This window comes from Enterobacter cloacae complex sp. SYL003, assembly GCF_049236925.1.
GTDB classification, from domain to species: Bacteria; Pseudomonadota; Gammaproteobacteria; order Enterobacterales; family Enterobacteriaceae; genus Enterobacter; species Enterobacter intestinihominis.
Genome location: NZ_JBMKJK010000008.1, coordinates 1 through 229,103, shown reverse-complemented (window position 1 = coordinate 229,103; position 229,103 = coordinate 1). Strand labels below are relative to the sequence as shown.

At 55.6% G+C, this 229,103-nt stretch carries 213 protein-coding genes, 4 tRNA genes, 2 rRNA genes, 1 other RNA gene and 1 pseudogene (1 of these 221 running past the window's edge); 112 read left to right on the top strand and 109 right to left on the bottom strand.

Annotated features, from left to right (window positions below; genetic code table 11):
- The 3 genes in view from hldE to ACOT1A_RS12875 are tightly spaced (at most 40 nt apart) and all read right to left on the bottom strand, a layout consistent with a single transcriptional unit that may run on beyond the window.
- Positions 1-405, bottom strand: partial view of a bifunctional D-glycero-beta-D-manno-heptose-7-phosphate kinase/D-glycero-beta-D-manno-heptose 1-phosphate adenylyltransferase HldE gene (hldE, locus tag ACOT1A_RS12885; protein WP_063149087.1) — the 5' portion only. Its footprint begins 1,026 nt before the window's first position; the window shows 405 of its 1,431 coding nt (coding positions 1-405); it begins with the start codon at positions 403-405; its stop codon lies off the left edge, out of view.
- 40 nt (positions 406-445) lie between these two features.
- Complete coding sequence (gene glnE / locus ACOT1A_RS12880) at positions 446-3,301, bottom strand: bifunctional [glutamate--ammonia ligase]-adenylyl-L-tyrosine phosphorylase/[glutamate--ammonia-ligase] adenylyltransferase (RefSeq protein WP_155025586.1); 2,856 nt, start codon at positions 3,299-3,301, stop codon at positions 446-448.
- Between the two features lie 21 nt (positions 3,302-3,322).
- Positions 3,323-4,624 (bottom strand): inorganic triphosphatase, encoded by a 1,302-nt coding sequence (locus tag ACOT1A_RS12875; protein WP_276170041.1) that lies wholly within the window; start codon positions 4,622-4,624, stop codon positions 3,323-3,325.
- A 237-nt stretch (positions 4,625-4,861) separates the two neighbouring features.
- Here ACOT1A_RS12875 and ACOT1A_RS12870 point away from each other — a divergent pair, with 237 nt between their 5' ends.
- Together ACOT1A_RS12870 and ACOT1A_RS12865 are read left to right on the top strand one after the other, a co-directional pair.
- Positions 4,862-5,482: a TIGR04211 family SH3 domain-containing protein gene (locus tag ACOT1A_RS12870; protein WP_001303390.1), complete on the top strand. Its 621-nt coding sequence runs from the start codon at positions 4,862-4,864 to the stop codon at positions 5,480-5,482.
- Between the two features lie 60 nt (positions 5,483-5,542).
- Positions 5,543-6,784: a multifunctional CCA addition/repair protein gene (locus tag ACOT1A_RS12865; protein ID WP_276170040.1), complete on the top strand. Its 1,242-nt coding sequence runs from the start codon at positions 5,543-5,545 to the stop codon at positions 6,782-6,784.
- Between the two features lie 13 nt (positions 6,785-6,797).
- On the opposite strand, the gene bacA is transcribed toward ACOT1A_RS12865, so the two are convergent.
- Together bacA and folB are read right to left on the bottom strand one after the other, a co-directional pair.
- Positions 6,798-7,619 carry an undecaprenyl-diphosphate phosphatase gene (bacA, locus tag ACOT1A_RS12860; protein WP_003862545.1) on the bottom strand — a complete coding sequence of 274 codons (822 nt, stop codon included), beginning with the start codon at positions 7,617-7,619 and terminating at the stop codon, positions 6,798-6,800.
- 98 nt (positions 7,620-7,717) lie between these two features.
- Positions 7,718-8,095 carry a bifunctional dihydroneopterin aldolase/7,8-dihydroneopterin epimerase gene (gene folB / locus ACOT1A_RS12855; RefSeq protein ID WP_023298628.1) on the bottom strand — a complete coding sequence of 126 codons (378 nt, stop codon included), beginning with the start codon at positions 8,093-8,095 and terminating at the stop codon, positions 7,718-7,720.
- 107 nt (positions 8,096-8,202) lie between these two features.
- Here folB and plsY point away from each other — a divergent pair, with 107 nt between their 5' ends.
- From plsY to ureG, 10 genes are all read left to right on the top strand, one after another.
- Positions 8,203-8,817, top strand: a complete 615-nt coding sequence (gene plsY, locus ACOT1A_RS12850) for a glycerol-3-phosphate 1-O-acyltransferase PlsY (protein ID WP_022649440.1) — start codon at positions 8,203-8,205, stop codon at positions 8,815-8,817.
- A 92-nt stretch (positions 8,818-8,909) separates the two neighbouring features.
- Positions 8,910-10,376: an MFS transporter gene (locus ACOT1A_RS12845; protein ID WP_276170039.1), complete on the top strand. Its 1,467-nt coding sequence runs from the start codon at positions 8,910-8,912 to the stop codon at positions 10,374-10,376.
- Positions 10,377-10,531: 155 nt separating this feature from the next.
- On the top strand, positions 10,532-11,359 hold the full coding sequence (locus ACOT1A_RS12840; protein WP_063149084.1) for an urease accessory protein UreD: 828 nt from the start codon (positions 10,532-10,534) through the stop codon (positions 11,357-11,359).
- Between the two features lie 10 nt (positions 11,360-11,369).
- The gene (locus tag ACOT1A_RS12835; RefSeq protein WP_003862556.1) at positions 11,370-11,672 is read left to right on the top strand and encodes an urease subunit gamma; all 303 of its coding nucleotides are present in this window, start codon (positions 11,370-11,372) and stop codon (positions 11,670-11,672) included.
- A gap of 10 nt (positions 11,673-11,682) precedes the next feature.
- Positions 11,683-11,997 carry an urease subunit beta gene (locus ACOT1A_RS12830; protein WP_015571906.1) on the top strand — a complete coding sequence of 105 codons (315 nt, stop codon included), beginning with the start codon at positions 11,683-11,685 and terminating at the stop codon, positions 11,995-11,997.
- Positions 11,990-13,693 carry an urease subunit alpha gene (gene ureC, locus ACOT1A_RS12825; RefSeq protein WP_058646839.1) on the top strand — a complete coding sequence of 568 codons (1,704 nt, stop codon included), beginning with the start codon at positions 11,990-11,992 and terminating at the stop codon, positions 13,691-13,693. The genes ACOT1A_RS12830 and ureC overlap by 8 nt, the downstream gene beginning before the upstream one ends.
- 9 nt (positions 13,694-13,702) lie before the next feature.
- Positions 13,703-14,167, top strand: coding sequence for an urease accessory protein UreE (gene ureE, locus ACOT1A_RS12820; RefSeq protein ID WP_045308003.1), 465 nt, complete (start codon positions 13,703-13,705; stop codon positions 14,165-14,167).
- Between the two features lie 9 nt (positions 14,168-14,176).
- Positions 14,177-14,716, top strand: a complete 540-nt coding sequence (locus ACOT1A_RS12815; protein WP_003862561.1) for a HupE/UreJ family protein — start codon at positions 14,177-14,179, stop codon at positions 14,714-14,716.
- Entirely contained in the window at positions 14,716-15,390 is a 675-nt protein-coding gene (locus ACOT1A_RS12810) for an urease accessory protein UreF (protein WP_063150201.1), read from the top strand. The genes ACOT1A_RS12815 and ACOT1A_RS12810 overlap by 1 nt, the downstream gene beginning before the upstream one ends.
- 9 nt (positions 15,391-15,399) lie before the next feature.
- Positions 15,400-16,017: an urease accessory protein UreG gene (ureG, locus tag ACOT1A_RS12805; RefSeq protein WP_023298635.1), complete on the top strand. Its 618-nt coding sequence runs from the start codon at positions 15,400-15,402 to the stop codon at positions 16,015-16,017.
- A gap of 87 nt (positions 16,018-16,104) precedes the next feature.
- On the opposite strand, the gene tsaD is transcribed toward ureG, so the two are convergent.
- The gene (gene tsaD / locus ACOT1A_RS12800) at positions 16,105-17,118 is read right to left on the bottom strand and encodes a tRNA (adenosine(37)-N6)-threonylcarbamoyltransferase complex transferase subunit TsaD (RefSeq protein WP_022649449.1); all 1,014 of its coding nucleotides are present in this window, start codon (positions 17,116-17,118) and stop codon (positions 16,105-16,107) included.
- Positions 17,119-17,354: 236 nt separating this feature from the next.
- On the opposite strand from tsaD, the gene rpsU reads away from it, so the two are divergent.
- The 3 genes from rpsU to rpoD all read left to right on the top strand — a co-directional run bounded on the left by rpsU (position 17,355) and on the right by rpoD (position 21,462).
- Positions 17,355-17,570 carry a 30S ribosomal protein S21 gene (rpsU, locus tag ACOT1A_RS12795; protein ID WP_001144069.1) on the top strand — a complete coding sequence of 72 codons (216 nt, stop codon included), beginning with the start codon at positions 17,355-17,357 and terminating at the stop codon, positions 17,568-17,570.
- Between the two features lie 115 nt (positions 17,571-17,685).
- Entirely contained in the window at positions 17,686-19,431 is a 1,746-nt protein-coding gene (dnaG, locus tag ACOT1A_RS12790) for a DNA primase (protein WP_003862574.1), read from the top strand.
- A 186-nt stretch (positions 19,432-19,617) separates the two neighbouring features.
- Positions 19,618-21,462, top strand: a complete 1,845-nt coding sequence (gene rpoD / locus ACOT1A_RS12785; protein WP_006812010.1) for an RNA polymerase sigma factor RpoD — start codon at positions 19,618-19,620, stop codon at positions 21,460-21,462.
- Between the two features lie 102 nt (positions 21,463-21,564).
- Here the strand turns inward: rpoD and mug are convergent, their stop codons facing one another.
- Positions 21,565-22,071, bottom strand: coding sequence for a G/U mismatch-specific DNA glycosylase (mug, locus tag ACOT1A_RS12780; protein WP_023298636.1), 507 nt, complete (start codon positions 22,069-22,071; stop codon positions 21,565-21,567).
- Between the two features lie 124 nt (positions 22,072-22,195).
- Between mug and ACOT1A_RS12775 the strand changes: the two genes are divergently transcribed.
- Both ACOT1A_RS12775 and ACOT1A_RS12770 read left to right on the top strand, forming a co-directional pair.
- Positions 22,196-22,271: transfer RNA gene (locus tag ACOT1A_RS12775), tRNA-Ile, on the top strand.
- Positions 22,272-22,499: 228 nt separating this feature from the next.
- Complete coding sequence (locus ACOT1A_RS12770) at positions 22,500-23,072, top strand: serine acetyltransferase (protein ID WP_023307017.1); 573 nt, start codon at positions 22,500-22,502, stop codon at positions 23,070-23,072.
- A 574-nt stretch (positions 23,073-23,646) separates the two neighbouring features.
- Here ACOT1A_RS12770 and ACOT1A_RS12765 read toward each other — a convergent pair.
- The 5 genes and pseudogenes from ACOT1A_RS12765 to ACOT1A_RS12745 form a co-directional block, all read right to left on the bottom strand.
- Positions 23,647-24,366, bottom strand: coding sequence for a hypothetical protein (locus ACOT1A_RS12765; RefSeq protein WP_368958419.1), 720 nt, complete (start codon positions 24,364-24,366; stop codon positions 23,647-23,649).
- Between the two features lie 71 nt (positions 24,367-24,437).
- A pseudogene (gene lysC, locus ACOT1A_RS12760) lies at positions 24,438-24,533 on the bottom strand (Rz1-like lysis system protein LysC); the annotation flags it as partial.
- 8 nt (positions 24,534-24,541) lie between these two features.
- Positions 24,542-24,940: a hypothetical protein gene (locus ACOT1A_RS12755; RefSeq protein WP_276170037.1), complete on the bottom strand. Its 399-nt coding sequence runs from the start codon at positions 24,938-24,940 to the stop codon at positions 24,542-24,544.
- Between the two features lie 77 nt (positions 24,941-25,017).
- Positions 25,018-25,482 (bottom strand): hypothetical protein, encoded by a 465-nt coding sequence (locus tag ACOT1A_RS12750; RefSeq protein ID WP_017692646.1) that lies wholly within the window; start codon positions 25,480-25,482, stop codon positions 25,018-25,020.
- 15 nt (positions 25,483-25,497) lie between these two features.
- On the bottom strand, positions 25,498-25,851 hold the full coding sequence (locus ACOT1A_RS12745) for a polymorphic toxin type 44 domain-containing protein (RefSeq protein ID WP_276170036.1): 354 nt from the start codon (positions 25,849-25,851) through the stop codon (positions 25,498-25,500).
- A 206-nt stretch (positions 25,852-26,057) separates the two neighbouring features.
- Between ACOT1A_RS12745 and ACOT1A_RS12740 the strand changes: the two genes are divergently transcribed.
- Both ACOT1A_RS12740 and ACOT1A_RS12735 read left to right on the top strand, forming a co-directional pair.
- Positions 26,058-26,549 (top strand): Hcp family type VI secretion system effector, encoded by a 492-nt coding sequence (locus ACOT1A_RS12740; protein WP_045327447.1) that lies wholly within the window; start codon positions 26,058-26,060, stop codon positions 26,547-26,549.
- A gap of 456 nt (positions 26,550-27,005) precedes the next feature.
- The gene (locus tag ACOT1A_RS12735; protein ID WP_046620830.1) at positions 27,006-28,175 is read left to right on the top strand and encodes a DNA repair protein; all 1,170 of its coding nucleotides are present in this window, start codon (positions 27,006-27,008) and stop codon (positions 28,173-28,175) included.
- On the opposite strand, the gene ACOT1A_RS12730 is transcribed toward ACOT1A_RS12735, so the two are convergent.
- Complete coding sequence (locus ACOT1A_RS12730; protein WP_032626343.1) at positions 28,176-28,940, bottom strand: siderophore-interacting protein; 765 nt, start codon at positions 28,938-28,940, stop codon at positions 28,176-28,178.
- 145 nt (positions 28,941-29,085) lie between these two features.
- On the opposite strand from ACOT1A_RS12730, the gene ACOT1A_RS12725 reads away from it, so the two are divergent.
- The gene (locus ACOT1A_RS12725) at positions 29,086-29,580 is read left to right on the top strand and encodes a PadR family transcriptional regulator (protein WP_017382401.1); all 495 of its coding nucleotides are present in this window, start codon (positions 29,086-29,088) and stop codon (positions 29,578-29,580) included.
- Here ACOT1A_RS12725 and ACOT1A_RS12720 read toward each other — a convergent pair.
- Together ACOT1A_RS12720 and ACOT1A_RS12715 are read right to left on the bottom strand one after the other, a co-directional pair.
- The gene (locus ACOT1A_RS12720; protein WP_276170035.1) at positions 29,577-31,136 is read right to left on the bottom strand and encodes a methyl-accepting chemotaxis protein; all 1,560 of its coding nucleotides are present in this window, start codon (positions 31,134-31,136) and stop codon (positions 29,577-29,579) included. The two genes, ACOT1A_RS12725 and ACOT1A_RS12720, sit on opposite strands and share 4 nt — an antisense overlap.
- A gap of 239 nt (positions 31,137-31,375) precedes the next feature.
- Positions 31,376-32,896 (bottom strand): methyl-accepting chemotaxis protein, encoded by a 1,521-nt coding sequence (locus ACOT1A_RS12715; protein ID WP_045335753.1) that lies wholly within the window; start codon positions 32,894-32,896, stop codon positions 31,376-31,378.
- Positions 32,897-33,318: 422 nt separating this feature from the next.
- Here ACOT1A_RS12715 and ygjG point away from each other — a divergent pair, with 422 nt between their 5' ends.
- Entirely contained in the window at positions 33,319-34,698 is a 1,380-nt protein-coding gene (ygjG, locus tag ACOT1A_RS12710; protein ID WP_063163516.1) for a putrescine aminotransferase, read from the top strand.
- 193 nt (positions 34,699-34,891) lie between these two features.
- Here ygjG and lsrG read toward each other — a convergent pair whose 3' ends face one another.
- From lsrG to lsrA, 6 genes are read right to left on the bottom strand one after another with little or no spacing between them, the layout of a single operon-like run.
- Positions 34,892-35,185, bottom strand: coding sequence for a (4S)-4-hydroxy-5-phosphonooxypentane-2,3-dione isomerase (gene lsrG, locus ACOT1A_RS12705; RefSeq protein ID WP_022649458.1), 294 nt, complete (start codon positions 35,183-35,185; stop codon positions 34,892-34,894).
- A complete protein-coding gene (lsrF, locus tag ACOT1A_RS12700; RefSeq protein WP_022649459.1) occupies positions 35,182-36,069 on the bottom strand; it encodes a 3-hydroxy-5-phosphonooxypentane-2,4-dione thiolase in 888 nt (295 codons plus the stop codon). Before lsrF ends, lsrG begins: the two co-directional genes overlap by 4 nt.
- 11 nt (positions 36,070-36,080) lie before the next feature.
- On the bottom strand, positions 36,081-37,082 hold the full coding sequence (gene lsrB, locus ACOT1A_RS12695; protein ID WP_276170034.1) for an autoinducer 2 ABC transporter substrate-binding protein LsrB: 1,002 nt from the start codon (positions 37,080-37,082) through the stop codon (positions 36,081-36,083).
- A gap of 1 nt (position 37,083) precedes the next feature.
- Positions 37,084-38,061, bottom strand: a complete 978-nt coding sequence (lsrD, locus tag ACOT1A_RS12690; RefSeq protein ID WP_058646848.1) for an autoinducer 2 ABC transporter permease LsrD — start codon at positions 38,059-38,061, stop codon at positions 37,084-37,086.
- A complete protein-coding gene (gene lsrC, locus ACOT1A_RS12685) occupies positions 38,062-39,093 on the bottom strand; it encodes an autoinducer 2 ABC transporter permease LsrC (protein WP_155025579.1) in 1,032 nt (343 codons plus the stop codon).
- On the bottom strand, positions 39,090-40,577 hold the full coding sequence (lsrA, locus tag ACOT1A_RS12680; RefSeq protein ID WP_163347196.1) for an autoinducer 2 ABC transporter ATP-binding protein LsrA: 1,488 nt from the start codon (positions 40,575-40,577) through the stop codon (positions 39,090-39,092). Before lsrA ends, lsrC begins: the two co-directional genes overlap by 4 nt.
- A 215-nt stretch (positions 40,578-40,792) precedes the next feature.
- On the opposite strand from lsrA, the gene lsrR reads away from it, so the two are divergent.
- The 3 genes from lsrR to ACOT1A_RS12665 all read left to right on the top strand — a co-directional run bounded on the left by lsrR (position 40,793) and on the right by ACOT1A_RS12665 (position 45,603).
- On the top strand, positions 40,793-41,764 hold the full coding sequence (gene lsrR, locus ACOT1A_RS12675) for a transcriptional regulator LsrR (RefSeq protein WP_022649464.1): 972 nt from the start codon (positions 40,793-40,795) through the stop codon (positions 41,762-41,764).
- 33 nt (positions 41,765-41,797) lie between these two features.
- Positions 41,798-43,384, top strand: coding sequence for an autoinducer-2 kinase (gene lsrK, locus ACOT1A_RS12670; protein WP_063152832.1), 1,587 nt, complete (start codon positions 41,798-41,800; stop codon positions 43,382-43,384).
- A gap of 197 nt (positions 43,385-43,581) precedes the next feature.
- Positions 43,582-45,603 (top strand): NADPH-dependent 2,4-dienoyl-CoA reductase, encoded by a 2,022-nt coding sequence (locus ACOT1A_RS12665; RefSeq protein ID WP_276170033.1) that lies wholly within the window; start codon positions 43,582-43,584, stop codon positions 45,601-45,603.
- Between the two features lie 132 nt (positions 45,604-45,735).
- Here the strand turns inward: ACOT1A_RS12665 and rlmG are convergent, their stop codons facing one another.
- Positions 45,736-46,872 carry a 23S rRNA (guanine(1835)-N(2))-methyltransferase RlmG gene (gene rlmG, locus ACOT1A_RS12660; protein WP_063137979.1) on the bottom strand — a complete coding sequence of 379 codons (1,137 nt, stop codon included), beginning with the start codon at positions 46,870-46,872 and terminating at the stop codon, positions 45,736-45,738.
- Between the two features lie 83 nt (positions 46,873-46,955).
- Here rlmG and ACOT1A_RS12655 point away from each other — a divergent pair, with 83 nt between their 5' ends.
- The 4 genes from ACOT1A_RS12655 to sstT all read left to right on the top strand — a co-directional run bounded on the left by ACOT1A_RS12655 (position 46,956) and on the right by sstT (position 51,263).
- On the top strand, positions 46,956-47,459 hold the full coding sequence (locus tag ACOT1A_RS12655; protein WP_023298690.1) for a M48 family metallopeptidase: 504 nt from the start codon (positions 46,956-46,958) through the stop codon (positions 47,457-47,459).
- Positions 47,460-47,529: 70 nt separating this feature from the next.
- Positions 47,530-48,528: a Gfo/Idh/MocA family protein gene (locus tag ACOT1A_RS12650; protein WP_276170032.1), complete on the top strand. Its 999-nt coding sequence runs from the start codon at positions 47,530-47,532 to the stop codon at positions 48,526-48,528.
- Between the two features lie 252 nt (positions 48,529-48,780).
- Complete coding sequence (locus ACOT1A_RS12645) at positions 48,781-49,746, top strand: TerC family protein (RefSeq protein ID WP_022649470.1); 966 nt, start codon at positions 48,781-48,783, stop codon at positions 49,744-49,746.
- 275 nt (positions 49,747-50,021) lie between these two features.
- A complete protein-coding gene (gene sstT / locus ACOT1A_RS12640) occupies positions 50,022-51,263 on the top strand; it encodes a serine/threonine transporter SstT (RefSeq protein ID WP_023298692.1) in 1,242 nt (413 codons plus the stop codon).
- A 139-nt stretch (positions 51,264-51,402) separates the two neighbouring features.
- Here the strand turns inward: sstT and ACOT1A_RS12635 are convergent, their stop codons facing one another.
- Entirely contained in the window at positions 51,403-52,890 is a 1,488-nt protein-coding gene (locus tag ACOT1A_RS12635) for a UxaA family hydrolase (RefSeq protein WP_276170031.1), read from the bottom strand.
- A gap of 17 nt (positions 52,891-52,907) precedes the next feature.
- Positions 52,908-54,320, bottom strand: a complete 1,413-nt coding sequence (uxaC, locus tag ACOT1A_RS12630) for a glucuronate isomerase (RefSeq protein ID WP_023307034.1) — start codon at positions 54,318-54,320, stop codon at positions 52,908-52,910.
- 475 nt (positions 54,321-54,795) lie between these two features.
- Here uxaC and ACOT1A_RS12625 point away from each other — a divergent pair, with 475 nt between their 5' ends.
- The 11 genes from ACOT1A_RS12625 to ACOT1A_RS12575 all read left to right on the top strand — a co-directional run bounded on the left by ACOT1A_RS12625 (position 54,796) and on the right by ACOT1A_RS12575 (position 62,176).
- Positions 54,796-56,094, top strand: coding sequence for an MFS transporter (locus tag ACOT1A_RS12625; RefSeq protein WP_022649474.1), 1,299 nt, complete (start codon positions 54,796-54,798; stop codon positions 56,092-56,094).
- A 196-nt stretch (positions 56,095-56,290) separates the two neighbouring features.
- Positions 56,291-57,067: a transcriptional regulator ExuR gene (gene exuR / locus ACOT1A_RS12620; protein WP_023298695.1), complete on the top strand. Its 777-nt coding sequence runs from the start codon at positions 56,291-56,293 to the stop codon at positions 57,065-57,067.
- Positions 57,068-57,408: 341 nt separating this feature from the next.
- Positions 57,409-58,071: a DedA family general envelope maintenance protein YqjA gene (gene yqjA, locus ACOT1A_RS12615; RefSeq protein WP_022649475.1), complete on the top strand. Its 663-nt coding sequence runs from the start codon at positions 57,409-57,411 to the stop codon at positions 58,069-58,071.
- Between the two features lie 2 nt (positions 58,072-58,073).
- A complete protein-coding gene (gene mzrA, locus ACOT1A_RS12610; protein WP_058677050.1) occupies positions 58,074-58,457 on the top strand; it encodes an EnvZ/OmpR regulon moderator MzrA in 384 nt (127 codons plus the stop codon).
- 143 nt (positions 58,458-58,600) lie between these two features.
- On the top strand, positions 58,601-58,969 hold the full coding sequence (locus tag ACOT1A_RS12605) for a DUF1090 domain-containing protein (protein ID WP_017382428.1): 369 nt from the start codon (positions 58,601-58,603) through the stop codon (positions 58,967-58,969).
- 29 nt (positions 58,970-58,998) lie between these two features.
- A complete protein-coding gene (locus ACOT1A_RS12600; protein WP_008503141.1) occupies positions 58,999-59,304 on the top strand; it encodes a DUF883 family protein in 306 nt (101 codons plus the stop codon).
- Between the two features lie 2 nt (positions 59,305-59,306).
- The gene (locus tag ACOT1A_RS12595) at positions 59,307-59,705 is read left to right on the top strand and encodes a phage holin family protein (protein WP_003862647.1); all 399 of its coding nucleotides are present in this window, start codon (positions 59,307-59,309) and stop codon (positions 59,703-59,705) included.
- On the top strand, positions 59,702-59,998 hold the full coding sequence (locus ACOT1A_RS12590; protein WP_022649477.1) for a YqjK-like family protein: 297 nt from the start codon (positions 59,702-59,704) through the stop codon (positions 59,996-59,998). The genes ACOT1A_RS12595 and ACOT1A_RS12590 overlap by 4 nt, the downstream gene beginning before the upstream one ends.
- 254 nt (positions 59,999-60,252) lie before the next feature.
- Positions 60,253-60,645 carry a DoxX family protein gene (locus ACOT1A_RS12585; RefSeq protein ID WP_006812075.1) on the top strand — a complete coding sequence of 131 codons (393 nt, stop codon included), beginning with the start codon at positions 60,253-60,255 and terminating at the stop codon, positions 60,643-60,645.
- A 72-nt stretch (positions 60,646-60,717) separates the two neighbouring features.
- Positions 60,718-61,704, top strand: a complete 987-nt coding sequence (locus ACOT1A_RS12580) for a glutathione S-transferase family protein (protein WP_023298697.1) — start codon at positions 60,718-60,720, stop codon at positions 61,702-61,704.
- A gap of 106 nt (positions 61,705-61,810) precedes the next feature.
- Complete coding sequence (locus ACOT1A_RS12575) at positions 61,811-62,176, top strand: DUF805 domain-containing protein (RefSeq protein ID WP_022649479.1); 366 nt, start codon at positions 61,811-61,813, stop codon at positions 62,174-62,176.
- A gap of 47 nt (positions 62,177-62,223) precedes the next feature.
- Here ACOT1A_RS12575 and yhaJ read toward each other — a convergent pair whose 3' ends face one another.
- Positions 62,224-63,126 carry a DNA-binding transcriptional regulator YhaJ gene (yhaJ, locus tag ACOT1A_RS12570; protein WP_022649480.1) on the bottom strand — a complete coding sequence of 301 codons (903 nt, stop codon included), beginning with the start codon at positions 63,124-63,126 and terminating at the stop codon, positions 62,224-62,226.
- Between the two features lie 104 nt (positions 63,127-63,230).
- On the opposite strand from yhaJ, the gene ACOT1A_RS12565 reads away from it, so the two are divergent.
- On the top strand, positions 63,231-63,932 hold the full coding sequence (locus ACOT1A_RS12565; protein WP_022649481.1) for a pirin family protein: 702 nt from the start codon (positions 63,231-63,233) through the stop codon (positions 63,930-63,932).
- A gap of 94 nt (positions 63,933-64,026) precedes the next feature.
- Here the strand turns inward: ACOT1A_RS12565 and ACOT1A_RS12560 are convergent, their stop codons facing one another.
- The 11 genes from ACOT1A_RS12560 to garL all read right to left on the bottom strand — a co-directional run bounded on the left by ACOT1A_RS12560 (position 64,027) and on the right by garL (position 77,817).
- Positions 64,027-65,328: a serine dehydratase subunit alpha family protein gene (locus ACOT1A_RS12560; protein ID WP_276170030.1), complete on the bottom strand. Its 1,302-nt coding sequence runs from the start codon at positions 65,326-65,328 to the stop codon at positions 64,027-64,029.
- A 20-nt stretch (positions 65,329-65,348) separates the two neighbouring features.
- On the bottom strand, positions 65,349-66,680 hold the full coding sequence (locus tag ACOT1A_RS12555; RefSeq protein ID WP_276170029.1) for a hypothetical protein: 1,332 nt from the start codon (positions 66,678-66,680) through the stop codon (positions 65,349-65,351).
- A gap of 274 nt (positions 66,681-66,954) precedes the next feature.
- Positions 66,955-69,249, bottom strand: coding sequence for a formate C-acetyltransferase (gene pflB / locus ACOT1A_RS12550; protein WP_276170028.1), 2,295 nt, complete (start codon positions 69,247-69,249; stop codon positions 66,955-66,957).
- A gap of 15 nt (positions 69,250-69,264) precedes the next feature.
- Positions 69,265-70,473, bottom strand: a complete 1,209-nt coding sequence (gene tdcD / locus ACOT1A_RS12545) for a propionate kinase (RefSeq protein ID WP_058677046.1) — start codon at positions 70,471-70,473, stop codon at positions 69,265-69,267.
- A gap of 30 nt (positions 70,474-70,503) precedes the next feature.
- Positions 70,504-71,835, bottom strand: coding sequence for a threonine/serine transporter TdcC (tdcC, locus tag ACOT1A_RS12540; protein WP_276170027.1), 1,332 nt, complete (start codon positions 71,833-71,835; stop codon positions 70,504-70,506).
- A 9-nt stretch (positions 71,836-71,844) separates the two neighbouring features.
- Positions 71,845-72,834: a bifunctional threonine ammonia-lyase/L-serine ammonia-lyase TdcB gene (tdcB, locus tag ACOT1A_RS12535; protein ID WP_023298701.1), complete on the bottom strand. Its 990-nt coding sequence runs from the start codon at positions 72,832-72,834 to the stop codon at positions 71,845-71,847.
- Between the two features lie 96 nt (positions 72,835-72,930).
- Positions 72,931-73,851 (bottom strand): transcriptional regulator TdcA, encoded by a 921-nt coding sequence (gene tdcA / locus ACOT1A_RS12530; protein ID WP_023298702.1) that lies wholly within the window; start codon positions 73,849-73,851, stop codon positions 72,931-72,933.
- A gap of 672 nt (positions 73,852-74,523) precedes the next feature.
- Positions 74,524-74,900: RNase P RNA component class A (gene rnpB / locus ACOT1A_RS12525), an RNA gene on the bottom strand.
- A gap of 32 nt (positions 74,901-74,932) precedes the next feature.
- The gene (gene garK / locus ACOT1A_RS12520) at positions 74,933-76,078 is read right to left on the bottom strand and encodes a glycerate 2-kinase (protein ID WP_022649489.1); all 1,146 of its coding nucleotides are present in this window, start codon (positions 76,076-76,078) and stop codon (positions 74,933-74,935) included.
- 56 nt (positions 76,079-76,134) lie between these two features.
- Entirely contained in the window at positions 76,135-77,025 is an 891-nt protein-coding gene (gene garR / locus ACOT1A_RS12515; RefSeq protein WP_022649490.1) for a 2-hydroxy-3-oxopropionate reductase, read from the bottom strand.
- A 21-nt stretch (positions 77,026-77,046) separates the two neighbouring features.
- The gene (garL, locus tag ACOT1A_RS12510) at positions 77,047-77,817 is read right to left on the bottom strand and encodes a 2-dehydro-3-deoxyglucarate aldolase (protein ID WP_003862676.1); all 771 of its coding nucleotides are present in this window, start codon (positions 77,815-77,817) and stop codon (positions 77,047-77,049) included.
- A 367-nt stretch (positions 77,818-78,184) separates the two neighbouring features.
- Here garL and garD point away from each other — a divergent pair, with 367 nt between their 5' ends.
- Positions 78,185-79,756 (top strand): galactarate dehydratase, encoded by a 1,572-nt coding sequence (garD, locus tag ACOT1A_RS12505; protein ID WP_276170026.1) that lies wholly within the window; start codon positions 78,185-78,187, stop codon positions 79,754-79,756.
- 61 nt (positions 79,757-79,817) lie between these two features.
- Here garD and ACOT1A_RS12500 read toward each other — a convergent pair whose 3' ends face one another.
- The gene (locus ACOT1A_RS12500; protein ID WP_015571958.1) at positions 79,818-80,621 is read right to left on the bottom strand and encodes a DeoR family transcriptional regulator; all 804 of its coding nucleotides are present in this window, start codon (positions 80,619-80,621) and stop codon (positions 79,818-79,820) included.
- A 239-nt stretch (positions 80,622-80,860) separates the two neighbouring features.
- On the opposite strand from ACOT1A_RS12500, the gene kbaZ reads away from it, so the two are divergent.
- The 11 genes from kbaZ to ACOT1A_RS12445 all read left to right on the top strand — a co-directional run bounded on the left by kbaZ (position 80,861) and on the right by ACOT1A_RS12445 (position 92,957).
- A complete protein-coding gene (gene kbaZ / locus ACOT1A_RS12495; RefSeq protein ID WP_154850000.1) occupies positions 80,861-82,168 on the top strand; it encodes a tagatose-bisphosphate aldolase subunit KbaZ in 1,308 nt (435 codons plus the stop codon).
- A gap of 20 nt (positions 82,169-82,188) precedes the next feature.
- Positions 82,189-82,662 carry a PTS N-acetylgalactosamine transporter subunit IIB gene (gene agaV / locus ACOT1A_RS12490; protein ID WP_003861728.1) on the top strand — a complete coding sequence of 158 codons (474 nt, stop codon included), beginning with the start codon at positions 82,189-82,191 and terminating at the stop codon, positions 82,660-82,662.
- Positions 82,663-82,672: 10 nt separating this feature from the next.
- Entirely contained in the window at positions 82,673-83,452 is a 780-nt protein-coding gene (gene agaW, locus ACOT1A_RS12485) for a PTS N-acetylgalactosamine transporter subunit IIC (protein WP_003861730.1), read from the top strand.
- Positions 83,442-84,320 (top strand): PTS N-acetylgalactosamine transporter subunit IID, encoded by an 879-nt coding sequence (gene agaE / locus ACOT1A_RS12480; protein ID WP_022649494.1) that lies wholly within the window; start codon positions 83,442-83,444, stop codon positions 84,318-84,320. The genes agaW and agaE overlap by 11 nt, the downstream gene beginning before the upstream one ends.
- Positions 84,321-84,336: 16 nt before the next feature.
- Positions 84,337-84,771, top strand: coding sequence for a PTS galactosamine/N-acetylgalactosamine transporter subunit IIA (agaF, locus tag ACOT1A_RS12475; RefSeq protein ID WP_038416780.1), 435 nt, complete (start codon positions 84,337-84,339; stop codon positions 84,769-84,771).
- Complete coding sequence (gene nagA, locus ACOT1A_RS12470; RefSeq protein ID WP_154850002.1) at positions 84,768-85,901, top strand: N-acetylglucosamine-6-phosphate deacetylase; 1,134 nt, start codon at positions 84,768-84,770, stop codon at positions 85,899-85,901. Before agaF ends, nagA begins: the two co-directional genes overlap by 4 nt.
- Positions 85,902-86,147: 246 nt before the next feature.
- Positions 86,148-87,293: an SIS domain-containing protein gene (locus tag ACOT1A_RS12465; protein ID WP_032626396.1), complete on the top strand. Its 1,146-nt coding sequence runs from the start codon at positions 86,148-86,150 to the stop codon at positions 87,291-87,293.
- Positions 87,294-87,305: 12 nt separating this feature from the next.
- Positions 87,306-88,178, top strand: coding sequence for a tagatose-bisphosphate aldolase subunit KbaY (gene kbaY, locus ACOT1A_RS12460; protein WP_003861740.1), 873 nt, complete (start codon positions 87,306-87,308; stop codon positions 88,176-88,178).
- A gap of 116 nt (positions 88,179-88,294) precedes the next feature.
- Positions 88,295-89,866, top strand: a complete 1,572-nt coding sequence (malX, locus tag ACOT1A_RS12455) for a maltose/glucose-specific PTS transporter subunit IIBC (protein WP_022649499.1) — start codon at positions 88,295-88,297, stop codon at positions 89,864-89,866.
- Positions 89,867-89,878: 12 nt separating this feature from the next.
- Entirely contained in the window at positions 89,879-91,051 is a 1,173-nt protein-coding gene (locus tag ACOT1A_RS12450; protein WP_023307051.1) for a MalY/PatB family protein, read from the top strand.
- A 16-nt stretch (positions 91,052-91,067) separates the two neighbouring features.
- Positions 91,068-92,957 carry an enterotoxin gene (locus tag ACOT1A_RS12445; RefSeq protein WP_032626403.1) on the top strand — a complete coding sequence of 630 codons (1,890 nt, stop codon included), beginning with the start codon at positions 91,068-91,070 and terminating at the stop codon, positions 92,955-92,957.
- Between the two features lie 67 nt (positions 92,958-93,024).
- Here the strand turns inward: ACOT1A_RS12445 and rsmI are convergent, their stop codons facing one another.
- On the bottom strand, positions 93,025-93,888 hold the full coding sequence (gene rsmI / locus ACOT1A_RS12440) for a 16S rRNA (cytidine(1402)-2'-O)-methyltransferase (protein ID WP_023307053.1): 864 nt from the start codon (positions 93,886-93,888) through the stop codon (positions 93,025-93,027).
- A 61-nt stretch (positions 93,889-93,949) separates the two neighbouring features.
- Between rsmI and ACOT1A_RS12435 the strand changes: the two genes are divergently transcribed.
- Genes ACOT1A_RS12435 through dolP form a run of 4 tightly spaced genes read left to right on the top strand, consistent with a single transcriptional unit; the run spans position 93,950 to position 97,638 of the window.
- Positions 93,950-96,088, top strand: coding sequence for a penicillin-binding protein activator (locus ACOT1A_RS12435; RefSeq protein WP_276170025.1), 2,139 nt, complete (start codon positions 93,950-93,952; stop codon positions 96,086-96,088).
- Positions 96,046-96,441, top strand: a complete 396-nt coding sequence (locus ACOT1A_RS12430) for a YraN family protein (protein ID WP_022649504.1) — start codon at positions 96,046-96,048, stop codon at positions 96,439-96,441. Before ACOT1A_RS12435 ends, ACOT1A_RS12430 begins: the two co-directional genes overlap by 43 nt.
- A 21-nt stretch (positions 96,442-96,462) precedes the next feature.
- Positions 96,463-97,053 carry a DnaA initiator-associating protein DiaA gene (gene diaA, locus ACOT1A_RS12425; protein ID WP_003861754.1) on the top strand — a complete coding sequence of 197 codons (591 nt, stop codon included), beginning with the start codon at positions 96,463-96,465 and terminating at the stop codon, positions 97,051-97,053.
- A 9-nt stretch (positions 97,054-97,062) separates the two neighbouring features.
- Entirely contained in the window at positions 97,063-97,638 is a 576-nt protein-coding gene (dolP, locus tag ACOT1A_RS12420; RefSeq protein WP_022649505.1) for a division/outer membrane stress-associated lipid-binding lipoprotein, read from the top strand.
- Positions 97,639-97,688: 50 nt separating this feature from the next.
- Here dolP and ACOT1A_RS12415 read toward each other — a convergent pair whose 3' ends face one another.
- Together ACOT1A_RS12415 and ACOT1A_RS12410 are read right to left on the bottom strand one after the other, a co-directional pair.
- On the bottom strand, positions 97,689-98,726 hold the full coding sequence (locus ACOT1A_RS12415) for a permease (RefSeq protein ID WP_022649506.1): 1,038 nt from the start codon (positions 98,724-98,726) through the stop codon (positions 97,689-97,691).
- 40 nt (positions 98,727-98,766) lie between these two features.
- Complete coding sequence (locus tag ACOT1A_RS12410) at positions 98,767-99,411, bottom strand: NAD(P)H-binding protein (RefSeq protein ID WP_022649507.1); 645 nt, start codon at positions 99,409-99,411, stop codon at positions 98,767-98,769.
- Positions 99,412-99,539: 128 nt separating this feature from the next.
- Between ACOT1A_RS12410 and ACOT1A_RS12405 the strand changes: the two genes are divergently transcribed.
- Complete coding sequence (locus tag ACOT1A_RS12405) at positions 99,540-100,058, top strand: type 1 glutamine amidotransferase domain-containing protein (protein ID WP_015571965.1); 519 nt, start codon at positions 99,540-99,542, stop codon at positions 100,056-100,058.
- Here ACOT1A_RS12405 and ACOT1A_RS12400 read toward each other — a convergent pair.
- Entirely contained in the window at positions 100,038-100,472 is a 435-nt protein-coding gene (locus ACOT1A_RS12400; protein ID WP_022649508.1) for a YhbP family protein, read from the bottom strand. The two genes, ACOT1A_RS12405 and ACOT1A_RS12400, sit on opposite strands and share 21 nt — an antisense overlap.
- Before the next feature lie 14 nt (positions 100,473-100,486).
- Here ACOT1A_RS12400 and ACOT1A_RS12395 point away from each other — a divergent pair, with 14 nt between their 5' ends.
- Positions 100,487-100,816 (top strand): GIY-YIG nuclease family protein, encoded by a 330-nt coding sequence (locus ACOT1A_RS12395; protein ID WP_003861768.1) that lies wholly within the window; start codon positions 100,487-100,489, stop codon positions 100,814-100,816.
- Here ACOT1A_RS12395 and ACOT1A_RS12390 read toward each other — a convergent pair.
- Both ACOT1A_RS12390 and ubiT read right to left on the bottom strand, forming a co-directional pair.
- Positions 100,803-101,306 (bottom strand): GNAT family N-acetyltransferase, encoded by a 504-nt coding sequence (locus tag ACOT1A_RS12390; protein WP_022649509.1) that lies wholly within the window; start codon positions 101,304-101,306, stop codon positions 100,803-100,805. The two genes, ACOT1A_RS12395 and ACOT1A_RS12390, sit on opposite strands and share 14 nt — an antisense overlap.
- The gene (gene ubiT / locus ACOT1A_RS12385) at positions 101,300-101,824 is read right to left on the bottom strand and encodes a ubiquinone anaerobic biosynthesis accessory factor UbiT (protein WP_023307057.1); all 525 of its coding nucleotides are present in this window, start codon (positions 101,822-101,824) and stop codon (positions 101,300-101,302) included. The genes ACOT1A_RS12390 and ubiT overlap by 7 nt, the downstream gene beginning before the upstream one ends.
- Positions 101,825-102,045: 221 nt before the next feature.
- Between ubiT and ubiU the strand changes: the two genes are divergently transcribed.
- The 3 genes from ubiU to ACOT1A_RS12370 all read left to right on the top strand — a co-directional run bounded on the left by ubiU (position 102,046) and on the right by ACOT1A_RS12370 (position 105,012).
- Positions 102,046-103,041, top strand: coding sequence for a ubiquinone anaerobic biosynthesis protein UbiU (gene ubiU / locus ACOT1A_RS12380; RefSeq protein WP_022649510.1), 996 nt, complete (start codon positions 102,046-102,048; stop codon positions 103,039-103,041).
- A 7-nt stretch (positions 103,042-103,048) separates the two neighbouring features.
- Positions 103,049-103,927, top strand: coding sequence for a U32 family peptidase (locus tag ACOT1A_RS12375; protein ID WP_276170024.1), 879 nt, complete (start codon positions 103,049-103,051; stop codon positions 103,925-103,927).
- Between the two features lie 77 nt (positions 103,928-104,004).
- A complete protein-coding gene (locus tag ACOT1A_RS12370; protein WP_022649512.1) occupies positions 104,005-105,012 on the top strand; it encodes a luciferase-like monooxygenase in 1,008 nt (335 codons plus the stop codon).
- Positions 105,013-105,096: 84 nt separating this feature from the next.
- On the opposite strand, the gene mtr is transcribed toward ACOT1A_RS12370, so the two are convergent.
- The 12 genes from mtr to ACOT1A_RS12310 form a co-directional block, all read right to left on the bottom strand.
- Positions 105,097-106,341 (bottom strand): tryptophan permease, encoded by a 1,245-nt coding sequence (gene mtr, locus ACOT1A_RS12365; protein ID WP_058646869.1) that lies wholly within the window; start codon positions 106,339-106,341, stop codon positions 105,097-105,099.
- 142 nt (positions 106,342-106,483) lie between these two features.
- Positions 106,484-108,379 (bottom strand): DEAD/DEAH family ATP-dependent RNA helicase, encoded by a 1,896-nt coding sequence (locus ACOT1A_RS12360; protein WP_022649514.1) that lies wholly within the window; start codon positions 108,377-108,379, stop codon positions 106,484-106,486.
- Positions 108,372-108,452, bottom strand: coding sequence for a protein YrbN (gene yrbN / locus ACOT1A_RS12355; protein ID WP_097397692.1), 81 nt, complete (start codon positions 108,450-108,452; stop codon positions 108,372-108,374). Before yrbN ends, ACOT1A_RS12360 begins: the two co-directional genes overlap by 8 nt.
- A 107-nt stretch (positions 108,453-108,559) precedes the next feature.
- Positions 108,560-109,444 (bottom strand): lipoprotein NlpI, encoded by an 885-nt coding sequence (gene nlpI / locus ACOT1A_RS12350; RefSeq protein WP_003861782.1) that lies wholly within the window; start codon positions 109,442-109,444, stop codon positions 108,560-108,562.
- A 110-nt stretch (positions 109,445-109,554) separates the two neighbouring features.
- Positions 109,555-111,693 carry a polyribonucleotide nucleotidyltransferase gene (pnp, locus tag ACOT1A_RS12345; RefSeq protein ID WP_022649515.1) on the bottom strand — a complete coding sequence of 713 codons (2,139 nt, stop codon included), beginning with the start codon at positions 111,691-111,693 and terminating at the stop codon, positions 109,555-109,557.
- A gap of 242 nt (positions 111,694-111,935) precedes the next feature.
- Positions 111,936-112,205: a 30S ribosomal protein S15 gene (gene rpsO / locus ACOT1A_RS12340; protein WP_003861789.1), complete on the bottom strand. Its 270-nt coding sequence runs from the start codon at positions 112,203-112,205 to the stop codon at positions 111,936-111,938.
- 154 nt (positions 112,206-112,359) lie between these two features.
- The gene (gene truB / locus ACOT1A_RS12335) at positions 112,360-113,310 is read right to left on the bottom strand and encodes a tRNA pseudouridine(55) synthase TruB (RefSeq protein ID WP_023298718.1); all 951 of its coding nucleotides are present in this window, start codon (positions 113,308-113,310) and stop codon (positions 112,360-112,362) included.
- Positions 113,310-113,714: a 30S ribosome-binding factor RbfA gene (gene rbfA, locus ACOT1A_RS12330; RefSeq protein ID WP_003861793.1), complete on the bottom strand. Its 405-nt coding sequence runs from the start codon at positions 113,712-113,714 to the stop codon at positions 113,310-113,312. Before rbfA ends, truB begins: the two co-directional genes overlap by 1 nt.
- A 106-nt stretch (positions 113,715-113,820) precedes the next feature.
- The gene (gene infB, locus ACOT1A_RS12325; protein WP_022649517.1) at positions 113,821-116,508 is read right to left on the bottom strand and encodes a translation initiation factor IF-2; all 2,688 of its coding nucleotides are present in this window, start codon (positions 116,506-116,508) and stop codon (positions 113,821-113,823) included.
- A gap of 24 nt (positions 116,509-116,532) precedes the next feature.
- A complete protein-coding gene (nusA, locus tag ACOT1A_RS12320) occupies positions 116,533-118,035 on the bottom strand; it encodes a transcription termination factor NusA (RefSeq protein ID WP_003861798.1) in 1,503 nt (500 codons plus the stop codon).
- A gap of 28 nt (positions 118,036-118,063) precedes the next feature.
- Positions 118,064-118,516, bottom strand: coding sequence for a ribosome maturation factor RimP (gene rimP, locus ACOT1A_RS12315; RefSeq protein ID WP_014833432.1), 453 nt, complete (start codon positions 118,514-118,516; stop codon positions 118,064-118,066).
- 207 nt (positions 118,517-118,723) lie between these two features.
- Positions 118,724-118,800 (bottom strand) — tRNA-Met (locus tag ACOT1A_RS12310).
- A gap of 287 nt (positions 118,801-119,087) precedes the next feature.
- Here ACOT1A_RS12310 and argG point away from each other — a divergent pair.
- Positions 119,088-120,434 carry an argininosuccinate synthase gene (gene argG, locus ACOT1A_RS12305; protein ID WP_022649518.1) on the top strand — a complete coding sequence of 449 codons (1,347 nt, stop codon included), beginning with the start codon at positions 119,088-119,090 and terminating at the stop codon, positions 120,432-120,434.
- Positions 120,435-120,621: 187 nt separating this feature from the next.
- Here the strand turns inward: argG and ACOT1A_RS12300 are convergent.
- From ACOT1A_RS12300 to rlmE, 6 genes are all read right to left on the bottom strand, one after another.
- Positions 120,622-120,708: transfer RNA gene (locus ACOT1A_RS12300), tRNA-Leu, on the bottom strand.
- A gap of 9 nt (positions 120,709-120,717) precedes the next feature.
- On the bottom strand, positions 120,718-121,050 hold the full coding sequence (secG, locus tag ACOT1A_RS12295) for a preprotein translocase subunit SecG (protein WP_003861803.1): 333 nt from the start codon (positions 121,048-121,050) through the stop codon (positions 120,718-120,720).
- Positions 121,051-121,272: 222 nt separating this feature from the next.
- A complete protein-coding gene (gene glmM / locus ACOT1A_RS12290) occupies positions 121,273-122,610 on the bottom strand; it encodes a phosphoglucosamine mutase (protein WP_003861804.1) in 1,338 nt (445 codons plus the stop codon).
- Positions 122,603-123,451 (bottom strand): dihydropteroate synthase, encoded by an 849-nt coding sequence (gene folP, locus ACOT1A_RS12285; protein WP_022649520.1) that lies wholly within the window; start codon positions 123,449-123,451, stop codon positions 122,603-122,605. Before folP ends, glmM begins: the two co-directional genes overlap by 8 nt.
- 98 nt (positions 123,452-123,549) lie before the next feature.
- Complete coding sequence (gene ftsH / locus ACOT1A_RS12280) at positions 123,550-125,484, bottom strand: ATP-dependent zinc metalloprotease FtsH (protein ID WP_003861810.1); 1,935 nt, start codon at positions 125,482-125,484, stop codon at positions 123,550-123,552.
- Positions 125,485-125,586: 102 nt separating this feature from the next.
- Positions 125,587-126,213 carry a 23S rRNA (uridine(2552)-2'-O)-methyltransferase RlmE gene (gene rlmE / locus ACOT1A_RS12275; protein WP_003861812.1) on the bottom strand — a complete coding sequence of 209 codons (627 nt, stop codon included), beginning with the start codon at positions 126,211-126,213 and terminating at the stop codon, positions 125,587-125,589.
- 127 nt (positions 126,214-126,340) lie between these two features.
- On the opposite strand from rlmE, the gene yhbY reads away from it, so the two are divergent.
- Positions 126,341-126,634, top strand: coding sequence for a ribosome assembly RNA-binding protein YhbY (gene yhbY, locus ACOT1A_RS12270; RefSeq protein WP_003861814.1), 294 nt, complete (start codon positions 126,341-126,343; stop codon positions 126,632-126,634).
- A 151-nt stretch (positions 126,635-126,785) separates the two neighbouring features.
- Here the strand turns inward: yhbY and greA are convergent, their stop codons facing one another.
- Positions 126,786-127,262: a transcription elongation factor GreA gene (gene greA, locus ACOT1A_RS12265; protein ID WP_023298719.1), complete on the bottom strand. Its 477-nt coding sequence runs from the start codon at positions 127,260-127,262 to the stop codon at positions 126,786-126,788.
- Positions 127,263-127,490: 228 nt separating this feature from the next.
- Here greA and dacB point away from each other — a divergent pair, with 228 nt between their 5' ends.
- From dacB to pmrB, 3 genes are read left to right on the top strand one after another with little or no spacing between them, the layout of a single operon-like run.
- Positions 127,491-128,924, top strand: a complete 1,434-nt coding sequence (gene dacB, locus ACOT1A_RS12260) for a serine-type D-Ala-D-Ala carboxypeptidase (RefSeq protein ID WP_003861817.1) — start codon at positions 127,491-127,493, stop codon at positions 128,922-128,924.
- 2 nt (positions 128,925-128,926) lie between these two features.
- Positions 128,927-129,589: a two-component system response regulator PmrA gene (pmrA, locus tag ACOT1A_RS12255; protein WP_003861819.1), complete on the top strand. Its 663-nt coding sequence runs from the start codon at positions 128,927-128,929 to the stop codon at positions 129,587-129,589.
- A complete protein-coding gene (pmrB, locus tag ACOT1A_RS12250; RefSeq protein WP_276170023.1) occupies positions 129,586-130,629 on the top strand; it encodes a two-component system sensor histidine kinase PmrB in 1,044 nt (347 codons plus the stop codon). The genes pmrA and pmrB overlap by 4 nt, the downstream gene beginning before the upstream one ends.
- Before the next feature lie 33 nt (positions 130,630-130,662).
- Here the strand turns inward: pmrB and cgtA are convergent, their stop codons facing one another.
- The 4 genes from cgtA to rplU all read right to left on the bottom strand — a co-directional run bounded on the left by cgtA (position 130,663) and on the right by rplU (position 133,503).
- The gene (gene cgtA, locus ACOT1A_RS12245; RefSeq protein ID WP_003861823.1) at positions 130,663-131,838 is read right to left on the bottom strand and encodes an Obg family GTPase CgtA; all 1,176 of its coding nucleotides are present in this window, start codon (positions 131,836-131,838) and stop codon (positions 130,663-130,665) included.
- Positions 131,839-131,853: 15 nt separating this feature from the next.
- Positions 131,854-132,819 (bottom strand): DMT family transporter, encoded by a 966-nt coding sequence (locus ACOT1A_RS12240; RefSeq protein ID WP_003861826.1) that lies wholly within the window; start codon positions 132,817-132,819, stop codon positions 131,854-131,856.
- Positions 132,820-132,914: 95 nt separating this feature from the next.
- The gene (gene rpmA / locus ACOT1A_RS12235; protein ID WP_003861831.1) at positions 132,915-133,172 is read right to left on the bottom strand and encodes a 50S ribosomal protein L27; all 258 of its coding nucleotides are present in this window, start codon (positions 133,170-133,172) and stop codon (positions 132,915-132,917) included.
- Positions 133,173-133,191: 19 nt separating this feature from the next.
- Entirely contained in the window at positions 133,192-133,503 is a 312-nt protein-coding gene (rplU, locus tag ACOT1A_RS12230) for a 50S ribosomal protein L21 (protein WP_003025032.1), read from the bottom strand.
- Positions 133,504-133,760: 257 nt separating this feature from the next.
- Between rplU and ispB the strand changes: the two genes are divergently transcribed.
- On the top strand, positions 133,761-134,732 hold the full coding sequence (gene ispB, locus ACOT1A_RS12225; RefSeq protein WP_006812126.1) for an octaprenyl diphosphate synthase: 972 nt from the start codon (positions 133,761-133,763) through the stop codon (positions 134,730-134,732).
- A gap of 229 nt (positions 134,733-134,961) precedes the next feature.
- Positions 134,962-135,249 (top strand): DNA-binding transcriptional regulator SfsB, encoded by a 288-nt coding sequence (sfsB, locus tag ACOT1A_RS12220; protein WP_022649524.1) that lies wholly within the window; start codon positions 134,962-134,964, stop codon positions 135,247-135,249.
- A gap of 63 nt (positions 135,250-135,312) precedes the next feature.
- On the opposite strand, the gene murA is transcribed toward sfsB, so the two are convergent.
- The 7 genes from murA to mlaF all read right to left on the bottom strand — a co-directional run bounded on the left by murA (position 135,313) and on the right by mlaF (position 140,106).
- Entirely contained in the window at positions 135,313-136,572 is a 1,260-nt protein-coding gene (murA, locus tag ACOT1A_RS12215; protein WP_006812128.1) for a UDP-N-acetylglucosamine 1-carboxyvinyltransferase, read from the bottom strand.
- Positions 136,573-136,622: 50 nt separating this feature from the next.
- Positions 136,623-136,877 (bottom strand): BolA family iron metabolism protein IbaG, encoded by a 255-nt coding sequence (gene ibaG, locus ACOT1A_RS12210; RefSeq protein WP_003861840.1) that lies wholly within the window; start codon positions 136,875-136,877, stop codon positions 136,623-136,625.
- 126 nt (positions 136,878-137,003) lie between these two features.
- On the bottom strand, positions 137,004-137,297 hold the full coding sequence (gene mlaB / locus ACOT1A_RS12205) for a lipid asymmetry maintenance protein MlaB (RefSeq protein ID WP_022649525.1): 294 nt from the start codon (positions 137,295-137,297) through the stop codon (positions 137,004-137,006).
- Positions 137,297-137,932 carry a phospholipid-binding protein MlaC gene (gene mlaC / locus ACOT1A_RS12200; protein ID WP_023307064.1) on the bottom strand — a complete coding sequence of 212 codons (636 nt, stop codon included), beginning with the start codon at positions 137,930-137,932 and terminating at the stop codon, positions 137,297-137,299. The genes mlaB and mlaC overlap by 1 nt, the downstream gene beginning before the upstream one ends.
- Before the next feature lie 18 nt (positions 137,933-137,950).
- Positions 137,951-138,499 (bottom strand): outer membrane lipid asymmetry maintenance protein MlaD, encoded by a 549-nt coding sequence (gene mlaD / locus ACOT1A_RS12195; protein ID WP_022649526.1) that lies wholly within the window; start codon positions 138,497-138,499, stop codon positions 137,951-137,953.
- Positions 138,500-138,503: 4 nt separating this feature from the next.
- Positions 138,504-139,286 (bottom strand): lipid asymmetry maintenance ABC transporter permease subunit MlaE, encoded by a 783-nt coding sequence (gene mlaE / locus ACOT1A_RS12190; protein ID WP_003861848.1) that lies wholly within the window; start codon positions 139,284-139,286, stop codon positions 138,504-138,506.
- 7 nt (positions 139,287-139,293) lie between these two features.
- A complete protein-coding gene (gene mlaF / locus ACOT1A_RS12185) occupies positions 139,294-140,106 on the bottom strand; it encodes a phospholipid ABC transporter ATP-binding protein MlaF (RefSeq protein WP_022649527.1) in 813 nt (270 codons plus the stop codon).
- Positions 140,107-140,333: 227 nt separating this feature from the next.
- Here mlaF and ACOT1A_RS12180 point away from each other — a divergent pair, with 227 nt between their 5' ends.
- The 11 genes from ACOT1A_RS12180 to npr all read left to right on the top strand — a co-directional run bounded on the left by ACOT1A_RS12180 (position 140,334) and on the right by npr (position 148,253).
- Positions 140,334-141,311 (top strand): calcium/sodium antiporter, encoded by a 978-nt coding sequence (locus tag ACOT1A_RS12180; protein ID WP_421625518.1) that lies wholly within the window; start codon positions 140,334-140,336, stop codon positions 141,309-141,311.
- A 13-nt stretch (positions 141,312-141,324) separates the two neighbouring features.
- Positions 141,325-142,311, top strand: a complete 987-nt coding sequence (kdsD, locus tag ACOT1A_RS12175; RefSeq protein WP_003861853.1) for an arabinose-5-phosphate isomerase KdsD — start codon at positions 141,325-141,327, stop codon at positions 142,309-142,311.
- 14 nt (positions 142,312-142,325) lie between these two features.
- Positions 142,326-142,892, top strand: a complete 567-nt coding sequence (kdsC, locus tag ACOT1A_RS12170) for a 3-deoxy-manno-octulosonate-8-phosphatase KdsC (protein ID WP_017382729.1) — start codon at positions 142,326-142,328, stop codon at positions 142,890-142,892.
- Positions 142,889-143,464: an LPS export ABC transporter periplasmic protein LptC gene (gene lptC, locus ACOT1A_RS12165; protein ID WP_022649529.1), complete on the top strand. Its 576-nt coding sequence runs from the start codon at positions 142,889-142,891 to the stop codon at positions 143,462-143,464. The genes kdsC and lptC overlap by 4 nt, the downstream gene beginning before the upstream one ends.
- Positions 143,433-143,987 (top strand): lipopolysaccharide ABC transporter substrate-binding protein LptA, encoded by a 555-nt coding sequence (lptA, locus tag ACOT1A_RS12160; RefSeq protein WP_006812136.1) that lies wholly within the window; start codon positions 143,433-143,435, stop codon positions 143,985-143,987. The genes lptC and lptA overlap by 32 nt, the downstream gene beginning before the upstream one ends.
- A 6-nt stretch (positions 143,988-143,993) precedes the next feature.
- Positions 143,994-144,719 (top strand): LPS export ABC transporter ATP-binding protein, encoded by a 726-nt coding sequence (lptB, locus tag ACOT1A_RS12155; RefSeq protein WP_003861862.1) that lies wholly within the window; start codon positions 143,994-143,996, stop codon positions 144,717-144,719.
- A gap of 47 nt (positions 144,720-144,766) precedes the next feature.
- Complete coding sequence (rpoN, locus tag ACOT1A_RS12150) at positions 144,767-146,200, top strand: RNA polymerase factor sigma-54 (RefSeq protein ID WP_022649530.1); 1,434 nt, start codon at positions 144,767-144,769, stop codon at positions 146,198-146,200.
- A gap of 22 nt (positions 146,201-146,222) precedes the next feature.
- Positions 146,223-146,510: a ribosome hibernation promoting factor gene (gene hpf / locus ACOT1A_RS12145; protein ID WP_014171818.1), complete on the top strand. Its 288-nt coding sequence runs from the start codon at positions 146,223-146,225 to the stop codon at positions 146,508-146,510.
- A gap of 82 nt (positions 146,511-146,592) precedes the next feature.
- A complete protein-coding gene (gene ptsN / locus ACOT1A_RS12140) occupies positions 146,593-147,084 on the top strand; it encodes a PTS IIA-like nitrogen regulatory protein PtsN (RefSeq protein ID WP_003861869.1) in 492 nt (163 codons plus the stop codon).
- Positions 147,085-147,129: 45 nt separating this feature from the next.
- Positions 147,130-147,984, top strand: coding sequence for an RNase adapter RapZ (rapZ, locus tag ACOT1A_RS12135; protein ID WP_003861870.1), 855 nt, complete (start codon positions 147,130-147,132; stop codon positions 147,982-147,984).
- Positions 147,981-148,253: a PTS phosphocarrier protein NPr gene (gene npr, locus ACOT1A_RS12130; protein ID WP_003861872.1), complete on the top strand. Its 273-nt coding sequence runs from the start codon at positions 147,981-147,983 to the stop codon at positions 148,251-148,253. The genes rapZ and npr overlap by 4 nt, the downstream gene beginning before the upstream one ends.
- A gap of 39 nt (positions 148,254-148,292) precedes the next feature.
- Here the strand turns inward: npr and mtgA are convergent, their stop codons facing one another.
- The 5 genes from mtgA to lptF all read right to left on the bottom strand — a co-directional run bounded on the left by mtgA (position 148,293) and on the right by lptF (position 154,554).
- The gene (gene mtgA, locus ACOT1A_RS12125; RefSeq protein ID WP_046620890.1) at positions 148,293-149,018 is read right to left on the bottom strand and encodes a monofunctional biosynthetic peptidoglycan transglycosylase; all 726 of its coding nucleotides are present in this window, start codon (positions 149,016-149,018) and stop codon (positions 148,293-148,295) included.
- Complete coding sequence (gene elbB, locus ACOT1A_RS12120; protein WP_022649532.1) at positions 149,015-149,668, bottom strand: isoprenoid biosynthesis glyoxalase ElbB; 654 nt, start codon at positions 149,666-149,668, stop codon at positions 149,015-149,017. The genes mtgA and elbB overlap by 4 nt, the downstream gene beginning before the upstream one ends.
- A gap of 232 nt (positions 149,669-149,900) precedes the next feature.
- A complete protein-coding gene (arcB, locus tag ACOT1A_RS12115) occupies positions 149,901-152,234 on the bottom strand; it encodes an aerobic respiration two-component sensor histidine kinase ArcB (RefSeq protein ID WP_032626426.1) in 2,334 nt (777 codons plus the stop codon).
- Positions 152,235-152,371: 137 nt separating this feature from the next.
- On the bottom strand, positions 152,372-153,454 hold the full coding sequence (gene lptG, locus ACOT1A_RS12110; protein ID WP_022649534.1) for an LPS export ABC transporter permease LptG: 1,083 nt from the start codon (positions 153,452-153,454) through the stop codon (positions 152,372-152,374).
- A complete protein-coding gene (gene lptF / locus ACOT1A_RS12105; protein ID WP_000584142.1) occupies positions 153,454-154,554 on the bottom strand; it encodes an LPS export ABC transporter permease LptF in 1,101 nt (366 codons plus the stop codon). Before lptF ends, lptG begins: the two co-directional genes overlap by 1 nt.
- 265 nt (positions 154,555-154,819) lie before the next feature.
- On the opposite strand from lptF, the gene pepA reads away from it, so the two are divergent.
- The 5 genes from pepA (at position 154,820) to ahr (ending at position 161,478) form a co-directional block, all read left to right on the top strand.
- A complete protein-coding gene (gene pepA / locus ACOT1A_RS12100; protein WP_003861882.1) occupies positions 154,820-156,331 on the top strand; it encodes a leucyl aminopeptidase in 1,512 nt (503 codons plus the stop codon).
- Between the two features lie 118 nt (positions 156,332-156,449).
- Complete coding sequence (gene holC / locus ACOT1A_RS12095) at positions 156,450-156,893, top strand: DNA polymerase III subunit chi (protein WP_003861884.1); 444 nt, start codon at positions 156,450-156,452, stop codon at positions 156,891-156,893.
- Positions 156,893-159,748, top strand: coding sequence for a valine--tRNA ligase (locus tag ACOT1A_RS12090; RefSeq protein ID WP_276170022.1), 2,856 nt, complete (start codon positions 156,893-156,895; stop codon positions 159,746-159,748). Before holC ends, ACOT1A_RS12090 begins: the two co-directional genes overlap by 1 nt.
- Positions 159,749-159,871: 123 nt before the next feature.
- On the top strand, positions 159,872-160,375 hold the full coding sequence (locus tag ACOT1A_RS12085) for a GNAT family N-acetyltransferase (RefSeq protein ID WP_048966236.1): 504 nt from the start codon (positions 159,872-159,874) through the stop codon (positions 160,373-160,375).
- A gap of 83 nt (positions 160,376-160,458) precedes the next feature.
- Complete coding sequence (gene ahr / locus ACOT1A_RS12080) at positions 160,459-161,478, top strand: NADPH-dependent aldehyde reductase Ahr (protein ID WP_276170021.1); 1,020 nt, start codon at positions 160,459-160,461, stop codon at positions 161,476-161,478.
- Positions 161,479-161,524: 46 nt separating this feature from the next.
- Here ahr and ACOT1A_RS12075 read toward each other — a convergent pair whose 3' ends face one another.
- Positions 161,525-163,162 carry a dihydroxyacetone kinase subunit DhaK gene (locus ACOT1A_RS12075; RefSeq protein WP_276170020.1) on the bottom strand — a complete coding sequence of 546 codons (1,638 nt, stop codon included), beginning with the start codon at positions 163,160-163,162 and terminating at the stop codon, positions 161,525-161,527.
- A gap of 137 nt (positions 163,163-163,299) precedes the next feature.
- Here ACOT1A_RS12075 and ACOT1A_RS12070 point away from each other — a divergent pair, with 137 nt between their 5' ends.
- Positions 163,300-164,802 carry a helicase HerA-like C-terminal domain-containing protein gene (locus tag ACOT1A_RS12070; RefSeq protein ID WP_038416799.1) on the top strand — a complete coding sequence of 501 codons (1,503 nt, stop codon included), beginning with the start codon at positions 163,300-163,302 and terminating at the stop codon, positions 164,800-164,802.
- On the opposite strand, the gene ACOT1A_RS12065 is transcribed toward ACOT1A_RS12070, so the two are convergent.
- Positions 164,782-165,723: a TIGR01212 family radical SAM protein gene (locus ACOT1A_RS12065; RefSeq protein ID WP_276170044.1), complete on the bottom strand. Its 942-nt coding sequence runs from the start codon at positions 165,721-165,723 to the stop codon at positions 164,782-164,784. The genes ACOT1A_RS12070 and ACOT1A_RS12065 overlap by 21 nt on opposite strands.
- Positions 165,724-166,410: 687 nt before the next feature.
- On the opposite strand from ACOT1A_RS12065, the gene gltB reads away from it, so the two are divergent.
- The 4 genes from gltB to codA all read left to right on the top strand — a co-directional run bounded on the left by gltB (position 166,411) and on the right by codA (position 175,007).
- The gene (gltB, locus tag ACOT1A_RS12060) at positions 166,411-170,871 is read left to right on the top strand and encodes a glutamate synthase large subunit (RefSeq protein ID WP_022649542.1); all 4,461 of its coding nucleotides are present in this window, start codon (positions 166,411-166,413) and stop codon (positions 170,869-170,871) included.
- A gap of 9 nt (positions 170,872-170,880) precedes the next feature.
- Positions 170,881-172,299: a glutamate synthase subunit GltD gene (gene gltD, locus ACOT1A_RS12055; protein ID WP_045622114.1), complete on the top strand. Its 1,419-nt coding sequence runs from the start codon at positions 170,881-170,883 to the stop codon at positions 172,297-172,299.
- Between the two features lie 187 nt (positions 172,300-172,486).
- The gene (gene codB, locus ACOT1A_RS12050) at positions 172,487-173,737 is read left to right on the top strand and encodes a cytosine permease (protein ID WP_046620941.1); all 1,251 of its coding nucleotides are present in this window, start codon (positions 172,487-172,489) and stop codon (positions 173,735-173,737) included.
- Positions 173,727-175,007 carry a cytosine/isoguanine deaminase gene (gene codA, locus ACOT1A_RS12045; RefSeq protein WP_063146516.1) on the top strand — a complete coding sequence of 427 codons (1,281 nt, stop codon included), beginning with the start codon at positions 173,727-173,729 and terminating at the stop codon, positions 175,005-175,007. The genes codB and codA overlap by 11 nt, the downstream gene beginning before the upstream one ends.
- 149 nt (positions 175,008-175,156) lie before the next feature.
- Here codA and ACOT1A_RS12040 read toward each other — a convergent pair whose 3' ends face one another.
- The 11 genes from ACOT1A_RS12040 to zapE all read right to left on the bottom strand — a co-directional run bounded on the left by ACOT1A_RS12040 (position 175,157) and on the right by zapE (position 185,235).
- The gene (locus ACOT1A_RS12040) at positions 175,157-175,861 is read right to left on the bottom strand and encodes a DUF1120 domain-containing protein (protein WP_022649546.1); all 705 of its coding nucleotides are present in this window, start codon (positions 175,859-175,861) and stop codon (positions 175,157-175,159) included.
- Positions 175,858-176,388: a hypothetical protein gene (locus ACOT1A_RS12035; RefSeq protein ID WP_022649547.1), complete on the bottom strand. Its 531-nt coding sequence runs from the start codon at positions 176,386-176,388 to the stop codon at positions 175,858-175,860. The genes ACOT1A_RS12040 and ACOT1A_RS12035 overlap by 4 nt, the downstream gene beginning before the upstream one ends.
- Complete coding sequence (locus ACOT1A_RS12030) at positions 176,385-178,772, bottom strand: fimbrial biogenesis usher protein (protein ID WP_271075431.1); 2,388 nt, start codon at positions 178,770-178,772, stop codon at positions 176,385-176,387. The genes ACOT1A_RS12035 and ACOT1A_RS12030 overlap by 4 nt, the downstream gene beginning before the upstream one ends.
- Positions 178,773-178,796: 24 nt before the next feature.
- On the bottom strand, positions 178,797-179,468 hold the full coding sequence (locus ACOT1A_RS12025; RefSeq protein WP_022649549.1) for a fimbria/pilus chaperone family protein: 672 nt from the start codon (positions 179,466-179,468) through the stop codon (positions 178,797-178,799).
- 147 nt (positions 179,469-179,615) lie between these two features.
- Positions 179,616-180,362 carry a DUF1120 domain-containing protein gene (locus ACOT1A_RS12020; protein ID WP_022649550.1) on the bottom strand — a complete coding sequence of 249 codons (747 nt, stop codon included), beginning with the start codon at positions 180,360-180,362 and terminating at the stop codon, positions 179,616-179,618.
- A gap of 49 nt (positions 180,363-180,411) precedes the next feature.
- A complete protein-coding gene (locus ACOT1A_RS12015; RefSeq protein ID WP_022649551.1) occupies positions 180,412-181,152 on the bottom strand; it encodes a DUF1120 domain-containing protein in 741 nt (246 codons plus the stop codon).
- A 269-nt stretch (positions 181,153-181,421) separates the two neighbouring features.
- Positions 181,422-181,919 (bottom strand): ClpXP protease specificity-enhancing factor, encoded by a 498-nt coding sequence (gene sspB / locus ACOT1A_RS12010; RefSeq protein ID WP_032622090.1) that lies wholly within the window; start codon positions 181,917-181,919, stop codon positions 181,422-181,424.
- Positions 181,920-181,924: 5 nt separating this feature from the next.
- Positions 181,925-182,563: a stringent starvation protein SspA gene (gene sspA / locus ACOT1A_RS12005; RefSeq protein ID WP_003860438.1), complete on the bottom strand. Its 639-nt coding sequence runs from the start codon at positions 182,561-182,563 to the stop codon at positions 181,925-181,927.
- Between the two features lie 307 nt (positions 182,564-182,870).
- Complete coding sequence (gene rpsI / locus ACOT1A_RS12000) at positions 182,871-183,263, bottom strand: 30S ribosomal protein S9 (RefSeq protein WP_003860436.1); 393 nt, start codon at positions 183,261-183,263, stop codon at positions 182,871-182,873.
- Between the two features lie 15 nt (positions 183,264-183,278).
- Positions 183,279-183,707, bottom strand: coding sequence for a 50S ribosomal protein L13 (gene rplM / locus ACOT1A_RS11995; RefSeq protein ID WP_003860434.1), 429 nt, complete (start codon positions 183,705-183,707; stop codon positions 183,279-183,281).
- A gap of 403 nt (positions 183,708-184,110) precedes the next feature.
- Complete coding sequence (gene zapE, locus ACOT1A_RS11990) at positions 184,111-185,235, bottom strand: cell division protein ZapE (RefSeq protein ID WP_276170383.1); 1,125 nt, start codon at positions 185,233-185,235, stop codon at positions 184,111-184,113.
- 189 nt (positions 185,236-185,424) lie between these two features.
- Here zapE and zapG point away from each other — a divergent pair, with 189 nt between their 5' ends.
- From zapG to degS, 3 genes are all read left to right on the top strand, one after another.
- Positions 185,425-185,823, top strand: coding sequence for a Z-ring associated protein ZapG (gene zapG / locus ACOT1A_RS11985; protein WP_022649554.1), 399 nt, complete (start codon positions 185,425-185,427; stop codon positions 185,821-185,823).
- 170 nt (positions 185,824-185,993) lie between these two features.
- Complete coding sequence (gene degQ / locus ACOT1A_RS11980) at positions 185,994-187,361, top strand: serine endoprotease DegQ (protein ID WP_022649555.1); 1,368 nt, start codon at positions 185,994-185,996, stop codon at positions 187,359-187,361.
- Between the two features lie 92 nt (positions 187,362-187,453).
- Positions 187,454-188,521, top strand: a complete 1,068-nt coding sequence (gene degS, locus ACOT1A_RS11975) for an outer membrane-stress sensor serine endopeptidase DegS (RefSeq protein WP_003860430.1) — start codon at positions 187,454-187,456, stop codon at positions 188,519-188,521.
- A 51-nt stretch (positions 188,522-188,572) separates the two neighbouring features.
- On the opposite strand, the gene mdh is transcribed toward degS, so the two are convergent.
- Positions 188,573-189,511: a malate dehydrogenase gene (mdh, locus tag ACOT1A_RS11970; protein ID WP_023298737.1), complete on the bottom strand. Its 939-nt coding sequence runs from the start codon at positions 189,509-189,511 to the stop codon at positions 188,573-188,575.
- Between the two features lie 397 nt (positions 189,512-189,908).
- On the opposite strand from mdh, the gene argR reads away from it, so the two are divergent.
- Positions 189,909-190,379 (top strand): transcriptional regulator ArgR, encoded by a 471-nt coding sequence (gene argR, locus ACOT1A_RS11965; RefSeq protein WP_003860428.1) that lies wholly within the window; start codon positions 189,909-189,911, stop codon positions 190,377-190,379.
- A 378-nt stretch (positions 190,380-190,757) separates the two neighbouring features.
- Positions 190,758-191,021: a peroxide/acid stress response protein YhcN gene (yhcN, locus tag ACOT1A_RS11960; RefSeq protein WP_006812160.1), complete on the top strand. Its 264-nt coding sequence runs from the start codon at positions 190,758-190,760 to the stop codon at positions 191,019-191,021.
- A gap of 59 nt (positions 191,022-191,080) precedes the next feature.
- On the opposite strand, the gene ACOT1A_RS11955 is transcribed toward yhcN, so the two are convergent.
- From ACOT1A_RS11955 to aaeX, 5 genes are all read right to left on the bottom strand, one after another.
- On the bottom strand, positions 191,081-191,353 hold the full coding sequence (locus ACOT1A_RS11955; RefSeq protein ID WP_022649557.1) for a barstar family protein: 273 nt from the start codon (positions 191,351-191,353) through the stop codon (positions 191,081-191,083).
- Between the two features lie 45 nt (positions 191,354-191,398).
- Positions 191,399-192,853, bottom strand: a complete 1,455-nt coding sequence (locus ACOT1A_RS11950; protein ID WP_017382714.1) for an NAD-dependent succinate-semialdehyde dehydrogenase — start codon at positions 192,851-192,853, stop codon at positions 191,399-191,401.
- Between the two features lie 86 nt (positions 192,854-192,939).
- A complete protein-coding gene (aaeB, locus tag ACOT1A_RS11945; protein WP_023298739.1) occupies positions 192,940-194,907 on the bottom strand; it encodes a p-hydroxybenzoic acid efflux pump subunit AaeB in 1,968 nt (655 codons plus the stop codon).
- Between the two features lie 5 nt (positions 194,908-194,912).
- On the bottom strand, positions 194,913-195,845 hold the full coding sequence (gene aaeA / locus ACOT1A_RS11940; RefSeq protein ID WP_023298740.1) for a p-hydroxybenzoic acid efflux pump subunit AaeA: 933 nt from the start codon (positions 195,843-195,845) through the stop codon (positions 194,913-194,915).
- A 7-nt stretch (positions 195,846-195,852) separates the two neighbouring features.
- A complete protein-coding gene (aaeX, locus tag ACOT1A_RS11935; protein ID WP_003860416.1) occupies positions 195,853-196,056 on the bottom strand; it encodes a p-hydroxybenzoic acid efflux pump operon protein AaeX in 204 nt (67 codons plus the stop codon).
- A gap of 178 nt (positions 196,057-196,234) precedes the next feature.
- On the opposite strand from aaeX, the gene aaeR reads away from it, so the two are divergent.
- On the top strand, positions 196,235-197,161 hold the full coding sequence (aaeR, locus tag ACOT1A_RS11930) for an HTH-type transcriptional activator AaeR (RefSeq protein WP_022649561.1): 927 nt from the start codon (positions 196,235-196,237) through the stop codon (positions 197,159-197,161).
- Between the two features lie 113 nt (positions 197,162-197,274).
- Here aaeR and tldD read toward each other — a convergent pair whose 3' ends face one another.
- The 8 genes from tldD to csrD form a co-directional block, all read right to left on the bottom strand.
- The gene (gene tldD / locus ACOT1A_RS11925; protein WP_022649562.1) at positions 197,275-198,720 is read right to left on the bottom strand and encodes a metalloprotease TldD; all 1,446 of its coding nucleotides are present in this window, start codon (positions 198,718-198,720) and stop codon (positions 197,275-197,277) included.
- Between the two features lie 83 nt (positions 198,721-198,803).
- Positions 198,804-202,610 (bottom strand): AsmA2 domain-containing protein YhdP, encoded by a 3,807-nt coding sequence (yhdP, locus tag ACOT1A_RS11920; protein ID WP_022649563.1) that lies wholly within the window; start codon positions 202,608-202,610, stop codon positions 198,804-198,806.
- Positions 202,611-202,652: 42 nt separating this feature from the next.
- A complete protein-coding gene (gene rng / locus ACOT1A_RS11915; protein ID WP_003860405.1) occupies positions 202,653-204,122 on the bottom strand; it encodes a ribonuclease G in 1,470 nt (489 codons plus the stop codon).
- Positions 204,112-204,705 carry a Maf family protein gene (locus tag ACOT1A_RS11910; protein WP_003860403.1) on the bottom strand — a complete coding sequence of 198 codons (594 nt, stop codon included), beginning with the start codon at positions 204,703-204,705 and terminating at the stop codon, positions 204,112-204,114. Before ACOT1A_RS11910 ends, rng begins: the two co-directional genes overlap by 11 nt.
- A gap of 9 nt (positions 204,706-204,714) precedes the next feature.
- A complete protein-coding gene (mreD, locus tag ACOT1A_RS11905) occupies positions 204,715-205,203 on the bottom strand; it encodes a rod shape-determining protein MreD (protein WP_003860402.1) in 489 nt (162 codons plus the stop codon).
- On the bottom strand, positions 205,203-206,219 hold the full coding sequence (mreC, locus tag ACOT1A_RS11900; protein WP_003860400.1) for a rod shape-determining protein MreC: 1,017 nt from the start codon (positions 206,217-206,219) through the stop codon (positions 205,203-205,205). Before mreC ends, mreD begins: the two co-directional genes overlap by 1 nt.
- A 62-nt stretch (positions 206,220-206,281) precedes the next feature.
- Entirely contained in the window at positions 206,282-207,325 is a 1,044-nt protein-coding gene (gene mreB, locus ACOT1A_RS11895) for a rod shape-determining protein MreB (protein ID WP_000913396.1), read from the bottom strand.
- A gap of 282 nt (positions 207,326-207,607) precedes the next feature.
- Positions 207,608-209,548, bottom strand: coding sequence for an RNase E specificity factor CsrD (gene csrD, locus ACOT1A_RS11890; protein ID WP_022649564.1), 1,941 nt, complete (start codon positions 209,546-209,548; stop codon positions 207,608-207,610).
- Between the two features lie 183 nt (positions 209,549-209,731).
- On the opposite strand from csrD, the gene ACOT1A_RS11885 reads away from it, so the two are divergent.
- The 14 genes from ACOT1A_RS11885 to ACOT1A_RS11820 all read left to right on the top strand — a co-directional run bounded on the left by ACOT1A_RS11885 (position 209,732) and on the right by ACOT1A_RS11820 (position 222,660).
- Positions 209,732-210,706 (top strand): MDR family oxidoreductase, encoded by a 975-nt coding sequence (locus ACOT1A_RS11885; RefSeq protein WP_045309167.1) that lies wholly within the window; start codon positions 209,732-209,734, stop codon positions 210,704-210,706.
- A 77-nt stretch (positions 210,707-210,783) separates the two neighbouring features.
- Entirely contained in the window at positions 210,784-211,785 is a 1,002-nt protein-coding gene (msrP, locus tag ACOT1A_RS11880) for a protein-methionine-sulfoxide reductase catalytic subunit MsrP (RefSeq protein WP_032626457.1), read from the top strand.
- A complete protein-coding gene (gene msrQ / locus ACOT1A_RS11875) occupies positions 211,786-212,385 on the top strand; it encodes a protein-methionine-sulfoxide reductase heme-binding subunit MsrQ (protein WP_023298745.1) in 600 nt (199 codons plus the stop codon).
- Positions 212,386-212,619: 234 nt separating this feature from the next.
- Positions 212,620-213,072, top strand: a complete 453-nt coding sequence (gene aroQ / locus ACOT1A_RS11870) for a type II 3-dehydroquinate dehydratase (protein ID WP_022649568.1) — start codon at positions 212,620-212,622, stop codon at positions 213,070-213,072.
- Between the two features lie 21 nt (positions 213,073-213,093).
- Positions 213,094-213,555: an acetyl-CoA carboxylase biotin carboxyl carrier protein gene (gene accB / locus ACOT1A_RS11865; RefSeq protein WP_010436174.1), complete on the top strand. Its 462-nt coding sequence runs from the start codon at positions 213,094-213,096 to the stop codon at positions 213,553-213,555.
- A 10-nt stretch (positions 213,556-213,565) separates the two neighbouring features.
- On the top strand, positions 213,566-214,915 hold the full coding sequence (gene accC / locus ACOT1A_RS11860; protein ID WP_003860388.1) for an acetyl-CoA carboxylase biotin carboxylase subunit: 1,350 nt from the start codon (positions 213,566-213,568) through the stop codon (positions 214,913-214,915).
- A gap of 108 nt (positions 214,916-215,023) precedes the next feature.
- Entirely contained in the window at positions 215,024-215,266 is a 243-nt protein-coding gene (locus tag ACOT1A_RS11855; RefSeq protein ID WP_022649569.1) for a YhdT family protein, read from the top strand.
- Positions 215,256-216,707: a sodium/pantothenate symporter gene (gene panF / locus ACOT1A_RS11850; RefSeq protein WP_276170384.1), complete on the top strand. Its 1,452-nt coding sequence runs from the start codon at positions 215,256-215,258 to the stop codon at positions 216,705-216,707. Before ACOT1A_RS11855 ends, panF begins: the two co-directional genes overlap by 11 nt.
- An 11-nt stretch (positions 216,708-216,718) precedes the next feature.
- The gene (gene prmA, locus ACOT1A_RS11845) at positions 216,719-217,600 is read left to right on the top strand and encodes a 50S ribosomal protein L11 methyltransferase (RefSeq protein ID WP_038416812.1); all 882 of its coding nucleotides are present in this window, start codon (positions 216,719-216,721) and stop codon (positions 217,598-217,600) included.
- A gap of 137 nt (positions 217,601-217,737) precedes the next feature.
- Positions 217,738-218,478 (top strand): carbonic anhydrase, encoded by a 741-nt coding sequence (locus tag ACOT1A_RS11840; protein ID WP_058646882.1) that lies wholly within the window; start codon positions 217,738-217,740, stop codon positions 218,476-218,478.
- Between the two features lie 329 nt (positions 218,479-218,807).
- Positions 218,808-219,773 carry a tRNA dihydrouridine synthase DusB gene (gene dusB / locus ACOT1A_RS11835; protein WP_006812176.1) on the top strand — a complete coding sequence of 322 codons (966 nt, stop codon included), beginning with the start codon at positions 218,808-218,810 and terminating at the stop codon, positions 219,771-219,773.
- A 23-nt stretch (positions 219,774-219,796) separates the two neighbouring features.
- A complete protein-coding gene (fis, locus tag ACOT1A_RS11830; RefSeq protein ID WP_000462905.1) occupies positions 219,797-220,093 on the top strand; it encodes a DNA-binding transcriptional regulator Fis in 297 nt (98 codons plus the stop codon).
- A 178-nt stretch (positions 220,094-220,271) separates the two neighbouring features.
- The gene (locus ACOT1A_RS11825; RefSeq protein ID WP_003860373.1) at positions 220,272-220,436 is read left to right on the top strand and encodes a DUF2556 family protein; all 165 of its coding nucleotides are present in this window, start codon (positions 220,272-220,274) and stop codon (positions 220,434-220,436) included.
- A gap of 139 nt (positions 220,437-220,575) precedes the next feature.
- Positions 220,576-222,660 (top strand): putative bifunctional diguanylate cyclase/phosphodiesterase, encoded by a 2,085-nt coding sequence (locus tag ACOT1A_RS11820; RefSeq protein WP_276170382.1) that lies wholly within the window; start codon positions 220,576-220,578, stop codon positions 222,658-222,660.
- Here the strand turns inward: ACOT1A_RS11820 and envR are convergent.
- On the bottom strand, positions 222,655-223,302 hold the full coding sequence (gene envR, locus ACOT1A_RS11815) for an acrEF/envCD operon transcriptional regulator (protein WP_022649574.1): 648 nt from the start codon (positions 223,300-223,302) through the stop codon (positions 222,655-222,657). The genes ACOT1A_RS11820 and envR overlap by 6 nt on opposite strands.
- Before the next feature lie 396 nt (positions 223,303-223,698).
- Here envR and ACOT1A_RS11810 point away from each other — a divergent pair, with 396 nt between their 5' ends.
- From ACOT1A_RS11810 to ACOT1A_RS11800, 3 genes are all read left to right on the top strand, one after another.
- A complete protein-coding gene (locus ACOT1A_RS11810) occupies positions 223,699-224,838 on the top strand; it encodes an efflux RND transporter periplasmic adaptor subunit (RefSeq protein ID WP_038416815.1) in 1,140 nt (379 codons plus the stop codon).
- An 11-nt stretch (positions 224,839-224,849) separates the two neighbouring features.
- Positions 224,850-227,963, top strand: a complete 3,114-nt coding sequence (locus ACOT1A_RS11805; RefSeq protein WP_276170381.1) for an efflux RND transporter permease subunit — start codon at positions 224,850-224,852, stop codon at positions 227,961-227,963.
- Between the two features lie 247 nt (positions 227,964-228,210).
- Complete coding sequence (locus ACOT1A_RS11800; protein ID WP_003860364.1) at positions 228,211-228,432, top strand: lipoprotein; 222 nt, start codon at positions 228,211-228,213, stop codon at positions 228,430-228,432.
- A 347-nt stretch (positions 228,433-228,779) separates the two neighbouring features.
- On the opposite strand, the gene rrf (ACOT1A_RS11795) is transcribed toward ACOT1A_RS11800, so the two are convergent.
- From rrf (ACOT1A_RS11795) to rrf (ACOT1A_RS11785), 3 genes are all read right to left on the bottom strand, one after another.
- Positions 228,780-228,895: ribosomal RNA gene (rrf, locus tag ACOT1A_RS11795) — 5S ribosomal RNA — on the bottom strand.
- 43 nt (positions 228,896-228,938) lie between these two features.
- A tRNA-Thr gene (locus tag ACOT1A_RS11790) sits at positions 228,939-229,014 on the bottom strand.
- Between the two features lie 14 nt (positions 229,015-229,028).
- Positions 229,029-229,103 (bottom strand): 5S ribosomal RNA (gene rrf / locus ACOT1A_RS11785); the annotation flags it as partial.

The window sequence follows — 229,103 nt, the reverse complement described above, 5'->3', positions numbered from 1 at the left end:
CTCGTGCAGCGGCTCAGGATCAACGCCTTCGAACCCTTCCTCAAAGTCGAGGCGGATCAGCTGCTGGTTGCGCGACAGCACGCGCAGCTTGGTGATGGTTGGGTGGGTCGGAACAGAAACGAAGTCGCACTTCACGTTCACGTCCGCCAGCGACTGGCTCAGCGCACGCGCCGCATCGTCAATGCCGGTCAGGCCCACCAGACGCGAATGCGCGCCCAGCGAGGCTATGTTCATCGCCACGTTTGCCGCGCCGCCTGGACGTTCTTCAATGGTGTCGACCTTAACTACCGGCACCGGCGCTTCCGGAGAGATACGGCTGGTCGGCCCATACCAGTAGCGATCCAGCATCACATCCCCGACAACCATAACTCCAGCACGTTCAAACTCTGGCAGTGTTACTTTCATTCCTGACTCCAGAAAGATTCACAATTTGCGCGCGATAATATCACACTTGTTTTGTTACGCACGGTTCCACCAGCCACTTCTGCCAGCTTGCGGTCACCTGCGCGCGTTCATCGGTGAAACCGTCCAGCGCCACATGGCCCGGCTGTTCCTGTAAGGCCAGATGGTGCAGCTCGTCACGCAGCGTGGTGTAGGCGCGGGTTAATGCCTGCGCCTCCTGCTCATCCATAATGTCGTTCTGCGCCAGCAGTTCCAGTATGCGCACGTTATCCGACCAGCGGGTCAGCTTCGGCTTATCGTGCGCGTGCAACAGCACCAGATACTGAGTGATAAACTCAATATCGGTAATCCCGCCCTCATCAGCTTTGATATCAAAGCGATCGCGATGTTTGTTGCCAAGGTGCGCGCGCATTTTCTCACGCATTTCCCGCACTTCGGTTTGCAGCGTACAGCCTTCGCGCGGGGTCGTCATGACCGCCTTGCGGATCGCATCGAACTGCGTTTTGAGCTGCGGATCGCCGTACACCACGCGGGCGCGCACCAGCGCCTGATGCTCCCACGTCCAGGCTTCGTTCTTCTGATAGTCGGCAAAAGCCTCCGTGGAGGTAACCAGCATGCCTGCCGCGCCGGACGGGCGCAGACGCGCATCCACTTCATACAGAATGCCGGATGAGGTGCGAGTGCTGAACAGGTGCATGATGCGCTGGGCCAGGCGCAGGTAGAACTGCCGCCCGTCGATTTCGCGCTCGCCGTCGGTCATCACGTCAACCGGACAGTCGTGCAGGAAAATCAGATCCAGATCGGAGCTGTAGCCCAGCTCCCAGCCGCCCAGCTTGCCGTAACCCACCACCGCAAAACCGCGGCCTTCACGGTCAGCAAGGTGCTTCGGCTGCCCGTAGCGGGCCACCATCTGCACCCACGCCTGGTGGACCACCGCGTCGATGATCGCTTCCGCCAGCCAGGTTAAGTGATCGCTCACTTTCATTACCGGCAGGGTACCGGCGATATCTGCCGCCGCCACGCGCAACATCTGTGCCTGCTTAAACTGACGCAGCGCCTCAAGCTGTTGCTCTTCGTCCTCTTCCGGCACGCGCAGCAGATACTGACGCAGCTCGTCGCGGTAAGCATCCGTCGCCGTCGGCTGATAGAGCGTATTCGGGTCGAGCAGTTCGTCGAGCAGCAGCGGATAACGCGCCAGCTTGTTCGCCACCATCGGGGAGGCGGCGCAAAGGGAAATCAGATGCTTCAGCGCGCCGGGAAACTCACTTAACAGTTCAAGGTAGGTGGTACGCGTGACGATCCCGCTCAGGAGCGGCATCATGCGCGACAGCGGCACCGGCGCATCCTCGCGGGAGCAGACATCGCTCAGCAGATGCGGCATCAGATGATCCAGCACCTGCCGACCGCGCGGGCCAATGGCGCGTTTGTTCAGTTCGAGACGGAAATCAGCAATCAACGCCACCACGCGATGGCGGGCATCGTCGCTTAAGTGCGCCAGCACCGGCGTGGTGTCATCTTCCTGAAGCGCGTCCTGCCACAGTTCGCGCCAGTGCTCGGAGAGCGCATCGTCCTGCGATTCACTTTCGTCGTCGCCGATCAGATCGTTAAAGATGCGGCGCACGCCCGCCATATGCGCTTCCAGCCGTTCCGTCAGCGCTGCCCAGTCATCCACCCGCATCCCCCAGGCCAGACGCGCCCGGTTCAGCTCATCGCCCGGTAACGTCTGGGTCTGTTCGTCGTTGATACTTTGCAGCAAATTTTCCAGACGACGCAGGAAGAGATAAGCGTCACGCAGCGTTTGCGCATCGCCTTCCGGCAGCAGATGCAGCTGCTCGATAGCGCTCAGCGTCGGCAGCAGCGAGCGGGATTGCAGAGAAGGTTCACGCCCGCCGCGTATCAGCTGGAAGACCTGGACGATAAATTCGATCTCACGAATACCGCCCGCGCCGAGCTTGATGTTGTCCTTCAGGCCACGGCGACGCACCTCGCGGGCAATCATCCCTTTCATATTTCGCAGGGACTGGATAACGCTAAAGTCGATGTAGCGGCGGAACACGAACGGGCGCAGCATGGCGCGCAGCTCGTTGGCGTAGGCATCGTCGCTGTCGCCCATGATCCGCGCTTTGACCATCGCGTAACGCTCCCAGTCGCGCCCCTGCTCCTGGTAATAATCTTCCAGCGCGGCAAAGCTCAGCACCAGTGGCCCGCTATCGCCAAACGGACGCAGACGCATGTCCACGCGGTAGACAAAACCATCCTGGGTGGGCTGATCCAGCGCCTTAATCAGCCGTTGCCCCAGGCGGGTAAAGAACTGGGCGTTGTCCAGCTCGCGACGACCGCCGCGCGTGGTGCCGTTCTCCGGCCAGGCAAAAATCAGGTCGATGTCTGAGGAAAAATTGAGCTCGCAGCCGCCCAGCTTGCCCATCCCCAGAATCAACAGCGGTTGCGGAACCCCGTCTTCGCTGCACGGCGTGCCCCACTCTTTACAGCAGGCGGCGTAGAGCCAGTCCCGCGCGGCGACGATCAGCGTCTGCGCCAGCTCGCTCAACTGCTGCAAGGTGCTCTCTTCACTCACCAGCTCCAGCGCCTGCGCCCAGGCAATGCGTACCATCACCCGGCGGCGGAACTGACGCAGAACGCGCATCAGCGTGGGTTCATCTGCCACCTCTGCCAGCGCGGTTTGCAGCCAGCCAGCATAATGCCGCCACTCGTCAGCCTGCGGCGGCGCGCTTTCCAGCGCTGCCAGCCAGTCCGGGTAAGCGCTGACGCTCTCCTGCACAAAATCACTGAACGTGAGCACGCTTTTCGCCTGCTCGCTTAACGATGACGCGGGTAACGACTCAGGCAGGCGTTCACAAACGGTCTGCCAGTGCTGCTGTAACTGCGAAGAAAGCGGCATATCAGGGGTTCCTTGCCAGAATTAACGTTTTCCGCTGTGCAGCCAGTACGGATCCTGCGAAATGGCCTCGTTGCGGAAATGCTCGATCTCAATCTGCTGACGGGTCTCGATGGCATGCTTAAGCCCCTGCCAGTTCTCCAGCCAGGCCTGCGCCTTCACGCCCTCATACGCACCTGACAGCAGCAACATGCTGTCGATGTTACGCGCCAGGCGGGGAAGCTGATCGCCATACTGGTCGCCCAGCGGATGCGCGAAGGTGGTTCGCAGCTCGGCCGCGTGACGGGAGAGGTGGATATCCGCAAAACGTTTGAAGTTTTCCGCGATTTTAGTCTGCCCTTTCGCATCGAGGAAAATGCGCCAGCCGCGCGTCACCAGAAATTCGGTCAACGCCAGTTTCGCGCTGGCGTTTTGCGAGCTGTAGATCGCCGTTTGTGCCGACACGTCAGAAAGCATCAGCGTTTCGGTTTGAGTGAGCAGATCACGTAAGTGAGCACTGGCTTTACGCGGTACAATACCGCCGAACAGCGCCAGGGTGTGACGCACCAGCCCCATAGCAGCGAGCACCTGTTTTTTGGCATTTTTCACGTTACGCGCCCACAGCTCCTCGTGGTACTGCCACTGAGAGAGCGCCAGCTCCAGCGCCGCTTCCATCCCCTGCTCAACGGAGACTTTCGGCACAACGCGCAGAATCGGGGTTTCTCGCAGCACGCGCGGCGCATTCCCGGCGGCCAGGTGATAGCCGCGCGCCGCTTTACTCAGGCTGCCCTGACGCAGGCCAGGCTGGTTCACCAGCTTGTGCGCCAGCTTCAGCACGTCGCTCGCGTCACCTTCCAGCAGTTCAAGCTCCAGCTCGCAGATCGGCTCCTGCTCTTCACCAGCCTTAATTTCACCCCGATCAAACGCGATCTCAATACGGCTCTTGCCTTCCGTCACCAGCCATTTCTCGCGCCAGAAATCGGTGCTGAACAGCGGTTGCGCCTCTGCCGACAGCGTTGCGGGCAGCGCCCCTTCCGGCCACACTTCCGCCGGAAAACGATCCAGCTCAAGTTCTGGCTTACTGATGTCGATATTGTATTCCGGACGCTGGTGCAAACCGCCCACCACGCGACCGGCGATTTTCATCGTCATCTCGTAGCGCCCGTTCGCACCACGGATGCGCAGGCCCATATCGTGGTTGCGCAGCCAGTTGTCCGGCGTTTCGTAATAGATGTTGAGCAGCTGTACGGGTTCATGGTGCTCGCCGGACAGCGTGTTCAGATGCTGGCGGAGCGCGTCAGCGCTGTCTTTTTCGACGATAAACTTTAATTCGATCTCTTGTGCCATAGCCTTGTACTTTTGCGTGCGTCACAGACGCGTCGATGAAGGCGAACTTCCTCGCCATTTGTTTGTCAGTACATAGTATTTTGCGCCAAATTGCCACGCAATGAGCAATTTGACGGGCGTAAAAGTTTAAAGCGGTGGAAATCATGACACAGATGATTCCGATTGATGATGAATCCTTTGCGTAGCGACACTGATACCACTACTATCGTTCCACTTTTTATGAAAATAACGACTGATATGCTTAAATTACGCCTGATTGGACTTACTTTACTCGCTTTTAGCGCCGCAACCGCGGTCCACGCTGAAGAGAAACGTTACGTTTCTGATGAACTGAATACCTGGGTACGCAGCGGCCCTGGAGACAATTATCGCCTCGTGGGTACGGTAAATGCCGGCGAGGAAGTGACTCTGCTGCAAACTAACGCAGACACCAATTACGGTCAGGTTCGTGACAGCTCTGGCCGCACCTCATGGATCCCGCTGAAAGAGCTAAGCACAGTGCCAAGCCTGCGCACCCGCGTGCCGGATCTGGAAAATCAGGTGAAAACCCTGACCGATAAGCTGAACAACATTGACGGTACCTGGAACCAGCGCACCGCAGAGATGCAGCAGAAAGTGGCGCAAAGCGACAGCGTGATCGCCGGCCTGAAAGACGAAAATCAGAAGCTGAAAAATGAGCTGATCGTCGCACAGAAGAAAGTAAACGCCGCTAATCTACAGCTGGATGACAAACAACGCACCATCATCATGCAGTGGTTTATGTATGGCGGCGGCGTACTGGGCGTCGGTCTGGTGCTGGGTCTGGTGCTTCCTCACCTTATCCCAAGCCGTAAACGTAAAGACCGCTGGATGAACTAACTCGTCTTCTCTGCCACACTTACGTATCATCTTGCGAAAAGAGAAAACGGGAGTGTTGGCGTGAAGAGTTATCTGGTCGGTGGTGCGGTACGTGATGCGTTATTAGGTCTGCCGGTCAAAGATAAAGATTGGGTCGTGGTCGGTGCCACGCCCGAAGCGATGATTGACGCGGGCTACCAGCAGGTAGGCCGCGATTTTCCTGTGTTCCTCCATCCGAAAAGCCGCGAAGAGTACGCCCTGGCGCGTACCGAACGGAAATCGGGTTCCGGTTATACCGGCTTCACCTGCTATGCCGCGCCGGATGTCACGCTGGAGCAGGACTTACTGCGCCGCGATCTCACCATTAACGCCCTGGCGCAGGACGAAAACGGACATATCATCGACGCCTACGGCGGCCAGAACGATCTGCGCGATCGTCTTTTACGCCATATTTCCCCCGCCTTTTCTGAAGATCCGCTTCGCGTACTGCGCGTGGCGCGTTTTGCCGCCCGTTATGCCCATCTGAGCTTCCGTATCGCCGACGAGACGATGGCGCTGATGAAGGCCATGACCGACGCGGGCGAGCTGGAACACCTGACGCCAGAACGCGTCTGGAAAGAGACCGAAAACGCCCTGACTACCCGTAATCCACAGGTCTTTTTCCAGGTTCTGCGCGACTGCGGGGCGCTGAAAGTGCTGTTCCCGGAAATAGACGCGCTGTTTGGCGTGCCCGCCCCGGCGAAATGGCACCCGGAAATTGATACCGGCATTCACACTCTGATGACCCTGAGCATGGCCGCCATGCTCAGCCCTGAAGTGGACGTGCGCTTTTCCACCCTCTGCCATGACCTCGGCAAGGGGTTAACGCCAAAGGAGTTATGGCCACGCCACCACGGGCACGGTCCGGCTGGCGTAAAGCTGGTTGAAGGGCTTTGCCAGCGCCTGCGCGTGCCGAATGACATTCGCGATCTGGCAAAACTGGTCGCCGAGTTCCACGACCTGATCCACACCTTCCCGATCCTGAAACCCGCCACCATCGTCAGGCTGTTCGATAACATCGACGCATGGCGCAAGCCGCAGCGCGTGGAGCAAATTGCGCTGACCAGCGAAGCGGACGTGCGCGGCCGTACCGGGTTTGAAGCGTCCGATTATCCGCAGGGTCGTTTGCTGCGCGAGGCGTGGGAAATCGCAAAAGCGGTGCCAACGAAAGAGGTGGTGGAGGCAGGGTTTAAAGGCCCGGAGATCCGCGAAGAGCTGACGAAACGGCGGATTGATGCGGTTGCGGCGTGGAAGGAAAAACGTTGCCCTCAGCCGAAAGACTGAGGGCGGTCGGTCATCAGAAGAAGACCACGTACACGGCAGCCGCGACGATAAAGCGGTAGATCGCGAACGGAATAAACGAGATACGCTTAATCAGTTGCAGGAAGGTTTTGATGGCAATCAGCGCCACGATAAAGGCGGTGATAAAGCCCACGGCGAACATCGGAATGTCGCCTACGGTCAGGAAGCCGATGCTTTTGTAGAGATCCAGTGCGGTGGCGCCCATCATCATCGGTACCGCCAGCAGGAACGAGAACTCAGACGCCGCGTAACGGCTCACGCCCATCAGCATCCCGCCGGAAATGGTTGCCCCTGAACGGGAGAAGCCCGGCCACAGCGCCAGACACTGGAAGCAGCCAATCATAAACGCCTGGCGATACGTCATATCGTCCAGACCTTCTGCACGCGGGGTTTTTGGCTTCAGCACTTCGGCGGCAATCAGCAGGAAGCCGCCGACAACCAGCGCGTACATCACGTTAATCGGGTTGAAAAGCGATTTTATGGTGTCGTGGAACACCAGCCCCAGCACCACCGCCGGGATCATCCCCAGCAGAATATGAATCAGCGTCAGGCGCCCCTTGCCCTCTCCTTCACGCTGCGGTAAACGCCCGAAGTGGATGCCGATCAGACCAAACAGACGACGCCAGAACATGACGACCACCGCCAGAATAGAGCCCAGCTGAATCACCACCTCAAACGTCTTTGCGGTATCGCCTTCAAAGCCCAGGAGATGGCCAACGATAATCATATGGCCCGTACTGGACACCGGCAAAAACTCCGTCAATCCTTCGACCACACCCAGAATTGCCGCCACCAGCAGCGAGTGCATATCGCTCATCTATAAACCCCTAAAAAGATATAAAAAAACGGTGTCCCACGCGGACAACCGTGAAAGATACAGCTTTAAGACCGACATAACCTAAAATGGTTTAGCTATTATGACGTTAAATCTTTTCCTTTCAGATTTGTGCCACGCTCAATGATGACGCCCACGTTGGCGGCGCGCGCCACCGCGCCCGGCTTGCTTAGTTTGATGCGCACCCACGGGGAGTTAAATTTGCTCAGTAGCAGGTCCGCTACCTCTTCCGCCACGCGTTCCACCAGCGCAAATCGTTGCCCTTCCACGTGGCCAACTACCGCTTCACTGATGTCGGCGTAGCTCAGACAGTCATTCACATCATCGCTTTTTGCTGACTTGCGGTTATCCCAGCCCATTTCGATATCGAACACCAGTTTCTGCTCGATGGTCTGTTCCCAGTCGTAAACACCAATTGTGGTGATTACCGAAAGTTGCTCTATAAATACAATATCCATCACGACCTGCCTGCTTTTTGGCTAAACCGGATACCACTTCCGGCGAATTATGCGTATTATCCACAGATGCTGAGAATACAGATACATTTTCAAAACGGAACAGCGTTATGAGTGCAATCGCGCCTGGAATGATTATCCTCGCCTACCTTTGCGGCTCAATCTCCAGCGCCATTCTGGTCTGCCGCATCGCCGGGTTGCCTGACCCGCGTGAAAGTGGTTCCGGGAATCCGGGGGCGACCAATGTACTACGAATTGGCGGCAAGGGAGCAGCCGTAGCGGTTTTGATTTTTGATGTTCTGAAAGGAATGCTCCCCGTCTGGGGTGCGTATGCGCTGGGCGTCACACCCTTCTGGCTGGGGCTGATTGCTATCGCCGCCTGCGTCGGCCATATCTGGCCCGTTTTCTTTGGTTTTAAAGGCGGTAAAGGCGTTGCAACCGCGTTTGGCGCGATTGCGCCGATCGGCTGGGATCTCACTGGCGTGATGGCGGGCACCTGGCTGCTGACCATCCTGCTGAGCGGCTATTCATCGCTGGGTGCCATCGTCAGCGCGCTGATCGCTCCGTTTTATGTCTGGTGGTTCAAACCGCAGTTTACCTTCCCGGTATCGATGCTCTCGTGCCTGATCCTGCTGCGTCATCATGACAACATTCAGCGCCTGTGGCGTCGCCAGGAAACCAAGATCTGGACGAAGCTCAAGCGTAAAAAGAAAGACGCTCAGTAAACCGTTCGTTATGCCTTATAACCAAATGTGATTTTTGTCACCTTCTGCCTGTGGTAACTGTTAGAGACACGACACAACCACACAAAAAGAAAATGGCAGAAATCACAGACACAACTCCCCTCCCAACGGCAGGAAACACCCCGGATGGCGACATCAAGTGGGTACGCAGCGCATCGGACGTTTCACGTCTCGTTAATGACGGCTCTCAGGGCCGGGCCAATGCCCGCATCGTGGTCGGTATCGCGCTCGGGGGAATTTTTCTCGATGCCTACGATCTCGGCGCGCTGGCATTCGGCATCAAAGACATCACCCGCGAATTTAACCTGACGCCCGCTGGTACCGGCATGGTGGCTTCAGCCATTACCTTTGGTGCCATTGTCGGGGCGCTGCTTGGCGGCTATCTTACGGATAAAATCGGGCGCTACCGCGTCTTTATGGCCGACATGGTGTTCTTTGTCGTCGCCGCTATCGCCTGTGCGCTGGCTCCGAACGAATATGTGCTGGCGGGCGCACGCTTTGTGATGGGTCTTGGCGTCGGGATCGACCTTCCCGTGGCGATGGCGTTTCTCAGCGAGTTCGCCAGGCTGAAAGGCCCGGGGAATAAAGCCTCCAGCGTGGCGATGTGGTGCCCCACCTGGTATGCGGCCATCAGCATCTCTTATCTTCTGGTGCTCTTCTTCTACGCCGTGCTGCCGGAAGGCCACAGCGACTGGCTCTGGCGTCTGATCCTTGGCTTCGGCGCGGTGCCCGCGCTGGTGATTATCGCCATCCGCAGCCGCTATATGAGCGAATCCCCGGTCTGGGCGGCGAATCAGGGCAATCTGAAGGAGGCGGCGACTATCCTGCGGCAGTCGTACAACATTAATGCCCACGTGCCGCAGGATGCGCTTGACCAGCCCGTGCCGGTGGTCAATAAGGCAAAATGGTCGAACTACCTGAACCTGTTCCGCGGTATCTATCTGCGGCGTACCACGCTCGCCACGCTGCTGTCGGTCGTCTCCTCGTTCGCCTATAACGCCGTAGCCTTTGGCCTGCCGGTGATCATCTCCAGCTTCTTTGTGCAGTCGATGCTGACCACCATTCTGATCTCGCTGGCGCTTAACCTGCTGTTTGCGTTTGTCGGCGGGCTGCTGGCAGTGCGCTATGTTCCGCGCTTCGGCGCGTGGCGAATGTCACTGGCGGGTTACGCCTGCCAGATGGTGGCGCTGCTCGGTCTGGCGCTGATTGGCCGCCCTGACGGGGCCACGGAAGGCGTGGTCGCCGTCGCGATGCTGGCGCTGTTCCTGTTTGGCCAGGGTTTTGGTCCGGGTGCGCATACCATGACGTTTGCCTCCTTGAGCTACCCGACCTCGCTGCGCGGCGTGGGCGTGGGGCTTAACCAGACGCTGATGCGCAGCAGTTCAACGCTGTCACTGTTTCTGTTCCCGCTACTGGTCGCATCGCTGGATACCGCCGTGTTCTGGGTGATTGCGCTGGCGCCGCTTATCGGCCTGGTATCGCTGCTGGCGATCCGTTGGGAGCCGTCGGGGTATGATGTGGATGCAGAGGATTATCGTTAACCTTTCTTGCCGGGTGACGCTGCGCTTACCCGGCCTACATTACTGAAACCGGCTCACATGAGCCGGTTTTTTATCCATAAGCGACTCATATGACAGCCTTCATTTCCGCCAGGGCATACTGAAACGTACCCCGATAGTGTGGAAATGGAAGCACCATGTTAGCAACTCAGGTCACTGATAATTCATACAAAGGCTGGCAGGCCACGCTTGCCCTCCAGTTTTGTTATACCCCTGAGAAAACCCTCCTCCATTCCGCGCGTCACACCGGGCCGCTCACCGTTCAGCGCCCGTTTTATCCCGAAGGGGAAACCTGTCACCTTTACCTGCTGCATCCACCAGGCGGGATTGTGGGCGGGGATACGCTGGATATTTCCGTGCGGCTCGACGCCAAAAGCCATGCCCTCATCACCATGCCCGGCGCCAGCAAGTTCTATCGCAGCAGCGGCCCGCTGGCCTGTCTGAATCAGCATTTTTACCTCGACGAAGAGGCTACGCTGGAGTGGCTGCCGCAGGACACCATAATTTTCCCCGGCGCTAACGCCGCGCTGCGTTCCGTCTTCCACCTTAAGGCCACCAGCACGCTGCTGGCGTGGGAACTGTACTGTCTGGGCCGTCCGGTGATAAACGAAACCTTCAGCCACGGCACGCTGGAGAGCCGCCTTGAGGTGTGGGTGGATGGCGAGCCGCGTTTGATTGAGCGACTGCATCTTAACGATGGCGATCTGTCGCCCGTCGCAGGCCATCCGTGGGTCGGCACGCTGCTGTTCTACCCGGCCCGGGAAGCTCATCTTGATACAGTGCGCGAGCGGCTCGCCCCGCTGGAAAACTTTGGCGGGGCGACGCTCACCGACGACCTGCTGTCGGTGCGTTTTCTCTCCCACGACAACCTCATTTGCCAGCGGGTGATGCGCGATATCTGGCAGTCGCTTCGCCCGCTTTTAACCCCCAAAACCGCCTGTTCGCCGCGTATCTGGCAGACATAAGAGAAACGCTATGGAACTGACTCCCAGAGAAAAAGACAAGCTGTTGCTGTTCACCGCCGCGCTGGTTGCCGAACGCCGCCTCGCGCGCGGGGTAAAGCTCAACTACCCGGAATCGGTCGCGCTGATCAGCGCCTTTATTATGGAAGGCGCGCGCGATGGCGAAACCGTCGCCTCGCTGATGGAAGCCGGCCGCCACGTCCTGACGCGCGATCAGGTGATGGAGGGCGTGCCGGAGATGATCCCGGATATCCAGGTGGAAGCCACCTTCCCGGACGGATCCAAGCTCGTCACCGTCCACAATCCGATCGTGTAAGGAGCGCGTGATGATCCCAGGCGAATACCGGATCCAGTCCGGCAACATTGCGCTCAACGTCGGGCGCGAAACCCGAAGTGTGATCGTGGAAAACCACGGCGACAGGCCGATCCAGGTCGGCTCGCATTACCACTTTTACGAGGTCAACCCGGCGTTGAAATTCGATCGCGAAGCCACCCGAGGCTACCGACTCAACATCCCGGCCGGCACTGCCGTGCGCTTCGAACCCGGCCAGAAGCGGGAAGTGACGCTGGTGCAGGTGACGGGCGCGCAGCGCATTTTCGGTTTTCGCGGCGAGGTCATGGGCGAGGTGAAACATGGCTGAGATTTCACGCCAGGCGTATGCCGATATGTTCGGCCCCACTACCGGGGATAAAGTGCGGCTGGCCGACAGCGAGCTGTGGATCGAAGTGGAGGACGATCTCACGATCTACGGCGAAGAGGTTAAATTCGGCGGCGGAAAAGTGATCCGCGACGGCATGGGACAGGGGCAGATGACCGCCGACGACTGCGTGGATCTGGTGCTCACCAACGCGCTGATTGTCGATCACTGGGGGATTGTGAAAGCGGATATCGGCATAAAAGATGGGCGGATCTTCGCCGTCGGCAAAGCCGGAAACCCGGACATTCAGCCCGGCGTGACGATCCCGATTGGCGCGGCAACGGAAGTGATCGCCGCCGAAGGGAAGATCGTCACCGCTGGCGGGATCGACACCCACATCCACTGGATCTGTCCGCAGCAGGCGGAAGAGGCGCTGGTCTCCGGCGTCACCACCATGATCGGCGGCGGCACCGGCCCTGCGGCAGGTACAAACGCCACCACCTGCACGCCGGGGCCGTGGTATATCGCCCGCATGTTGCAGGCCGCCGATACGCTGCCGGTGAATATTGGCCTGCTGGGCAAAGGGAACGGTTCAAACCCGGACGCGCTGCGCGAGCAGATCGCGGCTGGCGCCATCGGGCTTAAGATCCACGAAGACTGGGGCGCGACGCCTGCGGCAATCAACTGCTCGCTGGAGGTCGCTGAAGAGATGGATATTCAGGTGGCGCTACACAGCGACACGCTGAACGAGTCCGGTTTTGTCGAAGACACGCTGGCTGCCATCGCCGGGCGCACCATCCACACCTTCCACACCGAAGGGGCGGGCGGCGGCCATGCGCCGGATATCATCACCGCCTGCGCGCACCCGAATATTTTGCCCTCCTCCACCAACCCGACGCTGCCCTACACGGTGAATACCATCGACGAGCACCTGGACATGCTGATGGTCTGTCACCATCTCGACCCGGATATCGCCGAGGACGTGGCGTTTGCGGAATCCCGTATTCGTCGGGAAACCATCGCCGCCGAAGACGTGCTGCACGATATCGGCGCGTTCTCGCTCACCTCGTCAGATTCACAGGCCATGGGCCGCGTGGGGGAAGTGATTATCCGCACCTGGCAGGTGGCGCACCGCATGAAGGTGCAGCGCGGCGCACTGCCGGAAGAGACCGGCGAGAACGACAACTTCCGCGTGAAGCGCTATGTCGCCAAATACACCATTAATCCGGCTCTTACCCACGGCATCGCCCATGAGGTCGGTTCTATTGAGGCGGGCAAGCTGGCGGATCTGGTGGTCTGGTCCCCCGCTTTCTTTGGCGTCAAACCGGCCACCATCGTCAAAGGCGGGATGATCGCCTGCGCGCCGATGGGCGACATCAACGCCTCGATCCCCACGCCGCAGCCGGTGCATTACCGCCCGATGTTTGGTGCACTTGGTGCCGCACGCCACGCCACGCGGCTAACGTTTGTCTCGCAGGCCGCTGATGCCAGCGGCATTCCGCAGCGGCTCGGATTGCAAAGCGCCACCGCGGTGGTGAAAGGCTGCCGGACGGTGAAAAAGGCCGACATGATCCACAACGATTTACAGCCGAATATCACCGTTGACTCGCAAACCTATGAGGTTCGCGTCGACGGCGAATTGATCACCAGCGAACCGGCAGAAGTTTTGCCGATGGCGCAACGCTATTTTCTGTTTTGAGGAGTGATGATGATTTATTTAACCCAACGCCTGGACCACGCGCACCCCGTCACCGCCAGCGTTACGCTGCCGATTGACGTGCGGGTAAAAAGCCGCGCCCGCGTGGCGCTGAACGACGGCCGCGAAGCCGGGCTAATGCTGCCGCGCGGCCTGCTGCTGCGCGGGGGCGACCTGCTGACTACCGACGACGGCAGCGAAGTGATCGAAGTGATCGCCGCCCCGGAGTCGGTTTCCGTGGTGCGCTGCGCCGACCCGTTCCTGCTCGCCCGCGCCTGTTATCACCTGGGCAACCGCCACGTACCGCTGCAAATCATGCCCGGCGAACTGCGCTACCACCACGATCACGTTCTCGACGACATGCTACGTCAGTTCGGGCTGGAGGTGACCTTCGCCAGCCTGCCCTTTGAACCAGAAGCGGGCGCTTACACCAGCGATGCCCACAGTCATGGCCACTCCCACGCTCATTCACATTAAGGACTCATCATGCGTAAGTATTTACCGCTGTTTCTGCTGGCCTTTTCCGTTCCGGCGCTTGCCCATCCCGGTCACGGGACCGACAGCTTTCAGGCAGGTTTTCTCCATCCGCTGACCGGGCTGGATCACCTGCTGATGCTGACGGGGGCTGGCGTGCTGTCCGCCCTGAGCGGCCGCAAGCTGCTGCTGCCGTTAGCAACGCTCGGCATGATGCTGGCTGGCGCCGTTGCGGGCAGCCTGCTCGGCGGCTTTAGCGGCATGGAGATGCTGATTATAGCCTCGCTGGCGGTCTGCGGCGTGATGATGTTTAAGACTGAAAATCGCCTGCTGCTGGCAGTGCCAGCCCTGGCGATGTTCCACGGCTGGGCGCACGGCGTGGAGATGTCCGGCCACAGCTTCTGGCTCTTTACCAGCGGATTTATGTTAGCCAGTGCCACGGTGCTGTGCGCCAGCTTCGCGGCAGGGCTGCTGCTGCGCCGTCACGACGGCCTGCGTAAAACCTTCGGCGGCGGGCTGATCGTCTCTGCCCTGCTGGCGTTGATGAGCTGATGGAGCATGCCCGCCAGCGGCTGCGCCTGATGCAGCTCTCCAGCAGTAGCCTGCCGGTCGGTTCGTTTACCTGGTCACAGGGGCTGGAGTGGGCTGTCGAGGCCGGGTGGATCACGGACGCTGAGGCCTTCAGGCGCTGGCAGATCCAGCAGATGGAGCAGAGCTTTTTCTGCGTCGACCTGCCGCTGTTTATCCGCCTGTACTGTGCCTGCGAGCAGCAGGACGTCGCGGCAGCAAAACGCTGGACGGCATACCTGCTCGCCTGTCGGGAAACGCGCGAACTGCGCGAGGAAGAACGCAACCGCGGCGCGGCCTTTACGCGCCTGGTTAAAAGCTGGGAACCCGCCTGCCCGCCAGAATGGCTGCCGCTGTTGATGCAGAGCCAGCTCGGCGGTATGGCGTGGCTCGGCGTGCGCTGGGGCATTAGCGCGCGCGAGCTGGCGCTGAGCCTCGGCTACAGCTGGATTGAGAGCGCGGTGATGGCGGGCGTCAAGCTGGTGCCGTTTGGGCAGCAGGCCGCACAACAGCTGATTATCGACCTGAGCGACCATTTTGCCGCCGGGTTTGAACAGGCATTTTTACGTGGCGACGACGCGCTGGGGGCAGCTACGCCGCTGTCCGCCATCGCCTCCGCACGCCACGAAACCCAATATTCACGACTATTCCGTTCCTGAGGAGTCAATATGGCTGATTACAAACATCCCCTGCGCGTTGGCGTGGGCGGCCCGGTAGGGTCGGGCAAAACCGCCCTGCTGGAAGCGCTCTGCAAGGCGATGCGCGACACCTATCATCTTGCGGTGGTAACTAACGATATCTACACCAAAGAGGATCAGCGCATCCTGACCGAGGCGGGTGCGCTTGAGCCAGAGCGCATCGTAGGGGTGGAAACGGGCGGCTGTCCGCACACCGCCATCCGCGAAGATGCCTCAATGAACCTGGCAGCGGTGGAAGCCTTGAGCGAGAAGTTCGGCAATCTGGATCTGATCTTCGTCGAAAGCGGCGGGGATAACCTGAGCGCGACCTTCAGCCCGGAGCTGGCGGACCTCACCATCTACGTGATCGACGTGGCCGAAGGGGAAAAAATCCCGCGCAAGGGCGGGCCGGGGATCACCAAATCCGATTTTCTGGTGATCAATAAAACCGACCTCGCGCCGTACGTGGGGGCGTCACTGGAGGTAATGGAGCGCGACACTAATCGCATGCGCGGCGAGCGTCCGTGGACCTTTACCAACCTGAAGGCGGGTGACGGGCTGGCGACGATTATTGCGTTTCTGGAAGAGAAAGGGATGCTGCGGATGTAGTGCGGTTTATTGCCGGGTGGCGGCTTCGCCTGACCCGGCCTACGATTTTTGCAGACCCGGTAAGCGCAGCGCCACCGGGCAAAAGACTTACGCCTCAGGCAGCTCCGCCAGCGGCCAGCGCGGACGCACGGACACGCTCAGGTCAGCCGTGGCGCCAGCGTTCAGGCGCACCATCCCGGCGTAGGCGATCATCGCCCCGTTATCGGTACAAAATTCCGGACGCGCGTAGAACACTTCCCCACGACGCTTTTGCATCATTTCGGCAAGCTTCGCGCGCAGCGTACGGTTGGCGCTCACGCCACCGGCCATCACCAGGCGCTTAAAGCCCGTCTGATCCAGCGCACGCTTGCACTTGATCATCAGCGTATCCACCACCGCATCTTCGAACGCACGGGCGATGTCGGCACGCGTCTGCTCGCTGTCGTCGTTATTGCGAATGGTGTTCGCCGCGAAGGTTTTCAGACCGGAGAAACTAAAATCCAGCCCCGGACGATCGGTCATCGGACGCGGGAAGACAAAGCGCCCTTCCGTTCCCTGCGCGGCCATTTTCGACAGCATCGGGCCGCCAGGATAATCCAGGCCAAGCAGCTTGGCGGTTTTGTCGAAGGCTTCACCGGCCGCGTCGTCGATCGATTCGCCCAGCAGCTCATACTTGCCAATGCCCGTTACGCTAATCAGCTGCGTATGACCGCCGGAGACCAGCAGCGCCACAAACGGGAACGCTGGCGGATTGGCTTCCAGCATCGGAGCCAGAAGATGTCCTTCCATATGGTGAACCGGAATGGCCGGAACGTCCCACGCGAAGGCCAGCGAACGCCCTACCGTTGCGCCGACCAGCAGCGCGCCAACCAGGCCCGGTCCTGCAGTATAGGCCACGGCATCAATATCTTTTGCACTTAACCCGGCCTCTTTCAGTGCCGCCTGAATCAGGGGAACCGTTTTACGCACGTGGTCACGAGAGGCCAGTTCAGGCACGACGCCGCCGTAGTCAGCGTGCAATTTCACCTGACTATACAGTTGGTTGGCCAGAAGCCCTTTTTCGTCGTCGTAAATCGCGATGCCGGTTTCATCGCAGGATGTTTCAATACCCAGTACACGCATGACTTGTTTTACCTCGTTTCAATACCGCGCAGTGTAGAGCCTGGGCGGGTTGATGTAAAACTTTGTTCGCCCCAGGAAGAAGCCTCGTGTATACTCTTCCCCCTTATAAAAGTCCCTTTCAAAATCGCATCGGTGCTTTACAAAGCAGCAGCATTTGCAGTAAAATTCCGCACCATTTTGAAATAAGCTGGCGTTGATGCCAGCGGCAAACCGAATTTATTAAAGGTGAGAGTTACATGCCGGTAATTAAAGTACGTGAAAACGAGCCGTTCGACGTAGCACTGCGTCGCTTCAAACGTTCATGCGAGAAAGCAGGTGTTCTGGCTGAAGTTCGTCGTCGTGAGTTTTATGAAAAACCAACGACCGAACGTAAGCGCGCTAAAGCTTCCGCTGTGAAACGTCACGCGAAGAAACTGGCTCGCGAAAACGCACGCCGTACTCGTCTGTACTAATCTGTTGAGGGCCACAGCCCTCAATTGACAGACAGAGTTGTAGTCGTAAGGCCGTGCTTCCGGAAGGAATGCGCGGCTTGTTTTCGTTTATAAGTCGCTTAAATTTTTGGGGCATATGGCCGGAAGAATCCCACGCGTTTTCATCAATGACCTGCTTGCCAGAACCGACATCGTCGATCTCATCGACGCGCGGGTGAAGCTAAAAAAGCAGGGCAAGAACTACCATGCGTGCTGTCCGTTCCATAACGAAAAAACCCCCTCTTTCACCGTAAACGGTGAAAAGCAGTTCTACCATTGCTTCGGCTGTGGCGCACACGGTAATGCCGTCGATTTTTTGATGAACTACGATAAGCTCGAGTTCGTTGAAACCGTCGAAGAGCTGGCGGCGATGCATAACCTTGAAGTGCCATATGAAGCAGGCAGTGGACCAAGTCAGATCGAGCGCCATCAGCGGCAAACGCTATATCAGTTGATGGATGGCCTGAATTCGTTTTACCAACAGTCTCTTAAGCACTCTGCGGCTGAGCCTGCGCGTCAGTATCTGAACAAGCGCGGACTGAGCGACGATGTGATTGCGCGTTTCGCTATTGGTTACGCCCCGCCCGGCTGGGACAACGTGTTAAAGCGTTTTGGCGGCAATAGCGAAGATCGTAAATCCCTCATCGACGCAGGCATGCTGGTCACCAACGACCAGGGACGAAGCTACGACCGCTTCCGTGAACGGGTGATGTTCCCGATCCGCGACAAGCGTGGCCGGGTGATAGGTTTTGGTGGTCGCGTGCTGGGTGATGCCCTGCCGAAATACCTTAACTCCCCGGAAACCGATATTTTCCATAAGGGCCGCCAGCTTTACGGTCTTTATGAGGCACAGCAGGATAATGCGGAACCTCCGCGTCTTCTGGTCGTCGAAGGCTATATGGATGTTGTTGCGCTGGCGCAGTACGACATTAACTATGCCGTTGCGTCGCTGGGAACGTCCACCACGGCGGACCATATCCAGTTGCTGTTCCGCGTCACCAACAACGTGATTTGCTGTTACGACGGTGACCGCGCAGGACGCGACGCCGCCTGGCGAGCGCTGGAAACCGCGTTGCCGTATATGACCGACGGGCGTCAGCTACGCTTTATGTTCCTGCCCGACGGTGAAGACCCGGATACGCTGGTGCGTAAAGAGGGCAAAGCGGCATTTGAAGCGCGGATGGAGCAGGCACAGCCGCTCTCCACGTTTCTGTTTAACAGCCTGATGCCGCAGGTTGATTTGAGTACCCCTGACGGGCGCGCGCAGCTCAGCACGCTGGCGCTGCCGTTAATCAGCCAGGTGCCCGGCGAAACGCTGCGCATCTATCTGCGTCAGGAGTTAGGCAACAAACTCGGCATTCTGGATGACAGCCAGCTTGAACGTTTAATGCCTAAACAGGCTGAAAACGGCACGGTACGCCCCGCGCCTCAGCTAAAACGCACAACCATGCGTATACTGATAGGGTTGCTGGTGCAAAACCCCGAACTTGCTCCGCAAGTGCCGTCACTGGCGGGTTTGAACCACGAAAAATTGCCCGGACTTGGCTTATTTTCAGAATTGGTCAACACTTGTTTGTCGCAGCCAGGTCTGACCACCGGACAACTTTTAGAGCATTATCGCGGCACAAAAGAGGCCGCTACCCTTGAAAAACTGTCGATGTGGGACGATATAGCAGATAAGGATATCGCAGAAAAAACGTTCACCGACTCACTCAACCATATGTTTGATTCGATGCTTGAGTTGCGCCAGGAAGAGTTGATTGCTCGCGAGCGCACCCATGGCTTAAGCAGCGAAGAGCGCCGGGAACTCTGGATGATTAACCAGGAACTGGCGAAGAAATAAATCCTTTACGTTGTCAGACAACGTGAAGGATGACGTATTTAACGGCTTAAGTGCCGAATATCGATCGGGAAGCCCCCGGCAGCCGCACTGAGAGGCAGCGGCAAAAATATAAGTACGCCCTCGCTTTAAAGGTTGGCAGCCCTATCGCCGACACCAATCAAACGAATTAAGTGTGGATACCGTCTTATGGAGCAAAACCCGCAGTCACAGCTGAAACTTCTTGTCCAACGCGGTAAGGAGCAAGGCTATCTGACCTATGCCGAGGTCAATGACCATCTGCCGGAAGATATCGTCGATTCAGATCAGATCGAAGATATCATCCAAATGATCAATGACATGGGCATTCAGGTGATGGAAGAAGCACCGGATGCCGATGATCTGTTGCTGGCTGAAACCTCCAACAACACTGACGAAGATGCGGAAGAAGCTGCTGCACAGGTACTGTCCAGCGTGGAATCTGAAATCGGGCGTACCACTGACCCGGTCCGCATGTACATGCGCGAAATGGGTACCGTTGAACTGTTGACCCGCGAAGGCGAAATTGACATCGCAAAACGCATCGAAGACGGGATCAACCAGGTTCAGTGCTCTGTTGCCGAATACCCGGAAGCGATTACCTATCTGCTGGAGCAGTACGATCGCGTTGAAGCGGAAGAAGCGCGTCTGTCCGATCTGATCACCGGCTTTGTCGACCCGAATGCTGAAGAAGATATGGCGCCTACCGCCACTCACGTCGGTTCTGAGCTGTCTCAGGAAGAGATGGATGACGACGAAGACGAAGATGAAGAAGAAGACGACGACAGCAGCGATGACGACAACAGCATCGATCCCGAGCTGGCGCGTGAGAAATTTGCCGAGCTGCGTACCCAGTACGAAGTGACGCGTGACACCATCAAAGCGAAAGGCCGCAGCCATGCCGCCGCTCAGGAAGAGATCCTGAAGCTGTCTGAAGTGTTCAAACAGTTCCGCCTGGTGCCAAAACAGTTCGACTACCTGGTAAACAGCATGCGCGTGATGATGGATCGCGTACGTACCCAGGAACGTATCATCATGAAGCTGTGTGTTGAACAGTGCAAAATGCCGAAGAAGAATTTCATCACCCTCTTCACCGGCAATGAAACCAGCGAAACCTGGTTCAACGCCGCTATAGCGATGAACAAGCCGTGGTCTGAAAAGCTGCACGACGTGAAAGAAGACGTACAGCGCGGCCTGCAAAAGCTGCATCAGATTGAAGAAGAGACCGGCCTGACCATCGAGCAGGTGAAAGACATCAACCGTCGTATGTCCATCGGTGAAGCAAAAGCCCGCCGTGCGAAGAAAGAGATGGTTGAAGCGAACTTACGTCTGGTTATCTCTATCGCCAAGAAATACACCAACCGTGGCCTGCAGTTCCTGGATCTGATTCAGGAAGGCAACATCGGTCTGATGAAAGCGGTAGATAAGTTTGAATACCGTCGTGGTTACAAGTTCTCCACCTATGCTACCTGGTGGATCCGTCAGGCGATCACCCGCTCTATCGCAGACCAGGCGCGCACCATCCGTATTCCGGTGCATATGATTGAGACGATCAACAAGCTCAACCGTATCTCCCGCCAGATGCTGCAGGAGATGGGCCGCGAGCCGACGCCGGAAGAGCTGGCCGAGCGCATGCTGATGCCGGAAGACAAGATCCGTAAAGTGCTGAAGATCGCCAAAGAGCCTATCTCCATGGAAACACCAATCGGTGATGATGAAGATTCGCATCTGGGGGATTTCATCGAGGATACCACCCTCGAGCTGCCGCTGGACTCTGCCACCACCGAGAGCCTGCGTGCCGCTACGCACGACGTGCTGGCTGGCCTGACCGCCCGTGAAGCGAAAGTGCTGCGTATGCGTTTCGGTATCGATATGAACACCGACCACACGCTGGAAGAAGTGGGTAAACAGTTTGACGTGACCCGCGAACGTATCCGTCAGATCGAAGCGAAGGCGCTGCGTAAGCTGCGCCATCCGAGCCGCTCTGAAGTGCTGCGTAGCTTCCTGGACGACTAACCCATGTAAACAGCAAAAAGCTCCCAATCGGGAGCTTTTTTTTTGTTTATTCCCTCTCCCTGTGGGAGAGGACCAGGGTGAGGGCATCAGGCCGCAGAGGAGCTAAAGCCCCCTCACCACCAGCGCCTCATCAAGTTCCCGATACGCCTCCACCAGCTTGTCCAGCGTCGCCCTGTTCAGCCCGCTCGGATTCGGCAACACCCAAACCTGCGTTACGCCAATGGTAATGTTCTGCTTACCCCACTTCGCACCGCGCTGGCTGAACGCCTGCTCGTAGGCCTGCTTGCCGAGGATCGCCAGCGCCGCGGGCTGGTAGTCTTCAATCTTCTTCACCAGTTCCCGCCCGCCAGTACGCAGCTCATGCAGATTTACTTCGCTCGCCTGCACCGTTGGACGCTCGACCAGCATGGTGATGCCACAGCGCGTATCCAGCAGCTGCTGCTCTTCTTCCGGCTTAAGCTGTTTGTCGGTAAAACCGGCCTGGTGGATCACCTTCCAGAAGCGATTTCCCGGATGAGCAAAGTGAAAACCGGTGTGCGCCGAGGACTTGCCCGGGTTGATTCCGCAGAACACCACCCGCAGGCCAGGGGCCAGAATATCGTTGATCATCTCTACTCCTGTCTATGCATCTTAAGATAAGTATAAAGGATTGATTATGCGTTGTTTATAAAAACAGCAGGCAGGTGTGAATGGCTGGATTGATGAGGGGAGTTACTTTATAATTCACCGCCACGGCCCCTTAGCTCAGTGGTTAGAGCAGGCGACTCATAATCGCTTGGTCGCTGGTTCAAGTCCAGCAGGGGCCACCAAATTTTAGCTTTAGAATCATCCAGTTAAGCCACTCGATTGAGTGGCTTTTTTGTTGTTGGGATTGCGGATGTCCCCTTTTTGTCCCCTCACATTACCGATTGCGTCATGTATCAAGCATCGTTTGCAAAAATTCGGGCTAAAAATACGTCTGATAAAGGGAAACTCAAGATTGCCTTTCACACCTTTTACATTTAAATTTCCGCACAAATGCTAAGGGATAAGACGATATGGATAAAAAATTACAATTAGAACATTTGCATGAATGCTTGCGCCGGGAAGTAATGATGAGTTCAAAAACATTTTCATGGTTCAGGGTGCTGCATAAAGCTATCAAATGCCCCAATCGCCGTTTCCACTTCTGGTGGCGCATTGCTTCGTACTGGCATCATTCAGACAGTAACTTCCTGAAAAAACGAGCTGCGAAGATAAACAGAAACCTCATTTTCAAATATGGAACTGAGATTCAGTTAGGGGCACACATCGGACCCGGACTGGTGATTTCCCACCATCACGGGATAGTGATAAACGGCTCCGCTGTCATCGGCCACTCTTTGCGTATCAGACAGAACACAACGATTGGCATTACCGGTGCTAGTATTCATAAAGAGCCGATATCCATTGTTATTGGCAACAATGTCAGCATTGGCGCGAATTCCTGTATCATCTCAGATAAGATTCGCATCGGTGACAACGTTGTAATCGGCGCTATGTCATTTGTGAACAAAGACATTCCCAGTAACACCACCGTCTACAGCGAAAAGACTTTGCATGTCATACCGAACAAATTACATGCAGCATGAAACAGGCACTGCTACACGTTTCAGTTTTTTAAAAGTGACTTCCTGCCACCAAACCCGCGCCAGCTCTCACCGTGCGGGTTTTCCCTGAGTTTTTCGCCTCTCACAATTTGATCTTCTTTTTTCACATAAAATCTAAAATGTTATTAACTATCTGATAGTTACGAATTTCATTAGATCCTCCACAGATCCATAAAAGTGAAAAACACTGAAATTTTTTTCAATCTTTTCAGTTCTGGTTTTACGCAAGACCGCCCGCACTGGCGCGGTCTGGCGGTCTGGTTTGTAGAAAAATAAAACTGAAAAATTTTTATGATCCAAAAACCGCAGGCGGGTGCGGTGTAGTGCGATTTTGGTCTGAGAAAGATTTTTTTGGCCGTGCTGTGACGCGCCAGCGCCCCGGTGTGGGCATGATCTGTTTTAAGGGTGGCTCTGAGTGTGCGAAAAGGCTGAACGCGCCAGAACGCAGCTGACAGCGCGTAGCGTTAGCTGCTTAAGAGGTAAGAAAAGAGATATCCCCGCCTGGGGATGAAGGACATAAAAAAACCCGCTTTCGCGGGTTATGTTCTGGACAGGTTTACTTGCCAATCACCGGGGAATATTTGCCGTTCAGCGTCTCCGCTTTCGTTCCGGTGTTCCGGATGGCTCCCGCGTTGGTCGGCGCTCCCGTATTGCTGTGCGTGTGGCTTGCCGTTTGCTCTGCCAGCTCTTTAACCACGTCGAGCGTGTCGAGCATCAGCTGTGCCACGTTGATAGTGCCAGAGCCAATCCATACCACCGGGGCAATAATCTGTTGTTGCACGGCTGCCACGCTTTTACGTATCTGGCCAATTTTCTCGATCAGGTCTTTACCCGTTGTGACTGTCTGGCTCCCGGCTATATCCGTTTCATCATTGCCGCCGATACTCGCCACGCGGTTATTTACAGCCTGGCTGTAATTACCCGTGCATACCTGCTGAATGGCTCCGGCCAGTAGTGTGGACGTGCCCAGCACGGTAATTTTATCCGTGGCCTTAACCGTGGTTTCGCGGCTGACCAGCTCCCGCTGTTCTGTATCGGCCTTAACCACCCGCGCCATAGAGGTTTCACTGATCGTCTGGTCTGTCTGCCTCACCCAGTCACCCGCCTGGGTGACGCGCTGCGACACTTCCGCACGCTGCTGTTGCAGCTGCTCGCCTGGCTGGATATCCGGGAGACTGGTTCCGTCCGGCACGGTATGCCGCACAAAAGGCTTATCCGGCCGTCCGCCAGTGAAAGCGATCTCAACCAGCGTCCCTTCGGGCGGAAACTGGAACATCCCCGAATCATTACCCGCCATAGGAACCGGTAGCGGTACAGCTGAATAAACAGGTGTGTCTTTATCCGGATTCCCGGCATCGGGCAATAGCTCACTTTCGGGCAGGCGCTGTAAACAATGACCGGCGGAGGCGCAACCGGCGCGGGTGTGCAGCCTGCGCACAACATCAGGCAGCTCAGCGCTGTATGCCGAAGGTCTTTCCGAGATTATCCAGTAGCTGATACCCCGTTCCGCTATGGGTGAAATGTGGGATCGGACGGTCTAAATAATCTGCATCCGGCACGCTGAAGGTCAGGCCGCTGTGCTCTGTCAGCCAGCTGGCCACTTCGCGCAGCGTGGGGGGCTGGAAGGAACATGGCCAGAGGCGTTCGAATACGCCGACCAGTTTAGGAACAAACAGACGCTGAAAGCCGTTTTCAGCAGGTTGCGAGCGTTCCACGTACCCGGTAAACCAGCGCAACACCAGATCGGTGTATCGCCGCCGCTGTCTGGCTGGATATCCGCTGCTGAATCGCCTGGCTGATATGGGGCAGACCTTTGCCCGGTGGATGCAGCTGTTTCCCAAAAATCGCACGGGTACGCCGTGAAAACTTACACGCGGCTCATCGGGTCATTGACCCGACCGCAAGGGATTTTTAAATAAATATTTATCTATCGACTAAATTTCCCCTTGTCCCAGCTCTCGCCACGGGCCGTTAAGTCAATTGACGGCGCGGCCGCTATTCCCTCAGCATCATAAAAAAATGCGGACGTTGTAAAGCTGTACACAGTGCCGTGAACAGTAAATGAGATATTGTTGCCTATGCCTTCAACTTTTGCGCGGGCGGTATTCGCTGTAAGCGTGGGCGCGATATGTTGTTTTTCGAGAGCCACCAGCGGATCACCGTCAATCTTACTCGCTAAAAAATAACGATACACTTCCCCGGTGGTCATGTTCGAGCCGTCATACTCAGTAATGTATAACCAGGTCCGGGGCGTGAGCTGGCGAACTTGATATAGCCGATCACTAACAGTTAAACGCTGTATATGTTGGAAATAACAGTACCCCGCGACCGCCAGGGCCATAAGAATAGTGGCGATCCAGTGCAGCGTCCTAAAAGTGATGCTGTTTAACATAGTCGATGCCTTGCTTTATCCAAAATTGGTCAATCGGATCATCACCAAACGGCGGGTCCCCGTGAAATTACCCCATTCGGGTCTTGATGTGCCGGCTTTCCACTGCGCCGCGCCGGCAGCAATAAGCAAAATCTTTGCAGGGATGCACGCTGCATAACCCACAGCGCCGTAATGGAAATTCCCGAAGTCAGCATAAGCCCGTTTATGTTGTTTGTAATCCCACGGCCCGCCGTTTCTTACTCGCTCATAAAACCACGTATACGTAAGCGGGGCGGCCATATTCTGGACTTCGTGACGCGCCCGCGCGAGCCTTATGTGTTCGCGCAATATCTCCAGCCCGCGGGGTGGATAAATCGGTATACATGCCATCGTTCTTCCTTTCTGCCAGGCAAAAAGGGCAACATAAGAGCAATAACGGTAATGCGTACTGCTGAAGATCAATTTATTAATTTTATTTGCAACATCAATAAGTAACGAAATTAAATAACACGAACCTATAACACAATTTGTATCACCTGCGATCCGTATTTAGTCATTAATGAGGGTTTACCCTCAATGGAAATGGAGTTTTAAAAATGGCTATTCCTGCTTATCTATGGCTTAAGGATGATGGCGGCAACCCGATTAAGGGATCTGTGGATGTTCAAAATAGAGAAGGTAGTATAGAGATCCTCTCTTTTAGTCACGGCTTGTTAGTTCCGACCGATAACAACACCGGCAAGATCACCGGCACGCGCTTACATGCGCCGCTCGTAATTGAAAAAGAGTTTGATAGCTCCAGCCCGTATCTCTACAAAGCGGTAGCCACCGGCCAAACGCTGAAAAGCGCAGAGATCAAGTGGTATAAAATCAACGATGCGGGCCAGGAGGTTGAATATTTCAATATGCTGCTTGAAAACGTCCGGGTAGTCAGCATTAACCCCGTCATGCATAACTGTAAAGAGCCAGCGTTACAGATACACAATCATAATGAGGGAATACAGCTCCGCTATGAGCGGATCACCTGGAAGTATTGCGATGGGAACATCCAATACTCGGACGCGTGGAACGAGCGGGTTACAGCGTAAAAAAAGGGCGGTTAATCCGCCCTGTATTGTTTTTAGTGCCAATTCTTTCGCCCCCTCGGTTTGCCAGCACGTAGCCTCCCCTCAATGGCAACATCCCGCGCGATCACCTGGTGCCAGCTCTCCGCACTTTTTATACATTTGGGGTATTTTAATCATGCTTAATGCTGTTAAGCATTCTCTGGCAGTTATTGCGGCGTACCGCTGCCGCTGCATGCCTCCAGAACCCCAAATTTTCGAGTTTCTCGGCTCACGCATTCAAAAGTGAACTCTAAGGTCACATTTAACCCCGTGCTCCCCGTTCCAGAAGGAAGATTCAATAACTCTCACTCTTTCACAAACCCTAAAAACTAAAGAAATCCCCCATCGCGCCGATCATCATCCGTGTGTATTATTTCCTTTAGCTTTTACAACAACTAACCTTAACTCAAATACTTAAGCGCCAGAGCGAAAGGCATCATGAGCACACCGATCAAACGGCTAGAAATCATTAAAAATGCCATTGAGCTGGAAGATGACGACATCATCCGGAGCCAGTTGAAACGTCTCAAAGAGGAAGCCTTTGACGATAATCTCCTGTCCATCGTCGCGGCGCTTGAGCAGAAAAATTACACCGCAGCCCTTCGCGCTATCACCGCCTGGCTGCAAAGCCAGCGCGCCGTTACCCCGTGGCGTGACCCGCAGCTGGCGGCCAGCAAGCTGGAGCTGAAAGCTCTGGAAGAGCGCTTGCGCGATCTGATTGATCGCCGTAACGCCCGGGTACAGCAGCTTGATGAATTCAACGATCTCTATTTCTCCCGCCTCGGGCCGTTGATGCAGCAGATCCTCGCCCTGCGTAAAACGCTGGCGGAGCTTAACCTGCGTCGTCAGCAGGCGGAGACGCGTCGTCGGGAAGAGGATTACCGCCGCTGCCAGGGCTATATGGCGCAGGCCGTAGAGGATCTGACAACGCTCACCAGGCGCTGGCGAGATCTGCCTGCGGATTCCGTTCAGGCGGCAGAGGCGCGCAAGCATCTTCAGCAGCAAAGTAATCTTATTGCCAACCTGCTGGCCGAAGCGATGGAGCTGGAGACCGGTTTAACGCGTGAAGAAGAGCCAGCACGTCAGGCGCGCGATGAGGCCAACGAAGAGTACAAAAAGTATCGCGAACAGCATCATGATGCCGAGGTGCGCCTGCGTAAAGGCAAGGATCTCTCTGAAGAGGATCGGAACGAGCTGAAGCGGCTCTGGCGTCAGGCGAGCAAGCTATGCCACCCGGATCTGGTTGCCGATGATTTAAAAGAGGAAGCCAACAGGATGATGGTGCAACTCAACCAGGCCAAACAGCGCGGCGACGTGAAGGCCATTCGCTCGCTGGTCGCCCGTCTGCAACAAGGGTTTGAACCGATGATGGCGAGCGACAGGCTGAACGACCTGGAACGTATTCGCAAAAAAATGGCGCAGGTGCGTGAGCAAATCGACACCCTGGTGAACGAGCTGGCAGAGCTGGAGAAGGAAGAGTCCTGGCTGCTCGTCTCGTCGCTCAGCAATATGGAAGCCTACTTTGCCCAGCAGGAGAAAGCGCTGAGAGAGGTATGCGCCTCGCTCGAACATCAGGTGAGCGAAGCGCAGCTGGATCCCGCAGCCTGATTATTTGGCGTGCCAGTACGCACTGGCACGTACCAGCTGTGGGTCAATTGCGTCGGTTTCAAACTGACGGCTCAGGCGTTTCACCACCTTCCCCTCTCCGGTCAGCCAGATAAAGTAATCCTCTTCCGGCACGGCCAGCGCTGCAAGATGGTCGGCTACCGCCTGCTCGTTGTGGCCGATAACCCAGGTGATGTTGAACCCGCTCAGGTGCGCCAGATAGTCCTGGTACGCCGCATCGCCCACGGTGACGATGGCGTGGATCGCCGGGGGAACAGGCAGTTTTGCGATGCTTTCTAAACGGCGGCGCAGCGCGGGCATACCCGACTCGTCGCACACGTACAGCTGCCAGGCGTAATCTTCCGGCACCACCAGCGAACCACGCGGACCGCCGATGGTCAGCTTGTCGCCCACCTTCGCCTCTACCGCCCAGTTGCTGGCAATGCCGCCATCATGCACGAAAAAATCGAGCGCCAGCTCGTGTTTTTCGTCATCGTACAGCGGGGTGTAGTCACGCGCCTGCGGACGCACCCCGTCGCCCCAGTCGATGCCTTCATCGGTCACCACAGGCGGCACGAAAGGGGTGCCCGGTGCCGGGAAAAAGACTTTGGTATGGTCGTCAAAGCCGCGAGAGCTAAAGCCCTCCAGCGCCTCGCCGCCTAGTACAATGCGCTGAAATCCTGCGCTGACTCGCTCAGTGCGCATCACGTTCAGCTCACGAAAACGCAGGTCATTGCGGACACGTTGAGGGTAACGGGTAGATGCCATGTTGATGCCCTTCTCAGGTGAATACGATATATCGGAATGAATTTTTAATGATAATGATTGCTATTAACTCAGAAATCAAGATCTTTTAGATTGCATCTGAATATATCTTAGATATAGTTTAGATATATCAAATTAAGGAAGAAACATGCGACACGAACACGACGGCGGCGGACGCCGGCCACGATTTTTTGGTCATGGTGATTTGCGGCTGGTGATCCTGGATATCCTGACCCGTAACGCGAGCCATGGTTATGAGCTGATTAAAGAGATCGAGAACCTGACGCAGGGACATTACACGCCAAGCCCTGGCGTGATCTACCCGACGCTGGATTACTTGCAGGATCAGGCGCTGATCACCATTACCGAAGAAGAGAACGGCCGTAAGCGGATTGCAATTAACGCCGCCGGGCAGCAATGGCTGGATGACAATCGGGAACAGCTGGAGCAGATCCAGACGCGTATCAAGGCGCGCTCCGTCGGGTTCCAGCTGCGCAAAAACCCACAGATGAAGCGGGCGCTGGATAACTTCAAAGCGGTTCTGGATCTGAAGGTTAATCAGGGAGAGCTCAGCGACGCGCAGTTAAAACAGATTATCGGCGTGATTGACCGCGCGGCACTGGAGATCTCCCAGCTGGATTAAGCCAGCACGCCGTCGCTCACGCGGAACACGCGGACCAGCTCTTTCAGATGTATCGCCTGTTCGTTAAGGGATGCCGCCGCCGCAACGGACTCCTCCACCAGCGCGGAGTTCTGCTGGGTGGTGGCGTCTATCAGGCCAATCGCGCTGTTGATCTGCGAGATACCTTCCGTCTGTTCATGGCTGGCCTGGCGAATTTCACGCAGGATGACGTCCATCTCTTCCACGTTGCCGACCATGCCGTTGATAAGCCCGCTGGCTTTCTCCACAAGGTTCATGCCGTCCTGCGTCTGGCTTGTGGAGCTTTCAATCAGCTGGCGGATCTCACTCGCAGATGTTGCACTTTTCTGCGCGAGCTGGCGTACCTCACCCGCCACCACCGCAAAGCCGCGACCATGCTCACCTGCGCGCGCCGCTTCGACCGCCGCGTTCAGCGCCAGAATGTTGGTCTGGAAGGCAATGGCGTCGATCAGGTCGATGATGTCGGACATCCTGTTCGATGTTTCGTTAATCAGGCGCATTTTGCTGGTGACCTGCTTCATCATCTCGCCGTTGTTTTTGACCACGGCAGCCGCATCGGCAGACAGGTTCGTCGCTTCTCCGGTGTGGGACGCGGTGTTCTTCACCGTGGCGGTAATCTGCTCCATCGACGCGGCCGTCTGTTCAACGGAACTGGCCTGCTCCTCCGTGCGGGCAGCCAGATCCTGGTTGCCCGCGACAATCTGTGCGGCGGCGCTGGAGATGTTTTCCGATCCGGTTTGCACCTGCTGCACAATCTCCAGCAGGCGCGTTTTCATCTCCATCAATGCGGTGAGGAGCAGTCCGGTTTCATCTTTACCGTGCGAGGTAATGCTGCCGGTGAGATCGCCATCGGCGATGGCCTCCGCAAAATTCACCGCGTCGTTCAGCGGGCGGGTAATGGATCGCACAATGAACCAGCCAGTCAGGCTGGCTGCCGCGACGCTGAAAAGCGTAATCAGGATCAGCAGCAGACGATTAGTGCGGAAATCGCCTTCCACCTGCTCGCCCGCACTCTGCATTTCATGATCCTGGATCGCAATCAGCGCCTGCACTTTCGCTTTATAAGACTGTTGCAGGTCCAGGGTGTTGGTCATCATCTCGTTTATCGCGCCCGCACGGTCGTTATTCTGCATGGCCTGCAAAATGCGGTAGCGCGAGTCAAGATATTGCTGGCGTACGCCGTGGATGTCCGCCAGCACCTGTTGGGATTTTTTATCCTTGAGAGCGTTGTCCAGCTCGCTCAGGATTGCGGTGATGCGCTCGCTTATCGCCTTCAGACGCTGTTCTGATTGCGTCGTGTACGTTCCCTGTTCGTCCAGCAGCATGAGCTGCTGCGTGCTGATAAATTCCTGGAAGTTGTCGATTAACTGGTTCGCTTTTACCGTAGTTGGATAGTCGCTGGTAAGAATGGTTTGCATTCCATTGTTTGCCCGATTCAGGCTCATCAGAGACAAGCTTGCGCTGACGACCATCAGGACAATAAATAATCCAAACGCCAGAAATAATTTCGTGCCGATCTTTACGTCATGTATGAACATATTTACCCCATCGATGTGATTATTTCTCAGACGATCGCTGTTATCGGTAGGAAACTCGCTAACTTTATGACTTTGATCGTTTTTTTATTTATCACTTTCAAGAAATCCGGGGCGTAGCAATTAAAAATCGGGTTCTTTTTTTAGTTACTTAATATTTCATTAACAACATAACTTATTCTGAAAAACAAAAAAGCCGTTTACCCCGGAGGAATAAACGGCTTTATCGAAGCATGCATTTCTTAATGCAGCACGGTAACCGCATCTTCAAGACGTCCGGCCCGGTGCTTAACCATCGCGGAAATCTGCGCGCTCTCTTCGACCAGGTCAGCATTTTTCTGCGTAATGCTGTCCAGTTCTGCCACGGCACGGGTCAGCTCTGTCAGGCCTGTCGCCTGCTCGGAGGTGGAGTGGCTGATCTGCGCGATAAGCTGCGTGACGTTTTTCACCTGCTCGACAATATCATCCATGGTACGTCCCGCGGCGTGGACCTGATCGGCGCCCGACTGCACTTTGCTGGCGCTGGCGTCGATCAGCTTGCGAATATCGTTAGCCGCGTTCGCGCTGCGGCTGGCAAGATGACGCACTTCGCCCGCCACCACCGCAAAGCCTTTCCCCTGTTCGCCCGCGCGTGCCGCCTCAACCGCGGCGTTCAGCGCCAGAATATTGGTCTGGAAGGCGATGTCATTGATAAGCGAGGTAATAGAGCCAATGCGCTGGGTACTGTCGGCAATGTCATCCATGGTTTTCACCACGGTCTGCATCACGGTGCCGCCCTGCGTGGCCGCGCTGCTGGCAGCCATCGACAGCTTGTCGACTTCGGCTGCGGTCTCAGAGTTACTCTGCACCGACGCCGCCATCTGGTTCATTGTTGCCACAGTCTGCTGCACGTTAGCCACGGTCTGGCGCGTGCGGTCGTTGAGATCTTCATTGCCCTGCGCCAGCCTGTCGCTGCCGTCGCGCACGCTCACCACCTGGCTGGAGACGTCGTTGATCAGCCAGCGGCACATCAGCCCCAGTTGTCCGACGGCCCGCAGCGTCAGCCCCAGTTCATCGCTGCGGTTAAGATGCTGCACGCTGTTACGCTCGCCGGTAGCGACCCTGAGCGCCTGCCGTGCGACGTTTTCCACCGGGCGGACAATCTGTTGCTCAAACACCAGGGTGCCAAGCAGCATCACCACGGCTGCCGCCACCAGCGAAGCCCAGCCTGCGGCACTGGCAACCAGCGTTGCGGCCATCACCGCAAAAAGTACCGCCATTACGCTACGCACTCGCCAGCGCAGCGGCATCGCCGGTAATTTGCCGAGCCAGCCTTTGCGCACCACCAGCCCTTTATGAATGCGTTTTTTGCTACGTCCTTCATTGAGCGCCTTATAAAGCGGCTCCACCGCGGCGACCTCGTCCTCGGTGGCGCGGGTACGAATGGACATATAGCCCGTCATCTGACCGTTACGCACCATTGGTACCGCATTGGCGCGTACCCAATAGTGATCGCCATTTTTACGTCGGTTTTTGACAATCCCGCTCCAGGGCTCGCCCTTTTGCAGCGTGTACCACATGTCGGCAAAAGCCGCTTTCGGCATATCGGGGTGGCGCACAATGTTGTGCGGCTGCCCGAGCAACTCCTGAAGCGTAAAGCCACTCACTTGCACAAAGGTGTCGTTAGTGTGGGTCATGTAGCTGTGGAGGTCGGTGGTCGACATAAGCGTGGTGTCATCGTCCAGCGGATATTCATTCTGGGTGACATAGTCAGGAGAGGACATAGTGAGCATCCCTTGCAGGTTATTTGAATGTTAATTTTGTGGCTTATGTTTTTTCGGCGATAAAAAATTTATCTTTAGTTGTTAAATATGATTGAGATCGCAAATCTCGGTTAAACCGCACTTTTCGTACGCTTTTCTAATTAATTGATTTAAAATACTTTCGACACGAAACTACCTACAAAGCATGATCCTCCGGCGCACACTTAAGGCGCATTTCCTGCCCTGGAGCAGTGCAATTGACGAAACCCAATCCCCGGCTCGTTATCCCTTATCCCGTGCGGCGCGCGATGGCATGATTAAATATTGTGCAACTTTGATTTAACCTGGCGTTTATCCCGATTTTTGTTAAGGCATCTGAGGTGGCGTAATCCCTGCAATACTTAACTCAGTATCATGTGATACGCGATCCCCGGGAGCATATTTTGAACAGGTTACCTTCCAGCGCCTCGGCTCTTGCCTGTACCGCGCACGCACTGAATCTCATTGAAAAGCGAACGCTTGATCATGAGGAGATGAAACAACTTAACCGTGAGGTCATTGATTACTTTAAAGAGCATGTGAATCCTGGTTTTCTGGAGTATCGCAAATCTGTTACCGCCGGCGGGGATTACGGAGCCGTAGAGTGGCAAGCGGGGAGTCTGAATACGCTTGTCGACACCCAGGGACAGGAGTTTATCGATTGCCTGGGTGGTTTTGGTATTTTCAACGTGGGGCACCGTAATCCAGTTGTGGTTTCCGCCGTACAGAATCAACTTGCGAAACAACCTCTCCATAGCCAGGAACTGCTCGATCCGCTTCGCGCCATGCTCGCGAAAACGCTGGCAGCCTTAACGCCCGGTAAGCTGAAATACAGCTTCTTCAGCAACAGCGGCACCGAATCGGTCGAAGCGGCGATTAAACTCGCCAAAGCGTACCAGTCGCCGCACGGGAAATTCACCTTTATCGCCACCAGCGGCGCGTTCCACGGGAAATCCCTGGGCGCACTGTCGGCGACCGCCAAATCCACCTTCCGCAAACCGTTTATGCCGCTGCTGCCGGGCTTCCGCCACGTACCGTTCGGCGACATCAACGCCATGCGCACCATGCTGAGTGAATGCCGTAAAACCGGCGACGACGTGGCGGCGGTGATCCTGGAGCCGATTCAGGGCGAAGGAGGCGTGATCCTCCCGCCGCAGGGCTATCTGCCCGCCGTGCGTCAACTGTGCGATGAGTTTGGCGCGCTGCTGATCTTCGACGAAGTGCAGACCGGGATGGGGCGCACCGGCAGGATGTTCGCCTGCGAGCATGAGAACGTTCAGCCAGACATTTTATGCCTGGCGAAAGCGCTCGGCGGCGGCGTGATGCCGATTGGCGCAACGGTCGCCACTGAGGAGGTCTTCTCGGTGCTATTCGACAACCCGTTCTTACATACCACCACCTTTGGCGGTAACCCGCTGGCCTGTGCGGCAGCGCTGGCCACCATCAACGTGCTGCTGGAGCAAAACCTGCCTGCGCAGGCGGAGCAGAAAGGCGACATGCTGCTGGACGGCTTCCGTCAGCTGGGCCGGGAATACCCGGATTTGGTACAGGATGCGCGCGGGAAAGGGATGCTGATGGCGATTGAGTTCGTTGATAACGAAACCGGTTATAGCTTCGCAAGCGAGATGTTCCGCCAGCGGGTACTGGTGGCGGGAACGCTCAACAACTCGAAAACCATCCGCATTGAGCCACCGTTGACGCTCACCATTGAGCAGTGTGAGCAGGTGCTGAAGGCGGCGCGCAAAGCGCTGGCGGCGCTGCGGGTGAGCGTGGAAGAGGCGTAAAAAACGCCGGGTGGCGCTACGCTTACCCGGCCTACAACATACTGCAGATGTCGGCCCGGTAAGCGTTAGCGCCACCGGGCAAACACCGCCTCCTCTCGCCCCCGTAGGCCCGGTAAGTGCAGCGCCACCGGGCAAACACCGCCCCCTCTCGCCCCCGTAGGCCCGGTAAGCGTTAGCGCCACCGGGCAAAACGCTACTCCGGCAACAACCCCACAAAGCAGCGTTTTTTGCGCGGCTCTGACATCAACTCTTCAAGCTTGTCCACGCACGCCAGATAGTGTGGCGTTTGCTTATGCGCCAACACCGCCTCTTCGTCTTTATAGGCCTCATAGATAAAGAACCGGGTTTTCACCCTCGGGTCCTGCAAGACGTCAAAGCGCAGGTTTCCCGGCTCCTGGATCGCCCCCTCGTGGTTGGCGCGAAATACCTCCAGAAACTCATCCACCCGCTCGGGTTTGATGTTGATTTCCACCAGCGTCACGTTCATTTTGCTTCTCCCTGTTTCTCTTCCTGCCAGAACTGGAACGCCTCACGGGCGCTCATGTTCTCGTGAACCACTTTCTTCACCGCCTTCAGCATGGCGAGCGGCGCGCTGGACTGGAAGATGTTGCGCCCCATATCCACGCCGGACGCGCCCTGGTCAATCGCCCGCCAGCACATCTCAAGCGCCTCATGCTCCGGCAGCTTTTTGCCGCCCGCGATAACAATCGGCACCGGACAGCTGGCGGTCACTTTTTCAAAGCCCTCGTCCACGTAGTAGGTTTTGACGAACTGGGCCCCCATTTCGGCAGCGATGCGGCTGGCGAGCGAGAAATAGCGCGCGTCGCGCGCCATCTCTTTACCCACGCCCGTCACCGCCAGCGTCGGCATGCCGTAACGCGCCCCCGCATCCACCAGCTTGATGATGTTGTTGATCGACTGATGTTCAAACGGGCTTCCGATATAGACCTGCGCCGCCACCGCGCAGACGTTCAGGCGCAGCGCGTCTTCCATCGCCACCGCCACGCACTCGTTAGACAGCTCGCCCAGAATCGAGTTACCGCCGGAGGCGCGCAGCACCACCGGTTTGTTCGTCGCGGCAGGTACCTGGCTCCTGAGGATGCCGCGGGTACACATCAGCACGTCGGTTTCGCCAAACAGCGGCGCGATGGAGAGATCGATACGCTCAAGGCCGGTGGTCGGTCCCTGAAAGTAACCGTGGTCAAAGGCCAGCATCACCGTGCGGTTGCTCTGCGGGTTGAAAATGCGCGAAAGCCTCGACTGCATGCCCCAGTCGAGCGAACCGCAGCCCTTCAGGGTGTACGGCACATTCTGCTGCGGCGTACCGATGCCAAAATCCTTGCCGTCTTTGATGTCGTCTAAATCAGCCATTTGCTCCCCCGTCAGAAACCGTATTTGTTGATGTTCTCTTTGGTGAACACCACCCGCTCCGGCAGCAGCACGATGCCGTTGCCCTTCGCCTCATACTGGTAGCCCTGCACGCTGTTCGGCTCGACCTTCAGCGTCCCGATATCTTTCACCTCCACGCTGTCGCCAGGGTTAAGATCGCCCTTTTTCAGCAAACGATCGGCGACATTGACCGCAATTTTGCCCTGCTGCACCACGTCCCACAGGCCGAAGGCTTTCACCGTGCCGCGCTCAACGTATGGACGCATCACGTTTGGCGTGCTGAAGCCGACAATCGCCACCCCTTCCCGCTTCAGGTTTTCCGCCGCCTGTGCCGCCGCCGGCAGGGCGTTGGCGTCCGGGGCGATGATCGCATCCAGATCCGGATAGGCTTTTAAGATCCCCTCGGCGGTTTGCAGGGATTTAGTGGCGTCGTTATAGCCAAACTGCGTGGTGACGACCTGCCACTGGGGATGGTCTTTCTCGATTTTGGCCTTCGCCTCTTTCACCCACTGGTTCTGGTCGGTGACGGTGGGGCTGGAGTAGAAGAACGCCACTTTCGCGTTCGGTTTGGTGACCTGCTTGCCTGCCATCTCCACCAGCAGGCCGCCCAGCTGTTCCGGCGTGCCCTGGTTGATGTAAATGCTGCGGCACTCCGGTTTGGTGTCGGAATCCCAGGTCAGGACCTTCACGCCGCGCTGCATCGCGCGCTTCAGCGCCGGGCAGAGACCGTCCGGCGACACGGCAGAGACGATGATGGCGTTATAGCCCTGGTTGACGAAGTTATTGATCAACTGCACCTGGCCGGAGACGCTCGGCTCGGTCGGGCCGTCGTAAGTCACGTCCACGCCAAGTTCTTTCCCCGCCTCTTTCGCGCCGTTGCCGCCGCTGGTGAAGAATCCCACACCCACCAGTTTTGGGATAAAGGCAATGCGGTCCGCCGCCTGCGCCGAAGCGAAGCTGAGGGCCATTGCCAGTACGAGCAGTTTTGTTTTCATCTTACGCTCCGGATAGTTTTCTGAAGAGAGAACGCACCCATTCACGGTGCAGACTCAGCGAACGCCCCATCACCACCACAACCAGCAGCGCCCCTGACAGCGCGCTCGACACCTGGTTGGGGATACCAACCATCTGTAAACCCTGTTGCAGGTACCCCACCAGCAGCGCAGCCAGCGCCGTACCGACAACCGAACCTGAGCCGCCGTAGATATTCGCTCCGCCGAGCACGGCGGCGGTGAGCGCAGGCATCAGTAAATCGCGCCCCAGATCCGAACGCGCGGAGCCGAAATAGGAGACCATCACCAGCGCGGCAATCGCCGAGGCCACGCCCACCAGGCCGTACAGCGCATACGGCATACCGTTCACCGACAGCGCCGCATAGCGCGCCGCGCGCGGATTCTGGCCAATTAAAAACAGATGCCGACCAAAGCGCCCGCGATGGGTAATCAGCCAGAAGAAAGCGGTAATCACCGCGAACAGCACCAGCGGGATCGGCAGGCCCAACACCGTCAGGTTAGCGAACGCCGTGAAGCTGTCCGGGAAGCCGCCGATCCCCTCGTAGCCCGTCGCACCCGCTATGCCGGAGAGCAGCAGCGCCCCGCCGCCGTAGAGGTAAAGCGTGCCGAGGGTGATCACTAAAGGGCTGATGCCGGTGTAGTGGATCAGCGCCGCATTCAACAGTCCGCACAGCAGGCCGAGCAGCAGCGTCAGCGGGATGGCGACCGCCATCGGCCACCCTGCCTGCATCATCACCCCCAGCGCGATAGCGCACAGGCCGATGGTTGAGCCGAGGGAGATGTCGATCCCGCCGCTGATAATCACCAGCGTGAGCGGTAGCGCCACGATACCAATGCAGATAAAGTCGCTGGTGCTGAACAGCAGCATATTGATGTCGAGCATGCGCGGGTTGATGGCGCCGAAGAGCAGGATCTCCAGCACCAGTAAAATCAGCAGCGCGCTTTCCCAGTTAAGCCTCATTTACGCCACCTCTTTGTTGCGTTTGGGAAGCGGGGTGACGTGCTTTCCCCCTCTGTTACCCGGCTGGAAACGGCTGTATTTCAGCGCCCGCTGATGCCGTGAGAGCGCCTGACGCAGCCGCCCGTCGAGCACCAGCACGCCCAGCAGCACCAGCCCGGCGATAAAGTCATTCCACCAGGCCGGCAGCCTGAACAGCACCAGCACGGTGTCTATTTGGGTGAGGAAGAACGCGCCGAGGAAGGCGCCGATCAGCGTGCCGGTGCCGCCCAGCAGCGAGATGCCGCCGAGCACGCAGGCGGCGATGGCCTTCATCTCCAGCCCGCTGCCGGTCTGGTTGGGCACAAAGCCAATCTGCGCGGCAAAGACGATCCCGGCGCAGGCCGCGAGTATGCCGTTGAGGGTAAAGGCGATCATGCGGGTGCGGTTCACCGCCACGCCCAGCTGACGCGCGGCGGCGAGGTTATCCCCCACGGCGTAGAAATCACGGCCAAAGGCGGTGCGCGACAATGTCCACGCGCCTGTAACCACGATTATCAACACCACAATGCCGAGCGGAGAAATGCCGACGGCGGCAGGCTCAGAGAGGGATTTCAGCCCCGGCGGCAGCCCTTCAATCCACTTCCCGCCGGTCCAGAGCAGCATCGCTCCGCGGTACAGCCCCAGCGTGCCGAGGGTGGCGACAATCGCTGGAATGCGCAGCCCCACCACCAGAAAACCGTTGAACGCCCCCGCCAGCGCGCCAATCGACAGCGCGAAGAGAATGGAAACGGGCAGACTGTAGCCGCTGTTGAGCGCCACGCCGACGGCAATGGCGGACAGCCCGACGGTGGAGCCGACGGAGACGTCGATATTGCGGGTCAGCATCACCAGCGCCGCGCCGATGGCCAGCAAAATCAGGATCTGCGAACTGGCGAAGATCATCCCCAGGGTCTGTAAGCTCAGGTAGGACGGGTTCAGCGCCACCAGCACGGCGAACAGGGCCAGAATGGCGAGAAACGCGCTCAGCTCGCGGTTTTTCAGTAAGATCTTCATGATTGCCCTCCAAACGCCAGCGCCATCATCCGGTCGAGACTGACGGCGTGGCGCGGCAGCTCGCCGCTGATCACGCCCTGATGCATTACCAGCACCCGATCCGCGAGGCCGGGAAACTCATCGAGATCGCTTGAGATCATCAGCACTGCCACGTTCTGCGCCGCCACGCTTTTCAGCAGCTGGTAGATATCGGCGCGCGCCGATACGTCCACGCCGCGCGTCGGTTCATCGACGATCAGCAGCAGCGGATTGGCCTCAAGACAGCGCGCCAGCAGCACCTTCTGCTGATTACCACCGGAGAGCGTGCGCACGGTTTGATCCGCATGGTTGAGCTTGATCCCCAGCGCCCGGTGGTAACGCTCCACTACCGCAGACTCCCGCTTTCGCTGCTGCCAGAGCGACGGCTCGTTCAGCGCCACCGTGTTCCAGCGGACAGGCGCGTCGAGAAACAGGCCGGACACCTGCCTGTCTTCCGGCAGATAAACCAGCCCTTTTTTCAGACGGGAACTGACCGGATCGGCGGTGATCTCCTGGTTCTCCAGCCACACCCGCCCGCCGCGTACCGGACGCAGGCCGTAAAGCGTTTCGGCAAACTCGGTACGCCCGGACCCCACCAGCCCGGCCAGACCGACAATCTCCCCGGCATAAATCTCAAGGCTGAGATCGATAAACCCTTCCCCGGTGAGATCCTCCACCCGCAGCACCGGGAAATCCTGCGCCTGGGTTCGGCGGTTGCCCGGCAGCGCCAGCCACAGCTTTTGCGTATCGCTTAGCGACTTTTCCCGGCTGACCGGCGTCATGGCGGCGATCAGGGCGTTATCGTCAAACTGCGCGGTTTCGCCGCTCAGCACCACCGCGCCGTCGCGCATCACCGAGACGTGGCTCGAAAGCATGCGAATTTCCGGCAGCTTGTGCGAGATAAAAACAATGCCAACGCCGAGATCCTGCAGCGCGCGGATCTGGCGAAACAGGCGTTCGGTTTCGCCCGGCGTGAGCGATGCCGTGGGTTCGTCGAGGATCAGAATTCTGGCATTGCGCATCAGCCCGCGCAGGATCTCCACCATCTGCTGATCCGCGACTTCCAGAGTGCTGGCAGCGGCATCGAGATTAAGCTGACATTGCAACTGCTGGAGTTTCTCCGCCAGCCGCTTTTCCCGATCTCGTTCGCGCGGCAGACGAAACAGGATGTTTTCCCGCACCGTCAGGTTGGGGAAAAGCAGCGGCTCCTGTGGCACCAGATAAATGCCTAACCGGTGCGCCTGCGACGGGGTAAGCCGTGCAAAAGACTCGCCCGCAACCGAAAGCTCACCGCGATCCGGCGTTTCAACCCCGGCGATGATTTTCATCAACGTCGATTTTCCCGCGCCGTTACCGCCCATCAGCGCATGCACCTGCCCAGCAAGCAGCGTGAAATCAATGCCTTTTAACACAGGCACGCCAGAGAACTGTTTGCAGATGTCACGTGCCTCGAGAAGTGGTGTCATCATCGCTCCGCTATTGAACAAATGATTTTTAGATTTAATAATGTTCAAAAGCGTAGACGGTGAACTATATTTACAACCGTGCAGGGATCACAGTTTTATCGATTGAGATTCGGATAAACCGGAAAGGATCGAAAAGATCCGTTTTGTCGCGTGGCTCACATTTTCACGCCGCACCATCACGAACATATGATCTAAATTTTTATAAGAGTTCAACTATGAGCGATAAACGCACTGCGGAAGAAGGACGGTTTGCCGGGCTGGCACTGGCGGAAGAGGAGCTGGTGGCGCGCGTGGCCTGGTGCTACTACCACGACGGGCTGACCCAGAACGACATCGGCGAGCGGCTCGGGCTGCCGCGCCTGAAGATCTCCCGCCTGCTGGAGAAAGGCCGTCAGTCCGGGGTGATCCGCGTGCAGATAAACTCCCGCTACGAGGGCTGCCTGGCGCTGGAAACCGAGTTGCAACAACGATTTGGCCTGAAACTGGTGCGCGTGATGCCCGCCCTGAATACACCGCCGATGAACGTGCGGTTAGGCATTGGCGCGGCCCAGTCGCTGATGGGCGTGCTGGAGCCCGGCCAGCTGTTAGCGGTGGGCTTCGGTGAAACCACCATGAGCAGCCTGCAACACCTGAGCGGCTTTATTAGCTCACAGCAGATCCGCCTGGTGACGCTCTCCGGCGGCGTGGGGCCGTATATGACCGGTATCGGCCAGCTGGATGCGGCCTGTAGCGTCAGCATGATCCCTGCCCCGCTTCGCGTGTCATCCGCTGAAGTCGCCGGGATCTTAAAGCGCGAAACCAGCGTGCGGGACGTGATCCTCGCCGCCACCGCCGCTGACGTGGCGGTGGTCGGCATTGGCTCGGTGAACCAGCGCCGTGACGCGACGATACTGCGCTCCGGCTATATCAGCGAAGGTGAACAGTTGATGTACGCCCGCAAGGGCGCGGTCGGCGATATCCTTGGCTATTTCCTCAATGCCGAAGGGGAATGCGTCGAGGAGCTGGAGATCCACAAAGAACTACTGGGCGTCACGCTCGATGAACTGGCACAGCTGCCCACCATCGTAGGCGTGGCCGGGGGGGAAGAGAAAGCCGATGCGATTTATGCCGCACTGAAGGGCCGCCGTATTAATGGCCTGGTGACGGAAGAGACGACAGCCCGCGCGGTGCTGGCTCTGGCCATTTAAGAGCCCTCCCTGCGCTAACAATGAGGCATGCTCATGAGTTACCTTTTAGCGTTAGATGCAGGGACAGGCAGCGTTCGCGCAGTTGTTTTCGATTTGCAGGGCAACCAGATTGCCGTTGGCCAGGCCGAGTGGAAACACCTTAGCGTCGAGAACGTGCCGGGCTCGATGGAGTTCGACCTCGACACCAACTGGCAGCTGGCCTGCCGGTGTATTCATCAGGCGCTGGAGCGCGCGCGCCTGAGCGCGGCGGATATTCAGTCCGTCGCCTGCTGTTCGATGCGCGAAGGGATTGTGCTGTACGACCGCAACGGCGAGGCTATCTGGGCCTGCGCCAACGTCGACGCCCGCGCCAGCCGCGAGGTGGCCGAACTCAAAGAGATCCACGATTACCGGTTTGAATCCGAAGTGTATGACGTTTCCGGCCAGACGCTTGCCCTCAGCGCCATGCCGCGCCTGCTGTGGCTGGCGCACCATCGTCCGGATATTTATCGTAAAGCCGCCACCATCACCATGATCAGCGACTGGCTGGCGGCGAAGCTCTCCGGCGAGCTGGCGGTGGACCCGTCCAATGCGGGCACGACGGGCATGCTGGATCTCTTCTCCCGCGACTGGCGTCCGGCGCTGCTCGACATGGCCGGGCTGCGCGCCGATATCCTCTCCCCGGTAAAAGAGACCGGCACCGTGCTGGGGGCCATCACCAAAGCAGCCGCACAACAGAGCGGCCTGCGCGAGGGCACCCCGGTGGTGATGGGCGGCGGCGACGTGCAGCTGGGCTGTCTGGGGCTGGGCGTGGTGCGCGCCGGACAAACGGCGGTGCTGGGCGGCACCTTCTGGCAACAGGTGGTGAACCTGCCGCAGGTGCGCACCGACCCTGAGATGAACATCCGCGTAAACCCGCACGTTATCCCCGGCATGGCGCAGGCAGAGTCGATCAGCTTCTTTACCGGGCTGACCATGCGCTGGTTCCGCGACGCCTTCTGCGCCGAAGAGAAGCTGATTGCCGAACGCATGGGAATGGACCCCTACTCCCTGCTCGAAGAGATGGCGAGCCGCGTCCCGCCGGGCTCCCACGGGGTGATGCCGATCTTCTCCGACGCGATGCATTTCAAACAGTGGTACCACGCCGCGCCGTCGTTTATTAACCTCTCCATTGACCCGGAAAAGTGCAACAAAGCGACGCTGTTCCGCGCGCTGGAAGAGAACGCGGCGATCGTCTCGGCCTGCAACCTGGCGCAGATTTCGCGCTTCTCCGGCGTGACGTTTGAGAGCCTGGTGTTTGCCGGCGGCGGCGCAAAGGGCGCCCTGTGGAGCCAGATTTTAAGCGACGTCACCGGCCTGCCGGTGCGCGTGCCAGAAGTCAAAGAGGCAACGGCGCTCGGCTGCGCCATTGCCGCAGGAGCTGGCGCGGGGCTGTTCGCGGATATGGCCTCGACGGGCGAGCGGCTGGTGAAGTGGAGCCGCGAGTTCACGCCAAACCCGGCGCACCGGGAGCTGTACGACGGCATGATGCAGAAATGGCAGGCGGTATACGCGGACCAGCTCGGGCTGGTGGACAGCGGGCTGACAACGTCGATGTGGCAGGCGCCGGGCCTGATGCGCGACACACGCCCCTCACCCTAACCCTCTCCCCAGAGGGGAGAGGGGACTGCTCCGTGCGGCCTTTCACCCTCTCCCCTCTGGGGAGAGGGCCGGGGTGAGGGGTGAAGTTCTTTGAGATCTATCACAATCATTCGATCCCGCTTTTACCTTTCTGCCGCCGCTGGCTAAATTAGTAACTCATCCGACCACATAACAATAATTTTACACTGGAAGAGACTATGAGCCGCTACCCGTCGTTATTCGCCCCTCTCGATCTGGGGTTCACTACCCTCAAAAACCGCGTGTTAATGGGCTCAATGCACACCGGGCTGGAGGAGCGTCCGGACGGGGCTGAACGTCTGGCAGCCTTCTATGCCGAGCGCGCGCGCCACGGGGTGGCGCTGATTGTCACCGGCGGCGTAGCCCCTGCCCCTTCCGGGGTGACGATGGAGGGCGGCGCGGTGTTGAATGATGCGTCACAACTGCCGCACCACCGCATTGTGTCCGATGCGGTTCACAACGAGGGCGGCAAAATCGCCCTGCAAATTCTGCATACCGGGCGCTACAGCTATCAGCCGAACCTGGTTGCCCCCTCGGCTATTCAGGCACCGATTAACCGCTTTACTCCCCATGCCCTCAGCCATGACGAGATCCTGGCGCTGATAGATGACTTTGCTCGCTGCGCCGCGCTGGCGCGGGAAGCGGGTTACGACGGCGTGGAGGTGATGGGCTCAGAAGGCTACCTGATCAACGAATTCCTTGCCGCACGCACCAACCAGCGCGACGACGAATGGGGTGGTGACTATGCCCGCCGCATGCGTTTTGCCGTGGAGGTGGTGCGTGCGGTGCGTGAACGTGCGGGTGCGGATTTTATTATCATCTTCCGCCTGTCGATGCTCGACCTGGTGGAAGGCGGCGGCACCTTCGACGAAACCGTGCAGCTGGCGCAGGCGATTGAAGCCGCTGGTGCCACCATTATCAACACCGGGATTGGCTGGCACGAAGCGCGCATCCCCACCATCGCCACGCCGGTGCCGCGTGCGGCGTTCAGCTGGGTTACGCGCAAGCTGAAAGGCAAAGTCTCCGTTCCGCTGGTGACCACTAACCGCATTAACGATCCGCAGGTGGCGGACGATGTGATCTCCCGCGGCGACGCCGATATGGTGTCGATGGCGCGTCCGTTCCTTGCGGATGCCGAACTGCTCTCCAAAGCGCAAAGCGGCCGTGCGGATGAGATCAACACCTGTATCGGCTGTAACCAGGCGTGTCTGGATCAGATCTTCGTCGGCAAGGTCACCTCCTGCCTGGTGAATCCCCGCGCCTGCCATGAAACCAAAATGCCGATCGTTCCTGCGACCAACAAGAAGCGTCTGGCCGTGGTGGGCGCAGGACCCGCTGGCCTGGCGTTTGCGGTCAATGCCGCCTCGCGTGGGCACAGCGTGACGCTGTTTGATGCGCTGGCGGAAATCGGCGGGCAGTTTACTATCGCCAGACAGATCCCCGGCAAAGAGGAGTTCTATGAAACGCTGCGCTATTACCGCCGGATGATCGAGGTGACGGGCGTCGATCTGCGGCTCAATCAGGTTGTCAGCGCGGCGGATCTGATCGGTTTCGACGAAGTGATCCTCGCGAGTGGGATCGCCCCGCGCACGCCTGCGATCGAGGGTATCGATCATCCGAAGGTATTGAGCTATCTGGATGTATTAAGGGACAAAGCGCCGGTTGGCGAGAAGGTGGCAATCATCGGCTGCGGCGGGATCGGTTTTGATACCGCGATGTATTTAAGCCAGCCGGGCGAAGCCACCAGCCAGAACATCGCTGAGTTCTGCGTGGAATGGGGCATTGATACCAGTCTCAGTCAGTCCGGCGGTTTACGCCCGGAAGGTCCGCAGCTGCCGAAAAGCCCGCGTCAGATCGTGATGCTCCAGCGTAAAGCCAGCAAGCCGGGTGAAGGGCTGGGGAAAACCACAGGCTGGATCCACCGCGCCACCCTGCTCTCACGCGGGGTAAAGATGATCCCGGGGGTGAGCTACCAGAAGATCGACGACGACGGGCTACACGTTCTGATCGGCGGTGAGCCGCAGCTGCTGGACGTGGATCATGTGATTTTGTGCGCCGGGCAGGAGCCGAAGCGCGATCTGGCCGATCCGCTGCGCGAAGCGGGTAAAACGGTGCATTTGATCGGCGGGTGCGACGTGGCGATGGAACTGGATGCGCGGCGGGCGATTGCGCAGGGGACAAAACTGGCGCTGAGTATTTAACGGCATCGCCCGGTGGCGCTTCGCTTACCGGGCCTACGGGTCCGAGGCCATTGTAGGCCCGGTAAGCGAAGCGCCACCGGGCATTTGAAACCGTAGGCCTGTGCAAGCGAAGCGCCGCCAGGCAAAGCGATCTTACCGACGACGCCCCAGCTTCACCGACTTCAGCACCACAAACTTGTTGTTTGTCGCAATGGTGACGCAGTTACCGAAAATCTTCTTCAGCTTGTGGAAGTAGTCCAGATGGCGGTTCGCCACGATGTACAGCTCGCCGTTGATTTTCAGGCAGCGGCGCGCGTGGTGGAACATCTCCCACGCGACGTTATCCGTCAGGGCGTGCTTCTGGTGGAACGGAGGATTGCAAAACACCGCGTTGAAGCGGAAAGGCTCTACGCCGGACAGCGCGTTATTGATCATAAACTCGCAGCGATCCAGCGCCTCCGGCAGATTGGTTTCCACGTTCAGACGGCTTGAAGCCACCGCCATTGGCGATTCGTCGCTGAACACCACGCTGGCCTCCGGGTTCTTCGCCAGCAGCGTCAGGCCAATCACGCCGTTACCGCAGCCGAGATCGACAATCTCCCCTTCCAGGTTTTCCGGCAGATGTTCCATAAAGAAGCGTGCGCCGATATCCAGACCGGTACGGGAGAAGACGTTCGCGTGGTTGTGGATGGTCCAGTCGGTCCCTTCCAGCTTCCAGCTCAGGGTCTCTGGCGCGTCGGCCAGTTCCGGTGCGCTGAAGGTACAGTTGATCAGGCGCGCTTTTTTCCAGGCCAGCGTCGTAGTGGTCGGGCCGAGCACTTTCTCGAACAGTTCCAGCGTCGAGGTGTGAATATCACGCGCCTTGGCGCCCGCGATGATGCGCGTTTCTGGCGTCACGACTTTACGCAGCGCGCGCAGTTGCTGCTCCAGCAGCGCCATGGTTTTGGGCACTTTAATCAGCACCACCCCTGGCGCCTGCGGGTAGCCCGCGGTGCTGTCGAGGAACTTCACGCTGGATTCGTCGATATCGTTGTGGCGCAGGTTTTCACGCGTCGCCAGCTCGCTTAAGTAAGAATCGCCGATACTGTAAGGCGCATGTTCCGCCAGCGCACAGCCCAGCGCGCCAAACGCGTCATTCAGGATCAGAACCGGGCCGCGGATTTCAGTCTCATCCAACTGCTGCAGCAGATATTCATCCGCCGCTTCCCACGCCTGAAGCGGGTTCACGTCGTCCGTTTCCGGGAAACGTTTAAGGTTGAGTGAACGGAAACCGTTGTCTAAGTGGCTCATCGGCCCTCCTGAATGGTAAAATTTGGCGTATCCCTGAAAAGGGTGCGTGAGTATACCCGTTTTCACACTATTTTGGGGTTTTGATGAACCAGCTGACTTATCTCCAGGGCTACCCGGAGCAATTACTATCCCAGGTTCGCGACCTGATCGCCGCGGGAAAGCTCGGCGCGGTGCTGGAAAAACGCTACCCGGGCACGCATGATTTCGCGACTGACAAAGCCCTCTGGCAGTATACGCAGGATCTGAAAAGCCAGTATCTGAAGAGCGCCCCGCCGATCAACAAGGTGATGTACGACAACAAGATCCACGTGCTGAAAAACGCGCTCGGCCTGCATACCGCCATCTCCCGCGTGCAGGGCGGCAAGCTGAAGGCTAAGGCGGAGATCCGCGTCGCGACCGTCTTTCGCAATGCGCCGGAAGCCTTTCTGCGGATGATCGTGGTGCACGAGCTGGCGCACCTGAAAGAGAAAGATCACGACAAAGCGTTCTATTCCCTGTGCTGCCATATGGAGCCGCAGTACCACCAGCTGGAGTTTGATACCCGTTTGTGGCTGACGCATTTATCGTTAAAGAGTAATGCGCAGTAGCGCACGCGAAATGTCATGAGGACGTGCTACAGTGGCTTTAGGTTCCCTGCTACGGAGTACGTAAACGTCTATGATACGTTTCGCAGTCATCGGTACGAACTGGATCACGCGCCAGTTCGTCGACGCCGCCCACGAAACCGGCAAATATAAGCTCACCGCAGTCTATTCCCGCAGCCTTGAGCAGGCGCAAAGTTTTGCGAATGACTACCTGGTTGAACATCTGTTCACCTCATTCGATGAGATGGCGCAAAGCGACGCCATTGACGCGGTCTATATCGCCAGCCCGAATGCTCTGCACTTCCCGCAAACGAAGCTGTTCCTCAGCCATAAAAAGCATGTGATCTGCGAGAAGCCGCTGGCGTCGAATATCCACGAAGTGGAAGCCGCCATTGCGCTTGCCCGCGAAAACCAGGTGGTGCTGTTTGAAGCGTTCAAAACCGCCAGCCTGCCCAACTTCCTGCTGTTGCAGCAGTCCCTGCCGAAAATTGGCAAAGTGCGTAAAGCCTTTATCAACTACTGCCAGTATTCCTCGCGCTACCAGCGCTATCTGGACGGCGAAAACCCGAACACCTTTAACCCGGCCTTCTCGAATGGCTCGATTATGGATATCGGTTTTTACTGCCTGGCCTCTGCGGTTGCGCTGTGGGGGGAACCACACGGCGTGACGGCCACCGCCAGCCTGCTGGAGAGCGGCGTGGATGCACACGGCGTTGTGGTGCTGGACTACGGTGATTTCAGCGTGACGTTGCAGCACTCGAAGGTCAGCGACTCCGTGCTGCCAAGCGAAATTCAGGGCGAAGACGGCTCGCTGGTGATCGAAAAAATCTCCGAATGCCAGAAGCTCAGCATCGTCCCGCGCGGCGGAAAAGCGCAGGAGCTGACGCAGCCTCAGCATATTAACACTATGCTTTATGAGGCAGAGGTCTTCGCCCGTCTGGTAGAAGACAACGAAGTGAACCACCCGGGACTGGCGATCAGCCGCACCACGGCGAAGCTGCAAACGGAGATCCGCCGACAGACCGGCGTAATCTTCCCCGCAGACGGCGTGAATGTGGAAGCCGTCGCGTAAAGCTGTGTAATGAAATCGTGCAGACCATTGACGAAATCGATGGTCTGACATAATTTGTTACCTGCAAAGGGGAGTAACTTCTTCGCCGGTGGATCGTCATTACGATGCGTGCAAAACCGCATCCGGTCGCCGGGCAACCTTCGTGGTTGTAAGTGAGACCTTGCCGGAAGGCGAGGTCTATGCATAAAAAGCTAACGGCTATCGTCTTCTGACCATAGCCGTTTTTGTTTTTTTATGTGTAAGGAAAATAGTATGCATTCTGTCGGCACTCCAATGCTGTGGGGCGGATTCGCGGTTGTCGTGCTCATCATGCTGGCGATCGACCTCTTTTTGCAGGGTCGTCGCGGCGAACACGGCATGAGCGTTAAGCAGGCCGCCGTCTGGTCGCTGGTATGGGTTACCCTCTCACTTCTTTTCTGCGCCGCCTTCTGGTGGTATCTGGCCTCAACCGAAGGTCGCGCGGTGGCCGATCCTCAGGCACTCGCCTTCCTCACCGGCTATCTGATTGAAAAAGCGCTGGCGGTTGATAACGTCTTCGTCTGGCTGATGCTGTTCAGTTACTTCGCCGTGCCTGCGGCCCTGCAACGCCGCGTGCTGGTATACGGCGTGCTAGGCGCCATCATCCTGCGTACCATCATGATCTTCGCCGGTAGCTGGCTGATTACCCAGTTCGAATGGCTGCTGTACGTGTTTGGTGCGTTCCTGCTGTTCACCGGGGTCAAAATGGCGCTGGCGAAAGAAGACGATACCGGTATCGGTGATAAGCCGCTGGTGAAGTGGATCCGGGGTCATCTGCGCATGACGGACAAGATCGAGAGCGAGCATTTCTTCGTGCGTAAGAACGGCCTGCTGTTCGCCACCCCGCTGCTGCTGGTGCTGATTCTGGTCGAGCTGAGCGACGTGATTTTCGCGGTGGACAGTATCCCGGCTATCTTCGCGGTCACTACCGACCCGTTCATCGTCCTGACCTCGAACCTGTTCGCGATCCTCGGCCTGCGTGCGATGTACTTCCTGCTGGCGGGCGCGGCAGAGCGCTTCTCAATGCTGAAGTACGGTCTGTCGGTGATTCTGGTCTTTATCGGTATCAAGATGCTGATTGTTGATTTCTACCATATCCCGATCGCCATTTCGCTCGGCGTGGTGTTTGGCATTCTGCTGGTGACGCTGATTATCAATACCTGGGTTAACCGCCAGCACGATAAGAAGCAGCAGGCTTAGTGCAACGTTCGGTGCGGGCTGATGCCCTCACCCCACCCCTCTCCCACGGGGAGAGGGGGAAATGCAATGCAGGCCGGGTAAGCGCAGCGCCACCCGGCACTTTCGTTAACCAATAGTTAAAAAACATGACGCAACACGTAAAATCCAGCATTTTACGCTTCCGCCTTTCGCTGCTTTCCCTGATACTCAACCAGGCAAACAAATACTTACATCCGGATACAAATGTGACTTAGAGCACATCCAGGATGGAACGCAATTTCACTCAGGAATAACGTATGAGCACACAATCTAAGGGCCTGCTTGCGCGCCTGGCGCAGGGCAGTCTTGTAAAACAAATTCTGGTCGGGTTGGTACTGGGTATTCTGCTGGCGATGGTGTCAAAACCTGCGGCGGAAGCGACGGGACTGCTCGGCACCCTTTTCGTTGGCGCACTGAAGGCCGTCGCCCCGGTACTGGTGCTGATGCTGGTGATGGCGTCGATTGCCAACCATCAGCACGGACAAAAAACCAACATTCGCCCTATTCTGTTCCTGTATCTGCTGGGAACCTTCTCTGCTGCCTTAACGGCCGTTGTGTTTAGCTTCCTGTTCCCGTCCACGCTGCACCTGACCAGCGCGGCCGGTGATATCACCCCGCCGTCCGGGATTGTGGAAGTCCTTCGCGGCCTGCTGATGAGCATGGTCTCTAACCCCATCACCGCACTGATGAACGGAAACTACATTGGCATCCTGGTCTGGGCGATTGGTCTGGGCTTCGCGCTGCGTCATGGCAACGAGACCACGAAAAACCTGGTTAACGATTTGTCCAATGCAGTGACCTTCATGGTGAAGCTGGTGATTCGCTTTGCACCAGTCGGTATCTTTGGTCTGGTTTCTTCGACGCTGGCCACCACCGGTTTCGACGCACTGTGGGGCTACGCGCAGCTGCTGGTCGTCCTGGTCGGCTGTATGCTGCTGGTGGCGCTGGTGATCAACCCGCTGCTGGTGTTCTGGCAGATCCGCCGCAACCCGTATCCGCTGGTGCTGACCTGCCTGCGCGAGAGCGGCGTGTATGCCTTCTTCACCCGCAGCTCAGCGGCGAACATACCGGTGAACATGGCGCTGGCGGAGAAGCTGAACCTGGACCGCGATACCTATTCGGTGTCGATTCCCCTGGGTGCAACCGTGAACATGGCCGGTGCGGCGATTACCATCACCGTGCTGACGCTGGCGGCGGTGCATACGCTGGGTATTCCGGTAGATCTGCCAACCGCGCTGCTGCTGAGCGTCGTTGCATCACTGTGTGCCTGTGGCGCATCCGGCGTGGCGGGCGGCTCTCTGCTGCTGATCCCGCTGGCCTGTAACATGTTCGGTATTCCGAACGAGATTGCCATGCAGGTTGTCGCGGTCGGTTTCATTATCGGCGTATTGCAGGATTCCTGCGAAACCGCGCTGAACTCCTCTACCGACGTGCTGTTTACCGCCGCAGCCTGTCAGGCGGAAGATGCGCGTTTAGCGAAGAACGCCCTGCGCAGTTAAAAAGAAAAGCCCGGTGGCGGCTACGCCTTACCGGGCCTACAAGGTAAATGCAAAACGGCAACATGTGTTGCCGTTTTTAGTGTTTGCACCCTCTCCCTGTGGGAGAGGGCCGGGGTGAGGGCACCAGCCCGCACCCGACTTATAGCGTCACACCACTCTTAAAGATCGCCAGCTCGCGGAAGTCGTTCTTCTCGTTGCAGGTCTGCCTGCCGCTGGCAAATTCCACAATCGTGTCCACGAATTCGCTCAGCAGCTGCGGCATCGCTTTGCCGTGGATCAGCTGGCCCGCGTCAAAGTCGATCCAGTGCTTTTTCTTCGCCGCCAGTTCGCTGTTAGTGGCGATTTTCACCGTCGGCACAAACCCGCCGTACGGCGTACCGCGCCCGGTACTGAACAGCACCATGTGACAGCCCGCGCCTGCCAGCGCGCTGGTGGCGACCGCATCGTTGCCCGGTGCGCTGAGCAGGTTCAGGCCGTGCGTTTTCAGCCGCTCACCGTAGCGCAGCACGTCCACCACCTGGCTGGCGCCCGCTTTTTGAGTGCAGCCCAGGGATTTCTCTTCAAGCGTGGTGATCCCGCCCGCTTTGTTACCCGGCGAGGGGTTCTCGTATATCGGCTGGTTATGGGCGATGAAGTACTGTTTGAAGTCGTTGACCATGGTGACGGTCTTCTCAAAGGTCTCTTCGTCGCGGCAGTGGCTCATCAGAATGCGCTCTGCGCCGAACATCTCCGGCACTTCGGTCAGCACCGTAGTGCCGCCGTTGGCAATCACGTAATCCGAGAAGCGACCCAGCATTGGGTTAGCGGTAATGCCGGAAAGGCCATCAGATCCGCCGCACTCCAGGCCAAACTTCAGTTCGCTCAGCTTGCCCGGCTCGCGCTTGTCGTGACGCATCACCTCGTACAGCTGATGCAGCTGTTCAACGCCCGCTTCCACTTCGTCGTCCTGGTGCTGACACACCATAAAGTGCACGCGCTCAGAGTCAAATTCGCCCAGCGTGTCGCGGAAGGCGTCGACCTGATTGTTCTCGCAGCCGAGGCCGATCACCAGCACCGCGCCCGCGTTCGGGTGGCGCACCATATTTTGCAGCATGGTGCGGGTATTGATGTGGTCGTCGCCCAGCTGGGAACAACCGTAGGTGTGGCTGAACAGATGCACGCCGTCGGTGCCTTCAGCATCATTAGTCTCTTTCAGGAAACGCGTCTGAATTTGACGCGCGATCCCGTTCACGCAGCCGACAGTCGGGAGGATCCACAGCTCATTGCGGATCCCCACCTCGCCGCTGGCGCGGCGGTAGATCTGTACCTCACGATCGGCCGCCTGTCCTTCTTCTGGCTGGAAGTCAGGTTGATAGCTGTACTCGTCCAGATCGCTGAGATTGGTGCGGGTATTGTGGGAATGAATGTATTCACCCGGCGCAATATCCGCCAGCGCATGACCGATGGGCAAACCGTACTTCACCACGTTCTCCCCTTTCGCGATGGGGATCAGGGCAAACTTATGTCCACGTCCAATGGCCTGGCGTAACGTCACCGACTGGTTGTCGAAGGTCACTTCCATCCCTTCGGCTAAATCTGCCAGCGCGACGGCAACGTTATCCAGCGAATGGATTTTGATGTATTGCATATCAACCTCAAACGGCCTTAGTTCAGTTCAATGGCGAAGTAGTCACGCGCATTGTTAAAACAGATGTTTCTCACCATTTCGCCCAGCAGCTGGATATCCGCTGGCGCTTCGCCCGCGTGCACCCAGCGGCCAATCATCTGGCACAGAATGCGGCGGAAATATTCATGGCGGGTATAGGAGAGGAAACTGCGGCTGTCGGTCAGCATGCCAACGAAGCGGCTCAACAGGCCGAGCTGCGCCAGCTGCGTCATCTGACGCTCCATGCCGTCTTTTTGATCGTTAAACCACCAGCCGGAACCGAACTGCATCTTGCCCGGCATCCCTTCGCCCTGGAAGTTGCCGATCATGGTGCCCAGTACTTCGTTATCGCGCGGGTTCAGGCAGTAGAGAATGGTTTTTGGCAGCAGGTTTTGCTCGTTCTGTTTGCTCAGCAGTTTTGACAGCTCTTCCGCCAGAGGGCGGTCGTTGATGGAGTCGAAGCCCACGTCCGCGCCCAGCAGTTTGAACTGACGCTGGTTGTTATTACGCAGCGCGCCGATATGGTACTGCTGAACCCAGCCGCGACGGGCATATTCCGCACCGAGGAACACCAGCACCGCGGTTTTGAACTGGGCGACTTCATGCTCGCTCAGGGCTTCGCCGGAGAGACGACGCGCCAGGATGCTGTCCAGCTCGGCTTCGCTGGAATCCGCGAACAGCACCACGTCCAGCGCGTGGTCAGACACTTTACAGCCGTGTGCGGCAAAGTGATCCAGACGTTTGGTCAGCGCGGATTGCAGATCGGCGAAACGACGGATATCGGTATCCGATACTTCCGCCAGCTTCGTCATGTAGTCATTAAAGGTCGGCAGCTCAATGTTGAAGGCTTTATCCGGACGCCAGCTTGGCAGCACTTTGATGTCAAAGGTGCTGTCCTTCGCGACAACCGCGTGGTGCTCCAGGGAGTCGATCGGATCGTCGGTTGTGCCCACCATCTTCACGTTCATCTGCTGCATGATGCCGCGCGCCGAGAAGCTATCCTGCGCCAGCAGTTCGTTGCACTGATCCCAGATTTCATCCGCCGTGGCGGGAGAGAGCAGCTTGCCGGTGATGCCAAAAGGACGACGCAGTTCGAGGTGCGTCCAGTGGTATAACGGGTTACCGATGGTGTGGGGAACGGTAGCGGCCCAGGCGTCAAACTTCTCGCGATCGGTCGCGTCGCCGGTACACAGGCGCTCGGCCACGCCGTTGGTGCGCATCGCGCGCCACTTATAGTGGTCACCCTTCAGCCAGATATCATACAGGTTTTTGAAACGGTAATTTTCGGCAACCTGTTGCGGCGGTAAATGGCAGTGGTAGTCGAAAATCGGCTGATCTTTTGCGTAGTCGTGGTACAGGCGGCGAGCAAATTCGGTATCTAACAGGAAATCTTCGGTCATAAACGGTGTCATTATCGTCTTCCTCATTACGGGAGCGTCAGAAAGCTTATGTTCAGATGCTGCAAAGTTATCACACCAATTTCCAGAGTCCGACGTTTTTTTCGTGAGTTAGATCAATAAACGTCGACAAATAAATTACCCTCAAAGGGGTAAACCTTCTTGCAGGCCGCGCCAGATCTGGCTTTGCGCACGCCTCATAATATCCCTACAAAGATTCACTCTTTTGTGATGTCACTCACCTTTTAAAGTTGTATGACAAGTTATCTTTTCGCCGTCGCAAACTATAAGCCGACGGAATGCATTACCGGTGTTTGTTACATCGGATTTAACGGTACGGAAGCCGACTTAGCACAATGACTTATGGCAAGGTTCGGGCCGTTCCGGGACAGGTTCCCGGTTACGCCCCTCCCGTTACAGAACAGCTCCCGGCAACGGTTGAGTTGTTGCCGTGTCCCGACACGGAAATAACATAACGATGAGGTTTTACATGCGTAAAATTAAAGGGTTACGTTGGTACATGATCGCACTGGTGACGCTCGGCACCGTGCTGGGCTACCTGACACGTAACACCGTGGCAGCAGCGGCGCCAACGTTGATGGAAGAGTTACATATCTCCACACAACAATACTCTTACATCATTGCGGCGTATTCTGCCGCTTACACCGTAATGCAGCCTGTTGCAGGTTATGTTCTTGATATTCTGGGTACAAAAATTGGTTATGCCTTCTTCGCTGTAGCATGGGCCGTCTTCTGCGGGGCGACGGCGCTGGCTGGCAGCTGGGGCGGGCTGGCGCTGGCACGTGGTGCGGTAGGTGCTGCCGAAGCGGCGATGATCCCTGCGGGTCTGAAAGCCAGCTCTGAATGGTTCCCGGCAAAAGAACGTTCAATCGCTGTCGGTTACTTCAACGTGGGTTCCTCCATCGGGGCGATGATCGCTCCGCCACTGGTGGTGTGGGCGATTGTGATGCACAGCTGGCAAATGGCGTTCATCATCTCCGGTGTGCTGAGTTTTGCCTGGGCCATGGCGTGGCTGATCTTCTATAAACACCCGCGCGATCAGAAAAAGCTGTCTACCGAAGAACGTGACTACATTATCAATGGTCAGGAATCTCATCATCAGACCGACAACGGCAAGAAAATGTCCGTCTGGCAGATCCTGGGTACCCGTCAGTTCTGGGGTATCGCCCTGCCACGCTTCCTGGCGGAACCGGCCTGGGGTACGTTCAACGCCTGGATCCCGCTGTTCATGTTCAAAGTCTACGGCTTTAACCTGAAAGAGATCGCGATGTTCGCCTGGATGCCAATGCTGTTTGCAGACCTGGGCTGTATCGTCGGCGGCTACCTGCCACCGCTGTTCCAGCGCTGGTTTGGCGTGAACCTGATTGTGTCCCGTAAGATGGTGGTCACCATGGGCGCCCTGCTGATGATTGGCCCTGGCATGATTGGCCTGTTCACCAGTCCTTACGTGGCTATCGCCCTGCTGTGTATCGGGGGCTTTGCTCACCAGTCTCTGTCTGGCGCGCTGATTACGCTCTCGTCCGACGTGTTTGGTCGTAACGAAGTTGCCACCGCCAACGGTCTGACCGGGATGGCCGCCTGGACCGCAAGTACCCTGTTTGCGCTGGTGGTCGGCGCGCTGGCAGACACCATCGGTTTCAGCCCGCTGTTCGCGGTACTGGCCATCTTCGACCTGCTGGGTGCAGTGGTTATCTGGACGGTGCTGAAGAGTAAATCCGCCGAGGAACTGGCGAAAGAGTCCCTTGGGGGACCGGCGACGCAGAGTTAGCTTGTTGTGCCGGGTGGCGGCTCCGCCTTACCCGGCCTACAACACCCGATAAAACCGTAGGCCGGGTAAGCGTAGCGCCACCCGGCAAAAACGTCGCAAAAGCCGCCTCCGGGCGGCTTTTTTAATGGCGAAATCTGGAGAGTGGCAAGCAAAAGTGGTATAACAAATCATTCGCCGTACCCTGCCTGGAGCGCATATGGAAATCACCGAATCACGTCGTTTATATCAACAACTTGCCGCCGAGCTGAAAGATCGCATCGAGCAAGGGGTCTATCTTGTCGGTGATAAACTTCCCGCTGAGCGTTTTATTGCGGATGAAAAAAGCGTCAGCCGCACGGTGGTCCGCGAAGCCATCATCATGCTGGAAGTTGAAGGGTATGTTGAGGTACGCAAAGGTTCCGGTATTCACGTGATTTCCAGCCAGGCGAAACACTCCCCCACGCCGGACGAAAGTCTGGAATTTGCCAGCTACGGTCCCTTTGAGCTTCTCCAGGCTCGCCAGCTGATTGAAAGCAATATCGCAGAATTCGCAGCGACGCAGGTCACCAAGCAGGACATCATGAAGCTGATGGAAATCCAGGATCATGCGCGTAAAGAAAAATGTTTCCGCGATTCCGAATGGGACCTGCAATTCCACGTCCAGGTCGCCCTTGCGACTCAAAACACAGCGCTGGCGGCAATCGTTGAAAAAATGTGGACTCAGCGCGTTCACAACCCGTACTGGAAGAAACTGCACGATCACATTGATTCCCGCACGGTAGATAACTGGTGTGACGACCACGACCAGATTCTTAAGGCCCTGATTCGTAAAGATCCGCATGCGGCGAAACTGGCAATGTGGCAGCATCTGGAGAACACTAAACAGATGCTTTTTAATGAAACGAGTGATGACTTTGAATTTAACGCTGACCGCTATCTTTTTGCTGATAATCCGGTGGTTCACCTCGATACCGCGACCAATGTCGCAAAATAACCTCCTGAACTGCTGGCAGGCGCACCGCCGCGCCTTCCGGCCAGACAGGGTAAGAAAACCTCTATAGTGTCAGCCTTTGTAAAATCTCTCGCTCCCCTCCGTGGCTTACGCCAAAATCGTGTTTCCCCTCAAATTCTGTGACGCAGAACGTCGGGCTTTGTTACAATTGGATTCACTTCGTTATTTTGTAAGTTAGTGCTTGCTAACCAGCCAATTAACAGGGAACAGTGTTGGCCACACATCATTGTGTCCGCGAGCGACCATAATGAAATCATAACAATGTCGCCGTGCTGTTTTCCCGAATGACAGGCGTGACGTTAACCGATTTCCAGGAACACTGAATGGAACTTTTGACCCAACTACTGAACGCCCTCTGGGCTCAGGATTTCGAAACGCTGGCCAACCCGTCCATGATTGGCATGCTCTACTTTGTGTTATTTATGATCCTGTTCCTTGAGAACGGTTTGCTGCCTGCTGCCTTTTTACCGGGCGACAGCCTGCTGGTGCTGGTTGGGGTGCTCTGTGCAAAAGGGGCGATGGCTTTCCCACAAACGGTTCTGCTGTTGACCATTGCCGCCAGCCTGGGTTGCTGGGTGAGTTATATTCAGGGGCGATGGCTCGGCAACACGCGAATCGTTCAGAACTGGCTTTCGCATCTTCCGGCACATTATCACCAGCGAGCGCACCACCTTTTCCATAAGCACGGGCTCTCCGCCTTGCTGATTGGCCGCTTTATCGCATTCGTACGCACCCTGCTGCCGACCATTGCGGGCTTGTCCGGCTTGAGCAGCGCGCGCTTCCAGTTCTTTAACTGGATGAGCGGCCTGCTGTGGGTTCTGATCCTGACCACGCTCGGCTACGCGCTCGGTAAAACGCCGGTCTTTATGAAATATGAAGACCAGCTGATGTCTTGCCTGATGCTGCTGCCCGTCGTCCTGCTGGTGTTTGGCCTGGTCGGTTCACTGGTCGTACTGTGGAAAAAGAAATACGGAGCCAGGGGTTAACGATGGTTATCTCCCCGCTCGCGCTGCGCCGCTTCTCTTACGCCATCGTCGCGCTAATGATGTTCAGCGCTCTCATCCTGCTATGGTCTGCCCTACAGCACCAGGAGTCGACGCTGACTATCCGTCCTGTGAGTCAAGGAACCAGCGTGCCGGATGGTTTTTCCATCTGGCATCATCTGGATGCTAACGGGATCCGCTTTAAGAGCATCACGCCGCAAGACGATGTGCTGCTGATAAAATTTGACTCCAGTGCGCAAAGCGCCGCGGCGAAAGCGGTGCTGGACCGCACGTTGCCGCAGGGTTACATCATCGCGCAACAGGATGATGACAGCCACGTAACCTCCTGGATGTCACGGTTACGCGACACGTCGCATCGATTTGGCTAACGACTAATATTCCGAATATTTTCACCCACTTTGGTGAAACTCCCGTTTACTTACTATGCTTAAGTACGCGGAGCACCCCTCAGATGTTCTCCGCATAGTTCTGGAACACGGCTTACGCCGTAACACAATGGAAGGTTTCTATAATGAAATACCGCATCACCCTGGCTCTGGCCCTTTTTTCTTTAAGCACAGCTTCCTTCGCTATGTCTCTTTGTCAGGAGAAAGAACAGGATATTCAACGCGAAATCAGTTATGCCGAAAAGCATAACAATCAGCACCGGATCGACGGACTGAAAAAAGCGCTGAGCGAAGTGAAAGACAATTGTACGGACAGCAAGCTGCGTGCCGATCATCAGGAAAAAATCGCTGAACAGAAGGACGAGATAGCCGAGCGCCGTCAAGACCTGCAAGAAGCGAAAGAGAAAGGTGATGCGGAAAAAATTGCCAAGCGCGAGAGGAAGTTGCAAGAGGCGCAGGACGAACTGAAAGCGCTGGAAGCTCGCGATTATTGAGTTAACGGAAATCTCAACAGGAGAGAATCATGTCAAAAGATACAACTTCAGAACATCTGCGCGCTGAGCTGAAATCCCTGGCGGACACCCTGGAAGAGGTGCTGAACTCTTCTGCCGATAAATCGAAAGAAGAAGTCAGCAAACTGCGCAGCAAAGCGGAGCAGGCACTGAAAGAGAGCCGTTACCGTCTGGGTGAAACCGGTGATGCACTGGCGAAACAGACCCGCGAAGCGGCTGCGCGCGCAGACGAATATGTACGTGACAATCCATGGACAGGCGTTGGTATTGGTGCCGCAGTGGGTGTGGTGCTGGGTGTCCTGCTGACGCGTCGTTGATTATGGAAGATCCACGTCACGCACAAGGGCCTGCTAAAAACGTCCTCGGCATCGGCCAGCGTATTCTTACGACGCTGGTCGGGATTGCCGAAACGCGCGTCCGGCTTGCGGTAGTGGAACTGGAAGAGGAGAAAGCCAATCTCTTCCAGATGCTGCTCATGCTTGGGCTTACGATGCTCTTTGCCGCGTTTGGTCTGATGAGCCTGATGGTGTTAATCATCTGGGCTATCGATCCACAGTATCGACTGAACGCGATGATTGCGACTACCGTGGTTCTGCTGGTGGCGGCGCTGATAGGCGGTATCTGGACCCTGCATAAAGCGCGCACGTCGACCTTCCTGCGCCATACGCGCCAGGAGCTGGCCAACGACCGCGCCCTGCTGGAGGATGATAAGTCGTGAGCGACAAAGCCGAACGTCAAAAGCGGAAAGCGTATCTGCTGAGCCAGATCCAGCAGCAGCGGCTGGATCTGTCCGCCAGCCGTCGCGACTGGCTGGAGCTGACCCAGCGTTACGATCGCGGCTGGAATACTCTTCTGAGCCTGCGTTCGTGGGCGCTGGTGGGTAGCAGCGTGATGGCGATCTGGACGATTCGTCATCCAAACATGCTGATTCGCTGGGCACGCCGTGGCTTTGGTGTCTGGAGCGCATGGCGTCTGGTGAAAGCAACGATTCGTCAGCAGCAGCTGCGCTAGCCTTCTCGCCGGGTGGCACTGCGCTTACCCGGCCTACGGTAAAAAAGTAGGCCGGGTAAGGCGTAGCCGTCACCCGGCAAAATCTCTCTATGCTCCCTTACTCAATATCTTTGAAAAAGATTGACAGTTTTCCTTGCTAACAATTGCCATCCGCCCCGTTTACACTCCTCTCCATCGACAGCAAAGACGCGGTATCTACCCGAATTTGCACGCAAATAACGTTTAGCCGCTGATGTGGTTTCCTGGAGAGTAAAATGAAAAAATTAGAAGATGTTGGTGTATTGGTAGCGCGTATTCTGATGCCTGTGCTGTTCATCACCGCAGGCTGGGGCAAAATTACCGGCTATGCGGGCACTCAGCAGTATATGGAAGCGATGGGCGTGCCGGGTTTCCTGCTGCCACTGACCATCCTGCTTGAGTTCGGCGGCGGCCTGGCAGTGCTGTTCGGTTTCCTGACCCGCACCACGGCGCTGTTCACCGCAGGCTTTACCCTGCTGACCGCGTTCATCTTCCACAGCAACTTTGCGGAAGGCGTGAACTCCCTGATGTTCATGAAAAACCTGACCATCGCGGGTGGCTTCCTGCTGCTGGCTATCACGGGTCCGGGCGCCTACAGCATCGACCGTCTTCTGAATAAGAAGTGGTAAGCACGCTATACTGATTAAATTCAAAGCGAGGAGACATCTCCTCGCTTTTGCTATCTGACGGAGGAGTAAAAAATGGGACAACTCGTAGACGGCGTCTGGCAGGATGTCTGGTATGACACCAAATCCACCGGTGGACGCTTTAAGCGCTCTGTTTCGGCCTTCCGTAACTGGCTGACCGCCGACGGCGCACCCGGCCCGAGTGGCGAAGGGGGCTTTGCGGCGGAGAAAGATCGTTATCATCTGTATGTTTCTCTCGCCTGTCCGTGGGCGCACCGTACGCTGATTGTGCGCAAACTTAAAGGTCTCGAATCGCTAATTCCGGTTTCGGTGGTCAACCCGCTGATGCTGGAAAACGGCTGGACGTTCGACAGTGACTTCCCGGCCGCGACGGGTGATGAGCTTTATCATCACGATTTCCTGTATCAGCTCTATCTGCGCGCCGATCCGCACTACACCGGACGCGTAACGGTGCCTGTGCTGTGGGACAAGAAAAACCAGACGATCGTCAGCAATGAATCCGCTGAAATCATTCGCATGTTCAATACCGCGTTTGACGCGCACGGCGCCCGCGCCGGGGATTACTATCCGGTTGAGCTGCGCGAGAAAATTGACGAGCTGAACGGCTGGATCTACGACAACGTCAACAACGGCGTCTATAAAGCCGGTTTTGCCACCAGTCAGGAAGCGTACGACGAAGCGGTCGGCAACGTGTTTGGATCCCTGGAACGTCTGGAGCAGATCCTCGGCCAGCATCGTTATTTAGCGGGCGATCGCCTCACCGAAGCAGACATCCGCCTGTGGACGACGCTGATCCGCTTCGATCCGGTGTATGTCACCCACTTCAAGTGCGACAAGCATCGCATTAGCGATTATCTGAACCTGCACGGTTTCCTGCGCGACATCTATCAGATGCCGGGTATTGCGGAGACGGTCAATTTTGACCATATTCGCACCCATTATTTCCGCAGTCATAAGACCATCAACCCAACGGGCATTATCTCCATTGGTCCGTGGCAGGATCTGGATGAACCACACGGGCGCGACGTGCGTTTCGGATAATTATTTAGGGAATCAATTGATTCCCTTTTTTAATTCACGGCATACATCTATCCTTACCTCGATCGCTTAGAAAACAAGTGATTGACTGACTAAGAGGCAAGGAAAAATGGACTGGTATTTAAAAGTACTGCGCAACTACGTTGGATTTGGTGGCCGTGCCCGCCGTAAAGAGTACTGGATGTTCGTTCTGGTGAACTTCGTCCTGATTATGGTGCTGGGTATTGTGGACAAAATCCTCGGCTGGGAACGCGAGGGGGGCGAAGGCATTCTCACCACCATTTATGGTGTGTTGGTTCTGCTGCCTTCATGGGCCGTACTGTTTCGTCGTCTTCACGACACCGATCGTTCGGCGTGGTGGCTGCTGTTGCTGTTGATCCCGCTTATCGGCTGGATCGTGATTTTGATTTTCAACTGTCAGAGCGGAACGCCGGGAGAAAACCGCTTTGGTCCGGATCCGAAGATCTGCGCATAAAAAAAAGCCCGGTGGCGCTTCGCTTACCGGGCCTACAAATTACGATTTTATTTATTATATTGCGTGAAAAGCTTCGGAATTTCACGCAAACACCACGATTTGGCTTCGCCCATGCTGTCACGACGCCACGCCATAATAATATCCACTTCACTGGTGTATTCCGGGCTGACAACGCGCAGTCGTCCCTCTGCAATGTCCTTTTCGACGAACGGATACGGCATGGTCGCCACGCCCAGCCCCGCCAGCAGCGCCTGACGCTTATCTTCCAGCGACGTCACCGTCAGACGCGGCTGTTTATCCAGCAACTGCACCGTTAACACCGGGCGCTCGCGCGCGGTATCCGCCACCGCCACGCCGCGGTATTTCACGCGCGTGACCTCAGAGAGCGGTTCCGGCTCCTGATGGATCGGGTGACCCGGCGCAGCGACGTAGACGTTCATCACGCTGTACAGTTTGCGCGAGTTAATTTCTGACGATGAGCGGAAATGCATATCCGGCGCAATGACGATATCCGCCCTGCCCGTCTCAAGACGCTCCCACGCCCCGGCCAGTACCTCGGTGATGATCGACAGCTGGGTATTGGCTTTCGCGGCCAGTCTGTCCACCAGCGGGAACAGCGCCTCGGTGGGCACCAGCGCTTCGGTCACTAACGTCAGATGGGTTTCCCAGCCGCGGGCCAGCGCTTCGGCATCGGTCGTCAGTTTATCCGCCGCTTCCAGCAATACGCGGCCGCGCTCCAGCAGCATCCGCCCAACGTTGGTGAATTTTGTTCGATGACCAGAGCGATCGAAGAGCACAACATCCAGCTCCTCCTCCAGCTTTTGCATGGTATAGCTCAGCGCAGACGGAACGCGCCCCAGTTCATCTGCCGCCGCGGCAAAACTGCCGCGCCTGTCAATCGCGTCCATGACGCGAAGCGCCTCAAGCGTCAATGCTCTCTCTTTAGCCATCTCGTTCTCATTCAGGAAATTTGAACATACCGGGCAGAATATCTGGCTAACATTGCAGCGTCCATACCTTTACCATTGATTTAGTGTAAAGAGAGGTCAAGTTTATGATTACGACAAGAACAGCGAAACAGTGTGGACAAGCCGATTTCGGTTGGTTGCAGGCCCGCTACACCTTTTCCTTTGGACACTACTTTGACCCTAAACTTCTCGGTTACGCTTCACTGCGCGTATTGAACCAGGAAGTGCTCGCCCCGGGCGCGTCCTTCCAGCCGCGCACGTACCCGAAAGTCGATATCCTGAACCTGATCCTGGAAGGCGAGGCAGAATACCGCGATAGCGAGGGCAATCATGTCCAGGCGAAGGCTGGCGAGGCGCTGTTAATTTCCACGCAGCCGGGTATTAGCTATAGCGAGCATAACCTCAGCAAAGACAAAACGCTGACCCGCATGCAGCTGTGGCTGGATGCCTGTCCGGAGCGGGAAAATCCGCTGGTGCAAAAAATCGATCTGAAGGGCGATAAACAGCAGCTGATTGCCTCGCCAGACGGCAGCAAAGGCAGCCTGCAGCTGCGCCAGCAGGTGTGGCTGCATCATATCGAGCTGAAAAAAGGTGAACAGGCAAGCTTCCAGCTTCATGGTCCGCGCGCCTATCTGCAGTCCATTCACGGTACGGTGCATGCGGTGACGCACGCGGAAGAGAAAGAGGCGCTCACCTGCGGCGACGGCGCGTTTATTCGTGATGAAGCGAATATCACCCTGGTGGCGGATACGCCGCTGCGCGCGCTGCTGATTGATTTACCGGTTTAACCCCCCCCTCACCCTAGCCCTCTCCCCAAAGGGGAGAGGGAACGATCGAGCCCCTCGCCCCTATGGGGAGAGGGATTGGGGTGAGGGGAAATTTTTACACCTTACTCGCCATAATCTCAATAATCTGCCGGTCCGTTGCCTGCATCGAGCGGCACGCCAGCGCGCACAGGTTCGCGATCGACTGCTCCACGTCGTGCGCCACAATCCCCTCATTACCCGTCACGGCAGTATCATCCAACGCCATCATCACGGCTTTCCAGGCGCTGGTGACGCTGGTCGAGACCTTCATTGCGCAACTGTTAGACGCCCCGTCACAGATCATCCCACTGACGTCGCCGATCATACTGCCGATCGCCATGGAAATTGTCTGGTAAGAACCGCCCATCAGCCACGCCATCCCCGCCGCAGCCCCCATTCCGGCTGTTGTCGCCGCACACAGCGCGGACAAGCGCGGAAGCTGGTAATGGATATAGATCGCCGACAGGTGCGAGAGCATCAGCGCCCGCGCCAGCCGTTCGTCATCGGCCTGAACGTGCTCAGCCACCACCACCACCGGCATGGTGGCGGTGATGCCCTGATTCCCGGAACCCGAGTTGCTCATCGCCGGCAGCGTCGCGCCTCCCATGCGGGCATCCGAGGCTGCGCTGGTGCGGATAATAATGTCTGAACCCAGATCCTGCGCCATCCAGCCGCGTGCGCGCTGTTTATTGAGCGTCGCGCCAATATGCAGCCCCCAGTTGCCACGCAAACCTTCGCGGGAGAGCGCATCGTTCAGCCGCCCCGCATCGAGGATAAAGCGGATCGCGTCAAACGGCACCTGCTCTACAAACTCAAGGATCTGCGACAGCGTGGTGGTCGAGAGTACCGCCAGCGGATCGTCGTTGTTCTGGCTCTGACGATCGTCAAGCCTGAAGCGCGTTTCGCCCTGACAAACTACCTCCACCACGCGAGTGTGCCCGCCGGCGATGGTCACCATCGCCGAGGATTCACCGACGTAAACGCAGGCACGTGAATAGAGGATCTCCTCGCACGGCTCCTGCAATTTCACCTGCACCAGACCTGCGTTTAGCAGTGCTTTGGCGCGCGTTAGCGCCTCGGCCGACGCGTCTTTCAACACCTCCAGCCCGGCGTGTGCATTACCGCCTGTCGCCCCCAGCGCGGCCGCGATGGGTAAACCGACCATACCGGTGCCGGGCACCGTTACGCCAAGCCCGTTTTTCATCAGGTTCGGCGATACCCAGGCCTCGATACGCGTCACCTCGCCGTCAAGCTGTCCGGCAGCCATCGCGCACGCCAGCGCCAGCGAGACGGGTTCGGTACAGCCCAGCGCAGGCTTTACCTCTTCCTGCACCGCGCGAATAAAATGGTTCCATAAAGGATTAATTTGCTCAGACATCGTTACGACCTTATTTAACCTCATGAGAAGGCGAGGAAAGGAGAAACACAAAGCAGCAGCCCGTTAATCACAATAATCACCAGCGATACGCCTTTATATTTATGAAGTGCGGGCACTTTGTAGACCAGCCACGCCGGAATTAAGCAGCCCACCATCCCGAAAATAGGGCTACAGATGGAAGTGAAGCTCAGCACCGGCGCGTTTAACACAATCGCGCTCCAGGCCAGCAGGATGGCGAACAGCATAATCCCGCGCTGGACGGCATTTTCATTGATTTTCTCCGCCGGCATTTTGCGGCGCAGGATGTTCATCACAATGCCCTGCGTCGCCTCACGAAAGCCGAGATAGACGCCAAAGAACGCGGTCATCACAGCGAAAATATTGAGGATTACGCTGACGATTTTGACCCAGCCCGCGCCGTCACCGCTGATAAACTGTGCTGCGATTGCCAGGGCGGAAATATTCTGCTCATAGGCTTTTACCGCCTCGTCGTGCCCCATCGCCAGGGTGAAGGAGACAGCGTAGAAAAAGACCGTCACAAACAGCACGCTAAAGGCGATATTCATTGCCCGCAGCGCTTTATGCCGCGCCACCTCAACGGATTTTTCCCTTGAACGATAGGAAATCACCATCGGGCTTAATGTCTGAATAAACAGAATGGAGGTTAAGGTGAAAGGCAGCGTAATAATGGCGTTTTTAATCAGCAGCCCCATTGGCGGCAGCATGCCGACGTTGGCTAAATGCCAGAGGCCAATCATCGAAAGCCCCAGCGCCGCCACCACAAATAATTTGGTCAGCACCATCAGGCTGGAGACTTTAAACAGCAGCTTTTCACCGCGCGACGAAATGGCGACCAGAATGCAGATCAGGAATAAGCCGTAGAACGGATTTTCCGACAGCAAACCGTCGGTTACGCCGAAGGTGTGTAAATAGGATGCGCTGTCGTTGGTAATGGCCGTCGAATAGACAAACATCCAGATCACCAGCATCACGAAATAAAGTGCACCCAATAAGATGCCCCAGTTTTTGCCTAAATATCCGCTAATAACGCTCGGATAGTCTTTACATTCCGGTGATTCCGCCAGCGTATTAATAAACAGGCGCTGGAACAGGTACATGGCCGGATAACCAATTATCGACGAGAGTAAAAATACCCATAGCCCCATTAATCCAACCTGCACCGGAAGAAAAACAATGCCCGCGCCGATAGCCATCCCAATACTCATGATGACCCAGCCCGTATCGGTGCTGTCGAATTTAATCGCCTCTCGCCATTCGCTTTCGCTCATTCCCGCCCGCCTTGCCGCAGGGGAATCACTCACAATCACACTGCTGTTTGTTGCCATATTCATTGGGCACTCGCTTATTTTGTAGGGTAACGATTTGTTTTTATAAGGTTCCGATCGCCAGCGATTGCGAGTCAGAGGGTGCAGGTGTGAGTTATTGGTATGGGGAGATCATATCCGGAGCGCGGGAGAAAAAAGTCACAACTTTTATAGGGATTTCCTTAGGCGAGAGGAAAATATTACTTCGGGATAGCAGAAAAGAGAGCGAGTTTTCTAAAATTGACGGTGTTCACAAAATTAAAAGCCTCCTCATCTGAGGAGGCTGAAGATGGGGCCTGTGTTAGATCGCCTGCGTAAACGTCCTCGAAACCACGTCCTGCTGCTGCTCGCGCGTCAGAGCGTTAAACCGCACCGCATAGCCTGAAACGCGGATCGTCAGGTTCGGATAGTTCTCCGGATGGGCGATGGCATCCAGCAGCATCTCCCGGTTCATCACGTTGACGTTCAGGTGCTGCCCGCCCTCGATGGTCGCTTCGTGGTGGAAGTACCCGTCCAGCAGCCCGACAAGGTTGGTTTTGCGCACCAGCTCGTCCTTGCCCAGTGCCTGCGGCACGATGGAGAAGGTGTAGGAGATCCCGTCTTTGGCATAGGTGAACGGCAGCTTGGCGACCGAGGTCAACGACGCCACCGCTCCTTTTCTGTCGCGCCCGTGCATCGGGTTGGCGCCAGGCGCAAACGGTGTACCGCCGCGACGTCCGTCCGGCGTGTTGCCGGTCTTCTGCCCGTAAACCACATTGGAGGTGATGGTCAGAATCGACTGCGTCGGCACGGCGTTGCGGTACGTCGGCAGCGCCTGGATTTTCTTCATAAAGCGCTCAACCAGATCGCAGGCGATACTGTCCACGCGATCGTCGTTGTTGCCGTATTGCGGATAGTCGCCTTCGATGACGAAATCGACCGCCAGACCGGTGTGGTCGCGCACCGGTTTTACCGTGGCGTACTTGATGGCCGACAGGGAATCCGCCGCCACCGACAGCCCGGCAATGCCACAGGCCATGGTGCGGTAAACGTCCCGGTCGTGCAGCGCCATCAGCGAGGCTTCGTAGCTGTATTTATCATGCATGTAGTGAATGAGATTCAGCGCACTGATGTACTGCACTGCCAGCCAGTCCATGAAGTGATCGAGGCTCGCCATTACGGTGTCGTAATCCAGTACCTCATCCAGCAGCGGCTCGGTTTTCGGCCCCACCTGGATCTTCAGCTTCTCATCCACCCCGCCGTTAATCGCGTACAGCAGCGTTTTCGCCAGGTTGGCGCGTGCGCCGAAGAACTGCATCTGCTTGCCGATCACCATCGGACTGACGCAGCAGGCAATGGCGTAGTCGTCGCTGTTAAAGTCGGCACGCATCAGATCGTCGTTCTCGTATTGCAGCGAGGAGGTGACGATCGAGACCTGCGCGGCGTATTTCTTGAACGCGATCGGCAGCTGTTCGGACCAGAGGATCGTCAGGTTTGGCTCCGGCGCAGGCCCCATGGTGTGCAGGGTATGCAGATAGCGGAAGCTGTTTTTGGTCACCAGCGTACGGCCATTCAGCCCCATGCCGCCGATCACTTCCGTGGCCCAGATCGGATCGCCGGAGAAGAGCGTGTCGAACTCCGGCGTGCGCAGGAAGCGCACCATGCGGATCTTCATGATGAAGTGGTCGATCAGCTCCTGGGCCTGCACCTCGTTCAGCCTTCCTGCCTGCATGTCGCGTTCAATGTAGATATCGAGGAACGAGGCCGTGCGCCCCAGCGACATCGCCCCGCCGTTTTGGGATTTCACTGCGGCAAGGTAGGCAAAGTAGACCCACTGCACCGCTTCCTGCGCATTCATCGCCGGACGTGAAATATCAAAGCCATAGTTCGCCGCCATCTGCTGGATCTGGAGCAACGCACGTTTATGCTCCGCCAGCTCCTCGCGCAGGCGGATCGTGGCCTCCAGATCGTCTCCGCGCTCCAGTTTCCCCTGGAGATCGGCGAACTGAAGTTCACGCTCGCGCACCAGATAGCTGATGCCGTATAGCGCCACGCGGCGGTAGTCGCCGATGATGCGTCCACGCCCGTAGCCGTCCGGCAAACCGGTGAGCACGCCGGATTTTCGGCAGCGCATCATCTCCGGGGAGTAAACGTCAAACACGCCCTGGTTGTGGGTTTTACGCAGATCGGTGAAGAGATATTCAAACTGCGGATCCATCTCGCGACCGTAGGCTTCGAACGAGCTGCGGATCATATTGATCCCGCCGTACGGATGCAGGGCCCGCTTGAGCGGCTTGTCGGTTTGCAGGCCGACGATCGTCTCCAGCTCCTGGTCAATATAGCCCGGCCCGTGCGCGGTAATGGTGGTGGCGATGTTGGTGTCAAAATCCACCGGAGCGTGGGTGGCATTCTCCTGGCGAATGCCGACCATCACCTTCTGCCACAGCGCCGTCGTTGCTGGCGTCGCCTGCGCGAGGAAAGCTTCATCGCCTTCATAAGGGGTGTAGTTATGCTGAATAAAATCGCGCACGTTAACGGCGTTTTTCCATTCTTCACCGCGAAACCCGGCCCATGCGTCGCTGTAAGGCGCGACGCCCGTATCGATTGTTACTTTCATCAGATTCTCGCTTTATCAGGCGTAAGCCGCAGCCGGGGTGACCTTCCCAAGACGGAGGGCATCCAGCGCGATCATTTTTTCTTCATTGGTAGGGATCACCGCGCAGGCCGCGCGGGACGACTCGGTGGAGATCACGCGCTCGCCCGCGCTGCCCGGCAGGGCATTTTTGGACTCGTCGAGGATGATGCCAAACACCTTCAGATGCTCCACCACCAGCGCGCGGATAAGCACGGAGTTCTCACCGATCCCGCCGGTAAACACCACGCCATCCAGACGGTGCAGGGATGCGGCATGACCGGCGATATGCCGCGCTATGCGGTGGACAAAGGTCTTTATCGCCAGCCGCGCCCGCTCGTTGCCGTCATGCCAGGCTTTCTCCAGCACGCGCAAATCGGAGGAGATGCCGGAGATCCCCAGCAGCCCGGACTCTTTGTTGACCACGCGCTCCAGATCCTCGAACGACTGGCCGGTCTGCCGGGCAATCCACGCCATCGCGCCAAAATCTACGTCGCCACAGCGTGTGCCCATCACCAGTCCTTCAAGCGGCGTCATCCCCATGGACGTGTCCACGCTTCTGCCGTTACGCACCGCGCAAATGGACGCCCCGTTGCCGAGATGGGCAATCACCAGGCCGCTGTCTTCGACGGAGAGCCCGAGAAGCGCGTGCGCCTGCGCCGCCACGTAGCGGTGAGAGGTGCCGTGGAAGCCGTAGCGGCGCACGCCCAGCTCTTCAAAATAGCGGTACGGCAAGCCGTACAGATACGCCTGCGGCGCCATGGTCTGGTGGAAGCTGGTATCAAATACCGCCACCTGCTGCACCCCGGGGAAGAGTCGCTCTGCGGCTTCCACGCCGCTCAGGTTAGCGTAGTTATGCAGCGGCGCCAGCGGGGAGACCTGGCGGATCTGCTCCATCACCTCTTCCGTGATCAGGGTCGACTCGCTGAAGAGATCGCCGCCGTGGGCAATGCGATGGCCAATCAAAGCCACGCTGCCCATCAGGTCGCGCTTCTCCAGCTCCAGGGCGATGGCGGCCAGCGCCCCTTCGTAGTCCTGATGAGCCAGTCTGACTGGCTCACCCCCATTCACGGAAATAAAGGCTTTTTCTGTGTTGATGCCGTCCGCAATGCCCGTCAGCAGGGCATCGCAGCCTGCGGCGTCCAGCACCGAAAACTTAACAGAGGACGATCCGCAGTTAATGACCAGTACTACCGGAAACTCAATCATGGTATGGCTCCGCTCTTCCTGAGCTTTGGTTTAAAACAGTTTGTACACGATGTTCAGAATGGTCAGCAGGCCGACCACGGTTACGAAGATGTTCTCGGTCCGGCCTTTGTATTTCGCCAGCGCCGGTGCTTTGCGGATGGCGTACATCGGCAGCAGGCACAGCAGAGAGGCGATAATTGGCGCGCCCATGGCTTCAATAAGGTCCAGAATGTTCGGGTTGGCATAGGCCACAATCCAGGTGGAGCCCATGATGAAGACCATGCTGATGGTGTTCAGCTTGCCCACGGAGATGTTCTTCTTGTCGCCCTTGTAGCCGAACTTAACGATCAGGCCGTTCAGCCCCTCCAGCGTGCCCAGGTAGTGACCGAAGAAGGATTTAAAGATAGCGACCAGCGCGATGATGGACGCGCCGTACTCCAGCACCGTGGCGAACGTGGATTTACTGCCTGACATCGACGCAAAGTGGTTCGCCAGGTAAGAGAGCACCGGAATGTTCTGCGCTTTGGCGTCCGCCATGTTCTGCGGAGAGAGCGTAAACAGGCAGCTAAAGGCGAAGAACATCACCACCGCCACCATCAGCAGGCTGGCGCGACCGATGATTTTGGAACATTTCTGCTCGGTGAATTCTTTACCAAACTCCGGCTCGTACTCTTCGCGCTTGGAGACCACAAACGAGGAGACGATAGGCGAGAAGTTGAAGGAGAAGACCATAATGGAAATCCCCAGCCACACCGTGACAAGAATGCCGTCATGACCGGTGAAGGCAATATCGCTCAGGTTAACCTGGTCGATCACCGCTGAGTTCCAGTACGGGATCAGCGAGAGAGAAATCAGCACCAGGCTGGCGATGAACGGGAACACCAGGTAGCTCATCACCTTCACCATCAGGTCTTTACCGAACCAGATCACAAAGGCCATCAGCAGCAGCAGGAACAGCGCTACCACGCCGCGGTTCAGGGCAGGCATCTGGAGCTGGTTTTCCCAGAAGGTCATAAAGGTGTTGGTAATGGTGACGCCGTAAATCCACAGCAGCGGGCAAATAGCAAAGAAGTAGAGGAAGGTGATCACCACCCCGCCGGTCTTACCAAAATGCTCCTCCACCGTTTCGGTGATGTTGCCGGAGACGTTACTGCCGGACAAACACAGACGCGCCAGCGCGCGGTGGCAGTAAAACGCAATCGGGAACGCGAGTACCAGCATCAGCAGGATAGGGATCAGGCCGCCAAAGCCTGCACGGATAGGGAAGAACAGCACGCCTGCGCCAATGGCGGTACCAAACAGGCCGAGCGTCCAGGTGGTATCCGATTTACGCCAGGAGGACGTTTTTGTCTGGCCAACGATAATGCTTTCTGTGTTGCTCATAGGTCACCTTTATGCGTCAACGAAGCCGGTAATTTGGGAAACACGGGAGAGATCAATATTGCCACCGGAAATAATGCAGACGGTTTTACGGCCCTGAATATAGTGGTCCAGCTTGCCGCTTAATAACGCCGCGCACGCCAGCGCGCCAGCACCTTCCGTAACCACTTTATTTCGCTGAATAAGCGCGATCATGCTGTTGCGAATCTCGTCTTCGCTGACCAGCACAATGTCGTCAACCAGTTCACGAACGATTTCGAAGGTTAAATTACCCGGGCGAGACACGTCGCAGCCGTCCGCTAATGTGCCGGTAATGCGGTGGTTCGTTATTTCACCGGTCTGATACGACGCCGCCATTCCGTGCACGTTTTCAGACTGCACGCCGATAATATTGATAGTTGGGTTGATGGATTTAATTGCTGTCGCAATACCGGCAATTAAACCACCGCCGCCGATGGGAACAATCACGTTATCCACGTCGTATAAATCTTCGAGGATTTCCAGGCCGATGGTGCCCTGACCGGCGATCACTTTCGGATCGTCGTAAGGCGGGATAAATATGCGCCCTTCCATCTCGACGATTTCGCTCACTTTGGCGATAGTATCGTTAAAGTTCTCGCCGTGCAGCACCACTTCGGCGGAGTAGTCGCGCGTGGCGGCCACCTTGGATTTCGGCGCGCCCATAGGCATTACCACTTTGCCGTCGATGCCGAGCATGGCGCAGGAGAGCGACACCCCCTGCGCGTGGTTCCCTGCGGAACAGGCAACCACGCCCTTGCGTTTTTCCGCATCGGTCAGCGAGCTTAATTTATTAAACGCCCCACGTATTTTAAACGAACCGGTACGCTGCATATTTTCAAATTTCAGGAATATCTCACCCTTACACCGTTCGCTCAGATAATTTGAGCGCGGCATACCGGTTTTATAGATCTTTCCCGCCAGTCTTTTTCTGGCGTCCTGAATATCGTCAATGGTCACCGGGAGATCGTAAGTAATGTGCATAATATCCTCGTTATAATAATTCATTGTTTTCAGGCAAAGTCAGGGTATCAGAGCGTTAAAAATCGTCGCTCCGGGTATTTTAAATCATCATTATTTCTATCGTCGTTTTTCGATATTCATCGACGAATATTGTTTTGCCAGTTCAACTAATACTGACGCCGATTTTTTAATACTGTAATTTTTTGACCACACGGCAGCATAACGCGCCACAGGTAATGCATCTTCCACCGGCAGGACAATAAACTGGTCCGAGCCGAATGGCGCAATCATGTCACGGGGGATCACCGTCAGGTAATCGGCATTGAGAACAAGGTTATAGATGGTGACGACGGAATCGGTCTGGACGATGTTTTCAATGCTGATGTGGTTATCTTGCAGGGTGGTCAGGAGTTCATTGTAGTAGCCCATATCGGTTTGCGGCATCACCCACTGCTCGTGCGTGAGCGATGCCAGTCTGGTCGGGCCGGTGCACGTTCGTGATTTACTCGCCACCAGCACAAACTCAGATTCAAAGAGTGGCTCAACGTGAAGATCCTGGAGCAACATCCCGTCGCTCAGCGTGCCGATGGCGAAATCCAGCCGGCCATCGCGAATGGCGGGCAGGAATGAAGAGAGCTGCGCTTCATACATTGAGACGCGCGCCTTCGGGAACACTTCCTTGAATTTTTTGATCATCCCGGACAGGAAGGTGAAGCCAATCAGCGACGGATAGCCGAAGGAGACGTCCATGACGGTACTGAAACTGAGGCTGTTGATCTCGCTCACCATGTTTTTCATTTCGCGGGTGATCGACTCAGCGTAGGACAGCAGCACCTGACCGGCGGCAGTGAGTTTTACGCCGGTGTTTTTACGCACCATCACTTCCACCCCAAAGTAAGATTCGATGTCGCTGATGATTTTGCTGACGGCAGGTTGCGTCAGCCCCAGTTGTCTTGCAGCAGAACCTATAGAGCCACTTTTGATGACTTCCTGAAATACCACGAGGTGCTGTGTTTTCGGTAGAATAATAGTATTCATAATATTCTGCGCTTATTTCCCTATGACGCAGCGGATTCTACCCAATATTGTTTCAGGGGGTATGTGCTGTTACTCACAATTTGCCAGGATGCCCTTTTTACAACCACATTTAAAATCGATTTATAATCTTATTATTCAAACAGTTAGATAGCTAAAAATACGCAATTACGCTGATATTGATCAACAAAATCCGCGGTAATAAATTTATTTTATGGCAATAACCGGCATGAATTTTTTTGCCTTAACAATATTAATAAAGACTATCTTTCAGGCAATTAAAGGTTAATAAACCATCATTATTCTTTTAAAACATTTTTGTGGTTTATCAACTTTATCAGGAATATTTTCTCAGCTTCCGGTTAAAGAGTGGGATATATCACACATTCACCAGAAGAATGTTTTTAGATTCAATATTAAATTATCAAATGAATAACATTCAGCATCACTGAGTCAACATTCACAACATCTGCTCAACACTAAAATTTTCTAATTTTATAGCGTTAAATTTTGTGATTACGATCATGCACAGCAGATGAAAGGAACGCATAATCGGTAAAGCAGTGAAATGTGCTTAGCGTCGCAAAATTGAGAATTGATGTCGTTTGGCGCTTCGCTGACCCGGCATGCAACCTTCAGAAAACAAAAACCCCGCCGAAGCGGGGTTTCGTAAGAAGTTGAAGCTGACCGATAAGCCGGGTTCTGTCGTGGACAGTCATTCATCTAGGCCAGCAATCGCTCACTGGCTCAAGCAGCCTACCCGGGTTCAGTACGGGCCGTACCATGTGAACCCCTATTTGGCCTTGCTCCGGGTGGAGTTTACCGTGCCACGGACTGTTACCAGCCGCGCGGTGCGCTCTTACCGCACCCTTTCACCCTTACCTGATCCCGCTTACGCGGGCCATCGGCGGTTTGCTCTCTGTTGCACTGGTCGTGGGTTTCCCCCCCAGGCGTTACCTGGCACCCTGCCCTGTGGAGCCCGGACTTTCCTCCCCTCCGCCCGTCTCCCCCGAAAGGGACGACGACGAAGCGGCGACTGTCTGGTCAGCTTCGGCGCGCAGTATAGAGGGTTTGCGCGCCGCTGTCACCCCTGGCTACGCATGCCTACCTGCAATGTGGCCGCGATATTGCGCGAGGCGCGGTAAATGTTGTCGTACGCTCCCTGGAACGCCTCTTCCAGTGAACCGATGCGGGTCAGTACGCTGAACACCGCGTCGATGCCGTACTGATGCACCACACCCACATCCTGCGTCAGACTTCCGGCAATCCCTATCACCGGCTTATGGTATTTTTTGGCGACGCTCGCCACGCCGACGGGCACTTTGCCATTAATGCTCTGGCTGTCGATGCGCCCTTCTCCTGTCAGCACCCACGTGCAGTCGTGAATATGTTCTTCAAGATTGAGCGCCTGAGTGACAATCTCAATGCCGCTTTTCAGCTCAGCGCCCAGGAAGGCCATCAACGCCGCGCCCATGCCGCCCGCCGCTCCTGCCCCCGGAACCGGGTTGACGTCAATGCGCAGGGATTTTTTGATCACGTTGGCGTAGTGGCTAAGACTGGCGTCGAGTTCGAGGATCATCTCCTCCGTGGCGCCTTTTTGCGGGCCAAAGATACGCGACGCGCCGCTTTCACCGACCAGCGGATTCGTCACGTCACAGGCGACGCGGATTGCGCACCCCTGAAGACGCGGATCAAGATCAGAAATATCAATACGGTTCAGCGCCATCAGGCTGCCGCCGCCGTAGCCGATCTCCGTCCCGTTCGCATCCGTAAACCTCGCGCCCAGCGCCTGCATCATACCCGCGCCCCCATCGTTGGTTGCGCTCCCGCCGATACCTATAATGATGTTGCGCGCGCCTTTATCCAGCGCGCGGAGGATCAGCTCCCCCGTCCCGCGCGACGTCGTGACCAGCGGGTTACGCTGCGCGGGAGGAACAAGTACCAGGCCGCTGGCGGCGGCCATCTCGATAAACGCGGTGGTACCGTCGCCCGAGATCCCCCAGCTGGCCTTCACCTTTTCCCCTAACGGGCCGGTGACGACAGCCTGCTGCCAGGTGCCCTGCGTCGCGGCGATCATCGCTTCAACCGTACCTTCTCCGCCGTCAGCAACGGGAACAGACACGTAATGAGCGTCGGGGAAAATTTCCCGAAATCCTTTTTCTATCGCCTGCGCCACCTCAGTGGCAGACAGGCTTTCTTTATAAGAGTCTGGCGCGATTACGATTTTCATAGTTGTATGCCTGAGCCGTAGGCCCGGTAAGCGTAACGCCACCGGGCGGGACGTCATTAGCGAGCAATTTCAACCTTCGCCAGCTTTTCGTAATAGCACGCTAACGCGCTGTGATCGGCGGTGCCCAGACCGTCCGCACGCAGCGCCTGCATCATCTCCATGACGGCGGCAGTCAGCGGCAACTGCGCGCCCACGCCGTGGGAGGTATCCAGCGCATTCGCCAGATCTTTAATGTGCAGATCGATGCGGAAGCCCGGCTTGAAGTTACGATCCATCACCATCGGTGCCTTGGCATCCAGCACGGTGCTGCCCGCAAGACCACCGCGAATGGCCTGATAGACCAGATCCGGATTAACGCCCGCTTTGGTGGCCAGCGTCAGTGCTTCGGACATGGCCGCGATGTTCAACGCCACAATCACCTGGTTTGCCAGCTTGGTGACGTTGCCTGCGCCAATTTCACCGGTATGCACCACGGAGCCAGCCATGGCTTTCATCAGGTCGTAGTATTTGTCGAACACGGCTTTATCGCCCCCCACCATCACCGACAGAGTACCGTCGATGGCTTTCGGTTCGCCGCCGCTGACCGGCGCATCCAGCATCTCCACGCCTTTCGCTTTCAGCGCCTCACTGATTTCGCGGCTCGCCAGCGGCGCGATAGAACTCATGTCGATCACCACCAGACCCGGCTTCGCGCCGTCGATAATGCCGTTCTCACCCAGCGCCACCTCTTTCACGTGCGGGGAGTTTGGCAGCATGGTGATAATGACATCGCACTGCTCGGCGATCGCTTTTGCAGTTGTCGCCGTTTCTGCGCCAGCCGCAATCACTTCTGCCACCGCGTCTGAATTACGATCTAAAACCACCAGTGAGTAACCTGCTTTGATGAGGTTTTTGCTCATTGGTTTGCCCATGATACCCAGGCCAATAAAACCCACTTTCAGCGTCATAATCTGTTTCCTCAATGATGGTTATTTTTTAAAAGCGTCCGCTAATTTCTGCGTGGCGGCGCGGAATACGCCGAGGTCGCTGCCGACGGCGACAAACGTTGCGCCCCACTCCAGGTAGCGGCGGGCATCAGCTTCCACCGGCGCCAGAATGCCGCACGGTTTACCGTGCGCTTTGGCACGGGCAAAAATGTGCTGGATTGCCCGCTGCACGTCCGGGTGGCTGGCGTTGCCCAGATGACCAAAGGCGGCCGCCAGATCGCTCGGGCCGACGAAAATACCGTCGACACCTTCGGTCGCGGCAATGGCGTCGACGTTATCGACCCCCTGCTGGCTCTCGATCTGAACCAGAATGGTGATGTTCTTGTTGGACTGGGCGAAATAGTCCGGCACGGTGCCAAACATGTTGGCGCGGTGCGAGACAGACACGCCGCGGATCCCTTCCGGCGGATAGCGGGTGGCAGCTACGGCCAGCACCGCTTCTTCTTCCGTTTCAACAAACGGGATCAGGAAGTTGTAGAAGCCGATATCCAGCAGACGCTTGATGATCACCGGCTCGTTGGTAGGTACACGCACCACCGGCGCGCTGTGGCTGCCTTTCAGCGCCATCAGCTGCGGAATAAACGTGTTGATATCGTTTGGCGCATGTTCGCCGTCCAGCACCAGCCAGTCGAATCCGGCCAGGCCCAGCACTTCGGTGCTGATGGGGTTGGCCAGCGCAGACCAGCAGCCAATCTGAATCTGATGCGCCGCAAGGGCCGCTTTAAATTTATTCGGGAAGATGTCGTTACTCATTACGTATACCTTTTTTAATTCCGCAGTTTTAGCCAGTAGCTTTTCTTATTTATTCCGACTCAGCGTCAGCGTTATATTTATTTTCCTGACTGAATTTTGGCTTTATAAAATCGTCATTCAGTATAATCGTCACCACCCGGCAGCACATTGTCTCAATGCTCAATTATCCAACGGGGTTAGCACGCTATTTTGAGCATATGCCCAATGCAGTGGGCGCTGATGCACAGAATCAACGATTAGTGTTTCGGGAGCGATCGCGATCACATTCTCACTTTTCCTCTCCTGACATTCTTTATTTCCTCAATAAGAAACGATTAACCATCTGGCTATATTTAGTATCAGATATTTTGCTGGAGATGAGTGAACAATGGCCGATATTGAAATTCGACAGGCGTCGCCGACGGCGTTCTATATAAAAGTGCACGATACCGATAACGTGGCGATTATTGTCAACGACAATGGCTTAAAAGCGGGTACCCGGTTCCCGGACGGGCTGGAGCTGATTGAGCACATTCCGCAGGGGCATAAAGTCGCACTGGTCGATATCCCGGCGCAGGGCGAAATCGTGCGCTACGGCGAAGTCATCGGCTATGCGGTGCGCGCTATCCCGCAGGGTAGCTGGATTGAGGAGTCGCTGGTTGAGCTGCCCACCGCCCCGCCGCTGGAGACGTTGCCGCTGGCTACCCGCGTCCCTGAGCCGTTACCTCCGCTGGAGGGTTATACCTTCGAAGGTTACCGCAACGCGGATGGCAGCGTGGGAACCAAAAACCTGCTTGGCATCACCACCAGCGTGCATTGCGTGGCGGGTGTCGTGGATTACGTGGTGAAAATTATTGAGCGCGATCTGCTGCCGAAATACCCCAACGTTGACGGCGTGGTGGGTCTTAACCACCTGTACGGCTGCGGCGTGGCGATCAACGCGCCCGCAGCGGTCGTGCCGATCCGCACGATCCACAATATCGCCCTTAACCCGAACTTTGGCGGCGAGGTGATGGTGATTGGCCTCGGCTGTGAAAAATTGCAGCCAGAACGCCTGTTGCAGGGTACTGAGGATGTGAAAGCCATTCCGGTTGACGAGGCCAGTATTGTGCGTCTTCAGGATGAACACCATGTCGGCTTCAGATCGATGGTCGACGACATTTTACAGGTGGCAGAGCGCCATCTGGAGAAGCTGAACAAACGCCAGCGTGAAACCTGCCCGGCCTCTGAACTGGTGGTTGGGACACAGTGTGGCGGCAGCGATGCGTTTTCCGGCGTCACCGCTAACCCGGCGGTAGGTTATGCCTCCGATCTGTTCGTGCGCTGCGGCGCCACGGTGATGTTCTCTGAAGTCACCGAAGTGCGTGATGCTATCCACCTGCTCACGCCGCGCGCCGTCAACGAAGAGGTGGGCAAACGCCTGCTGGAAGAGATGGCCTGGTACGATAACTATCTCGACATGGGCAAAACCGACCGCAGCGCCAACCCGTCGCCGGGTAACAAGAAAGGCGGCCTGGCGAACGTGGTGGAAAAGGCCCTCGGGTCGATTGCCAAATCCGGCCAGAGCGCGATTGTGGAAGTGCTCTCACCTGGCCAGCGACCAACCAAACGCGGTCTGATCTACGCGGCAACGCCTGCCAGTGATTTCGTGTGCGGCACCCAGCAGGTAGCATCCGGCATTACGGTACAGGTCTTTACCACCGGACGCGGCACGCCGTACGGCCTGATGGCGGTACCGGTGATCAAAATGGCGACCCGCACCGAGCTGGCAAACCGCTGGTATGACTTAATGGATATCAACGCGGGCACCATCGCCACCGGGGATGAGAGTATTGAAGAGGTGGGCTGGAAGCTGTTCCACTTCATTCTGGATGTGGCAAGCGGGCGGAAGAAAACCTTCTCCGATCAATGGGGATTGCATAACTCGCTGGCGGTGTTTAACCCGGCACCGGTGACGTGATGGCCCCTCACCCTGCCCTCTCCCCACCGGGGAGAGGGTTAGGGTGAGGGGAAAAGCCTCTTTAGACCAGCACCACATCGATCCCGCTTTTGCGTAACCCTTCCAGGCTTTCCGCCGGAATACCTTCATCAACGATAATCATGTCGATCCGCTGAGTATCAATGATTTTATGCAGGCTTGAACGGTTAAATTTGCTGGAATCAGTGACAACGATAATACGCTCCGCCACCTCGCACATTTTCCGGTTCAGACGGGCTTCATCCTCGTTGTGCGTACTCACCCCCCGATCGAGATCGATGGCATCGACGCCCAGGAACAGCAGGTCAAAATGGTAATTCTGTAAGGACTGCTCCGCCTGGTCACCATAGAAGGACTGCGACTGACGGCGCAAGTGCCCGCCGGTCATCAGCAGCTCTACGCCCTCCGCTTCCAGCAGCGCGTTTGCCACGTTCATCCCGTTGGTCATGGCAATAACATCGGTGTGCTGGCGCAGCATGCGAGCAATTTCAAAGGTCGTGGTGCCGGAGTCCAGAATAATGCGGTGACCCGGCTTCACCAGTTCAGCCGCCGCCTGCGCGATGCTGCGCTTCACAGCCGTATTAAGGGAACTTTTGTCCTCAACGGACGGCTCCACGCCGGGGGCATTACCTTCGCAAATCAGCGCGCCGCCGTAAGCGCGAACGGCAATCCCCTGCTTTTCCAGAAAGGCCAGATCGTTACGGATCGTCACCGTCGACACGCCGTATAAAAGAGAAAGATCGTTAACCTGCACGCTTCCCTGCGCCCGCAACCGCTGAATGATCTGCTCTCGCCTTTCACTGGTGCCGGTGATGCGCTTCTCTGCGGATGAATCGGTGCTGCTCATACGAGCTCCTTAGTAAATAAACTTTCGTTTCATTTCGTTTTGCTTATTAACGCCTTTCTTTTGAGGGAATGCAAGCCCTGTATGGTGAGCAGACGCAAGCTTAACCGCCGCTGAAACCTTTCATTATGTTTCTTTTGTGAAACAGATCGGAAAACTATTATCTTTCGTTTTATTTTTACCCCACCATAATGCAGTATCAAAGGAAACAAAACGAAAGATGAATACCAACACCATCCGAAATGGAGAGGAAAGTGAAACATCTGACAGAAATGGTGGAACAACATAAACGGGGGAATACAAACGGGATTTACGCCGTCTGTTCCGCACATCCATTGGTACTTGAAGCTGCAATTCGTTACGCCCATTCACAACAGACGCCTCTGCTGATTGAAGCCACCTCAAACCAGGTGGATCAGTTTGGCGGATATACCGGTATGACGCCCGCCGATTTTTATGGGTTTGTCTGCAATCTGGCGGGATCCCTCGGTTTCCCCACCTCACAGCTGATCCTTGGCGGCGATCATTTAGGTCCTAACCGCTGGCAAAACCTGCCAGCTTTGCAGGCGATGGCGAACGCCGACGATCTGATCAGGAGCTACGTGGCGGCCGGATTTAAAAAAATTCACCTCGATTGCAGCATGTCCTGCGAAGACGATCCGGTTCCTTTAACCGATGCAATCGTTGCCGGGCGTGCCGCTCGGCTGGCTAAAATTGCCGAAACCACCTGTCTCGAGCAATTTGGCGTAGCGGATCTGGTCTACGTTATCGGCACGGAAGTTCCGGTTCCCGGTGGGGCACACGAAACGCTGACCGAGCTTGAGGTCACCACACCAGAGGCGGCACGTGCCACGCTTGAGGCACACCGCCACGCATTCGAGAAGGAAGGGTTAAGCGACATCTGGCCGCGCATTATTGGCCTGGTGGTTCAGCCTGGCGTTGAGTTCGACCATGCGCACGTTTGTGACTATCAACCGCATAAAGCCGTCGCACTGAGCAAGATGATTGAAGCCTACGACACGCTCGTATTTGAAGCACACTCTACCGATTACCAGACGCCGCAGGCGCTGCGCCAGTTGGTGAAAGATCACTTCGCCATTCTGAAAGTCGGCCCTGCGCTAACCTTCGCGCTGCGCGAAGCGCTGTTCTCACTGGCTGCAATTGAAGAAGAGCTTTTACCGGCAAAAGCCTGCTCAGGACTGCGTCACGTCCTGGAAAACGTGATGCTCGATCGCCCGGAATACTGGCAAAGCCACTATCACGGCGACGGCAATGCCCGTCGCCTGGCCCGCGGTTACAGCTATTCCGACCGCGTGCGCTATTACTGGCCAGACAGCCAGATTGACGAGGCTTTTGAGCGACTGGTACGCAACCTGGCGGATGAACCGATCCCGCTGCCGCTGATCAGCCAGTATCTGCCGTTGCAGTACAGCAAAGTTCGCGAGGGTGCTCTCAGGTCCACACCACGGGAGCTCATTCTCGACCACATTCAGGACATACTCCAGCAGTACCATACCGCCTGCGAAGGCGTAACGACTCAACACGCATAATTAAAAAAGAGGAAAACGCTATGCCAAACATTGTCTTATGCCGCATTGATGAACGCCTGATCCACGGTCAGGTGGGCGTACAGTGGGTGGGGTTTGCGGGGGCGAACCTGGTGCTGGTGGCAAATGACGAGGTTGCAGACGATCCGGTTCAGCAAAACCTGATGGAGATGGTGCTTGCGGAAGGCATCGCCGTGCGTTTCTGGTCCCTGCAAAAAGTGATCGACAACATTCATCGCGCCGCCGACCGGCAGAAAATTCTGCTGGTTTGTAAAACACCGGCTGATTTTTTAACGCTGGTCGAGGGCGGCGTGCCCATCACCCGTATCAACGTCGGAAATATGCATTACGCCAGTGGCAAACAGCAAATTGCCAAAACGGTATCTGTAGACGCGAACGATATCGCCGCGTTTAACGGCCTGAAGGCGGCCGGAGTGGAATGCTTCGTTCAGGGCGTTCCAACAGAGACTGCTTTGGATCTCTTTAAACTGCTCTGAGGGATTCACAATGGAAATCAGTCTGTTGCAAGCTTTCGCGCTGGGGCTTCTCGCCTTTATCGCGGGCCTGGATATGTTTAACGGCTTAACACACATGCACCGTCCGGTGGTGCTCGGGCCACTGGTTGGCCTGATTCTGGGCGATCTGCACACCGGAATTCTGACCGGCGGTACGTTAGAACTGGTCTGGATGGGTCTCGCGCCGCTGGCGGGCGCGCAGCCGCCAAACGTGATTATCGGCACCATCGTTGGCACCACATTTGCCATTACCACAGGCGTGAAGCCGGATGTCGCCGTTGGGGTCGCCGTGCCGTTTGCCGTGGCGGTTCAGATGGGGATCACTTTCCTCTTCTCGGTGATGTCCGGCGTGATGTCCCGCTGCGATCGCATGGCGGCTAACGCAGACACCCGTGGTATTGAACGGGTCAACTATCTGGCACTGCTGGCGCTCGGCGTCTTCTACTTCCTGTGTGCGTTTCTGCCCATCTACTTCGGGGCTGAACACGCGAAAACCGCCATTGATGTCCTGCCGGAACGTCTGATCGACGGTCTGGGCGTCGCGGGCGGCATCATGCCAGCGATCGGCTTCGCCGTGCTGCTGAAGATCATGATGAAAAACGTCTACATCCCTTACTTCATTATCGGCTTTGTCGCCGCGGCCTGGCTGAAACTGCCGGTGCTGGCGATTGCCGCGGCTGCGCTGGCGATGGCGCTGATCGACCTGCTGCGCAAATCGCCTGAACCGACGGCGCCTGCGGCCCAGAAAGAGGAATTTGAAGATGGCATCTAATCCAACCACCCTGCCGGGCGTGTCTGAAAGTGAAGAGACGCTGCTGACCGGCGTGAATGAAAACGTCTACGAAGACCAGAGTATTGGCGCTGAGCTAACGAAAAAGGATATTAACCGTGTCGCCTGGCGTTCCATGCTGCTACAGGCCTCGTTCAACTACGAGCGAATGCAGGCCTCCGGCTGGCTGTATGGGCTACTGCCCGCGCTGAAAAAGATCCACACCAATAAGCGGGACCTGGCGCGCGCCATGAAAGGCCATATGGGCTTCTTTAACACCCACCCGTTCCTGGTGACCTTCGTCATCGGCATTATTCTGGCAATGGAGCGTTCCAAGCAGGATGTGAACAGCATCCAGAGCACTAAAATTGCCGTCGGTGCACCGCTCGGTGGCATTGGTGACGCCATGTTCTGGCTAACCCTGCTGCCTATTTGCGGGGGGATTGGCGCCAGCCTGGCGCTACAGGGATCCATTCTTGGCGCCGTGGTCTTTATCGTGCTGTTTAACGTGGTGCATCTCGGCCTGCGTTTTGGTCTGGCGCACTATGCCTACCGGATGGGGGTCGCCGCGATCCCGCTGATCAAGGCCAATACCAAAAAGGTTGGTCATGCTGCGTCCATTGTCGGGATGACGGTGATTGGTGCGCTGGTGGCAACCTATGTGCGCCTGAATACCACACTCGAGATTAAAGCCGGGGATGCGGTCGTCAAACTGCAAACCGACGTGATCGACAAACTGATGCCCGCCTTTCTGCCGCTGGTCTACACCCTGACCATGTTCTGGCTGGTACGCCGTGGCTGGAGCCCGCTGCGCCTGATTGGTATCACCGTGGTGCTGGGCGTTGTCGGTAAATTCTGTCACTTCCTGTAAAAGCAAAGAGGTTGCGATGTTAGGCATTATTTTGACGGGTCATGGCGGTTTTGCCAGCGGGCTGGAACAGGCGATGAAGCAAATCCTCGGCGAACAGCCGCAGTTTATCGCCATCGATTTTCCGGAAAGCTCCACCACTGCGCGGCTGACCGCGCAGCTTGAGCAGGCAGTGAATGATTTGGATGCAGAGCACGATATCGTGTTTCTCACCGATCTTCTCGGCGGTACGCCGTTTCGTGTGGCCTCTACCCTCGCGATGCAACACCCCGGCAGCGAAGTGATCACCGGCACCAATCTCCAGCTTTTGCTGGAGATGGTTCTGGAGCGCGAAGGGTTAAGCAGTGAAGCATTTCGTTTGCAGGCGCTGGAGTGCGGCCATCGCGGCCTGACCAGCCTGGTGGATGAGCTTGCACGCTGTCGCGAGGAAGCGCCCGCCGAGGAAGGGATATGAGCCAGCTGCTGCGCGCGCGTCGTCTGCTTACCGGGCAGGGCTGGCTGGATGACCATCAGTTGCGCATGGATAGAGGCGTCATCACCGCCATCGAGCCGATTCCGGCAGGGGTTAACACCCGCGAGGCAGACCTGCTTTGCCCGGCATACATTGATATCCACGTCCACGGCGGCGCGGGTGTGGATGTGATGGATGATGCCCCCGACGTGCTGGACCGGTTAGCCATGCATAAAGCGCGTGAAGGCGTGGGGGCGTTTCTGCCTACCACCGTCACCGCTCCGCTGGAGGCGATCCATAGCGCGTTACGGCGCATTGCCCGACGCTGTCATGTCGGTGGCCCCGGTGCGCAGGTCCTGGGCAGCTATCTGGAAGGCCCGTACTTTACGCCGCAGAACAAAGGGGCACATCCGCAAGAACTGTTTCGCGAACTGGATCTCGCGGAACTTGATGATCTGATTGCGGTTTCGCAGAACACGCTGCGGGTAGTGGCGCTTGCTCCGGAAAAAGCGGAAGCCCTGAAGGCGATCCATCACCTCAAGCACAAAGGGATACGCGTCATGCTAGGCCACAGCGCCGCTACATACGCGCAAACCCTGGCCGCATTTGATGCAGGCGCAGCCGGGCTGGTGCACTGCTACAACGGCATGACGGGGTTACACCACCGGGAGCCCGGCATGGTTGGCGCTGGCCTTACGGACCCACGCGCGTGGCTGGAGCTTATTGCCGACGGGCATCACGTTCATCCTGGAGCCATGCGGCTGTGTTGTTGCTGCGCGAAGGATCGTACGGTGCTGATTACCGATGCCATGCAGGCGGCGGGTATGCCTGATGGACGCTATACGTTGTGTGGTGAAAGTGTCGAGATGCAGGGCGGCGTTGTCCGCACGGCCTCAGGCGGGCTGGCGGGCAGCACGCTCGCGCTGGATGCCGCCGTGCGAAATATGGTGGAGCATACGGGGGTCGCCCCAGAGCAAGCTATCCATATGGCTTCACTGCATCCCGCCCGTCTGCTCGGTATGGATCACCTGCTGGGATCGTTAGCGCCGGGCAAACGCGCCAATATTATTGCGCTGGATGCGGGTTTACACCTCCGGCAGATTTGGATCCAGGGTCAGGCTCTTTCCCTGTAGCCCTTTCACAGTGTGCCCTGTTGGCCTTACGGAAGACGATCGTAAGGCCTTTCTTTTCCTTTCCTTGATTTTCTCCTTTCCTTTCGCGATCACACTTTTCGTTTTATTTCTTTTACGCCATTGAACTTTCGATTTCTTTTCTATAGATTTTATTTAACTGCTAAAGTGAACAAGTGAAACGAAACGAAAGATAGCGACACGTTTGCCAGCGTCTGATGTGGAATTCACACGACTAAGGACTGAGTTATGCCACAAACCACTACCGCCACCACCGGCACCTGGACCGAAAAAGAGATCCGCCAGCAGCCAGCCAGCTGGCTTCGCTCACTCAACAATATTGATAACCTGCGCGCGTCGATCGACAGTTTTCTGACACCACTGTTGCGCAAGCCCGATCTGCGGATCGTTCTGACCGGCGCGGGTACGTCCGCTTTTATCGGCGACATCATTGCGCCATGGCTTGCCAGCCACACGGGGAAAAACATCACCGCGATACCTACGACCGATCTGGTCACCAACCCGATGGATTATTTCAGCCCTGCGCACCCGCTGCTTCTGGTCTCTTTCGCCCGTTCTGGCAATAGCCCGGAGAGCGTCGCCGCCGTTGAGCTGGCGAATCAGTTCGTACCGGAGTGCTACCACCTGTCGATCACCTGTAATGAAGCGGGCAGCCTGTACCAGAATGCCGTCGACAGCGATAACGCCTGCGCTCTGCTCATGCCAGCCGAAACGCACGATCGCGGGTTCGCGATGACAAGCAGCATCACCACCATGATGGCGAGCTGCCTGGCGGTATTCGCACCGGAAACGATCAACAGCAAAACGTTCCGGAACGTGTCCGATCGCTGTCAGGCGATCCTCACTTCGCTTGGCGATTTCAGCCCCGGCGTCTTTGGTAACGAACCGTGGAAACGCATTGTTTATCTGGGCAGCGGTGGATTACAGGGCGCCGCACGGGAGTCTGCGCTGAAAGTGCTGGAGCTGACCGCCGGCAAACTGGCGGCATTCTACGATTCGCCAACGGGTTTCCGTCACGGGCCTAAGTCACTGGTGGACAACGAAACGCTGGTCGTCGTGTTTGTCTCCAGCCATCCGTACACGCGTCAGTACGATCTGGATCTGCTCGCCGAGCTACGTCGCGATCGTCAGGCTATGCGGGTAGTAGCCATTGCAGCCGAAACGGATCCGGTCATTGAAGCTGGCCCGCATATCCTGCTGCCGCCTTCTCGTTCATTTAACGATATGGAGCAGGCGTTCTGCTTCCTGATGTACGCCCAGGTCTTCGCACTGACCCAGTCTCTGCACGTTGGCAATACGCCAGATACGCCATCCGCCAGCGGTACGGTTAACCGTGTGGTCCAGGGCGTCGTTATTCATCCGTGGCAGGCTTAAGAGGACAGGCTCATGAGTATTATTTCCACCAAATATCTTTTGCAGGACGCACAGGCAAAGGGCTATGCCGTTCCGGCCTTTAACATTCATAACGCCGAGACGATCCAGGCGATCCTCGAAGTCTGTAGCGAAATGCGATCCCCGGTGATCCTCGCGGGTACGCCGGGGACGTTTAAACATATTGCGCTGGAAGAGATCTACGCCTTGTGCAGCGCATATTCCCTTACTTATGACATGCCGCTGGCGCTACACCTCGATCACCACGAATCGCTGGATGACATTCGCCGCAAAGTCCATGCCGGCGTACGTAGCGCAATGATCGACGGTAGCCATTACCCCTTCGAACAAAACGTCAAGCTGGTGAAATCGGTCGTCGATTTCTGTCACCTCAACGACTGTAGCGTCGAGGCCGAACTGGGCCGACTGGGTGGAGTGGAAGATGACATGAGCGTCGACGCCGAAAGCGCGTTCCTGACCGACCCGCAGGAAGCAAAACGCTTTGTCGAACTGACAGGCGTGGACAGCCTCGCCGTTGCCATCGGAACCGCGCACGGCCTCTATACCAAACGCCCAAAAATCGACTTCCAGCGGCTGGCCGAGATCCGCGAGGTAGTGACAGTGCCGCTGGTACTGCACGGTGCGAGCGATGTTCCGGATGAGGATGTGCGCCGCACCATTGAGCTGGGCGTCTGCAAAGTTAACGTCGCAACAGAGCTGAAAATCGCCTTCTCTGACGCAGTCAAAGCCTGGTTTGCCGAGAACCCACAGGGCAACGATCCGCGCTTCTACATGCGCGTCGGCATGGATGCCATGAAAGAGGTGGTCAGAAGCAAAATCACCGTTTGCGGCTCGGCGAACCGGCTGCTGCTTCCGGCTGAAGCCTGAACCCATCGCGCATAACGTTAGTACCTAAAAAATAACTATAAGCCTCGCAAATATGAAGGCGCGTCCTTAAGCCGGACAGCGCCTTCCATTATCCTAAAAATCCGAGGAGTCCCTACATGACACAGGAAAAGTCGTTTAAATCGAAAGCGTGGGAGTTTTTCCAGAGCCTGGGAAAGACGTTTATGTTCCCGGTTTCGCTATTGGCCTTTATGGGGTTGTTGTTAGGTATCGGTAGTTCTGTCACCAGCCCTTCCACCATCAAAAGTTTTCCCTTTCTGGGCGGCGAGTTAACGCAGCTCACCTTTGGTTTTATCGCCATGGTCGGTGGCTTTGCTTTTACCTATCTGCCGCTGATGTTTGCCATGGCGATCCCAATGGGCCTTGCCAGGCGTAATAAAGCGGTGGGCGCTTTTGCCGGATTCGTTGGCTACATGCTGATGAACATGAGCATCAACTACTACCTGACCGCCACCCACCAGCTTGCGGATGCCGCCACCATGAGACAGGTGGGACAATCCATCGTGCTTGGCATTCAAACGCTGGAGATGGGCGTGCTCGGCGGCATTGTGGTAGGGGTGATCACCTACTTCCTGCACGAACGCTTCCAGGACACGGTGCTGCACGACGCATTTGCCTTCTTTAGCGGCATTCGTTTTGTTCCGATTGTTACCGCCCTCACCCTGTCGCTGGTCGGCCTGGTCATCCCCCTGCTGTGGGAATATGTGGCAATGGGCATTGCCGGGATTGGTCATATCATCCAGAGCACCAGCGTCTTTGGACCGTTCCTGTATGGCGTGGGCGTGCTGCTACTCAAACCTTTTGGCCTGCATCACATTCTGCTGGCGATGGTGCGCTTCACCCCGGCGGGCGGCATTGAGATGGTTAACGGCCAGGAAGTGGCCGGTGCGCTGAACATTTTCTACGCCGAGCTGAAAGCGGGTCTGCCGTTTAGCCCGCACGTTACGGCATTTTTATCGCAAGGGTTTATGCCGACCTTTATCTTCGGCCTGCCTGCCGTGGCTTACGCTATCTACCGCACCGCGCGCCCGGAAAACCGTCCGGTGATTAAAGGGCTGCTGCTTTCAGGCGTGCTGGTTTCAGTTGTCACGGGTATTTCAGAGCCGATTGAGTTCCTGTTCCTGTTTATTGCCCCTGTGCTTTACGCGTTTCATATCGTTATGTCTGGCCTGGCGCTGATGGTGATGGCGCTGCTCGGCGTCACCATCGGCAACACTGACGGCGGTATTCTGGATCTGCTGATCTTCGGCGTCATGCAGGGGATGTCGACCAAATGGTATCTGCTGTTCCCGGTGGGTATTGCCTGGTTTGCTATCTACTTCTTCGTCTTCCGCTGGTACATCCTCAAGCACGATATAAAAACGCCAGGCCGTGAGGTTGACGCGCAGGGTGCGCTCCAGGCGGTGGAAGCCAATACCCGGGCACGTGGAAAATCAAAATACGATCATGGGCTTATTCTTCGCGCGCTTGGCGGTAAAGAGAATATTGAGTCGCTCGACAACTGCATTACCCGCTTACGTCTGGTGGTGAAAGATATGGGGCTTATCGACCAGCAGGCGCTGAAGGCCGCTGGCGCCTTGTCAGTCGTGGTGCTTGATGCCCACAGCGTTCAGGTGATCATCGGCCCGCAGGTGCAGAGCGTCAAATCCGGCATTGAAGCCTTAATTTAACAGGGGGTCGTTGTGTTTGATTTCGACAGAATCATTGAGCGTAAAAGCGATAAATGCCGTAAATGGGATCATGCGTTTGTGTGTTCGCGTTTCGGTGATGTCCCGGAGGGATTTATCCCGCTGTGGATAGCAGACATGGATTTCACCTCGCCACCCGCCGTGATTGAAGGCTTTCAGCGCATCGTGGAGCATGGCACCTTCGGTTACACCTGGTGCTTCGACGAATTCTACGATGCGGTCATCGCCTTCCAGCGCACCCGTCATCAGGTTGAGGTGCATAAGTCATGGATCACCCTGACCTACGGCACCGTTTCTACGCTGCACTATACGGTTCAGGCGTTCTGCAATCCCGGCGACTGCGTGATGATGAACACCCCGGTGTATGACCCGTTTGCGATGGCGACACAGCGACAGGGCGTGCGGGTGCTTGCAAATCCGCTGAGCGTGAAGGAAAACCGCTATCAGCTGGATTTTAATCTGATTGAAGTTCAGCTCAAAACTCACCGTCCAAAACTGTGGTTCTTCTGCTCGCCGCATAACCCCTCGGGCCGCATCTGGCGCGCGGATGAGATACGCCAGGTGTCCGATCTCTGTAAGCGCTACGGCACGATTCTGGTGGTTGATGAGGTTCACGCCGAGCACATTCTGGACGGTACATTCGTCAGCTGTCTGACTTCGGGCTGTGCCGCCCAGGACAACCTGATTGTGCTGACCTCCCCCAATAAAGCCTTCAACCTTGGCGGGCTAAAAACATCTTACTCAATGATTCCAGACGATTCGCTGCGCCAGCGTTTCCGCCAGCAGTTGGAGAAGAACTCCATTACCTCGCCGAATATCTTCGGCGTGTGGGGGATTATTCTGGCCTATCAGCAAGGTCTGCCATGGCTCGACGCGCTGAATGGTTATCTGCGCGGCAATGCCCGCTACCTTGCGGATGCCATCCAGACCCACTTCCCTGCATGGAAGATGATGAACCCGGAGTCGTCGTATCTCGCCTGGATAGACGTCAGTGCGGACGATCGCAGTGCGACGGCGCTAACCCAACATTTCGCCAAACAGGCTGGCGTGGTCATCGAAGATGGCAGCCACTACGTACAAAACGGCGAAAACTACCTGCGTATTAACTTCGGCACCCAGCGCTACTGGCTGGAACAGTCCATCAACCGAATGCTGAAGCATTACTGATAAGGATCTTACCCCGATGAAAACAAGGCTCACTCTCTCGCTGCTGGCTCTCTGTGTTTCTCATGGCGCGGCGGCAGCAAACTACGCGCTCAGTAACAACAATATTGCCCTTTCGTTTGATGATGCAAATGCAACGGTAGTAGTAACGGACAGCAAGGCTAACCATCCGCTCACGCCACAGGAGTTGTTCTTTCTGACACTGCCGGATGAAACAAAAATCCACACCGCTGATTTCAAAATCAAGCACGTCGAAAAGCAGGACAACGCGATAGTCATCGACTTTACGCATCCGGATTTTAACGTAACGGTGAAACTGAACCTGGTGAAGGGAAAATACGCCAGCATCGGCTACACCATCGCCGCCGTCGGGCAGCCGCGGGACGTAGCGAAAATGACCTTCTTCCCGACGAAGAAGCAGTCTCAGGCACCTTACGTTGACGGGGCGATTAACAGCTCGCCAATCGTGGCCGACTCGTTCTTCATCCTGCCAGACAAACCGATTGTGAATACTTACGCTTATGAAGCCACCACGAACCTCAACGTGGAGCTGAAAACGCCAATTCTGCCTGAGACACCGGTCAGTTTTACCACCTGGTTCGGCACTTTCCCGGAAACTAATCAGCTGCGGCGCAGCGTAAACCAGTTTATCGATGCCGTGCGCCCGCGGCCTTATAAGCCTTATCTGCACTACAACAGCTGGATGGACATTGGCTTCTTTACTCCTTACTCCGAGCAGGATGTCATTGGGCGGATGGACGAATGGAATAAAGAATTTATTGCCGGACGCGGGGTGGCGCTGGACGCGTTCCTGCTGGACGATGGCTGGGACGATCGCACCGGACGCTGGCTGTTTGGCCCGGCATTCAGCAACGGTTTTGGCAAAGTCAGGGAAAAAGCCGATAGCCTGCATAGCTCGGTTGGGCTGTGGCTTTCACCGTGGGGCGGTTACAACAAGCCGCGCGATATTCGCGTCTCGCATGCAAAAGAGTATGGTTTCGAAACCGTAGACGGCAAGCTGGCGCTGTCGGGGCCGAACTACTTTAAAAACTTTAACGATCAGATCATTAAGCTGATCAAAAACGAGCACATTACCTCGTTCAAGCTCGACGGAATGGGTAACGCCAATTCGCATATCAAGGGCAGCCCATTTGCATCGGATTTTGACGCGTCCATTGCCCTGCTGCACAACATGCGCAGCGCAAACCCGAACCTGTTTATCAACCTGACCACCGGGACCGACGCGAGCCCGTCCTGGCTGTTCTATGCTGATTCAATCTGGCGTCAGGGCGATGATATCAACCTGTACGGTCCCGGCACGCCAGTGCAGCAGTGGATGACCTACCGGGATGCCGAAACTTATCGCTCCATCGTACGTAAAGGCCCGCTGTTCCCGCTGAACTCCCTGATGTACCACGGGATCGTCAGTGCAGAGAACGCTTACTATGGACTGGAGAAAGTACAAACGGACGGTGATTTTGCCGATCAGGTCTGGAGCTACTTCGCGACCGGAACTCAACTTCAGGAGCTGTACATCACGCCGTCCATGCTTAACAAGGCGAAGTGGGACACCCTGGCACAGGCGGCGAAGTGGTCGCGTGAGAATGCCAGCGTGCTGGTGGATACGCACTGGATTGGCGGTGACCCAACTTCGCTTGAGGTTTACGGCTGGGCCTCATGGAGTAAAGACAAAGCGATTTTTGGTTTACGCAACCCGTCGGATAAGCCGCAACGTTACTACCTGGATTTAACCAAAGATTTTGAGATCCCGGCAGGAGAGCGCTCGCAGTTTACCCTGAAAGCCGTGTACGGCAGTAATTCGACCGTACCAGAGGAATATAAAAACGCTGTGGTGATTACGCTGCAACCGCTGGAAACGCTGGTGTTTGAGGCGATGCCGGGAAAATAGTAAGGCTTTGACACGGTGTAGGCCGGGTAAGGCGAAGCCGCCACCCGGCAAAACAGGCGGCAGGGGCTTACTCCCCCTGCTGCTCCAGCGCATATTTATACAGCGCATTTTTCTTCACGCCGTGGATCTCCGCCGCCAGCGCCGCCGCTTTTTTCAGGGGCAGTTCAGCCTGTAGCAGGGTCAGCGTACGCAGCGCATCGGCAGGCAGGGCGTCTTCCTGCGCTTTATGCCCTTCGACAATCAGCACCATTTCGCCCTTGCGGCGGTTCTCATCCTCTTTCACCCACGCCAGCAGTTCGCCAACCGGCGCGCCGTGAATGGTTTCCCAGGTTTTGGTCAGCTCGCGCGCCAGCACCACGTAGCGGGATTCGCCCCAGACGGTAACCATATCCTCCAGGCTTTCCAGCAGGCGGTGGGTTGATTCGTAAAAAATCAGGGTACGCGGCTCTGCTTCCAGATCCTTTAACACGTCGCGACGGCCTTTGGATTTAGCAGGCAGGAAACCTTCGTAGCAGAAACGATCGGACGGCAGGCCCGCCGCACTTAATGCGGCAATAGCAGCACACGGCCCCGGCAGCGGCACAACGCGGATCCCTGCTTCACGGCAGGTGCGCACCAGATGGTAACCCGGATCGTTGATAAGCGGCGTACCCGCATCGGAGACCAGCGCGATGTTCTGCCCTTCTTTCAGCTTCGCCACCAGCGTTTCGGCTTTTTGTTGCTCATTGTGATCGTGCAGGGCAAACAGACGGGCGTTAATGGCAAAGTGCTGCAGCAGTAAACCGGTATGACGGGTGTCTTCAGCAGCAATTAAATCAACAGCTTGCAATACAGTGAGTGCACGTTGGGTAATATCAGACAAATTCCCGATAGGAGTAGGTACAATATAAAGCTGGCCTTGAGAATTATCTGCCGTTTCGTGTTGTTTCATTGTTTCGTCCGTATTGCCGATTTAATATTGAGCATTGCGTAAAAAAATCACTGGATACAGTATGGTACCGTTAACGTTTCTTCGTAAAAAAGCCGCGCACAGCGTGCCCCTCCTGCTGGCAGCCCTGATCTTTACCGGCTGCGGCACCCAGGCACCTGACCAGAGCACTGCTCATATGCAGGGATCCGCTCAGGCTGATTCTGGCTTTTATCTGCAACAAATGTCGCAGAGTTCAAATGATACCAGGATCAACTGGCAATTACTCGCCATTCGTGCACTGCTGAAGGAAGGAAAAACCCAGCAGGCCGCCGAGCTGTTCAGCCAGCTGCCGCAGGATCTTAACGACGATCAGCGCCATGAGCAGACGCTGCTGTCGGCAGAACTGAAGGTCGCGCAGAAAGATTTCGACGGCGCGAAGAAGATCCTCGGCACTATCGAACTGAGCGCGCTGGATAAGAATCAGCAGGCCCGTTTCTGGCAGGCCGGTATCACCGCTGAGCAGGGTCGCCCCTCCCTGACGCTTCTCCGCGCGCTGATTGCCCAGGAGCCTCTGCTCGCGGGTGCGGACAAGCAGAAAAATATTGACGCAACCTGGCAGGCACTCGCCTCCATGACCCAGGATCAGGCCAGAGCGCTGGTGATCAACGCCGATGAAAATGTCCTGCAAGGCTGGCTGGATCTGCAACAGATGTGGTTCAACAACCGCAGCGATCCGAACATGCTGAAAGCCGGCATTACCGACTGGCAAAAGCGCTACCCGCAAAACCCGGGAGCAAAAATGCTGCCAACGCAGCTGGTGAACGTGCAAAACTTTAAGCCCGCCTCCACCAGCAAAATCGCCCTGCTGCTGCCGTTAAACGGCCAGGCAGCGGTGTTTGGCCGCGCCATTCAGCAAGGTTTTGAAGCCGCGAAAAACGGCACTACCACCGTCACCGGCAGCGCCGTTCCGGCGCAGGCAGCACAGGCGGCGAATGTGAATGACGTCGTCAGTCCGTCAGCCGCCGAAACCAGCGACCTGACCACCGCGCAAACCCCTGCCCAGGGCACCATGCAGAATCCGGTTACCGCCCCAACGACGCAACCCGCTACCTCAGCGCCTGCGGCAACACAGGCCCCGGCTGAAACTCCGGCGCCCGCGACGGCAGAACAACCTCAGCCGCAAACCGCGCAGCCGGAACAGCAGCCAGCAGCCCAGCCGCAGGCTGTGGCCACCACCAGCGCTAACCCTGGTGCAGAGTTGAAAATCTACGACACCAGCGCCCAGCCGCTTGACCAGGTGCTGGCGCAGGTTCAGCAGGACGGGGCCAGCATCGTTGTCGGCCCGCTGTTGAAAAACAACGTGGAAGCGCTGATGAAGAGCAACACCACGCTGAACGTGCTGGCGCTTAACCAGCCTGAGCAGGTTCAGAACCGCGCCAATATCTGTTACTTCGCCCTCTCTCCGGAGGATGAAGCCCGCGATGCGGCCCGTCATATCCACGAGCAGGGCAAACAGGCGCCGCTGCTGCTGATCCCACGCAGCACGCTGGGCGACCGCGTTGCCAACGCCTTTGCGCAAGAGTGGCAGACCCTTGGCGGTGGCGTGGTGTTGCAGCAGAAATTTGGCTCAGCTTCCGAACTGAGAGCGGGCGTGAACGGCGGGGCAGGTATTGCCCTCAACGGTAGCCCGGTATCCGCCAGCCTGCCGCAGCAGCAGAGCGTCACCATCGGCGGTCTGACGATCCCAGCCCCCCCTACCGACGCGCAAATCAGCGGCGGCGGTAAAGTGGATTCGGCGTACATCGTCGCTACGCCGGAAGAGATCGCCTTTATCAAACCAATGATCGCCATGCGTAACGGCAGCCAGAGCGGCGCAACGCTCTACGCCAGCTCACGCAGCGCACAGGGTACCGCAGGCCCGGATTTCCGTCTGGAAATGGAAGGACTGCAATACAGCGAGATCCCTATGCTGGCAGGCAGCAACCCGCAGTTGATGCAGCAGGCGCTGGGCGCGGTGCGCAATGATTATTCCCTGGCGCGTCTGTACGCGATGGGCGTCGATGCCTGGGCGCTGGCAAACCACTTTACCCAGATGCGCCAGGTACCGGGCTTTGAGCTTAACGGGAATACCGGCGATCTGACCGCCGATCAGGATTGTGTGATTAACAGGAAGTTATCATGGCTCAAATACCAGCAGGGGCAGATCGTCCCGGCCAGTTAAGCCGCAAAGAGACCGGCGACGCGTGGGAGCTAAAAGCGCGCCGCTGGCTTGAAGGCAAAGGACTGCGCTTTGTCGCCGCCAACGTTCGCGGGCGCGGCGGCGAGATTGACCTGATTATGAAAGACGGTCAAACCATCGTGTTTGTTGAAGTACGCTACCGACAGTCGTCCCGTTTTGGCGGTGCTGCCGCCAGCGTGACGCTCGCCAAACAACAAAAATTATTACAGACTGCCCACTTGTGGCTTGCCCGCCATAATGGGAGTTTTGATACTGTGGATTGCCGTTTCGATGTGGTAGCCTTCACCGGAAATGCGATCGACTGGCTTAAAAACGCGTTTGGCGAAGACGCATAAATAAGATTTTAAAGGGATACCGTGCTCGAACGAATAAAAGTGTGCTTCACAGAAAGCATTCAAACGCAGATTGCCGCGGCGGAAGCCCTTCCGGACGCGATCTCGCGTGCAGCGATGACGCTGGTTCAGTCGCTGCTCAACGGCAACAAAATCCTCTGTTGTGGCAATGGCACATCCGCCGCCAACGCACAGCATTTTGCTGCCAGCATGATCAATCGCTTCGAAACCGAGCGACCGAGTTTACCTGCCATTGCACTAAACACCGATAACGTGGTCTTAACTGCGATTGCCAACGATCGTCTGCATGACGAAATTTACGCCAAGCAGGTGCGCGCCTTAGGCCATGCCGGAGACGTGCTGCTGGCGATCTCCACGCGCGGTAACAGCCGGGATATCGTTAAGGCGGTTGAAGCGGCAGTAACCCGGGACATGACGATTGTCGCCCTGACCGGTTACGACGGCGGTGAGCTGGCTGGCCTGCTGGGGCCGCAGGATGTGGAGATCCGCATTCCTTCGCACCGTAGCGCCCGCATCCAGGAGATGCATATGCTCACGGTGAACTGCTTATGCGATCTGATCGATAACACGCTTTTCCCTCACCAGGATGATTAAGGAGTTCTCATGAAGGTTTTATCGGCCCTTGCAGTCGTGATGTCTGCATTACTGCTTCAGGGATGCATCGCTGCCGCTGTAGTCGGTACCGCAGCGGTCGGCACCAAAGCAGCGACCGATCCGCGTACCGTTGGGACGCAGGTGGATGACGGTACGCTTGAGCTGCGCGTAAACAGTGCGCTGTCGAAAGACGAACAGATCAAGAAGGAAGCACGCATTAACGTGACGGCTTATCAGGGCAAAGTTCTGCTGGCAGGCCAGGCGCCAACCCCTGAACTCGCCTCGCGCGCCAAACAGATCGCGATGGGCGTAGAAGGTACGGCGGAAGTGTTTAACGAGATCCGCCAGGGCCAGCCGATTGGTCTCGGCACCGCGTCATCTGATACCTGGATCACCACCAAAGTGCGTTCCCAGCTGCTGGGTACCGACCAGGTGAAATCCTCAAACGTGAAAGTAACCACGGAGAACGGCGAAGTGTTCCTGCTGGGCCTGGTGACAGAACGTGAAGGGAAAGCGGCGGCGGATATCGCCAGCCGGGTGAGCGGCGTGAAGCACGTCACCACCGCGTTTACTTATATCAAGTAATTCACACCTGACTGTAAGCCCGGTAAGCGCCAGCGCCACCGGGCTTTCTTTCACACCAGCGCCATACTCCCCACAATCACTCCGCTCAACGCCACCAGCCCCGCCGTCAGCCACAGCGCTTTCGCCGGGAATGACTTACGCAGCATGATCAGCGACGGCAGGCTCACCGCCGGCAGCGTGATGAGCAGCGCCAGCGCCGGTGCGGTACCCATGCCAGCCATCATCATGGTCTGAATAATCGGGATCTCCGCCGCGGTTGGGATCACAAACAGGCAACCGGCCACCGCCATCGCAATCACCCACATCAGCGTGTTGTCGATAGCGCCATCCGCATGCGGGAACAGCCAGACGCGCGCCGCCCCCAGCACCAGTACGGCCAGGATATAGACCGGGATTGTGCTCCAGAAAAGCTGCCACAGCGCTTTGCCCCAGCGAGATAAGAAACTGCCCTGCGGATCGCTGAGGTCCAGCTCAACGGAGGCAGGCCCGGCCTCGTTGTCTTTCACCAGGTGCTGCACCAGCGTAGCGACAAGCACCACCGTCAGCAGGCCAGCCGCCAGACGGATAAACGCGAAATGCCAGCCGAGAACGAAGCCCATAAACACCAGCGTTGCCGGGTTCAGCAGGGGGTTACCCATCCAGAAGGCAAGCGCGCCGCCCATGGACACGCGCTGTCGGCGCATACCCGCCGCCACCGGTGCAGCGCAGCAGGAGCACATCATGCCCGGCAGGGAGAAAATCGTTCCCAGCAGCGTGCCCTGCAGGCGCGGTTGTCCCAGGGTTTTTATCAGCCAGTTACGCGGGATAAGTACCTGAATCAGCGAGCCCAGCAAAACGCCCAATACCGCCGCTTTCCAGACGGCAAGAAAATAGACCATTGCGTAATCCCACGCCGCGCGAAGCGGGCTGGAATCGGCCTGCGCGAGAATCGATTTACCGATGCTGTGGGTGTCGGCGGCGGTGAAGGCTTTACCGTAGTACGGCTGCCATTTCACATACCAGAGGCCAATGATGACCACGAGAAAGAAGAGTGCGGGCTTCCACCACTGAACAGGTGTTGCCGCCTGAGATGAAGACTGACCAGTCATACCATTCCCCGGAAGGTGTTATTTAATAAGCCGGGGAAGTTTACGCCTCGCCCTGCGCGATTTCACGCAGTTTTGCCGAAGGGATAATATTAACCCCCTCTTGCGACGGAGCCAGTGCCTCTTTCAGCATCGCCTGCGCGACATCCCGCGCCTCGATGGACTTCCAGTTACCGGGCAGGATGCGAAACAGCGGAGCGAAAAAAGACTCGTTGAAACGCCGTTCGTCGCGGTGGCCCATCAGCATGGAAGGCCGTACGATGGTCAGGCGCTCCCATTGCTGCGCGATTAACGCCTCTTCCATTTTGCCCTTCACCTGGTTGTAAAAAAACGGCGAGCCTGCGTTCGCGCCGTGCGCGCTGACCACCAGGAAATGCTTAGCACCCAGCTTCTTGGCCGTCAGGGCGGTATCTACCACCAGCGTGTAATCTGCATGGACAAAGGCTTCTTTACTGCCCGCTTCCCGTCGGGTGGTGCCAAGGCAGCAAAAGGCGATATCAATGGGATCCTGCACCTGCGCCAGCGCGTCGGTAAGCTGGGGATCGTGCGGGTTATAGACGCCGGTGATATCCAACAGCGGGCGACGCGTCGGGGCGGCGATATAGTTGATATGCCGATCCTGGATCAGCAGCCGCAGCAAATGTCCACCCACCAGCCCGGTTGCGCCGGTAATCAGTACCTGACTCATCTTGTCCCCTTTACAGAATAGTCCGTTTGCGATCTGGGCCTGCTCTACCACACTTAAAAGTCTGTTACCGGTAAGTATTTACCACAAACGGGAAAAAAACAGTCTGAAGCGAAAACAACGGAGGAAGCATGGGTAAAAAAATCGCAGTCTTGATTACCGACGAGTTTGAAGATTCAGAATTTACGTCGCCAGCAGAGGCATTCCGCAAGGCGGGCCACGAGGTGGTCACCATCGAAAAAGAAGCGGGTAAAACCGTGAAGGGCCACAAGGGTGAAGCCAGCGTGACCATTGACGAATCCATTGATAACGTCAGCCCGTCGGATTTCGACGCCCTGCTGTTACCGGGCGGCCATTCACCGGATTCCCTGCGCGGGGACGAGCGTTTCGTCACCTTTACCCGTGACTTCGTCGGCACCGGTAAACCGGTGTTTGCCATTTGCCACGGTCCGCAGCTGCTCATCAGCGCCGAGGTGGTACGCGGGCGTAAGCTCACCGCGGTGAAACCGATCGTTATCGATCTGAAAAACGCCGGTGCCGAGTTCTACGATCAGGAAGTGGTGAACGATAACGATCAGCTGATCACCAGCCGTACGCCGGACGATCTTCCAGCGTTTAACCGCGAAGCGCTACGCCTGCTCGGTGCGTAACCAGTGCAGCTTCTTGCCAAAGCCCAGGGTGTTGTCGGTAAATTTCAGCTCATCGAGGCGGATTTCCCACACCGGGGCTTTTAGCGCTGCGGCCACTGGGAAGCGGCGCGTATAGCGTTTACGCTGGGCGTCGCTTTCCTCACCTTCCAGGCGACGAATTTCGCCTTTGAACTGGACCCCGCGGATCAGCGCAACGGTTTTAGGCTGACCATTTACCGTGCCCGCCACTTTTGCCTGTTGGCCCGTCATCTGCGCATGCCGCGTTTTGTCTTCGCTCATCACGTAAAAGGCCACGCGCTCGGGATCGTAGTAATAAAAGGCATTTGCGCACCACATCTCCTCGTCTTTACAGACGCACCAGGTCACAACATGCTGCTTTGCCAGCCAGCGGTTAATGGCGGCCAGTGTTTCCATTTTCGCTCTCTCTCATGCTATGGTGCGTTCACCTTAACATACTGAATCTGTTTACCGTGTGCTGGTTTCTCTATCTTGTCCGAACCGCTGATAACGCACTCTACACCGGGATCACTACCGATGTGGCACGGCGTTTTTTACAACATCAAACGGGAAAAGGGGCGAAAGCACTGCGGGGGAAAGGTGAACTTCAGCTGGCGTTTTCAGCCGCCGTGGGCGACAGATCCCTGGCGCTCAGGCTGGAATACCGCATCAAGCAGCTGACGAAGCGCCAGAAAGAGCGTCTCGTCAACGGGGACGGCTCTTTCGAGGCGCTACGCGAAAGCCTGCTTAAAAACGATTGAAATGATCGTGGTACTCCACCAGACCGGTAACGCCGTCGAGCGAATCGTCCGCCAGAGGATGTACCAGGAAAGATGTTTCCGTGCCTGGCCAGTGGCAGCGCAGATCGTATCTGGACGCTGGCTCAAAGCCTAAACGCTCGTAGAACGCCGGATCGCCCAGAACGACGACAGCGGCATAGCCGAATTCATTCAGGGAATCCAGCCCTTCATAGACCAGCTGGCGTGCCAGGCCCTGTCCACGGTAGTTTTCATCCACAGCCAGCGGCGCCATGCCGACCCACTGTAACTCTTCGCCCTGCACAATCACCGGACTGAACGCCACGTAGCCGACCACCTGCCCCTCATCGTCGGTGGCAACCAGACCCAGCGTAATCAGGCCATCTTCGCGAAGATCGTGAACCAGTTGAGCTTCGGCGTCGCCTGCAAAAGAGCGGCGTAACAACGCATCGATACCCGGCGCATCAATCCCAATTTCGACTCGAATCAGCATGGTTCACCTACTGAAGTGTGTTTACTGTCCGGCGGGGTTTTTAGCCCGGCCTCAACGAAATCTGCCATTTGCATCAACATCATACGCAGTGCGTTCGGCATCTGCTCCAGCTCAATGGCATCCATTAAATTTTTGACGTACAGACCGAGCTCCGTGTCGCCTTCAATCACCAGACGACGCTGGAAGAAGAGGGTGTCCGGATCCTGTTTGCGCGCGGCGATCATCAGCAGATCGCTGGCATCCGCGCTAAAGCTGACATCCGCCTCGGCGGTTTCACGGACGATAAGCCGATCGTTCTCTACGGAAGTAAACCAGCGCAACCCGATATCGCGTACTTCAATCTTTAACCAGCGGCCTTCCAGAAACTCAAGCTCACCGTCCTGTAGCGCCTGGCGGAACTGCCAGCTCAGTACCTGTTCCAGCACCTGGCGTTTAAGCGCGAACGGCGCCAGTTTTACCGGCACGCTCAGCATTGATGGGCCAAATTGTACGAGACGTGAACGCAGTTTATCCAGCACGAGCTTTACTCCCTGATAGCTATAGTCCTGCTATTTTGCCATATCCCGACAAGAAGATAGCGGCGTAAATCAACAAACCGTTGTCCGGTATACCTCATTATTGGTGCCATCAATACGCCATTAGCTGCCTTAAATCAAAAATTGTCGCGTATGGGTTAATTAAAATCCCAGCTCGTTAACATTTTTTACGATCCCTGCGATCGACAACATCGGGATAAATTATGGAGCTGCTCTGCCCTGCCGGAAACCTTCCGGCGCTTAAGGCGGCCATCGAAAATGGGGCCGATGCGGTCTATATCGGGCTGAAAGATGATACCAATGCCCGCCATTTTGCGGGTCTTAACTTTACGGAGAAAAAGCTTCAGGAAGCCGTTAACTTCGTTCACCAGCACCGGCGCAAACTGCACATCGCCATCAATACCTTTGCCCATCCTGATGGCTACGCCCGCTGGCAGCGCGCCGTGGATATGGCGGCCCAGCTGGGCGCCGATGCGTTGATCCTGGCCGACCTCGCTATGCTTGAGTATGCGGCAGAACGTTATCCGCATATTGAGCGCCACGTCTCTGTTCAGGCATCGGCCACCAATGAAGAGGCCGTGCGTTTTTATCATCGACACTTTGACGTGGCTCGCGTGGTGCTGCCGCGCGTGCTCTCTATTCATCAGGTTAAGCAACTGGCGCGCGTCACGCCAGTGCCGCTGGAGGTTTTTGCCTTCGGCAGCCTGTGCATCATGGCCGAAGGCCGCTGCTATCTTTCTTCCTATCTTACCGGGGAATCGCCAAACACCGTCGGTGCCTGCTCGCCTGCCCGCTTCGTTCGCTGGCAGCAAACGCCGCAGGGACTGGAGTCGCGCCTGAATAACGTGTTAATCGACCGCTATCAGGACGGTGAAAACGCGGGCTACCCGACGCTGTGCAAAGGCCGCTATCTGGTGGACGGCGAGCGCTACCACGCGCTGGAGGAGCCCACCAGCCTCAACACGCTGGAGCTGCTGCCGGAACTGCTGGCCGCCAACATTGCCTCGGTGAAAATCGAAGGCCGCCAGCGTAGCCCGGCCTACGTGAGCCAGGTGGCGAAGGTGTGGCGTCAGGCCATCGACCGCTGCATGGCGGACCCGCAAAACTACGCCCCGCAGGCGGCCTGGATGGAGACGCTCGGCGCGATGTCCGAAGGCACGCAAACCACGCTCGGCGCGTATCACCGTAAATGGCAGTGAGATAATCATGAAATATTCATTAGGGCCGGTGCTTTACTACTGGCCAAAAGAGATGCTGGAAGATTTTTACCAGCAGGCGGCTAACAGCAGCGCCGATGTGATTTACCTCGGCGAAGCGGTGTGCAGCAAGCGCCGTGCCACCAAAGTGGGCGACTGGCTGGATATGGCGAAAAGCCTGGCCGGCAGCGGCAAGCAGGTGGTGCTCTCGACGCTGGCGCTGGTGCAGGCGTCCTCTGAACTGGGCGAGCTGAAGCGCTACGTCGAAAACGGTGAGTTCCTGCTGGAGGCGAGCGACCTGGGCGTGGTGAACATGTGCGCCGAGCGTAAGCTGCCGTTTGTCGCCGGACATGCGCTGAACTGCTATAACGCGGTGACCCTGCGCATGCTGCTCAAACAGGGGATGACACGCTGGTGCATGCCGGTTGAGCTCTCCCGCGACTGGCTGGTCAACCTGCTAAATCAGTGTGACGAGCTGGGCATTCGCAATCAGTTTGAAGTCGAAGTGCTGAGCTACGGCCATCTGCCGCTGGCCTACTCTGCCCGCTGCTTCACCGCGCGTTCCGAAGATCGCCCGAAAGACGAGTGTGAAACCTGCTGCATTAAGTACCCGAACGGACGCAGCATGCTGTCGCAGGAGAATCAGCAGGTGTTTGTCCTCAACGGCATTCAGACTATGAGCGGTTACGTCTATAACCTCGGCAACGAGCTGGCGTCAATGCATGGGCTGGTGGATATGGTGCGTCTTTCGCCGCTCGATACCGGCGTGTTCGCCATGCTGGACGCCTTCCGTGCCAACGAAAACGGCGCCTCGCCGCTGCCGCTGACGGCAAACAGCGACTGCAACGGTTACTGGAAACGTCTCGCCGGGCTGGAATTGCAGGGGTAAAAAAGCTCACTTTGTTAACAACGGTTATCATTTTTTAATGCAGTATTAAAGATTGACCGTCGACAAAGTGAGCTGTTATGACTGACAAAACCATTCCGTTTTCGGTGCTGGATCTGGCACCGATTCCACAAGGCTCCTCGGCAAGAGAAGCCTTTTCGCACTCTCTGGATCTGGCTCAGCTTGCCGAAAAACGTGGCTATCACCGCTACTGGCTGGCGGAGCACCATAACATGGTGGGCATCGCCAGCGCCGCCACCTCAGTACTGATTGGCTATCTGGCGGCGAATACCACTACTTTGCACCTTGGCTCCGGTGGCGTGATGCTGCCGAACCATGCCCCGCTGGTGATTGCCGAGCAGTTTGGCACCCTGAATACACTCTACCCCGGTCGCATTGATTTGGGTCTTGGCCGCGCGCCGGGCAGCGACCAGCCGACCATGCGCGCCCTGCGTCGCCATATGAGCGGCGATATCGACAACTTCCCGCGTGATGTAGCGGAGCTGGTAGACTGGTTCGATGCGAGCGATCCTAACCCGCACGTGCGCCCGGTGCCGGGCTACGGCGAGAAAATCCCGGTGTGGCTGTTAGGCTCAAGTCTGTACAGCGCACAGCTTGCCGCACAGCTGGGGCTGCCGTTCGCGTTCGCTTCCCACTTCGCACCGGATATGCTGCATCAGGCTCTGCATCTCTACCGCACAAACTTCAAGCCTTCCGAGCGTCTTGAGAAGCCGTATGCGATGGTGTGCATCAATATCATTGCCGCCGACAGCAACCGCGACGCGGAATTCCTGTTTACCTCCATGCAGCAGGCGTTTGTGAAGCTGCGTCGCGGCGAGACGGGCCAGTTGCCACCACCGGTAGAAAATATGCATCAGCTGTGGTCGGCCTCCGAGCAGTATGGCGTGCAGCAGGCCCTGAGCATGTCGCTGGTGGGTGATAAGGCGAAGGTGCGTCACGGTCTGGAGGCAGTGCTACGAGAAACGCAGGCGGATGAAATTATGGTCAACGGCCAGATTTTCGATCATCAGGCGCGTTTGCATTCATTTGATCTGGCGATGCAGGTGAAAGAGGAGTTGGTGGGGTAGTTTTTTGCCGGATGGCGGCTTCGCCTTATCCGGCCTACGCGATCCCTGTAGGCCCGGTAAGCGTAGCGCCACCGGGCTTTCTGTTTACTGATACACAGGCAACAGATTAAAACTCGACAGCATGTGCACCACCGCGTTGCCGAGACCAAATACCAGGATCAGCGCAATCATCGGTTTTCCGCCCCAGACGCGGAATTTCGGGCTGCCGAAGCGCTTACGCGATTTACGCGCCAGCAGCGCCGGTACAATCGCCGCCCAGATGGTAGCCGCCAGTCCTGCATAGCCGATGGCGTACAGGAAACCGTTCGGCCACAGCAGGCCGCCCACAATCGGCGGCAGGAAGGTCAACAGCGCCGTTTTGAAGCGCCCCATCGCAGAGTCATCAAAACCAAACAGATCTGCCAGGTAGTCAAACAGGCCCAGCGTCACGCCGAGAAATGAGCTCGCCACCGCAAAGTTAGAGAAGACCACCAGAAGCAGATCCAGACTGCGACTGTTCAGCACGCCACTCAGCGCCTGTACCAGCACATCAATGTTACCGCCCTTCTGCGCAATGCCGATAAATTCTGGACGCGGGATGTTACCCATCGTCCCCAGCAGCCAGATCACATACAGCCCCAGCGCCAGCAGCGTGCCGTAAATCAGGCATTTCACGATGGTGCGCGGATCCTTGCCGTAGTACTTCATCAGGCTCGGTACGTTGCCGTGGTAGCCGAACGACGCCAGACAGAATGGCAACGTCATAAGCAGGTATGGCGTGTAGGAGGTGTTCACTTCCGCAACGTTAAACAGCGTGGCCGGCGTGACGTGCCCCAGCAGGCTGCCGAAGGTCAGGAAGAAGGTGATGACCTTGGCGCCCAGCACGATCGCCGTCATGCGGCTGACCGCTTTGGTACTCATCCAGACGATAAACGCCACGCCCAGCGCGAAGCAGAGACCCGCCAGACGCGCCGGAACGTTCAGCGACATCTCGGAGAAGGTGTGATGCAGAATCGATCCGCTCGCTGAAATGTACGCGTAGGTCAGGATATAGAGTACAAACGCGATGGACACCCCGTTCACCAGGTTCCAGCCTTTGCCCAGCAGATCTCGGGTGATGGTGTCGAAGCTGGAGCCAATGCGGTAGTTCAGGTTTGCTTCAAGGATCATCAGCCCGGAATGGAGCATGCAGAACCAGGTGAAAACCAGCGCCGCCAGCGACCAGAAGAACCACGCACCGGACATAACCACTGGCAGGGAGAACATCCCGGCACCAATAATGGTTCCGCCGATGATCACCACGCCGCCAAGCAGCGAAGGTGACGTTTGGGTGGTGGTTAGTGTTGCCATGCGGCCTTATCTCCAGTCAAAAATGTGGTGTGCATTTTAATGTGATGCACTGTACCAGTACAAGAGTACAAAAGGAATAAAAAAAGCCCCGATAACAACTATCGGGGCTGTATATTTTACTTTACGTCAAAAGCGAAAAGGCTTACGCGTCACCGAAACGACGACGGCTGGTGCCTTCTTCGCGGCGTGGGCCACGATTTTCACGGCGCTCGCCGGAGAAACGACGAGGTTCGCCAGTGCGACCTTCGCTACGACCGCCTTCACGACGCTCGCCACCGAAGCTGCGACCACCGCCACGGCGTTCGCCACCGCGGTCAGAGCGAGGCTGTGCATCACCCATCAGTTGCATGTTCATTGGCTTGTTTAGAATGCGGGTTCGAGTAAAGTGCTGCAGTACTTCGCCCGGCATGCCTTTTGGCAGCTCGATCGTTGAGTGTGAACCGAACAGCTTGATGTTACCGATGTAACGGCTGCTGATGTCGCCTTCATTAGCGATCGCGCCAACGATGTGACGAACTTCAACACCATCATCACGGCCCACTTCAATGCGATACAGTTCCATTTCGCCAGCGTCACGACGCTCGCGACGTGGACGGTCTTCACCACCACGCTCTGGACGGTCACCGCGTGGACCACGGTCGTTACGGTCGCCACGACGTTCGAAACGATCGTCACGGTCACGGAACTCACGCTTAGGACGCATCGGTGCATCAGGTGGCACGATCAGGCTACGTTCGCCCTGCGCCATTTTCAGCAGTGCTGCGGCCAGAGTTTCCATATCCAGCTCTTCGCCTTCAGCGACAGGCTGGATCTGGGACAGCAGCGCACGGTACTGATCCAGATCGCTGCTTTCCAGCTGCTGCTGTACTTTCGCGGCGAATTTTTCCAGACGGCGTTTGCCCAGCAGTTCTGCGTTTGGCAGCTCAGCTTCTGGAATGGTCAGCTTCATGGTGCGTTCAATGTTACGCAGCAGACGACGCTCGCGGTTCTCAACGAACAGCAGCGCACGGCCCGCACGACCCGCACGACCGGTACGGCCGATACGGTGAACGTAAGACTCGGAGTCCATTGGGATATCGTAGTTTACAACCAGGCTGATACGCTCAACGTCCAGACCACGTGCTGCCACGTCGGTTGCAATGAGGATATCCAGACGACCATCTTTCAGACGCTCCAGAGTCTGCTCACGCAGCGCCTGGTTCATGTCGCCGTTCAGCGCTGCGCTATTGTAGCCGCTACGCTCCAGCGCTTCAGCCACTTCCAGGGTCGCATTTTTGGTACGTACGAAGATAATCGCCGCATCAAAATCTTCCGCTTCCAGGAAACGGACCAGCGCTTCGTTTTTGCGCATGCCGTATACAGACCAGTAGCTCTGGCTGATGTCCGGGCGAGTGGTCACGCTGGACTGAATACGCACTTCCTGCGGCTCTTTCATGAAGCGGCGGGTAATGCGACGGATCGCTTCTGGCATGGTTGCAGAGAACAGAGCGGTCTGATGACCTTCCGGGATCTGCGCCATGATGGTTTCAACGTCTTCGATGAAGCCCATACGCAGCATTTCATCTGCTTCATCCAGTACCAGGCCGCTCAGCTTAGAGAGGTCCAGGGTACCGCGCTTCAGGTGATCCAGCAGACGGCCCGGCGTACCGACAACAATCTGTGGGCCCTGGCGCAGGGCGCGTAACTGCACGTCATAACGCTGGCCGCCGTACAGGGCTACCACGTTTACGCCGCGCATATGTTTAGAGAATTCCGTCATTGCTTCAGCAACCTGAACAGCCAGTTCACGGGTTGGAGCCAGGACGAGGATCTGCGGCGCACGCAGGTCCGGATCAATGTTGTTCAGCAGCGGCAGCGAGAATGCTGCGGTTTTACCGCTACCGGTCTGGGCCATGCCCAGCACGTCACGACCAGAAAGCAGGTGTGGGATACACTCAGCCTGGATCGGAGATGGTTTTTCGTAACCCAGATCGTTAAGGGCTTCAAGGATAGGAGCCTTCAGGCCCAGATCTGCAAAAGTGGTTTCGAATTCAGCCATGTAGTACAAGTGCCTCGATATTAATGGCGGCCAGTCTACTTAGCTCATCGTGAAAATGATTAGCAATTTTCATTGAAAAGTGTGAACCGGCTCAAATTAGGTGTATTGACGAACAACAACGCCCTCACCAGTGAAGGTGATGGCAATCAAAAGATTACGGGCTGATGTTTATGTCGTCAGCTATTGCTGGTCCGATTCTGCCAGGTCGTCTTGCTCCTGGCCCAAGAGCGATAATTCCAACAATGCATAACGGTGCTCAACGAAGTTATGTACGTTGTTAGCAACCGCTAATTTGAACAGTGCCGTAGCGCTGTCCATATCCCCCAGACTTAGGTAGTACTTACCTAAATAGAAGTTGGTTTCACTGAGATGCTCAGCGAGCGAGGTGTTATCCGTTGCGTCCGCCTTGAGGCGTTCCATCAGCGTTGCTTCGCTAATGTTGCCCAGGTAGAACTCGACAATGTTCCATCCCCACTGTTCCTTGTCCGATTTCTCGAAGCGCTGTTTCAGTGCTTCTTTGGCCTGCTTCTCATCGAGCTTCTGCTCAACGATGTAAAGCCACAGGCTGCGGAAAGGATCATTAGGATCGTCTTGATAAAACGCCAGCAGATCATCTTGCGCTAACTTATCACGACCGCCGTAATACAATGCGATACCGCGATTCAAGTGCGCGTAGTTGTAAGTTGGATCAAGCTCAAGTACAGAATCAAACGCTTCATAGGCAGCATCAAAATTGCCTGCCTGCGTTAAATAAATGCCTAAGTAATTGAATACTTCAGGCATATCAGGTCGAATTGCCAGCGCTTGTGAAAAATCATTTCGCGCTAATGCCCTCAGACCGAGACTATCATACAACACTCCGCGCTCATATAAAAGCTGTGCGCGTTCGTCATCGGTTAAAGCCCGACTGGCAAGTATTTGTTCCATGCGTGCCAGAATCACTTCCTGCTGCAAAGTCGGTTGCAATGGCACTGCGAGGACTTCGCTCTTACGCCAGGCAGAGTTGCTGCATCCTGCCAGCGTTAAAGCTGTCGCAACGAAACACCAGCGCAAAAAAGGCTTCATTTCCCACTCCCGAAGACAACTATTGGATGAACGTCCTGTCCCCCGGCGGCTTAACAAGGCGTCCTGCCTGATAATAAGCCCTCCGCCTACGCGGAGGGCAAATGGCAACCTTACTCGCCTTGCTGTTCAGCAGCCGGGGCTTCCGGCGCCGCAGCAGGCTGAGACTGCTCGGTTGCTTCTTTAATGCTCAGACGGATACGGCCCTGGCGGTCAACTTCCAGAACTTTCACCGGTACTTCCTGACCCATTTGCAGGTAATCGGTCACTTTCTCAACGCGCTTGTCAGCGATCTGAGAGATATGTACCAGACCTTCTTTACCGCCACCGATGGCAACGAATGCGCCAAAGTCAACGATACGGGTCACTTTACCATTGTAGATACGGCCCACTTCGATTTCTGCTGTAATCTCTTCGATACGGCGGATAGCATATTTCGCTTTCTCACCGTCGGTTGCTGCGATTTTCACAGTACCGTCATCTTCGATTTCGATGGTGGTGCCCGTTTCTTCGGTCAGTGCACGGATAACAGAACCGCCCTTACCGATAACATCTTTGATCTTGTCTGGATTGATCTTGATGGTGTGAATACGCGGAGCGAATTCAGAGATATCACCGCGTGGTGCGTTGATAGCCTGTTCCATCACGCCCAGAATGTGCAGACGCGCACCTTTAGCCTGGTTCAGAGCAACCTGCATGATCTCTTTGGTGATACCTTCAATTTTGATATCCATCTGCAGGGCAGAGATACCGTCGCGGGAACCCGCCACTTTGAAGTCCATATCACCCAGGTGATCTTCGTCACCCAGAATGTCAGACAGAACAACGAAGTTGTCGCCTTCTTTCACCAGACCCATTGCGATACCCGCAACGGCGGCTTTGATCGGCACGCCTGCATCCATCAGCGCCAGAGAGGCACCACACACGGAAGCCATGGAAGAAGAACCGTTGGATTCAGTGATTTCAGACACGACACGTACAGTGTACGGGAATTTGTCTGCTTCTGGCATTACTGCCAGCACGCCGCGCTTCGCCAGACGACCGTGACCAATTTCACGACGCTTCGGTGAGCCAACCATACCGGTCTCGCCCACAGAGTACGGAGGGAAGTTGTAGTGGAACAGGAAGCTGTCAGTGCGCTCGCCCATCAGTTCATCGATGTTCTGTGCGTCACGTGCAGTACCCAGGGTAGCGGTAACCAGCGCCTGGGTTTCACCACGGGTGAACAGCGCGGAACCGTGAGTACGTGGCAGCACGCCAGTACGCACATCCAGACCACGGATCATGTCCTTTTCACGGCCATCAATACGCGGCTCGCCTGCCAGTACGCGACTACGAACAACGTTTTTCTCGATAGCGTGCAGGATTTCGCTCAGCTCGTTAGCGTCCAGCGTTTCGTCTTCCGCGATCAGGGTTGCGATGGTTTCATCTTTGATCACGTCAACCTGAGCATAACGCTCCTGTTTGTCTGTAATGCGATATGCATCGCTCAGACGAGATTCTGCCAGTGCAGCTACGCGTGCGTTCAGCGCGTCGTTTACCGCTTCTGGCTGCCAGTCCCAACGTGGTTTACCGGCTTCTTTCACCAGGTCGTTGATGTTCTGGATAACAATCTGCTGCTGGTCGTGGCCGAAGACCACTGCGCCCAGCATCTGGTCTTCACTCAGCAGTTCTGCTTCAGATTCAACCATCAGAACCGCTGCTTCAGTACCGGCAACAACCAGATCCAGCTTACTCTCTTTCAGCTCTTCCTGAGTTGGGTTCAGCACGTACTGGTCGTTGATGTAACCGACGCGCGCGGCACCGATTGGGCCATTGAATGGGATACCAGACAGTGACAGGGCAGCAGACGCACCGATCATCGCTACGATGTCCGGGTTAACCTGTGGGTTAACGGAAACAACGGTTGCGATAACCTGCACTTCATTGACGAAACCTTCCGGGAACAGCGGACGAACCGGGCGGTCAATCAGACGCGCGATCAGGGTTTCGCCTTCGCTTGGACGGCCTTCACGACGGAAGAAGCCACCCGGGATTTTACCGGCAGCGTAGGTACGCTCCTGGTAGTTCACGGTCAGTGGGAAGAAGTCCTGACCTGGTTTAGCTTTTTTCTGGCCAACTACGGTAACGAATACAGCAGTGTCATCCATGCTTACCATTACGGCAGCAGTAGCCTGACGAGCCATCATGCCGGTTTCCAGCGTGACGGTATGCTGACCATACTGGAATTTACGAACGATCGGATTCAGCAAAATTCTGTCCTTTCTTAAATGTTTGAAAGCACACCTCAGGTGTGCTGACGATTTAACCCGACCTTCTTCGCATCCTCGCGACTAATGACAACCGACACCCCCATGGGTGAAGCCTCTCATTAGCCGCGCGAACCTCTGCAATGAAGATCATTTATAGCAACAATACAATAGTTTCCCCTGAATTGCTGCCGTCTGGTTGAAAAAAGGGGCCATCAGGCCCCCTTTTCTGAAACTCGCAAGAATTAGCGACGCAGACCCAGACGCTCGATCAGCGCGGTGTAGCGTGCAACATCTTTACGCTTCAGGTAGTCGAGCAGTTTACGACGCTGAGAAACCATACGCAGCAGACCACGACGGCTGTGGTGATCTTTTTTGTGCTCTGCAAAGTGACCCTGCAGGTGGTTAATCTGTGCAGTCAGCAGTGCAACCTGAACTTCGGTAGAACCGCTGTCGTTAGTACCACGACCAAACTCAGAAACGATTTTAGCTTTAGCTTCAACGCTTAGAGACATTTTCAAACTCCAAAGTATAAAGAATGTAAGGATGCCGATCTCTAATTCAGCTATCCCATGTACGCCCCGCAGATTGTTAAACAATTTACCAGGCGTTAAGCGGCGATATTCTACTCGTCTCCCCTGCTTATCGCAAGGTGAGGCGTTATCACCGTCACGCTTCGACCGGGTATTCGACGACCAGACGACGCGGGGCAACGCGCCCTTCACCGTCCATTTCGCCCATCCCGATAAACTTGCCTTCCTCCCCTTCCGTCACACGGACCAGGCCCTCAAGCGGCGCCCCCGTTGTGCGGACCGGGTTTCCGTTCTTAAAGTAAACGGACGATGTTAAAGGAAGATTAACAACCGGGAAATCTGCTGCCGGACTGTCCATTGGCATCAGCAGCGGATCCAGCAGATCTGCCGGCGCAATTCCCTGCGCTTGCGCCTGTTCAGCCAGGGCGTGCAGATGCTCAAGCGTTACCATACGTTCGACCGGATACTTGCTGACCGCCAGACGACGCAGATAAATCACATGCGCGCCGCAGCCCAGCTTTTCACCGAGGTCGTCAATGATGGTACGGATGTAGGTCCCTTTCGAACAGTGTACTTCCAGCTCCAGCTCATCACCTTCGTGGCGAATGAACAGCAGCTCATACACGGTAATCGGACGGGCTTCACGCGGAACGTCAATGCCCTGACGCGCATATTCGTAAAGCTTCTTGCCCTGATATTTCAACGCCGAATACATCGACGGCACCTGCATTGTGTCGCCCCGGAAGCTCTCCAGCGCCGCATCAAGTTGCTCTGCGCTGAAGGTTACCGGGCGCTCTTCAACGACCTGACCATCCGCATCGGAAGTGTCCGTGCGCTGGCCCAGTTTGGCAATCACGCGGTAGCGCTTATCGGAATCCAGCAGATACTGGGAAAACTTTGTCGCTTCACCCAGGCAGATCGGGAGCATCCCGGTTGCCAGCGGATCCAGCGCGCCGGTGTGCCCCGCGCGATTGGCGTTATAAATACGCTTTACTTTTTGCAGCACGTCGTTGCTGGATGCGCCCTGTGGTTTATCCAGCAACAGCACGCCATGCACGTCACGACCGCGACGACGAGGACGACTCATCAGTCCTCCTTGCTGTCGTCCGCCGGGTTAACACGACGCTCATCGTCATGTTTCACCACGCTGGTCACCAGGTTGGACATACGCATACCCTCAACCAGCGAGTTGTCGTAGAAGAAGGTCAGCTCCGGCACAATACGCAGACGCATCGCTTTGCCAAGCAGAGAGCGGATGAAACCAGAGGCTTCCTGCAGCGCTTTAATGCCGTTCTTCACGGCGTCTTCATCCTGGTCATTCAGGAATGTCACAAACACTTTGGCGTACGCCAGGTCGCGGGACATTTCCACGCCAGACACGGTGGTCATCATCCCCACGCGTGGATCTTTGATTTCACGTTGCAGAATGAGAGCGATCTCTTTCTGCATCTCCTGCGCGACGCGCTGTGGGCGACCAAATTCTTTCGCCATAATAAATTCTCCAGACAAAAAAGGGGCTTAAGCCCCTTTTTAAAATTACTGCCGGGTGGCGCTTCGCTTACCCGGCCTACGCTAATTAATCTTCAGTTGACGAAGATTACGCGATGGTACGCTGAATTTCGATGATCTCGAACACTTCGATCATATCGCCAACGCGAACGTCGTTGTAGTTCTTAACACCGATACCACATTCCATGCCGTTACGAACTTCGTTAACGTCATCTTTGAAGCGGCGCAGGGATTCCAGCTCACCTTCGTAGATAACCACGTTGTCGCGCAGCACGCGGATTGGGTTGTGACGCTTAATGGTCCCTTCGGTAACCATACAGCCCGCGATCGCACCGAATTTCGGTGATTTGAACACGTCACGTACTTCAGCCAGACCGATGATCTGCTGTTTCAGCTCAGGAGACAGCATGCCGCTCATCGCTGCTTTCACTTCGTCAATCAGGTTATAGATGACGGAGTAGTAACGCAGATCCAGGCTTTCAGCATCGATAACTTTACGCGCAGATGCGTCAGCACGAACGTTGAAGCCAACCAGGATAGCGTTGGACGCGGCTGCCAGGGTTGCGTCAGTTTCGGTGATACCACCTACGCCAGAACCGATGATCTTCACTTTCACTTCGTCGGTAGACAGTTTCAGCAAGGAGTCGGAGATCGCTTCCACAGAACCCTGTACGTCCGCTTTCAGAACGATGTTCACTTCGTGAACTTCGCCTTCAGTCATGTTGGCGAACATGTTCTCGAGTTTAGATTTCTGCTGGCGAGCCAGTTTCACCTCACGGAATTTACCCTGACGATACAGCGCCACTTCACGTGCTTTCTTCTCGTCACGTACCACGGTTACTTCGTCACCGGCAGCCGGAACACCGGACAGGCCGAGGATTTCCACTGGGATGGACGGACCCGCTTCCAGCACTTCCTGACCCAGTTCGTTACGCATCGCACGAACGCGACCGTATTCGAAACCACACAGAACGATGTCGCCCTTGTGCAGAGTACCTTCGCGAACCAGAACGGTTGCAACCGGACCACGACCTTTATCCAGGAAGGATTCGATTACCGCACCGCTCGCCATACCTTTACGAACCGCTTTCAGCTCCAGAACTTCAGCCTGAAGCAGGATAGCGTTCAGCAGGTCGTCGATACCGGTACCTGCTTTTGCAGATACAGGGATGAACTGCGCTTCACCGCCCCACTCTTCCGGCATAACGCCGTACTGTGACAGTTCGTTCTTAACGCGATCCATATCGGCTTCTGGCTTATCGATTTTGTTGACTGCAACAACCAAAGGCACCTGCGCCGCTTTCGCGTGCTGGATAGCTTCAATGGTCTGTGGCATCACGCCATCATCGGCAGCAACAACCAGAACAACGATATCCGTTGCCTGAGCACCACGAGCACGCATTGAGGTAAACGCTGCGTGGCCTGGGGTATCCAGGAAGGTGATCATGCCGTTTTCGGTTTCTACGTGGTAAGCACCGATGTGCTGGGTAATACCACCCGCTTCGCCGGAGGCAACCTTAGTAGAACGAATGTAGTCAAGCAGAGAGGTTTTACCGTGGTCAACGTGACCCATGATGGTCACAACCGGTGCGCGCGGTTCAGCCGCTGCGCCCGTATCACGGTCGCTCATTACTGCTTCTTCCAGCTCGTTTTCACGACGCAGGATAACTTTGTGGCCCATCTCCTCGGCAACCAGCTGTGCGGTTTCCTGGTCGATGACCTGGTTGATGGTGGCCATTGCGCCCAGCTTCATCATCGCTTTGATGACCTGAGAGCCTTTCACCGCCATCTTGTTAGCCAGTTCGCCAACGGTGATGGTTTCGCCGATCACAACGTCACGGTTAACGGCCTGAGCTGGCTTCTGGAAGCCCTGCTGCAGAGCGGAACCTTTACGCTTACCGCCTTTACCACCGCGAACCGCTGCACGTGCTTCTTCACGGTCAGCTTTAGATTCAGCGTGCTTGTTACCTTTTTTCGCAGGACGCGCCGCTTTTGTACTGCGAGTACGGCCACGACCACCTTCAACTTCACGGTCGTTATCGTCTTCTGCCTGACGTGCATGCTGAGAGGTGGTGACGTGATAATCGCTGTTGTCTTCAGTTGGTTCAGCGGTATTCACACCGTTCTTCTCGTTTTCTTCTGCCATGCGACGCGCTTCTTCGGCGACGCGGCGAGCTTCTTCTTCAAGCTTGCGGCGGGCTTCTTCTTCCGCTTTACGCTTCAGCTCGGCAGCTTCATTTTCACGGCGGGCTTTTTCAGCCTGGGCAGTTTTGGTCATTTCGTCGGTCTGTTGATTGCTCACTTTGTCTTTTTCCGCAGCGTCACGCTTCGCTTTTTCACCGGCGTCGCGTTTCGCTTTTTCTGCGGCCTCACGTTCAGCTTTTAATTCTGCTTCGCGTTTGGCAGTGGCTTCTGCCTCACGCTGAGCTTGTTCTTCCGCTTCACGCTGTGCCTGCTCTTCCGCAGCAAGGCGTTCTGCCTCTTGCGGATCACGTTTTACAAAGGTGCGCGTCTTGCGGACTTCAATTTGTACCGATTTGCTTTTGCCACCGGTACCAGGGATGTTCAACGTGCTACGCGTTTTGCGCTGCAGCGTTAACTTGTCAGGCGTAGAGCCGTGTTCACGGTTCAGGTGCGCTAACAAGGTTTGTTTTTCTTGCGCAGTCACCGAGTCATCAGCGGCCTTCGGGATCCCTGCATCAGCAAATTGCTGTACCAGGCGGTCCACGGAGGTCTGAATCTCAGCAGCCAGCGATTTTACAGTTACATCAGTCATGCTGTTCCTTCCTGCTACAGTTTATTACGCTTCGTCGCCGAACCAGCAAATATTACGTGCGGCCATGATGAGTTCGCCGGCTTTCTCGTCGGTTAAACCTTCGATATCAGCCAGGTCATCAACGCCTTGCTCAGCGAGATCTTCCAGCGTACAAACACCACGGGCAGCCAGCTTGAACGCAATCGCACGATCAAGACCTTCCAGATTCAGCAGGTCATCAGCCGGCTTCTTATCGCCAAGGCTTTCTTCCTGAGCCAGCGCCAGGGTGGTCAGTGCGTTTTTAGCGCGTTCACGCAGGGCTTCAACGGTTGGTTCATCCAGACCGTCAATTTCCAGCAGCTCTTTCATTGGCACGTAGGCCAGTTCTTCCAGCGTAGAGAAACCTTCTTCAACCAGCACAGTGGCGAAGTCTTCGTCAATGTCCAGGTATTTGGTGAAGGTATCGATCGCCGCGTGGGCTTCAGCCTGATGCTTGGCCTGAAGGTCATCAACGGTCATCACGTTGAGTTCCCAGCCGCTCAGCTGTGACGCCAGACGTACGTTCTGACCGTTACGGCCAATCGCCTGCGCCAGGTTGCCCGCTTCTACAGCGATATCCATGGTGTGTTTGTCTTCGTCAACAACGATAGACGCCACATCAGCCGGTGCCATTGCGTTGATTACGAACTGCGCCGGATTGTCGTCCCACAGAACGATATCAATACGCTCGCCGCCCAGTTCGGTAGAAACCGCCTGAACACGTGCGCCACGCATACCGACGCAAGCACCGACCGGGTCGATACGCTTGTCGTTGGTTTTCACCGCAATTTTCGCACGGGAGCCCGGATCGCGGGCCGCCGCTTTGATTTCGATAACTTCTTCGCCGATTTCCGGCACTTCGATACGGAACAGTTCAACCAGCATTTCTGGTTTAGAACGCGTCACGAACAGCTGTGCACCGCGTGCTTCAGGACGTACGGCATACAGCACACCACGAATACGGTCGCCTGGGCGGAAGTTTTCACGCGGCAGCATGTCTTCACGCAGGATAACGGCTTCAGCGTTACCCGGCAGCCCTTCGGATTTGATCTCCAGAGAGATGTTATCGCGGTTCACTTTCTTCACCACGCCAGTGATGATTTCGCCTTCCTGATCGCGGAACTGATCGACAACCAGCGCGCGCTCGGCTTCGCGAACTTTCTGCACGATAACCTGCTTCGCGGTCTGGGTGGTGATACGGTCGAAGGTGACAGATTCAATCTGATCTTCAACGTAGTCACCCACGTTCAGACTTTCGTCTTCAAAACGCGCCGCTTCCAGCGTGATCTCTTTGGTCGGTTGGGTCACTTCTTCAACGATTACCCAACGACGGAATGTATCGAAGTCACCGCTTTTACGATCGATTTCTACGCGAACATCGATCTCTTGTTCGTATTTTTTCTTGGTTGCTGTAGCCAGTGCACTTTCCAGCGCTTCGAAAATCTTCTCACGCGGCAGTGATTTCTCGTTGGAGACGGCTTCAACAACAGCCAAAATTTCTTTGTTCATCGCGGGCTTTTCACCTCAATCCAGACTGTTAAAAGTGGGGAACCAGGTTCGCCTTCTGGATATTACTCAGCGCGAACACTTCATCTTTGCCTTCGACTGTCACCGTGATCATTTCACCATCAACGGCTTTGATAATTCCCTGCCATTTACGGCGGTTCTGTACGGCCATACGCAGAACGAGAGCCACTTCTTCACCGGTAAAGCGCACATAGTGCTCGGCCGTGAACATCGGACGATCGAGGCCAGGTGAGGAAACTTCCAGGTTGTACGCAACGGTAATCGGATCTTCAACATCAAGAACCGCACTCACCTGGTGGCTGACATCAGCACAATCATCAACATTGATGCCATCTTCACTATCAATATAGATGCGCAGCGTCGATGTGCGGCCGCGAACGAATTCGATGCCGACCAGTTCGTAGCCCAGTGCTTCGACCGGTGCAGTAATCATCTCTGTTAATTTTTGCTCTAATGTGGACAAGCCCACCCCCAAGACATAAAAAAAGGGCGTAAAGCCCAGTTATTCTGTAGTCAGATAACAAAAAACCCCGATAAATCGGGGCTTTAGATAACTGAACCCTATAGCCACAACTGTGGCCTGGAGCACTTTCCGAAAGAATTTTTTCAAATCCAGCTACGAAGGCTCTAAGTCTTCACAGTATATTTGAAAAAGAACTTTATAGGAAAGTGGTTGCGGGGGCCGGATTTGAACCGACGACCTTCGGGTTATGAGCCCGACGAGCTACCAGGCTGCTCCACCCCGCGCCTGAAACGTGGCAAATTCTACGCGTTTTGGACAGAATTTGCAAATAATGCTGGGATTTGGTACCGAAGACGGGACGTAAAATCGGCGTTTAGTATATTGATAGTTGACCCCACCTGTCAACCCAGCTTCTGCCAGACAGAACAGACCAATTTTTTTACAAAAAACGCACGAGTCTCTTCCGGTCTTCGACAAAAGATGATTAAATGAATACTCACTTATTTTGCATAAAAATGCACAAGAGAGCGAAAGCGGTCTCTAATCAGTCAATCAAGCAGGGTTTTATTCTATGACGACGATTCTCAAGCATCTTCCGGTAGGACAACGTATTGGCATCGCTTTCTCAGGCGGCCTGGATACCAGCGCTGCACTGCTGTGGATGCGCCAGAAGGGAGCGGTTCCGTATGCATATACTGCGAACCTGGGTCAGCCGGACGAGGAAGATTATGACGCGATCCCTCGTCGTGCCATGGAGTATGGCGCAGAGAACGCACGTCTGATTGACTGCCGTAAGCAACTGGTCGCTGAAGGCATTGCCGCTATCCAGTGCGGTGCTTTTCATAACACTACCGGCGGCCTGACCTATTTTAATACCACTCCGCTGGGTCGTGCTGTCACCGGCACCATGCTGGTCGCCGCCATGAAAGAAGATGGCGTGAACATCTGGGGTGATGGCAGTACCTATAAAGGCAACGATATTGAACGTTTCTATCGTTACGGTCTGCTGACCAACGCCGAGTTGCAGATCTACAAACCGTGGCTGGATACCGACTTCATCGACGAACTGGGTGGCCGTCATGAAATGTCTGAGTTTATGATTGCCTGCGGCTTTGACTATAAGATGTCCGTTGAGAAAGCCTACTCAACCGACTCCAACATGCTGGGTGCGACGCACGAAGCGAAAGACCTGGAATTCCTGAACTCCAGCGTAAAAATTGTTAACCCGATCATGGGCGTAAAATTCTGGGATGAGAACGTGAAGATCCCGGCGGAAGAAGTGACCGTGCGTTTCGAGCGCGGTCATCCGGTTGCCCTGAACGGTAAAACCTTCTCAGACGATGTTGAACTGATGCTGGAAGCAAACCGCATCGGCGGTCGTCACGGTCTGGGTATGAGCGATCAGATCGAAAACCGTATCATCGAAGCGAAAAGCCGTGGCATTTACGAAGCTCCGGGGATGGCGCTGCTGCACATCGCTTACGAGCGTCTGCTGACCGGTATTCACAACGAAGACACCATTGAGCAGTATCACGCTCATGGCCGTCAGCTGGGCAAACTGCTGTATCAGGGTCGCTGGTTTGATCCACAGGCGCTGATGCTGCGTGACGCCCTGCAACGTTGGGTGGCGAGCGCAATCACCGGCGAAGTGACGCTGGAACTGCGTCGCGGCAATGATTACTCCATCCTCAATACCGTGTCTGACAACCTGACCTATAAAGCAGAGCGTCTGACCATGGAGAAAGGTGAGTCAGTATTCTCTCCGGACGATCGTATTGGCCAGCTGACCATGCGTAACCTGGACATCACCGATACCCGTGAGAAGCTGTTCAACTATGTTGAGAATGGCCTGCTCTCCGCGAATTCCGGTAATGGTCTGCCGCAGGTTGAGAACCTGGAACACAGCGATAAGAAGTAATCGACAGCAAGACATGCAAAAGGCGCCCAATGGGCGCCTTTTTTGTGGTCTTCGTAGGCCCGGTAAGCGCAGCGCCACCGGGCAAAACGGCGGGCGGCGCTGCGCTTACCCGCCCTACAATAGATCGGAAACACAGAATGTACAGACGAAAAAAAAGACGTCTTGCGACGTCTTTCTTCTGGAATATTGGTACCGAGGATGGGACTCGAACCCACAAGCCCGTTAGGGCACTACCACCTCAAGGTAGCGTGTCTACCAATTCCACCACCTCGGTACTGAATACTTACTGCGGGATATCGCTGGTTGGCTTAGCCGGTGCAGCTGGCTGAGTTTGCTCAGTTTTTGCTGGCGCGCTCAGATTTTCCCACTCGCTTCCTTTACTGGTCTTGTTGCTGTTGATATTGCCCAGCACCAGACTGATGATGAAGAACAGCGTAGCCAGAATCGCCGTCGTACGGGTCATGAAGTTCGCAGAACCACTTGAACCGAACAGCGTACCGGAAGCGCCTGCTCCGAAGGAGGCTCCCATATCAGCGCCTTTACCTTGCTGCAGCATAATCAGCGCTACGAGAGCGATGGCTACAATAAGGAAAATAACTAAAAGAGCTTCGTACATAATCAACCTGTTCCTTGCGGATTTGCCGCATACCAATGCTTCGACCAATTAGCAGGATTTTGTTTCCCACTGAAGCGGGTGTGAATACTAACCAAAGCGAATCACCTTCGCAAGGGCATTTTCGAGGCATTGTATCAACTGCGGAAAAAAACAGCAAAAAGCCATTAATTGCTTAAAACAAAGGCGGCAAACGCCGCCTTTTTAAACACTTATTCTCAAAGATTATGCAGCTTTCACTGCATCCGCAATGCGGTGCGCAAATTCAGTTACCTGCGCTTCGTCTTCACCTTCCACCATCACGCGGATCAGCGGCTCGGTACCCGACTTACGCAGCAGGACGCGTCCACGGCTGCCAAGCGTCGCTTCCACCTCTGCCATCACCGCTTTCACGTTATCATTTTCCAGCGGGTCGCCTTTACCAGCGGTGAAACGCACGTTCACCAGGATCTGCGGGAACATTTTCATGCCGCTGCACAGATCGTGCAGGCTCATATGGTTACGCGCCATCGCGGCAACAACCTGAAGCGCCGCCACAATGCCGTCACCGGTGGTGGTTTTATCGAGCAGGATCACGTGGCCGGAGTTTTCCGCGCCAATGCGCCAGCCTTTTTCCTGAAGTTTTTCCAGCACGTAGCGGTCACCCACTTTCGCGCGAACAAACGGGATGCCCAGCTGTTTCAGCGCCAGCTCCAGACCCATATTGCTCATCAGCGTGCCCACCGCGCCACCGCGCAGTTGCCCCTGACGCAGGCCTTCACGCGCAATGATGTAGAGGATCTGATCGCCATCGACCTTGTTACCTTCGTGGTCAACCATGATCACACGATCGCCATCGCCATCCAGGGCAATACCCAGATCGGCTTTTTCAGCCAGTACACGCGCCTGCAAGGCACGCACGTCTGTCGCGCCGACTTCTTCATTGATGTTCAGACCGTCCGGCTCGCAGCCGATGGTGATCACTTTCGCGCCCAGCTCGCGGAAAACATTCGGCGCAATGTGATAGGTCGCACCGTTTGCACAGTCCACCACAATTTTGAGGTGTGCCAGGCTCAGTTCATTCGGGAACGTGCCTTTGCAGAATTCAATGTAGCGGCCTGCGGCATCGACAATACGGTTGGCTTTACCCAGCTCAGCGGAGTCGACACAGGTGATCTCTTTCTCCATTTCCGCTTCAATCGCCTCTTCCACGTCATCCGGCAGTTTAGTGCCGTCGATGGAGAAGAATTTGATACCGTTGTCATAGAACGGATTATGAGAAGCTGAAATCACGATGCCCGCTTCCGCACGGAAGGTACGAGTCAGATAGGCAACAGCAGGGGTCGGCATTGGCCCCGTAAAGGAAGCTGAAAGCCCCGCCGCCGCCAGCCCGGCTTCCAGCGCGGACTCCAGCATATAACCCGAAATACGGGTATCTTTACCAATAATGATCTTACGGGAGCCATGACGCGCCAGTACCTTACCCGCCGCCCAACCCAGCTTCAGGACAAAGTCAGGGGTAATTGGCGCATCGCCTACGCGCCCACGGATGCCATCGGTACCAAAATATTTACGATTACTCATAGCGTTTGTTTTCCTTCGCTGCCAGTGTGGCTTCCACCACACGCATGGCTTCTACTGTTTCTTTTACGTCATGGACGCGAATGATGTGTGCACCTTGCATCGCGGCAATCACCGCGCAGGCCAGACTGCCGCTCAGACGTTCGTTCGGCCCGACATTCAACAACTGACCAATCATCGATTTTCTCGACATTCCCACCAGCAGTGGCAGGCCGAACTGATGAAACTCTGATAAGCGCGCAAGCAACGCGTAATTGTGTGAGAGATTTTTACCGAAACCGAAGCCCGGGTCGAGCAGCAATTTCTCTTTTGCGATACCCGCACGTTCACAGCGTTCGATATGCTCAATAAAGAAGCGGGTGACGTCGGCAAACACATCTTCATATTTTGGCGCCTCCTGCATTGTCTTAGGCTGGCCCTGCATATGCATCAGACACACCGGTAGCCCGGTTTCAGCGGCGGCTTCAATTGCGCCCGGCTCGGTCAGCGAGCGGATATCATTGATAATGTGAGCGCCCACTCTCGCCACTTCACGGATCACTTCGGGTTTGGAGGTATCAACGGAGATCCACACTTCAAAGCGCCGGGCGATAGCCTCCACCACCGGCACCACGCGCGCCAGCTCTTCTTCCACCGAAACCTCCGCCGCGCCAGGCCGCGTTGACTCCCCTCCAACGTCAATGATGGTGGCACCCGCGTTGATCATTAAATTCGCGTGTTTAACCGCGTCGATAAGCGAGTTATGCGTGCCGCCGTCAGAGAAGGAATCAGGCGTGACATTCAGGATCCCCATCACATGCGGATGTGAAAGGTCGAGATGCGAGTCCTGGGCGAAGAGTTTCATGGCTAAATCCCTGTTATTTGCATGGTTATATAAAAAAGAAAAACCCCGGAGCACGCTCCAGGGTTTGATGTACAGACAAACGCTTCAACAGCAGTGACTTACTTGTCGCCCAACTGCTCTGACATGGTGTTGCCCGGGTTTGGCGTACGCGGTTCATCGACCGGACGCGGTGCACGCGGGGTGCCATTGTTGTCAGAATTGTTAGACGCGCCTGGGTCTTCCCAGCCTGCTGGCGGACGCACTTCGCGGCGAGCCATCAGGTCGTCAATCTGCGGCGCATCGATGGTCTCATATTTCATGAGCGCATCTTTCATCGAATGCAGGATGTCCATATTGTCATTCAGGATCTGACGGGCGCGAGCGTAGTTACGCTCAATCAGCGCTTTCACTTCCTGGTCGATGATACGAGCCGTTTCATCGGACATATGTTTCGCTTTTGCCACGGAGCGGCCCAGGAATACTTCGCCCTCTTCTTCTGCATAGAGCAGCGGACCGAGTTTGTCGGAGAAGCCCCACTGGGTCACCATGTTACGTGCCAGGTTTGTCGCCACTTTAATATCGTTCGACGCACCGGTGGAAACATGTTCCGCACCGTAGATGATCTCTTCTGCCAGACGACCGCCGTACAGGGTTGAAATCTGACTTTCCAGCTTCTGACGGCTGGCGCTGATCGCGTCGCCTTCAGGCAGGAAGAAGGTCACACCCAACGCACGACCGCGTGGAATGATCGTCACCTTGTGTACCGGATCGTGTTCCGGCACCAGACGACCGATAATCGCGTGGCCCGCTTCGTGATATGCCGTGGACTCTTTCTGCGCTTCCGTCATCACCATGGAGCGACGTTCCGCACCCATCATGATTTTGTCTTTCGCTTTCTCAAATTCCACCATGGACACTACACGCTTGTTACCGCGAGCGGCAAACAGTGCTGCCTCGTTGACCAGGTTAGCCAGATCCGCACCGGAGAAGCCTGGAGTACCACGCGCGATGATTGCCGCGTCGATATCTGGCGCCAGCGGTACGCGACGCATATGCACTTTCAGGATCTGTTCACGACCACGAACATCCGGCAGACCGACCACAACCTGACGGTCGAAACGGCCTGGACGCAGCAGCGCAGGGTCGAGTACGTCTGGACGGTTAGTTGCCGCGATAACGATGATACCTTCGTTACCTTCAAAGCCGTCCATTTCAACCAGCATCTGGTTCAGGGTCTGCTCACGTTCATCGTGACCACCGCCCAGGCCTGCGCCACGCTGGCGGCCAACGGCGTCGATTTCATCGATGAAGATGATGCACGGTGCTGCCTTCTTAGCCTGCTCGAACATGTCACGCACACGAGATGCACCGACACCCACGAACATTTCAACGAAGTCAGAACCTGAAATAGTAAAGAACGGCACCTTCGCTTCACCCGCGATGGCTTTTGCCAGCAGGGTTTTACCGGTACCCGGAGGGCCGACCATCAGGACGCCTTTCGGGATCTTACCGCCCAGTTTCTGGAAACGGCTCGGCTCGCGCAGGTATTCAACCAGTTCACCCACCTCTTCTTTTGCTTCGTCACAACCTGCTACGTCAGCAAAGGTGGTCTTGATCTGGTCTTCCGTCAGCATACGCGCCTTGCTCTTACCGAACGACATGGCACCTTTGCCACCACCGCCCTGCATCTGGCGCATAAAGAAGATCCAGACACCGATAAGAAGCAGCATCGGGAACCAGGAAATGAAGATAGAAGCCAACAGGCTTGGTTCTTCCGGCGGCTCGCCTACCACTTTGACGTTTTTGGTCAGAAGGTTATCAAGCAGCTTAGGATCGTTCACCGGGATGTAAGTCGTGTAACGGTTACTATCTTTCTTGGTAACGTTGATCTCACGTCCGTTGATACGCGCTTCGCGAACCTGGTCCTGATTGACCTCTTGCAGGAAGGTAGAATAATCCACCTTGCGGCCATTCGACTCGCTGGGCCCAAAGCTCTGGAAAACTGACATCAGCACAACGGCAATGACCAGCCAGAGTATTAGGTTTTTCGCCATGTCACTCAAGGGATTAACCTCATATTACAACTGTGTTAAAAACAGCGTCAGGATACTCTATATCCAGTTTCATTCAAACTTTCGCCTGAAATCTACCGGTTATCATTTTCGCCCGGTCGCTACAATATACACTTCACGGGAACGGGCCCGGGAAGAGTCCGGCTTACGAACTTTGACCTTCGCAAACAGGGAGCGAATTTCCTTAAGATACTCCTCGAAACCTTCGCCCTGAAACACCTTCACAACAAAACTACCACCAGGCGCTAGTACATCACGACACATTTCTAACGCTAGTTCCACCAGATACATGGCGCGGGGGATATCCACCGCCGGTGTTCCACACATATTTGGTGCCATATCCGACATGACAACCTGGACCTTACTGTCACCTACACGATCAAGTAATGCTTTAAGCACTAATTCATCACGAAAGTCGCCCTGAAGGAAGTCGACACCGACGATGGGATCCATTGGTAAAAGATCGCATGCGATGATACGGCCCGTTCCGCCGATCTGCGTAACCGCATACTGAGACCATCCGCCAGGTGCCGCACCGAGGTCGACCACCGTCATTCCCGGTTTAAAAAGTTTGTCACTTTGCTGTATTTCATCAAGTTTAAACCAGGCGCGGGAACGTAACCCCTTTTTCTGCGCCTGTTGAACATATTTATCGCTAAAGTGTTCCTGAAGCCAGCGGCTGGAGCTGGCAGAACGCTTTTTACCTGTCATTTAACATTTCCGTCCTGGTTCATCGTTACTTGCCTGTGACGTAAATTTCTACGCAGCTATTTGGCGATATTAGGGAGATGGCGGTAGAATGAACCGTTTTCAATCCCAACGTAAGCAAAAATATACGATGAATCTGAGTACTAAACAAAAACAGCACCTTAAAGGTCTGGCACATCCGCTCAAGCCTGTAGTGATGCTTGGCAACAATGGTTTGACCGAAGGGGTGCTTGCCGAGATTGAACAAGCGCTGGAACACCACGAGCTGATCAAGGTGAAAATCGCCTCTGAAGACAGAGACACTAAAAACCTGATCGTGGAAGCCATCGTGCGCGAAACCGGCGCCTGTAATGTACAGGTCATCGGTAAAACGCTGGTGCTCTATCGCCCATCTAAAGAGCGCAAAATCTCGCTGCCACGTTAAGGATATCCTGAATCAAACACATTTTCTGTGTGAAACGAGGGATTTCTTTCAGCAGGCGAGCAAAATGCCATGCTCCTTGAGTTGATAAAAGGCCGCTATGCGGCCTTTTTCTTTTCTTTACAATGTATCAACATCTTAGAAGAGAAGCGAATTACAGGTATTCAACCTTAATAATTTCGTATTCCACTTCGCCACCCGGGGTGCGGATAATCACAACATCATCCTGCTCTTTGCCAATCAGGCCGCGAGCAATCGGGGAGTTCACCGAAATCAGGTTCTGTTTGAAGTCCGCTTCATCATCACCCACGATGCGATAGGTTTGCTCTTCGTCGTTGTCCAGATTCAGGACGGTGACGGTAGAGCCGAAGATCACGCGACCGTTGTTTGGCATTTTAGTGATATCGATAACCTGCGCGTTGGACAGTTTCGCTTCGATATCTTTGATGCGCCCCTCGCAGAAACCCTGCTGCTCACGCGCCGCGTGGTATTCAGCATTCTCTTTCAGGTCGCCATGCTCACGCGCATCCGCGATAGCGGCGATGATTTCAGGGCGACGTACGGATTTCAGAAAATCCAGCTCTTCGCGCAGTTTTTCGGCACCACGTAAGGTCATCGGAATAGCTTGCATTTGTTATACCTCTTAAACATTCCTGTTGGGAGCAGTGTTCCCTGCTCCAGCCCACCTGAACAGGCCAGAAGCAAAAAGAAAACCGACCCGGGAGCAACGCCCCAGGTCAGCAGCAATTTTTCAATTTGATACGCATTTTACCGCGAAGTTCACTATGGGTCATCGTTTACTTTACAGTGCCATGCACCGTAGTATGACGGTTTGTTTTCGGGTTGTTAGCGCGAGATTATGCGATTTTCCAGTTTTATCATCGGATTGACTACCAGTATAACGTTCACCGTTCAGGCCGCGAATGTTGATGAGTACATTAATCAACTGCCCGCCGGCGCGAACCTTGCCCTGATGGTGCAGAAGGTTGGCGCGCAGGCTCCCGAGATTGACTATCACAGTCAACAGATGGCGCTGCCTGCCAGTACCCAGAAGGTGATCACTGCCCTCGCCGCCCTGCTCCAGCTCGGGCCTGACTTCCGTTTTACTACCACCCTTGAAACCAGAGGTAACGTTGAGGGTGGCGAACTGAAAGGCGATCTTATCGCCCGTTTTGGTGGCGATCCCACCTTTAAGCGCCAGGATGTCCGCAACATGGTGGCGGTACTGAAAAAATCCGGCGTAACAAAAATTGATGGCAACGTGCTGATCGACACCTCCATTTTCGCCAGCCACGATAAAGCGCCTGGCTGGCCATGGAACGACATGACGCAGTGCTTTAGCGCCCCGCCAGCCGCCGCCATCGTTGACCGTAACTGCTTCTCCGTATCGCTTTACAGCGCGCCAAAACCCAATGACTTAGCGTTTATCCGCGTGGCGTCTTACTACCCGGTCACGATGTTCAGCCAGGTGCGGACGCTGGCGAAAGGCTCCCCGGAGGCACAGTATTGTGAGCTCGACGTGGTACCGGGCGATCTCAACCGCTATACGCTCACCGGCTGCCTGACCCAGCGGGCCGATCCCCTCCCGCTGGCCTTTGCCATTCAGGATGGCGCAGGCTATGCCGGTGCCATTTTTAAAGATGAACTGAAGCAGGCGGGCATAACCTACACCGGAACGCTGCTGCGCCAGACGCAGGTGAATGAACCAGGCACGGTGATTGCCAGCAAACAGTCCGCGCCACTGCATGATTTGCTTAAGATTATGCTGAAAAAGTCGGATAACATGATTGCCGACACGGTGTTCCGTATGATCGGGCACGCGCGCTTTGGTGTGCCAGGAACCTGGCGGGCCGGTTCTGATGCCGTACGTCAAATCCTGCGCCAGCAGGCGGGTATCGATCTGGGCAATACGATCGCTGTCGACGGTTCCGGTTTATCGCGCCATAACCTGATCTCACCGGCCACCATGATGCAGGTGTTGCAGTACATCGCTCAGCATGACGCTGAGCTAAACTTTATTACAATGCTGCCGCTCGCCGGACACGATGGGTCACTTCAGTACCGTGCGGGCCTTCACGCTGCAGGCGTGGATGGCAAAGTGTCAGCCAAAACGGGTTCCCTGCAGGGCGTTTACAACCTTGCCGGTTTTATCACGACAGCCAGCGGGCAACGCATGGCCTTTGTGCAGTATCTGTCCGGCTATGCCGTCGAACCGGCTGACCAGCGCAATCGTCGTATTCCACTGGTGCGTTTCGAAAGCAGGCTCTATAAGGACATCTACCAGAATAACTAGCGATGAAACTACTGATAGTTGAAGACGATCTGTTATTACAGGAAGGGTTAGCGCTGGCACTGGGGAATGAGGGCTACGCCCTGGATTGTGCCGCCACGGCGGCTGAAGCAGATGCCTTGATCCAGAGCGGAGAATACAGCCTTGTGATTCTGGATTTGGGACTGCCGGATAAAGACGGCGCGACGCTGCTCTGCCAGTGGCGTCGTCGCGGAGTGGAGAATCCCGTATTGATTCTTACCGCCCGCGATGCCATTGAAGACAGAATTAACGGGCTGGATTCTGGCGCTGACGATTATCTGGTAAAACCCTTCGCCCTTGCCGAGCTACAGGCTCGCGTACGGGCGTTAATCCGCCGCTATCAGGGCCACAGCGACAACCTGCTGACGGACGGGGATATCACCCTCAATCTGCAAACTCAGCAGGTGCTGCGCCAGTCTCAGCCTGTGGAAGTGACCCCAAAAGAGTTCGCTCTGCTGACGCGTCTGATCATGCGCAGCGGGCAGACCGTGCACCGTGAAACGCTGCAACAGGACATCTACTCCTGGCAGGACGATCCAGGATCAAACACGCTTGAAGTCCACATTCATAATCTGCGCCGCAAGCTCGGTAAAGATCGCATCAAAACCGTACGTGGCGTGGGTTACCGTCTGGAGAGCCAGAAATGAACAGTATGCGCCGGCGATTAATGGTGTTGCTGGCGGTTATACTGCTATTTTTTCAACTGGTTAGCGTAGTCTGGCTGTGGCATGAGAGCCGCGAGCAAATCGGTTTTCTGGTGAATGAAACGTTGTCTGCGAAAGCGCGCAACAACCATGTCGAAAAAGAGATCCGCGAAGCCATTGCCTCCCTGCTGGTCCCTTCTCTGGTGATGGTCGGTTTTACCCTGTTCTTCTCATTCTGGGCCGTCACCTGGATCACCCGACCACTCAACAAACTTCGCGCCAGCCTTGCGAACCGTTCGGCGGATAATCTGACTCCCCTGCCGATGTATTCTGATATGGAAGAGATAGGCGCTGTGACCACATCGCTCAATCAACTTCTCGCCCGGCTGGACCACACTATTCAACAGGAACGCCTGTTTACCGCCGATGCGGCACACGAGTTACGTACGCCGCTTGCGGGGATCAGGCTCCATCTGGAACTGATGGCTCAGTCCGGCTCCCCGCAGGCCACGCCACTGATAAACCGGATCGATCAGTTGATGCACACGGTGGAACAGCTGCTGATGCTGGCGCGTGCCGGACAGGCGATGGCCAGCGGCCATTACGATACCGTGAACTGGACTGAGACGATCATTGCACCGCTCAGCCTGGAGCATGAAGCCAGAGAGCATACGGTGATATGGCCTGCTCACAGCCCGCTGACGGTACAGGGCGACGCCGTCCTGTTACGTCTGATGCTAAGGAACCTTCTGGAGAATGCCGCCCGCTACAGCCCGGCAGGCACAACCATTGAAGTGGCATTAACAGCGACGGAAAGCGGTACCCAGGTGAGCGTTACCGATCAGGGGCCGGGTATTGATGAGGCACACCGCCAGTCGATCACCGAACCTTTCCGACGTCTCGACCAGCGCTACGGCGGCAGCGGCCTTGGGCTGAGCATCGTACAGCGTATCGTACAGCTCCATCATGGCAATTTAACGCTGGAGAACGGCGCTGCGGGCGGCCTCATCGCCAGCTGTTGGTTACCGGCGAAAATAGGATAAAAAAAAGCCCCGTTAAGGGGCTTTATACTGAGGTTAGTGCTTGTAGATGAACTCGACGCCTTCTTCGTCGTCTTCATCCCAGTCATCGTCCCAGTCTTCATCATCTTCTTCCGCTTCCAGCTCTTCGAGCTGCTGGCGGTGGTAGTCATCCCACATGAATTCAACTTTTTCAGGCTGTTTTGCCTCTTCTGCCTGAACAACCGGATTCTCGATGATAAAGGTCATCACATCCCAGCAGAGATCTTTCACGCCAACCTGGCTGGCGGCAGAGATCAGGTAGTACTTATCTTCCCAACCCATCGCTTCGGCAATCGCTTTCGCTTTCGCTTCAGCTTCCGCTTTATCCATCAGGTCGATCTTGTTAAATACCAGCCAGCGCGGTTTTTGCGCCAGTTTTTCACTGTATTTCTCCAGCTCACCGATAATGATACGGGCGTTTTCAACCGGATCGGAACCGTCGATTGGATCGATGTCGATGAGGTGCAACAGTACGCGACAACGCTCAAGGTGCTTCAGGAAGCGAATCCCCAGACCGGCGCCTTCTGCTGCCCCTTCAATCAGACCCGGGATGTCAGCGACCACGAAGCTCTTCTCGTTATCCATACGGACAACGCCCAGGCTCGGTACCAGCGTCGTAAACGGATAATCCGCCACTTTTGGTTTCGCCGCAGAGACCGCACGGATAAACGTCGATTTACCGGCGTTTGGCATACCCAGCATCCCCACATCCGCCAGCAGCATCAGTTCCAGTTGCAGGTCGCGCTTATCACCCGGGGTACCCATGGTTTTCTGACGCGGGGTACGGTTAACGGAAGATTTGAAACGGCTGTTACCCAGACCGTGCCAGCCGCCTTTCGCCACCATCAGGCGCTGACCGTGTTTGGTCATATCACCCATGGTTTCGCCCGTGCCCTGATCGATGACACGCGTACCTACCGGCACTTTGATCGTCACGTCTTTACCGCGTTTACCGGTACAGTCGCGGCTCTGGCCATTCTGCCCACGTTCGGCGCGGAAAGATTTTTCGAAACGGTAGTCGATCAGCGTGTTGAGGTTTTCATCCGCCTCCAGCCACACGTCGCCACCGTCCCCACCGTCACCGCCGTCAGGACCGCCACGAGGAATATATTTTTCACGGCGGAAGCTTACACAACCGTTACCGCCATCACCTGCCACGACCAGAATCGTCGCTTCATCAACAAACTTCATTTTACTCTCCGTAACTCATTCGCCTGAGCGGGGGACTATTACAACCGCTTCATTTTTGCGCCAACGCCCCCAGAGACGATGACCAATGGCGGAATACATCGCGCCCGCAACCACGACAAACGCACCGAGATAACCCAACAGGTTGAGCATCGGCTTGACGAAGACATCGGGCCAGGCCATTGATAACAAATCTGAAAATAACAGCGTAAACAGCGGGGTAAGCGTGATTAAGGCGCTCACCTGTGCTGCCTGCCAGCGCGCCATGGCTTCAGCCAGCGCGCCATAACCGACCAGCGTGTTCAGCCCACAAAAAATGAGGCACGCCAGTTGCCAGTCGCTGAGCTGGGTAATCACCCCCGGCTTAGCTAACGGCAATAATGCCAGTGTACACAAAGTGTACAGCAAAAAGAGGATCTGCTGTGAGGCAAGTCGACGCAATAACACCTTTTGCGCGACGCCATAACTCACCCAGACCGTTGCTGCACCCACCCCAAAAATGACACCCCAGGTGTAATCCGTCAGGCGGGTAAAAATCTCGATCAGACTGGTATTAAAGAACATCACCAGACCGCAAAGCAACATGCTTGCCCCGATGATCTGCGTACCGCGCATCTTCTCCTTGAGGATGAATACGCTGGCGACCATCATGCCGACCGGTGATAGCTGACCAATCACCTGCGACGCTGTAGGGCTAAGATATTGCAGGGAAGAGCTGAACAGAATGAAGTTACCGAACAGACCGCCCGTCGCGATAGCCAGTAACACCAGCCAGCGCGGTTTTCGGAAGATGCGCAGCGGTGGCAGCTTACCTTTGACGGCCAGAATGGCGCCCAGGCCTATACTTGCCATCAGGAAGCGATAAAACACCACCGTGGGCGGTTCCATCACTTCCAGTACCTGCTTCATTGCAATTGGCAGTGCACCCCAGCACATTGCGGTAGTGAGCGCCAAAAGAATACCAATGCCGGCCTGCTGCTTCATGCCCGTTTTCCCTACAGAAAATTTTCCGGGTTTCCAATGTAAAAAGCCCCGCAACACGTTGCGGGGCTTTAATCCGTTACCGGACCGAGAAAACCTTACTCAGCAACGATGCTGATGTATTTACGGTTGTTCGGGCCTTTAACTTCAAATTTCACTTTACCGTCTGCTTTAGCAAACAGAGTGTGGTCACGACCGCAACCTACGTTGGTACCCGCGTGGAACTTGGTGCCACGCTGACGAACGATGATGCTACCCGCCAGAACGGATTCGCCACCGAAACGCTTAACGCCCAGGCGTTTAGCTTCTGAATCGCGACCGTTACGTGTGGAGCCGCCAGCCTTTTTATGTGCCATTTAAATCTCTCCTCAGGTCTTAGGCGCTGATGCCAGTAATTTTCACATCAGTGAACCACTGACGGTGGCCCTGCTGCTTACGATAGTGTTTACGACGACGAAACTTAACGATTTTAACTTTCTCGCCACGACCGTGAGCAACAACTTCAGCTTTGATAACGCCGCCATCAACGAAAGGAACGCCGATTTTGACTTCTTCACCGTTTGCGATCATCAGAACTTCAGCGAACTCAACAGATTCGCCAGTTGCGATGTCCAGCTTTTCCAGGCGAACGGTCTGACCTTCGCTTACTCGGTGTTGTTTACCACCACTTTGGAAAACCGCGTACATATAAACTCCGCTTCCGCGCACATCCTCGTATGATTCAGAGTGCGCTATAAATATTCACAATAGGGCGCGAATATTACGCAAAACGCGAGCCTTTGACAAGTGCTACCATCAATACATGAAGAAAAAAAACACAACACGTACGGTAACGTTTATCTGAGCCATTTTTTCAGTACAATCAGCAATACTATTTATAAACCGAAACCCTTTGTGTACCCATCTCGTGTGGGATAAACAGGATAAAAAGCCCGGCTTTTGCGATGAATTTAGAAAAAATCAATGAGTTAACCGCGCAAGATATGGCGGGTGTGAATGCAGCAATCCTGGAGCAACTCAACTCTGACGTTCAGCTGATCAATCAGTTGGGCTATTACATCGTCAGCGGCGGCGGTAAACGTATTCGTCCGATGATTGCCATTCTGGCCGCACGCGCGGTTGGCTATCAGGGAAATGCCCACGTCACGATCGCGGCGCTGATCGAATTTATCCACACCGCCACCCTGCTTCATGACGATGTTGTGGATGAATCAGACATGCGTCGTGGCAAAGCCACCGCCAATGCCGCGTTTGGTAATGCGGCAAGCGTTCTGGTAGGGGATTTTATCTATACCCGAGCCTTCCAGATGATGACCAGCCTTGGCTCGCTGAAGGTGCTGGAAGTGATGTCAGAAGCCGTAAACGTTATCGCTGAAGGCGAAGTCCTACAGTTGATGAACGTCAACGACCCGGATATCACCGAAGAAAACTATATGCGGGTGATTTACAGCAAGACCGCACGTCTGTTTGAAGCCGCTGCGCAGTGCTCCGGCATTCTGGCAGGCTGTAGCGAAGCTCAGGAAAAAGGGCTTCAGGACTATGGCCGTTACCTCGGCACCGCGTTCCAGCTGATTGATGATTTGCTGGACTACAGCGCGGATGGCGAAACGCTCGGTAAAAACGTTGGCGATGACCTGAACGAAGGCAAGCCAACGCTGCCGCTGCTCCACGCGATGCGCAATGGCACACCAGAGCAGGCGAAAATGATCCGGGAGGCTATCGAGCAGGGAAATGGTCGCCACCTTCTGGAACCGGTACTGGAAACAATGGCCATCTGTGGTTCCCTTGAATGGACGCGTCAGCGTGCTGAAGAAGAAGCAGACAAAGCCATCGCCGCAATTCAGGTCATTCCCGACAGCCCATGGCGTGATGCGCTAATCGGCCTCGCGCACATCGCCGTCCAGCGCGACCGTTAATCCCCTCCTCATCTCCCTGCGATCTCGTAGGGAGGTTCCAGTACGCACCAATAAATTACATTTACGCGTAAGCTCATCAGGTTACAGGCCGTATGTATAAAGCCGTGCCTTATTCTGAATATTGCTTCTCGTAACATGAACTTTTTAGAACAGATGTTCGAAGTGAGTATAGTAATGCTGTCTTTTCACACGAAACGACGTGGACGATAACGAACACAAGGACAGCATTATGGATACAAAATTCATCGACTGGCATTCTGCTGACATTATTGCGGCACTGCGTAAAAAAGGGACATCGCTGGCTGCCGAATCACGTCGTCATGGGCTGAGCTCGTCGACGCTGGCAAACGCCCTGACCCGCCCATGGCCGAAGGGGGAACTGATTATTGCGACGGCGCTGGATACGCATCCGTGGGTGATATGGCCGTCACGCTATCACGATCCCATTACTCATGAATTTATCGACAGAACGCGCATGATGCGCCAGAGCAAAGCGAAGAAAGCACATCAGGACTGATGCACCCGGATTTACAGGAACAGCAATCCCCCGGCCTGTTCTGGCAGGGGGGTGCCGGAACGATTACTCGCCCTTCACACGCTCGATATTCGCACCCAGCGCGCGCAGTTTGTCTTCAATACGCTCGTAACCACGATCGATGTGGTAGATACGATCGACAACGGTAGTCCCTTCTGCAATACAACCTGCCAGTACGAGGCTCGCAGACGCGCGCAGATCGGTCGCCATCACCTGCGCACCGGACAGTTTTTCAACGCCGTGGCAAATGACCGTGTTGCTTTCAATCTCAGCATGCGCACCCATACGGATCAGTTCCGGTACGTGCATGAAACGGTTTTCGAAGATAGTTTCCGTGATGAAGCCTGTGCCTTCGGCCACCAGGTTCAACAGGGTGAACTGTGCCTGCATATCCGTCGGGAATGCCGGATGTGGCGCAGTGCGCACGTTAACGGCTTTAGGACGCTGCCCGTGCATATCGAGGCTGATCCAGTCTTCACCAATTTCAATGTCCGCACCCGCATCGCGCAGTTTCGCCAGCACCGCATCCAGGGTATCCGGTTGTGCGTTACGACAAACAATCTTACCGCCAGAAATGGCAGCCGCTACCAGGAAAGTACCGGTTTCGATACGGTCTGGCAGTACGCGGTACACACCACCACCCAGACGTTCAACGCCTTCGATGGTGATACGGTCTGTGCCCTGCCCGCTGATCTTCGCCCCCAGCGCGACCAGGAAGTTCGCGGTATCCACGATTTCCGGCTCTCGGGCGGCGTTTTCGATGATGGTAGTGCCTTCTGCCAGCGTAGCAGCCGACATGATGGTTACCGTTGCGCCCACGCTCACTTTGTCCATGACAATGTGCGCGCCTTTCAGGCGACCATTGACGGACGCTTTAACGTACCCCTCTTCCAGCTTGATCTCCGCGCCCAGCTTTTCCAGACCGAAGATATGCAGGTCGACTGGACGGGCGCCGATAGCGCATCCGCCCGGCAGTGAAACCTGTCCCTGACCGAAACGCGCCACCAGCGGGCCAAGCGCCCAGATGGAAGCACGCATGGTTTTCACCAGCTCATAAGGCGCTGAGAAGTTGTTCACGTTGCTGGCATCGATCCAGACGGAACCGTTACGCTCCACTTTGGTGCCCAACTGGCCGAGCAACTTCATGGTCGTGTCGATATCTTTCAGCTTCGGTACGTTCTGGATCTCTACCGGCTCTTCTGCGAGCAGCGCAGCGAAAAGAATGGGCAGCGCGGCGTTTTTAGCGCCAGAAATTGTGACTTCGCCCTGGAGACGCGTGGGTCCCTGTACACGAAATTTATCCATCGTTTGCTCTCTTATAAATTCAACCGTGCTGCGGGCGCTTCGCCCTCAGCTCAAAAACCGTTTAGTTTGCGATCGCGTGCCCACTCCTGTGGGGTGAACGCTTTAATCGACAGGGCGTGGATGCGGTTATCCGCAATGTATTCCATCAGCGGCGCGTACACAGCCTGCTGTTTCTTCACGCGACTCATTCCGTCGAACATCTCACCCACAGCAATAACCTGGAAGTGACTGCCATCGCCAGAGACGTGGGCTTCCTGAAGGGAGAGTGCATTCATCAGCACTGTCTGGATTTCATTATTTTCCATGGGGTCTACATCATCTGATAGTGAAAACAAGCTCAACATCTTAGAGCAAAGTGGCGCGGTCTTAAACAAGCAAAAAGCCCCGACGCGTAAACTGTCGGGGCTTTCGGAAGTAACGTACTGAAAAAGTTAGCGAGGTAATACGTCTTCAGGCAAATTGTAAAGCTGTGCAAGGGTTACGACATTATCGCTTACCCCCGTCAGGGTGACGCTACTCCCCTGCTTTTTGCCCGTGGCCACCAGGTGCGCCAGCAGGGCGATACCGGCGGTATCTACCCGCGTGACGCCATGGAGATCAATCAACGTCACGCCCTGCATCGCGTTATGGCGAGCGTCCCACAGCGGGTTAAGCAGATCCTGATCCAGCTCTCCCGTCAGCGTCAACGTCTCGCCGTCACGCGCCCAGCTAAGCTGCTGTGACATTACTTCTTCTCGTCCAGGGTAATTTTCTGACGAGAGATGGACTGAAGCTGAGCCGTCAGGCCATCGATGCCTTTGGTGCGCAGCAGATCGCTCCACTCGTTCTGTTTAGTGGTGATCATGCTGACGCCTTCAGCGATCATGTCGTACGCCTGCCAGTTTCCGGTCTGGCTGTTTTTACGCCACTGGAAGTCCAGGCGTACCGGTGGACGACCGTTTGGATCGATAATCGTCACGCGGATAGGAATGATGGTGGCATCGCCCAGCGGCTGTTCAGGGGCAATCTGATAGGTCTGCCCGTGGTACATCGCCAGCGCCTGGCCGTAAGCCTGTTTCAGGTATTCACGGAACGCCGCAAAGTAAGCCTCGCGCTGCGCCGGGGTCGCGTCTTTGTAGTAACGGCCCAGCACCAGTGCACCCGCGTACTTGATCTGCACATACGGCAGCAGTTCCTGATCCACCACATCACGCAGATAATCAGGGTTAGCGCGGATTTTTGGCTGTTCGTTTTTAAGACGGTCGAAGGTTTTCTTCGCGGCCTCATCCATCAGTTTGTACGGGTTACTCTGATCTGCAGCGTGCGCCGCGGTTAGAGGGGCAATGACCAGCATGGCAACCATTAACAGTCGTTTAAACATGAATGACTTCTCCTGAAATTAATTCGTCGCGCCTGGCGTCGGTTCGACGTTGGTGTGGTCTTCACTCTGCGCAGGGGCATCGTCAGACTTTTTATCATCCCCTTTACTGTTGTAAAGGAACTGACCAATCATATCTTCCAGCACCATCGCTGACTTGGTATCCTGGATTACGCTACCGTCTTTAAGGATAGACGTTCCCAGCTCAGGATCTTCAAAACCAACGTTAAGGGCCAGATATTGCTCCCCCAGCAGGCCAGAGGTGCGGATAGAGAGCGAGCTGGTGTCAGGAATGTGGTTATAGCGTTCTTCGATATCCATTGCGACGCGCGGCAGATAGGTTTTCTCATCAAGCGTAATGTCAGCGACACGTCCAATAACGACGCCACCAATACGGACCGGTGAGCGCGCCTTCAGGCCGCCGATATTATCGAAAGTCGCGTAGACGCGATACGTCGGCTCGGTGCGAACAGAGGTGATGTCCGCCGCGCGCAGGCAGATAAACAGCGCGGCCAGCAGCGCCAGAAGCAAAAACACGCCAACCCAAATTTCATTTTTTCTCGTTTGCATGAACTCAATTCCCAAACATCAGTGCGGTGAGCACAAAATCCAGACCTAAAACGGCCAGCGACGAATGTACGACAGTACGCGTCGTTGCACGGCTAATGCCCGCCGACGTCGGAATGGCATCGTAACCATTAAACAACGCAATCCAGGTAACCGTCACAGCGAAAACCACGCTCTTGATCAGACAGTTCACCAGATCCATCCGCAGATCGATGGCGTCCTGCATGGCAGACCAGAAGAACCCGGCATCAATGCCTTTCCAGTTGACGCCAACCAGCGCGCCTCCCCAGATACCTACCGCCACAAAGAGGATAGTCAGTAACGGCAAGGAGATAACCCCGGCCCAGAAGCGCGGCGAGATCACCCGGCGCAGCGGATCGACCGCCATCATCTCCATACTGGAGAGCTGCTCTGTGGCGCGCATCAGGCCAATTTCAGCCGTCAGCGCTGATCCGGCACGCCCGGCGAACAGCAGCGCTGCTACAACCGGCCCGAGTTCACGCAGCAGCGAGAGCGCCACCAGCATGCCAAGGCTGGTTTCCGCGCTGTAGGTTGTCAGCACCAGATACCCCTGCAACCCTAGCACCATGCCAATAAACAGACCCGACACGATGATGATAAGCATCGACAGCACGCCGACGTTATAAAGCTGCCGCACCAGTAACGGCGCATGCTTGCGGAACTCCGGTTTGCCAACCAGCGCGTTGAACAACATTAATCCGGCACGCCCGAACGTACTGATGGTTTTTAGGCCACGGTGTCCAAGACCCGCCAACGCATTTAACAGCATGAGTGGATTAACTCCCTATTCCCAGTAAATCGTCATGATAGTCGCCCGCCGGATAGCGGAAAGGCACCGGCCCATCTGCGATACCGTCCAGGAACTGCCGCACGCGCGGATCGCCATTCTCCTGCAACGCCTGAGCGCTGCCGTGGGCGACGATCTTTTTGTCAGCCACAATATAGGCATAATCAGCAATGCTCAGCACTTCCGGCACGTCGTGGGAAACCACCACGCAGGTGACGCCAAGGGCGCTGTTCAGCTCCGAGATTAACTTCACCAGCACGCCCATGGTGATAGGGTCCTGCCCAACGAACGGTTCATCGAACATGATTAAATCGGGTTCCAGGGCAATAGCCCGCGCCAGCGCGGCGCGGCGCGCCATCCCACCCGAGAGTTCGGACGGCATAAGTTTCGCAGCCCCCCGCAACCCCACAGCTTCGAGCTTCATCATCACCGTGCTGTGCAACAGCGCAGGAGGAAGATGGGTATGCTCACGCAGCGGATAGGCCACGTTGTCAAATACGTTCATATCGGTGAACAGCGCACCCGACTGAAAGAGCATGCTCATCCGTTTGCGAACCGTGTAGAGGCGCGAGCGAGACATCTCCGGGACGTTTTCACCGTCGAAGAGAATTTCGCCGCTATCAGGGGGGATTTGCCCGCCGATAAGACGCAGCAACGTCGTTTTACCGATCCCTGACGGCCCCATGATGGCGGTGATTTTACCGCGCGGCACGGTCAGCGAAATATCATCAAATATCACCCGGTTGCCGCGAGAAAAACTGACGCCCCGGACATCGACTATATTCGCCATCGTTTGGCTCATTTATGGTTCCTTACTTACCTTGCTTCACTGCTGGCATGAAGCGTAAATCAGCCCTAAACCCCGCATTTTTACAGAATATTCACTATTGGGGTTAGCGAAAGCTGGCATTTGTTTTACTTTTCCGGCGCATAAAGTCAAAATTAGGAATTCGTCACGTCTCAGACTTCATCTGGCGCTAAAATTCGTGCGCAGTGGACCAGCGAGTATACCTGAAGAAAGGACTTTTGATGCTTTTAGCAACAGCACTGTTAATAATTGGTTTACTGTTGGTGGTCTACAGTGCTGACCGTTTGGTCTTTGCCGCATCCATTCTCTGTCGACTCATTGGCATGCCGCCCATCATTATTGGGATGACGGTGGTCAGTGTAGGCACATCGCTTCCTGAAATCATCGTTTCTGTTTCAGCCTCGTTGCATGGCCAGGTCGACCTCGCTATTGGCACTGCGATTGGCTCTAACATCGTCAATATCTTGCTGATTTTAGGCTTAGCCGCATTACTGCATCCATTTCGCGTACATTCCGATGTTTTGCGTCGTGAATTGCCGCTAATGTTAGTCGTCAGTCTGCTGGCAGGCTATGTGCTTTATGACGGGGTGCTGAGCGTCGGTGACGGTATATTCCTGCTCGCCCTGGCCGTGATCTGGTTGCTTTACAGCGTGAAGCTCGCACGTCTGGCGGAAAAACAGGGTAATGATAGCCTCACGCGTGAGCATCTCGCCGAGCTGCCACGGGAAGGGACCTTACCCGTCGCCCTGCTGTGGCTGGGCGTCGCGCTGATCATAATGCCAATGGCCACGCGGATGGTGGTCGATAACGCGACGGTGCTGGCGAACGCGTTTGCGATGAGCGAACTGACAATCGGTCTGACGGTCATCGCCATCGGCACCAGCCTGCCAGAGCTGGCTACCGCCATCGCCGGGGCACGTAAAGGGGAAGATGATATCGCCATCGGCAATATCATTGGCTCGAATATTTTCAATATCGCGATCGTGACGGGGCTGCCGGCATTAATCTCACCGGGGCCGTTTAACCCTATGGTCTTCACGCGCGATTACGGTGTGATGCTGCTGGTCAGCGTAATTTTCGCCCTGCTCTGCTGGCGGCGAAAAGAGCAGATCGGCAAAGGCGCGGGCGCGCTGCTGACGGGTGGATTTATCGTATGGCTGGCGATGCTGTACTGGCTCTCGCCACTTCTCTCTGGGTAAACGGAAACGCATTATGTCGCAAATAGAATTGCAGCCGGGTTTTGACTTTCAGAAAGCAGGCAAAGACGTTCTGGAGATTGAACGTGAAGGTCTGGCGCAGTTAGATCAGTACATTAATCAGGATTTTAGTCTGGCCTGTGAGAAGATGTTCTACTGCGCCGGTAAAGTCGTGGTGATGGGGATGGGCAAATCCGGCCATATCGGGCGCAAAATGGCGGCGACCTTTGCCAGTACCGGCACGTCGTCATTCTTCGTTCATCCCGGTGAAGCCGCGCACGGTGACCTCGGCATGGTTACGCCGCAGGACGTGGTTATTGCGCTGTCCAACTCCGGGGAATCGAATGAAATCCTGGCGTTGATCCCGGTGCTGAAGCGTCTGCACGTACCGCTGATTTGCATGACCAGCCGCCCGGAAAGCAGCATGGCGCGTGCGGCAGATATTCACCTGTGCGTGAAGGTGCCTAAAGAAGCCTGTCCGCTGGGGCTGGCGCCGACCTCCAGCACAACCGCCGCGCTGGTGATGGGCGATGCCCTTGCCGTTGCGCTGCTGGAAGCCCGCGGTTTTACGCCAGAAGATTTCGCCCTGTCTCACCCCGGCGGCGCGCTCGGGCGCAAACTGCTGCTGCGGGTCAACGATATTATGCACACCGGGGATGAGATCCCGCACGTCAGCAAAGAGGCCTCTTTGCGCGACGCGTTACTGGAGATCACCCGTAAAAACCTGGGCATGACGGTTATCTGCGACGATCTGATGAAAATTCAGGGCATTTTCACCGACGGCGACCTGCGCCGGGTATTCGATATGGGTGTGGATGTCCGAACGCTGGGCATCGCTGATGTAATGACACCCGGCGGGATCCGCGTCCGTCCGGGCACGCTGGCGGTAGATGTACTGAACCTGATGCAGTCCCGTCATATTACCTCAGTGATGGTTGCCGATGGCGACCAACTGCTGGGTGTGGTACATATGCATGATCTGCTGCGCGCTGGCGTAGTGTAATGAAGGATAAGACAATGAGTAATGCGGGTGCATCCCTTGCAACCTGTTATGGCCCGGTGAGCGCCCACATGATGGCAAAGGCGGAAAATATCCGCCTGCTGATCCTCGATGTGGATGGTGTGCTCTCCGACGGTCTGATTTATATGGGCAATAACGGCGAAGAGCTGAAAGCCTTTAACGTTCGCGACGGTTACGGTATCCGCTGTGCGCTCACGTCCGGTATTGAAGTTGCAATCATCACCGGGCGGAAAGCTAAACTGGTAGAAGATCGGTGTGAAACGCTGGGCATTACCCATCTCTATCAGGGGCAGTCTGATAAGATGGTAGCCTTCCGGGATCTGTTGGGAAAACTGGCCATTGCACCAGAGAATGTGGCATACGTCGGGGATGATTTGATCGACTGGCCAGTCATGGCGGAGGTGGGTCTGAGCATCGCCGTGGCTGACGCGCACCCGCTGCTGATCCCGCGTGCTGATTATGTTACCCATATTCACGGTGGCCGCGGCGCCGTCCGTGAAGTCTGCGATCTGCTTCTGCTGGCGCAGGGCAAGCTTGATGAGGCGAAAGGGCAATCGATATGAGTAAAACCAGACGTTGGGTTATCATTCTGCTTGCGCTTGTCGCCCTGGTACTGATTGGCGTAAACCTCGCCGACCGCGAAGATACGCAAGCGGAAGTGGTTAACACGAGCGACCCGACCTATAAAAGCGATCACAGCGACACCGTGGTCTATAGCCCGGAAGGCGCGCTGAACTATCGCCTCGTTGCTCAGCATGTAGAATATTTTTCAGATGACGGTACTTCGTGGTTTACCCAACCGGTCATGACCACCTTTGATACGGACAAAGTGCCGACGTGGTCTATCAAGTCTGACCGGGCAAAACTGACAAATGACCGTATGCTTTACCTGTATGGTCACGTTGAAGTCAACGCCCTGACTGCTGACGCGCAACTGCGAAAAATTACGACGGATAACGCCCAGATCAACCTGGTCACCCAGGATGTCACGTCGCAGGATTTAGTCACCCTGTATGGCACAACATTTAATTCCAGCGGTTTAAGAATGCGCGGGAACTTACGCAGCAAAAACGCCGAGCTGATTGAAAAGGTTAGAACCTCCTATGAAATTCAAAACAAACAAACTCAGCCTTAAAGTTGTTATCGCCAGCGCGCTGCTGGCGGCCAGTCTTCCCGCGCTTGCTGTGACTGGCGACACCGAACAGCCGATTCATATTGAATCCGATACCCAGTCTCTGGATATGCAGGGTAACGTCGTCACCTTTACCGGCAACGTGGTCATGACCCAGGGCACCATCAAAATCAACGCCGACAAAGTGGTCGTTACCCGACCGGGCGGCGAGCAGGGCAAAGAGATTATCGATGGTTATGGCAACCCGGCCACCTTCTACCAGATGCAGGACAACGGCAAGCCGGTGAAAGGCCATGCCTCGCATATGCACTATGAACTGGCGAAGGATCTGGTCATCCTGACCGGTAATGCTTACCTGGAACAGCTGGACAGCAATATCAAAGGCGACAAGATCACTTATCTGGTGAAAGAGCAGAAAATGCAGGCCTCCAGTGAAAAAGGCAAACGCGTCACGACCGTTCTTGTGCCTTCGCAATTGCAGGACAAGAACAACGGCCAGGCTCCGGCACAGAAAAAGAGTAACTAATTCGTTATGGCAACTTTAACTGCAAAAAACCTCGCGAAAGCGTATAAGGGCCGCCGCGTCGTCGAAGATGTCAGTCTGACCGTCAACTCCGGCGAAATCGTGGGTTTGCTTGGCCCTAACGGGGCGGGTAAAACCACGACCTTCTACATGGTGGTGGGCATCGTCCCGCGTGACGCCGGCAACATCATCATCGATGATGAAGATATCAGTCTGCTGCCACTGCATGCCCGCGCGCGTCGTGGCATCGGCTATCTGCCGCAGGAAGCCTCCATCTTCCGCCGCTTAAGCGTGTTCGACAACCTGATGGCCGTGCTCCAGATCCGTGACGATCTGACCAGCGAGCAGCGCACTGACCGTGCGAACGAGCTGATGGAAGAGTTTCATATCGAACATCTGCGTGACAGCCTCGGTCAGGCGCTGTCCGGTGGTGAACGCCGCCGCGTTGAGATTGCGCGCGCGCTGGCAGCAAACCCGAAATTTATCCTGCTGGATGAACCGTTTGCGGGCGTTGACCCCATCTCCGTTATCGATATCAAACGTATTATTGAGCACCTGCGCGACAGCGGGCTTGGCGTACTGATCACGGACCACAACGTTCGCGAAACGCTGGCCGTGTGTGAGCGCGCCTACATAGTGAGCCAGGGCCATCTGATTGCCCACGGTACGCCGCAGCAAATCCTCGAAGATGAGCATGTTAAGCGCGTGTACCTTGGGGAAGACTTCAGACTCTGATAGGGTAGAGGTTAAGTCACGCCGAACCGGAGAAAAACGCTCTGAACATGAAGCAAGGTTTGCAATTACGGCTCAGCCAGCAACTGGCCATGACGCCGCAGCTACAACAGGCAATCCGTCTGTTGCAGCTGTCCACGTTAGAACTCCAGCAGGAGCTCCAGCAGGCGCTGGACAGCAATCCGCTGCTGGAGCAAACCGATCTTCATGACGAGGTAGACGCTCAGCAGACGCAGGACACAGAAACGCTCGACTCCGTAGATGCGCTCGAACAGAAAGAGATGCCGGAGGAACTGCCGCTGGATGCCAGCTGGGATGAAATCTACACCGCGGGTACCCCTTCCGGGACGCGTGCAGATTACCAGGACGATGAACTCCCGGTCTACCAGGGCGAAACTACCCAGTCGCTTCAGGACTACCTGATGTGGCAGGTGGAGCTGACGCCTTTCTCTGATACCGATCGCGCCATTGCCACCTCGATTGTCGATGCCGTTGACGACACGGGCTATTTGACCGTGACGCTGGACGAGATTCTGGAAAGCATCGGCGATGACGAGATTGAACTGGAAGAGATCGAAGCCGTCCTGAAACGCGTTCAGCGTTTCGACCCGATTGGCGTCGCCGCGAAAGATCTGCGCGACTGCCTTCTGATCCAGCTTTCGCAGTTTGCCAAAGAGACACCGTGGATTGACGAAGCCCGGCTCATCATCAGCGAGCATCTGGATTTGCTGGCAAATCACGACTTCCGCACCCTGATGCGCGTCACGCGCCTCAAAGAAGAGGTGCTGAAGGAAGCGGTGAATCTGATCCAGTCACTCGATCCGCGTCCGGGGCAATCTATCCAGACCAGCGAACCGGAATACGTTATTCCTGATGTGCTGGTGAGAAAACACAATGGCCGCTGGGTCGTTGAACTGAACGCCGACAGCATTCCTCGCCTGCAAATCAACCAGCAATACGCCTCCATGTGCACCAGCGCCCGTAACGACGCTGATAATCAATACATTCGCAGCAACCTTCAGGAAGCACGCTGGTTGATTAAGAGTCTGGAAAGCCGTAATGACACGCTGCTGCGCGTCAGCCGCTGTATTGTCGAACAGCAGCAGGCATTCTTTGAGCAGGGCGAAGAGTTTATGAAACCGATGGTGCTGGCGGACATCGCCCAGGCCGTCGAGATGCATGAATCAACCATTTCCCGCGTGACCACGCAGAAGTATCTGCACAGCCCACGCGGTATTTTTGAGCTTAAGTATTTCTTCTCCAGCCACGTGAACACCGAAGGCGGCGGCGAAGCCTCGTCAACGGCTATTCGCGCACTGGTGAAGAAGTTGATCGCCGCGGAGAACCCCGCGAAGCCACTCAGTGACAGTAAGTTAACCACCATGCTGTCCGATCAGGGTATTATGGTGGCACGCCGTACTGTCGCGAAGTATCGAGAGTCTTTATCCATTCCGCCGTCTAACCAGCGTAAACAACTGGTTTGACACAACCGATAAGGAAGACACTATGCAGCTCAATATCACCGGACATAACGTCGAAATTACTGAGGCTTTACGCGATTTTGTAAACGCTAAGTTCGCGAAACTCGAGCAGTATTTCGAGAGGATCAACCAGGTCTATGTTGTGTTGAAAGTGGAGAAAGTGACGCATATCTCGGATGCGACCCTGCACGTCAACGGAGGGGAACTTCATGCCAGTGCGGAAGGGCAAGACATGTACGCGGCTATCGACGGCTTGATTGATAAGCTTGCGAGACAGCTCAATAAACATAAAGATAAACTGAAACAACACTAATTGTCCGGGCAGTTAACGGGTGCAGGACGGCCTGTTGTGAAACACAACAGGCCATTTGTACAGTTAGCGCTTAGGTGAAATTATGATAAACAACGATTCCGCTCTTCAACTGAGCAATGTCCTTAACCAGGATTGTACCCGCAGTGGCGTTCACTGCCAGAGCAAAAAACGTGCGCTGGAAATCATCAGTGAGCTGGCCGCAAAACAGCTGGGTCTGCCGCCGCAGATCGTGTTTGAAGCCATTCTGACCCGTGAAAAAATGGGCAGTACCGGCATCGGCAATGGCATTGCGATCCCGCATGGCAAGCTGGAAGAAGATACGCTGCGTGCCGTGGGGGTGTTTGTGCAACTGGAAACGCCTATCGCTTTCGACGCCATCGATAACCAGCCTGTGGATCTGCTCTTCGCGCTGCTGGTTCCTGCCGATCAGACCAAAACCCACCTGCACACGCTGTCGCTGGTTGCCAAACGTCTGGCGGATAAAACCATTTGTCGTCGACTGCGCTCAGCTCAAAGTGATGAAGAGCTTTATCAAATTATCACTGAAGCAGAAGGCAATCAGGATGAGGCATAATCGGGAAAGGGCCTTCAGAACGGCTTCCCTGAGGAGAAACGGAACATGGTGCTGATGATCGTCAGCGGTCGTTCGGGGTCCGGGAAGTCCGTGGCCCTGCGCGCGCTGGAAGACATGGGATTTTACTGCGTAGATAACCTGCCGGTAGTGCTGTTACCCGATCTGGCGCGGACGCTGGCGGACAGGCAAATCTCTGCCGCCGTCAGTATTGACGTGCGTAACATGCCGGAATCGCCGGAAATCTTCGAGCAGGCAATGAACAGCCTGCCGGAGTGCTTCTCGCCTCAGCTCTTGTTCCTGGATGCTGACCGCAACACGCTGATCCGCCGTTACAGCGATACACGTCGTTTGCACCCGCTCTCGAGTAAAAATCTTTCGCTGGAAAGCGCCATCGATAAAGAGAGCGATCTGCTTGAGCCGCTGCGTTCCCGGGCCGACCTGATTGTCGACACCTCAGAAATGTCCGTCCACGAGCTGGCGGAAATGCTGCGTACGCGCTTACTCGGCAAGCGCGAGCGTGAACTGACGATGGTGTTTGAATCCTTCGGCTTTAAGCACGGCATACCTATCGATGCGGATTACGTTTTTGATGTGCGTTTCCTGCCGAACCCGCACTGGGATCCGAAACTGCGTCCGATGACTGGTCTGGATAAGCCGGTGGCGGCGTTCCTCGACCGACACACAGAAGTACACAATTTTATCTACCAGACGCGAAGCTACCTTGAGCTATGGTTACCTATGCTGGAGACAAACAATCGTAGCTACCTGACGGTGGCGATTGGCTGTACCGGCGGTAAACATCGTTCGGTCTACATTGCCGAACAGCTGGCCGATTACTTCCGCTCACGCGGGAAGAACGTTCAGTCCCGTCATCGCACGCTGGAAAAACGCAAAACATGACCGTAAAACAGACCGTCGAAATCACCAATAAGCTGGGCATGCATGCGCGCCCGGCGATGAAGCTGTTTGAACTGATGCAGGGTTTTGATGCTGAGGTGCTGCTGCGCAACGATGAGGGAACCGAGGCAGAAGCCAACAGCGTGATTGCGCTGCTGATGCTGGATTCTGCCAAAGGCCGCCAGATTGAAGTTGAAGCCACCGGCCCGCAGGAAGAAGAAGCGCTGGCGGCAGTAATTGCCCTGTTTAACGCCGGGTTTGACGAAGATTAACGTTCGCCACGTCGGCGGGTAGCGCTGCGCTTACCCGCTTTACATAAGATTATTTCGCTCCATAAACCCTTCCCCACCCAGCTGACGCATCTGGCGCATAATCCACGCCTGGCGGCTTCGCACGTAGCCTGACGGCGCGCTGGCCTTAAAACGCAGCGGGTTCGGCAGCACGGCGGCAAGCAGTGCCGCTTCGGACATAGTCAGCCTGCTGGCGGGCTTGCCAAAATAGCGCTGCGATGCCGTTTCGACGCCAAACACGCCGTCACCAAACTCCGCGATATTCAGGTAGACGGTCAAAATGCGTTTTTTGCTCCACACCGTCTCGACGCCCAGCGTCAGCCCGGCCTCCAGCCCTTTTCTCACCCAGCTGCGACCGTCCCATAAGAACAGATTTTTTACCGTCTGCTGAGAAAGCGTCGACGCACCGCGGACGCGGTTTTCATGACGTTCATTATGATCCAGCGCCTTCTCGATAGCCGCCACGTCAAAACCCCAGTGCTCCGGGAATTTCTGATCTTCTGCCGCAATGACCGCCAGCCCCATCCACGGGGAGATTTCATCCATGCCGACCCAGTCTGAGTGGGCAACATAGCCAAAATCACCCGAGAGCCAGGCGCTAATCTGCCGCTCTGCCATCACGGCCGAGAACGGGACGGGCAGGATGCTGAACAGCGCAATGCCTCCGCCCCAAAAAACGGCCAGGACCAGCACAATACGCAGCAGGATCCGTTTTAACCACCCGCCAGGGGATAATTTACGACTCATTCGGTAAGAACCAGCACTCTGTCCACCAGCTTTTCAATGCCTGCAGCAGCCTCGGCAATGTTCTGCGCCAGCATATACGCCGGCGTGGTGACGATTTTATTGTCCTCATCCACCACAATGTCGTCTACCGGGCATGGCACGTGTTCGCCGCCCATATCTTCGACAATTTCAGCAGTATCAATGTCGGTTCCGATCGTGAGCCGCAGCGGGAAATCAAAAATTTTCGGCAGCATGGCTGGCGCAATGCAGATAAAGCCCTGCGGCTTACCTGCCGCATGCATCGCCAGCGATAGCGCTTTCAAATCGGGATCGACATGGCACGCCGCGCCTTGCGTTGCAAACGTGCTCAGGTTTTTCGCCGCGCCAAAGCCGCCCGGCACGATGAGCGCATCAAGTTCAGCCGCATCGGCCTGTACCAGCGGATGAATATCCCCGCGCACAATACGCGCCGCTTCAATCAGCACGTTACGGCTTTCCGCCATTGGCTCGCCGGTAAGATGATTAACCACGTCTGCCTGCGTTTTATCCGGAGCGAAGCAGATAACGTCGGCCCCCTGGCGCGATAATGCCAGCAGCGTTAATACGGTTTCATGTATCTCTGAACCATCGTAAACGCCACATCCGCTCAGCACGACACCCACTTTCTTCATTCTGACGATCCTTCTATGCAACTCGCTGAAGCACATTAAAAATTCTGATTAAAACGCTATGCTTCACACATTTCACTGATTCATGTAACAAACTGTTTAAGATTTGCTATCTTATCTGCGTGCGGCCTTAATTTTCAGGCGGCGTCCATGCGAAAACAACCCATAAAAATCAGGCGCAGCCACGATTTCCCTGGTGTTGGCGCAGTATTCGCGCACCCCGGTATAGCCGGGGTCATTTTTTTCGGGATTCTACCCAGGCTTTCAGCACTGCCACATCGTTTTGCCACTCTTGTTTCATCTCTTCAACCCAATCACCTACGTTATCTTCCCAGGCAGGTAAATCAGGCGACTGAATCTGCTGGCCCAGCTGCTGGAGATGGCGTAACCCGACTGAACCAGCTGCGCCTTTGATTTTATGTCCCTCTTCGACGATGCCCTTCTGGTCACGCGCCGTCAGGTTGGATTCGAGCACGTTCAGATAGCCCGGCATCATTTTTTCGAACACGGCCAGGCCATCGGTGATCAGTTTGGGTCCCACCAGATCGATATACTGCTCCAGCATGGCGGTATCCAGTATCGTTTGGGTTTTAGCGCTATCAACAGACGTCATGGTGCTCTCCTCTTCATCACAGGTATCCCAGAACTTCTTGATCATCGCCGTCAGGGCAGGTACTGCCAGCGGCTTGCTGAGCACATCGTCCATACCGGCCTCGAGGTACTCTTTTTTATCTTTCAGCACGTTTGCGGTCAACGCAACCAGCGGCGGCAGCTCGTCAGGAGCATATTTGCGCGTCAGCTCGCGGGAGATATCCAGCCCGGTCATGTCCGGTAGCTGAATATCGAGCAGCACCAGGTCGTACTCGCCCGGCGTGAACATCTCCAGCGCGGCTTTGCCGGTCATCGCGACATCCACGCTGTTACCGAGTTTTTCCAGTACCGACCGGGCGACAATGACGTTCAGCTCAATATCTTCAACCAGCAGGACGTGCAGGGCTGGAAGCGGCATATCGTCGTTCTCAAACGTATCTTCCACTTCTTCAGCAACAGCAGGGGCGTGGACGGTAAGCGTAAAGGTGGAGCCTTTACCCGGCTGGCTGGCAACGGTGATATCCCCACCCATACTTTTCGCCAGACGTTTCGACACCGCCAGGCCAATGCCCGTGCCGGTCGCCGGTTTACCGCCGTGGCTGTCTTTAACCTGATAATACATGGCGAAGATCTTATCCTGCTCATCCTGAGGAATGCCGATACCCGAGTCCTCAACTTCAAAGTGCAGCATGTCCCCCTCATCATAGCGAATGCGCACCGCAACCTGTCCCTTCTGGGTAAACTTCACGGCGTTGCTGATGAGATTCCACAGGATCTGACGCAGACGCGTGCCGTCCGTCACCACTTTATGCGGCAGCGGCAGCGTCGGTTCCATCACGAAGCTCAACCCTTTCTGCTGGGCCTGCAAACCTGACAGGTTCTCCAGGTCCGCGAGGAAGCCGGTAAAATCAACCGGCTGGTTGTCGAGCTGAACTTTACGGCGCTCCATCTTATCCATGTCGATAATATCATTGAAGATATTGCCAAGCGTGACCGCCGAAACGTGGATCGTTTTGAGGTATTTTTCCTGCTCACTGGTCAGGTCGGTATCCAGCAGAATACGGCTCAGCCCCACGATACCGTTTAGCGGCGTACGAAGCTCATGGCTGATGGTGGAGATGAAGGTGGTCTTGTCACGACTGGCGCGCTCCAGCGCATCCTGATATCGCTTACGCTCGGTGATATCACGGCCAAAGCCCATCAGACCATGACGTTTACCCACCCGGTCGTAATAAGGCACTTTGCGGATTTCAAAGCAGGCTTTGCGCCCGTCGGGATAATCCAGCCACTGCTCATAGGTCAACGAGACGTTATGGCGGAAGACCTTTTCATCCGTCTCCATCACTTTTGCCGCCGCCTCTTCGGAATAGACATCCTGAGGTTTCAGGTGTATCAGCTGCTTTTCGCTTTTCCCGGTCAACAGTTCCATGGCCCGGTTACAGCCGGAGAACTCTTTATCTTCATTACGGTAGAACACCAGATCCGGCGACGCATCGAGGAACGAGCGCAGGAAAGAGGATTGCTGTTCAAGCTGGATCTGCGTGACCTCACGCTCTTTCATCTCAATTTTCAGCTGCTCCAGCGTGGTCTGACGCTCGGCTTCCGCCTTCTCACGGTCTGAAATTTCCTGATTCAGCTGGGCAATGTTGTCCTTGAGCTGAACGTTGAGTTTAAGATCGCGCTCGCGCATCTCTTCCAGCTTATCCACCAGTTTCGATAAACGCTGTCGGGACTCTTCCAGCTGCTCAACCACCACGGAGAGGAAATAGACCGCCCATGGGGTGATCAGCAGGCCAAAGAAAATAGAGCGGATCACGTCGATGCTCTCGACCTGACCATGCAGAACCATGGTCACGGCCATTTGCACGACGATGGCCAGAACGACCAGCGCCAGCGCCAGCAGCATGGAAAAACGCACCAGCCCGAGCTTCATCATCAGGTCCACGTAGTACTGGGCCAGCATTCGAATTTGCTTCATAGAGGATCCCTTCACGACTTTATCGCTCAATAATACTCAAATTCACGGCGAGGCGTTGAAGGTTGTGAGAAAAAGTGCGGGGTGAAACAGGAGATTAGCCTCGCCCCCGGGCAAGCGGGAGCGAGGAAGAAGGTTTATCAGGAGCGTTTTAGCAGCATCCAGAGGCTGATCAGGAAGAAACTGGCGCTCGGCAACAGCGCGCCGATAATTGGCGGAATGCCATACACCAGCGTCAGCGGACCAAAAATCTGATCGAGGACATAGAACACGAAACCAAAGCTGATACCGGTTACCACGCGAACCCCCATCGGCACGCTACGTAGCGGTCCAAAGATGAACGACAGCGCCATCAGCATCATCACCGCCACGGACAGCGGCTGGAAGATTTTGCTCCACATGTTGAGCTGGTAACGCCCCGCATCCTGCCCGCTCGATTTCAGATACTTCACGTAGTTATGCAGACCGCTGATGGAGAGCGCATCGGGATCAAGCGCCACGACGCCGAGCTTGTCCGGCGTCAGGTCGGTTTTCCAGGTACCGCTAACGGTCTGCGAACCGGTGATCTGTTTCGGGTTAGTCAGGTCAGATTCATCAACCTGGGATAACCGCCACAGCTTGTTGTTTGCATCAAATTTAGCAGAGGCGGCATAACGCACTGACTGCAAACGACGATCGTTATTGAAAGCATAGATACTCACGCCACCCAGCTCGTCATCCCCTTTCACGCGTTCGATATAGACGAAGTTCTGGCCATCTTTCGCCCATAATCCCTGCTGCGTGGAGAGCAGAGAACCGCCGTACATCGCCTGAGCACGGTAGTTACGCGCCATCTGTTCGCCCTGCGGCGCGACCCATTCGCCGATCGCCATGGTCAGCAGCACCAGCGGGATCGCGGTTTTCATCACCGACAGCGCAACCTGCATACGGGTAAAGCCCGATGCCTGCATCACCACCAGTTCGCTACGCTGAGCCAGCATCCCCAGGCCCAGCAGCGCACCCAGCAGGGCCGCCATCGGGAAGAAGATCTGCACATCTTTTGGTACGCTGAGCAGGGTGTACATCCCGGCGCCCAACGCGTCGTAACTCCCCTGCCCGGCTTTTTTCAGCTGGTCGACAAATTTGATAATGCCCGAGAGCGACACCAGCATGAAAAGGGTCATCATGATGGTGGTAAAAATTGTTTTACCGATATAGCGGTCAAGTACGCCAAACGCCTGCATTAGATGGCTCCTTTACGCGTAAACCGGGCACGAAGACGACGCACAGGCACCGTGTCCCACAAGTTGAGTCCGACTGCCAGCAGCAGATACAAACCATTCACGACCCAGGTCCAGATCATCGGGTCAATTTTTCCTTTCCCGCCGTTAGACTTGATTGAGGTTTGCAGCAGGAAGAACACCAGATACAGCAGCATCGCTGGCAGCATCGACAGCACGCGGCCCTGGCGCGGGTTTACCACGCTCAGCGGCACTACCATCAGCGCCATCATAAATACGGTGAATACCAGCGTGATACGCCAGTGCAGTTCAGCACGCGCACGATCGGTATCAGTATTCATTAAGGTGCGCATATCCATCTGCTCAGTATCCGTTGGATCGAGCGCGACGGCCTGATGACCAATGATGGCCTGGTAGTTCTGGAAATCGGTGATACGGAAGTCACGCAGCATAGCCGTGCCTTCGAAACGCGTTCCTTTGTTCAGCGTGACAACCTGAGAGCCGTCTTTACGCTGCGCCAGCTGACCGGAGTCCGCCACTACCACAGAAGGGCGAGCGTTACCTTTCGGGCGCAGTTGAGCAAGAAACACGTCATTGAAGCGGTTGCCATCGACGCTTTCGATAAACAGCACGGAGTTACCGTCGGTCGCCTGCTGGAACTGCCCCTGCGCCAGCGCCGCCAGCCCCGGGTTAGCTTTTGCTTCCGCCAGCACCTCATCCTGATGACGGGACGAGGTCGGCCCCGCCCACATGACGTTAACCGCGGCAACAATGCCCGTAAACAGCGCCAGCACCATGGCTGCCTTTACCAGTACGGCCTTACTGAGGCCGCAGGCATGCATCACGGTGATTTCACTTTCGGTATAGAGCTTACCCAGGGTCATCAGCAGACCAAGGAACAGGCTTAACGGCAGGATAAGCTGCGCCATTTCCGGCACGCCAAGCCCGAGCAGGGAAAGCACCAGATTCGTTGGGATTTCGCCATCAACTGCCGCGCCGAGGATCCTGACCAGCTTCTGACAGAAAAAGATCAGAAGGAGGATAAAGAGGATCGCCAGTTGGCTCTTCAGCGTCTCCCGAACCAGATATCTTATGATTATCACTTTAAATACGCCCGTTAAAACTCGTCTTATGCAGGAATTTAGCTTGTTTCATGGCTTAAACGTCATTTATTCTCTTGAGTCGTCGAAATCATCGCTAAGATTAAAAATCCCGGCGGATTCGCGCTTCATGACATTTATTGACGTGTCGAAACCGTAGTAACGTAAGATTAACACGAAGTCACCACAACGGCGGACATGAGTTACGAAAGGTTTCAATTCTATCCGTAGCCGCCGCCGTTGTCTTTAAGATTCAGGAGCGTAGTGCATGGAGTTCAGTGTAAAAAGCGGTAGCCCGGAGAAACAGCGGAGTGCCTGCATCGTTGTGGGCGTCTTTGAACCACGCCGACTCTCCCCGATCGCCGAGCAACTCGATAAAATCAGCGACGGCTATATCAGCGCCCTGCTGCGCCGTGGCGAACTGGAAGGCAAACCAGGGCAGACCCTGTTGCTGCACCACGTTCCAAACGTCCTGTCCGAGCGTATTCTGCTGATTGGCTGCGGTAAAGAACGTGAGCTTGATGAGCGCCAGTACAAGCAGGTTATTCAGAAAACCATTAATACACTGAATGATACTGGTTCGATGGAAGCCGTCTGCTTCCTCACGGAGCTGCACGTTAAGGGCCGCAACACGTACTGGAAAGTACGCCAGGCCGTCGAAACCGCAAAAGAGAGCCTCTACAGCTTTGATCAGTTGAAGACCACCAAAAGCGAGCCGCGTCGCCCGCTGCGTAAAATGGTCTTTAACGTGCCAACCCGTCGCGAGCTGACCAGCGGCGAGCGCGCCATTCAGCACGGTCTGGCGATTGCTGCCGGTATTAAAGCGGCAAAAGATCTTGGCAATATGCCGCCAAACATCTGTAACGCCGCGTACCTGGCGTCACAGGCGCGCCAGCTGGCTGACGCCTACAGCAAGAACGTCATCACCCGTGTTATCGGCGAACAGCAGATGAAAGAGCTGGGGATGCACTCTTATCTGGCGGTCGGTAACGGCTCCCAGAACGAATCCCTGATGTCGGTCATCGAATACAAAGGCAATCCGTCTGAAGACGCGCGTCCGATCGTGCTCGTTGGCAAAGGGCTGACCTTCGACTCCGGCGGTATCTCCATCAAGCCTTCAGAAGGCATGGATGAGATGAAGTACGACATGTGTGGCGCGGCGGCGGTTTACGGCGTCATGCGCATGGTCGCGGAACTTCAGTTGCCCATCAACGTGATCGGCGTGCTGGCGGGCTGCGAAAACATGCCTGGCGGCCGCGCTTATCGCCCGGGTGATGTGCTGACTACCATGTCCGGCCAGACCGTTGAAGTGCTGAACACCGACGCCGAAGGCCGTCTGGTGCTGTGCGACGTGCTGACCTACGTTGAGCGTTTCGAACCTGAAGCGGTTATCGACGTAGCTACCCTGACCGGCGCCTGCGTGATTGCGCTGGGGCATCACATCACCGGCCTGATGTCGAACCACAATCCGCTGGCGCATGAGCTGATCGGCGCGTCCGAACAGGCTGGCGACCGCGCGTGGCGTCTGCCGCTGGGGGACGAGTTCCAGGAACAGCTGGAGTCTAACTTCGCGGACATGGCGAACATTGGTGGCCGTCCTGGCGGCGCAATTACCGCAGGCTGCTTCCTGGCGCGCTTCACCCGCAAGTACAACTGGGCGCACCTGGACATCGCGGGGACCGCATGGCGCTCCGGTAAAGCCAAAGGCGCGACCGGACGTCCGGTGGCCCTGCTGTCGCAGTTCCTGCTCAATCGCGCGGGTTTTAACGGCGACGAGTGATGAAAAACGCCGGGTGGCGGCTTCGCCTTACCCGGCCTACAACGTCACTCAACCGTAGGCCGGGTAAGCGTAGCGCCACCCGGCTTTGCATTTAAATCCACGACAAGAAACCCCATATATGAAGAATGCAACGTTCTACCTTCTGGACAATGACACCCATCAGGATGGCCTCAGCGCCGTTGAACAACTGGTGTGTGAAATTGCCGCAGAACGTTGGCGCGCAGGTAAACGCGTCCTGATTGCCTGTGAAGATGAGCAGCAGGCGATTCGTCTGGATGAAGCGCTATGGGCGCGCCCGCCGGAGAGTTTTGTTCCGCATAACCTGTCGGGCGAAGGTCCACGCGGCGGGGCACCGGTGGAGATTGCCTGGCCGCAAAAACGCAACAGCAGCGCGCGCGACATTCTCATTAGCCTGCGGACAGACTTTGCAGATTTTGCCACCGCTTTCACAGAAGTGGTAGACTTTGTCCCTTACGAAGAATCTTTGAAACAACTGGCGCGCGAACGCTACAAAGCGTACCGCCTGGCCGGTTTTAACCTGAATACGGCAACCTGGAAATAATGGAAAAGACATATAACCCACGCGATATCGAACAGCCGCTTTACGAGCACTGGGAACAGCAGGGCTATTTCAAGCCTAACGGCGACGAAAGCAAAGAGTCCTTCTGCATCATGATCCCGCCGCCGAACGTCACCGGCAGTTTGCATATGGGGCATGCTTTCCAGCAGACCATCATGGATACCATGATCCGCTACCAGCGTATGCAGGGTAAAAACACCCTGTGGCAGGCGGGGACTGACCACGCGGGTATCGCGACCCAGATGGTGGTGGAGCGTAAAATTGCCGCTGAAGAGGGTAAAACCCGCCACGACTACGGTCGCGACGCGTTTATCGACAAAATCTGGCAGTGGAAAGCGGAATCCGGCGGCACTATTACCCGTCAGATGCGCCGTCTCGGCAACTCCGTGGACTGGGAGCGTGAGCGCTTCACCATGGACGAAGGCCTGTCCAACGCCGTGAAAGAAGTCTTCGTGCGCCTGTACAAAGAAGACCTGATTTACCGTGGCAAACGCCTGGTCAACTGGGACCCGAAACTGCGTACCGCCATCTCTGACCTGGAAGTGGAAAACCGCGAGTCTAAAGGCTCCATGTGGCACATCCGCTATCCGCTGGCCGACGGCGCGATAACCGCCGACGGTAAAGATTACCTGGTGGTGGCGACCACCCGTCCGGAAACCCTGCTGGGCGATACCGGCGTGGCCGTTAACCCGGAAGATCCGCGCTATAAAGATCTGATCGGCAAATTTGTGGTGCTGCCGCTGGTGAACCGCCGTATTCCGATTGTGGGCGACGAACACGCCGACATGGAAAAAGGCACCGGCTGCGTGAAAATCACTCCGGCACACGACTTTAACGACTATGAAGTCGGTCGTCGCCATCAACTTCCGATGATCAACATTCTGACCTTCGACGGCGATATCCGCGAAAGCGCAGAAGTGTACGACACCAAAGGCAACGAATCCGACGTTTATTCCAGCGACATCCCGGCTGAGTTCCAGAAGCTGGAGCGCTTTGCCGCGCGTAAAGCCGTCGTAGCCGCCGTGGACGCGCTCGGCCTGCTGGAAGAGATTAAACCTCACGATCTGACCGTGCCGTACGGCGACCGTGGCGGCGTAGTTATCGAGCCAATGCTGACCGATCAGTGGTACGTGCGTGCCGACGTGCTGGCGAAACCGGCTGTGGAAGCGGTTGAGAACGGCAGCATTCAGTTCGTGCCGAAGCAGTACGAAAACATGTACTTCTCCTGGATGCGCGATATTCAGGACTGGTGTATCTCCCGTCAGCTGTGGTGGGGTCACCGTATCCCGGCGTGGTACGACAATGAAGGCAACGTCTACGTTGGCCGCACCGAAGAGGAAGTGCGTCAGGAAAACAACCTGGGCGCTGACGTTGCGCTGCGCCAGGACGAAGACGTGCTGGATACCTGGTTCTCTTCCGCGCTGTGGACCTTCTCGACCCTCGGCTGGCCGGAAAACACCGACGCGCTGCGTCAGTTCCACCCAACCAGCGTGATGGTCTCCGGCTTCGACATCATCTTCTTCTGGATCGCCCGCATGATCATGATGACCATGCACTTCATCAAAGACGAAGATGGCAAGCCGCAGGTTCCGTTCCATACCGTCTACATGACCGGCCTGATCCGCGACGACGAAGGCCAGAAGATGTCCAAATCCAAGGGTAACGTTATCGACCCGCTGGACATGGTTGATGGTATCTCTCTGGAAGAGCTGCTGGAAAAACGTACCGGCAACATGATGCAGCCGCAGCTGGCGGAGAAAATCCGCAAGCGTACCGAGAAGCAGTTCCCGAACGGGATCGAATCTCACGGTACCGACGCCCTGCGCTTCACCCTGGCGGCGCTGGCCTCCACCGGTCGTGACATCAACTGGGATATGAAGCGTCTGGAAGGTTACCGTAACTTCTGTAACAAGCTGTGGAACGCCAGCCGCTTCGTGTTGATGAACACCGAAGATCAGGATTGCGGCTTTAACGGCGGCGAAATGACCCTGTCTCTGGCAGACCGCTGGATCCTGGCGGAATTTAACCAGACGGTGAAATCGTTCCGCGACGCGCTGGACAGTTACCGCTTCGACATCGCGGCAGGCATCCTGTACGAATTCACCTGGAACCAGTTCTGTGACTGGTATCTGGAGCTGGCGAAGCCGGTCATGAACGGCGGCACTGAGGCGGAGCTGCGCGGTACGCGTAATACGCTGATTACCGTTCTGGAAGGTCTGCTGCGCCTTGCGCACCCGATCATTCCGTTCATCACCGAAACCATCTGGCAGCGCGTGAAGGTAATTGCCGGTATAAACGCCGATACCATCATGCTCCAGCCGTTCCCGGCATTCGATGCCGCGAAAGTGGATGAAGCCGCGTCTGCGGATACCGAGTGGCTGAAACAGGCGATCGTTGCGGTACGTAACATCCGCGCGGAAATGAACATCGCTCCGGGTAAACCACTGGAGCTGCTGCTGCGCGGTTGCAGCGAAGCTGCCGTTCGTCGCGTCACCGAGAACAACACCTTCCTGAAAACCATGGCGCGTCTGGAAAGCATCACCGTGCTGCCTGCCGATGATAAAGGTCCGGTTTCCGTGACCAAAATAATCGACGGCGCGGAGCTGTTGATCCCGATGGCGGGCCTGATCGACAAAGACGCTGAGCTGGCTCGTCTGGCGAAAGAAGTGGCGAAAGTCGACGTGGAAATTGGCAAAATCGAAAGCAAACTGGCGAACGAGGGCTTTGTGGCCCGCGCGCCGGAAGCGGTCATCGCCAAAGAGCGTGAGCGTCTGGTTGCCTTCGCCGATGCGAAGACCAAACTGATCGAGCAGCAGGCGGTTATTGCAGCCCTGTAATGCTTTTACCCCTTACGCTTCAGGGCGTAAGGGGTATCCTTCCTGAAAACTCCTCGCTTGCACTCCCCTTTCTGCGGTGCTATTAACAGCAGTTGTGTGTCAATTTTTGTCATGAGTAATGCTATGAGCGTGATTACCCCCGTCGCGACGACAATGCGTCGGATCACTGAGCAGGACAACCCGGCTATCGCCGCCGTTATCCGCACGGTATCGGCCGAATATGGCCTGACCGCCGACAAAGGCTACACCGTGGCCGATCCCAATCTGGACGAACTTTTTCAGCTGTACAGCCAGCCGGGCCATGCCTATTGGGTCATCGAGCAGGACGGACAGGTCGTGGGCGGCGGCGGCATTGCCCCCCTGCTCTGCAGCGAGCCGGATATCTGTGAACTCCAGAAAATGTATTTCCTGCCAACGATACGCGGACAAGGCCTGGCGAAAAAGCTGGCGCTGGTCGCCCTGGAACATGCACGCTCACAGGGCTTTAAACGTTGCTACCTTGAAACCACCGCTTTCCTTAAAGAGGCCATTGGCCTTTATGAACATCTGGGCTTTAAGCATATCGATGCGCCACTGGGCTGCACGGGCCACGTGGACTGCGAAGTCAGGATGCTGAAAAGTCTGTAAGTTTTGTTCCTGCCGTCTTCTGTTAAGCGTCTGTAAACTGAATGCTCTACACTCACAGTTCACACCAAAACAGGGGAAACGCGATGTCGAAGATAAAAAGCTACGCCGCACCGCAGGCGGGTGCAGAACTTGAGCTGTACGAGTACGATGCGGGCGAACTAAAAGCGGAAGACGTCGAAGTACAGGTGGATTACTGCGGGATCTGCCATTCAGACCTCTCGATGATCGACAATGAATGGGGCTTTTCCAGCTATCCGCTGGTTGCCGGGCACGAAGTCATTGGCCGCGTCGTGGCACTCGGCAGCGCCGCGCAGGACAAAGGGCTGAAAGTGGGCCAGCGCGTGGGTATCGGCTGGACGGCACGCAGCTGCGGCCACTGCGACGCCTGTATTAGCGGTAACCAGATCAACTGCCTTGAGGGCGCTACGCCGACCATCCTGAACAAGGGTGGTTTCGCCGATAAACTACGCGCCGACTGGCAATGGGTTATCCCGCTGCCGGACAGCATTGATATTGAATCCGCAGGTCCGCTGCTGTGTGGCGGTATAACCGTATTTAAACCGCTGCTGATGCATCACGTAACTGCCACCAGCCGCGTGGGCGTGATCGGTATTGGCGGGCTGGGGCATATTGCCATCAAACTGCTGCATGCGATGGGTTGTGAAGTGACGGCGTTCAGCTCTAACCCGGCGAAAGAGCAGGAAGTGCTGGCGATGGGTGCGGATAAAGTGGTGAACAGCCGCGATCCGCAGTCGCTTACCGCACTGGCGGGTCAGTTTGATCTGATCATCAATACCGTGAACGTCGATCTCGACTGGCAGCCGTACTTTGAAGCCCTGGCCTACGGCGGTAACTTCCACACCGTGGGTGCGGTGATGAAGCCGCTGCCGGTTCCGGCGTTTACCCTGATCGGCGGGGATCGCAGCGTGTCAGGCTCCGCGACCGGTACACCGTACGAGCTGCGCAAGCTGATGAAGTTTGCCGGACGCACAAAAGTGTCACCGACCACCGAACTGTATCCGATGTCAAAAATCAACGAAGCGATCCAGCACGTGCGCGACGGCAAAGCCCGCTACCGCGTGGTGTTGAAAGCGGATTTCTGATGTAAGTTTGCCGGGTAGCGGCTTCGCCTTACCCGGCCTACATTTGCTACTGCGCCAATATGTTAAATACTTCCGCCACCGCGACTGCCCCCGGATCCATCACCCCGTCCAGATTCTCTTTATTGACATACGACGAGCGTCCCGCGCCGGCTTTCGCCATTTTCGCCGTTGCTTCGGCGCCCTGCTGCGCAGCCTGCGCCGCCGTCCGCAGATCGCCATCCCTTAACGCCTCCAGCGCCGGTTGCAGGGCATCGATCAGCGTGCGATCCCCAAGATCTGCACCGCCATACTGCTTCATCTGCGCCAGTCCGCTCAACAATGCTTCTGGTAGCGGCTGTCCATCGTGAAGCTTTTGTCCTGCCGCCGTGAAGAAGATCGACATCAGCACCCCGCTCGACCCGCCCATTACCGTAGCCAGCCGCTCCCCCACCAGCAGGAGTAATGTCGGCACGTCGTTAAGGGGCAGGTTGTTCTCCTCAAGTCGCTGCGCAATATCCCGCGCCCCTTGCGCAAAGGTGGAGCCCGTATCGCCATCGCCTACTTTGGCATCCAGCGCGTTGAGGCGGTTTTCCAGCTGGATCAATGTCTTCGTTACCGAAGCGACGGCCTCGCTCACCTGCGGATTGTCCGATGGGGTATATTCCACGCGGTCATGAAGGGCGCTATGGGGGACGGTACGCAGGGGCGCGAACGCGACGGGCTTCTGCCAGCCCAGCGTCTCGACCTCGGCGTGTATCGCCTTCTCGAAGAAATCGCTGAGCTTTAACAGCGTTAGCGAAAACCCTTTCATATCCAGCGCACTCACCAGCGGCGCCGGGCCAATCAGATACGCAATGTTCTCTTTCAGCGCCGAATGCGCCAGCTCTTTGGTGAGCAGAGCCATCTCAAGCGCTGACACGCCGCCGAGGTTGTTGATCAGCACCGCAAAGCGCCCGTCACCCGCCTGCGCGCGTAACGGCGTCACCAGCGTGTCGATAATGGCTTTGCTGTTTTGCGTATCCACCACCGATGCCCCCGGCTCGCCGTGAATGCCCAAACCCAGCTCGACATGGCCTTGTTTTATGCGCCCCTCTTCATCATCGCTGCCCGGCAGGTTGCACGTTTGCATCGCCACGCCCAGGCTCCAGAGGTTATCGCAGGCCTGTTGCGCTATATCCCGCACGTCGTTTAGCGATTTCCCCTGCTCTGCCGCATATCCCGCAATCTTATGCACCAGCGCCGTTCCCGCGATACCACGCGGTTGCTTGTTATCCGGCAGGGCAATATCATCCGCGACGATAACCATCTCCACCTTCAGGCCGTAGCGTTTGGCTTTTTCCGCTGCCAGGCCAAAGTTAAGCCGGTCGCCGGTGTAGTTTTTCACAATTAGCAGGCAGCCACGATCGCCCGTCACCGCCACAATGGCATTGAGGACCGCATCCACGCTTGGGGAGGCGAACAAATCGCCACACACCGCTGCGGTAAGCATGCCTTTACCGACGAACCCGGCATGTGCCGGTTCATGGCCGGAGCCGCCACCGGAGATCACCGCCACGCGGCTTTTATCCCAGTCGCCGCGTGCCACCACGCGGATGGCCGGATCGATATCCAGTTTGACGAGATTACCGTGCGGCGCGGAGAGAAGTATGCCTTCAATGGCATCGTTGACAAGCTGTTTGCGGTCGTTAAAAAAGAATCTGGACATAGTTTCCCAAAATTTTGTTTACCGTATGCAAAAGCATAGTCCGCACTGGATAATGCGCCGCAAAGTGAGGAATTTACGCAGACATTTTGCCGTCAGGTTGCCTATACTCCACCCAGGACTACGAGAGGACGTGCATCATGAGTACACCATTGTTAATCGCCAGGACGCTGGAAAAAGAGCTGTTTTTACTGCCCGCGATGGCGAACCGTCATGGCCTGATCACCGGCGCGACCGGGACGGGAAAAACCGTCACCCTGCAAAAGCTGGCTGAGTCGTTGTCCGAGGCTGGCGTGCCGGTTTTTATGGCTGACGTGAAGGGCGATTTAACCGGGGTGGCTCAGGAAGGCACGGCGTCAGAAAAACTGCTCGAGCGCCTGAAAAATATCGGCATCACGGACTGGACGCCGCACGGTAATCCAGTGGTGGTCTGGGATATCTTCGGCGAAAAAGGGCATCCGGTGCGCGCCACCGTCTCCGACCTCGGCCCTTTGCTGCTGGCCCGTCTGCTTAATCTTAACGACGTGCAGTCCGGGGTGCTGAACATTATTTTCCGTATCGCCGACGATCAGGGCTTACTGCTGCTCGACTTCAAAGATCTGCGCGCCATCACCCAGTACATTGGCGATAACGCCAAATCCTTCCAGAACCAGTACGGCAATATCAGCAGCGCCTCGGTGGGCGCCATTCAGCGCGGGCTCCTGACGCTGGAGCAACAGGGCGCCGAGCATTTCTTCGGCGAGCCAATGCTGGATATCAAAGACTGGATGCGCACCGACAGCAGCGGCAAAGGCATCATCAACATTCTGAGCGCAGAGAAGCTCTACCAGATGCCGAAGCTCTACGCCGCCAGCCTGCTGTGGATGCTCTCTGAACTCTACGAACAACTGCCGGAAGCAGGCGATCTGGAAAAACCCAAACTGGTGTTCTTCTTTGACGAAGCGCACCTGTTGTTTAACGACGCGCCGCAGGTGCTGCTGGATAAAATTGAACAGGTTATCCGCCTGATCCGCTCCAAAGGCGTCGGGGTCTGGTTTGTGTCGCAAAACCCGTCGGATATTCCGGACAACGTACTGGGGCAACTGGGTAACCGCGTGCAGCACGCCCTGCGCGCCTTTACGCCGAAAGATCAAAAAGCGGTGAAAGCCGCGGCGCAAACCATGCGTGCCAATCCGGCCTTTGATACCGAAACCGCCATTCAGGCGCTGGGCACCGGTGAAGCGCTGATTTCGTTCCTCGATGCAAAAGGCAGCCCGACAGTTGTCGAGCGCGCGATGGTGATTGCGCCCTGCTCGCGCATGGGGCCAGTAACGGACGATGAACGCAACGGCCTGATCAACCACTCCCCGGTGTACGGGAAGTATGAAGACGAGGTGGATCGCGAATCCGCATTCGAGATGCTGCAAAAAGGGGTGCAGGCGACTGCCGAATCGCAGGATGCGCCTGCCGCCAAAGGGCAATCTGTAGCCGTGGACGACGGTATTCTCGGCGGGCTGAAAGATATTCTGTTCGGCAGCACCGGGCCGCGCGGCGGCAAACGCGATGGCGTGGTGCAGACCATGGCAAAAAGCGCGACGCGTCAGATTACCAACCAGATAGTGCGCGGCATGCTGGGAAGTCTGTTAGGCGGCCGTCGCCGGTAGCGGTGGAACCCACGGGCGGCCAAGCGCCGACCCCTGTACGCCGTTCTCCTGTAGATAGCGGTCGATTTCCAGCATCCCCGTCCAGCGGTTCTCACACCAGAGCGGTGCCAGAAGCGTTGGGCGGCGGGCGCTTGCCGAGATGCGGTGGTAAACAATCTCCGGCGGCGTGTGGCGAATCATCTCCCCCGCCGTCACCGTATAGTCGTCGAGTTCGATGCCACTTAACCGCCCCGCTTCCCAGGCTTTCGCCATAATGCTTCCCGTAACGATATGCAGCGGGTGCAGCTTAATGCCGTCCACGCCGGTCTCGACGACTTTTTCCAGCGTTTCAAGGCCATGCTGCTGCCCTTCTCCCGGCAAGCCGACAATCAGATGCGAGCAGACTTTTAATCCACGCTCGCGGGCGAGACGCGTGGTGCGCTGGTAGCAAGCAAAATCATGCCCGCGATTGATACGGTGCAGGGTTTTGTCGTGCGCGGTCTGCAAGCCCAGCTCCAGCCAGATCTCGTAGCCCTTCTCTTTGTACTCACTAAGTAAATCCAGCACGGCGTCCGGCACGCAGTCCGGACGCGTCCCCACGCACAGCCCGACAATGTTCGCTTGAGCAACCGCCTGTTGATACATAGCGCGCAGCACCTGCACCTCCGCCCACGTGCTGGTGTAGGCCTGGAAATAGGCCAGATATTGCTTCGCGCGGTTCACCAGACTCGCCTGATGGGCGACCTGTTCAGCGATAGATTTATGCTGTTGGGCTTCATCAGCAAACGAGGCCACGTTACAGAAGGTGCAGCCACCACGCCCGATGGTGCCATCGCGGTTCGGACAGCTAAAGCCGCCGTGCAGCGTCAGTTTGTGAACCTTTTGTCCGTAGCGCTGCAAAAGATCCCCACCAAACATATTGACTAATTTCTGTAACTGCATAATCTGATAGACCGTCCCGAAGAAAGGGGACAAGCCTGCCATTTTTAGCCTCTGTCGGCGATGACCTGGATCAATCGCCCTGGACGGCCTTTATCTATTTGAATAAATAATCACGATTACCGAGATTTCATTCACCCTGCACGTAATTACTTTTCCTTATGTTCTGATGGTTTTTTTCATTTATAGCGCCAGGTCTGAAAAACAGTGACTTTATGCGGGTTTGAATGCCACCCCAGATTATTATTCTGCTATAAATCTGCATTTCAGCACGCTGCATTGATAATACCGCTTTCATATAGTGAGTCAGATCACACTCCCCTGCACCTTCCCGGCGCTTTAAGTGGTTGTAAAAATAGTGAAATAATCAATAAAAACAACAATATGAGCACTCTTTAGCACATTTTTGTATAAATAAGATTGCCATTTGACCTGTGTACCAATTCCCGATAAGTTGGGAATCCGCTGGAAGCTTTCTGGATGAGCGGCCTGCTCATCATATTTATGCAGTAATTGAGATTCCCTCTGAAGCAAGTCCTCAAACTTGTTTACCTGCGCGAAAGGATGAAAAAGAGGGCGAATGCGAGGTCCGCGTATGAAACGCTAACCCCGTCGCCATGCTCTTTCTGCGCCTGTGCGCCACGGTAAAGTTCAGTGGGAAGCCCGACGAGCCTGGGGAGGTTCACTGATATGTTGTACGATAAATCCCTTGAGAAGGATAACTGTGGTTTCGGCCTGATCGCCCACATAGAAGGCGAACCTAGCCACAAGGTAGTGCGTACTGCTATTCACGCACTGGCCCGTATGCAGCACCGTGGCGCCATCCTTGCCGATGGTAAAACCGGCGACGGTTGCGGTCTGCTGCTGCAAAAACCGGATCGTTTCTTCCGCATCGTGGCGGAAGAGCGCGGCTGGCGTTTAGCTAAAAACTACGCTGTCGGTATGCTGTTCCTGAATCAGGATCCTGAAAAAGCTGCCGCGTCACGCCGCATCGTTGAAGAAGAACTTCAGCGTGAAACCCTATCGATTGTCGGCTGGCGCGATGTGCCAACCAACGAAGGGGTGCTCGGTGAAATCGCCCTCTCCTCGCTGCCTCGTATTGAACAGATTTTCGTCAACGCGCCTGCGGGCTGGCGTCCGCGTGATATGGAACGCCGTCTGTTTATTGCCCGCCGCCGCATTGAAAAACGTCTTCAGGACGATAAAGAGTTCTACGTCTGTAGCCTCTCTAACCTGGTGAACATCTATAAAGGTCTGTGCATGCCGGCTGACCTGCCGCGCTTCTACCTGGACCTGGCGGATCTGCGTCTGGAATCGGCCATTTGCCTGTTCCACCAGCGCTTCTCCACCAACACCGTTCCACGCTGGCCGCTGGCTCAGCCGTTCCGCTACCTGGCGCACAACGGTGAGATCAACACCATCACCGGTAACCGCCAGTGGGCCCGCGCCCGTACCTATAAGTTCCAGACCCCGCTGATCCCGGACCTGCACGATGCCGCGCCGTTCGTGAACGAAACCGGCTCGGACTCCAGCTCAATGGATAACATGCTGGAACTGCTGCTGGCGGGCGGTATGGATATCGTACGCGCCATGCGTCTGCTTGTACCGCCGGCCTGGCAGAACAACCCGGATATGGACCCTGAGCTGCGCGCGTTCTTTGACTTTAACTCCATGCACATGGAGCCGTGGGATGGCCCGGCAGGCATCGTTATGTCCGACGGACGTTTTGCCGCCTGTAACCTGGACCGTAACGGTCTGCGTCCGGCGCGCTATGTCATTACCAAAGACAAGCTCATCACCTGTGCCTCTGAAGTGGGTATCTGGGATTACCAGCCAGACGAAGTGGTCGAGAAAGGCCGCGTCGGACCGGGTGAGCTGATGGTGATCGACACCCGCGGTGGGCGTATTCTGCACTCTGCTGAAACCGACAACGATCTGAAGAGCCGCCATCCGTACAAAGAGTGGATGGAGAAAAACGTGCGTCGTCTGGTGCCGTTTGAAGATCTGTCGGACGAAGAAGTGGGTAGCCGCGAGCTGGACGATGACACCCTCGCGAGCTTCCAGAAGCAGTTTAACTACAGCGCGGAAGAGCTGGACTCGGTTATTCGCGTGCTCGGCGAAAACGGCCAGGAAGCGGTCGGCTCAATGGGTGACGATACCCCGTTTGCTGTGCTCTCCAGCCAGCCACGCATTATTTACGACTATTTCCGTCAGCAGTTTGCGCAAGTCACCAACCCGCCAATCGATCCGCTGCGCGAAGCCCACGTCATGTCGCTGGCCACCAGCATCGGCCGTGAGATGAACGTATTCTGTGAAGCCGAAGGCCAGGCGCACCGTCTGACCTTTAAATCACCGATCCTGCTGTACTCCGATTTCAAACAGCTCACCACCATGACCGAGGAGCACTATCGCGCCGACACGCTCGATATCACCTTCGACGTGACCGAAACGAGCCTCGAAGAGACGGTGAACGCGCTGTGCGACAAAGCCGAGCAGATGGTGCGTAACGGCACCGTTCTGCTGGTGCTGTCTGACCGCAACATCGCGAAAAACCGTCTGCCGGTACCTGCACCCATGGCGGTGGGGGCTATCCAGACGCGTCTGGTGGACAAGAGCCTGCGCTGCGATGCCAACATCATCGTTGAAACTGCGAGCGCGCGCGACCCGCACCACTTTGCGGTGCTGTTAGGCTTTGGCGCCACGGCGATCTACCCGTATCTGGCCTACGAAACACTGGCCCGCCTGGTGGATACCCGCGCGATCGACAAAGACTACCGTGCTGTGATGCTGAACTACCGTAACGGCATCAACAAAGGTCTGTACAAGATCATGTCCAAAATGGGCATCTCGACCATCGCCTCATACCGCTGCTCGAAGCTGTTTGAAGCGGTCGGTCTGCATGACGACGTTGCCAACCTCTGCTTCCAGGGCGTGATCAGCCGTATTGGTGGCGCAGGCTTTGCTGACTTCCAGCAGGATCTGGTGAACCTGTCGAAACGCGCCTGGCTGGCACGTAAGCCGCTGGAACAGGGCGGTCTGCTGAAATACGTTCACGGGGGTGAGTATCACGCTTATAACCCGGACGTGGTGCGCACACTCCAACAGGCGGTGCAAAGCGGCGAGTACAGCGATTATCAGCAGTATGCTGAGCTGGTGAACAACCGTCCGGCGGCGACGCTGCGCGATCTCATTGCCCTCAATCCGGGTGAGGAAGCGGTCAGCATTGACGAGGTTGAACCCGCATCTGAGCTGTTCAAACGTTTCGATACCGCGGCGATGTCCATCGGCGCGCTGAGCCCGGAAGCCCACGAAGCGCTGGCGGAAGCCATGAACAGCATCGGCGGCAACTCCAACTCCGGCGAAGGCGGTGAAGATCCTGCCCGTTACGGCACCAATAAAGTGTCCCGTATCAAGCAGGTAGCGTCCGGCCGTTTCGGCGTAACGCCTGCGTACCTGGTTAACGCCGACGTGATCCAGATTAAGGTCGCGCAGGGGGCAAAACCGGGTGAAGGCGGTCAGCTGCCGGGTGATAAAGTCACCCCGTACATCGCTAAGCTTCGCTACTCGGTGCCGGGCGTGACGCTGATCTCCCCGCCGCCACACCACGATATTTACTCTATCGAGGATCTGGCGCAGCTGATTTTCGACCTGAAACAGGTCAACCCGAAAGCGATGATCTCCGTGAAGCTGGTTTCCGAGCCGGGCGTTGGCACCATCGCCACCGGCGTGGCGAAAGCCTATGCGGATCTGATCACCATCGCCGGCTACGACGGCGGCACCGGCGCAAGCCCGCTCTCCTCCGTAAAATACGCGGGTTGTCCGTGGGAGCTTGGTCTGGTGGAAACCCAGCAGGCGCTGGTCGCCAACGGCCTGCGTCACAAGATCCGTTTGCAGGTAGACGGCGGGCTGAAAACCGGCCTCGACATCATCAAAGCGGCGATTCTGGGTGCGGAAAGCTTCGGCTTCGGTACCGGCCCGATGGTTGCGCTCGGCTGTAAATACCTGCGTATTTGCCACCTGAACAACTGCGCAACGGGCGTTGCTACCCAGGACGAAAAGCTGCGTAAGAATCACTATCACGGCCTCCCGTTCAAAGTGACTAACTACTTTGACTTCATCGCCCGTGAAACCCGCGAGCTGATGGCGCAGCTGGGCGTGAAGCGTCTGGTGGATCTGATTGGCCGTACCGACCTGCTGAAAGAGCTTGAGGGCTTCACGGCCAAGCAGCAGAAGCTGGAGCTGTCTAAGCTGCTGGAAACCGCTCAGCCGCATCCTGGCAAAGCGGTTTACTGCACCGAGAACAACCCGCCGTTCGACAACGGCGTGCTGAACGCGCAGCTGCTGCAACAGGCGAAGCCGTACGTGGATGAGAAGCAGAGCAAAACGTTCTGGTTTGATATCCGCAACACCGATCGTTCCGTGGGTGCATCCCTCTCCGGTTACATCGCGCAAACGCACGGTGACCAGGGCCTGGCGTCGGATCCGATTACCGCGCACTTCAGCGGTACCGCGGGTCAGAGCTTCGGTGTGTGGAACGCGGGCGGCGTTGAGTTATACCTGACCGGTGATGCCAACGACTACGTCGGAAAAGGCATGGCGGGCGGTCTGCTGGCGGTGCGACCTCCGGTTGGTTCAGCCTTCCGCAGCCATGAAGCAAGCATCATCGGCAATACCTGTCTGTACGGTGCAACCGGCGGTCGTCTGTTTGCCGCGGGCCGTGCGGGCGAGCGTTTTGCGGTGCGTAACTCCGGTGCCATCACCGTGGTGGAAGGCATCGGCGATAACGGCTGTGAATACATGACGGGCGGAATTGTGTGCGTCCTGGGTAAAACCGGCGTGAACTTTGGCGCGGGCATGACGGGCGGTTTTGCCTACGTCCTGGATGAAGACGGTGAGTTCCGCAAACGCGTGAACCCGGAACTGGTGGAAGTGCTGGACGTTGATACGCTGGCCATCCACGAAGAACACCTGCGCGGCTTAATTACCGAACACGTGCAGCATACCGGTTCTTCGCGCGGCGAAGAGATCCTGGCGAACTGGCCGGCGTTCTCTGCGAAATTTGCGCTGGTTAAGCCGAAGTCCAGCGATGTTAAAGCCCTGTTGGGTCACCGTAGTCGTAGCGCAGCAGAGCTGCGCGTGCAGGCGCAGTAAGGAATTCAGATGAGCCAGAACGTTTACCAGTTTATCGACCTTCAGCGTGTTGATCCGCCAAAGAAACCGCTGAAGATCCGTAAAATTGAATTTGTTGAAATCTACGAGCCGTTTTCAGAAGGCCAGGCCAAAGCACAGGCAGACCGCTGCCTGTCCTGCGGTAACCCTTACTGCGAATGGAAGTGTCCGGTCCATAACTACATCCCGAACTGGCTGAAGCTGGCCAACGAAGGGCGTATTTTTGAAGCCGCCGAGCTGTCTCATCAGACCAACACCCTGCCGGAAGTGTGCGGCCGCGTGTGCCCTCAGGATCGTCTGTGTGAAGGCTCCTGTACGCTGAACGACGAGTTTGGCGCGGTGACCATCGGCAACATCGAACGTTATATCAACGATAAAGCGTTCGAAATGGGCTGGCGTCCGGATATGACCGGCGTGCGTCAAACCGACAAGCGCGTGGCGATTATTGGCGCGGGCCCGGCAGGCCTTGCCTGTGCGGACGTGCTGACCCGTAACGGCGTGAAAGCGGTGGTCTTTGATCGCCACCCGGAGATTGGCGGCCTGCTGACCTTCGGTATCCCGGCCTTCAAGCTGGAGAAAGAGGTGATGACCCGCCGCCGCGAAATCTTCACCGGCATGGGCATTGAGTTCAAACTGAACGTGGAAGTGGGCCGTGACGTGCAGCTCGACGACCTGCTGAAGGATTACGACGCCGTGTTCCTGGGCGTGGGTACTTATCAGTCCATGCGCGGTGGCCTGGAGAACGAAGATGCGCCGGGCGTGTACGACGCGCTGCCGTTCCTGATTGCCAACACCAAGCAGATCATGGGCTACGGTGAGACCGCCGATGAGCCGTTCGTCAGCATGGAAGGCAAACGCGTGGTGGTGCTGGGCGGCGGTGATACCGCGATGGACTGCGTGCGTACCTCCATTCGTCAGAACGCGGCGCACGTCATCTGCGCCTACCGTCGTGACGAAGAGAACATGCCGGGCTCTAAGCGCGAAGTGAAAAACGCGCGTGAAGAGGGCGTGGAGTTCCAGTTCAACATCCAGCCTCTGGGTATTGAGGTGAATGCCAACGGTAGAGTGAGCGGCGTGAAGATGGCGCGCACGGAGATGGGCGCGCCGGATGCGAAAGGCCGTCGTCGCGCGGAGATCGTGGCCGGTTCTGAACACGTGATCCCGGCTGACGCCGTGGTGATGGCGTTTGGTTTCCGTCCTCACAGCATGGAGTGGCTGGCGAAGCACAGCGTAGAGCTGGACTCTCAGGGCCGCATAATTGCGCCGGAAGGCAGCGACAACGCGTTCCAGACCAGCAACCCGAAAATCTTCGCCGGTGGCGACATCGTTCGCGGCTCTGACCTGGTGGTGACGGCGATTGCCGAAGGCCGTAAAGCGGCTGACGGGATCATGAACTTCCTGGAAGTGTAAGCCCCTCTGACTCCCCGGCAGAAGCATAAAGCGGAACGCTGGGGAGCCTGTTTTCAGTAGCCTGCCCTTAAGTTAATGATACCTTTTTAAGCAAAAAAGCAGCGTAAATCCTGACGTAAACGTTTGCTTTCATGAAAAAACTGTATATTATGCGGCGGATTTTTTGGCCAAAATTCAAGGAGGCGTTGTGTCGCAAGATAACAATTATAGCCAGGGCCCCGTCCCTCTGGCGGCGCGGAAAGGCGTGATTCCACTCACTTTTGTGATGTTAGGGTTAACCTTTTTTTCCGCCAGTATGTGGACCGGAGGTACGCTCGGTACCGGTCTTTCCTATAATGATTTCTTCCTCGCAGTTCTCTTCGGCAATCTCCTCCTCGGTATTTACACTGCTTTTCTTGGCTACATTGGCGCAAAAACCGGCCTCTCAACCCATCTTCTTGCGCGTTACTCGTTCGGTATAAAAGGTTCCTGGCTTCCCTCCATGCTTTTAGGCGGTACGCAGGTAGGATGGTTTGGCGTCGGCGTAGCGATGTTTGCCATCCCGGTGAGTAAAGCCACGGGCATCGACGTCAATATCCTGATCGCGGTATCCGGTCTGTTGATGACCATGACCATCTTCTTTGGTATCTCAGCGCTGACGATTCTGTCGATCATCGCCGTTCCCGCGATAGTTATCCTCGGCAGCTACTCCGTCTGGCTGGCGGTGCACGGCGTGGGCGGGCTGGATCATTTAAAAGCGATGGTGCCACAGACCCCGCTCAGTTTTTCAGGCGCGCTGGCGCTGGTCGTCGGCTCCTTCATCAGCGCCGGAACGCTGACCGCCGACTTCGTCCGCTTTGGGCGTAACGCGAAAGGCGCCGTGGTGGTGGCAATGGTGGCGTTTTTCCTTGGCAACTCGCTGATGTTTATCTTCGGTGCGGCAGGCGCCGCGGCAGTTGGACAGGCGGATATCTCGGACGTGATGATCGCTCAGGGGCTACTGCTGCCCGCCATTATCGTTCTCGGCCTGAACATCTGGACAACCAACGACAACGCGCTCTATGCGTCGGGTCTGGGCTTTGCCAACGTGACCGGCCTTTCCAGCCGCACGCTGTCGGTGGTTAACGGTATTATCGGCACGCTCTGCGCGCTGTGGCTGTACAATAACTTTGTCGGCTGGCTCACCTTTCTGTCGGCGGCGATCCCTCCCGTCGGTGGGGTGATTATCGCCGACTATCTGATCAACCGCCGCCGCTACGCCAGCTTCCATAGCGCTACCTTTGTGCCGGTCAACTGGGTAGCCATTCTTTCGGTCGCGCTCGGCGTGGCTGCCGGGAATATTATTCCCGGTATAGTGCCGGTGAATGCGGTCCTCGGTGGCGTATTCAGCTACCTTCTGTTAACCCCCTTAGTCAGACGTACCTTTGCTACCGCCCCGGAGGCTCCCCATGCAGAATAATACCCTCACCATTCGTCAGGCCCGTTTACAGGGGCAAGAGGGGTTATGGCAGATCGCAATTGAAAACGGGCGCTTTAGCCGTATTGAACCGCAGGACGCGGCATCGTCACCTGCGGGCCAGGTGCTTGATGCTGAAGGCGGGCTGGTCATTCCCCCTTTCGTTGAGCCGCATATCCATCTGGATACCACTCAAACGGCTGGTGAACCGAGCTGGAACCAGTCTGGTACCTTATTCGAGGGGATTGAGCGCTGGGCTGAACGTAAGGCGCTGCTCACCCACGAAGATGTTAAGACCCGCGCAATGCAGACGCTGAAGTGGCAGATGGCCAACGGCATTCAGCATGTGCGTACTCACGTTGACGTCTCCGATCCCACGCTGACGGCGCTGAAAGCGATGCTGGAAGTGAAGCAGGAGGTCGCCCCGTGGGTCGATCTGCAAATCGTGGCGTTCCCCCAGGAGGGCATTCTTTCTTATCCCAACGGTGAAGCGTTGCTGGAAGAGGCGGTGCGTATGGGGGCGGACGTTATTGGCGCAATTCCGCACTTTGAATTTACCCGCGAGTATGGTGTGGAGTCGTTGCACAAAACCTTCGCACTGGCGCAGAAGTACGACAGGCTGATCGACGTACACTGCGACGAAATCGATGATGAACAGTCGCGCTTCGTGGAAACCGTCGCCGCGCTGGCGCACCGTGACGGGATGGGCGCGCGCGTTACCGCCAGCCATACCACAGCGATGCACTCCTATAATGGCGCCTACGCGTCCCGCCTGTTTCGTTTGCTGAAAATGTCGGGCATCAACTTCGTCGCCAATCCGCTGGTGAACATCCACCTTCAGGGCCGTTTCGACACCTATCCTAAGCGCCGCGGCGTAACGCGCGTGAAAGAGATGCTGGAGGCGGGGATCAACGTCTGCTTTGGGCATGACGACGTTTTCGATCCGTGGTATCCCCTGGGCACCGCCAATATGTTGCAGGTGCTGCATATGGGTTTACACGTCTGCCAGCTGATGGGGTACGGGCAGATTAACGACGGGCTGAATCTGATCACCACCCACAGCGCGAAAACGCTCAACCTGCAGGACTACGGCGTGAAGGTGGGTAATTCTGCGAACCTGGTTGTTTTACCGGCCGAAAATGGCTTTGATGCGGTTCGTCGCCAGACGCCTGCGCGTTATTCTGTTCGTCACGGGCGGGTTATCGCCGAGACGGTACCCAGCCAGACAACGCTGCATCTGACGCAGCCGGAAGCGGTGACCTTTAAACGGTAATTATCGCTTCAGGAAATCTCATCCGGAGACGTATCAGCCTGTTTACGCTTTATCAGGTCTACAAACCGCAGCCTCTTTGCAGACCTGGTAAGCGCGGCGCCAGCGGTGAACTGGCGCGTCTATTTTCGATATTCTTTTGCAGAAAGAGATTATAAATAGACCAGCGTAATCACCGCCTCGCCGTCCAGCTTGATCTCTTGCCCGCTGCCAAGCCCGTTGGCGACAGCGGCGCTCACCTGTAGCGGAACAACCGCCGATGAGATCGGCTGCGGAATATCCGTGCCTTTTTGCACAAACGTATAGAAAAAGTCCTGCTGGGTCGGCAAGGGCAATAGCGTCGTGCGCGTCCATGGACCATTTTTGGTCGCGGCCCCGGCGATCTCCACCTGAACAGCGGCACTTTCGTCGGCTGCCGTCACGCCTGCCGCGTTAATTTGCACCCCATAACTGCCAATCGGCTTCTGCTCGCTGGTCAATCCTAAACCAAACAGGCGGGTCGTATCACGCACATAGGCACCGTTATTTATCTGGAATTTTACCCCTTCTTGCCCGGATTTATCTTTGCCAACGACCACGGAACTGGCGCGGGTATCACGCGCGGTAATCGCAACTCCCGTAGAAGATTCACACGTCACCGATAGTGTAAGATCGCGAGTACCAAGCTGTGTGAATGCGCTGGAGGAGAGCGACCCCGCATAGCGCGTGCCGAAATCTGCCACACCGCCATTGCTCAACGCCGGTGTACAGGCGGCAGCGTCAACGGTGACATCCACATCAATATTGACCGTATCAGTTGCCCATACCGCTGACGCGGCAGACATTCCGCAGAGTAATAGCGCTATACGCTTTTTCATTGTACATCCATCCTTACGCGTAAATTTCCGCGCCACACTTCTCTGTCCGTAATATGGTTACTTTTGAAGCGCGGTTTGATGGTAAGCGTGACAGACGCCGTTTTTCCCCGCAGCTCCTGACCGTTGATAAACGCAATCCCTTCGTTAAGCGCTGGCGCGATCTCTCTCACGCCGCCATTGGTAACCCACGGGTCGCCGGCATGGATAGCCGCCAGATTGACTGTACGATCGTCCACCGTTGCCTGCGCGGCAGTAACGCGCATGACGCCGTTATCACCAAAACCAAATTCATGCCCTTTCGGTACGTTACTGCCCAGAAAGAGACGAATACGCGACGGTTCATCGCATATCACGTTCAGGACAATCTGTTTCTCCGGCATCTCAATCAACCTGTTCCCTTCCGCCTGGCGCTCTGCGGCACTCATACGGCCATAGCTGAGTTTTTGCTGGCTTGATACTAACTGGCAGTCAGCCATAGCATGCAGAGAAAACGCCATTGCGCACACGGCTAAAAAAAGCGCCTTCATTTACACACCTCATTGACAGTTTCATAGAATGTATCGGTATTTGCCTCTTTCGGAAGCTTCAGACCAAATGCACAGGTGCCGTTATCCAGTTTTGCCACCACCTGTTGAGCAGGTTCAACATCGTTAAAAAAGACCACGCCGTCATCCACTGAGGTCGTAAGATAATTTCCGTGCGAATCCTCAAGGGCGATCCCTTTCGGCAGCTTTTTACCGTTTGCCAGGGTAACGTTCACCAGTGCACGTCGCTGGGTTAACGCAGTAAAATCAAGATGCCCTACCGCTCCTTTGCCAAGCGTGACGACACGGGTTCCATTCCCGATATCCATATTTTTCGGCAATGTTTCCGTATCCACTTCTACCCGCGCTGGGCGCCAGGCTCCCACTGACGGTACCACTGCCTGACCACGGAAGTCGGTCCATACCGGCCCCTGGGGCGTGTCAATCCTCACACCGGAGACGGGTTTATCCAGAGCAGCGATCGCGAACGTGTCGCGGATCGCCCATGGAGAGAACGTAACGCCTTGTCCATGAACCGCGATGCCCCCCTGTAGCGATCCTGAATAGCTGCGGCTATTCTCGTTATCCGAACTGGCGCTCAGGCCAAGCTGCGTATAGTGAAGGTTGCTGCTTATCCCACCGTTTACATTATCGCGATTCGTGGCCTGATCGTGTTCAGCTCCCAGCGACCAGGATGTGGTATCACTTACAACGCCAAGCGCAGAGGCGCCATACCGCGTTTTATGGTCATCATGACGGCTGTACAGGCTAACGCTATTGCTGGCACCAAAAGGAATACTGAGGTTGACGTAGAACAGATCGCCATCATCCTCATTCTCCTCATCTGCACTCAACTGATGTTGCCAGTTCATGGAAATCGTGGCGTACTTGAATGACTTGTTCCAACCCGCAGAGATGAAGCGGGAATCATCTGACTTATCATAACCCTGCGTTTGGTAGTAGCTGGTGCTAAGCGTGCCTAAGTAGGGCACACTCCAGGTCAGCCCGGCGGAATACTCATTTTTATTACCGCTGTCGAAATCATCATCCAGTGCTTCAAAAAGTTCGCGATAGTCTTGCGATTTATGCGTAACAGAGGCGTTAGCCCCCATGCCAAATGCGGGGTCAGAACTCCATGTTGCCGATAGCGTGTACCTCTGCCCTTTCAGTGAATCTTTCGAATCGTTGGACTGGTTCGCCTGGAGTGAAACAAGCCAGGCTGGTAGCGGCACTGTATCAAGGCTGGTGGCGACAGCCTGGTAATCTTCGCCTACGATTGAGCCTGCGTTGAAATTCACCCGTTCGCTTAGTTTCCAGCCTCCAGAAAGGCTGGCTACCCATGGCGTTTCACTATAGCTATCGCTCACTCGTCCCAGCGCGAAGTGATATCCTGAAGGCGCCCCTGCGCTCTGGTTATACAGCGCTGCGGGCACCACATAGCTGTGCTGGCTGCCATCGGTTTCCACTACCGTCACGTTCAGATCGCTAACGCCGTTACGTACCGGCACATCGGTGAGATTAAACGGCCCGACCGGTACCAGTGTGCTGTACACCAGAACATTTTGCTGACGCACTTCAATACGGGCCTGAGGCGTATTGGCGATACCGGACACGCTCACTCCGCTACCCCCCTGTTGTAAGGCGCTCTCCGGTGAAAGCTCGATACCATAGATTCCCGTACCCTGAAGAAGGGAGTTATTGATATTGACCTCGCCCGCCCTCAGGGTACTTTTCAGGGGGACAAAAGTATGCTGCAAATAGGTCGACGAGTTATTACTCTCGAATTCTCCGTCGCTCCGGCTCAGAAGTTGCTGAGTACGTAAGATCCAGTCGTCGAAATTGACCCCACCGTCCAGCATGGCCTGTGAATAGTCAGAGTGCCCGTCACCAAACTCATTGCGCGAGGAGAGAAGAGAATAATTCAACAGCGCAGCAGTGCCACCGGAAGTATAAGCTCCGATATCCGATTCGCTGTTTGCTACCCGATCCGCCGGTACAACCAGACTTAGAGATTCTTGCGCAGGCGAAGCCTCCACAATAGCGCTCGGGATATGACCGGTATAATCGTAGCAGCCGGACTCATAGTCAGAGGGAACTTTTAATCCTGCCTGCTCCATAAAAGGTTTGTCGAAACAGAGATCGCCGTTGTTGTCGAAACGAGCAATAACGTTGCCTTTATTATCACCATTCACCTTCAGGGCGACGGAAACGCTACCCGGTAAATACTTCGTCTTGCGAGAGAAATAATTTGATACGTCCGGGTTTATCCCCAGTGAACGAAGCGTTTCCTGATCAAAATTAATGGCAGCAGTCTCCATCTGCTGAGCCATTGCCTGGCCAGAACAGACCAGGCCAATGAGACAGGCGAGTAACGTTTTTTGCTGCATATCCTTTGCTGTCCTTATAGAGGCTTACTTCAAATCTGTAGTAAAGCGATCCCCTTTATAGCCGTAACGACTCGCCGGATAGAATTCAACTTTATTATCAGAGAAATTTGGTAATGTTGTTTTTATCGAGGTGTGAGGAAGGATGTAGGTCTTATCCAGCACACCCGCTTTTCCTGAGGGTAATGTTTTAAAGGATGCCGTTATACGAACAACGTAATCGCTGGGATTGTTGATAACCAGGCCATCACCCTTTTTGTTCCATGTCAAAAATTTCCATGGCTGCGTCTCCTCAGGTAGACCCGCAGGATGAATTACAACAGGAAGATCCTGGCGGATAGTCAACGCAACTTTATCTTCTCCTTTCTCCTTTGGAGGAATGCCTTCGAACGTGACGCGTTTAAGTTCTTCATACTTCATGGGTTTGCTGGTTTGCAGCAGAAAACGCATTCGCTGTGTTTCCCCGGCGTCGACACGGACTACAGGTTGAGAAACGATTAAACGAATAGATTTATCGCTATCAGGTAAATCTACAATGTTTGTATAAAGCAATGCAGGTTGCGAATCCGTATTTTTAACATTCATACTGGCTTCGCCTTTTTGTGCATCGACTAATAAAACCGATGTTTCTGGAACCATACCGGTGGCACAACACTTTGTCGCTACAGCCAACAACGCAAGATATAGAATTTTCTTCATGACTTTCCACTCACATAAATAAATAAAAATCATACCGGCATTATTTTTATTATTCTTGCGGCAGAGAAAGCTATTTTAATGCAAAAAAAGCGTGACAATGGCTTTTAAATACTCTAACCATTGCCACGTTAATTAAGCGTTAAATTATTAGAGATATACCAGACTAATGGTTGCGTTACCGTCCAGCGTAATTACGTCAGTCGTACCTAATACCGAGTTATCCTGCACTGCAGAGGTAACCAGCAACGGCACGCTAAGCTGTTTGAAGGCTTTTGGCTGCGTGGTACCGGCTGTTGCTACGGTATTCGCTTTTTGGTAGCCCGTGCAGCCATTAAGCGAGCAGAGGTAACCCAGGCCTGGCGCAACTTTCTCCCAGGAACGCTGACCTTCAGTGATGCTCCCTGTTACCAGGGTGTCAACATTCGCGCCATCCGCTGTGACCGCTTCAGTATTGATGGCAACGGTGTAAGCACCAATGCTCACGCCAGCGGTGGTTTTACCCAGACCAAAGGCACCAGCGGTGTTGCTGAAGTCTGATTTATCCGTACCGCTACCTGCGATAAACGCGGTTGAAGACAGGTTAACGCGACTGTCCAGGCGGTTATCGGTGGAGGTAAAAGCAACGCTCATGTTGCTTTCGCAACTGATATTTAGCGTGATGCTTTTCTGCCCCAATTGTACCAGCTTGTTTGTCGCACCGGTCGGTGCAATATTTTGGTTCAGTACCGTTCCATAATCTACAACGCCGCCATCAGGCAGGGTCGGCGTACATGCAGCCGGGTTAATCGTACCGACAACTTTCAGCGTAACATCGTTAGCGGCCTGGGCAGCAAAAGCGGATAAACCGAAGGCTACGGCGACGGTTGCTGCCGAGAGTACTTTTTTAAATTCCATTATTTTCATTTCCCGATTTATTTTCTACAGCATTTAGCAATAACGAATATCAAAGATAAACAAGGCTCAGCGTGGCATTACCGTCAAGCGTGATAGTATCGCCTGTACCCAATACAGTGTTGTCCTGAAGCGCAGTCGTAATGCGTAACGGCATATTCATAACTTTAAAAGCTTTTGGTGTGGTGGTTCCCGATGCAGCAGCCGTAAAGACACGTGTCTGGCCTGTGCCACTGTTAACTGGTGCAAAAGCACCCGTACTGGATTTTACCCAGGTATAATTTGATGTATCGGTACCTGTGGCTGCAATGAGATCAGCGACAACACCATCTGTTGTTGTATTAACGGGATCTGCTGCAATGACATAGGAGCCAATATTCACACCCGCACTCGTTTTACCCAAGCCATAGGCGTTTCCTGAAGCGTTAGCATTTACATTATCGAAAAACCCATTTTCAATATAAGCGGCGCTCCCCAGGCCCACACGAGTATCATGGCGGTTATCCGTAGAAGTCACCCCAACGCTGGTATCGCTGTCACAGGTAATAGTGAGAGTAATACTTTTAGCCCCCAACTGAACCAGTGTATTCGCCGTGCCAGTTGGATTGATGGTAGAAGCTGGCATTGTGCCATAATCTACCACTCCACCGTTTGGCAGTGAGGGTACGCAGGAACCAGGAACGATATTACCAATAACTTTCAACGTCACATCATTAGCAGCGTGTGCATTTGACATGGCGAGGGCTGCACAAATAGCAGCAGATGAAAATAATTTTTTAAAAGTGATATTCATAATTTGTCCTTAAAAGAAAATCCGTTTTTGTTAACGCACATATATATTTTCACAGGGTGATATCGGATACAATCAAATTAAAATAAAACATTATTGAAGATAAATTTAACTGTCCTACAGAAAATAACCCAACAAGATTAATCCCATGCCAATTAATAGACCGATATCTTTTGCAAAGACACAAGTTTTTTAGAGAGTAATTTTATGCAGAAAATAAAAAAACCTGCACAGTTGTGCAGGTTCGGAAAAAATATTGTGCTTTATGAAGTTTATTTGACGACACGGAGTGCCGGACGACCACCGCGCGGAGGCGGATCGTCATCAGGGTCATTGTCGTCGTGATGGTCGGGTTTATCGCCATCAATCACAGACATTACCGTGTCGCTTTCACGTTCATCGGATGTCCCATCATCGTTCAGGCTGGCGACCTCTTCATCATAAGCCGCTTCCGGTTCGAACATGGTACCTGCACCGTTTTCACGGGCGTAGATAGCCAGAACCGCAGCCAGCGGAACGGAAACCTGACGCGGCACGCCGCCGAAACGCGCATTAAAGCGCACTTCGTCGTTCGCCAGTTCCAGGTTACCCACTGCACGTGGCGCAATATTCAGTACAATCTGTCCGTCGCGTGCGTATTCCATTGGAACCTGCACGCCCGGCAACGTCACATCCACAACCAGGTGCGGCGTGAGCTGGTTATCCAGCAGCCATTCATAGAAGGCGCGCAGCAGATACGGACGGCGTGGTGAAAGTTGTGACATTTCCACAGTCATTAGCCTCGGCCGAGACGCATTTCGCGCTCCGGTTCAGTTAAGGATGCCAGGAAAGAGTCGCGTTCGAATACGCGAGTCATGTAGCCTTTCAGCTCTTTCGCGCCAGGACCGCTGAATTCTACGCCCAGGGTTGGCAGGCGCCACAGCAGCGGTGCCAGGTAGCAATCTACCAGGCTGAACTCATCGCTCAGGAAGAAAGGTTTTTGACCAAATACCGGCGCAATCGCCAGCAGCTCTTCACGCAGCTGTTTACGCGCAGCATCCGCTTCTGAAGAGGAACCGTTAACGATAACGTTCATCAGCGAGTACCAGTCTTTCTCGATACGCTGCATGTACAGGCGGCTTTCACCACGCGCAACAGGGTAAACAGGCATCAGCGGCGGATGCGGGAAACGCTCATCCAGGTATTCCATAATGATACGGGATTCCCACAGGGTCAGCTCGCGATCCACCAGCGTCGGTACGCTTTGGCTCGGGTTGAGATCGATCAGATCCTGAGGCGGGTTATCCTTTTCCACATGCTCGATCTCAAAACTGACACCCTTCTCGGCCAGCACGATACGAACCTGATGGCTATAAATGTCAGTAGGACCAGAAAACAGCGTCATTACCGAACGTTTGTTGGCAGCGACAGCCATGAAAACCTCCAGGTATATTCAGAATTTTTACTGCTACCAGCCCAACGGGGCCAGCCAGATGATGTATCGCCCATCCCAGAGAAAACACATTGTTCAAGAATCGAACAAAAATCGAGTATTCACCGATATTTGGGCATAAAATTGGATGATAGTTTACCAGATTTTGATGGCTTTGTGGTGAGGGGATGCCGGAAATGTGGAAAAAGAGAAGATATATGAAATGTTACTGTGGATAACCTGCGCATTATCCATAAAAAAACCCGCCGAAGCGGGTTTTTCGCCAATCGTTCTGCGTAAGCAGAATAGATTAACGTTTGGAGAACTGTGGACGACGACGTGCTTTACGCAGACCCACTTTCTTACGTTCAACCTGACGAGCGTCACGAGTAACGAAGCCAGCTTTACGCAGTTCAGAACGCAGGGATTCGTCGTACTCCATCAGCGCGCGGGTGATACCGTGACGGATCGCACCTGCCTGACCGGAGATACCACCACCTTTAACGGTGATGTACAGATCCAGTTTTTCTACCATATCAACCAGTTCCAGCGGCTGGCGAACTACCATGCGGGCAGTTTCGCGACCGAAGTATTGTTCCAGAGAACGCTGGTTAATTACGATTTTACCACTGCCCGGTTTAATGAAAACGCGAGCTGCGGAACTTTTGCGGCGACCAGTGCCGTAGTATTGATTTTCAGCCATTGCCTATAATCCCGATTAGATGTCAAGAACTTGCGGTTGCTGTGCCGCGTGGTTGTGCTCGTTGCCTGCGTAAACTTTCAGTTTACGGAACATAGCACGACCCAGCGGGCCTTTTGGCAGCATGCCTTTAACCGCGATTTCAATCACACGCTCAGGACGGCGGGCAATCATCTCTTCAAAGGTCGCTTCTTTGATACCACCGATGTGGCCGGTGTGGTGGTAGTACATTTTGTCAGTACGCTTGTTGCCGGTAACAGCAACTTTGTCAGCGTTCAGAACGATGATGTAATCACCGGTATCAACGTGCGGAGTATATTCCGCTTTATGCTTACCGCGCAGGCGACGAGCCAGTTCAGTAGCCAGACGGCCCAGAGTTTTACCGGTCGCGTCAACAACATACCAGTCGCGCTGTACGGTTTCTGGTTTAGCTGTAAAAGTTTTCATTAAAAGCTTACCCAAATAATAAGTTACACGTTGGTGAACACCCAAACGTTTAGTCAGTTGAGGTTCACACGACAAAGTCCGGCAAACCTACCCCTTCGAATAGCACATGCCGACACATAGAAAGTTTCGGGAAAAAAACCTTCTCGTAACGTGGGGTCGCAAGATTATAGAGAAGTTGAGGTCAAAGATCGACCCTTAAATGTGATTTGGGATGGGTTTTTCGGGGTTGCGTATTGTGCGGTCTGGTGCCCTCACCCCCAGCCCCTCTCCCACAGGGAGAGGGTAGCGTTTGTTAAGGCTTGGTGCCCTCACCCCCAGCCCCTCTCCCACGGGGAGAGGGTAGCGTTTGTTAAGGCCTGGTGCCCTCACCCACAGCCCCTCTCCCACGGGGAGAGGGTAGCATTTATGGCATATGCTCACGCTTAAGGTACTCTTCGCTCTGCATCTCTTGCAGGCGCGACAGGCAGCGCTGGAACTCAAACTTCAGGCGCTCGCCCTGATAGATCTCATATAAAGGCACCTCGGCACTGACTACCAGCTTGACGTGGCGCTCATAAAACTCGTCCACCAGCGCGATGAAGCGGCGCGCTTCGCTCTCCATGAGAGGGGTCATGACGGGCACATCCCATAACATAACGGTATGGAACAGTCGCGAAAGCGCAATGTAGTCATGCTGGCTGCGGGCGTCCACGCAGAGCGTTGCAAACGAGACGGCCAGCGTCTGGTTCTCTACGCCAAGCGTCGGCAACGGACGATGATTAATCTCCAGCGCTGGCGCGTTATCCCGCGGCGCCCCTGCCAGCGCCAGCCAGAGTTTATCCATCTCGCGGGCTGTGTCGGCGTTCAGCGGTGAAAGCCACAGGTGCGCCTGCGTCAGCGTGCGCAAACGATAGTCGACGCCAGCGTCGACATTCATGATGTCGCAGTGCTGCTTAATGGCATCTATGGCTGGCAGGAAACGCGCCCGCTGGAGACCGTTGCGATAAAGCTCATCCGGCGGGATATTTGAGGTCGCCACCAGGGTGATCCCACGCGCAAACAGCGCTTTCATCAGCCCCCCCAGCAGCATCGCGTCCGTAATATCGGAAACAAAGAATTCGTCGAAGCAGAGAACGTCCGTTTCCGCCTTGAAGCGGTCCGCCACGATTTCCAGCGGGTCGGTTTCGCCCTGGAGCGCCGTCAGCTCTTCATGGACCCGGAGCATAAAACGGTGAAAGTGCAGACGCTGCTTACGCGTGCCGGGCAGGCTCTGGTAGAACATGTCCATCAGCCAGGTCTTACCCCGCCCAACGCCGCCCCACATATATAAGCCACGAACCGGTGCGTTTACCGTGGGCTCTTTTTTGCCCAGTAAACGGCCGAATGCCGCCTTCAGCCCACTGCTCTGCACCGCATCGGCGGGTTTCGCCAGAAGCTCCTGGTAAATCGTGTCCAGGCGGTTTACCGCTTCACGCTGGGCATCATCCGGCTGGTGTGTGCCCTCACTCAGGGCGAGTTGGTAACGCGATGATGGGGACAGGTTTTGCATGATGTTATTGTTATTCCTTTAGTTAAACCTCATCAGCGGTCGTGGCTGATGAAAAAAAGGCCGTTCTACACTACGCGATGATACGTCAGGATTCCACTTCTGCGGAAATAGCGGTTATAGTGGCATAATCAGGCACAGGCAGGAGCCGAGCCAACACCCTACGGAACAACAAGACAACGGGAGAAGTTCATGACCTGGGAATATGCGCTAATCGGTTTAGTCGTCGGCATCATCATTGGTGCTGTGGCCATGCGTTTCGGTAACCGCAAATTGCGTCAGCAGCAGTCACTGCAATACGAACTGGAAAAGAACAAAGCCGAACTGGAAGAATACCGCGAAGAGCTGGTCAGCCACTTTGCCCGTAGCGCTGAGCTGCTGGACAACATGGCGACAGATTATCGCCAGCTCTACCAGCACATGGCGAAAAGCTCCAGCAGCCTGCTGCCGGAAATGACCGCGGAGAGCAACCCCTTCCGCAATCGTCTGGCGGACTCTGAAGCCGGTAACGATCAGGCACCGGTTCAGATGCCACGCGACTATTCAGACGGCGCGTCCGGCCTGCTGCGCGGTGGCGTAAAACGCGATTAATCGCACAACCTGAATAAATTTTACGGGCGCACCTTATGCGCCCGTCCTTTCTTCCCGTCCCCAGCTATTATTTAGTCAAACACCTCATTGTTCAGCGGTTGAAAATTCAATAACATCAAGATGTTTTTGGGGCCGTTCTTTTTCATTCCAGGATACGAGAGTCAGCATCGATGAAGAAAAAAAACCAGCTGTTGAGCGCCTTAGCGTTAAGTGTCGGGTTATCTCTCTCGGCGTCCTTCCCCGCCAGTGCGGCACTACCTTCGCAGGTGCCAGGACAAGAAGCCATTCCCAGCCTTGCGCCGATGCTTGAAAAAGTCCTGCCTGCGGTAGTCAGCGTTCAGGTGGAAGGGACGGCACGCCAAAGCCAGCGTATTCCCGAAGAGCTGAAGAAATATTTTGGCGAAGAGGCGCCGGATCAGCAGGCTCAGCCGTTTGAAGGCCTTGGTTCGGGCGTGATTATCGACGCGGCCAAAGGCTATATCCTGACCAATAACCACGTGATCAGCCAGGCTGATAAAATCAGCGTTCAGCTGAACGATGGCCGGGAGTTTGACGCCAAACTGATCGGCGGTGACGATCAGAGTGATATCGCCCTGCTACAGGTGCAAAACCCCAGCAACCTGACCCAGATCGCCATCGCCGATTCCGATAAGCTGCGCGTGGGTGATTTTGCCGTCGCGGTCGGTAATCCGTTCGGTTTAGGGCAGACCGCCACCTCCGGGATTGTCTCTGCCCTGGGGCGCAGCGGCCTGAATCTCGAAGGGCTGGAAAATTTCATCCAGACCGATGCCTCCATCAACCGGGGCAACTCCGGCGGTGCGCTGCTTAACCTGAACGGCGAACTGATCGGCATCAATACCGCTATCCTCGCACCAGGCGGCGGCAGCATCGGGATTGGTTTTGCCATTCCGAGTAACATGGCGAAAACCCTGTCTCAACAGCTGATACAGTTTGGCGAGGTTAAGCGCGGGCTGCTGGGCATTAAAGGCATGGAGATGAGCGCTGATATCGCCAAAGCCTTTAAGCTCAACGTCCAGCGCGGGGCGTTTGTCAGCGAAGTGCTGCCCAACTCAGGATCTGCGAAAGCGGGCGTGAAATCCGGTGACGTTATTGTCAGCCTGAACGATAAACCGCTGAGCAGCTTCGCTGAATTACGTTCGCGTATTGCCACCACGGAGCCTGGCGCTAAAGTGAAGCTGGGCCTGATCCGCGAGGGCAAACCGCTGACCGTGGAAGTGACACTGGACAAGAGCACCTCCTCTTCCGCCAGTGCAGAACAGATCTCCCCGGCGCTACAGGGCGCAACGCTGAGCGACGGTCAGCTTAAAGACGGCACGAAAGGCATTTCTGTCACTGCCGTTGAGAAAAGCAGTCCAGCCGCGCAGGCAGGTTTACATCAGGACGACGTGATCGTGGGCGTGAACCGCACTCGCGTGCAGTCTATTGCCGAAATGCGTAAGGTGCTGGAGAGTAAACCGGCGGTCATTGCCCTGCAAATTATCCGTGGCAACGACACCCTCTACATTTTACTGCGTTAACCATTTGCGACTCCGGGCATCGCCGCTGCGTGTGATGTCCGGATAACTCATGTTATGCTGCAAACCGTTCCTTTTTTAACGACACACGCATCATGCTTTTAAAGCTCTTTCGTTCAATTGTCATTGGTTTGATCGTTGCCGGTCTGCTGCTGGTGGCTATGCCATCTTTACGCCAGTTCAACAAACTGTCGGCTCCTCAGTTCGACAGCACGGATGAAACGCCTGCAACGTACAATCAGGCGGTACGCCGTGCCGCCCCCGCCGTGGTTAACGTCTATAACCGCGGGCTTAACAGTTCCGCTCATAACCAGCTGGAGATCCGCACGCTCGGTTCCGGTGTGATCATGGATGACCGGGGTTACATCATCACCAATAAACACGTGATCAACGATGCCGACCAGATTATCGTCGCCTTGCAGGATGGCCGCGTGTTTGAAGCCCTGCTGGTGGGGTCGGACAGCCTGACCGATCTGGCGGTGCTGAAGATCAACGCCACGGGCGGTCTGCCGACTATCCCGATTAATCGCAAACGAACGCCGCATATCGGCGATGTGGTGCTGGCGATCGGTAACCCGTATAACCTGGGCCAGACCATCACTCAGGGGATCATCAGCGCGACAGGTCGAATTGGACTGAACCCGTCAGGGCGGCAGAACTTCCTGCAAACCGATGCCTCGATCAACCACGGTAACTCCGGCGGTGCGCTGGTGAACTCTCTGGGCGAACTGATGGGCATTAACACCCTCTCCTTCGACAAAAGCAACGATGGCGAAACACCGGAAGGGATTGGCTTTGCCATTCCGTTCCAGCTGGCGACCAAGATCATGGACAAGCTGATCCGCGATGGCCGCGTGATCCGTGGCTACATCGGTATTGGCGGGCGTGAAATCGCGCCGATGCATACGCAGGGCGGTGGTATCGATCAGATCCAGGGGATTGTGGTCAACGAAGTGGCACCTGGCGGCCCGGCGGCCAATGCAGGTATCCAGGTGAACGACGTTATTCTTTCCGTCAACGGCACGCCGGCGGTCTCTGCGCTTGAAACGATGGACCAGGTGGCGGAAATTCGACCGGGCTCTATCATCCCCGTAGAAGTCATGCGTAATGACAAGAAGCTCACGATTCAGGTCACCATCCAGGAATACCCGGCCACTAACTGACGGGCATAAAAAAACGGAGCTTAGCGCTCCGTTTTTTTTACCGGGACAAGATCACTTGTTAACGAACTCTTCGCCCAGCGTGATGTCTTTCTTCAGCGTATCCAGCATGCCTTCCATCGCGTTTTGCTCAAACGCGCTCAGCGTGCCGATAGACTTACGCTCTTCAACGCCGTTTTTACCCAGCAGCAGCGGCTGAGAGAAGAAGCGCGCGTGTTCACCGTCGCCTTCTACGTAAGCGCATTCAACCACGTTTTTCTCGCCCTGCAGCGCGCGAACCAGAGACAGGCCGAAACGCGCCGCCGCCTGGCCCATAGACAGGGTTGCAGAACCGCCACCCGCCTTCGCTTCCACCACTTCGGTGCCTGCATTCTGAATACGTTTGGTCAGGTCAGCCACTTCCTGCTCGGTGAAGCTCACGCCCGGGATCTGCGACAGCAGAGGCAGGATGGTCACGCCAGAGTGTCCGCCGATAACCGGCACTTCCACTTCCGTTGGCTGCTTGCCTTTCAGCTCAGCCACGAAGGTATTGGAACGGATGATATCCAGCGTAGTTACGCCGAACAGTTTGTTCTTGTCGTAAACGCCCGCTTTCTTCAGCACTTCTGCTGCGATGGCAACGGTGGTGTTCACCGGGTTGGTGATGATACCGATGCACGCTTTCGGGCAGGTTTCAGCGATCTGCTGAACCAAGTTTTTCACGATGCCCGCGTTGACGTTGAACAGGTCTGAACGATCCATACCCGGTTTACGTGCAACACCCGCGGAGATCAGCACCACATCGGCACCCTGCAACGCAGGACGCGCATCTTCACCGGAGAAGCCTTTGATTTTCACAGCTGTCGGGATGTGGCTCAGGTCAACCGCCACACCTGGGGTTACCGGAGCAATATCGTACAGGGAGAGTTCTGAGCCTGAAGGCAGTTGGGTTTTCAGTAGTAGGGCAAGCGCCTGGCCGATACCACCAGCAGCGCCGAGGACTGCGACTTTCATCCTAAACTCCTTATTATGGTTAACTTAAGTATCTGTAACTCCGTTGCGGCGACCATAATTCAGCACGTCATTAATTACAATTTTCATCGCTAAAGAATTTGAGGTCGCACGTCTTTGACCTTCACCCGAATGCTATCAGGCTGTGGGCAACAACGAATTAAGAGGGGGTTACAATACACCCTGCCACGCCACCAAAACAACATCATTTTGATAACATTTAATTTACTTTTAAGCTTATTTGCGCGGCGTGACCCAGGCATGTTTTCTGATAACGAAATCTGATAAAATCTCTCCCTTTCATAACATTATTTCAGCCTGGTGCCAGGTAGATAATTTGCATAAAAATTCATCCACATGCATAATAATGTTGTTTCTATCGTCATATTCCGGGTGACTTATGCGAAGCTCGTCTAAGCAAGAAGAATTAGTGAAAGCGTTTAAAGCGCTACTCAAAGAAGAGAAATTCAGTTCTCAGGGAGAAATTGTTCAGGCGTTGCAGGAGCAAGGCTTCGACAACATCAACCAGTCGAAGGTCTCCCGCATGTTAACCAAGTTTGGTGCAGTGCGTACGCGCAACGCCAAAATGGAGATGGTTTATTGCCTGCCTGCTGAACTTGGCGTGCCAACGACCTCCAGCCCGCTGAAAAACCTGGTTCTGGACATTGACTATAACGATGCCGTGGTCGTGATCCACACCAGCCCGGGTGCAGCCCAACTGATTGCCCGCCTGCTGGACTCGCTGGGTAAAGCAGAGGGGATCCTCGGGACCATCGCCGGCGATGACACCATTTTTACGACCCCGGCAAATGGTTTCTCGGTGAAAGACCTCTACGAAGCGATTCTGGTCCTGTTCGAACAGGAGCTGTAATCTTCTGCCCCGTAGCGCCTGGCTGCGGGGATCATTCTGCGGCCGCCTCGTTTTACCCTGCTTTTCTCTGCCTGCTGCTTTTGCAAATAGTGCTTTTTACCGCCTGTTAACATTCATTCAGTGAATGATCTGCCGTAAAATCGCACTAAAAATCAAAGCCACCTATCCAATTGATTTACATAATAAAAAATCATAACACCTGCAGAGTAACGCCCTTTTTTATTCATTCCCGTTATAAAAAATGATGTTTTTAACACGTAATAACAGGCGAAACCATTAGTCTGGTATTAATTTTTTGCGTGATTAGTGTATACTTGATTTTGTGATGAGGGTCACAGAACAAAGACCCCAGTAAAATAATTGACGAGGTAAATAATCATGAAAATTAAAACCACTGTAGCTGCCCTGAGCGTACTGTCAGTCCTGTCATTCGGTGCGTTTGCAGCCGACACTATTAACGCCGAACAGGCACAATCCCGTCAGGCTATCGGGACCGTTTCTGTTGGTGCCATCGGTACTTCTCCGATGGACATGCACGAAATGCTGAACAAAAAAGCGGAAGAACAGGGTGCGTCATCTTATCGCATCATCGAAGCGCGCAGTGGCGACCACTGGCACGCTACCGCAGAACTGTACAAATAAACCCTCGTCGTATCTCATCATACGACTTGCCCCTGACCTCCCGGTCAGGGGCTTTTTTATCACTGGCGCACGTTGAAACGCAGTTGCCCTTCCAGCTCCTCCTCCGCTTCATCAAACAATAAAATCAATGCGCCAAAGCGTCTGCGCAGTTTTTCAGGCAGATGGGTAAATTCGATTTCCAGCGGTAACGGCAGCCTGTCGCCGGTAACCACATCCCACAGCATATCAAGATTGTTTACGCTGCCCCGCTCCAGGTCGAACGCCCGGATAAACTCGCGGTAGAAGTCTTCCTGACTATCAATTTCGTCAAAATCAAAGGTATAAATTTTCATTGCCAGCCACCCGGTACAGGCGGGCGGCAGATGCCGCCCTGTCTATTATAAGCCCCCGATATGCAGGGTTTTAACTTCCAGAAACTCCTCCAGCCCCAGCACGGACCCCTCGCGTCCCAGCCCGGACTCTTTTACGCCCCCAAACGGACCCAGCTCGGTCGAGACCGCACATTCATTAATTCCGATCATGCCGCTCTCAATGGCCTGTGAGACGCGGAACACGCGCGAGAGATTCTGGGTATAAAAGTAGGCCGCCAGCCCGTAAGGCGTATTGTTAGCGCGCATAACCACTTCGTCTTCCGACGTGAAGCGGAAGCAGGCGGCAACGGGACCAAAGGTCTCTTCTTCTGCCAGCTTCATGCCTTCATGGCAGTCACCGAGTACGGTTGGCATCCAGAAGTTGCCGCCAAGTTCGTGCGGTTTACCCCCAGCCAGCACCGTGGCCCCCTTCGCTACCGCATCTTCGACGTGCTCACGGACTTTCTCGACAGCCGAAGGCTCAATCAGCGGGCCGACAACGACACCCTCGTCCAGACCGTTACCCACCTTCAGCGCCTTCACCGCATCGGCAAGCTGATTGACAAACTTGTCATAGACCGTCTCCTGAATATAGAAACGGTTTACGCTGACGCAGACCTGCCCGGCGTTACGGAATTTATTGGCGATGGCGCCTTTGACGGCGGCCTCAATATCCGCGTCCTCGAAAACGATATACGGCGCATTGCCGCCCAGCTCCATCGATACCTTTTTCATGGTCTCAGCGGAATTGCGAACCAGCGTTTTCCCGACGGCGGTTGACCCCGTAAACGAGATTTTGCGCACGTCATGGCTGGCCATAATGGCGTCGCTAATTTCTGAGGTGCTCCCCGCGACCGCATTCAGCACACCATCCGGCACACCGGCCTGCTTCGCCAGCGTCAGCAGCGCAAAGGCGCTCAGCGGCGTGTTGTTTGCAGGCTTGATGACGCCGGTACATCCTGCTGCCAGCGCCGGGCCGAGCTTACGGGTGAGCATAGCCATCGGGAAATTCCATGGCGTGATAGCAGCAACCACCCCAACAGGTTCACGAGTGGCCAGAATACGGGAGCCGGGTTTAACCGGAGGAATGATTTCACCGTTAGCGCGCTTGGCCTGCTCCGCAAACCACTGAATAAAGCTGGCAGCGTAGTCCACCTCGCCCTCAGCTTCTTTCAGCGGCTTGCCCTGCTCGGTGGTCATCAGCCGCCCGAGCCAGCTTTTGTTCTCGATAATCAGTTCATACCAGCGATAGAGGATCGTGGAACGCTCTTTTGCCGTTTTTGCGCGCCATGCGGGAAAGGCTTTCGTCGCGGCCGCAATGGCCTCTTCGGTTTCGGCTTTCCCTGCTTTCGCCACTTTCGCAACCACCTCGCCCGTGGCCGGGTTTAGCACATCAAACGTGGTGTCGAGTGTTTTCCAGATACCGTTAACCAGATACCCGGTCTGAAAAAGAATACTGTCCTGAAGAGCCTGGGTTGTCATGTGTCCTCCCTTCCTGAATGTTTGAACCTGCAAGAATAAGTATAGCCACAAAAAAACCGACGCTTTTGGCGTCGGTTTTCTCTTCGTTAGCTGTCTGTCAGCGCATTCTGGTAGCGGTGCAGCATAAACACCAGCCGCTCTACCGGCTCGGTAACCTGCGGCGGGGCTTCCCAGACTCGCAGTTTCTCCTGGTAGATATCCAGCTCCTCCAGCAGTTGCTTAAAGTAGCGGCGACGTTTGTCATCACTGGATGCCGATATCACATGGTCCGCCGTTCGCCGTAGCTGGCGGTGGAAAGCGGACAAATCGTCGTTGATCGGCACTGGCGCGTTCCGCAGACGCTGGTGCGCGATAATCATGGTTAACGCCAGACGGAAGCGAGCGACATCGCCCGGGAATTTATTCAACAGCAGGAACAGTTGCTGGTAAAGGGCCGGAAGGTGGTTCTGCTTGCGCCGCGCGGTGTTGGTGGTCAAGGACGATACGGCGGCCGACACAAACTGATTGAGCAGCACGCGCCCTGTCCGCGCCTGAGAGTTATCCCGCACCAGCAGGATCACCATCATCGCCAGGAAACAGCCCACCAGCTGGCCTAATGCGCTATCCAGGAACTGGCTGAAATGGAAGGTCATCGGGTTATCCAGCACGAGGATGTTAATCGTACTCGCCAGCGCACCTAACGATCCCAGACGGCGTTTTTGTACCTCAATCCCGATAAAGAACGCCATCACCGCCAGGCTGATACAGAGCAAAAGCATGCTTTGCTGCGTCGAGGGGATGATTACCAGGAAGTAGAGCGCGCCAATGGGTAACGCCGCAATGGTGCCGTACAGAAAATCAATAGCGACCATGCGCGGGTTGGGCAGACGCATCGCCAGCGCGGTAACGACGGCAATCATCACCATCGCGCCGCTGCCGGACGTCCAGCCGGTCCACAGCCAGAACAGCGTGCCGAGTATACAGGCCAGGGTGGTACGCCAGAAGTTAACCATCGCATGATGACGCTCGGCGGATTCCGGTTTGATCACCACTTCGCCTTGTAACACCTCTTCTTCCGCCGCACTGATTTTGGTATTGCTAATCACGCCGCGTTTCAGAAGCAGGTAGCGCGTTGCGGCGCCAACCCAGGTATAAATGGTGACTGGCGTATCCCGTTCGCCCGTCCAGGCAATCACACGACGCATGCGTTTAAGCTGTCGATGCACGTCCTGCACTGTCTCCACAGGCTCATCAAACAGTTCGCGGAAGGTATCCGTTACCACTTCGGGGCGAGTGTTCTGAATCAGGTAGGTTTCACACGCCTGGGTGATCAGCGTTAACGAGACGGTATTGATCGCTTTTAGACGACGATTGGCACGCTCCCAGCGGGAAGACTCCATATTGAGATTACTGCGCATCCCTTCCAGCGCCTGCGTGCGGCGCACCAGCGCGCTCCAGGCCTTGTCGACCTCTTCGCTGTCGCCGTGTTTAATGCACAGCTGCATAAGCTGGTACTGGGCAACAATCAGCGCGTCCAGCTCACGATCGACTTCCTGCTTGATGGATCGCGGAGAGAAAAGCAGATCGGCGACAATCGCGCAGACGATACCAATGACAATCTCGCTACAACGTTCCACGGCGAACTGCGGAGCAAGCAGCGGTTCACTCTGAATGGTGATGATAATAATCAGCGCGGTATATCCCGCCAGGCCCCAGGCGTACGAGTTCTCCACCTTCACCAGCGAAGAGACCCAGGTGCAAAAACCCGCCCAGATACAGCATACAATCAGCATCAGCAGCGGCGTGCGGATCATCAGGATGATAATGGTCAGGGCGGCGATACAGCCGATAAAGGTACCGATAATACGCAGCATCCCGCGATAGCGAATTGCCCCGGAGTAAGGTTCGCCACCCGCCGCGAAGGCAGGACCGGCGGCGACGATCGCGGCGGTCAGAACAGCCCAGCGCGGCGTTTCAAGCTGGAAATGGAAGCCAACAAACAGCGCCAGCACAATGGCGCATGCCAGCTTCACGGCGAAGCGGATGTGCTGGCTGGCGATGGAAAAAATGCCCATAGCGATCAACCAAACTCGCGCAGGCGATGGGCGATTTGACGGAAGATAGAATCCTGGCTGGCATCACGGTCTTTTTCACCGGTGATCACTACCGTCGCCGTGGTGCCTGCGGGCCAGAGGTTGCTCTGCTGCTCATCCAGACGAATGCGTACCGGTACGCGCTGCGCCAGACGAACCCACTCGAGGTTAGAATCGACGGTCGCCATCCCTTTTGAATCATTGGTACTGCTGGCGTTGGTCACCCCCGCGGCCACGCTGTCCACGGTTCCTTTCAGGACCCGGTTGCTGCCGAGCGGCGTGATTTCGGCGCGATAGCCCGGACGCACGCCTTCCAGCTTGGTCTCTTCCATATAGGCGAGGACGTAGAAGGAGTTCTGTTTCACCAGCGCCACGGCGGTGGAGCCGCGCGTGATAAACTCACCCGCATAGACGTTGAGGTTGGTTACCCAGCCATCAGACGGGGCGCGGATAACGGTACGTTCCAGATCGAGCTTCGCCAGATCGCGCGTCGCCTGCGCTTTTGCCAGCTGATGCAGCACGGTTTGCAGCACGTTATTGGACTGATCAATCTCTTCCCGGGACATGGCCTGGATGCCCAGCTTGTTACGACGTCCTGCTTCACGGCGTTTTTCAGCGGCCAGCGCGTTGTAATACGCTACATCGGCTTCCGCTTCTTCCAGCGCTTTTTGATAGCGCGGCTGGTCGATAGTGAACAGTACCTGATCTTTTTTCACCAGCTGGTTATCGTGGACATTGACCGCCGTAATGAGACCGGCGACATCGGGCGCTATCGCGACCACCTCCGCGCTGAAACGCGCATCGCGCGTCCACGGGGATTCGGTGTAATAAACCCAGGCGCGAAAAATAGCGATGAACGCCAGGATGACCAGCGCCATAGTGATGGCAGTGCGGGAGATTTTTCTTGTTAGCGTTTTCACATCAACCTCAGACAAACATGCGCGATATTAAATAGAACAGGCAGCAATACAGCGCGGTATTAAACAATGCAGGATGCCAGACGAAATCATAAATCCCGGTAGGGACCAGCACCTTGCGCACCAGCCAGAAGATCGCCAGTGATAAAAGAAGCTCGAAAAATATCGGTGGGAACGACAGACCGAACACCACGATAACGGGAAACAGACTCATGTTGACCTTGATTAAAGAGATGCAGGTTACTGGATTATTAAGCTCACGCCGCCGCAGGAGAGCATGAATTGCCGGGTGAGAGTGGCGCAGCCGTTATGTAATTAATAATATATTAACGTAACTGTTATGCTGTTATCTATCATATGTGATCTAAATCACTTTTAAGCCAGAGTGAATAATGGAACGTCTAAAACGCATGTCCGTCTTTGCGAAAGTGGTTGAGCAAGGCTCTTTTACCGCCGCAGCACGTCAGCTACAAATGAGCGTCTCATCCATTAGCCAGACAGTGTCAAAACTGGAAGATGAGCTCCAGGTGAAGCTGCTCAACCGCAGCACCCGCAGCATTGGGCTGACGGAAGCGGGTAAAATTTACTATCAGGGCTGCCGTCGAATGCTGCATGAAGTGCAGGATGTTCACGAGCAGCTCTACGCCTTTAACAACACGCCTATCGGCACGCTGCGTATCGGGTGTTCTTCAACTATGGCACAAAATGTTCTCGCTGCCATGACGGCGGAAATGCTGAAAGAGTATCCCGGTTTAACCGTTAATCTGGTAACGGGTATTCCGGCACCGGATCTGATTGCCGATGGGTTAGACGTGGTGATCCGCGTTGGCGCATTGCAGGACTCGAGCCTGTTCTCGCGTCGACTGGGCAGCATGCCGATGGTGGTCTGCGCTTCGAAAAGCTATCTGGCACAGTATGGCGTACCGGAAAAACCTGCCGACCTGAGCAACCACTCGTGGCTGGAATACAGCGTTCGCCCAGATAACGAATTTGAATTGATCGCGCCAGAGGGGCTTTCCACCAAACTGCTGCCTGAAGGCCGCTTCGTGACCAACGATCCGATGACCATCTCACGCTGGCTGGTGGCCGGGGCCGGGATCGCCTACGTGCCGCTGATGTGGGTGATCAACGAGATCAACAGCGGCGAACTGGAGATCCTCTTCCCGCGCTACCAGTCGGATCCGCGCCCGGTGTACGCGCTCTATACCGAAAAGGACAAGCTGCCGCTGAAGGTGCAGGTCTGTATTAACTATCTGACGGACTATTTTGTGGAAGTGGCAGAGCTGTTTCAGGGGATGCGGGGAAGAAGGAAAGAGTAGGCCTCCCCCCTCACCCCGGCCCTCTCCCCAAAGGGGCGAGGGAGAAAAGACGGCACGGAGCAGTCCCCTCTCCCCGTTGGGGAGAGAGTTAGGGTGAGGGGAAAATGAAAAAATTACGCCGTGCCGCCCACCGTCAGGTTATCGACCTTCAGGGTTGGCTGGCCCACGCCTACCGGCAGGCTCTGACCCTCTTTGCCGCAAACGCCCACGCCGTTATCCAGCTTCAGGTCGTTACCCACCATGGAAATCTGCTGCATGGCCTCAATGCCAGAGCCAATCAGGGTTGCGCCCTTCACCGCTTTGGTCACTTTGCCCTTCTCAATCAGATACGCCTCTGAGGTAGAGAAGACAAATTTACCGGAGGTGATATCCACCTGGCCGCCGCCAAAGTTCGGCGCGAAGATACCGTAATCAACGGATTCGATAATCTCCTGCGGCGTGGATTTACCCGGCAGCATGTAGGTGTTGGTCATGCGCGGCATCGGCAGGTGCGCGTAGGATTCGCGACGACCGTTACCCGTTGGCGCAACGCCCATCAGACGCGCGTTAAGCTTGTCCTGCATGTAACCTTTCAGTACGCCATTTTCGATCAGCACGTTGTACTGGCCCGGCGTGCCTTCATCGTCGATAGAAATCGAGCCGCGACGGTCGAGCATGGTGCCATCATCCACCACGGTACACAGCTCGGAGGAGACAAGCTGCCCCATCTGACCGCTGAATACGGACGTCCCGCGACGGTTGAAATCCCCCTCCAGGCCGTGACCGACCGCTTCGTGCAGCAACACGCCAGGCCAGCCTGCGCCCAGAACCACCGGCAGCGTACCGGCAGGTGCCGCCACGGCAGACAAGTTGACCAGCGCCATGCGCACGGCTTCTTTTGCCCACGCATCCGCGCGCGCTTCGCCGTCAACGTCGCCGAGGAACCAGTCGTAGCCAAAACGACCGCCGCCACCGCTTGAGCCGCGCTCGCGCTTGCCGTCGTCTTCCACCTGCACGCTGATAGAGAGGCGCACAAGCGGACGCACGTCGGCGGCCAGCGTACCGTCCGTCGCCGCCACCAGGATCAGTTCATAAACACCGCTCAGGCTGGCAGAAACTTCCTGCACGCGTTTATCCGCCGCGCGAGCCACTTTGTCCACGCGACGCAGGATGTCCAGCTTCTCTTCGCGGCTCATGCTTTGCAGTGGGTCGATGCTGGTATAAAGCGCAGCGTGCTGCACTTCACCCAGGGTTTTCACGCGACCGTCGCCGGTATCACGCACAATGGTTCGCGCCGCCTGCGCGCTCTGCTCCAGCGCGGCCAGGCTTATCTGGTCTGCATAAGCAAAACCGGTTTTTTCGCCGCTGACGGCGCGCACGCCGACGCCCTGGTCAATGTTATAAGAACCATCTTTAATGATGCTGTCTTCTAAAACCCAGGATTCGTGATAGCTCGACTGGAAATAGAGATCGCCGTAGTCGAGGCGGCGTTCGGTCAGTTGACCAAGAATGGAGAACAGGTCCTGATGGCTCAGGCCGTTCGCTGCGAGCAAATGTTCACTTACCAGGTTCAGACTCATCGTATTGCTACTCGTTCGTTGCCGCCAGTGGCGGTATAAAATCAATATTATTGAGAGTGAGGCAATTACCTGCCCACGTCAAATCATTGCTGTGCTTCTTTGCGCGGCTGGCGCAGCACTTCATTAATCTGCGGTTTATCGATTGGGCCCGTAATGCGGTAGCGCAGAATCGAGACTTTGCTCCAGAGCGGCCCCAGCACTTTGCTGGCGGCAAATACCGCCGCGCCGATTATCGGATTGACCACAAAAGCGGTAGCAACACCCACTGTAGCGGAGATTTCCGGGGCAACAACCGCTTCCATATCCAGCTCCCGGCGCACGAGGTTCACTGATCCTTTCATGGCGATGTCCGCTTCCAGGCCGTCCAGCAGCGTATCATCGGTATGCATCACGCCGTCCTTGATCCAGGCCGTTCCGCGAATGGAGTCATAATAGAAACCGTCGTTGAAGGTATCGCTGAAATCGAAGCGCAGCTTGCGCAGCAGCGCGTCAAAGCTCAGCAGGCGCAGTATTTGCCCTGCATGACCGGTGCTAACATCGGCAATTTGTCCCTTACCAAAACGGGTTCTGAGGATACCGTTCAGCGAGGCAACGTCCGGCTGCCACGGTGCCGCGCGCCAGTGCAGATCGTAATTCACATCGAAGGACGATCCGCGAAGCGGCGTGCTGATCCCAAAGAAGTTAGCCGCTGCGTCCAGCTTGTTGCCTTTAATATCGCCCTTCAGCGAGGTGCGCTGTTCACCCGGTTTGTTCACCCACTCGCCAGCGGCGGTCATGCGGCCAAAGCCGGTATCCACCAGCCCACCAGAGAGGCTCAGCGTATTGCCCTGAATAGCAAAATCACCGTCGATACGGCCATATTTTTGTCCCCACAGCCAGCACTCCGCACAGCGCAGCTGGAGATCGGGCCAGTTGCTGAAATCCACGCGCGACGTTCCACTGCTGCTGAAAGGAGACGTACTTGTCGACTGTGTTTTAGACGCCGTAAAGGTCGGGTTGTAATAGAGATAACGGATAGCCGCCTGCCATGGCGCGTTATCGCGCATCGTCAACGAACCGTTAATTTCACGCCCCTGCGCCTCGACCTTTGAGCCGTTCACCGTCGGCCGGGAGACAATACTCAGGTTGTTCCACTGCTGCCCACCCAGCGTCAGCGCAGGCGTGCGCAAGGTAATGGACTGCGGGAACTGCGCCGTTTGGTCGACGTTTTGCCCGACACCTTTCTGAAACAGTGCCAGCCACTCTGCGCCATCCATCGGCGGGAGATTCAGTTCAATGCCCGCCTGCTCCGGCAGCGGCGGCGTGGTACGGCTGTCCGTCGTCCAGATCGCCCTGTCCAGCGTCAGCTTGCGGTTAAGCAGCCAGCGGCTGTTGAAGTGGTTTGTTCCGCCAGCGTTTCCGGTTAAATCAAAGCTGTTGAGGTTGCCCGCAACCTTTACGTTGACGGGCAGTGCTTCACCGCTTTTCTTGTTCAGCGGTGCGGGAAGCTGGCTACTGAGGTTTTTTAGATCGCCCGTAATGTCGACGTTATAGCGCGCACCAGCATGATAAGGCAGGTCGATGGCGACCTTGCCATTCCATGACACCGCGCCGTCCACCGCATTCTCAATCGGCTTCGGCAGAACATCCATGCGTGACGGCTGCCAGTTCGCGTCCATATTGACCGCCACCTGGTAGGCTTTGTCGCCCTCGGTGGTGGAGAAATCGATATTGACGGGTTGATTGAACCAGGTCGCTTTCAGCGGCTTACTTTTCAGATTGCCGTTAACAAAGCTGAACTGACCGCTAAGGTTTTTCAGCGTGCTGTCCAGCGGCTTGATATAGAGGCTGTTATTGTTCAGACGAACGTCGCCTTTGGCGGTGGTCATTTCACCGTCGAGCGGGATATCCAGATGTAAGCGAGCATTCACATCACCATCTAACTGCAACTGCTGGAGAGTGGCCGCCAGGGAGTCATCCAGCGGCGTATCTTCAAAATACGGGCCAACCGCTTTACCCGGCCCCTTAATATCCGCATCAATCAGCAGTTTCTCTTTGGAGTAATCCGGGATGTTTGCCGTCAGGTTGCTTGCCGTTACGCCGCCCAGCGCAACGCTGTCCGTCTTCATCCACAAGCCGTCATTCAGGAAGTTGAGTTCGATATTCAGATTCTTCAGCGCGGGCCAGTCCGGCTGGAAGGCATAGGTGGCGTTGCGTAGCGGCACCAGAACCTGGAACTGGCCTTCGTTATGCTTATACGGGAACAGGTGTGGATTGCCGCCGTAGACCAGCGTGGCGTTATCCGCCTGACCGCCCTGAATGGCGCCGCTGAGATAGTCTACCAGCGCTTTCCCCATCAGGTTTTCCGGGAAGTAGCGCCACGCCTGCGAACCGTCATCCGTGCTGATGCCCGCCAGAATGCCCAGCCACGGCTCATCGCCTTCAGGCTGTAGATAACGGAAATTACCGCGGGCATGTACCGCTTTGGCTTTTACATCAATATCGCGACCATCGAGCTGAAAACCTTTGTCATTCTTCAGCCAGTTAAGAGTGGCGTTTCCCTTTTCGATCTCCAGTGGCGCACGGAAGACCGTTTCGTACGGCATTTTTGCTTCCTGCATTTCTGCCGTCAGCCTGCCGTTTTCCACGCTTCCTTCCAGTTTACCGCTGAAGTGCTCGGCACCCGGCAGCAGCTTCCACTGTTTCCATGCGAGATTTTTCCATGCCGCCTGAAAACGCGTCTTTTCCGTGGCCTGGAGCGGAATATCCAGCGCCAGCCGGTTTATCTGCCCGCTCGGTTGCGTCGCCAGCCAGATTTCGCCCAGCTCCGGGGAGAGTTTTGCGGCCATTGAACGCAACCCTTCGATCGCCGTCAGATCCAGGTTACTGGCGCGGATACGCAGCTCATCGCTGCGTTTACCGTTTATACCGCCGACGTCCTGCTCCGGCATCCACGCCAGCGTCAGCGCGCCGCGCGGCCAGGGTTTGTTATCCATGGAGATGCGCGTATCCGGAATAGCGAACTGCCAGCCGCCTTTATCCTGCGTCACGTGTGCGGTGAGGTTATCGACGGAAAGCTGATGCTGATGGTTTTCCCCCTTCCAGCTCGCGCCCCCCTGCTTAAGCCAGATATCGCCGCTGGCGAATGCCCCGTTCGTCAGGGTCATCCAGCCTTCCAGGCTGAAGCGCGCGGTTTCCAGCTGCATGTTCTGCTGTAGCCACTCACCCAGCCACGGCTTCACGTCCACGTCGTCTGCCTGTAGCCACACCCTGCCGTTGTTCAGCAGGCCATTGTCGTCGCGCAGATCCATCCGCACCTGCATAACGCCGTGCTGCCCGTTCAGGCTGGAGAGATTCACCTGCCCCTCGGCGCGGTGGCGATCTTTCCCGTTTAGCCAGGTCAGCTGTGGGATCGCCAACTCAGCGCGCTGTCCGGAAAGGGTTATAAAGCTCACTTCGCTGTCGCGGAGATCGAAATGATCGAACTGACGCAGGAAGAGATCGCTGATACGGCTGGTTTCCAGCCCACGATCGCTGTCGCCGCTTTGCAGCGGCGTGTTGGTCATCAGCTGAAGTTGCCAGAAGGTGAGATCGCGAAACTGCCAGCGCAGATGCAGCAGGCTTTGCCAGACATCCAGCGCCAGGGTGACGCGTTTGATTTTAAGATGGCCGCCATCTTTCAGGCTGGCGCTGATATCCCGCGCATCAAGCGTCGGGCCAAAGTTCTGCCAGCTTGCCTCGATATGGCTCACGTCCACCGGCAGACCGGTGGCAGATTCGATTTTTGCCAGGATCTGCGGCCGCCAGCTGTCCAGATGCGGCAAGGCGAGACGCAGCCCGCTCACGAGCAACGCGACAATCACGACCAGCGTTGCCCCTGTAAGCAGTAAAATCCCCGGCAATCGCCTCACGCGTCTCTCCTTGTCAGCCTTAAATCTCGCAGCGAACTGCGTTTACATCATGACGACGTCAAACTGCTCCTGGTTATAGAGCGGCTCAATTTGCACTTTTACCTGTTTGCCGACAAAGATTTCCACTTCCGCCAGCGCGTGCGACTCTTCCCCTTTCAAGGCCTCTGCCACCGCAGGGGAAGCATAGACCAGAAAACGGTCTGAGTCGTAGGCATGATGGACACGGACAATCTCACGCATGATCTCGTAGCAGACCGTCTCCACCGTCTTTACCGTTCCGCGTCCATGGCAGGTTGGACACTCATTACACAGGACATGTTCCACGCTTTCGCGGGTCCGTTTCCGGGTCATTTCCACCAGACCGAGCTGCGAGAAGCCATTGATGCTGGTTTTCACGCGATCTTTACTCAGCGCCTGCTCCAGGGAGTGCAGCACGCGACGGCGGTGGTCTTCATTATTCATATCGATAAAGTCGATGATGATAATACCGCCCAGATTACGCAGGCGAAGCTGGCGTGCGATGGCCTGCGTCGCTTCTATATTGGTATTAAAGATGGTGTCATCGAGGTTGCGATGGCCGACAAACGCGCCGGTGTTGATGTCGACGGTGGTCATCGCTTCGGTTTGATCGATGATCAGATAGCCACCCGATTTCAGCTCAACCTTACGCTCCAGCGCACGCTGGATTTCGTTTTCAACGTCATAGAGATCAAATATTGGCTGGCGTCCGGTGTAATGCTCCAGCAGCCCCGGCATTTCCGGGATGTACTCGGCGGTGAACTCCAGTAAGGCTTCGTACGTCAGACGGGAGTCCACGCGGATTCGGTCGAGCTGCGCATCGGCGAAATCACGTAATACGCGCTGAGCGAGCGCCAGCTCACCGTACAGCCGGTAGCGGGTCTGGTTGCGTTTTTTACGCTCCATCACTTTGGTCCAGACGCGCTTCAGATAGGCCGCATCCGAGGCCAGGTCTTCTTCGCTGATCCCTTCCGCTGCGGTACGGATAATAAACCCGCCCTGCTCGTCGCAGTAGGCGCTGACCACCTTTTTCAGGCGTTCACGCTCGCTTTCGCTCTCAATACGCTGTGACACGCCGACGTGCGACGCCCCCGGCATAAAGACCAGATAACGTGAAGGAAGGGTGATGTCGGTGGTCAGACGCGCGCCTTTGGTGCCCAGCGGATCTTTTACCACCTGCACCATCAGATCCTGGCCCTGACGCACCAGCTCAGAGATGTCGCGCACGGCAAACTGCTTTTGCTCTTCGCCTGCCACGCATTCGGTATGCGGCATGATGTCGGAGGCGTGTAAAAACGCCGCTTTATCGAGCCCAATATCTACAAAAGCCGCCTGCATACCCGGCAGTACACGACTGACACGACCTTTGTAGATATTGCCTACGATTCCGCGCCGCGCTTCACGCTCAATATGAATTTCCTGAAGAATGCCACCATCAATGTAGGCCACACGGGTTTCCGATGGCGTTACGTTTACCAACAATTCAGCCGTCATAATTATCCCTTCCCTCACGCAGTGAGTTAAAATTGCTCAGCAACTCATACGTTTCCACCAGCGGTAAGCCGACTACGGCGTGATAGCTGCCATTTATCTTCCTGACAAAACAGCCACCCAACCCTTGAATACCGTATGCACCTGCTTTATCCATAGGTTCACCGCTGGCGATATAGCCGGCGATCTCCTCGTCGGTGAGGACTCTGAACGTCACTTCCGTTACCACAAGGCAATCCAGAACGTACTGGCTGTCTGCCAGCGCTACCGCCGTCATCACCTGATGGGTTTGTCCGGACATGTTACGCAGCATCCGCGCAGCATGGTCTGCGTCGCGGGGTTTCTCAAGCACCTCACCATTGAGGATGACGATGGTATCGGCCCCCAGCACCGGTAAGTCACGCGGCACGCATGCAACGCCCGCCTGCGCTTTTTCACGCGCCAGACGGGAGACATACTGCTGAGCGCTTTCGCCCTCAGCACGTTTTTCTTCGATACCGGTAACGATGCGTTCGAAGGATACACCCAACTGCGCGAGCAGTTCCTGGCGACGCGGAGAACCGGAGGCAAGATACAAAGACGTCATAGAAACCTTTTATTGCACGGCAAACTGCTGGCGAATTTTACGCATCAGCAGGAACAGCCACGGCCAGAGCACACCGTTTACTACACTACTCCAGAACACTTCCGGTCGGAAAGAGACGTTGATCACTAAAAACTCTGCCCAGAAAACAACGATATCCGCAGCGAGCGACAACAACATCACCACCAGCGCCTGTTGCCAGAGCGCAAGGTTACGAAAGAGCTGGAATTTGAGTGCAACGAGATACGCAATAATGCTCATGGATAAGGCGCGGACGCCAAGCGTAGAGCCACTGATAAGATCCAGTATGGCACCCATCACAAAACCTGTGCCGACATTTACGCGGTGCGGCAGGGCAAGGATCCAGTAGAGCAAAATGAGTAATACCCAGTTTGGCCGGAAAACAAGAATGTCGTCCGGCCAGGGCATAATTTGCAGCAACAATGCAACGAGGAATGAGAGCCAGATTACCCAGCGCCCCTGGCTACGATAACTGGCCACTACTGCCCTCCACCCGAGACTTGCGGCGGTGGCGGCGCATCCGGTAGCGGCTGCGTTAACCCCGTCGCCGGAGCCGGTACGGGCGCAGGTGGCCCCATTGCATCCGGCGCAGGCAGCACCTGCGGCATCATCTGCATCAGGCGCTCATTGGCCACGCGATGCACATCTTCCGGCGTCATCGGGTTAGCGCCGTTACGATCGGCGCCCCATAGCAGCAGCAGGTAGCGTAAACGCTGCAAGCCAGCCGTTGGACGCGCCTGGATCACGGTGTAGGCACGTTGAGTGTCGAGCTTCACGGAAGAGACAACCGCAACCGGGTAGCCTTCAGGGAAACGACCGCCCAGACCAGACGTCACCAGCACGTCACCCACGCGGATATCCGTGTTGGCGGGCAGGTGTTCCAGTTGCAGATCGTCCGTACAACCATTACCGGCGGCAATTACGCGAATATCGTTACGCAGCACCTGAATCGGCAGTGCATGGGTGGCATCGCAAATCAGCAGCACACGGCTGGTCAGTTTGGCAACCGCCACGACCTGGCCCACAACGCCTTTATCGCTGATGACAGGCTGACCTTCGTATACGCCGTTCACGCTGCCTTTATCAATCACCACCTGATCGCTGTATGGATCGTTTACGGTGGAGATCACCTGGGTGACCATTTTCTGTTCATCCTGGCGCAGCGGCGAGCCAAGCAGTTCCCGCAGACGCGCGTTTTCCTGCTTATATTGCCCCAGCATCAGTAGCTCGCTGTTTTTCAGCAGCAGTTCCTGGCGTAATGCACGGTTTTCGAGTTCGAGCTGGTCACGCGATGAAAGCGTTTGCGACACGGAGTCGAGCAGTTCACGGGGACCATTTGAAATAAAGTAGAAAGGACTGACGGCGGTATCCATGTACGTTCGGATCTGGCTGAACGTACCGAGGCGGCTATCGGCAATAATGACCCCGAGCGCCACCAGAACCGCCAGGATCAGGCGAAACTGTAGCGACGGGCCACGGCTAAAAATTGGCTTCATAGGCTATGCGTATTCTCGCGTCAGAGAGAAAGGGTAGCCATTTGCTACCCTCTCACACCCGACTACTCTTCGCTAAACAAGTCGCCGCCGTGCATGTCGATCATTTCCAGCGCCTTGCCACCACCACGGGCGACGCAAGTCAGTGGATCTTCTGCAACTACGACAGGAATACCTGTCTCTTCCATTAACAGGCGGTCGAGGTTACGCAGCAGCGCACCACCACCGGTCAGAACCATACCGCGCTCGGAGATATCGGAGGCCAGCTCTGGCGGGCACTGTTCCAGCGCTACCATCACCGCGCTCACGATGCCGGTCAGCGGCTCCTGCAACGCTTCCAGGATTTCGTTGGAGTTCAGGGTGAATCCGCGTGGCACGCCTTCTGCCAGGTTACGACCGCGAACTTCGATCTCGCGAACTTCATCACCCGGATAGGCAGAACCGATTTCATGCTTGATGCGCTCTGCGGTCGCTTCACCGATCAGAGAGCCGTAGTTACGGCGAACGTAATTGATGATGGCTTCGTCGAAACGGTCGCCGCCGATACGCACGGAAGAGGAGTACACCACGCCGTTCAGGGAGATAACGGCCACTTCAGTGGTACCGCCACCGATATCCACCACCATAGAACCGGTTGCTTCAGAAACCGGCAGACCCGCACCAATTGCCGCAGCCATCGGTTCTTCAATCAGGAACACTTCACGCGCACCGGCACCCTGAGCGGATTCACGGATTGCACGGCGTTCAACCTGGGTTGCGCCAACCGGCACACACACCAGTACGCGCGGGCTTGGGCGCATGAAGCTGTTGCTGTGAACCTGCTTGATGAAGTGCTGAAGCATTTTTTCGGTCACGAAGAAGTCAGCAATAACGCCATCTTTCATTGGGCGGATCGCGGCAATGTTGCCCGGCGTACGGCCCAGCATCTGCTTCGCATCATGGCCTACTGCGGCCACGCTTTTTGGCGAGCCAGCACGATCCTGACGAATGGCCACAACGGAAGGCTCATTCAATACGATGCCTTGTCCTTTTACATAGATAAGGGTATTCGCGGTACCCAGGTCAATGGACAGGTCATTGGAAAACATGCCACGAAATTTTTTCAACATACTAAGGGATAATCCTGAAAGCTGGGGCGGAAAACAAAATCCGCTTACTTTACCAACCACACGCAGCAGCGACAAGGCGCAAAAATCGTCTGCTACGGTGAAAATTAGTGCAGCACGTTTCCTTTGTTACAAATTCATCCCCTGAATCCCTCAGGGCTGAGTAAACAGCAGCGTCCCTCACTTTCACTTGTAACCTATAAAAGGTCGTTCACTGGCTTTTATGCTCGTCTTACTCAAAGCTACAGGCGCGATATTCTACGTGAAAACAAAGTAAACGGCAGGTCAAACAGAGTATCTTTGCAAATATTTTTTCACATTGGTGTCAAGCGGCTGAGAGGCGGCAAAAAAATCCCCCTGACCGCCCGTCACGCCGCGCTCTGTCAACATCTGCCATTCACTGCGTGAACGTACGCCTGCGGCAAATACTTGCGTTTGCGTTCCTTTGCACGCCTCCACCAGGCTTTGTACCAGCAGTTGGTTTTCCGTGCGCTTTTCGATATTCCTTACCAGACCCGGATGCAGCTTCAATAATTCGACATCCAGCTCTTTGATCCAGCTGGTGCTGACCAGGGTAAGACCCGCCTGTGTTACCGCCACGCGAGCCCCAAGCGCATTGATTAAACGCACAACCGAGCGCAACCGGCTGATGTGTTGACCTACATCTGCCTCTGCAAGTTCAAAAATAATGCGTTTGCGTTGCGATTTTTCGCATTGCATTAACGTGTCACGTAACCAACGCTGAAAACGCGGACGGATCAGCGATTCGACGGTCACCTGTAAAGCCAGATTTTCTTCAGGCCAGTACGATAAAAACGGAATGAGGCGGGTGATTTGCTGGCGGTCATACTCTTCGGACAATCCGAATTGCAGCACCATCGGCAAATACTCTGCGGAGATAACCTCCTCGGTCCCATCAAAAATACGGCACATCAGCTCACGATGATGGACATGACCATTTTTTATGACCGCCGGTTTTTGATAGATGCGCGGTCCACCCCGGCTCAGCATCTGTTCAATCAGGGTTCGCCAGCGTACGTTGCCGCGCCCTTTTTCCGGTAGCGTATCATCATAGACCGCCCAGCCGTTCGCCCCCTGCAATACGGCGTTGCGCGTGGCCGCTTCTGCATGTTCCATCACCTGCTCCGTCGACTGACCGCCGCGCCAGGCACAGATGCCCATATGCACCATGTCGTCGCGGTCGAGCATTTTGCTCTGGGGTAGCGCATCGACGGCTTTCAACAGCTGGCTGGCGATACTCTCGGACTCCTTTAAGGTGCGATGCGGCAGCAAGACGGCAAAGTCGCTGCGGTGGTAGCGTGCCAGTAACGCGCCGGGGTAGCGCATAATAAAGGTGGACAGCAGGTTAATCAGCGTGAAGAGGTTCTCTTCCGCCACGCGCTGGCCCCAGGTATCACGGAGCAGATCGAAGTCGGGCAGGCGAATCATCATTACCACGCCATGCGTCCCCACCTTTTCGGGGTCATCAAGAAGCGTAGCCAGCTGATTATCAAAGAAGAGACGGTTGTTAAGGCCCGTTTTGTTATCCTGCGCGGCGTAGGAGCGAATCAACGTGTCCATACGGCTACGCTGATCGCTGGCAAACTGGATTTCGGAGAGCAGCACGTCCAGGGCGCTACTGGTACGTGATGGCCATTCATAAACCGATCCCCGTACCTGCGGACCCCGCTCGCCATTCAGTATTCGCACCGAGCGTGTTTCCAGCAGTTCCTGGCCGGAAAGTTGACGACGCTGCCAGCGAACGGCGAGGAAAATCAGCAGGACGATCAAGGCAACGGCGATGGTTAAGGGCGCGGTGGTCATGAGCGAGCGTAAATAGTTGCTCATCGGATCCTGGTACATCAGATGGATTGTCATACCCGGATGTTTAAGTGAGCGTACCGTTATGTCCCGATACTGATCTACCGTGCCGGCAGGACGGTAGCTGCCCTGACGGGTATGGCTGAAAACGGTCTGCTTCCCCTGTTTAATGTCGATCTGCACGATATCCACAGGCACCATTAACTCATCCAGTTCACGCGAAAGTGCCGGGAAGGAGGTTGTAATCAGGCGAGTGTCGATAACCGATGCAACCGATTCTACCCGGTTAACCAGCTTATCCTGGATGGCATTATAAAAGCTCAGCGAGCAGCCGATTAGCGTGACAAATATGGTCAGTCCCGTCAGCAAGGTGATAAAAGCTGAGAACTTCGTCGTTAATCGCATCCTTGAGATTACTCCGTGGGTTGAAGGGGTCGCAAGTGAGCGCTAACTTGCATTTCAAATGCGGCATACTACCAAACCTGGTGTATCTGGCAATTTATTGCGTTAAATCGGCACTGCGTTTCATTGAGCGAGTATAGTCTTCAGTACATATTTTCCCATCATCAATCCTAGTGAGGACCCTGTATGCAGGCTTTGATCTTAGAACAGCTGGACGGCAAAACCGTTGCCTCGGTGCAAGCCATTGACGAGAGCCGCCTGCCGGAGGGCGACGTGACCGTAGATATCGACTGGTCAAGCCTGAACTATAAAGATGCACTGGCCATTACGGGAAAAGGTAAAATCATCCGAAATTTCCCAATGGTGCCAGGCATCGACTTGGCTGGCCGCGTGCATACCAGTGAAGATCCGCGTTTTCACGCCGGACAGCAGGTGCTGCTCACCGGCTGGGGCGTAGGTGAAAACCACTGGGGAGGACTGGCAGCGCAGGCGCGCGTAAAAGGTGACTGGCTGGTCCCGATGCCGAAAGGCCTGGACGGCCGTAAGGCGATGATCGTCGGCACGGCAGGTTTCACCGCCATGCTCTGCGTGATGGCGCTGGAAGAGGCCGGGATCCGTCCTGACTCTGGCGAAATTGTCGTGACCGGCGCCAGCGGTGGCGTGGGCAGCACGGCCGTCACGCTGCTGCACAAGCTGGGGTACCAGGTCGCCGCCGTCTCTGGCCGCGAAAGTACGCATGATTATCTACGTCAGTTGGGCGCAAGCCGTATTCTGAGCCGCGACGAATTCGCCGAGACCCGTCCGCTGGAAAAACAGGTCTGGGCTGGCGCTGTAGATACCGTCGGCGACAAAGTGCTGGCGAAGGTACTGGCGCAAATGAATTACGGTGGCTGCGTGGCGGCCTGTGGTCTGGCGGGTGGTTTTGCCCTGCCGACGACGGTGATGCCATTTATTCTGCGTAACGTGCGTCTTCAGGGTGTCGATTCGGTCATGACCCCAGCCGAGCGGCGGGCTGAGGCCTGGGAACGTCTGGCGCGGGATCTGCCAGCCTCATTCTATGAGCAGAGCGCCACTGAGATTACCCTGAGCCAGGCGCCAGAGTACGCCAATAAAATCATGGACAACCAGTTCCACGGTCGTGCGCTGGTTAAAATCGCCTAATCTTCAAATTTTCGTGACATATTCGCGCTAACCCTCCTCCTCCGTCATGCTTAGAAAAACGCCTGACGGAGGATGCCATGAAAACCCGAAAACTGACGGAAGCCGACGTAACGTCCGAGTCTGTCTTTATGCTACAGCGTCGCCAGATCCTGAAAATGCTTGGCATCAGCGCCACTGCCCTGACGCTCACCCCTGCGGCCCACGCCGATCTGCTCGACTGGTTTAAGGGCAACGACCGCCCGAAAGCCCCCTCTGGCGCACCGCTTAACTTCACGAAACCGGCGCAGTGGCAGAATAAACTGACGTTGACGCCGGAAGATAAAGTCACCGGCTATAACAACTTCTATGAGTTTGGCCTCGATAAGGCCGATCCTGCCGCCAACGCCGGGAGCATGAAAACCGATCCCTGGACGCTGAAGATTGATGGCGAAGTGGCAAAGCCGCTGACGCTGGATCATCATGACCTCACCACCCGCTTCCCACTTGAAGAACGCATTTACCGTATGCGCTGTGTGGAAGCCTGGTCGATGGTGGTGCCGTGGGTAGGTTTCCCTTTGCATAAACTGCTGGCGCTGGTTGAGCCCACCAGCAACGCGAAGTATGTTTCCTTCCAGACGCGCTATGCCCCGGACGAGATGCCAGGCCAGAAGGATCGGTTTATCGGCGGCGGGCTGGAGTATCCCTACGTTGAAGGTTTACGTCTCGACGAAGCCATGCATCCGCTTACGCTGCTCACCGTCGGGGTTTACGGCAAAGCGCTGCCGCCGCAAAACGGGGCGCCCATTCGCCTGACCGTACCGTGGAAATACGGTTTCAAGGGCATCAAATCGATCGTCAGCATTAAGCTCACCCGTGAACGCCCACCCACCACCTGGAATCTCGCAGCGCCAGATGAGTATGGTTTTTTTGCCAACGTTAACCCGCACGTTGATCATCCACGCTGGTCGCAGGCGACGGAACGTTTTATCGGTTCCGGCGGCGCGCTGGATGTTAAACGCCAGCCAACGCTGCTGTTTAACGGCTATGCAGATGAGGTGGCATCCCTCTATCGTGGGCTGAATTTACGGGAGAACTTCTAAGTGCGTTTAACGGCAAAGCAGATAACCTGGCTGAAGGTACTCCTGCATTTAGCCGGATTGCTCCCCTTTATCTGGCTCTTTTGGGCAGCCAGCCAGGGACAGTTCAGTGCCGATCCGGCTAAAGATATTCAGCATTTTACGGGTCGGATGGCTCTGAAATTTTTGCTGGCGACCTTGCTCGTCTCACCGCTGGCGCGCTACGCTAAACAGCCATTGTTAATACGTACCCGTCGGCTTTTGGGGCTATGGTGTTTTGCCTGGGCGACGCTGCATCTCACCAGTTACGCCCTGCTGGAACTGGGCATTAACAACCTGGCACTCCTTGGCAGCGAAATGGTTACGCGTCCTTATCTGACGCTGGGTATCGTAAGCTGGCTGGTTTTACTGGCACTGACGCTGACATCCACGCAGTACGCGCAGCGAAAAATGGGACGGCGCTGGCAACTGCTGCACAACTTCGTCTATCTTGTCGCGATCCTCGCGCCCATCCATTACCTGTGGTCGGTGAAGATATTATCTCCTCAGCCGGTCATCTACGCCCTGCTGGCATTGGCCCTTTTAGCATGGCGTTACAAGAAGTTCCGCCAGTGGGTACGATAGTCCACGAAACTGTGCGTTTTCCCGCAGATTATTTATCAGCCGCGAATCTTTTTCGGATAGCGGTTGATAATCTTCCCTGATAAGACCAGTATTTAGCTGCCAAATGCTACGAAATCGTTATAATGTGCGACTTCGGTTTTCCGGACAGGGGTTTTTGGCCTCTGAAAGGGTGACAATTGCGTGTTGAGGGTATATGTTGTTTTTTACCCGAAAATCGCAGGAGATAGCGGCACAATGGCTGACAAATTCCAAATTTTAGTATTGAACGGACCGAACCTGAACATGCTCGGCACCCGTGAGCCAGAGAAGTACGGCACGCTGACATTGAGCGAAATTGTTAACCGTCTGGGTACGGAAGCAGCCTCGCTGAATGTGGATTTGGACCATTTTCAGTCAAACGCGGAGTACGCAATCATCGACCGTATTCATCAGGCTAAAGACACTGTGGACTATATCCTGATCAATCCGGCCGCGTTTACGCACACCAGTGTTGCTATACGCGACGCACTGCTCGCGGTGAGTATCCCGTTTATCGAGATCCATCTGAGTAACGTGCACGCCCGAGAGCCGTTCCGCCACCATTCCTACTTGTCAGATATCGCCGCTGGCGTGATATGTGGGCTGGGTGCAGACGGCTATTCATACGCTTTACAGACAGCGGTAAAACGCTTGTCACAATCACACTAAACAAGAGTACGGAACCCACTCATGGATATTCGTAAGATTAAAAAACTGATCGAGCTGGTTGAAGAATCAGGCATCTCCGAACTGGAAATTTCTGAAGGCGAAGAGTCTGTACGCATCAGCCGTGCAGCCCCAGCCGCTAGCTTCCCGGTAATGCAGCAAGCTTATGCTGCGCCAGTGCAGCAGCCTGCGCTCTCCGCAGCCGTTGCACCAGCAGCAGAAGCCGCACCTGCAGCAGCTGCAGAAATCAGTGGTCACATCGTACGTTCCCCAATGGTTGGTACTTTCTACCGCACCCCGAGCCCGGACGCGAAAGCGTTCATCGAAGTGGGTCAGAAAGTCAACGTAGGCGATACCCTGTGCATCGTTGAAGCCATGAAAATGATGAACCAGATCGAAGCAGACAAATCAGGTACTGTGAAAGCGATTCTGGTCGAAAGTGGTCAGCCGGTAGAATTTGACGAGCCGCTGGTCGTCATCGAGTAACGAGGCGAACATGCTGGATAAAATTGTTATCGCCAACCGTGGCGAGATTGCACTGCGTATTCTTCGTGCCTGTAAAGAACTGGGCATCAAGACCGTGGCCGTGCACTCAAGCGCGGATCGCGATTTAAAACACGTATTGCTGGCGGATGAGACGGTCTGTATCGGTCCGGCTCCGTCCGTAAAAAGCTATCTGAACATCCCGGCTATCATCAGCGCCGCCGAAATCACTGGCGCGGTCGCGATTCACCCGGGTTATGGTTTCCTCTCTGAGAACGCCAACTTTGCTGAGCAGGTTGAACGCTCTGGCTTTATCTTCATTGGCCCGAAAGCCGACACCATTCGCCTGATGGGTGACAAAGTGTCTGCCATCACCGCGATGAAAAAAGCCGGCGTGCCAACCGTACCGGGCTCTGACGGCCCGCTGACCGACGATATGGATGCTAACCGCGCCCATGCTAAACGCATTGGCTACCCGGTTATCATCAAGGCGTCTGGCGGCGGCGGCGGTCGCGGTATGCGCGTTGTACGCAGCGATGCTGAACTGGCGCAGTCCATCTCCATGACCAAAGCGGAAGCGAAAGCGGCTTTCAGCAATGACATGGTGTACATGGAAAAATACCTGGAAAACCCACGCCACATCGAAATTCAGGTGCTGGCTGACGGTCAGGGCAACGCGATCTATCTGGCTGAACGTGACTGCTCCATGCAGCGTCGTCACCAGAAAGTCGTCGAAGAAGCGCCAGCGCCGGGCATTACGCCGGAACTGCGTCGCTACATCGGTGAGCGTTGCGCCAAAGCGTGTGTCGATATCGGCTATCGCGGGGCGGGTACCTTTGAGTTCCTGTTCGAAAACGGCGAGTTCTACTTCATTGAGATGAACACCCGTATTCAGGTTGAACACCCGGTTACCGAAATGATCACCGGCGTTGACCTGATCAAAGAACAGCTGCGTATCGCAGCCGGTCAGCCGCTGTCCATCAAACAGGAAGAAGTTGTGGTTAAAGGCCATGCGGTAGAGTGCCGTATCAACGCCGAAGACCCGAACACCTTCCTGCCAAGCCCGGGTAAAATCACGCGTTTCCACGCGCCGGGTGGCTTTGGTGTGCGCTGGGAGTCCCATATTTACGCCGGTTACACCGTACCGCCGTATTATGACTCAATGATCGGTAAGCTGATCTGCTACGGCGAAAACCGTGACGTGGCCATTGCCCGCATGAAGAACGCCCTTCAGGAGCTGATCATCGACGGGATCAAAACCAACGTAGATCTCCAGATGCGCATCATGAGCGACGAGCACTTCCAGAATGGTGGTACTAACATCCACTACCTGGAGAAAAAACTCGGTCTGAACGAGAAGTAAGAGACCAGTGTTGCTAAAAGGCCGGATTATCCGGCCTTTTTTATTTCTGGGGATCGCAAAGCCCCATCATGTACAATCCCCGCTTTCTTCATCCACAAGGGACAAAAAATGGACAAACGTTTTGTTCAGGCCCATAAAGAAGCGCGCTGGGCGCTGTGGCTGACCCTTCTCTATCTCGCTGCATGGTTAGTAACTGCTTACTTACCTGATTCAGCGATTGGCATTACCGGCCTCCCGCACTGGTTTGAAATGGCCTGCCTGCTGCTGCCGCTGGTGTTTATTGTGCTGTGCTGGGCGATGGTGAAATTCATCTATCGCGATATCTCCCTGGAGGACGATGATGCAGCTTGAAGTCATTCTGCCGCTTGTCGCTTACCTGTTCCTGGTGTTTGGCCTGTCGGTTTATGCGATGCGTAAACGTTCGACCGGCACCTTTCTGAACGAGTATTTCCTCGGGAGCCGCTCAATGGGTGGCGTCGTGCTGGCCATGACGCTGACCGCTACTTACATCAGCGCCAGCTCGTTTATCGGTGGCCCGGGCGCCGCTTATAAGTACGGACTGGGCTGGGTACTGCTGGCCATGATCCAGCTGCCTGCCATCTGGCTCTCTCTGGGCATACTGGGTAAAAAGTTTGCCATTCTGGCCCGTCGCTACAATGCCGTGACGCTGAACGATATGCTGTTTGCCCGCTATCAGAGTCGCTTGCTGGTATGGCTGGCAAGCCTGAGTCTGCTGGTGGCGTTTATTGGTGCGATGACGGTGCAGTTTATCGGCGGCGCACGTCTGCTGGAAACGGCAGCCGGGATCCCCTACGAGACGGGTCTGGTCATTTTCGGTGTGAGTATCGCGCTGTACACCGCGTTTGGCGGGTTCCGTGCCAGCGTTCTGAACGATACGATGCAGGGAATGGTGATGCTCATTGGCACTCTCGTTCTGCTGGTGGGTATCGTGCATGCCGCAGGGGGCCTGAGCCATGCGGTTGAAACCCTGGAAGCGATCGATCCGAAACTGGTCTCGCCGCAGGGAGCGGATGACATCCTCTCTCCAACCTTTATGACCTCGTTCTGGGTGCTGGTGTGCTTTGGCGTGATTGGCCTGCCGCATACCGCCGTGCGCTGCATCTCATATAAAGACAGCAAAGCGGTACACAGCGGGATTATTATCGGGACAATTGTGGTGGCAATCCTGATGTTTGGTATGCACCTGGCGGGCGCGCTGGGACGCGCGGTGATCCCTGACCTTACCGTACCGGATCTGGTCATTCCAACCCTGATGGTGAAAGTACTTCCGCCGTTTGCCGCCGGAATTTTCCTCGCCGCACCCATGGCGGCCATTATGTCGACCATCAACGCTCAGTTGCTGCAAAGTTCCGCTACGATCATTAAAGATCTCTATCTGAATTTGCGCCCTGAACAGGTCGAAAATGAGCGACGCCTCAAGCGCATGTCGGCGGTGATTACCCTGGTGCTGGGGGCGTTGCTGCTGCTGGCCGCGTGGCGTCCACCGGAGATGATCATCTGGTTGAACCTGCTCGCCTTTGGCGGGCTGGAAGCCGTTTTCCTGTGGCCGCTGGTGCTGGGGCTGTACTGGGAACGCGCGAATGCCGCGGGTGCATTAAGCGGCATGATTGTCGGGGGCGTCCTGTATGCCGTTCTCGCCACGTTGAAAATTCAGTATCTTGGCTTTCACCCGATCGTGCCTTCGTTACTGTTAAGTTTACTGGCGTTTGTGGTGGGTAACCTTTTTGGCCGTCCCGTTCCACCCGCCACCCTGATTTCTACTGATAAATAAAGAGTTTTGCCATGCCGTGGATCCAATTGAAACTGAACACAACCGGCGCGAACGCCGAAGAACTGAGTGATGCGCTGATGGAGGCCGGTTCGGTCTCTATCACGTTCCAGGACACGCATGACACGCCGGTCTTTGAGCCGCTACCAGGCGAAACGCGCCTGTGGGGTGATACGGACGTTATCGGCCTGTTCGATGCAGAAACCGACATGAAAGAGGTCGTGGCGATTCTGGAAAACCATCCGCTGCTGGGCGCGGGTTTCGCGCATAAAATCGAACAGCTGGAAGACAAAGACTGGGAACGCGAGTGGATGGACAACTTCCATCCGATGCAGTTTGGTCAGCGTCTGTGGATCTGCCCAAGCTGGCGCGACGTTCCCGATGAAAATGCGGTCAACGTAATGCTGGATCCGGGTCTGGCGTTCGGCACCGGTACCCACCCGACCACCTCCCTGTGCCTGCAATGGCTGGATGGCTTGGATCTGGAAGGCAAAACCGTGATCGACTTCGGTTGCGGATCCGGGATCCTCGCTATCGCGGCGCTGAAACTGGGCGCGGCAAAAGCCATCGGGATCGACATCGATCCGCAGGCGATTCAGGCCAGCCGTGATAACGCCGAGCGTAATGGCGTTTCCGATCGCCTTGAACTGTATCTGCCCGATGCACAGCCAGAGGCCATGAAAGCCGATGTGGTGGTCGCGAATATCCTGGCTGGCCCGTTACGCGAGCTGGCGCCGTTAATCAGCGTGCTGCCGGTTGAAGGCGGTCTGCTGGGCCTGTCCGGTATCCTTGCCAGCCAGGCAGCCAGCGTCTGTGAAGCCTACGCCGATCTCTTTGCGCTCGACCCGGTTGTCGAGAAAGAAGAGTGGTGTCGCATCACCGGTCGTAAAAAATAAGCCTTTGGCGTGGTCGTCTGACCACGCCTTTTCCCTTCGGTTTTTTCTCCCCCCTTCATCCTTTCTTCGATAAAATAACCTCACAAATCATAATGTTAATCATTGATTTGGATAATAAAATTCACAGGAAGAATACGATGAAACACATTTCAGGCAAGGCAGCGCTGCTGGCGCTGAGCATGATTTCGGCTACGGCTTACGCATCACACTGGAGCTATCAGGGAGAAGGCGCACCGGAACACTGGGGCGAACTGGACGAGGCGTACAAGACGTGTAAAAGCGGAATGTATCAGTCGCCGGTCAACATAGACAACACGGTCAAAGCCCACATCTCTCCGCTGGAAACGCACTATATCGACGGCCCGGTCATTCTGACAAACAACGGCCATACTATCCAGGCGAGTGAAAATGCCGATACACGCGACAGCATCACGCTTGATAAACAGCGCTGGACGTTACAGCAGTTCCATTTCCATGCACCATCCGAAAACACGGTGCACGGTAAAAAATACGCAATGGAAATGCATCTGGTCCATAAAAACGCTGACGGCGAACTGACGGTCGTTGCCGTTATGTTCGATCAGGGCGCGGCAAACACTGAGCTGGATAAACTCTGGGGCGTGATGCCAGGACAGGTTGACCAGAACGTTACAATTAAGCCAACCCTCGATATGAATAAATTACTGCCTGCGGATAAAACCTACTGGCGTTTTAGCGGCTCCCTGACCACGCCACCGTGCTCAGAAGGGGTGACATGGTTGGTGCTCAAGCATCCGCTGACCGTCTCTGCTGAACAGCTGCAAAAATTCACTCACACTATGCACCACGAAAACAACCGCCCGGTTCAGCCGCTTCATGGCCGTCTGGTTGTTGAATAAGCCGATTTTTTGCGCTGATATCCTGTGCTGAAATGCGACGCAGAACGCAAAGAAGCGCCATAATCTGCTGCATATCGCAGCAGATTATCCCGGCCAATTGATTCATTTATTCAGAAATGATGAGAAGTTACGGGAAATTGTAAGCGCCCACAAAATGTTCATTTCTTCATAACACAATGATTTAAATAGCGAATAATCTTATCCGAAAAGAATGACTGGCGATTCCTTGATCTACAACAGAGGATTGTTCAAAGTTTGGCCTTTCATCTCGTGCAAAAAATGCGTAATATACGCCGCCTTGCAGTCACAGTATGGTCATTTCTTAACTCATGCGCATCGGACACCACCAGCTTAGAAATCGCCTGATCGCAGCCCCAATGGCAGGTATTACCGACCGGCCGTTCAGGACGCTGTGCTACGAGATGGGAGCAGGATTAACCGTTTCCGAGATGATGTCGTCTAACCCGCAGGTTTGGGAAAGCGACAAGTCCCGCCTTCGGATGGTGCACGTGGATGAGCCAGGTATCCGCACCGTGCAAATTGCCGGAAGCGTGCCTGAAGAGATGGCAGATGCCGCGCGTATTAACGTGGAAAGTGGTGCCCAGATTATTGATATCAATATGGGTTGCCCGGCCAAAAAGGTGAATCGCAAGCTTGCAGGTTCAGCCCTTCTGCAATACCCCGACCAGGTGAAGTCAATCCTGACGGCGGTTGTCAGCGCAGTGGACGTTCCTGTTACGTTGAAGATTCGCACGGGTTGGTCGCCGGAACACCGTAACTGTGTAGAGATTGCCCAACTGGCCGAAGACTGTGGCATTCAGGCCCTGACCATTCATGGACGCACTCGCGCCTGTTTGTTCAACGGTGAAGCTGAATACGACAGCATTCGGGCAGTTAAGCAGAAAGTTTCCATTCCGATTATCGCGAATGGCGACATAACTGACCCGCTTAAAGCCAGAGCTGTGCTCGACTATACGGGAGCTGATGCTCTGATGATAGGACGTGCCGCTCAGGGAAGACCCTGGATCTTTCGGGAAATCCAGCATTATCTGGACACTGGGGAGCTGCTTGCCCCGCTGCCTCTGGCAGAGGTTAAGCGCTTGCTTTGTTCGCATGTTCGGGAACTGCATGACCACTACGGCCAGGCAAAAGGGTACCGAATTGCGCGTAAACACGTATCCTGGTATCTCCAGGAGCACGCTCCAAATGACCAGTTTCGGCGCACATTCAACGCCATTGAGGATGCCAGCGAACAGCTGGAGGCGTTGGAGGCATACTTCGAAAATCTTGCGTAATGAAATAAAGAGCTGACAGAACTATGTTCGAACAACGCGTAAATTCTGACGTACTGACCGTTTCTACCGTTAACTCTCAGGATCAGGTGACTCAAAAGCCCCTGCGTGACTCGGTTAAACAGGCACTGAAGAACTATTTTGCTCAACTGAACGGTCAGGATGTTAATGACCTGTATGAGCTGGTACTGGCTGAAGTTGAACAGCCACTGTTGGACATGGTGATGCAATACACCCGTGGTAATCAAACCCGCGCTGCCCTGATGATGGGCATCAACCGTGGTACCCTGCGTAAGAAATTGAAAAAATACGGCATGAACTAATTTCGATTAGCTAACTGCTTGTTTAAAAAGGCGCTCTTCGGCATGGGGAAGCGCCTTTTTTATTGCCCGGATGAGCGACCGTCAACGCTTTGTAAACCTTCTCCTTCCCCACTTTTCAACGCCCGCTTTTCGTGTATATTTCCACCACCTTACAGGCTCTCTTTTCGCGGAATGACACATGATTCGTAAATACTGGTGGCTGGTCGTTTTTGCTGTCTCTGTTTTCATTTTCGATGCGCTGCTGATGCAGTGGATTGAACTGATGAGCACCGAAACCGATAAATGTCGCAATATGAATTCCGTGAACCCGCTAAAACTGGTCAACTGCTCAGAGCTGGACTAGCCTCTTCCATCCTGTACCCCTCTGTTATCACCCAATAAAAACAGGGGCTTAAATCACTTTTCGTCATTTCCTGACGATGATAATGTCTGTGCCCTTTCCAACCGCTCTTGCTTAACGTCTCACAACGAGTGAACAGACCATGCTGGTTAGCCAATACAACCAAATCCTCGTCGTCATCTCCTTTATTGTCGCCATTCTTGCCGCCTATACCGCGCTGAATATGGCTGCGCGCGTTGCCGGAAGCCAGGGCGTCGCTGCACGCGTCTGGCTGGCAGGTGGCGGTGTTTCGATGGGGATTGGCGTGTGGGCGATGCATTTCATCGGTATGCTGGCGATGGATCTTTCCATGAGCATGAGTTACAACGCGACCCTGACCGTGCTTTCGATGATTATCGCCATCAGCTCGTCAATGTTCGCCCTGTGGCTCGTTAGCGGCGAGCAGCTACATTTGCGCCGACTGCTGCCTGGCGCCGTCGTGATGGGTACAGGCATAGTTGCCATGCACTACACCGGTATGGCTGCCCTGGAGGTCACACCGGGTATTGTCTGGGATAAAACGTGGATGGCTATCTCTGTGGGCATAGCCCTTGCCGCTTCACTGGCCGCTCTTTGGCTGACGTTCCGTTTACGTCAGGAAGCTGCACGAATGGCGTTGATGCGTCTGGGGGCGGCGATCACCATGGGCATCGCTATCGCTGGCATGCATTACGCCGGCATGGAAGCAGCACAATTTCCGATGTCGACGATGGTCCATCATCATGGTATTAACGGGAGCTGGCTGGCGATACTGGTTAGCGTGGTCGCGCTCGCTATTCTGGGGATTACGCTGCTGGTATCGATGTTCGATGCCCGCCTTCAGGCTCGTACCTCGCTGCTGGCCTCATCACTGGCAGAAGCTAACCGTGAACTCGCTCAGCTGGCGTTGCATGATACGCTGACGCGCTTACCCAATCGTATTCTGCTTGAGGATCGCCTCGATCAGGCCATCAGCAAGGCCGATCGCGAAGGAAGCCCTTTCGCGCTGATGTTTATGGATCTTGATGGCTTTAAAACCGTCAACGATGCCTATGGTCATGATGTCGGTGACAATCTTCTGGTTGCGGTGACTCAGCGTTTGCTGTTGCAGTTGAAAGGTCAGTACACGCTGGCGCGTATCGGTGGGGATGAATTCGTCCTGCTGGCCGAAACCACTACCCCGGATGATGCTGCCTCACTGGCAAATTCACTGGTACGCGTCATTGATAGCCCGTTCCATCTCGATCCTTACGAACTGATGGTCACCCTGAGCATTGGCATTGCGCTCTATCCACACGATGGCAAAACCGATCGTGAACTGATGTTTAACGCTGATGCTGCGATGTACCACACGAAACATATGGGTCGCAACGGTTATCACTTCTTTCAGCCGTCAATGAATACGCTGGCGCAGACGCATCTACAGCTGATGAATGATCTGTGGCAGGCCATCGACCGTGATGAGTTACGCCTGCTTTATCAACCTAAATTCCATGCCCCTGCCGGGCCGGTCATCGGATTCGAAGCGCTGTTACGCTGGCAGCATCCCAAACAGGGATTACTGCCCCCCGACCTGTTTCTACCGCTTGCAGAGAAAACCGGGCTGATTATTCCAATTGGAAACTGGGTAATCGACGAGGCCTGCCGCCAGCTTCGAGAATGGCACCTTCAGGGCCACACGGACTGGTCAATGGCGGTGAATCTTTCTACGTTGCAGTTCGAACAGCCGTCGCTGATTAAAACGGTTCTCGATTGTCTGACGCGCCATAGCGTACCGCCCGGCATGTTGATCCTGGAGGTGACTGAAACCACGGCGATGAGCAATCCGAACGAAAGCGTTCGTGTCCTGACAGCGCTGACGGATGCGGGCGTAAAAGCCTCGATAGACGATTTTGGTACAGGTTATTCAAGCCTTCTTTATCTTAAGCGACTCCCTGCCTGCGAGTTGAAAATCGATCGTGCTTTTGTAAAAGAGTTAAGTGGAGAGAGTGAAGATGCGACGATCGTCTCGGCGATTATCGCCCTGGCAAAAACGCTGAATCTGAAGGTCGTGGCAGAAGGGGTCGAAACCGCAGCGCAGCAGACCTTTCTGACAGAACTGGGATGCAATACGCTACAGGGTTATCTGCTGGGCAAACCGATTACCGCGCAGGCTATTATGGAACAGTGCCAGCACGGGGAGATGTCTCCATCCCGTATGCAATCATGAGGCTGTATCGTAGAACACTGGCGCCACTCGAGTGATATTTAGTGTCGCAAGAATATTATCCACCAGCGCCGGCGCCTGTTTGTACAGATTAAAACTGTTGCTATCCATTAACCAGTTTTTAATGACTCCGCTAAAAAATGCGTGGAAAACAATCAGCGCCAGTTCAATATTAGTTTGGGAAGAAATAATGCTACGCGCAACGCATTGTCTCAACGTCCTGCGAAGATAAGTATCGTTTAAACCGATCCGCTTGCGTATTTCACATTCTGAAATCACATCGTCATGAAATTCACACTTATGATACAGAATTTGTAAAAGAGCATACTGACGTGGCTCGCTCGCAATATATTGCAGCGCGACAATAAACTGTTCACGAAGCATTAACAAAGGGTCATCTTTTTCAGAAAGTATTAACCTGTCACGAATCATTTCACGCAGCGGCAATTGCTGTTCCCAGATGGCGTTAAATATTTCCGCTTTACTCGAAAAATGCCAGTAAACCGCCCCGCGAGTAAGTTGAGCAGCATCGGCGATGTCGGTAAGCGTGGTATTAGCCACGCCACGTGTCGCGAATAGCCCGATAGCGGCTTCAATCAGCTGCTGCCGGGTCTTTTGAGCCTCTTCTTTCTTTTTACGCGCCATAGCCTGCTACTCATTACTTATACGGTTGATACGACATCAAACGTTATTAAAGGGTCGTGTAAGTCAAAGTATTCACCATAACCCGTTTTAGTTTTGCACAAAAAAAGTCAATTCATTTAATTTATAATTCATACGAATAAATTGAGCGAATCAAATTCATTAAATAAATAGTTTGTATTTACTCATAAGTATTCCGTTGATTATCCTGAAAGAAGTCGGATTTCGAATACACTGGTTCAGAATCTGATTTTGCTTTTTATTGCCTCCATCAGCACTTATAAATTAAAAAACCTTGAATACCCTCATTATTATACGCAGCTACATTTCTTTTTTTGCCTCACACCCTTTCACCGACTTATGGCATATATCGGTTCAAGGGTAGTTTAAGGAACAGTAATGACGAATCACTTCAGACGCTTACCCTTATCCGGTTTCATTGTCTGTGCTGCACTGCTCGCCGGGTGCGATGGACAAGAAAACCCACAGCAGCATGGGCAAGCTCCTCAGGTCAGTGTTCATATTGTCAAAAGCGCGCCACTGGCCGTAACGACGGAATTGCCAGGCAGAACTGACGCTTATCGTGTAGCGGAGGTTCGTCCCCAGGTAAGTGGTATCATTCTGCACCGTAATTTTACCGAAGGCAGCGACGTCAAAGCGGGTGAATCACTTTATCAGATCGATCCGGCCACCTATCAGGCAGCCTACGACAATGCGAAAGGTGAACTGGTAAAAGCGCAGGCGGCGGCAAACATAGCCCATCTGACGGTAAAACGTTACCTTCCGCTGGTCGGTACGCAATATGTGAGCAAGCAGGAGTATGATCAGGCGGTGGCAACCGCCCAGCAGGCGGATGCAAGCGTCGTTGCCGCGAAAGCTGGCGTTGAAAACGCGCGGATCAATCTTGCTTATACGAAAGTCACATCGCCAATCAACGGGCGCATTGGCAAATCCAGCGTCACTGAAGGGGCGTTAGTCACTAATGGTCAGTCAAACGCACTGGCGACAGTTCAGCAGCTCGATCCCATTTATGTCGATGTAACGCAATCCAGCAGCGATTTTATGCGTCTGAAGCAGCAGACGAGCCTGCAAAAGGGAGACACCAGCAGCGTTGAGTTGCTGATGGAAAATGGCCAGCCTTATCCGCTGAAAGGAACGCTCCAGTTCTCTGATGTCACGGTAGATGAAAGTACCGGCTCAATCACCCTTCGCGCTCTCTTCCCTAACCCTCAGCATATGCTGTTACCGGGTATGTTTGTCCGTGCACGCATTGACGAAGGCACACAGCCTGATGCCATCCTTGTTCCCCAGCAGGGGGTAACCCGTACACCTCGCGGTGATGCAACCGTGCTTGTGGTAAACGATAAAAACCAGGTGGAATCTCGCACTGTCGTTGCACCGCAGGCGATTGGCGATCGGTGGTTGATCACGGAAGGTCTGAAAAATGGCGACCGCGTCATTATCAGCGGCCTGCAAAAAGTTCGCCCTGGCGTCACCGCCGTGGCTATTCCTGATACCGCCGCGACTCCAGCCAGTTAAGGGATAACGAGATGGCTAATTTCTTTATTCAACGGCCTGTTTTCGCCTGGGTGCTCTCCATCATTCTGATGATTGCGGGCGGGCTGGCCATTTTAAAACTGCCGGTGGCGCAATATCCAACCATTGCGCCGCCAGCAGTTGCGGTGACAGCGACCTACCCTGGCGCTGATGCCCAGACTGTCCAGGATACCGTGACGCAGGTTATCGAACAGAACATGAACGGAATCGACAATCTGATGTACATGTCGTCCACCAGTGATTCTGCCGGTAACGTCACCATCACCCTGACGTTCGAGTCGGGTACGGATCCTGATATCGCGCAGGTGCAGGTTCAGAACAAACTCCAGCTCGCTATGCCGCTGCTACCGCAAGAAGTACAGCAACAGGGGATCGGCGTGGAAAAATCCAGCAGCAGCTTCCTGCTGGTCGCGGGATTTGTGTCGGATAATAAAAACCTCACTCAGGATAATATCTCCGACTATGTCGCTTCTAACGTAAAAGATGCGATCAGCCGTACTTCCGGCGTCGGTGATGTGCAGCTGTTCGGTGCGCAGTATGCAATGCGCATCTGGCTGGACAGCAACGCGATGAATAAATATCAGCTCACGCCGTTGGATGTCATTAACCAACTGAAAACGCAGAACGACCAGATTGCTGCGGGCCAGTTGGGAGGAACGCCGTCCGTACCAGGGCAGCAACTGAACGCCTCAATTATTGCTCAAACGCGCCTGAAATCGCCGGAGGAGTTTGGCCGTGTGACGCTGAAGGTGAACCAGGACGGTTCAATGGTCCACCTGAAAGATGTGGCCCGCATTGAGCTGGGTGGCGAAAACTACAACATGGTCACCAAAATCAATGGCCAGGCAGCAACGGGGCTCGGGATCAAGCTGGCGACTGGCGCAAACGCGCTGGATACCGCTGCCGCCATTAAGAGTAAACTGGCGCAGTTGCAGCCCTTCTTCCCTCAGGGCCTGAAAGTCGTTTATCCGTACGACACCACACCTTTCGTGAAGATCTCAATCCATGAAGTGGTGAAGACGCTGTTTGAAGCGATCGTTCTCGTGTTCCTGGTGATGTACTTGTTCCTGCAAAACCTGCGGGCGACCCTTATTCCGACTATTGCCGTGCCCGTGGTGCTACTGGGTACCTTTGCGGTACTGGCTGCGTTTGGTTTCTCCATTAACACCCTGACGATGTTCGGGATGGTATTGGCGATAGGTTTGCTCGTCGATGATGCCATCGTGGTGGTTGAGAACGTAGAACGCGTCATGGTTGAGGACAAGCTGCCGCCAAAAGAGGCGACCCAGAAGTCGATGGAGCAAATCCAGGGCGCTCTGGTGGGCATTGCCATGGTGCTTTCAGCGGTGTTTATTCCGATGGCATTTTTTGGAGGTTCAACCGGGGCTATCTATCGCCAGTTCTCGCTGACCATTGTCTCCGCGATGGCCTTATCGGTGCTGGTGGCGTTGATATTAACGCCTGCTTTATGTGCAACGCTGCTCAAACCGGTTTCCAGCGACCATCATGAAAAGAAAGGTGGATTCTTCGGCTGGTTTAACGCGCTTTTTGATAAGAGCGTGGAGCACTACAGCAACAGCGTGAGCGGCATTTTACGTAAGACCGGACGCTATCTGCTGGTTTACGTCATCATCGTCGGCGGCATGGCAGTACTGTTCCTGCGCCTGCCTTCCTCCTTCCTGCCGGAAGAGGATCAGGGGGTGTTTATGACGATGGTTCAGCTGCCGGCAGGGGCGACGCAGATGCGTACCCAGCAGGTACTCGATCAGGTTCAGGACTATTATCTGACGAAAGAGAAAGCGAACGTTGAATCGGTCTTTACCGTAAACGGATTTAGCTTTAGCGGGCAGGGGCAGAACTCCGGTATCGCTTTCGTCAGCCTGAAGCCATGGGAAGAACGCCCGGGCAAGGAAAACGGCGTTGAGGCGATTGTCAGCCGCGCAACGAAAGCGTTTAGCCAGATCAAAGATGGTCTTGTATTTCCGTTTAACCTCCCTGCCATTATTGAACTGGGTACCGCAACAGGCTTTGACTTTGAACTGATTGACCAGGCAAACCTGGGACATACGCAGCTCACGCAGGCACGTAACCAACTGCTTGGCATGGTAAGGGAACATCCTGACTTACTGGTCCGCGTGCGTCCTAACGGACTGGAAGATACGCCACAGTACAAACTGGATGTCGACCAGGAGAAGGCCCAGGCGCTGGGTGTGAGCATATCTGATGTCAATCAGACCATCTCAACAGCATTGGGTGGCACTTATGTGAACGACTTTATCGATCATGGACGCGTGAAAAAAGTTTATGTCCAGGCTGATGCTCGCTTCCGTATGTTACCAGGAGATATTAACGACCTGTATGTGCGTAGTGCTAACGGCGAAATGGTGCCTTTCTCTGCCTTTAGCAGCTCTCACTGGGTGTACGGCTCACCTCGTCTGGAACGTTACAATGGGATGCCATCAATGGAGATCCTCGGTGAGTCTGCGCCAGGCAAAAGTACCGGTGAGGCAATGGAGATGATGGAAAGCCTTGCGTCGAAACTGCCTTCCGGAATTGGCTACGACTGGACGGGGATGTCTTATCAGGAACGTCTTTCCGGAAATCAGGCTCCAGCACTGTATGCCATTTCACTGATTGTGGTGTTCCTGTGTCTGGCGGCTCTCTATGAAAGCTGGTCAATTCCATTCTCGGTCATGCTGGTTGTGCCCCTGGGGGTGATCGGCGCGCTTCTGGCTGCATCAATACGTGGGCTGAACAATGACGTTTACTTCCAGGTTGGTCTGCTTACGACAATTGGTTTATCAGCCAAAAACGCCATACTGATCGTTGAGTTCGCCAAGGATCTTATGGATAAAGAAGGCAAAGGGATTATTGAAGCCACGCTGGAAGCCTCACGTATGCGTCTGCGCCCTATCCTGATGACCTCTCTGGCATTTATCCTTGGTGTTATGCCTCTGGTCATCAGTAGTGGCGCAGGTAGTGGGGCACAAAACGCTGTCGGGACGGGCGTGATGGGCGGGATGCTGTCAGCCACTCTGCTGGCCATTTTCTTTGTTCCTGTTTTCTTCGTTGTTGTCCGGAGACGGTTTACAAAGCATAAGGATTAATGAAAATCATAAAGGCACCTCTGGTGCCTTTTTTATTTCCTGTCAGCATTCTAATAAAAAGACATCTCTTCACATTTCCTCCATAAATAATCAACGCCCCTCTTTTTTCTCCATGATTTTTACAATCCACACAATTTGAGATTATTCCCCGTGCAGTATGGTATTAGTGCGGTGGTAAAATAATCATCAATTCGTAAATTGCCGCATCGGTTCTTAAGCGAATAAGCGATCATATTGAGGTAACATCATGAAAAGATTCCTTTCCGTTGCACTTCTCGCTGCGCTGCTTGCTGGTTGCGCGCACGACTCTCCCTGTGTACCGGTATACGACGATCAGGGGCGACTGGTTCACACCAATACCTGTATGAAGGGGACTACCCAGGATAACTGGGAAACAGCAGGTGCGATTGCCGGTGGCGCCGCAGCAATAGCTGGCCTGACTCTCGGTATTGTCGCCCTGACTAAATAATACTTTTAAAAGCGCGGCCATCGCCGCGCTTTTATTTTATCTAATCAAAGGGATGTATATTTCCCCTCTCAGATATCATCAGATAACTTTTAGATTCAGTATCCTGTTTTTTTTATAGCCCTATTTCCTTACCTATACAACCTCAGTCTGAATCACTGAATTGATTTAACGCTGCTGCGAGTAAGCATTATGCATTCCGTGAATTCATTTATAGCTGGGTTAAGACGCTTTAATACGTCAGTAAGGTATTAACGGCACTCGTTGGAATATCTGATAAGTAAATTGGTTTAGCTGAGGGCATAACGCAAAAAGGCCATCCTTTCGGATGGCCTTTCTACTTGTTTGATGTCTGGCAGTTCCCTACTCTCACATGGGGAGACCCCACACTACCATCGGCGCTACGGCGTTTCACTTCTGAGTTCGGCATGGGGTCAGGTGGGACCACCGCGCTAAAGCCGCCAGACAAATTCTTTTACTTCTTGCCGAACTTTAACCTAAGTATAAAGTGGTGCTGATACCCAGAGTCGAACTGGGGACCTCACCCTTACCAAGGGTGCGCTCTACCAACTGAGCCATATCAGCACGCTAAATTTGATGCCTGGCAGTTCCCTACTCTCACATGGGGAGACCCCACACTACCATCGGCGCTACGGCGTTTCACTTCTGAGTTC

Excerpts from the sequence above, each read along its gene's own strand:
- glnE (WP_155025586.1), bottom strand. The coding sequence starts at position 3,301 with ATGCCGCTTTCTTCGCAGTTACAGCAGCACTGGCAGACCGTTTGTGAA.
- ACOT1A_RS12875 (WP_276170041.1), bottom strand. The coding sequence starts at position 4,624 with ATGGCACAAGAGATCGAATTAAAGTTTATCGTCGAAAAAGACAGCGCT.
- ACOT1A_RS12870 (WP_001303390.1), top strand. The coding sequence starts at position 4,862 with ATGCTTAAATTACGCCTGATTGGACTTACTTTACTCGCTTTTAGCGCC.
- bacA (WP_003862545.1), bottom strand. The coding sequence starts at position 7,619 with ATGAGCGATATGCACTCGCTGCTGGTGGCGGCAATTCTGGGTGTGGTC.
- folB (WP_023298628.1), bottom strand. The coding sequence starts at position 8,095 with ATGGATATTGTATTTATAGAGCAACTTTCGGTAATCACCACAATTGGT.
- plsY (WP_022649440.1), top strand. The coding sequence starts at position 8,203 with ATGAGTGCAATCGCGCCTGGAATGATTATCCTCGCCTACCTTTGCGGC.
- ACOT1A_RS12845 (WP_276170039.1), top strand. The coding sequence starts at position 8,910 with ATGGCAGAAATCACAGACACAACTCCCCTCCCAACGGCAGGAAACACC.
- ACOT1A_RS12840 (WP_063149084.1), top strand. The coding sequence starts at position 10,532 with ATGTTAGCAACTCAGGTCACTGATAATTCATACAAAGGCTGGCAGGCC.
- ACOT1A_RS12835 (WP_003862556.1), top strand. The coding sequence starts at position 11,370 with ATGGAACTGACTCCCAGAGAAAAAGACAAGCTGTTGCTGTTCACCGCC.
- ACOT1A_RS12830 (WP_015571906.1), top strand. The coding sequence starts at position 11,683 with ATGATCCCAGGCGAATACCGGATCCAGTCCGGCAACATTGCGCTCAAC.
- ureC (WP_058646839.1), top strand. The coding sequence starts at position 11,990 with ATGGCTGAGATTTCACGCCAGGCGTATGCCGATATGTTCGGCCCCACT.
- ureE (WP_045308003.1), top strand. The coding sequence starts at position 13,703 with ATGATTTATTTAACCCAACGCCTGGACCACGCGCACCCCGTCACCGCC.
- ACOT1A_RS12815 (WP_003862561.1), top strand. The coding sequence starts at position 14,177 with ATGCGTAAGTATTTACCGCTGTTTCTGCTGGCCTTTTCCGTTCCGGCG.
- ACOT1A_RS12810 (WP_063150201.1), top strand. The coding sequence starts at position 14,716 with ATGGAGCATGCCCGCCAGCGGCTGCGCCTGATGCAGCTCTCCAGCAGT.
- ureG (WP_023298635.1), top strand. The coding sequence starts at position 15,400 with ATGGCTGATTACAAACATCCCCTGCGCGTTGGCGTGGGCGGCCCGGTA.
- tsaD (WP_022649449.1), bottom strand. The coding sequence starts at position 17,118 with ATGCGTGTACTGGGTATTGAAACATCCTGCGATGAAACCGGCATCGCG.
- rpsU (WP_001144069.1), top strand. The coding sequence starts at position 17,355 with ATGCCGGTAATTAAAGTACGTGAAAACGAGCCGTTCGACGTAGCACTG.
- dnaG (WP_003862574.1), top strand. The coding sequence starts at position 17,686 with ATGGCCGGAAGAATCCCACGCGTTTTCATCAATGACCTGCTTGCCAGA.
- rpoD (WP_006812010.1), top strand. The coding sequence starts at position 19,618 with ATGGAGCAAAACCCGCAGTCACAGCTGAAACTTCTTGTCCAACGCGGT.
- mug (WP_023298636.1), bottom strand. The coding sequence starts at position 22,071 with ATGATCAACGATATTCTGGCCCCTGGCCTGCGGGTGGTGTTCTGCGGA.
- ACOT1A_RS12770 (WP_023307017.1), top strand. The coding sequence starts at position 22,500 with ATGGATAAAAAATTACAATTAGAACATTTGCATGAATGCTTGCGCCGG.
- ACOT1A_RS12765 (WP_368958419.1), bottom strand. The coding sequence starts at position 24,366 with ATGTTCCAGTTTCCGCCCGAAGGGACGCTGGTTGAGATCGCTTTCACT.
- ACOT1A_RS12750 (WP_017692646.1), bottom strand. The coding sequence starts at position 25,482 with ATGTTAAACAGCATCACTTTTAGGACGCTGCACTGGATCGCCACTATT.
- ACOT1A_RS12745 (WP_276170036.1), bottom strand. The coding sequence starts at position 25,851 with ATGGCATGTATACCGATTTATCCACCCCGCGGGCTGGAGATATTGCGC.
- ACOT1A_RS12740 (WP_045327447.1), top strand. The coding sequence starts at position 26,058 with ATGGCTATTCCTGCTTATCTATGGCTTAAGGATGATGGCGGCAACCCG.
- ACOT1A_RS12735 (WP_046620830.1), top strand. The coding sequence starts at position 27,006 with ATGAGCACACCGATCAAACGGCTAGAAATCATTAAAAATGCCATTGAG.
- ACOT1A_RS12730 (WP_032626343.1), bottom strand. The coding sequence starts at position 28,940 with ATGGCATCTACCCGTTACCCTCAACGTGTCCGCAATGACCTGCGTTTT.
- ACOT1A_RS12725 (WP_017382401.1), top strand. The coding sequence starts at position 29,086 with ATGCGACACGAACACGACGGCGGCGGACGCCGGCCACGATTTTTTGGT.
- ACOT1A_RS12720 (WP_276170035.1), bottom strand. The coding sequence starts at position 31,136 with ATGTTCATACATGACGTAAAGATCGGCACGAAATTATTTCTGGCGTTT.
- ACOT1A_RS12715 (WP_045335753.1), bottom strand. The coding sequence starts at position 32,896 with ATGTCCTCTCCTGACTATGTCACCCAGAATGAATATCCGCTGGACGAT.
- lsrG (WP_022649458.1), bottom strand. The coding sequence starts at position 35,185 with ATGAACGTGACGCTGGTGGAAATCAACATCAAACCCGAGCGGGTGGAT.
- lsrF (WP_022649459.1), bottom strand. The coding sequence starts at position 36,069 with ATGGCTGATTTAGACGACATCAAAGACGGCAAGGATTTTGGCATCGGT.
- lsrB (WP_276170034.1), bottom strand. The coding sequence starts at position 37,082 with ATGAAAACAAAACTGCTCGTACTGGCAATGGCCCTCAGCTTCGCTTCG.
- lsrD (WP_058646848.1), bottom strand. The coding sequence starts at position 38,061 with ATGAGGCTTAACTGGGAAAGCGCGCTGCTGATTTTACTGGTGCTGGAG.
- lsrC (WP_155025579.1), bottom strand. The coding sequence starts at position 39,093 with ATGAAGATCTTACTGAAAAACCGCGAGCTGAGCGCGTTTCTCGCCATT.
- lsrA (WP_163347196.1), bottom strand. The coding sequence starts at position 40,577 with ATGACACCACTTCTCGAGGCACGTGACATCTGCAAACAGTTCTCTGGC.
- lsrR (WP_022649464.1), top strand. The coding sequence starts at position 40,793 with ATGAGCGATAAACGCACTGCGGAAGAAGGACGGTTTGCCGGGCTGGCA.
- lsrK (WP_063152832.1), top strand. The coding sequence starts at position 41,798 with ATGAGTTACCTTTTAGCGTTAGATGCAGGGACAGGCAGCGTTCGCGCA.
- ACOT1A_RS12665 (WP_276170033.1), top strand. The coding sequence starts at position 43,582 with ATGAGCCGCTACCCGTCGTTATTCGCCCCTCTCGATCTGGGGTTCACT.
- rlmG (WP_063137979.1), bottom strand. The coding sequence starts at position 46,872 with ATGAGCCACTTAGACAACGGTTTCCGTTCACTCAACCTTAAACGTTTC.
- ACOT1A_RS12655 (WP_023298690.1), top strand. The coding sequence starts at position 46,956 with ATGAACCAGCTGACTTATCTCCAGGGCTACCCGGAGCAATTACTATCC.
- ACOT1A_RS12650 (WP_276170032.1), top strand. The coding sequence starts at position 47,530 with ATGATACGTTTCGCAGTCATCGGTACGAACTGGATCACGCGCCAGTTC.
- ACOT1A_RS12645 (WP_022649470.1), top strand. The coding sequence starts at position 48,781 with ATGCATTCTGTCGGCACTCCAATGCTGTGGGGCGGATTCGCGGTTGTC.
- sstT (WP_023298692.1), top strand. The coding sequence starts at position 50,022 with ATGAGCACACAATCTAAGGGCCTGCTTGCGCGCCTGGCGCAGGGCAGT.
- ACOT1A_RS12635 (WP_276170031.1), bottom strand. The coding sequence starts at position 52,890 with ATGCAATACATCAAAATCCATTCGCTGGATAACGTTGCCGTCGCGCTG.
- uxaC (WP_023307034.1), bottom strand. The coding sequence starts at position 54,320 with ATGACACCGTTTATGACCGAAGATTTCCTGTTAGATACCGAATTTGCT.
- ACOT1A_RS12625 (WP_022649474.1), top strand. The coding sequence starts at position 54,796 with ATGCGTAAAATTAAAGGGTTACGTTGGTACATGATCGCACTGGTGACG.
- exuR (WP_023298695.1), top strand. The coding sequence starts at position 56,291 with ATGGAAATCACCGAATCACGTCGTTTATATCAACAACTTGCCGCCGAG.
- yqjA (WP_022649475.1), top strand. The coding sequence starts at position 57,409 with ATGGAACTTTTGACCCAACTACTGAACGCCCTCTGGGCTCAGGATTTC.
- mzrA (WP_058677050.1), top strand. The coding sequence starts at position 58,074 with ATGGTTATCTCCCCGCTCGCGCTGCGCCGCTTCTCTTACGCCATCGTC.
- ACOT1A_RS12605 (WP_017382428.1), top strand. The coding sequence starts at position 58,601 with ATGAAATACCGCATCACCCTGGCTCTGGCCCTTTTTTCTTTAAGCACA.
- ACOT1A_RS12600 (WP_008503141.1), top strand. The coding sequence starts at position 58,999 with ATGTCAAAAGATACAACTTCAGAACATCTGCGCGCTGAGCTGAAATCC.
- ACOT1A_RS12595 (WP_003862647.1), top strand. The coding sequence starts at position 59,307 with ATGGAAGATCCACGTCACGCACAAGGGCCTGCTAAAAACGTCCTCGGC.
- ACOT1A_RS12585 (WP_006812075.1), top strand. The coding sequence starts at position 60,253 with ATGAAAAAATTAGAAGATGTTGGTGTATTGGTAGCGCGTATTCTGATG.
- ACOT1A_RS12580 (WP_023298697.1), top strand. The coding sequence starts at position 60,718 with ATGGGACAACTCGTAGACGGCGTCTGGCAGGATGTCTGGTATGACACC.
- ACOT1A_RS12575 (WP_022649479.1), top strand. The coding sequence starts at position 61,811 with ATGGACTGGTATTTAAAAGTACTGCGCAACTACGTTGGATTTGGTGGC.
- yhaJ (WP_022649480.1), bottom strand. The coding sequence starts at position 63,126 with ATGGCTAAAGAGAGAGCATTGACGCTTGAGGCGCTTCGCGTCATGGAC.
- ACOT1A_RS12565 (WP_022649481.1), top strand. The coding sequence starts at position 63,231 with ATGATTACGACAAGAACAGCGAAACAGTGTGGACAAGCCGATTTCGGT.
- ACOT1A_RS12560 (WP_276170030.1), bottom strand. The coding sequence starts at position 65,328 with ATGTCTGAGCAAATTAATCCTTTATGGAACCATTTTATTCGCGCGGTG.
- ACOT1A_RS12555 (WP_276170029.1), bottom strand. The coding sequence starts at position 66,680 with ATGAATATGGCAACAAACAGCAGTGTGATTGTGAGTGATTCCCCTGCG.
- pflB (WP_276170028.1), bottom strand. The coding sequence starts at position 69,249 with ATGAAAGTAACAATCGATACGGGCGTCGCGCCTTACAGCGACGCATGG.
- tdcD (WP_058677046.1), bottom strand. The coding sequence starts at position 70,473 with ATGATTGAGTTTCCGGTAGTACTGGTCATTAACTGCGGATCGTCCTCT.
- tdcC (WP_276170027.1), bottom strand. The coding sequence starts at position 71,835 with ATGAGCAACACAGAAAGCATTATCGTTGGCCAGACAAAAACGTCCTCC.
- tdcB (WP_023298701.1), bottom strand. The coding sequence starts at position 72,834 with ATGCACATTACTTACGATCTCCCGGTGACCATTGACGATATTCAGGAC.
- tdcA (WP_023298702.1), bottom strand. The coding sequence starts at position 73,851 with ATGAATACTATTATTCTACCGAAAACACAGCACCTCGTGGTATTTCAG.
- garK (WP_022649489.1), bottom strand. The coding sequence starts at position 76,078 with ATGAAAATCGTAATCGCGCCAGACTCTTATAAAGAAAGCCTGTCTGCC.
- garR (WP_022649490.1), bottom strand. The coding sequence starts at position 77,025 with ATGACGCTGAAAGTGGGTTTTATTGGCCTGGGTATCATGGGCAAACCA.
- garL (WP_003862676.1), bottom strand. The coding sequence starts at position 77,817 with ATGAGTAACGACATCTTCCCGAATAAATTTAAAGCGGCCCTTGCGGCG.
- garD (WP_276170026.1), top strand. The coding sequence starts at position 78,185 with ATGGCCGATATTGAAATTCGACAGGCGTCGCCGACGGCGTTCTATATA.
- ACOT1A_RS12500 (WP_015571958.1), bottom strand. The coding sequence starts at position 80,621 with ATGAGCAGCACCGATTCATCCGCAGAGAAGCGCATCACCGGCACCAGT.
- kbaZ (WP_154850000.1), top strand. The coding sequence starts at position 80,861 with ATGGAGAGGAAAGTGAAACATCTGACAGAAATGGTGGAACAACATAAA.
- agaV (WP_003861728.1), top strand. The coding sequence starts at position 82,189 with ATGCCAAACATTGTCTTATGCCGCATTGATGAACGCCTGATCCACGGT.
- agaW (WP_003861730.1), top strand. The coding sequence starts at position 82,673 with ATGGAAATCAGTCTGTTGCAAGCTTTCGCGCTGGGGCTTCTCGCCTTT.
- agaE (WP_022649494.1), top strand. The coding sequence starts at position 83,442 with ATGGCATCTAATCCAACCACCCTGCCGGGCGTGTCTGAAAGTGAAGAG.
- agaF (WP_038416780.1), top strand. The coding sequence starts at position 84,337 with ATGTTAGGCATTATTTTGACGGGTCATGGCGGTTTTGCCAGCGGGCTG.
- nagA (WP_154850002.1), top strand. The coding sequence starts at position 84,768 with ATGAGCCAGCTGCTGCGCGCGCGTCGTCTGCTTACCGGGCAGGGCTGG.
- ACOT1A_RS12465 (WP_032626396.1), top strand. The coding sequence starts at position 86,148 with ATGCCACAAACCACTACCGCCACCACCGGCACCTGGACCGAAAAAGAG.
- kbaY (WP_003861740.1), top strand. The coding sequence starts at position 87,306 with ATGAGTATTATTTCCACCAAATATCTTTTGCAGGACGCACAGGCAAAG.
- malX (WP_022649499.1), top strand. The coding sequence starts at position 88,295 with ATGACACAGGAAAAGTCGTTTAAATCGAAAGCGTGGGAGTTTTTCCAG.
- ACOT1A_RS12445 (WP_032626403.1), top strand. The coding sequence starts at position 91,068 with ATGAAAACAAGGCTCACTCTCTCGCTGCTGGCTCTCTGTGTTTCTCAT.
- rsmI (WP_023307053.1), bottom strand. The coding sequence starts at position 93,888 with ATGAAACAACACGAAACGGCAGATAATTCTCAAGGCCAGCTTTATATT.
- ACOT1A_RS12435 (WP_276170025.1), top strand. The coding sequence starts at position 93,950 with ATGGTACCGTTAACGTTTCTTCGTAAAAAAGCCGCGCACAGCGTGCCC.
- ACOT1A_RS12430 (WP_022649504.1), top strand. The coding sequence starts at position 96,046 with ATGGCTCAAATACCAGCAGGGGCAGATCGTCCCGGCCAGTTAAGCCGC.
- dolP (WP_022649505.1), top strand. The coding sequence starts at position 97,063 with ATGAAGGTTTTATCGGCCCTTGCAGTCGTGATGTCTGCATTACTGCTT.
- ACOT1A_RS12415 (WP_022649506.1), bottom strand. The coding sequence starts at position 98,726 with ATGACTGGTCAGTCTTCATCTCAGGCGGCAACACCTGTTCAGTGGTGG.
- ACOT1A_RS12410 (WP_022649507.1), bottom strand. The coding sequence starts at position 99,411 with ATGAGTCAGGTACTGATTACCGGCGCAACCGGGCTGGTGGGTGGACAT.
- ACOT1A_RS12405 (WP_015571965.1), top strand. The coding sequence starts at position 99,540 with ATGGGTAAAAAAATCGCAGTCTTGATTACCGACGAGTTTGAAGATTCA.
- ACOT1A_RS12400 (WP_022649508.1), bottom strand. The coding sequence starts at position 100,472 with ATGGAAACACTGGCCGCCATTAACCGCTGGCTGGCAAAGCAGCATGTT.
- ACOT1A_RS12395 (WP_003861768.1), top strand. The coding sequence starts at position 100,487 with ATGCTATGGTGCGTTCACCTTAACATACTGAATCTGTTTACCGTGTGC.
- ACOT1A_RS12390 (WP_022649509.1), bottom strand. The coding sequence starts at position 101,306 with ATGCTGATTCGAGTCGAAATTGGGATTGATGCGCCGGGTATCGATGCG.
- ubiU (WP_022649510.1), top strand. The coding sequence starts at position 102,046 with ATGGAGCTGCTCTGCCCTGCCGGAAACCTTCCGGCGCTTAAGGCGGCC.
- ACOT1A_RS12375 (WP_276170024.1), top strand. The coding sequence starts at position 103,049 with ATGAAATATTCATTAGGGCCGGTGCTTTACTACTGGCCAAAAGAGATG.
- ACOT1A_RS12370 (WP_022649512.1), top strand. The coding sequence starts at position 104,005 with ATGACTGACAAAACCATTCCGTTTTCGGTGCTGGATCTGGCACCGATT.
- mtr (WP_058646869.1), bottom strand. The coding sequence starts at position 106,341 with ATGGCAACACTAACCACCACCCAAACGTCACCTTCGCTGCTTGGCGGC.
- ACOT1A_RS12360 (WP_022649514.1), bottom strand. The coding sequence starts at position 108,379 with ATGGCTGAATTCGAAACCACTTTTGCAGATCTGGGCCTGAAGGCTCCT.
- yrbN (WP_097397692.1), bottom strand. The coding sequence starts at position 108,452 with ATGAAAATTGCTAATCATTTTCACGATGAGCTAAGTAGACTGGCCGCC.
- nlpI (WP_003861782.1), bottom strand. The coding sequence starts at position 109,444 with ATGAAGCCTTTTTTGCGCTGGTGTTTCGTTGCGACAGCTTTAACGCTG.
- rpsO (WP_003861789.1), bottom strand. The coding sequence starts at position 112,205 with ATGTCTCTAAGCGTTGAAGCTAAAGCTAAAATCGTTTCTGAGTTTGGT.
- truB (WP_023298718.1), bottom strand. The coding sequence starts at position 113,310 with ATGAGTCGTCCTCGTCGTCGCGGTCGTGACGTGCATGGCGTGCTGTTG.
- rbfA (WP_003861793.1), bottom strand. The coding sequence starts at position 113,714 with ATGGCGAAAGAATTTGGTCGCCCACAGCGCGTCGCGCAGGAGATGCAG.
- infB (WP_022649517.1), bottom strand. The coding sequence starts at position 116,508 with ATGACTGATGTAACTGTAAAATCGCTGGCTGCTGAGATTCAGACCTCC.
- nusA (WP_003861798.1), bottom strand. The coding sequence starts at position 118,035 with ATGAACAAAGAAATTTTGGCTGTTGTTGAAGCCGTCTCCAACGAGAAA.
- argG (WP_022649518.1), top strand. The coding sequence starts at position 119,088 with ATGACGACGATTCTCAAGCATCTTCCGGTAGGACAACGTATTGGCATC.
- secG (WP_003861803.1), bottom strand. The coding sequence starts at position 121,050 with ATGTACGAAGCTCTTTTAGTTATTTTCCTTATTGTAGCCATCGCTCTC.
- glmM (WP_003861804.1), bottom strand. The coding sequence starts at position 122,610 with ATGAGTAATCGTAAATATTTTGGTACCGATGGCATCCGTGGGCGCGTA.
- folP (WP_022649520.1), bottom strand. The coding sequence starts at position 123,451 with ATGAAACTCTTCGCCCAGGACTCGCATCTCGACCTTTCACATCCGCAT.
- ftsH (WP_003861810.1), bottom strand. The coding sequence starts at position 125,484 with ATGGCGAAAAACCTAATACTCTGGCTGGTCATTGCCGTTGTGCTGATG.
- rlmE (WP_003861812.1), bottom strand. The coding sequence starts at position 126,213 with ATGACAGGTAAAAAGCGTTCTGCCAGCTCCAGCCGCTGGCTTCAGGAA.
- yhbY (WP_003861814.1), top strand. The coding sequence starts at position 126,341 with ATGAATCTGAGTACTAAACAAAAACAGCACCTTAAAGGTCTGGCACAT.
- greA (WP_023298719.1), bottom strand. The coding sequence starts at position 127,262 with ATGCAAGCTATTCCGATGACCTTACGTGGTGCCGAAAAACTGCGCGAA.
- dacB (WP_003861817.1), top strand. The coding sequence starts at position 127,491 with ATGCGATTTTCCAGTTTTATCATCGGATTGACTACCAGTATAACGTTC.
- pmrA (WP_003861819.1), top strand. The coding sequence starts at position 128,927 with ATGAAACTACTGATAGTTGAAGACGATCTGTTATTACAGGAAGGGTTA.
- pmrB (WP_276170023.1), top strand. The coding sequence starts at position 129,586 with ATGAACAGTATGCGCCGGCGATTAATGGTGTTGCTGGCGGTTATACTG.
- cgtA (WP_003861823.1), bottom strand. The coding sequence starts at position 131,838 with ATGAAGTTTGTTGATGAAGCGACGATTCTGGTCGTGGCAGGTGATGGC.
- ACOT1A_RS12240 (WP_003861826.1), bottom strand. The coding sequence starts at position 132,819 with ATGAAGCAGCAGGCCGGCATTGGTATTCTTTTGGCGCTCACTACCGCA.
- rpmA (WP_003861831.1), bottom strand. The coding sequence starts at position 133,172 with ATGGCACATAAAAAGGCTGGCGGCTCCACACGTAACGGTCGCGATTCA.
- rplU (WP_003025032.1), bottom strand. The coding sequence starts at position 133,503 with ATGTACGCGGTTTTCCAAAGTGGTGGTAAACAACACCGAGTAAGCGAA.
- ispB (WP_006812126.1), top strand. The coding sequence starts at position 133,761 with ATGAATTTAGAAAAAATCAATGAGTTAACCGCGCAAGATATGGCGGGT.
- sfsB (WP_022649524.1), top strand. The coding sequence starts at position 134,962 with ATGGATACAAAATTCATCGACTGGCATTCTGCTGACATTATTGCGGCA.
- murA (WP_006812128.1), bottom strand. The coding sequence starts at position 136,572 with ATGGATAAATTTCGTGTACAGGGACCCACGCGTCTCCAGGGCGAAGTC.
- ibaG (WP_003861840.1), bottom strand. The coding sequence starts at position 136,877 with ATGGAAAATAATGAAATCCAGACAGTGCTGATGAATGCACTCTCCCTT.
- mlaB (WP_022649525.1), bottom strand. The coding sequence starts at position 137,297 with ATGTCACAGCAGCTTAGCTGGGCGCGTGACGGCGAGACGTTGACGCTG.
- mlaC (WP_023307064.1), bottom strand. The coding sequence starts at position 137,932 with ATGTTTAAACGACTGTTAATGGTTGCCATGCTGGTCATTGCCCCTCTA.
- mlaD (WP_022649526.1), bottom strand. The coding sequence starts at position 138,499 with ATGCAAACGAGAAAAAATGAAATTTGGGTTGGCGTGTTTTTGCTTCTG.
- mlaE (WP_003861848.1), bottom strand. The coding sequence starts at position 139,286 with ATGCTGTTAAATGCGTTGGCGGGTCTTGGACACCGTGGCCTAAAAACC.
- mlaF (WP_022649527.1), bottom strand. The coding sequence starts at position 140,106 with ATGAGCCAAACGATGGCGAATATAGTCGATGTCCGGGGCGTCAGTTTT.
- ACOT1A_RS12180 (WP_421625518.1), top strand. The coding sequence starts at position 140,334 with ATGCTTTTAGCAACAGCACTGTTAATAATTGGTTTACTGTTGGTGGTC.
- kdsD (WP_003861853.1), top strand. The coding sequence starts at position 141,325 with ATGTCGCAAATAGAATTGCAGCCGGGTTTTGACTTTCAGAAAGCAGGC.
- kdsC (WP_017382729.1), top strand. The coding sequence starts at position 142,326 with ATGAGTAATGCGGGTGCATCCCTTGCAACCTGTTATGGCCCGGTGAGC.
- lptC (WP_022649529.1), top strand. The coding sequence starts at position 142,889 with ATGAGTAAAACCAGACGTTGGGTTATCATTCTGCTTGCGCTTGTCGCC.
- lptA (WP_006812136.1), top strand. The coding sequence starts at position 143,433 with ATGAAATTCAAAACAAACAAACTCAGCCTTAAAGTTGTTATCGCCAGC.
- lptB (WP_003861862.1), top strand. The coding sequence starts at position 143,994 with ATGGCAACTTTAACTGCAAAAAACCTCGCGAAAGCGTATAAGGGCCGC.
- rpoN (WP_022649530.1), top strand. The coding sequence starts at position 144,767 with ATGAAGCAAGGTTTGCAATTACGGCTCAGCCAGCAACTGGCCATGACG.
- hpf (WP_014171818.1), top strand. The coding sequence starts at position 146,223 with ATGCAGCTCAATATCACCGGACATAACGTCGAAATTACTGAGGCTTTA.
- ptsN (WP_003861869.1), top strand. The coding sequence starts at position 146,593 with ATGATAAACAACGATTCCGCTCTTCAACTGAGCAATGTCCTTAACCAG.
- rapZ (WP_003861870.1), top strand. The coding sequence starts at position 147,130 with ATGGTGCTGATGATCGTCAGCGGTCGTTCGGGGTCCGGGAAGTCCGTG.
- npr (WP_003861872.1), top strand. The coding sequence starts at position 147,981 with ATGACCGTAAAACAGACCGTCGAAATCACCAATAAGCTGGGCATGCAT.
- mtgA (WP_046620890.1), bottom strand. The coding sequence starts at position 149,018 with ATGAGTCGTAAATTATCCCCTGGCGGGTGGTTAAAACGGATCCTGCTG.
- elbB (WP_022649532.1), bottom strand. The coding sequence starts at position 149,668 with ATGAAGAAAGTGGGTGTCGTGCTGAGCGGATGTGGCGTTTACGATGGT.
- arcB (WP_032626426.1), bottom strand. The coding sequence starts at position 152,234 with ATGAAGCAAATTCGAATGCTGGCCCAGTACTACGTGGACCTGATGATG.
- lptG (WP_022649534.1), bottom strand. The coding sequence starts at position 153,454 with ATGCAGGCGTTTGGCGTACTTGACCGCTATATCGGTAAAACAATTTTT.
- pepA (WP_003861882.1), top strand. The coding sequence starts at position 154,820 with ATGGAGTTCAGTGTAAAAAGCGGTAGCCCGGAGAAACAGCGGAGTGCC.
- holC (WP_003861884.1), top strand. The coding sequence starts at position 156,450 with ATGAAGAATGCAACGTTCTACCTTCTGGACAATGACACCCATCAGGAT.
- ACOT1A_RS12090 (WP_276170022.1), top strand. The coding sequence starts at position 156,893 with ATGGAAAAGACATATAACCCACGCGATATCGAACAGCCGCTTTACGAG.
- ACOT1A_RS12085 (WP_048966236.1), top strand. The coding sequence starts at position 159,872 with ATGAGCGTGATTACCCCCGTCGCGACGACAATGCGTCGGATCACTGAG.
- ahr (WP_276170021.1), top strand. The coding sequence starts at position 160,459 with ATGTCGAAGATAAAAAGCTACGCCGCACCGCAGGCGGGTGCAGAACTT.
- ACOT1A_RS12075 (WP_276170020.1), bottom strand. The coding sequence starts at position 163,162 with ATGTCCAGATTCTTTTTTAACGACCGCAAACAGCTTGTCAACGATGCC.
- ACOT1A_RS12070 (WP_038416799.1), top strand. The coding sequence starts at position 163,300 with ATGAGTACACCATTGTTAATCGCCAGGACGCTGGAAAAAGAGCTGTTT.
- ACOT1A_RS12065 (WP_276170044.1), bottom strand. The coding sequence starts at position 165,723 with ATGCAGTTACAGAAATTAGTCAATATGTTTGGTGGGGATCTTTTGCAG.
- gltB (WP_022649542.1), top strand. The coding sequence starts at position 166,411 with ATGTTGTACGATAAATCCCTTGAGAAGGATAACTGTGGTTTCGGCCTG.
- gltD (WP_045622114.1), top strand. The coding sequence starts at position 170,881 with ATGAGCCAGAACGTTTACCAGTTTATCGACCTTCAGCGTGTTGATCCG.
- codA (WP_063146516.1), top strand. The coding sequence starts at position 173,727 with ATGCAGAATAATACCCTCACCATTCGTCAGGCCCGTTTACAGGGGCAA.
- ACOT1A_RS12040 (WP_022649546.1), bottom strand. The coding sequence starts at position 175,861 with ATGAAAAAGCGTATAGCGCTATTACTCTGCGGAATGTCTGCCGCGTCA.
- ACOT1A_RS12035 (WP_022649547.1), bottom strand. The coding sequence starts at position 176,388 with ATGAAGGCGCTTTTTTTAGCCGTGTGCGCAATGGCGTTTTCTCTGCAT.
- ACOT1A_RS12030 (WP_271075431.1), bottom strand. The coding sequence starts at position 178,772 with ATGCAGCAAAAAACGTTACTCGCCTGTCTCATTGGCCTGGTCTGTTCT.
- ACOT1A_RS12025 (WP_022649549.1), bottom strand. The coding sequence starts at position 179,468 with ATGAAGAAAATTCTATATCTTGCGTTGTTGGCTGTAGCGACAAAGTGT.
- ACOT1A_RS12020 (WP_022649550.1), bottom strand. The coding sequence starts at position 180,362 with ATGGAATTTAAAAAAGTACTCTCGGCAGCAACCGTCGCCGTAGCCTTC.
- ACOT1A_RS12015 (WP_022649551.1), bottom strand. The coding sequence starts at position 181,152 with ATGAATATCACTTTTAAAAAATTATTTTCATCTGCTGCTATTTGTGCA.
- sspA (WP_003860438.1), bottom strand. The coding sequence starts at position 182,563 with ATGGCTGTCGCTGCCAACAAACGTTCGGTAATGACGCTGTTTTCTGGT.
- rpsI (WP_003860436.1), bottom strand. The coding sequence starts at position 183,263 with ATGGCTGAAAATCAATACTACGGCACTGGTCGCCGCAAAAGTTCCGCA.
- rplM (WP_003860434.1), bottom strand. The coding sequence starts at position 183,707 with ATGAAAACTTTTACAGCTAAACCAGAAACCGTACAGCGCGACTGGTAT.
- zapE (WP_276170383.1), bottom strand. The coding sequence starts at position 185,235 with ATGCAAAACCTGTCCCCATCATCGCGTTACCAACTCGCCCTGAGTGAG.
- zapG (WP_022649554.1), top strand. The coding sequence starts at position 185,425 with ATGACCTGGGAATATGCGCTAATCGGTTTAGTCGTCGGCATCATCATT.
- degQ (WP_022649555.1), top strand. The coding sequence starts at position 185,994 with ATGAAGAAAAAAAACCAGCTGTTGAGCGCCTTAGCGTTAAGTGTCGGG.
- degS (WP_003860430.1), top strand. The coding sequence starts at position 187,454 with ATGCTTTTAAAGCTCTTTCGTTCAATTGTCATTGGTTTGATCGTTGCC.
- mdh (WP_023298737.1), bottom strand. The coding sequence starts at position 189,511 with ATGAAAGTCGCAGTCCTCGGCGCTGCTGGTGGTATCGGCCAGGCGCTT.
- argR (WP_003860428.1), top strand. The coding sequence starts at position 189,909 with ATGCGAAGCTCGTCTAAGCAAGAAGAATTAGTGAAAGCGTTTAAAGCG.
- yhcN (WP_006812160.1), top strand. The coding sequence starts at position 190,758 with ATGAAAATTAAAACCACTGTAGCTGCCCTGAGCGTACTGTCAGTCCTG.
- ACOT1A_RS11955 (WP_022649557.1), bottom strand. The coding sequence starts at position 191,353 with ATGAAAATTTATACCTTTGATTTTGACGAAATTGATAGTCAGGAAGAC.
- ACOT1A_RS11950 (WP_017382714.1), bottom strand. The coding sequence starts at position 192,853 with ATGACAACCCAGGCTCTTCAGGACAGTATTCTTTTTCAGACCGGGTAT.
- aaeB (WP_023298739.1), bottom strand. The coding sequence starts at position 194,907 with ATGGGCATTTTTTCCATCGCCAGCCAGCACATCCGCTTCGCCGTGAAG.
- aaeX (WP_003860416.1), bottom strand. The coding sequence starts at position 196,056 with ATGAGTCTGTTTCCCGTTATCGTGGTGTTCGGTCTGTCGTTCCCACCG.
- aaeR (WP_022649561.1), top strand. The coding sequence starts at position 196,235 with ATGGAACGTCTAAAACGCATGTCCGTCTTTGCGAAAGTGGTTGAGCAA.
- tldD (WP_022649562.1), bottom strand. The coding sequence starts at position 198,720 with ATGAGTCTGAACCTGGTAAGTGAACATTTGCTCGCAGCGAACGGCCTG.
- rng (WP_003860405.1), bottom strand. The coding sequence starts at position 204,122 with ATGACGGCTGAATTGTTGGTAAACGTAACGCCATCGGAAACCCGTGTG.
- ACOT1A_RS11910 (WP_003860403.1), bottom strand. The coding sequence starts at position 204,705 with ATGACGTCTTTGTATCTTGCCTCCGGTTCTCCGCGTCGCCAGGAACTG.
- mreC (WP_003860400.1), bottom strand. The coding sequence starts at position 206,219 with ATGAAGCCAATTTTTAGCCGTGGCCCGTCGCTACAGTTTCGCCTGATC.
- mreB (WP_000913396.1), bottom strand. The coding sequence starts at position 207,325 with ATGTTGAAAAAATTTCGTGGCATGTTTTCCAATGACCTGTCCATTGAC.
- csrD (WP_022649564.1), bottom strand. The coding sequence starts at position 209,548 with ATGCGATTAACGACGAAGTTCTCAGCTTTTATCACCTTGCTGACGGGA.
- ACOT1A_RS11885 (WP_045309167.1), top strand. The coding sequence starts at position 209,732 with ATGCAGGCTTTGATCTTAGAACAGCTGGACGGCAAAACCGTTGCCTCG.
- msrP (WP_032626457.1), top strand. The coding sequence starts at position 210,784 with ATGAAAACCCGAAAACTGACGGAAGCCGACGTAACGTCCGAGTCTGTC.
- aroQ (WP_022649568.1), top strand. The coding sequence starts at position 212,620 with ATGGCTGACAAATTCCAAATTTTAGTATTGAACGGACCGAACCTGAAC.
- accB (WP_010436174.1), top strand. The coding sequence starts at position 213,094 with ATGGATATTCGTAAGATTAAAAAACTGATCGAGCTGGTTGAAGAATCA.
- accC (WP_003860388.1), top strand. The coding sequence starts at position 213,566 with ATGCTGGATAAAATTGTTATCGCCAACCGTGGCGAGATTGCACTGCGT.
- ACOT1A_RS11855 (WP_022649569.1), top strand. The coding sequence starts at position 215,024 with ATGGACAAACGTTTTGTTCAGGCCCATAAAGAAGCGCGCTGGGCGCTG.
- panF (WP_276170384.1), top strand. The coding sequence starts at position 215,256 with ATGCAGCTTGAAGTCATTCTGCCGCTTGTCGCTTACCTGTTCCTGGTG.
- prmA (WP_038416812.1), top strand. The coding sequence starts at position 216,719 with ATGCCGTGGATCCAATTGAAACTGAACACAACCGGCGCGAACGCCGAA.
- ACOT1A_RS11840 (WP_058646882.1), top strand. The coding sequence starts at position 217,738 with ATGAAACACATTTCAGGCAAGGCAGCGCTGCTGGCGCTGAGCATGATT.
- dusB (WP_006812176.1), top strand. The coding sequence starts at position 218,808 with ATGCGCATCGGACACCACCAGCTTAGAAATCGCCTGATCGCAGCCCCA.
- fis (WP_000462905.1), top strand. The coding sequence starts at position 219,797 with ATGTTCGAACAACGCGTAAATTCTGACGTACTGACCGTTTCTACCGTT.
- ACOT1A_RS11825 (WP_003860373.1), top strand. The coding sequence starts at position 220,272 with ATGATTCGTAAATACTGGTGGCTGGTCGTTTTTGCTGTCTCTGTTTTC.
- ACOT1A_RS11820 (WP_276170382.1), top strand. The coding sequence starts at position 220,576 with ATGCTGGTTAGCCAATACAACCAAATCCTCGTCGTCATCTCCTTTATT.
- envR (WP_022649574.1), bottom strand. The coding sequence starts at position 223,302 with ATGGCGCGTAAAAAGAAAGAAGAGGCTCAAAAGACCCGGCAGCAGCTG.
- ACOT1A_RS11810 (WP_038416815.1), top strand. The coding sequence starts at position 223,699 with ATGACGAATCACTTCAGACGCTTACCCTTATCCGGTTTCATTGTCTGT.
- ACOT1A_RS11805 (WP_276170381.1), top strand. The coding sequence starts at position 224,850 with ATGGCTAATTTCTTTATTCAACGGCCTGTTTTCGCCTGGGTGCTCTCC.
- ACOT1A_RS11800 (WP_003860364.1), top strand. The coding sequence starts at position 228,211 with ATGAAAAGATTCCTTTCCGTTGCACTTCTCGCTGCGCTGCTTGCTGGT.